Annotated in this window: 214 protein-coding genes, 3 tRNA genes and 1 pseudogene (2 of these 218 running past the window's edge); 128 read left to right on the top strand and 90 right to left on the bottom strand. The window is 58.7% G+C overall.

What is annotated here, in order from left to right:
- The 8 genes and pseudogenes from ACA063_RS05035 to ACA063_RS05070 form a co-directional block, all read right to left on the bottom strand.
- Nucleotides 1-384, bottom strand: partial view of a hypothetical protein gene (locus ACA063_RS05035; RefSeq protein WP_224787685.1) — the 5' portion only. Its footprint begins 222 nt before the window's first position; the window shows 384 of its 606 coding nt (coding positions 1-384); its start codon is at nt 382-384; its stop codon lies off the left edge, out of view.
- Nucleotides 381-1157 (bottom strand): hypothetical protein, encoded by a 777-nt coding sequence (locus ACA063_RS05040; protein ID WP_497665016.1) that lies wholly within the window; start codon nt 1155-1157, stop codon nt 381-383. Before ACA063_RS05040 ends, ACA063_RS05035 begins: the two co-directional genes overlap by 4 nt.
- 2 nt (nt 1158-1159) lie before the next feature.
- Nucleotides 1160-2395, bottom strand: coding sequence for an AAA family ATPase (locus tag ACA063_RS05045; RefSeq protein WP_497665017.1), 1236 nt, complete (start codon nt 2393-2395; stop codon nt 1160-1162).
- Nucleotides 2392-2784, bottom strand: a complete 393-nt coding sequence (locus tag ACA063_RS05050) for a virulence-associated protein E (protein WP_497665018.1) — start codon at nt 2782-2784, stop codon at nt 2392-2394. The genes ACA063_RS05045 and ACA063_RS05050 overlap by 4 nt, the downstream gene beginning before the upstream one ends.
- 91 nt (nt 2785-2875) lie before the next feature.
- Nucleotides 2876-3052 (bottom strand): annotated as a pseudogene (locus ACA063_RS05055) (helix-turn-helix transcriptional regulator); the annotation flags it as partial.
- 198 nt (nt 3053-3250) lie between these two features.
- The gene (locus ACA063_RS05060; protein WP_150580196.1) at nt 3251-3838 is read right to left on the bottom strand and encodes a hypothetical protein; all 588 of its coding nucleotides are present in this window, start codon (nt 3836-3838) and stop codon (nt 3251-3253) included.
- 213 nt (nt 3839-4051) lie between these two features.
- Complete coding sequence (locus ACA063_RS05065) at nt 4052-5293, bottom strand: tyrosine-type recombinase/integrase (protein ID WP_150580197.1); 1242 nt, start codon at nt 5291-5293, stop codon at nt 4052-4054.
- Between the two features lie 166 nt (nt 5294-5459).
- Nucleotides 5460-5544 (bottom strand) — tRNA-Leu (locus ACA063_RS05070).
- A 107-nt stretch (nt 5545-5651) separates the two neighbouring features.
- On the opposite strand from ACA063_RS05070, the gene queA reads away from it, so the two are divergent.
- From queA to ACA063_RS05100, 6 genes are all read left to right on the top strand, one after another.
- Nucleotides 5652-6716 (top strand): tRNA preQ1(34) S-adenosylmethionine ribosyltransferase-isomerase QueA, encoded by a 1065-nt coding sequence (gene queA / locus ACA063_RS05075; protein ID WP_194691279.1) that lies wholly within the window; start codon nt 5652-5654, stop codon nt 6714-6716.
- Between the two features lie 5 nt (nt 6717-6721).
- On the top strand, nt 6722-7837 hold the full coding sequence (tgt, locus tag ACA063_RS05080; RefSeq protein ID WP_162438289.1) for a tRNA guanosine(34) transglycosylase Tgt: 1116 nt from the start codon (nt 6722-6724) through the stop codon (nt 7835-7837).
- Between the two features lie 43 nt (nt 7838-7880).
- The gene (gene yajC, locus ACA063_RS05085; protein ID WP_007916913.1) at nt 7881-8219 is read left to right on the top strand and encodes a preprotein translocase subunit YajC; all 339 of its coding nucleotides are present in this window, start codon (nt 7881-7883) and stop codon (nt 8217-8219) included.
- A gap of 63 nt (nt 8220-8282) precedes the next feature.
- Nucleotides 8283-10151, top strand: coding sequence for a protein translocase subunit SecD (gene secD / locus ACA063_RS05090; protein WP_497665019.1), 1869 nt, complete (start codon nt 8283-8285; stop codon nt 10149-10151).
- Nucleotides 10152-10160: 9 nt separating this feature from the next.
- Nucleotides 10161-11075, top strand: coding sequence for a protein translocase subunit SecF (secF, locus tag ACA063_RS05095; protein WP_497665020.1), 915 nt, complete (start codon nt 10161-10163; stop codon nt 11073-11075).
- A gap of 119 nt (nt 11076-11194) precedes the next feature.
- Complete coding sequence (locus ACA063_RS05100) at nt 11195-11743, top strand: glycine zipper 2TM domain-containing protein (protein ID WP_497665021.1); 549 nt, start codon at nt 11195-11197, stop codon at nt 11741-11743.
- Between the two features lie 328 nt (nt 11744-12071).
- Here the strand turns inward: ACA063_RS05100 and suhB are convergent, their stop codons facing one another.
- Nucleotides 12072-12890: a type III secretion system regulator SuhB gene (gene suhB, locus ACA063_RS05105; protein WP_162438244.1), complete on the bottom strand. Its 819-nt coding sequence runs from the start codon at nt 12888-12890 to the stop codon at nt 12072-12074.
- Between the two features lie 146 nt (nt 12891-13036).
- Here suhB and trmJ point away from each other — a divergent pair, with 146 nt between their 5' ends.
- The 21 genes from trmJ to ACA063_RS05210 all read left to right on the top strand — a co-directional run bounded on the left by trmJ (nt 13037) and on the right by ACA063_RS05210 (nt 31849).
- Entirely contained in the window at nt 13037-13807 is a 771-nt protein-coding gene (trmJ, locus tag ACA063_RS05110) for a tRNA (cytosine(32)/uridine(32)-2'-O)-methyltransferase TrmJ (RefSeq protein WP_162438245.1), read from the top strand.
- 2 nt (nt 13808-13809) lie between these two features.
- On the top strand, nt 13810-14583 hold the full coding sequence (gene cysE / locus ACA063_RS05115) for a serine O-acetyltransferase (protein ID WP_497665022.1): 774 nt from the start codon (nt 13810-13812) through the stop codon (nt 14581-14583).
- A 261-nt stretch (nt 14584-14844) separates the two neighbouring features.
- A complete protein-coding gene (gene iscR / locus ACA063_RS05120; RefSeq protein ID WP_007903581.1) occupies nt 14845-15336 on the top strand; it encodes a Fe-S cluster assembly transcriptional regulator IscR in 492 nt (163 codons plus the stop codon).
- A 50-nt stretch (nt 15337-15386) separates the two neighbouring features.
- Entirely contained in the window at nt 15387-16601 is a 1215-nt protein-coding gene (locus ACA063_RS05125) for an IscS subfamily cysteine desulfurase (RefSeq protein ID WP_162438247.1), read from the top strand.
- Between the two features lie 84 nt (nt 16602-16685).
- Nucleotides 16686-17072, top strand: coding sequence for a Fe-S cluster assembly scaffold IscU (gene iscU, locus ACA063_RS05130; protein WP_003185157.1), 387 nt, complete (start codon nt 16686-16688; stop codon nt 17070-17072).
- Between the two features lie 28 nt (nt 17073-17100).
- Complete coding sequence (iscA, locus tag ACA063_RS05135; RefSeq protein ID WP_028620147.1) at nt 17101-17424, top strand: iron-sulfur cluster assembly protein IscA; 324 nt, start codon at nt 17101-17103, stop codon at nt 17422-17424.
- Between the two features lie 8 nt (nt 17425-17432).
- Nucleotides 17433-17954, top strand: a complete 522-nt coding sequence (gene hscB / locus ACA063_RS05140) for a co-chaperone HscB (protein ID WP_497665023.1) — start codon at nt 17433-17435, stop codon at nt 17952-17954.
- A 51-nt stretch (nt 17955-18005) separates the two neighbouring features.
- A complete protein-coding gene (gene hscA, locus ACA063_RS05145) occupies nt 18006-19871 on the top strand; it encodes a Fe-S protein assembly chaperone HscA (protein WP_497665024.1) in 1866 nt (621 codons plus the stop codon).
- Nucleotides 19871-20212 (top strand): ISC system 2Fe-2S type ferredoxin, encoded by a 342-nt coding sequence (fdx, locus tag ACA063_RS05150; protein ID WP_010452763.1) that lies wholly within the window; start codon nt 19871-19873, stop codon nt 20210-20212. Before hscA ends, fdx begins: the two co-directional genes overlap by 1 nt.
- A 14-nt stretch (nt 20213-20226) precedes the next feature.
- Nucleotides 20227-20427, top strand: a complete 201-nt coding sequence (iscX, locus tag ACA063_RS05155; protein WP_162438249.1) for a Fe-S cluster assembly protein IscX — start codon at nt 20227-20229, stop codon at nt 20425-20427.
- Between the two features lie 88 nt (nt 20428-20515).
- A complete protein-coding gene (ndk, locus tag ACA063_RS05160; RefSeq protein ID WP_007916882.1) occupies nt 20516-20941 on the top strand; it encodes a nucleoside-diphosphate kinase in 426 nt (141 codons plus the stop codon).
- A 28-nt stretch (nt 20942-20969) separates the two neighbouring features.
- Nucleotides 20970-22112, top strand: coding sequence for a dual-specificity RNA methyltransferase RlmN (rlmN, locus tag ACA063_RS05165; RefSeq protein WP_162438250.1), 1143 nt, complete (start codon nt 20970-20972; stop codon nt 22110-22112).
- Between the two features lie 16 nt (nt 22113-22128).
- Nucleotides 22129-22887 (top strand): type IV pilus biogenesis/stability protein PilW, encoded by a 759-nt coding sequence (pilW, locus tag ACA063_RS05170; RefSeq protein WP_497665025.1) that lies wholly within the window; start codon nt 22129-22131, stop codon nt 22885-22887.
- Entirely contained in the window at nt 22887-23900 is a 1014-nt protein-coding gene (locus ACA063_RS05175; RefSeq protein ID WP_497665026.1) for a RodZ domain-containing protein, read from the top strand. The genes pilW and ACA063_RS05175 overlap by 1 nt, the downstream gene beginning before the upstream one ends.
- 3 nt (nt 23901-23903) lie before the next feature.
- Nucleotides 23904-25013 carry a flavodoxin-dependent (E)-4-hydroxy-3-methylbut-2-enyl-diphosphate synthase gene (gene ispG, locus ACA063_RS05180; RefSeq protein ID WP_162438253.1) on the top strand — a complete coding sequence of 370 codons (1110 nt, stop codon included), beginning with the start codon at nt 23904-23906 and terminating at the stop codon, nt 25011-25013.
- Nucleotides 25014-25050: 37 nt separating this feature from the next.
- The gene (gene hisS / locus ACA063_RS05185; RefSeq protein ID WP_497665027.1) at nt 25051-26340 is read left to right on the top strand and encodes a histidine--tRNA ligase; all 1290 of its coding nucleotides are present in this window, start codon (nt 25051-25053) and stop codon (nt 26338-26340) included.
- Between the two features lie 40 nt (nt 26341-26380).
- Nucleotides 26381-27022, top strand: coding sequence for a tetratricopeptide repeat protein (locus tag ACA063_RS05190; RefSeq protein WP_162438255.1), 642 nt, complete (start codon nt 26381-26383; stop codon nt 27020-27022).
- Nucleotides 27015-28166: an outer membrane protein assembly factor BamB gene (gene bamB / locus ACA063_RS05195; protein WP_497665028.1), complete on the top strand. Its 1152-nt coding sequence runs from the start codon at nt 27015-27017 to the stop codon at nt 28164-28166. The genes ACA063_RS05190 and bamB overlap by 8 nt, the downstream gene beginning before the upstream one ends.
- Nucleotides 28167-28305: 139 nt before the next feature.
- Nucleotides 28306-29775 carry a ribosome biogenesis GTPase Der gene (gene der, locus ACA063_RS05200; protein WP_497665029.1) on the top strand — a complete coding sequence of 490 codons (1470 nt, stop codon included), beginning with the start codon at nt 28306-28308 and terminating at the stop codon, nt 29773-29775.
- A gap of 146 nt (nt 29776-29921) precedes the next feature.
- The gene (locus ACA063_RS05205) at nt 29922-31070 is read left to right on the top strand and encodes a pyridoxal phosphate-dependent aminotransferase (RefSeq protein WP_497665030.1); all 1149 of its coding nucleotides are present in this window, start codon (nt 29922-29924) and stop codon (nt 31068-31070) included.
- Nucleotides 31058-31849, top strand: a complete 792-nt coding sequence (locus ACA063_RS05210; protein ID WP_497665031.1) for an amidohydrolase — start codon at nt 31058-31060, stop codon at nt 31847-31849. The genes ACA063_RS05205 and ACA063_RS05210 overlap by 13 nt, the downstream gene beginning before the upstream one ends.
- Before the next feature lie 176 nt (nt 31850-32025).
- On the opposite strand, the gene leuA is transcribed toward ACA063_RS05210, so the two are convergent.
- From leuA to ACA063_RS05250, 8 genes are all read right to left on the bottom strand, one after another.
- Nucleotides 32026-33705 carry a 2-isopropylmalate synthase gene (leuA, locus tag ACA063_RS05215; protein ID WP_497665032.1) on the bottom strand — a complete coding sequence of 560 codons (1680 nt, stop codon included), beginning with the start codon at nt 33703-33705 and terminating at the stop codon, nt 32026-32028.
- Between the two features lie 441 nt (nt 33706-34146).
- Nucleotides 34147-35862 (bottom strand): N-acetylglucosamine-specific PTS transporter subunit IIBC, encoded by a 1716-nt coding sequence (gene nagE, locus ACA063_RS05220; RefSeq protein ID WP_497665033.1) that lies wholly within the window; start codon nt 35860-35862, stop codon nt 34147-34149.
- Between the two features lie 32 nt (nt 35863-35894).
- Nucleotides 35895-38411: a phosphoenolpyruvate--protein phosphotransferase gene (gene ptsP / locus ACA063_RS05225; protein WP_497665034.1), complete on the bottom strand. Its 2517-nt coding sequence runs from the start codon at nt 38409-38411 to the stop codon at nt 35895-35897.
- Between the two features lie 207 nt (nt 38412-38618).
- Nucleotides 38619-39641, bottom strand: a complete 1023-nt coding sequence (locus tag ACA063_RS05230; protein ID WP_497665035.1) for an SIS domain-containing protein — start codon at nt 39639-39641, stop codon at nt 38619-38621.
- On the bottom strand, nt 39622-40728 hold the full coding sequence (gene nagA / locus ACA063_RS05235; protein ID WP_497665036.1) for an N-acetylglucosamine-6-phosphate deacetylase: 1107 nt from the start codon (nt 40726-40728) through the stop codon (nt 39622-39624). Before nagA ends, ACA063_RS05230 begins: the two co-directional genes overlap by 20 nt.
- 53 nt (nt 40729-40781) lie before the next feature.
- Nucleotides 40782-41513, bottom strand: a complete 732-nt coding sequence (locus tag ACA063_RS05240) for a GntR family transcriptional regulator (protein WP_123597016.1) — start codon at nt 41511-41513, stop codon at nt 40782-40784.
- Nucleotides 41514-41806: 293 nt separating this feature from the next.
- The gene (locus ACA063_RS05245) at nt 41807-42310 is read right to left on the bottom strand and encodes a L,D-transpeptidase family protein (RefSeq protein ID WP_497665037.1); all 504 of its coding nucleotides are present in this window, start codon (nt 42308-42310) and stop codon (nt 41807-41809) included.
- A gap of 107 nt (nt 42311-42417) precedes the next feature.
- Nucleotides 42418-42969, bottom strand: a complete 552-nt coding sequence (locus ACA063_RS05250; protein ID WP_497665038.1) for an NUDIX hydrolase — start codon at nt 42967-42969, stop codon at nt 42418-42420.
- Between the two features lie 216 nt (nt 42970-43185).
- Here ACA063_RS05250 and ACA063_RS05255 point away from each other — a divergent pair, with 216 nt between their 5' ends.
- The 5 genes from ACA063_RS05255 to purT all read left to right on the top strand — a co-directional run bounded on the left by ACA063_RS05255 (nt 43186) and on the right by purT (nt 46592).
- A complete protein-coding gene (locus ACA063_RS05255; protein ID WP_194691268.1) occupies nt 43186-43785 on the top strand; it encodes a CoA pyrophosphatase in 600 nt (199 codons plus the stop codon).
- Nucleotides 43786-43850: 65 nt separating this feature from the next.
- Nucleotides 43851-44375 carry a gamma carbonic anhydrase family protein gene (locus tag ACA063_RS05260; protein ID WP_162438264.1) on the top strand — a complete coding sequence of 175 codons (525 nt, stop codon included), beginning with the start codon at nt 43851-43853 and terminating at the stop codon, nt 44373-44375.
- Entirely contained in the window at nt 44372-44587 is a 216-nt protein-coding gene (locus tag ACA063_RS05265; protein ID WP_497665039.1) for a DUF1289 domain-containing protein, read from the top strand. Before ACA063_RS05260 ends, ACA063_RS05265 begins: the two co-directional genes overlap by 4 nt.
- Nucleotides 44588-44841: 254 nt before the next feature.
- Nucleotides 44842-45309: a preQ0 transporter gene (locus ACA063_RS05270; RefSeq protein WP_162438266.1), complete on the top strand. Its 468-nt coding sequence runs from the start codon at nt 44842-44844 to the stop codon at nt 45307-45309.
- 101 nt (nt 45310-45410) lie between these two features.
- Nucleotides 45411-46592 (top strand): formate-dependent phosphoribosylglycinamide formyltransferase, encoded by a 1182-nt coding sequence (gene purT / locus ACA063_RS05275; RefSeq protein WP_497665040.1) that lies wholly within the window; start codon nt 45411-45413, stop codon nt 46590-46592.
- 111 nt (nt 46593-46703) lie between these two features.
- Here purT and ACA063_RS05280 read toward each other — a convergent pair whose 3' ends face one another.
- The 3 genes from ACA063_RS05280 to ACA063_RS05290 all read right to left on the bottom strand — a co-directional run bounded on the left by ACA063_RS05280 (nt 46704) and on the right by ACA063_RS05290 (nt 50486).
- Nucleotides 46704-48020, bottom strand: coding sequence for an MFS transporter (locus ACA063_RS05280; protein WP_497665041.1), 1317 nt, complete (start codon nt 48018-48020; stop codon nt 46704-46706).
- A 405-nt stretch (nt 48021-48425) separates the two neighbouring features.
- Nucleotides 48426-49661: a transporter associated domain-containing protein gene (locus tag ACA063_RS05285; RefSeq protein ID WP_497665042.1), complete on the bottom strand. Its 1236-nt coding sequence runs from the start codon at nt 49659-49661 to the stop codon at nt 48426-48428.
- Between the two features lie 12 nt (nt 49662-49673).
- Nucleotides 49674-50486 (bottom strand): cytochrome C assembly family protein, encoded by an 813-nt coding sequence (locus tag ACA063_RS05290; protein WP_497665043.1) that lies wholly within the window; start codon nt 50484-50486, stop codon nt 49674-49676.
- A 210-nt stretch (nt 50487-50696) separates the two neighbouring features.
- On the opposite strand from ACA063_RS05290, the gene ffh reads away from it, so the two are divergent.
- The 10 genes from ffh to ACA063_RS05340 all read left to right on the top strand — a co-directional run bounded on the left by ffh (nt 50697) and on the right by ACA063_RS05340 (nt 59836).
- Nucleotides 50697-52073, top strand: a complete 1377-nt coding sequence (gene ffh, locus ACA063_RS05295) for a signal recognition particle protein (RefSeq protein WP_003209589.1) — start codon at nt 50697-50699, stop codon at nt 52071-52073.
- A 249-nt stretch (nt 52074-52322) separates the two neighbouring features.
- Entirely contained in the window at nt 52323-52574 is a 252-nt protein-coding gene (gene rpsP, locus ACA063_RS05300; RefSeq protein WP_007944872.1) for a 30S ribosomal protein S16, read from the top strand.
- Between the two features lie 5 nt (nt 52575-52579).
- Entirely contained in the window at nt 52580-53116 is a 537-nt protein-coding gene (rimM, locus tag ACA063_RS05305) for a ribosome maturation factor RimM (RefSeq protein ID WP_497665044.1), read from the top strand.
- 2 nt (nt 53117-53118) lie between these two features.
- Nucleotides 53119-53871 (top strand): tRNA (guanosine(37)-N1)-methyltransferase TrmD, encoded by a 753-nt coding sequence (gene trmD / locus ACA063_RS05310; RefSeq protein ID WP_497665045.1) that lies wholly within the window; start codon nt 53119-53121, stop codon nt 53869-53871.
- Between the two features lie 45 nt (nt 53872-53916).
- The gene (gene rplS, locus ACA063_RS05315) at nt 53917-54267 is read left to right on the top strand and encodes a 50S ribosomal protein L19 (protein ID WP_063322826.1); all 351 of its coding nucleotides are present in this window, start codon (nt 53917-53919) and stop codon (nt 54265-54267) included.
- Nucleotides 54268-54366: 99 nt separating this feature from the next.
- Nucleotides 54367-55263: a site-specific tyrosine recombinase XerD gene (xerD, locus tag ACA063_RS05320; protein ID WP_497665046.1), complete on the top strand. Its 897-nt coding sequence runs from the start codon at nt 54367-54369 to the stop codon at nt 55261-55263.
- Between the two features lie 279 nt (nt 55264-55542).
- Nucleotides 55543-56274: a bifunctional protein-disulfide isomerase/oxidoreductase DsbC gene (gene dsbC / locus ACA063_RS05325; protein WP_497665047.1), complete on the top strand. Its 732-nt coding sequence runs from the start codon at nt 55543-55545 to the stop codon at nt 56272-56274.
- Nucleotides 56275-56408: 134 nt separating this feature from the next.
- Complete coding sequence (locus ACA063_RS05330; RefSeq protein WP_162438275.1) at nt 56409-57713, top strand: homoserine dehydrogenase; 1305 nt, start codon at nt 56409-56411, stop codon at nt 57711-57713.
- A gap of 66 nt (nt 57714-57779) precedes the next feature.
- Nucleotides 57780-59189, top strand: coding sequence for a threonine synthase (gene thrC, locus ACA063_RS05335; protein WP_162438276.1), 1410 nt, complete (start codon nt 57780-57782; stop codon nt 59187-59189).
- 359 nt (nt 59190-59548) lie between these two features.
- Nucleotides 59549-59836 (top strand): DUF3509 domain-containing protein, encoded by a 288-nt coding sequence (locus ACA063_RS05340; RefSeq protein ID WP_497665048.1) that lies wholly within the window; start codon nt 59549-59551, stop codon nt 59834-59836.
- 170 nt (nt 59837-60006) lie between these two features.
- Here the strand turns inward: ACA063_RS05340 and ACA063_RS05345 are convergent, their stop codons facing one another.
- Together ACA063_RS05345 and ACA063_RS05350 are read right to left on the bottom strand one after the other, a co-directional pair.
- Nucleotides 60007-60870: a TIGR02285 family protein gene (locus ACA063_RS05345; protein WP_497665049.1), complete on the bottom strand. Its 864-nt coding sequence runs from the start codon at nt 60868-60870 to the stop codon at nt 60007-60009.
- Nucleotides 60871-60928: 58 nt separating this feature from the next.
- Nucleotides 60929-62128 carry a CaiB/BaiF CoA transferase family protein gene (locus tag ACA063_RS05350; protein ID WP_497665050.1) on the bottom strand — a complete coding sequence of 400 codons (1200 nt, stop codon included), beginning with the start codon at nt 62126-62128 and terminating at the stop codon, nt 60929-60931.
- A 145-nt stretch (nt 62129-62273) separates the two neighbouring features.
- Between ACA063_RS05350 and ACA063_RS05355 the strand changes: the two genes are divergently transcribed.
- The 3 genes from ACA063_RS05355 to ACA063_RS05365 all read left to right on the top strand — a co-directional run bounded on the left by ACA063_RS05355 (nt 62274) and on the right by ACA063_RS05365 (nt 65918).
- A complete protein-coding gene (locus ACA063_RS05355) occupies nt 62274-62816 on the top strand; it encodes a YaeQ family protein (RefSeq protein WP_008151638.1) in 543 nt (180 codons plus the stop codon).
- A 66-nt stretch (nt 62817-62882) separates the two neighbouring features.
- Complete coding sequence (gene recJ / locus ACA063_RS05360; protein WP_497665051.1) at nt 62883-64592, top strand: single-stranded-DNA-specific exonuclease RecJ; 1710 nt, start codon at nt 62883-62885, stop codon at nt 64590-64592.
- A 219-nt stretch (nt 64593-64811) separates the two neighbouring features.
- Nucleotides 64812-65918, top strand: coding sequence for an NADH:flavin oxidoreductase/NADH oxidase (locus ACA063_RS05365; protein WP_497665052.1), 1107 nt, complete (start codon nt 64812-64814; stop codon nt 65916-65918).
- Between the two features lie 96 nt (nt 65919-66014).
- On the opposite strand, the gene ACA063_RS05370 is transcribed toward ACA063_RS05365, so the two are convergent.
- Nucleotides 66015-67640: a glucan biosynthesis protein D gene (locus tag ACA063_RS05370; RefSeq protein WP_497665053.1), complete on the bottom strand. Its 1626-nt coding sequence runs from the start codon at nt 67638-67640 to the stop codon at nt 66015-66017.
- Nucleotides 67641-68029: 389 nt separating this feature from the next.
- Between ACA063_RS05370 and ACA063_RS05375 the strand changes: the two genes are divergently transcribed.
- The 3 genes from ACA063_RS05375 (at nt 68030) to ACA063_RS05385 (ending at nt 69011) form a co-directional block, all read left to right on the top strand.
- The gene (locus ACA063_RS05375; RefSeq protein ID WP_497665054.1) at nt 68030-68215 is read left to right on the top strand and encodes a hypothetical protein; all 186 of its coding nucleotides are present in this window, start codon (nt 68030-68032) and stop codon (nt 68213-68215) included.
- A gap of 143 nt (nt 68216-68358) precedes the next feature.
- Nucleotides 68359-68610 carry an AbrB/MazE/SpoVT family DNA-binding domain-containing protein gene (locus ACA063_RS05380; RefSeq protein ID WP_194691259.1) on the top strand — a complete coding sequence of 84 codons (252 nt, stop codon included), beginning with the start codon at nt 68359-68361 and terminating at the stop codon, nt 68608-68610.
- Nucleotides 68610-69011: a type II toxin-antitoxin system VapC family toxin gene (locus tag ACA063_RS05385; RefSeq protein WP_497665055.1), complete on the top strand. Its 402-nt coding sequence runs from the start codon at nt 68610-68612 to the stop codon at nt 69009-69011. Before ACA063_RS05380 ends, ACA063_RS05385 begins: the two co-directional genes overlap by 1 nt.
- A gap of 65 nt (nt 69012-69076) precedes the next feature.
- Here ACA063_RS05385 and ACA063_RS05390 read toward each other — a convergent pair whose 3' ends face one another.
- From ACA063_RS05390 to ACA063_RS05430, 9 genes are all read right to left on the bottom strand, one after another.
- The gene (locus ACA063_RS05390) at nt 69077-70939 is read right to left on the bottom strand and encodes an NAD(P)-binding protein (protein ID WP_497665056.1); all 1863 of its coding nucleotides are present in this window, start codon (nt 70937-70939) and stop codon (nt 69077-69079) included.
- 63 nt (nt 70940-71002) lie between these two features.
- On the bottom strand, nt 71003-72487 hold the full coding sequence (locus tag ACA063_RS05395) for an APC family permease (protein WP_497665057.1): 1485 nt from the start codon (nt 72485-72487) through the stop codon (nt 71003-71005).
- 228 nt (nt 72488-72715) lie between these two features.
- Entirely contained in the window at nt 72716-74140 is a 1425-nt protein-coding gene (locus tag ACA063_RS05400) for a gamma-aminobutyraldehyde dehydrogenase (RefSeq protein WP_497665058.1), read from the bottom strand.
- A 147-nt stretch (nt 74141-74287) separates the two neighbouring features.
- Nucleotides 74288-75097, bottom strand: coding sequence for an ABC transporter permease (locus ACA063_RS05405; protein ID WP_497665059.1), 810 nt, complete (start codon nt 75095-75097; stop codon nt 74288-74290).
- Nucleotides 75087-76034, bottom strand: coding sequence for an ABC transporter permease (locus tag ACA063_RS05410; protein ID WP_162439225.1), 948 nt, complete (start codon nt 76032-76034; stop codon nt 75087-75089). The genes ACA063_RS05405 and ACA063_RS05410 overlap by 11 nt, the downstream gene beginning before the upstream one ends.
- Before the next feature lies 1 nt (nt 76035).
- Nucleotides 76036-77073: an ABC transporter ATP-binding protein gene (locus tag ACA063_RS05415; RefSeq protein WP_194691253.1), complete on the bottom strand. Its 1038-nt coding sequence runs from the start codon at nt 77071-77073 to the stop codon at nt 76036-76038.
- Nucleotides 77074-77336: 263 nt separating this feature from the next.
- Entirely contained in the window at nt 77337-78488 is a 1152-nt protein-coding gene (ydcS, locus tag ACA063_RS05420) for a putative ABC transporter substrate-binding protein YdcS (protein ID WP_194691252.1), read from the bottom strand.
- Between the two features lie 90 nt (nt 78489-78578).
- A complete protein-coding gene (locus tag ACA063_RS05425; RefSeq protein ID WP_162439228.1) occupies nt 78579-80036 on the bottom strand; it encodes a gamma-aminobutyraldehyde dehydrogenase in 1458 nt (485 codons plus the stop codon).
- Between the two features lie 132 nt (nt 80037-80168).
- The gene (locus ACA063_RS05430) at nt 80169-81083 is read right to left on the bottom strand and encodes a LysR family transcriptional regulator (RefSeq protein ID WP_497665060.1); all 915 of its coding nucleotides are present in this window, start codon (nt 81081-81083) and stop codon (nt 80169-80171) included.
- 186 nt (nt 81084-81269) lie between these two features.
- Between ACA063_RS05430 and ACA063_RS05435 the strand changes: the two genes are divergently transcribed.
- Nucleotides 81270-81992, top strand: coding sequence for a tellurite resistance TerB family protein (locus ACA063_RS05435; protein ID WP_497665061.1), 723 nt, complete (start codon nt 81270-81272; stop codon nt 81990-81992).
- Here the strand turns inward: ACA063_RS05435 and ACA063_RS05440 are convergent.
- The gene (locus ACA063_RS05440) at nt 81989-82162 is read right to left on the bottom strand and encodes a hypothetical protein (protein ID WP_497665062.1); all 174 of its coding nucleotides are present in this window, start codon (nt 82160-82162) and stop codon (nt 81989-81991) included. The genes ACA063_RS05435 and ACA063_RS05440 overlap by 4 nt on opposite strands.
- A gap of 115 nt (nt 82163-82277) precedes the next feature.
- On the opposite strand from ACA063_RS05440, the gene ACA063_RS05445 reads away from it, so the two are divergent.
- From ACA063_RS05445 to ACA063_RS05510, 14 genes are all read left to right on the top strand, one after another.
- On the top strand, nt 82278-83900 hold the full coding sequence (locus ACA063_RS05445) for a methyl-accepting chemotaxis protein (protein ID WP_497666477.1): 1623 nt from the start codon (nt 82278-82280) through the stop codon (nt 83898-83900).
- Nucleotides 83900-84436, top strand: a complete 537-nt coding sequence (locus tag ACA063_RS05450; RefSeq protein ID WP_497665063.1) for a chemotaxis protein CheW — start codon at nt 83900-83902, stop codon at nt 84434-84436. Before ACA063_RS05445 ends, ACA063_RS05450 begins: the two co-directional genes overlap by 1 nt.
- Entirely contained in the window at nt 84433-85695 is a 1263-nt protein-coding gene (locus tag ACA063_RS05455) for a CheR family methyltransferase (RefSeq protein ID WP_497665064.1), read from the top strand. The genes ACA063_RS05450 and ACA063_RS05455 overlap by 4 nt, the downstream gene beginning before the upstream one ends.
- Nucleotides 85692-86375 carry a chemotaxis protein CheW gene (locus ACA063_RS05460; protein ID WP_497665065.1) on the top strand — a complete coding sequence of 228 codons (684 nt, stop codon included), beginning with the start codon at nt 85692-85694 and terminating at the stop codon, nt 86373-86375. The genes ACA063_RS05455 and ACA063_RS05460 overlap by 4 nt, the downstream gene beginning before the upstream one ends.
- A complete protein-coding gene (locus tag ACA063_RS05465; RefSeq protein ID WP_497665066.1) occupies nt 86372-88669 on the top strand; it encodes a hybrid sensor histidine kinase/response regulator in 2298 nt (765 codons plus the stop codon). Before ACA063_RS05460 ends, ACA063_RS05465 begins: the two co-directional genes overlap by 4 nt.
- Nucleotides 88666-89676: a chemotaxis response regulator protein-glutamate methylesterase gene (locus tag ACA063_RS05470; protein ID WP_497665067.1), complete on the top strand. Its 1011-nt coding sequence runs from the start codon at nt 88666-88668 to the stop codon at nt 89674-89676. The genes ACA063_RS05465 and ACA063_RS05470 overlap by 4 nt, the downstream gene beginning before the upstream one ends.
- 48 nt (nt 89677-89724) lie before the next feature.
- Nucleotides 89725-90726, top strand: coding sequence for a diguanylate cyclase domain-containing protein (locus tag ACA063_RS05475; RefSeq protein WP_497665068.1), 1002 nt, complete (start codon nt 89725-89727; stop codon nt 90724-90726).
- A 259-nt stretch (nt 90727-90985) separates the two neighbouring features.
- Nucleotides 90986-92081 (top strand): peptide chain release factor 2 gene (prfB, locus tag ACA063_RS05480; RefSeq protein WP_150630852.1). Its coding sequence is split into 2 segments (ribosomal slippage): nt 90986-91057 and nt 91059-92081, totalling 1095 coding nucleotides; the frame shifts between segments, so codons are not numbered across the junction.
- Between the two features lie 125 nt (nt 92082-92206).
- On the top strand, nt 92207-93709 hold the full coding sequence (gene lysS, locus ACA063_RS05485; RefSeq protein WP_162440796.1) for a lysine--tRNA ligase: 1503 nt from the start codon (nt 92207-92209) through the stop codon (nt 93707-93709).
- A 99-nt stretch (nt 93710-93808) separates the two neighbouring features.
- Nucleotides 93809-94525 (top strand): TetR/AcrR family transcriptional regulator, encoded by a 717-nt coding sequence (locus ACA063_RS05490; RefSeq protein ID WP_497665069.1) that lies wholly within the window; start codon nt 93809-93811, stop codon nt 94523-94525.
- An 84-nt stretch (nt 94526-94609) separates the two neighbouring features.
- Nucleotides 94610-95164, top strand: a complete 555-nt coding sequence (locus ACA063_RS05495) for a hypothetical protein (RefSeq protein WP_497665070.1) — start codon at nt 94610-94612, stop codon at nt 95162-95164.
- A 35-nt stretch (nt 95165-95199) separates the two neighbouring features.
- On the top strand, nt 95200-96477 hold the full coding sequence (locus tag ACA063_RS05500; protein WP_162440798.1) for a flavohemoglobin expression-modulating QEGLA motif protein: 1278 nt from the start codon (nt 95200-95202) through the stop codon (nt 96475-96477).
- 145 nt (nt 96478-96622) lie between these two features.
- A complete protein-coding gene (locus tag ACA063_RS05505) occupies nt 96623-97537 on the top strand; it encodes an alpha/beta hydrolase (RefSeq protein WP_497665071.1) in 915 nt (304 codons plus the stop codon).
- Nucleotides 97534-97863, top strand: a complete 330-nt coding sequence (locus tag ACA063_RS05510) for a PA3694 family proteiin (RefSeq protein ID WP_162440800.1) — start codon at nt 97534-97536, stop codon at nt 97861-97863. Before ACA063_RS05505 ends, ACA063_RS05510 begins: the two co-directional genes overlap by 4 nt.
- A 161-nt stretch (nt 97864-98024) precedes the next feature.
- On the opposite strand, the gene lptF is transcribed toward ACA063_RS05510, so the two are convergent.
- The 3 genes from lptF to ACA063_RS05525 form a co-directional block, all read right to left on the bottom strand.
- Entirely contained in the window at nt 98025-98813 is a 789-nt protein-coding gene (gene lptF, locus ACA063_RS05515) for a lipotoxin F family OmpA-related lipoprotein LptF (protein ID WP_497665072.1), read from the bottom strand.
- A 55-nt stretch (nt 98814-98868) separates the two neighbouring features.
- Nucleotides 98869-99282, bottom strand: a complete 414-nt coding sequence (locus ACA063_RS05520; RefSeq protein WP_162440802.1) for a DUF4398 domain-containing protein — start codon at nt 99280-99282, stop codon at nt 98869-98871.
- A 375-nt stretch (nt 99283-99657) separates the two neighbouring features.
- Nucleotides 99658-100002, bottom strand: coding sequence for a pilin assembly protein (locus ACA063_RS05525; protein WP_162440803.1), 345 nt, complete (start codon nt 100000-100002; stop codon nt 99658-99660).
- A gap of 201 nt (nt 100003-100203) precedes the next feature.
- Between ACA063_RS05525 and ppc the strand changes: the two genes are divergently transcribed.
- The 7 genes from ppc to ACA063_RS05560 all read left to right on the top strand — a co-directional run bounded on the left by ppc (nt 100204) and on the right by ACA063_RS05560 (nt 107554).
- Nucleotides 100204-102834, top strand: a complete 2631-nt coding sequence (ppc, locus tag ACA063_RS05530) for a phosphoenolpyruvate carboxylase (protein ID WP_497665073.1) — start codon at nt 100204-100206, stop codon at nt 102832-102834.
- Nucleotides 102835-103122: 288 nt separating this feature from the next.
- The gene (gene adk / locus ACA063_RS05535; protein ID WP_150630841.1) at nt 103123-103773 is read left to right on the top strand and encodes an adenylate kinase; all 651 of its coding nucleotides are present in this window, start codon (nt 103123-103125) and stop codon (nt 103771-103773) included.
- 86 nt (nt 103774-103859) lie between these two features.
- A complete protein-coding gene (gene tsaB, locus ACA063_RS05540) occupies nt 103860-104534 on the top strand; it encodes a tRNA (adenosine(37)-N6)-threonylcarbamoyltransferase complex dimerization subunit type 1 TsaB (protein WP_497665074.1) in 675 nt (224 codons plus the stop codon).
- Between the two features lie 300 nt (nt 104535-104834).
- Nucleotides 104835-105140, top strand: a complete 306-nt coding sequence (locus ACA063_RS05545; protein WP_162440807.1) for a hypothetical protein — start codon at nt 104835-104837, stop codon at nt 105138-105140.
- Nucleotides 105140-106000, top strand: coding sequence for a DUF72 domain-containing protein (locus ACA063_RS05550; protein ID WP_497665075.1), 861 nt, complete (start codon nt 105140-105142; stop codon nt 105998-106000). Before ACA063_RS05545 ends, ACA063_RS05550 begins: the two co-directional genes overlap by 1 nt.
- 34 nt (nt 106001-106034) lie before the next feature.
- On the top strand, nt 106035-106856 hold the full coding sequence (locus tag ACA063_RS05555) for an isocitrate lyase/PEP mutase family protein (protein WP_497665076.1): 822 nt from the start codon (nt 106035-106037) through the stop codon (nt 106854-106856).
- Between the two features lie 2 nt (nt 106857-106858).
- A complete protein-coding gene (locus ACA063_RS05560) occupies nt 106859-107554 on the top strand; it encodes an extensin-like domain-containing protein (RefSeq protein WP_497665077.1) in 696 nt (231 codons plus the stop codon).
- Between the two features lie 3 nt (nt 107555-107557).
- On the opposite strand, the gene ACA063_RS05565 is transcribed toward ACA063_RS05560, so the two are convergent.
- On the bottom strand, nt 107558-108181 hold the full coding sequence (locus ACA063_RS05565) for an energy transducer TonB (RefSeq protein WP_497665078.1): 624 nt from the start codon (nt 108179-108181) through the stop codon (nt 107558-107560).
- Between the two features lie 93 nt (nt 108182-108274).
- Here ACA063_RS05565 and ACA063_RS05570 point away from each other — a divergent pair, with 93 nt between their 5' ends.
- Nucleotides 108275-109057, top strand: a complete 783-nt coding sequence (locus tag ACA063_RS05570) for a class I SAM-dependent methyltransferase (protein ID WP_497665079.1) — start codon at nt 108275-108277, stop codon at nt 109055-109057.
- Nucleotides 109058-109158: 101 nt separating this feature from the next.
- Here the strand turns inward: ACA063_RS05570 and ACA063_RS05575 are convergent, their stop codons facing one another.
- On the bottom strand, nt 109159-109803 hold the full coding sequence (locus tag ACA063_RS05575) for a TetR/AcrR family transcriptional regulator (RefSeq protein WP_497665080.1): 645 nt from the start codon (nt 109801-109803) through the stop codon (nt 109159-109161).
- A gap of 93 nt (nt 109804-109896) precedes the next feature.
- On the opposite strand from ACA063_RS05575, the gene ACA063_RS05580 reads away from it, so the two are divergent.
- Both ACA063_RS05580 and ACA063_RS05585 read left to right on the top strand, forming a co-directional pair.
- Nucleotides 109897-110997 carry an efflux RND transporter periplasmic adaptor subunit gene (locus ACA063_RS05580; RefSeq protein WP_497665081.1) on the top strand — a complete coding sequence of 367 codons (1101 nt, stop codon included), beginning with the start codon at nt 109897-109899 and terminating at the stop codon, nt 110995-110997.
- 6 nt (nt 110998-111003) lie between these two features.
- Entirely contained in the window at nt 111004-114069 is a 3066-nt protein-coding gene (locus ACA063_RS05585) for an efflux RND transporter permease subunit (RefSeq protein WP_497665082.1), read from the top strand.
- Between the two features lie 135 nt (nt 114070-114204).
- Here ACA063_RS05585 and ACA063_RS05590 read toward each other — a convergent pair whose 3' ends face one another.
- From ACA063_RS05590 to plsB, 3 genes are read right to left on the bottom strand one after another with little or no spacing between them, the layout of a single operon-like run.
- Entirely contained in the window at nt 114205-114894 is a 690-nt protein-coding gene (locus ACA063_RS05590) for a DUF4197 domain-containing protein (RefSeq protein WP_497665083.1), read from the bottom strand.
- 26 nt (nt 114895-114920) lie between these two features.
- The gene (locus ACA063_RS05595) at nt 114921-115319 is read right to left on the bottom strand and encodes a YbaY family lipoprotein (protein ID WP_497665084.1); all 399 of its coding nucleotides are present in this window, start codon (nt 115317-115319) and stop codon (nt 114921-114923) included.
- Between the two features lie 54 nt (nt 115320-115373).
- Complete coding sequence (gene plsB, locus ACA063_RS05600) at nt 115374-117875, bottom strand: glycerol-3-phosphate 1-O-acyltransferase PlsB (RefSeq protein WP_497665085.1); 2502 nt, start codon at nt 117873-117875, stop codon at nt 115374-115376.
- 166 nt (nt 117876-118041) lie between these two features.
- On the opposite strand from plsB, the gene ACA063_RS05605 reads away from it, so the two are divergent.
- A complete protein-coding gene (locus tag ACA063_RS05605; protein ID WP_150687717.1) occupies nt 118042-118251 on the top strand; it encodes a cold-shock protein in 210 nt (69 codons plus the stop codon).
- A gap of 92 nt (nt 118252-118343) precedes the next feature.
- Here the strand turns inward: ACA063_RS05605 and ACA063_RS05610 are convergent, their stop codons facing one another.
- From ACA063_RS05610 to ACA063_RS05625, 4 genes are all read right to left on the bottom strand, one after another.
- Entirely contained in the window at nt 118344-118721 is a 378-nt protein-coding gene (locus ACA063_RS05610) for a hypothetical protein (RefSeq protein WP_497665086.1), read from the bottom strand.
- A gap of 82 nt (nt 118722-118803) precedes the next feature.
- Nucleotides 118804-119613 (bottom strand): putative RNA methyltransferase, encoded by an 810-nt coding sequence (locus ACA063_RS05615; RefSeq protein WP_497665087.1) that lies wholly within the window; start codon nt 119611-119613, stop codon nt 118804-118806.
- The gene (gene dapE, locus ACA063_RS05620) at nt 119613-120764 is read right to left on the bottom strand and encodes a succinyl-diaminopimelate desuccinylase (protein WP_497665088.1); all 1152 of its coding nucleotides are present in this window, start codon (nt 120762-120764) and stop codon (nt 119613-119615) included. The genes ACA063_RS05615 and dapE overlap by 1 nt, the downstream gene beginning before the upstream one ends.
- 187 nt (nt 120765-120951) lie before the next feature.
- On the bottom strand, nt 120952-123540 hold the full coding sequence (locus tag ACA063_RS05625) for a glycosyltransferase (protein ID WP_497665089.1): 2589 nt from the start codon (nt 123538-123540) through the stop codon (nt 120952-120954).
- 225 nt (nt 123541-123765) lie between these two features.
- Here ACA063_RS05625 and tcdA point away from each other — a divergent pair, with 225 nt between their 5' ends.
- A complete protein-coding gene (tcdA, locus tag ACA063_RS05630; RefSeq protein ID WP_497665090.1) occupies nt 123766-124584 on the top strand; it encodes a tRNA cyclic N6-threonylcarbamoyladenosine(37) synthase TcdA in 819 nt (272 codons plus the stop codon).
- 145 nt (nt 124585-124729) lie between these two features.
- On the opposite strand, the gene ACA063_RS05635 is transcribed toward tcdA, so the two are convergent.
- The 4 genes from ACA063_RS05635 to ACA063_RS05650 all read right to left on the bottom strand — a co-directional run bounded on the left by ACA063_RS05635 (nt 124730) and on the right by ACA063_RS05650 (nt 127894).
- Complete coding sequence (locus ACA063_RS05635; RefSeq protein ID WP_497665091.1) at nt 124730-125140, bottom strand: SufE family protein; 411 nt, start codon at nt 125138-125140, stop codon at nt 124730-124732.
- Nucleotides 125137-126342, bottom strand: coding sequence for an aminotransferase class V-fold PLP-dependent enzyme (locus tag ACA063_RS05640; RefSeq protein WP_497665092.1), 1206 nt, complete (start codon nt 126340-126342; stop codon nt 125137-125139). Before ACA063_RS05640 ends, ACA063_RS05635 begins: the two co-directional genes overlap by 4 nt.
- 121 nt (nt 126343-126463) lie before the next feature.
- Nucleotides 126464-127498 carry a 2,3,4,5-tetrahydropyridine-2,6-dicarboxylate N-succinyltransferase gene (gene dapD, locus ACA063_RS05645; protein WP_497665093.1) on the bottom strand — a complete coding sequence of 345 codons (1035 nt, stop codon included), beginning with the start codon at nt 127496-127498 and terminating at the stop codon, nt 126464-126466.
- Nucleotides 127499-127531: 33 nt separating this feature from the next.
- Entirely contained in the window at nt 127532-127894 is a 363-nt protein-coding gene (locus tag ACA063_RS05650; RefSeq protein WP_010462846.1) for an ArsC family reductase, read from the bottom strand.
- Between the two features lie 282 nt (nt 127895-128176).
- Between ACA063_RS05650 and ACA063_RS05655 the strand changes: the two genes are divergently transcribed.
- The gene (locus tag ACA063_RS05655; protein WP_497665094.1) at nt 128177-129808 is read left to right on the top strand and encodes a Na+/H+ antiporter; all 1632 of its coding nucleotides are present in this window, start codon (nt 128177-128179) and stop codon (nt 129806-129808) included.
- An 8-nt stretch (nt 129809-129816) separates the two neighbouring features.
- Here the strand turns inward: ACA063_RS05655 and ACA063_RS05660 are convergent, their stop codons facing one another.
- The 4 genes from ACA063_RS05660 to map form a co-directional block, all read right to left on the bottom strand.
- Nucleotides 129817-130545 carry a zinc metalloprotease gene (locus tag ACA063_RS05660; RefSeq protein WP_497665095.1) on the bottom strand — a complete coding sequence of 243 codons (729 nt, stop codon included), beginning with the start codon at nt 130543-130545 and terminating at the stop codon, nt 129817-129819.
- 166 nt (nt 130546-130711) lie between these two features.
- A complete protein-coding gene (dapC, locus tag ACA063_RS05665) occupies nt 130712-131911 on the bottom strand; it encodes a succinyldiaminopimelate transaminase (protein WP_497665096.1) in 1200 nt (399 codons plus the stop codon).
- A gap of 92 nt (nt 131912-132003) precedes the next feature.
- Nucleotides 132004-134706, bottom strand: a complete 2703-nt coding sequence (locus tag ACA063_RS05670) for a [protein-PII] uridylyltransferase (RefSeq protein WP_497665097.1) — start codon at nt 134704-134706, stop codon at nt 132004-132006.
- Between the two features lie 58 nt (nt 134707-134764).
- The gene (map, locus tag ACA063_RS05675; RefSeq protein WP_162440139.1) at nt 134765-135547 is read right to left on the bottom strand and encodes a type I methionyl aminopeptidase; all 783 of its coding nucleotides are present in this window, start codon (nt 135545-135547) and stop codon (nt 134765-134767) included.
- Nucleotides 135548-135919: 372 nt separating this feature from the next.
- Here map and rpsB point away from each other — a divergent pair, with 372 nt between their 5' ends.
- The 23 genes from rpsB to ispD all read left to right on the top strand — a co-directional run bounded on the left by rpsB (nt 135920) and on the right by ispD (nt 162075).
- Nucleotides 135920-136657, top strand: a complete 738-nt coding sequence (gene rpsB / locus ACA063_RS05680; protein ID WP_003219330.1) for a 30S ribosomal protein S2 — start codon at nt 135920-135922, stop codon at nt 136655-136657.
- A gap of 191 nt (nt 136658-136848) precedes the next feature.
- Nucleotides 136849-137712, top strand: coding sequence for a translation elongation factor Ts (gene tsf, locus ACA063_RS05685; protein WP_497665098.1), 864 nt, complete (start codon nt 136849-136851; stop codon nt 137710-137712).
- 210 nt (nt 137713-137922) lie between these two features.
- Nucleotides 137923-138666 (top strand): UMP kinase, encoded by a 744-nt coding sequence (pyrH, locus tag ACA063_RS05690; RefSeq protein ID WP_003172271.1) that lies wholly within the window; start codon nt 137923-137925, stop codon nt 138664-138666.
- Nucleotides 138663-139220 (top strand): ribosome recycling factor, encoded by a 558-nt coding sequence (gene frr / locus ACA063_RS05695; protein ID WP_131059158.1) that lies wholly within the window; start codon nt 138663-138665, stop codon nt 139218-139220. Before pyrH ends, frr begins: the two co-directional genes overlap by 4 nt.
- A 13-nt stretch (nt 139221-139233) precedes the next feature.
- Nucleotides 139234-139989: a polyprenyl diphosphate synthase gene (uppS, locus tag ACA063_RS05700; protein ID WP_497665099.1), complete on the top strand. Its 756-nt coding sequence runs from the start codon at nt 139234-139236 to the stop codon at nt 139987-139989.
- Nucleotides 139989-140795, top strand: a complete 807-nt coding sequence (locus tag ACA063_RS05705; protein ID WP_497665100.1) for a phosphatidate cytidylyltransferase — start codon at nt 139989-139991, stop codon at nt 140793-140795. The genes uppS and ACA063_RS05705 overlap by 1 nt, the downstream gene beginning before the upstream one ends.
- Nucleotides 140792-141982 carry a 1-deoxy-D-xylulose-5-phosphate reductoisomerase gene (gene ispC / locus ACA063_RS05710; RefSeq protein ID WP_497665101.1) on the top strand — a complete coding sequence of 397 codons (1191 nt, stop codon included), beginning with the start codon at nt 140792-140794 and terminating at the stop codon, nt 141980-141982. The genes ACA063_RS05705 and ispC overlap by 4 nt, the downstream gene beginning before the upstream one ends.
- A 57-nt stretch (nt 141983-142039) precedes the next feature.
- On the top strand, nt 142040-143392 hold the full coding sequence (rseP, locus tag ACA063_RS05715) for a sigma E protease regulator RseP (RefSeq protein ID WP_497665102.1): 1353 nt from the start codon (nt 142040-142042) through the stop codon (nt 143390-143392).
- Between the two features lie 74 nt (nt 143393-143466).
- Nucleotides 143467-145857 (top strand): outer membrane protein assembly factor BamA, encoded by a 2391-nt coding sequence (bamA, locus tag ACA063_RS05720; protein WP_497665103.1) that lies wholly within the window; start codon nt 143467-143469, stop codon nt 145855-145857.
- Nucleotides 145858-145902: 45 nt separating this feature from the next.
- On the top strand, nt 145903-146406 hold the full coding sequence (locus tag ACA063_RS05725; protein ID WP_008028980.1) for an OmpH/Skp family outer membrane protein: 504 nt from the start codon (nt 145903-145905) through the stop codon (nt 146404-146406).
- A gap of 3 nt (nt 146407-146409) precedes the next feature.
- Nucleotides 146410-147465 carry a UDP-3-O-(3-hydroxymyristoyl)glucosamine N-acyltransferase gene (gene lpxD / locus ACA063_RS05730; protein ID WP_497665104.1) on the top strand — a complete coding sequence of 352 codons (1056 nt, stop codon included), beginning with the start codon at nt 146410-146412 and terminating at the stop codon, nt 147463-147465.
- A gap of 108 nt (nt 147466-147573) precedes the next feature.
- Entirely contained in the window at nt 147574-148014 is a 441-nt protein-coding gene (gene fabZ / locus ACA063_RS05735) for a 3-hydroxyacyl-ACP dehydratase FabZ (RefSeq protein ID WP_007907157.1), read from the top strand.
- Entirely contained in the window at nt 148011-148787 is a 777-nt protein-coding gene (lpxA, locus tag ACA063_RS05740) for an acyl-ACP--UDP-N-acetylglucosamine O-acyltransferase (protein ID WP_162440999.1), read from the top strand. Before fabZ ends, lpxA begins: the two co-directional genes overlap by 4 nt.
- Before the next feature lie 2 nt (nt 148788-148789).
- Complete coding sequence (gene lpxB / locus ACA063_RS05745) at nt 148790-149917, top strand: lipid-A-disaccharide synthase (RefSeq protein ID WP_497665105.1); 1128 nt, start codon at nt 148790-148792, stop codon at nt 149915-149917.
- A gap of 14 nt (nt 149918-149931) precedes the next feature.
- A complete protein-coding gene (gene rnhB / locus ACA063_RS05750; protein ID WP_162441002.1) occupies nt 149932-150558 on the top strand; it encodes a ribonuclease HII in 627 nt (208 codons plus the stop codon).
- A gap of 76 nt (nt 150559-150634) precedes the next feature.
- Nucleotides 150635-154156 (top strand): DNA polymerase III subunit alpha, encoded by a 3522-nt coding sequence (gene dnaE / locus ACA063_RS05755; RefSeq protein ID WP_162440997.1) that lies wholly within the window; start codon nt 150635-150637, stop codon nt 154154-154156.
- A 152-nt stretch (nt 154157-154308) separates the two neighbouring features.
- A complete protein-coding gene (locus tag ACA063_RS05760; RefSeq protein WP_162440996.1) occupies nt 154309-155256 on the top strand; it encodes an acetyl-CoA carboxylase carboxyltransferase subunit alpha in 948 nt (315 codons plus the stop codon).
- Nucleotides 155257-155389: 133 nt separating this feature from the next.
- Nucleotides 155390-156718 carry a tRNA lysidine(34) synthetase TilS gene (gene tilS / locus ACA063_RS05765; protein ID WP_497665106.1) on the top strand — a complete coding sequence of 443 codons (1329 nt, stop codon included), beginning with the start codon at nt 155390-155392 and terminating at the stop codon, nt 156716-156718.
- Nucleotides 156719-156992: 274 nt separating this feature from the next.
- Complete coding sequence (gene pyrG, locus ACA063_RS05770) at nt 156993-158624, top strand: CTP synthase (RefSeq protein WP_162439116.1); 1632 nt, start codon at nt 156993-156995, stop codon at nt 158622-158624.
- A gap of 5 nt (nt 158625-158629) precedes the next feature.
- A complete protein-coding gene (gene kdsA / locus ACA063_RS05775; protein WP_162439115.1) occupies nt 158630-159475 on the top strand; it encodes a 3-deoxy-8-phosphooctulonate synthase in 846 nt (281 codons plus the stop codon).
- 156 nt (nt 159476-159631) lie between these two features.
- Nucleotides 159632-160921: a phosphopyruvate hydratase gene (gene eno / locus ACA063_RS05780; RefSeq protein WP_162439114.1), complete on the top strand. Its 1290-nt coding sequence runs from the start codon at nt 159632-159634 to the stop codon at nt 160919-160921.
- 171 nt (nt 160922-161092) lie between these two features.
- Nucleotides 161093-161371, top strand: coding sequence for a cell division protein FtsB (ftsB, locus tag ACA063_RS05785; RefSeq protein ID WP_008028992.1), 279 nt, complete (start codon nt 161093-161095; stop codon nt 161369-161371).
- The gene (ispD, locus tag ACA063_RS05790; RefSeq protein ID WP_497665107.1) at nt 161368-162075 is read left to right on the top strand and encodes a 2-C-methyl-D-erythritol 4-phosphate cytidylyltransferase; all 708 of its coding nucleotides are present in this window, start codon (nt 161368-161370) and stop codon (nt 162073-162075) included. The genes ftsB and ispD overlap by 4 nt, the downstream gene beginning before the upstream one ends.
- A 111-nt stretch (nt 162076-162186) precedes the next feature.
- Here ispD and ACA063_RS05795 read toward each other — a convergent pair whose 3' ends face one another.
- Nucleotides 162187-163083 (bottom strand): LysR family transcriptional regulator, encoded by an 897-nt coding sequence (locus ACA063_RS05795; RefSeq protein ID WP_497665108.1) that lies wholly within the window; start codon nt 163081-163083, stop codon nt 162187-162189.
- A gap of 106 nt (nt 163084-163189) precedes the next feature.
- On the opposite strand from ACA063_RS05795, the gene ACA063_RS05800 reads away from it, so the two are divergent.
- The 8 genes from ACA063_RS05800 (at nt 163190) to rpoS (ending at nt 170313) form a co-directional block, all read left to right on the top strand.
- The gene (locus ACA063_RS05800) at nt 163190-164302 is read left to right on the top strand and encodes an S-(hydroxymethyl)glutathione dehydrogenase/class III alcohol dehydrogenase (RefSeq protein ID WP_497665109.1); all 1113 of its coding nucleotides are present in this window, start codon (nt 163190-163192) and stop codon (nt 164300-164302) included.
- An 8-nt stretch (nt 164303-164310) separates the two neighbouring features.
- Complete coding sequence (fghA, locus tag ACA063_RS05805) at nt 164311-165156, top strand: S-formylglutathione hydrolase (RefSeq protein WP_497665110.1); 846 nt, start codon at nt 164311-164313, stop codon at nt 165154-165156.
- Between the two features lie 43 nt (nt 165157-165199).
- Nucleotides 165200-165673, top strand: coding sequence for a 2-C-methyl-D-erythritol 2,4-cyclodiphosphate synthase (ispF, locus tag ACA063_RS05810; RefSeq protein ID WP_309676889.1), 474 nt, complete (start codon nt 165200-165202; stop codon nt 165671-165673).
- On the top strand, nt 165670-166728 hold the full coding sequence (gene truD / locus ACA063_RS05815) for a tRNA pseudouridine(13) synthase TruD (RefSeq protein ID WP_497665111.1): 1059 nt from the start codon (nt 165670-165672) through the stop codon (nt 166726-166728). The genes ispF and truD overlap by 4 nt, the downstream gene beginning before the upstream one ends.
- The gene (gene surE, locus ACA063_RS05820; RefSeq protein WP_497665112.1) at nt 166716-167465 is read left to right on the top strand and encodes a 5'/3'-nucleotidase SurE; all 750 of its coding nucleotides are present in this window, start codon (nt 166716-166718) and stop codon (nt 167463-167465) included. The genes truD and surE overlap by 13 nt, the downstream gene beginning before the upstream one ends.
- 41 nt (nt 167466-167506) lie before the next feature.
- On the top strand, nt 167507-168142 hold the full coding sequence (locus ACA063_RS05825; protein ID WP_178114317.1) for a protein-L-isoaspartate(D-aspartate) O-methyltransferase: 636 nt from the start codon (nt 167507-167509) through the stop codon (nt 168140-168142).
- Between the two features lie 200 nt (nt 168143-168342).
- Entirely contained in the window at nt 168343-169200 is an 858-nt protein-coding gene (locus ACA063_RS05830; RefSeq protein ID WP_497665113.1) for a peptidoglycan DD-metalloendopeptidase family protein, read from the top strand.
- 105 nt (nt 169201-169305) lie between these two features.
- A complete protein-coding gene (gene rpoS / locus ACA063_RS05835) occupies nt 169306-170313 on the top strand; it encodes an RNA polymerase sigma factor RpoS (RefSeq protein WP_162439105.1) in 1008 nt (335 codons plus the stop codon).
- A gap of 489 nt (nt 170314-170802) precedes the next feature.
- On the opposite strand, the gene fdxA is transcribed toward rpoS, so the two are convergent.
- Both fdxA and mutS read right to left on the bottom strand, forming a co-directional pair.
- Complete coding sequence (fdxA, locus tag ACA063_RS05840; protein ID WP_497665114.1) at nt 170803-171126, bottom strand: ferredoxin FdxA; 324 nt, start codon at nt 171124-171126, stop codon at nt 170803-170805.
- A 141-nt stretch (nt 171127-171267) separates the two neighbouring features.
- Complete coding sequence (gene mutS, locus ACA063_RS05845) at nt 171268-173847, bottom strand: DNA mismatch repair protein MutS (protein ID WP_497665115.1); 2580 nt, start codon at nt 173845-173847, stop codon at nt 171268-171270.
- Nucleotides 173848-174072: 225 nt separating this feature from the next.
- On the opposite strand from mutS, the gene ACA063_RS05850 reads away from it, so the two are divergent.
- The 3 genes from ACA063_RS05850 (at nt 174073) to recX (ending at nt 176191) form a co-directional block, all read left to right on the top strand.
- On the top strand, nt 174073-174579 hold the full coding sequence (locus tag ACA063_RS05850) for a CinA family protein (RefSeq protein ID WP_497665116.1): 507 nt from the start codon (nt 174073-174075) through the stop codon (nt 174577-174579).
- 83 nt (nt 174580-174662) lie between these two features.
- Nucleotides 174663-175715, top strand: coding sequence for a recombinase RecA (recA, locus tag ACA063_RS05855; RefSeq protein ID WP_162439102.1), 1053 nt, complete (start codon nt 174663-174665; stop codon nt 175713-175715).
- Between the two features lie 8 nt (nt 175716-175723).
- Complete coding sequence (gene recX, locus ACA063_RS05860) at nt 175724-176191, top strand: recombination regulator RecX (protein ID WP_497665117.1); 468 nt, start codon at nt 175724-175726, stop codon at nt 176189-176191.
- Between the two features lie 42 nt (nt 176192-176233).
- Here the strand turns inward: recX and ACA063_RS05865 are convergent, their stop codons facing one another.
- Entirely contained in the window at nt 176234-177352 is a 1119-nt protein-coding gene (locus ACA063_RS05865; RefSeq protein ID WP_497665118.1) for an LOG family protein, read from the bottom strand.
- A 366-nt stretch (nt 177353-177718) separates the two neighbouring features.
- Here ACA063_RS05865 and ACA063_RS05870 point away from each other — a divergent pair, with 366 nt between their 5' ends.
- Nucleotides 177719-177913: a hypothetical protein gene (locus ACA063_RS05870; RefSeq protein ID WP_162439099.1), complete on the top strand. Its 195-nt coding sequence runs from the start codon at nt 177719-177721 to the stop codon at nt 177911-177913.
- On the opposite strand, the gene ACA063_RS05875 is transcribed toward ACA063_RS05870, so the two are convergent.
- Nucleotides 177914-178336 (bottom strand): PA3611 family quorum-sensing-regulated virulence factor, encoded by a 423-nt coding sequence (locus ACA063_RS05875; RefSeq protein WP_194691214.1) that lies wholly within the window; start codon nt 178334-178336, stop codon nt 177914-177916.
- Between the two features lie 186 nt (nt 178337-178522).
- Between ACA063_RS05875 and ACA063_RS05880 the strand changes: the two genes are divergently transcribed.
- The 3 genes from ACA063_RS05880 (at nt 178523) to ACA063_RS05890 (ending at nt 180565) form a co-directional block, all read left to right on the top strand.
- Nucleotides 178523-179266: a tRNA-uridine aminocarboxypropyltransferase gene (locus ACA063_RS05880; protein ID WP_497665119.1), complete on the top strand. Its 744-nt coding sequence runs from the start codon at nt 178523-178525 to the stop codon at nt 179264-179266.
- Nucleotides 179267-179475: 209 nt separating this feature from the next.
- Nucleotides 179476-180126: a response regulator transcription factor ErdR gene (gene erdR, locus ACA063_RS05885; RefSeq protein WP_162439096.1), complete on the top strand. Its 651-nt coding sequence runs from the start codon at nt 179476-179478 to the stop codon at nt 180124-180126.
- Nucleotides 180127-180202: 76 nt separating this feature from the next.
- Nucleotides 180203-180565, top strand: a complete 363-nt coding sequence (locus ACA063_RS05890) for a diacylglycerol kinase (protein WP_092272298.1) — start codon at nt 180203-180205, stop codon at nt 180563-180565.
- Here ACA063_RS05890 and ACA063_RS05895 read toward each other — a convergent pair.
- Nucleotides 180562-181488, bottom strand: coding sequence for a LysR family transcriptional regulator (locus ACA063_RS05895; protein WP_162439095.1), 927 nt, complete (start codon nt 181486-181488; stop codon nt 180562-180564). The genes ACA063_RS05890 and ACA063_RS05895 overlap by 4 nt on opposite strands.
- Before the next feature lie 122 nt (nt 181489-181610).
- Here ACA063_RS05895 and fpr point away from each other — a divergent pair, with 122 nt between their 5' ends.
- On the top strand, nt 181611-182390 hold the full coding sequence (gene fpr / locus ACA063_RS05900; protein WP_008054100.1) for a ferredoxin-NADP reductase: 780 nt from the start codon (nt 181611-181613) through the stop codon (nt 182388-182390).
- Between the two features lie 157 nt (nt 182391-182547).
- On the opposite strand, the gene tsaA is transcribed toward fpr, so the two are convergent.
- The 6 genes from tsaA to rimO form a co-directional block, all read right to left on the bottom strand.
- Nucleotides 182548-183249: a tRNA (N6-threonylcarbamoyladenosine(37)-N6)-methyltransferase TrmO gene (tsaA, locus tag ACA063_RS05905; RefSeq protein WP_497665120.1), complete on the bottom strand. Its 702-nt coding sequence runs from the start codon at nt 183247-183249 to the stop codon at nt 182548-182550.
- 183 nt (nt 183250-183432) lie between these two features.
- The gene (locus tag ACA063_RS05910) at nt 183433-184203 is read right to left on the bottom strand and encodes an SDR family oxidoreductase (RefSeq protein WP_497665121.1); all 771 of its coding nucleotides are present in this window, start codon (nt 184201-184203) and stop codon (nt 183433-183435) included.
- A gap of 215 nt (nt 184204-184418) precedes the next feature.
- A complete protein-coding gene (locus tag ACA063_RS05915) occupies nt 184419-184889 on the bottom strand; it encodes a YehS family protein (RefSeq protein ID WP_059407867.1) in 471 nt (156 codons plus the stop codon).
- 76 nt (nt 184890-184965) lie between these two features.
- A complete protein-coding gene (locus tag ACA063_RS05920) occupies nt 184966-185676 on the bottom strand; it encodes an rRNA pseudouridine synthase (RefSeq protein WP_497665122.1) in 711 nt (236 codons plus the stop codon).
- A 185-nt stretch (nt 185677-185861) separates the two neighbouring features.
- The gene (locus ACA063_RS05925; RefSeq protein WP_497665123.1) at nt 185862-186335 is read right to left on the bottom strand and encodes an acetyltransferase; all 474 of its coding nucleotides are present in this window, start codon (nt 186333-186335) and stop codon (nt 185862-185864) included.
- A 112-nt stretch (nt 186336-186447) separates the two neighbouring features.
- Nucleotides 186448-187785, bottom strand: coding sequence for a 30S ribosomal protein S12 methylthiotransferase RimO (gene rimO, locus ACA063_RS05930; RefSeq protein WP_497665124.1), 1338 nt, complete (start codon nt 187783-187785; stop codon nt 186448-186450).
- A 288-nt stretch (nt 187786-188073) separates the two neighbouring features.
- Here rimO and ACA063_RS05935 point away from each other — a divergent pair, with 288 nt between their 5' ends.
- Complete coding sequence (locus ACA063_RS05935) at nt 188074-189975, top strand: potassium transporter Kup (protein WP_497665125.1); 1902 nt, start codon at nt 188074-188076, stop codon at nt 189973-189975.
- Between the two features lie 272 nt (nt 189976-190247).
- Here ACA063_RS05935 and ACA063_RS05940 read toward each other — a convergent pair whose 3' ends face one another.
- The 4 genes from ACA063_RS05940 to ACA063_RS05955 form a co-directional block, all read right to left on the bottom strand.
- Nucleotides 190248-191543: a virulence factor family protein gene (locus ACA063_RS05940; RefSeq protein WP_497665126.1), complete on the bottom strand. Its 1296-nt coding sequence runs from the start codon at nt 191541-191543 to the stop codon at nt 190248-190250.
- On the bottom strand, nt 191543-194185 hold the full coding sequence (gene mprF, locus ACA063_RS05945; protein ID WP_497665127.1) for a bifunctional lysylphosphatidylglycerol flippase/synthetase MprF: 2643 nt from the start codon (nt 194183-194185) through the stop codon (nt 191543-191545). Before mprF ends, ACA063_RS05940 begins: the two co-directional genes overlap by 1 nt.
- 280 nt (nt 194186-194465) lie before the next feature.
- Nucleotides 194466-194542 (bottom strand) — tRNA-Met (locus ACA063_RS05950).
- 241 nt (nt 194543-194783) lie between these two features.
- Nucleotides 194784-194860, bottom strand: a tRNA-Met gene (locus ACA063_RS05955).
- Nucleotides 194861-195142: 282 nt separating this feature from the next.
- On the opposite strand from ACA063_RS05955, the gene dinB reads away from it, so the two are divergent.
- Nucleotides 195143-196204 (top strand): DNA polymerase IV, encoded by a 1062-nt coding sequence (gene dinB, locus ACA063_RS05960; protein ID WP_497665128.1) that lies wholly within the window; start codon nt 195143-195145, stop codon nt 196202-196204.
- Between the two features lie 114 nt (nt 196205-196318).
- Here the strand turns inward: dinB and ACA063_RS05965 are convergent, their stop codons facing one another.
- The 4 genes from ACA063_RS05965 to ACA063_RS05980 all read right to left on the bottom strand — a co-directional run bounded on the left by ACA063_RS05965 (nt 196319) and on the right by ACA063_RS05980 (nt 201103).
- Nucleotides 196319-197272, bottom strand: a complete 954-nt coding sequence (locus tag ACA063_RS05965; RefSeq protein WP_162439084.1) for a hypothetical protein — start codon at nt 197270-197272, stop codon at nt 196319-196321.
- Nucleotides 197273-197289: 17 nt separating this feature from the next.
- Nucleotides 197290-199005 (bottom strand): proline--tRNA ligase, encoded by a 1716-nt coding sequence (locus ACA063_RS05970; RefSeq protein WP_497665129.1) that lies wholly within the window; start codon nt 199003-199005, stop codon nt 197290-197292.
- A gap of 141 nt (nt 199006-199146) precedes the next feature.
- The gene (locus ACA063_RS05975; RefSeq protein WP_497665130.1) at nt 199147-200706 is read right to left on the bottom strand and encodes an AmpG family muropeptide MFS transporter; all 1560 of its coding nucleotides are present in this window, start codon (nt 200704-200706) and stop codon (nt 199147-199149) included.
- Nucleotides 200707-200749: 43 nt separating this feature from the next.
- Entirely contained in the window at nt 200750-201103 is a 354-nt protein-coding gene (locus ACA063_RS05980; RefSeq protein WP_497665131.1) for an MGMT family protein, read from the bottom strand.
- Between the two features lie 164 nt (nt 201104-201267).
- On the opposite strand from ACA063_RS05980, the gene ACA063_RS05985 reads away from it, so the two are divergent.
- Entirely contained in the window at nt 201268-202275 is a 1008-nt protein-coding gene (locus ACA063_RS05985) for a DUF481 domain-containing protein (protein WP_497665132.1), read from the top strand.
- A gap of 171 nt (nt 202276-202446) precedes the next feature.
- On the opposite strand, the gene ACA063_RS05990 is transcribed toward ACA063_RS05985, so the two are convergent.
- Entirely contained in the window at nt 202447-202656 is a 210-nt protein-coding gene (locus ACA063_RS05990) for a cold-shock protein (protein ID WP_002554837.1), read from the bottom strand.
- Nucleotides 202657-203010: 354 nt separating this feature from the next.
- Here ACA063_RS05990 and dcd point away from each other — a divergent pair, with 354 nt between their 5' ends.
- Complete coding sequence (gene dcd, locus ACA063_RS05995) at nt 203011-203577, top strand: dCTP deaminase (RefSeq protein WP_162439079.1); 567 nt, start codon at nt 203011-203013, stop codon at nt 203575-203577.
- A gap of 107 nt (nt 203578-203684) precedes the next feature.
- A complete protein-coding gene (locus ACA063_RS06000; protein WP_017336784.1) occupies nt 203685-203894 on the top strand; it encodes a hypothetical protein in 210 nt (69 codons plus the stop codon).
- Between the two features lie 109 nt (nt 203895-204003).
- Here ACA063_RS06000 and pdeM read toward each other — a convergent pair whose 3' ends face one another.
- The 11 genes from pdeM to ACA063_RS06055 all read right to left on the bottom strand — a co-directional run bounded on the left by pdeM (nt 204004) and on the right by ACA063_RS06055 (nt 218096).
- Nucleotides 204004-204669 carry a ligase-associated DNA damage response endonuclease PdeM gene (pdeM, locus tag ACA063_RS06005; RefSeq protein ID WP_497665133.1) on the bottom strand — a complete coding sequence of 222 codons (666 nt, stop codon included), beginning with the start codon at nt 204667-204669 and terminating at the stop codon, nt 204004-204006.
- Nucleotides 204669-207155 (bottom strand): ligase-associated DNA damage response DEXH box helicase, encoded by a 2487-nt coding sequence (locus tag ACA063_RS06010; RefSeq protein ID WP_497665134.1) that lies wholly within the window; start codon nt 207153-207155, stop codon nt 204669-204671. The genes pdeM and ACA063_RS06010 overlap by 1 nt, the downstream gene beginning before the upstream one ends.
- A 191-nt stretch (nt 207156-207346) precedes the next feature.
- The gene (locus tag ACA063_RS06015) at nt 207347-208111 is read right to left on the bottom strand and encodes an ABC transporter ATP-binding protein (protein WP_162439076.1); all 765 of its coding nucleotides are present in this window, start codon (nt 208109-208111) and stop codon (nt 207347-207349) included.
- 13 nt (nt 208112-208124) lie between these two features.
- Complete coding sequence (locus tag ACA063_RS06020) at nt 208125-209243, bottom strand: succinylglutamate desuccinylase/aspartoacylase family protein (protein WP_497665135.1); 1119 nt, start codon at nt 209241-209243, stop codon at nt 208125-208127.
- Nucleotides 209244-209270: 27 nt separating this feature from the next.
- A complete protein-coding gene (locus ACA063_RS06025; protein ID WP_162439074.1) occupies nt 209271-209981 on the bottom strand; it encodes an ABC transporter permease in 711 nt (236 codons plus the stop codon).
- Nucleotides 209978-210706 (bottom strand): ABC transporter permease, encoded by a 729-nt coding sequence (locus ACA063_RS06030; protein WP_497665136.1) that lies wholly within the window; start codon nt 210704-210706, stop codon nt 209978-209980. The genes ACA063_RS06025 and ACA063_RS06030 overlap by 4 nt, the downstream gene beginning before the upstream one ends.
- Nucleotides 210707-210762: 56 nt before the next feature.
- Nucleotides 210763-211545, bottom strand: coding sequence for a transporter substrate-binding domain-containing protein (locus tag ACA063_RS06035; RefSeq protein ID WP_497665137.1), 783 nt, complete (start codon nt 211543-211545; stop codon nt 210763-210765).
- A gap of 354 nt (nt 211546-211899) precedes the next feature.
- Nucleotides 211900-213588, bottom strand: a complete 1689-nt coding sequence (locus ACA063_RS06040; RefSeq protein WP_497665138.1) for an ATP-dependent DNA ligase — start codon at nt 213586-213588, stop codon at nt 211900-211902.
- Entirely contained in the window at nt 213585-214631 is a 1047-nt protein-coding gene (locus tag ACA063_RS06045) for a ligase-associated DNA damage response exonuclease (protein WP_497665139.1), read from the bottom strand. Before ACA063_RS06045 ends, ACA063_RS06040 begins: the two co-directional genes overlap by 4 nt.
- 173 nt (nt 214632-214804) lie before the next feature.
- Entirely contained in the window at nt 214805-217255 is a 2451-nt protein-coding gene (locus ACA063_RS06050; RefSeq protein WP_497665140.1) for a penicillin acylase family protein, read from the bottom strand.
- 196 nt (nt 217256-217451) lie between these two features.
- Nucleotides 217452-218096 carry a glutathione S-transferase N-terminal domain-containing protein gene (locus ACA063_RS06055; RefSeq protein WP_497665141.1) on the bottom strand — a complete coding sequence of 215 codons (645 nt, stop codon included), beginning with the start codon at nt 218094-218096 and terminating at the stop codon, nt 217452-217454.
- 146 nt (nt 218097-218242) lie between these two features.
- On the opposite strand from ACA063_RS06055, the gene ACA063_RS06060 reads away from it, so the two are divergent.
- Nucleotides 218243-218800 carry a cysteine hydrolase family protein gene (locus ACA063_RS06060; protein WP_497666478.1) on the top strand — a complete coding sequence of 186 codons (558 nt, stop codon included), beginning with the start codon at nt 218243-218245 and terminating at the stop codon, nt 218798-218800.
- A 184-nt stretch (nt 218801-218984) separates the two neighbouring features.
- On the opposite strand, the gene ACA063_RS06065 is transcribed toward ACA063_RS06060, so the two are convergent.
- The 4 genes from ACA063_RS06065 to ACA063_RS06080 all read right to left on the bottom strand — a co-directional run bounded on the left by ACA063_RS06065 (nt 218985) and on the right by ACA063_RS06080 (nt 220843).
- The gene (locus ACA063_RS06065) at nt 218985-219200 is read right to left on the bottom strand and encodes an SEC-C metal-binding domain-containing protein (RefSeq protein WP_162439066.1); all 216 of its coding nucleotides are present in this window, start codon (nt 219198-219200) and stop codon (nt 218985-218987) included.
- Between the two features lie 5 nt (nt 219201-219205).
- A complete protein-coding gene (locus tag ACA063_RS06070; RefSeq protein WP_490147067.1) occupies nt 219206-219691 on the bottom strand; it encodes an LEA type 2 family protein in 486 nt (161 codons plus the stop codon).
- A 173-nt stretch (nt 219692-219864) separates the two neighbouring features.
- Entirely contained in the window at nt 219865-220341 is a 477-nt protein-coding gene (locus ACA063_RS06075; protein WP_162439064.1) for a YchJ family protein, read from the bottom strand.
- Nucleotides 220342-220345: 4 nt separating this feature from the next.
- Nucleotides 220346-220843: a DUF6231 family protein gene (locus ACA063_RS06080; RefSeq protein WP_497665142.1), complete on the bottom strand. Its 498-nt coding sequence runs from the start codon at nt 220841-220843 to the stop codon at nt 220346-220348.
- Nucleotides 220844-221033: 190 nt separating this feature from the next.
- Here ACA063_RS06080 and ACA063_RS06085 point away from each other — a divergent pair, with 190 nt between their 5' ends.
- The 4 genes from ACA063_RS06085 to ACA063_RS06100 all read left to right on the top strand — a co-directional run bounded on the left by ACA063_RS06085 (nt 221034) and on the right by ACA063_RS06100 (nt 223718).
- On the top strand, nt 221034-221729 hold the full coding sequence (locus tag ACA063_RS06085) for a PA1041 family peptidoglycan-binding anchor lipoprotein (RefSeq protein ID WP_497665143.1): 696 nt from the start codon (nt 221034-221036) through the stop codon (nt 221727-221729).
- 91 nt (nt 221730-221820) lie between these two features.
- Nucleotides 221821-222540, top strand: coding sequence for a PA1041 family peptidoglycan-binding anchor lipoprotein (locus tag ACA063_RS06090; RefSeq protein ID WP_194691194.1), 720 nt, complete (start codon nt 221821-221823; stop codon nt 222538-222540).
- Nucleotides 222541-222688: 148 nt separating this feature from the next.
- Nucleotides 222689-222967: a DUF1145 domain-containing protein gene (locus tag ACA063_RS06095; protein ID WP_194691193.1), complete on the top strand. Its 279-nt coding sequence runs from the start codon at nt 222689-222691 to the stop codon at nt 222965-222967.
- Complete coding sequence (locus tag ACA063_RS06100) at nt 222960-223718, top strand: collagen-like protein (RefSeq protein WP_497665144.1); 759 nt, start codon at nt 222960-222962, stop codon at nt 223716-223718. Before ACA063_RS06095 ends, ACA063_RS06100 begins: the two co-directional genes overlap by 8 nt.
- A gap of 60 nt (nt 223719-223778) precedes the next feature.
- Here ACA063_RS06100 and ACA063_RS06105 read toward each other — a convergent pair whose 3' ends face one another.
- The gene (locus tag ACA063_RS06105; protein WP_497665145.1) at nt 223779-224243 is read right to left on the bottom strand and encodes a CopD family protein; all 465 of its coding nucleotides are present in this window, start codon (nt 224241-224243) and stop codon (nt 223779-223781) included.
- A 99-nt stretch (nt 224244-224342) separates the two neighbouring features.
- On the opposite strand from ACA063_RS06105, the gene dinG reads away from it, so the two are divergent.
- The 3 genes from dinG to ACA063_RS06120 all read left to right on the top strand — a co-directional run.
- Complete coding sequence (gene dinG, locus ACA063_RS06110) at nt 224343-226487, top strand: ATP-dependent DNA helicase DinG (RefSeq protein ID WP_162438573.1); 2145 nt, start codon at nt 224343-224345, stop codon at nt 226485-226487.
- Between the two features lie 96 nt (nt 226488-226583).
- Nucleotides 226584-229106 (top strand): beta-galactosidase, encoded by a 2523-nt coding sequence (locus ACA063_RS06115; RefSeq protein ID WP_497665146.1) that lies wholly within the window; start codon nt 226584-226586, stop codon nt 229104-229106.
- A 116-nt stretch (nt 229107-229222) separates the two neighbouring features.
- Nucleotides 229223-229738 carry the start of a serine hydrolase domain-containing protein gene (locus tag ACA063_RS06120; protein WP_497665147.1) on the top strand. Its footprint extends 630 nt past the window's final position, so the window shows 516 of its 1146 coding nt (coding positions 1-516); it begins with the start codon at nt 229223-229225; the stop codon falls past the right edge of the window.

Below are 229738 nucleotides of genomic sequence, written 5' to 3' on the forward strand. Positions count from 1 at the left end.
GACCTGCTTGGGGGTTTTAAGTTCGCCCAAGGTCTGCAAGGTCGCCCGGGCCTGGTTCTGAGCCTTAAGTGCGAGACGCATGTAGGACTCAAGCCCGCCCATGTTTTTAGACGACAGTGCACGACTCGCAAGATGCACGAATAGAGCATCCAGAGAGTGCGCTTGCGATACCAGCATGTCTTCTGCTCGGCTCATGTCGCCGCGGTTGATTGCAGTCGTCTGCCGACCCAGTTCGAGGACAGCCTCGAGGAACGACGTCTTGCCGAGCAGGTTACTGCTGACAAGCAATGCGGCGTTCTTGCACTCCGGAGTCAGGTAATTACGGGCATTGGCCCGTTCCTCATTCTCCTCAATGGCAAACTCCACTGACGGGGCATCGTTCATTTGCTCGTCTCCATCTGGGTGTTGTTATAACGCTGGCGCAGATCAACGCCAGCCGGACAGTAACGGCCGGTTGCCGCATGGCAGGCGCGGCAGCTCATCAGATGGTTGGTGTGTGCCGCATCGGCCTCTCGCCATGCCTGTGATGCCTTAGCTGCGGTGTGGATGATGTGCTGCGGCTTAACTTCCTCCACGGTGTGGATCTCGGCCGTTTGCTCAACCCGCTGCGGCCGGTTGATCCACGCCGGGCTAACGTGGATCGTGTCGGCCACCAGCACGACGTCCGCATCGGCCAGCTCGGCAAGGTCGTGCGGCTCCAAATGCCCCTCGTCCAGCAGTACAGCAGGATGGGTGCCGAGCAGACGCGCGACACGAGGCAGCCAGAGGCTCGACGGAGTAGGTTTAGACGATGGCGTGGCGAGTGTGCCGATTAGCGCCTTGACGATCTCCGCCTCGGAGAGAGGACGCTCGAAGCCTGGGACTGCAACTACCGCCAACAGGGTATCGCCGTGCTGCTGATGAGCCTTTTGTTTTGTAATAGCGGTGTCGATATCGCCGCATGCTTGCACCACGTACCCGTTGGCCAACACCAGCAGGTGCAACCAGCAAAGGGTCGGATCATTAGCCGCATTCAGTTCGGCAATGAGCTCGACGCGGTGCTTGCATACATAGAGTCGGTCGGCATCCGTGATGCGGTCAGCGGGGCGCAGGCGAAGTTTATCTCCGTTGTGCTCGGCGGTGAGGCCGGCCCGGAGCAGGTAGTCCAGGGCGGCCACGATCAAAACTCCTCAAAGTCGACTGCAGGCGACTTGGCATGCTGTCCGTTCTGTGTCCGGTTTTCGTCCGCTTCCCGTCCGGTTTGTCCGGTATTAACGATCTTCAGACTGTCCGTCCGGTCCGGTTCCATTAAGGACTGCAGGACAGGACGGACAAGAAATACATGTGCACCGTCGATTCGGATTTGCTGACGATCAGTCAGCGTGTTTTTGACATCGTGAAACCGCTGGCGAGAAATTTCGGCTTCTTCACACTTCGCTTTCCATGCGTCAAGTGTGATGAGTACCGGGTGATCCTCCCGGCCCTGGCTATTCAACCGTTGGGCGATCTCCGCGTGCATCTGCTCGAGCGTTTCCAGCGCAGCCTTTTGCTGCTTACCCAACTTTGCCAACACTGGCGCTGCTGGTGCTGTGTACCCAGTCAGACGCAGCGCGGCACCGCTGATCAGGCTGCCACTGTCGTCGCGCACTGATACTCCGACCAGTTCGAAGGCAAGTGAGGACGGCTCTTCTGCATCCTTCATCTTGCGCGGGATCAGTCGAACCAGGTTGTCTTCGTTGCTGCGGCTCACTTCGAATTCAGCATCTGCAGCACCTTTCAGTGCCGACGATCCGCGTGCGCCTCGCTCGCCATCCTTGCCGCTGTGGTGGACGATCAAGACAGTGGCCTTCCAGTGCCGACGCAGTGCGTCAACGTTGCGGATGAAATGCCCCACGTCAGTTGCGCTGTTTTCGTCGCCTCCGAAATTACGGGCCATGGTATCGATCACAATCAGCACCGGGGATTCACCAGTAGCTTCGGCAATCTGCTTAACCGCTTCTGCCACTTTTGCAGCATTTTTTTCGCTGGACAGATCCGTAGGGGCCTCTGATACGAACAGCAGTTCCGGCAAGGCAGTGTCGTTATGCTGCGCCCATGCGTGAAGGCGCCGAGCGATACCGTTGTGACCTTCCCCTGCGATGTAAATTACAACTCCCGGTTTCACCAAATGGCCGTGGAATGGCATGCCGCTAGCAATACAGCAAGACAAGTCCAAAGCAACGAACGATTTCCCCTTACCGGGAGGGCCGTACATCACCGTGAGTGCGTCTTCCTCGATATAGCTTTTAACCAGCCAGGCAACAGGCTTGATTGGCATATGGCAGGCCGCTACAAAACGGAAGTTGGGAGTGCTGATCTGCTGCTGGCGCTGTGTTGCCCACTGGTTGTGGTAGGGATCTTTTATTTTCGCACTCATGCTTTCAACTCCAAGCCTGCCAAGCGATCACGCGCCAGCTCGAAGCGATGGCGATCCTCTTCAGACAGTTCTGCACCTTGGGCGATTAGGGATTGGCCAATGAGGTGGACCATATGCTCACGCTCGATGGCAGCTCTGCTCGGACCCAGTCGACGTGGCTTGCTGCCGCAATCAGGGAACAGGTCGCGCAACTCCAGCTCGACGGAGGCGAGGATCTCGGTCACCGAACAGCCGACCCAGCACTTCACCAACAGCTTCCCGTCCTCGACCTCTGTGATATGCAGGCTGGGAGTCTTGTCATCATGTGCCGGGCAGCGAGCCGTCCACTTACCCGATTTCACTTGGCGAACTTTGTCGAGGAGTGGCAAAAGTTTGTCTGCAGGCTTCATTCAATTACTCCTCGGAGATGAAGTCGAAGCGCTGCAGGGAGTTACATGCGGACTTATTGGTGCTGGCAGCCTTCTTCACTTCGACTACCTCACGCATTTCAATGCGTTTGCGTACCCATTCCTGGACTTCAGACAGAACGAAACCCACGGGTGCGCCACGGGACTTACTGTCGCTCAGTTGAACGGGGCGAGGAAACGTGGGGTCGTCTTTGAGACGTTTGTAGATGGTCGGCCGAGCAAGGCCGGTAATGGCTGCCAGATCGGGCATCCGGATGATGGTGGTGCCGGAGTCGAACGGAAGGCTGGCCGCGCGGCTTGCTGCTTTGAGGGGTTGGGTGTTGTGCATATCTGTTTCCCGCCATTGATTGAGACGGGAGCAGACTGATGACTTAAACGGGCTAAAAAAATCCCCTCAACGTGCCGGATATGGGGATATCCGGCACGTAAAAGGGGTTATCCGATACGGTTAAGGGGTTTTACGGCGGCGACCTGCTAAACGGGCGTAGTGCGGTGCTATTGGTTTGATCCAGTCCGCCACGCGTCCTATGGCTGGAAGATCCGCAGTTCCCTCTCGCTTCAAAATATCCATGACCAGTTTGGCCATGTCCGTTACTCGATACTCCTGCCCGGTGTCGGCTTGCCATATTTGACTTGCGATGGTTTTGGCGCGTTCAACAATAATCGATTTCTTCCTATTGGCTTCCAAGAATGGACGCGCTTTCTTGAACTCGGATTCACTAGACCTGAAGATCAAATCTTCAACGGCGCGGACCCCTACCAAAATTATTGCTGTAGCGCTCCCCATGATCAATTCTTCACTTTCCGGGTGCTTCTCCAGCAGCAAGGTCAAGTTCACCAAGGAACGACCAAGCATCTCAGCGGTCTTTTCTCGATCCTCCCCAGACAGGTGCTCGGTCATACTCGCTGCGAAAAGCGCTAGATCCTCAATTTGGATGCGTTCGTTATTTTTTTTGATTTCCTCAAATCGTTCTGCGGCTAAATCATGGCTCTCTTTGACTGACCTATATGTTGGCGGTATGTATTCGTCTTTCAATCTCATCGCTTCCAGCGGCAACGCATTAATTTCGGCTGAAAGTGCTCGCGAGTACCCACACTTCGCCCCCTCCCAAAGGGCCGCCGAATTGCACTATTCCTACGTTCTCAGAGCAATGCCGGAGGTCGACTGATTGGATGCGGTATATCCAAGCAGCGTTGTATGTAGTCTATATCTGTCTATGGGCCATAGGGAAGGTCGGCAATCAACGCACTATGCTTTTTTGTTGAACTGGCCTTGCACCACGTTGCCGGCGGCTAGCGTGTCCAAGTGGTCGGCGTACCACTGCATCATGGTCGTGCGTTGCTCAAGGTACTGGGCCTTGTTGTAGATGCCGGAGATGCCCTCCTCCTTGTGTGCCAGTTGCGCCTCAATGTGATCTTTTTGCCAGCCGTTTTCGCGCAATAGGGTGCTGGCAGTGTGGCGGGTGCCATGTCCGACCAATCGACCTTTGTACCCAATCCCGGCGAATACTTTGTTGATTGTGTTTTCACTGATTGTCGGGTTTTTCGGTCCGACGCCGGGGAACAGCCAGCGGCTACGGCCTGTCACCCTGTGCAGTTCGCGTAGGGCATCGATCGCCTGGCTGGGCAGGGGGACCACATGATCCCGGCGCATCTTCATCTTGGCGGCGGGTGTCGTCCAAGTGGCGACATCAAAGTTTACTTCCGCCCACTCCGCCAGCCGCACCATTCCGGGCCGGGATGCTGTCCAGATGCAAAGCCATGCAGCGGTCTTGGCAGGCAGGCGGCTAGTTGTAGATTTCAATGCCCGGATGAACTCTGGCAGTTCGGGCTCCAGTAAGTGCGGGTGTTGCTGAGTCTTGGGGGCGGGTGCAGCAATATCGCGCAGCCTGCTGGCCGGATCGTTCTCCGTCAGCCCTAGGCCAATGGCCCGTCCAAATATCTGATTTATCCAAGTGCGACACTTCTCGGCAACGTTATGAGCGTTGCGCGCTTCGAGTGAGGCTTGCAGGGCGGCGCAGTCGGTGCGGGTGATTTCGTCCAACTGCATGTCACCCAGAGCAGGGAGTATGTCCTTCTCCAGATAGGTGCGGATCTTACTCAGGGTGGAGTCGGCCAGCCCTTTATCGACTTTGGCCTTAAGCCAGCCATCCGCCGCTACGCGGAATGTCCGGGTTTTGGCAGCTACAGTGGCAGCCTTGGTGGCGAGCTTTTGTTCCTGTGGGTCAATACCGTCGCTGATTAGTTTCCTCAGCTTGTCCGCTTCCTCGCCAGCGCGCTTAGCGCTCACTTCGGGATAACTGCCTAACCCCATCCACGCCCATTTACTTGCCGCGTTCTTGTATCGGAGCTGCCACGATTTGCCGCCATTCGGCTTCACCCGAAAGTAAAGCCCGCGCTCATGTAGTTCTCGATATTCCTGTGTGTCTGGCTCAAGACTGCTCAGTACGGTATCAGCCAACGGGCGGCGCTTGATATCGGAACGCTTCATGATCTGTATCCCAGAGTTAGGGCTTTTTCTGAGGATACAAGGTGGGATACACGGAGGGAAGAGATAAGGTGAGATAGGGAGATACAGTCAGAAACAACAAAGCCCGCACTAGGCGGGCTTCGTGTGCTGTTTCGTGAACTGTCTGAGACAGCTAGAAACATATGGTTGGTGCCCCGAGGGAGACTCGAACTCCCACTTCTTGCGAAAACGGATTTTGAATCCGCCGCGTCTACCAATTCCGCCATCAGGGCTCAATGGCGGCGAAGTATAGAGATGAGATTACCGTTGGTCAATCATGTACATAGAGAATTTTCACTATTTCGGCTAGACTTCCGGCCCCTGCTAGACGAACCCCATCATGCGCGTTGCTGACTTTACTTTCGAACTCCCTGATTCGCTGATTGCTCGCCACCCTTTGGCCGAGCGTCGCAACAGTCGCCTGTTGACCCTTGATGGGGTCAGCGGCGCCCTGGCACACCGTCAATTCACTGATTTGCTCGAGCATTTGCGCCCGGGCGATTTGATGGTGTTCAACAATACCCGGGTGATTCCGGCACGGCTGTTTGGCCAGAAAGCGTCCGGCGGCAAGCTGGAAATTCTGGTGGAGCGGGTGCTGGACAGTCATCGCGTGCTGGCCCATGTGCGTTCCAGCAAGTCGCCCAAGCCTGGGTCGAAGATCCTGATTGATGGCGGTGGCGAAGCCGAGATGCTGGCGCGTCACGATGCGTTGTTCGAGCTGGGCTTCACTGAGGAGGTGTTGCCGCTGCTCGATCGCGTCGGGCACATGCCGCTGCCTCCTTATATAGACCGCCCGGATGAAGGCTCGGACCGCGAGCGTTATCAGACGGTGTACGCCGAGCGCCTGGGCGCGGTGGCGGCGCCGACGGCAGGGCTGCATTTCGATCAGCCGCTGATGGAGGCGATTGCCGCCAAGGGCGTCGAGACCGCGTTTGTGACCTTGCACGTGGGTGCGGGCACGTTCCAGCCGGTGCGCGTCGAGAAGCTTGAAGATCACCACATGCACACTGAATGGCTGGAAGTCGGCCAGGATGTGGTGGATGCGGTGGCTGCGTGCCGCGCTCGCGGTGGTCGCGTGGTGGCGGTGGGGACCACCAGTGTGCGTTCCCTGGAGAGTGCCGCGCGTGATGGCGTGCTCAAGCCGTTCAGTGGCGACACCGATATTTTTATTTACCCTGGCCGACCGTTTCATGTGGTCGATGCCTTGGTCACCAACTTCCATTTGCCTGAATCCACGCTGTTGATGCTGGTTTCGGCATTCGCCGGTTATCCCGAAGCCATGGCTGCCTATAAAGCAGCGGTGGAGCATGGTTACCGCTTTTTCAGCTACGGTGATGCGATGTTTATCACCCGTAATCCTGCGCCGACTGCCCCTAAAGAATCGGGCCCTGAGGAAACTGTATGAGTCGTATGTCGTTTGAACTGCTGGCCACCGACGGCAAGGCTCGTCGCGGTCGTTTGACCTTCCCGCGCGGTACCGTCGAGACCCCGGCTTTCATGCCGGTGGGCACGTATGGCACGGTCAAGGGCATGCTGCCGCGTGATATCACCGCCACTGGCGCGGAAATCATTCTGGGCAACACGTTCCACCTGTGGCTGCGTCCTGGCACTGAAGTGATCAAGAAGCACGGCGACCTGCATGACTTCATGCAGTGGAAAGGCCCGATCCTGACCGACTCCGGTGGTTTCCAGGTGTTCAGCCTGGGCGCGATGCGCAAGATCAAGGAGGAGGGCGTGACCTTCGCCTCTCCGGTTGATGGCGCCAAGGTGTTCATGGGCCCGGAAGAGTCGATGCAGGTTCAGCGCGACCTGGGCTCGGACATCGTGATGATTTTCGACGAATGCACGCCTTACCCGGCTGACGAGGACGTGGCGCGCATTTCCATGGAGCTGTCGTTGCGCTGGGCACAGCGCTCGAAAAACGCGCACGGCGACAATACGGCGGCGCTGTTTGGCATCGTTCAGGGCGGCATGCACCAGGATCTGCGCATGCGCTCCCTGGAAGGCCTCGACAAGATCGGCTTCGACGGCCTGGCCATCGGCGGTCTGTCGGTGGGCGAGCCCAAGCATGAAATGATCAAGGTGCTGGATTACCTGCCGGGCCTGATGCCGGCTGACAAACCTCGTTACCTTATGGGCGTTGGCAAACCTGAAGATCTCGTGGAGGGTGTGCGCCGCGGTGTGGACATGTTCGATTGCGTGATGCCAACCCGTAATGCCCGCAATGGGCATCTGTTCATTGATACAGGCGTGCTGAAGATCCGGAATGCGTTCCATCGCCATGATGATTCGCCACTGGATCCGACCTGCGATTGCTATACCTGCCAGAACTTCTCCCGCGCTTATCTGCATCACCTGGACAAGTGCGGCGAAATGCTGGGGAGCATGCTCAATACCATCCATAACTTGCGTCATTATCAAGTGCTTATGGCTGGTTTGCGCGAGGCTATTCAACAGGGTACATTGGCCGCCTTTGTCGATGCCTTCTACGCCAAACGCGGGCTACCCGTTCCGCCTTTGGACTGAGTTTTCTGACCCCAAGATTCAACATTTGCAACTGGAGTGCTAAATGAGCTTTTTTATCTCTAATGCCATGGCTGACGCTGCTGCACCGGCCGCTGCCGGCCCAATGGGCGGCGGCTTTGAGTGGATTTTCCTGGTCGGCTTCCTGGTCATCTTCTACCTGATGATCTGGCGTCCACAGGCCAAGCGCGCCAAAGAGCAGAAGAACCTGCTGAGCAGCCTGCAGAAAGGCGACGAAGTTGTGACCACCGGTGGTATCGCCGGCAAGATCACTAAAGTGGCTGACGATTTCGTGGTTCTGGAAGTTTCCGACACCGTCGAAATGAAGTTCCAGAAAGGCGCCATTGCCGCCACGCTGCCAAAAGGCACGCTGAAAGCGATCTAAGTTTCAACTTCTACTCAATCGACGGGGCGCGCAAGGCGCCCCGCGTCATAAGCGGGCGGCGTGATGCTGAACAAATACCCTCTGTGGAAATACATTCTGATCCTGGCGGTGCTGGCGGTCGGTCTGATTTATTCCGCTCCCAATCTATATCCTGATGACCCGGCCATTCAGGTCAGCGGTGCAAGCACTGCGCTGCAGGTCAATCAGGCTGATCTGGACCGTGTGAGCGCTGCGCTCAAGGAATCCGGGATCAACGTCAAGGCTGCCACGCTGGCTGCCAATGGCAAGGGTGGTCTGATTCGTCTGACCAAGGCTGAAGATCAGCTACCTGCCAAAGACGTCGTGCGCAAGGCATTGGGTGATGACTACGTCGTTGCACTGAACCTGGCACAAACCACTCCACAATGGCTGCGCAGCCTGGGCGCGCACCCGATGAAGCTGGGTCTGGACTTGTCCGGTGGTGTGCACTTCCTGCTCGAAGTGGACATGGACAAAGCCCTCGACGCACGCCTGAAAGTCTACGAAGGCGACGTCAAGAGCCTTCTGCGTAAAGAGAAGCTGCGCTATCGCAGCCTGCCGCAACTCAACGGTGCCATTCAGCTGGGTTTCAGTGATGAAGCTTCCCGTGAACAGGCCCGTGCGCTGATCCGCAAGAACTTCAACGATTTCGACATTGTTCCGGCCGACCTCAATGGTCAGGCGGTACTGCGTCTGGCGATGACCCCAGCCAAGCTGGCGGAAATCCGCGAATACTCCATCAAGCAGAACTTGACCACGGTACGTAACCGCGTCAACGAGCTGGGTGTTGCCGAACCGATCGTTCAGCGTCAGGGCGCCAACCGCATCGTGGTTGAGCTGCCAGGCGTGCAGGACACTGCAGAAGCCAAACGTATCCTCGGCAAGACGGCCAACCTTGAGTTCCGTCTGGCTGCAGAGCCGGGTGCTTCGAAAGCGACCTCCGAAAGCTTCGAGTTCCGTGAAGGCAATCGTCCGCCAGCACAGATCGAGCGTGGCCTGATCATCACCGGTGACCAGGTGACTGACGCCAAGGCTGGCTTCGGCGAGCAGGGCACGCCAGAAGTGAACATCCGTCTGGATGGTCACGGTGGCGAGCTGATGAGCCGCGCGACGCGCAGCAACGTCGGTCGCAGCATGGCGGTGATCTTCATCGAGCAGCGTCCGGTTACCACCTACACCAAGCAAATGGTTAACGGCGTCGAGAAAGACGTGCCGGTCCAGACGTTCAAAGAAGAGAAGCGGATCATCAGCCTGGCGACCATTCAGTCGCCGCTGGGTGCTCAATTCCGCATCACTGGCCTGAACGGCCAGGGCGAATCGTCCGAACTGGCGCTGCTGTTGCGTGCCGGTGGTCTGGCGGCACCGATGTACTTCGCTGAGGAGCGCACCATTGGCCCGAGCCTGGGTGCGGACAACATCACCAAAGGTATCGATGCATCGCTGTGGGGCATGCTGTTCGTCTCGCTGTTCATCATCGCCATCTACCGCTTCTTCGGCATCATCGCCACCGTCGCACTGGGCGTGAACATGGTGCTGCTGCTGGCCCTGATGTCGCTACTGGGTGCCACACTGACCCTGCCGGGTATCGCCGGTATCGTGTTGACCATGGGTATGGCGGTCGACGCCAACGTACTGATCTTCTCGCGGATACGTGAAGAGATCGCGGCGGGCATGACGGTACAGCGGGCAATCAACGAAGGCTTCGGCCGGGCGTTTACTGCGATTCTCGACGCCAACCTGACCACGTTGCTGGTCGGCGGGATTCTCTTTGCGATGGGCACCGGCCCGGTCAAAGGCTTCGCAGTGACCATGTCCCTCGGGATCTTTACCTCGATGTTCACGGCCATCATGGTGACCCGCGCGATGGTCAACCTGATCTTCGGCGGTCGTGACTTCAAGAAGTTGTGGATTTAAGGGGCTGCCATGTTACGTACAATCAACTTCATGGGCGTTCGCAACTTCGCGTTCGGCGTCACATTGTTTCTTACTGTACTGGCGTTGTTCAGTGTCGCCACCAAGGGCATGAACTGGGGTCTGGACTTCACCGGCGGTACGCTCATCGAGCTGACTTACGAGCGTCCGGCCGATGTCACCAAGGTGCGTGAACAGCTGGTCACCTCGGGCTATCACGAGGCAATCGTGCAGAGCTTCGGTGCGACGACTGATCTGCTGGTGCGTATGCCAGGTGAGGACCCTCAATTGGGTCACCAGGTGGCAGAAGCGCTGCTGAAGGTCGGCGGTGACAACCCGGCGACGGTCAAGCGCGTCGAGTTCGTCGGCCCTCAGGTCGGTGAAGAGCTGCGCGACCAGGGCGGCCTCGGCATGCTGATGGCGCTGGGTGGCATCCTGATTTACCTGGCTTTCCGCTTTCAGTGGAAGTTCGCGGTCGGCGCCATCGTATCCTTGATCCACGACGTGATCGTGACCATCGGTATTCTGTCGTTCTTCCAGATCACCTTCGATCTGACGGTGCTGGCGGCGGTACTGGCGATCATCGGTTACTCGCTCAACGACACTATCGTGGTATTTGACCGGGTTCGAGAGAACTTCCGCGTGCTGCGCAAGGCCAACCTGATCGAGAACATCAACATCTCGACCACGCAAACCTTGCTGCGGACCATGGCGACGTCGATCTCCACCTTGCTGGCGATCGCGGCACTGCTGTTCTTCGGTGGTGACAACCTGTTCGGCTTCTCCATCGCCCTGTTTATCGGTGTTCTGGCGGGTACCTACTCGTCGATCTACATCGCGAACGTGGTGCTGATCTGGCTGAACCTGAGCAGCGAGGATCTGATTCCTCCTGCGGCAACCGAGAAGGAAGTCGACGACCGTCCATAACGGTAATCGCTTCCAGTGGTCTGCCAAAAAAGGCGCGAGTTGAACTCGCGCCTTTTTTTATGCTCCAAGGCTGGGAGAAGCGCGGGCATTGTCCCGCATGTGATGGTCAGGAGGTTCATGTGAACAAGTCGTTGCTGGTTGGTGCGGTATTGGGTGCTGTCGGTGTAACTGCCGGGGGTGCTGTTGCCACCTACAGCCTGGTTAAAAGCGGCCCTGAGTATGCGCAAGTGCTAGCCGTTGAACCGGTCAAGACACAAATCAAAACGCCACGTGAAGTGTGCAAGGATGTCGCTGTAACCCGGCAAGCGCCGGTAAAAGATCAACATCAGATCGCCGGTACCGTGGTCGGTGCATTGGCTGGCGGTCTGTTGGGTAACCAGATCGGCGGCGGCACCGGCAAGAAGATTGCTACGGTTGCAGGCGCGGTCGGCGGTGGTTACGCCGGTAACAAGGTCCAGGAGGGTATGCAGAATCGCGATACCTACACCACGACCCAGACTCGCTGTAATACAGTGAATGACATCAGCGACAAAGTTGTCGGTTATGACGTTCGTTATTCGCTGGATGGCAAGGAAGGCAAAGTGCGGATGGACCGTGATCCGGGCAACCAGATTCCGGTCGATAAGGAAGGTAAGTTGATTTTGTCGCAGAATGAGCCGGGTCAGTAAATAGCTGAAATTCAGATTCAAAAAGAAGCACCCTGCGGGGTGCTTTTTTTGTGAACGCTTTTCAGGAATCACCACAATGCCTAGTCCTGAAATAGTCTTGCACCTATTTCACCCTAACTCCCGATGCACCACCGAATTGGGGTAGAACCTCAACCCATTGTAGGAGCTGTCGAGTGAAACGAGGCTGCGATCTTTTGAGCTTGTTATAGAGAAAAGATCAAAAGATCGCAGCCTCGTTTCACTCGACAGCTCCTACAGGTGTTGAGTCATTCCGGAAGTGAAGGCATAAAAAAAGCACCCCGAAGGGTGCTTTTCTATGGGCGCTTGCTTAGCGTTTCAGCGAGGCCGGCAGGTGCGGCTGGATCGCCGTCAGTACTGCCTTGAAGCATTTGGTGTTGCCGGCAACGATGTGACCTTTTTCAAGGAAGTCGTGACCGCCGGTGAAGTCGCTCACCAAACCGCCGGCTTCCTGAATCAGCAGGGCGCCTGCAGCCATGTCCCACTCGGACAGGCCCGATTCCCAGAATGCGTCGAAACGACCGGCCGCTACGTAAGCCAGGTCCAGGCTTGCCGAGCCGGCGCGGCGGATGCCGGCGGTCTGGCCAACCAGGGCGCGGAACATGCCCAGGTAGTTGTCGAGGTTGTCCATCTGGTCGTCACGGAACGGGAAGCCGGTACCCAGCAGGGCGCCGTCAAGGCTGGTGCGACCGCTGACGCGCAGACGACGACCGTTCAACTGGGCGCCACGGCCACGGCTGGCAGTGAATTCTTCCTGGCGAACCGGGTCCAGAACAACGGCGTGTTCCAGGCGGCCGCGATATTTGCAGGCAATGCTGACTGCAAAGTGAGGAATGCCGCGCAGGAAGTTGGTGGTGCCGTCCAGAGGATCGATGATCCACAGGTACTCTTCGCCTTCGATTCCGCTACCGGCGTGCATGCCGGTTTCTTCACCGCGAATCGAGTGATTCGGATAGGCCTTGCGCAGTGCGTCGATGATTTTCTGTTCGGCGGCGCGATCCACCTCGGATACATAATCCTTGGCGTCTTTTTCGTCGACCTTGATGGTATCCAGGCGCTCGATGGAGCGGAAGATCAATTCACTGGCGCTGCGGGCGGCGCGCAGCGCGATATTCAGCATGGGCTGCATGGATGTGTCACCTAAGGTTGTTAAAGAAAGCCGGGCATTCTATCAGAAAGTTTCTTCAGGTGAAGGACGACGTTCGCTTTCGTAGCTTAACGGTAGGTCTCGCTGTAAGATTCGGCTCCCCTTTATTGTGTTCGAGAGCGCCTCCCTTGTTGCAAAACATTCGTGTCGTCCTGGTCAATACCAGCCATCCCGGGAATATCGGCGGGGCTGCGCGTGCCATGAAGAACATGGGCCTGACGCGGCTGGTGCTGGTCGAACCGCGGTTATTCCCGCACCACGAGGCTGATGCCCGGGCCTCCGGCGCCGGTGACATCCTTGAAAACGCGCAAGTCGTCGCCACCCTGGAAGATGCCTTGGTCGGCTGCAATCTGGTACTGGGTACCAGTGCTCGCGACCGGCGTATCCCCTGGCCGTTGCTCGATCCCCGTGAGTGCGGTGTGAAAGTGGTCGAGGAAGCCGGGCAGGGTGCTGAAATTGCCTTGGTGTTCGGTCGTGAAGATTCCGGCCTGACCAATGAAGAGCTGCAGCGATGTCATTATCACGTGCACATCCCATCAGACCCTGAGTTCAGTTCGCTGAACCTCGGGGCAGCGGTGCAAGTGTTGAGCTATGAAGTGCGCATGTCCTGGCTCGCGGCCCAAGGTCAGCCGAGCAAGGTCGAGAAGGAAGAAGTGGCCTCCGTCAAAAGCGCTGAGCTGGCGACCATGGATGAGCTGGAGCGATTCTATGAGCACCTGGAGCAGACCCTGGTGGCCATCGAATTCCTCGATCCGGAAAAACCGCGGCACTTGATGGCGCGCCTGCGCCGGTTGTACGGACGAAGCTCGGTCAGCCGGGCGGAAATGAATATATTGCGTGGCATCCTCACGGAAACCCAGAAAGCGGCCCGTGGTGAGCTTCTAAAGCGGAAGGATTAATGATGTTCGAGCGTTTGCGTGAAGATATCCAGAGTGTTTTCCATCGTGATCCGGCGGCGCGTAACGCATTTGAAGTCCTGACCTGCTATCCCGGCATGCACGCTATCTGGATCCACCGCCTGTCATCGGCGCTGTGGGGGATGGGCTGGAAGTGGTTGGCGCGCCTGGTGTCGAACTTCGGTCGCTGGTTGACCGGAATCGAGATCCATCCGGGGGCGAAGGTCGGGCGTCGTTTCTTTATTGACCATGGCATGGGCATTGTCATCGGTGAAACTGCCGAGATCGGCAACGATGTCACGCTTTATCAGGGCGTAACCCTGGGGGGCACCAGCTGGAACAAGGGCAAGCGTCACCCGACACTGGAAGATGGTGTTGTGGTCGGGGCAGGCGCCAAGGTCCTCGGGCCTTTCACTGTGGGTGCGGGTGCCAAGGTGGGCTCGAACGCGGTGGTGACCAAAGCTGTGCCGGCTGGAGCGACTGTTGTCGGTATTCCGGGGCGGATCATCGTCAAGTCCGATGAAGAGCAGGATGCCAAGCGCAAGGCCATGGCCGAAAAGATCGGTTTTGATGCCTATGGCGTTGGCGAAGACATGCCGGATCCGGTGGCGCGGGCCATCAATCAGTTGCTTGATCACTTGCAGGCAGTTGATGGGCGTCTGGAGGGGATGTGCGGGGCGTTGAAGGATCTGGGCAGTAATTACTGTGCGAAAGATCTGCCCGAGCTGCGTGAAGAAGATTTCGCGTGTGTGAAGGACAAGGATCAGCAGGCAGGCTGACACCTATGTAGGAGCTGCCGAAGGCTGCGATCTTTTGATCTTGAATAGCAAAATCAAAAGATCGCAGCCTTCGGCAGCTCCTACAGGGGTCGTATTCAGGAAGCTGCGGTGCGCCAGCCGGTGTGCCATTAGGCCGCAGACCCTGCTATGATGCGGCCGCTCTTTTGCGGGTAATCCTGACTAAAGTACTAGGTCTTATAGTTGACTTAAATACTCGGGAATTGCATACTCGCCCCATTCCGAACTCCGTGGTAATTGTCCATGAGACTGACTACAAAAGGCCGATACGCCGTGACCGCCATGCTCGACCTGGCGTTGCACGCGCAGCACGGGCCGGTGTCCCTGGCCGATATCTCCGAGCGCCAAGGCATCTCCCTGTCCTACCTTGAACAGCTTTTCGCCAAGTTGCGTCGCAGCAATCTGGTCTCCAGCGTTCGTGGTCCGGGCGGCGGCTACCAACTGTCCCGCGACATGCAGGGCATCCAGGTCGCCCAGGTGATCGATGCAGTAAACGAATCGGTCGATGCCACCAAATGCCAGGGCCAGGGTGATTGCCATCAAGGCGACACCTGTTTGACCCACCACTTGTGGTGCGATCTGAGCTTGCAGATTCACGAATTTCTGAGCGGTATCAGCTTGGCTGATCTTGTCACTCGCCGTGAGGTACAAGAAGTAGCCCAGCGTCAGGACCAGCGCCGTTGCAACAGCAAGGCGCCACGCCTGGACAAGATTGAAGCGTCCGCCGTCGAATGACAGCCAAAGAGCTAGCGGCACGCCAGCCAGCCTGATTTAGGAGATAGTCCATGAAATTGCCGATTTACCTTGATTACTCTGCAACTACCCCGGTTGATCCGCGTGTTGCGCAAAAAATGAGTGAATGCCTGCTGGTCGACGGAAACTTCGGTAACCCGGCGTCCCGTTCCCACGTGTTTGGCTGGAAAGCCGAAGAGTCCGTCGAAAACGCTCGTCGTCAGGTCGCTGACCTGGTCAACGCCGATCCGCGTGAAATCGTCTGGACCTCCGGTGCCACCGAATCCGACAACCTGGCAATCAAGGGTGCGGCCCATTTCTACGCCACCAAAGGCAAGCACCTGATCACCACCAAGATTGAGCACAAGGCTGTCCTCGACACCATGCGCCAACTGGAGCGTGAAGGTTTCGAAGTCACCTACATTGAGCCTCGCGATGATGGCCTGGTGACGCCTGAGATGGTTGAAGCTGCCCTGCGTGACGACACCATCCTGGTTTCGATCATGCACGTGAACAACGAAATCGGCACCGTCAACGACATCGCCGCTATCGGCGAGCTGACTCGCTCGAAAGGCATCCTGTTTCACGTCGACGCCGCTCAGTCCACTGGCAAGGTCGATATCGACCTGTCGAAGCTGAAAGTCGACATGATGTCGTTTTCTGCCCACAAGACCTACGGTCCTAAAGGTATCGGCGCGCTGTACGTGAGCCGCAAGCCGCGAGTTCGCATCGAAGCGACCATGCACGGTGGCGGTCATGAGCGCGGCATGCGTTCCGGCACACTGGCGACCCACCAGATCGTTGGCATGGGTGAAGCCTTCCGTGTAGCCAAAGAAGACATGGCTGCGGAAAACATTCGCATCAAGGCCCTGAGTGACCGCTTCTTCAAACAGGTCGAAGGCCTGGAAGAGCTGTACATCAATGGCAGCATGACCGCCCGCGTACCGCACAACCTGAACCTGAGCTTCAACTACGTTGAAGGCGAGTCGCTGATCATGGCGCTCAAGGATCTGGCGGTTTCGTCCGGTTCGGCCTGCACCTCGGCTTCCCTTGAGCCTTCGTACGTACTGCGCGCCCTGGGCCGCAACGACGAACTGGCACACAGCTCGATTCGCTTCACCTTCGGCCGTTTCACCACCGAAGAAGAAATCGATTACGCCGCGCAGAAAGTCTGCGAGGCCGTCACCAAGCTGCGCACTTTGTCGCCGCTGTGGGACATGTACAAAGACGGTGTCGACATTTCGAAAATCGAGTGGGCGGCACACTGATTTCAAGTCGCCGCAAACCAGCCCTGCGCATCCCTGGATGGCAGGGTTCAAGAGCGACTCTCTGATGAGTGAGGATTAAGAATCATGGCTTACAGCGAAAAGGTCATCGACCACTACGAGAACCCGCGCAACGTCGGCAAGATGGACGCGCAAGACCCAGACGTCGGCACCGGCATGGTCGGCGCACCGGCGTGCGGTGACGTGATGCGTCTGCAGATCAAGGTCAACGAGCAAGGCATCATCGAAGACGCCAAGTTCAAGACCTATGGCTGCGGTTCGGCAATCGCTTCCAGCTCCCTGGCGACCGAGTGGATGAAAGGCAAGACTCTGGATGAAGCAGAGACCATCAAGAACACTCAGCTGGCTGAAGAACTGGCCCTGCCGCCAGTAAAAATTCACTGCTCCGTACTTGCCGAAGACGCTATCAAAGCGGCTGTTCGCGACTACAAGCAGAAGAAAGGCTTGATCTAAGCATTGGGCGACGAGTAAGGAGTCAACGATGGCTATCAGCATGACAGAAGCGGCTGCTCGGCACGTGCGACGCTCCCTTGACGGGCGCGGCAAAGGTGAGGGGATTCGTCTGGGTGTTCGCACCACGGGCTGTTCCGGCCTTGCCTACGTGCTGGAGTTTGTCGACGAGGTGGTTGCAGAGGATCAGGTGTTCGAAAGTCACGGCGAGAAAGTGATCATCGACCCCAAGAGCCTGTCCTACCTGGACGGCACCGAACTCGATTTCGTCAAGGAAGGGTTGAACGAAGGCTTCAAGTTCAACAATCCCAACGTACGCGGTGAATGTGGCTGCGGCGAAAGCTTCAACATCTGAGGCTGCTCGTGGGTACTCCTTGTCATTTCGCTTTATTTGAACTGCAGCCGAGTTTCCGTCTGGATCTCGAGCAGTTGGCTACGCGCTACCGAGAGTTGGCGCGCGGCGTTCATCCGGACCGCTTCGCAGACGCTTCCGAGCGCGAGCAGCGGCTGGCGCTAGAGCAATCCGCGAGCCTCAACGAGGCCTACCAGACGCTCAAAAGTCCCCCAAAGCGCGCGCGATACCTGCTCGCCATGGGTGGTCGCGAGCTGCCGCTGGAGGTCACGGTGCATGATCCGGGTTTTCTTCTGCAGCAAATGGAGCTGCGTGAAGAGCTCGAAGACCTGCAAGACAGCGCCGACGTGGCGGGTGTTGCAGTGTTCAAGCGTCGCCTGAAGTCCGCCCAGGATGAGCTGAACGATAGCTTCGCAGCCTGTTGGGATGATGCAGCGCAACGTGAGCAGGCCGAACGCCTGATGCGGCGCATGCAGTTCCTCGACAAGCTCACCTACGAAGTGCGCCAGTTAGAAGAGCGCCTCGACGATTAACCCAGTGCCGCTCCGGTCGCACGCCTGATATACAGATAAGTCCTGATAACGATGGCCCTACTGCAGATCGCCGAACCCGGCCAAAGTCCTCAACCGCACCAGCGTCGTCTGGCTGTGGGGATCGACTTGGGCACTACCAATTCGCTGGTCGCTGCATTGCGCAGTGGACTTTCCGAGCCTCTGGCTGACGCTGACGGGCAGGTCATTCTGCCGTCTGCCGTGCGCTACCACGCCGATCGCATCGAGGTCGGCGAGTCCGCCAAGCTGGCTGCCGCTTCTGATCCCTTGAACACTGTGCTGTCGGTCAAGCGCCTGATGGGTCGTGGTCTGTCCGACGTCAAGCAGCTGGGCGATCAACTGCCGTACCGCTTTGTCGGCGGCGAATCGCACATGCCGTTCATCGACACCATTCAGGGGCCGAAAAGCCCGGTCGAAGTCTCCGCCGACATTCTCAAGGTGCTGCGTCAGCGCGCCGAAGAGGCATTGGGTGGGGAGCTGGTTGGCGCGGTGATTACTGTTCCTGCCTATTTCGATGATGCCCAGCGTCAAGCCACCAAGGATGCGGCCAAACTGGCCGGTCTGAACGTGCTGCGCTTGCTCAACGAGCCTACGGCGGCTGCGGTGGCTTACGGTCTGGATCAGCATGCTGAAGGCCTGGTCGCGATTTACGACCTGGGCGGCGGTACCTTCGATATTTCGATTTTGCGCCTGACGGGCGGCGTGTTTGAGGTTCTGGCAACCGGTGGCGATAGTGCCCTCGGTGGCGATGACTTCGATCACGCAATTGCTGGCTGGATCATCGAGAGTGCCGGTTTGTCGGCCGACCTGGATCCGGGCGCGCAACGCAACCTGCTGCAAACCGCCTGTGCGGCGAAAGAAGCGCTGACCCATGCGGCGTCTGTTGAAGTCGCTTATGGCGAGTGGAAAGCCGAACTGACCCGTGAGGCGTTCAATGCGCTGATCGAGCCAATGGTTGCCCGCAGCCTGAAGGCCTGTCGTCGTGCGGTGCGTGATTCGGGTGTCGAGCTCGAAGAAGTGCACGCCGTGGTCATGGTGGGTGGATCGACTCGCGTTCCTCGTGTTCGTGAAGCGGTGGCCGAAGCCTTTGGTCGCGAACCTCTGACTGAAATCGATCCGGATCAAGTGGTGGCCATCGGTGCCGCGATCCAGGCCGATACGCTGGCGGGCAACAAGCGCGATGGCGGCGAACTGCTGTTGCTTGATGTGATTCCATTGTCTTTGGGGCTGGAGACCATGGGCGGCCTGATGGAGAAGGTGATTCCGCGGAACACCACCATCCCCGTCGCCCGTGCCCAGGACTTCACGACGTACAAAGATGGCCAGTCGGCCATGGCAATCCACGTACTGCAGGGTGAGCGCGAGCTCATCAGCGATTGCCGCTCCCTCGCACGCTTCGAATTGCGCGGTATTCCAGCGATGGTGGCCGGTGCGGCGAAAATTCGCGTGACCTTCCAGGTCGATGCCGATGGTTTGCTCAGCGTTTCCGCTCGTGAGCTGGGTTCGGGCGTAGAAGCCAGCATCCAGGTCAAGCCGTCCTATGGCCTGACTGATGGCGAAATCGCCAAGATGCTCAAGGATTCGTTCCAGCACGCTAACGACGACAAGGTCGCCCGTGTCCTGCGTGAGCAGCAAGTCGATGCCCAGCGCCTGATCGAGGCGGTGCAGGCTGCGCTTGATGTCGATGGCGAGCGTCTGCTTGATGCCGAAGAGCGCATGGTCATCGAGCTGCAGATGCAGGAGCTGACCGAATTGATGAAAGGGTCTGATGGTTATGCCATCGAGCAACAGACCAAGCGTCTGTCGCAAGTGACCGATGCTTTTGCTGCCCGCCGTATGGATTTGACGGTGAAAGCCGCTCTGTCGGGGCGCAACCTGAATGAAATCGAGGATATCTGATGCCGCAGGTCATTTTTCTGCCACACGAGAAGTTTTGCCCGGATGGCATGGTTGTGGAGGCTGAGCCGGGGACTTCCATTCTCGAGCTGGCCCACGAACACCATATCGAGATGGAAAGCGCCTGTGGTGGCGTCTGCGCTTGCACTACTTGTCACTGCATCATTCGTGAAGGCTTTGACTCGCTGGAAGAAGCGGACGAGCTGGAAGAAGATTTTCTTGATCGGGCCTGGGGTCTGGAAGCGCAATCGCGTCTAGGCTGTCAGGCGATCGTCGGGACTGAAGACCTGACCGTTGAAATTCCGAAATACTCGCTCAACCATGCAGCCGAAGCGCCGCACTGATTCAAGGAATTGTCATGAGTCTCAAGTGGACTGATGTGCTGGAAATCGCCATCCAGCTGGCTGAAAGCAAGCCTGATGTTGACCCAATGTCGGTTAACTTCGTCGATTTGCGGAAATGGGTAATGGAATTGCCCGAATTCGACGACAAGCCTGAGCATTGTGGCGAAAAGGTCCTCGAGGCCATTCAGGCCAACTGGATCGAAGAACGCGACTGAGCCACGCTGCAGGTTAGGCAATACCAAAGAACCCGCGTATAATTCGCGGGTTTAATTTTTCACAAATTACCGTTTCTGGAGTTACACCATGGCTGTTCAACGTACTTTCTCCATCATCAAGCCTGACGCTGTTGCAAAAAACGTTATCGGCGAGATCACCACTCGTTTTGAAAAAGCTGGCCTGCGCGTTGTAGCTTCGAAACTGAAGCAACTGTCCAAAGCAGAAGCTGAAGGCTTCTACGCTGAGCACAGCGCTCGTGGTTTCTTCGGCGACCTGGTTGCTTTCATGATCTCCGGTCCGGTTGTCGTTCAGGTTCTGGAAGGCGAAAACGCTATCGCTCTGAACCGTGAGCTGATGGGCGCTACCAACCCTAAAGAAGCTGCTGCCGGCACCATCCGCGCTGACTTCGCTGACTCCATCGATGCCAACGCTGTACACGGTTCGGACTCCGAAGCCGCTGCTGCTCGCGAAATCTCGTACTTCTTCGCAGCTACTGAAGTAACCACTCGCTAAGCATTGGCTTAAGAGTGAAGGTGAATCCATGACTACATCGACTGTTAAAACCAACCTGCTGGGTCTGACTCAGCTGGAAATGGAAAAATTCTTCGACTCAATCGGGGAGAAGCGTTTCCGTGCCGGTCAGGTAATGAAATGGATTCACCACCTTGGCGTCGATGATTTCGACGCCATGACGAACGTCAGCAAGGCCCTGCGCGACAAGCTCAAGGTCATTGCCGAAGTTCGTGGTCCCGAAGTGGTCAGCGAGGACATTTCCACCGATGGCACCCGTAAGTGGGTGGTGCGCGTGGCGTCCGGCAGCTGCGTCGAGACCGTCTACATTCCCCAGGGCAAACGCGGCACTCTGTGCGTTTCGTCCCAGGCAGGCTGTGCCCTGGATTGCAGTTTCTGCTCCACCGGCAAGCAAGGATTCAACAGCAACCTCACCGCCGCCGAAGTTATTGGCCAGGTGTGGATTGCCAATAAATCGTTTGGCAGCATCCCGGCGACCGCCGACCGTGCCATCACCAACGTGGTGATGATGGGCATGGGTGAGCCGCTGCTGAACTTCGACAACGTCGTCGCCGCCATGCATCTGATGATGGATGACCTCGGCTACGGGATCTCCAAGCGCCGCGTGACCCTGTCCACTTCGGGCGTGGTGCCGATGATCGATGAGCTGTCCAAGCACATCGACGTCTCCCTGGCGTTGTCCCTGCACGCACCCAATGACGCATTGCGTAATCAATTGGTGCCGATCAACAAGAAGTATCCGCTTAAGATGCTGCTCGAGTCGTGCCAGCGCTACATGTCGTCCCTGGGCGAAAAGCGCGTGCTGACCATCGAGTACACCTTGCTCAAGGACATCAATGACAAGGTCGAGCATGCGGTCGAGATGATCGAGTTGCTCAAGAATATCCCGTGCAAGATCAACCTGATTCCGTTTAACCCGTTCCCGCATTCCGGTTACGAGCGTCCGAGCAACAATGCCATTCGCCGTTTCCAGGATCAGCTTCATCATGCAGGCTTCAATGTCACCGTACGCACCACCCGTGGTGAAGACATCGACGCGGCCTGTGGACAATTGGTAGGGCAGGTGCTGGATCGCACCCGTCGCAGCGAACGTTATATCGCCGTGCGCGAGTTGAGCGCCGAAAACGATATCGCAACAAACGCCGCGAAATAATTAAGAGAGGATCTCTATGTTCCTGCGCTTTGCGCTGCTTGTGCTGTTGACCAGCCTGTGTGCTGGTTGTGTCCTGTCGGGCGATTTCAATCCGATGAAGACCAGCAAGGGCCGCGATGAAGCGCGTGCTGCTTACGTGCAGCTGGGTCTGGGGTACTTGCAGCAAGGTATGACCGAGCGTGCCAAGGTCCCGCTGAAGAAAGCGCTGGACCTGGATAGCTCGGACCCTGACGCCAACGCGGCGCTGGGGCTGGTGTTCCAGGCCGAGATGGAGCCGGAGTTGGCCGACGAGCACTTTCGCAAGGCGCTGTCTTCCCGCCCCAAGGATGCTCGGATCCTGAACAACTACGGCAGTTTTCTTTTCGAAGAGAAACGCTATAAAGAGGCTTACGAACGTTTCGAGCAAGCCGCTGCCGACACCCTGTATCCCGAACGCTCACGGGTGTTTGAAAACCTGGGAATGACCGCTTCGAAGCTGGGTGAACGTGATCTGGCTCAGCAGCAACTGGAAAAAGCCCTGAGATTGAATCGTCAGCAGCCACGCGCATTGCTGGAAATGGCTGAGTTGTCGTTCGAAGACAGGCATTATGTGCCCTCGCGTGACTACTACGACCGTTTTAGCCTGCTCGCCGAACAAAATGCACGTAGTCTATTGCTCGGCGTTCGGCTGGCAAAAGTGTTTGAAGATCGCGACAAGGCTGCCAGTTATGGCCTGCAACTAAAACGACTCTATCCCGGTACGCCGGAATATCAGCAATACCTGTCGGAGCAATGATGAAAGCGGCGCATCCCGAAGTTGTAGCAGCGAATCGCGTTAATCCCGGTGAGACTTTGCGCCAGGCCCGCGAAAGCAAAGGCTGGTCGCTGGCCGAAGTGGCCCTCAAGCTCAACCTCACCGTCAGCTCCCTGAGCAATCTTGAAGCCGGTGCTTTCGATAAGCTGCCTGGGCATACGTTCGCTCGCGGCTACATCCGTGCATACGCCAAACTGCTGGGCATGGATCAGACCGTCCTCGTTCAGCAGTTCGACCAATCCACAGGTACCGACTCCCAGGGCAGTAATGTCCACAGCCTGGGACGCATCGAAGAGCCGGTTCGGGTTTCTCACACTATCTTGCGAATTGTCAGCCTGTTGTTGCTGGTTGCCGTAATCGGTGGTGGTTTTGTCTGGTGGCAGGATCAAACTTCACAGCGTGCCAAGGACTTGACCACGTTGAGTCCGGAGCACGTTGAAGTCGAAGGCGCCGACGGCACCACTCAGATCCATCCGCTGGATGAGCCTGAAGATCAGGCCGTCGTGGAAAATCAGACCGAAGCCGGAACCCCTTTGACGCTGCCGCAGACCAGTACATCCGCTGAGCCTGAAGTGACTGCGTCAGGGACAACACCAGCGGCGCCTGCTCAAAATACCGCGCCTGTTCCTGCGACGCCTGCCACTCCAGCGACCCCGACCCCGGCCCCGGCCGTTCCCGCTGTGCCTGCTCCAGTCGCGACTGCGCCCGTTGCGCCGACTGTTCCTGCCCCGGCAGCAGCTGCTCCGACCGCCGGCCAAGGCCAGGTTTCGCTGCAGTTCACCGCAGACTGCTGGACACAAGTGACCGATGGCACCGGCAAGGTGCTGTTAAGTGGTCTCAAGCGTAAAGGCGAAAACGTTTCCGTTACCGGCAAACCACCCTTTGCCGTGCGTCTGGGCTTTGCCCGTGGCGCACAGGTCAGCTACAACGGGCAGGTGGTTGATGTCGCTCCGTTCACCAGTGGCGAGACTGCTCGCCTGAAGTTGGGTCAATAAGTCATGCACGGCGAATCTCCAATCAAACGTCGCGAATCTCGCAAGATCTGGGTCGGTAACGTGCCTGTTGGCGGCGATGCGCCTATCGCTGTGCAGAGCATGACCAACAGCGATACCAATGATGTGGCCGCCACCGTAGCCCAGATCAATCGCCTGGAAGCCGCTGGCGTCGATATCGTACGGATTTCCGTGCCCGATATGGACGCCGCCGAAGCCTTCGGCAAGATCAAGAAACTGGTCAAGGTTCCGCTGGTTGCCGACATCCACTTCGACTACAAGATCGCATTGCGAGTGGCCGAGCTGGGCGTTGATTGTCTGCGGATCAACCCGGGTAATATCGGTCGCGAAGACCGCGTGCGCGCAGTCGTCGATGCCGCCCGTGATCGCGGGATTCCGATTCGAATCGGCGTGAATGCCGGCTCCCTGGAAAAAGACCTGCAAAAGAAATATGGCGAGCCGACACCTGCTGCACTCGTCGAATCCGCCTTGCGCCACGTAGAGCACCTTGAGCGCCTCAATTTCCAGGACTTCAAGGTCAGCGTGAAAGCCTCCGACGTGTTCATGGCCGTCGCGGCCTACCGTTTGCTGGCCAAGGAAATCGTCCAGCCACTGCACCTGGGGATCACCGAAGCCGGTGGTTTGCGTTCAGGCACGGTGAAATCCGCCGTAGGCCTCGGTATGCTGCTCGCCGAAGGGATTGGCGATACTATCCGCATCTCGCTGGCGGCCGACCCGGTCGAGGAAGTGAAGGTCGGCTACGACATTCTCAAGTCCTTGCACCTGCGTTCCCGTGGCATCAACTTCATCGCCTGCCCGAGCTGCTCGCGGCAGAACTTCGATGTGGTCAAAACCATGAACGAACTGGAAGGGCGCCTCGAAGATCTGCTGGTGCCGCTGGATGTTGCAGTGATCGGTTGCGTGGTAAACGGACCGGGCGAAGCCAAGGAAGCCCATATCGGCTTGACCGGCGGCACGCCAAACCTGATCTACATCGACGGCAAGCCGGCGCAGAAACTGACGAATGATAATCTGGTGGATGAGCTTGAACGCTTGATCCGCCAGAAAGCGGCCGAGAAGGTCGAAGCTGACGCTGCTGTAATCGCTCGCGGCTAAGCCCGACTGAAGAGCCGAACGAATTTAAGGATTTATAGTGAGCAAGTCTCTGCAAGCCATTCGTGGCATGAACGATATCCTGCCCGAGCAGACCCCCCTGTGGCGTCACTTCGAAGGCACCGTCTCGCGCCTGCTGGATAACTACGGTTACAAGCAGATCCGCATGCCGATCGTCGAGTTCACCGAGCTGTTCAAGCGCTCCATCGGTGAAGTGACCGACATCGTCGAAAAAGAGATGTACACCTTCGACGATCGCAATGGCGATTCCCTGACCCTGCGCCCTGAAGGCACAGCGGCCTGCGTGCGTGCGGTGCTCGAGCACGGCATCACCGGCGGTGGCCAGGTGCAGAAACTCTGGTACATCGGTCCGATGTTCCGCCACGAACGTCCACAAAAAGGCCGTTATCGTCAGTTCCACCAGATTGGTTGCGAGGTCTTCAACCTGGATGGTCCGGACATCGATGCCGAACTGATCGTGTTGACCTGGCGCCTGTGGGGCGAGCTGGGTATCCGTGATGCGGTCAAGCTTGAACTCAACAGCCTGGGCACCGCCGAGTCTCGTGGTCGTTATCGCGAAGCCCTGGTCGAATTCCTGTCGGCTCGTCTGGACAAGCTGGACGAAGACAGCCATCGTCGCCTGAAGACCAACCCTCTGCGGGTTCTGGACACCAAAAACGCTGACACTCAAGCGGTACTGGTCGACGCGCCGAAAATGGCCGACTACCTGGACGAAGAGTCCCGCGTGCACTTCGAGGGTCTCAAGGCTCGCCTGGACACTGCCGGCATTCCTTATGTCATCAACCCGAAGCTGGTTCGCGGGCTGGATTACTACAGCAAGACTGTTTTCGAATGGGTCACCGACAAGTTGGGCGCTCAGGGCACCGTTTGTGCCGGTGGTCGCTACGACGGTCTGGTGGAACAGATGGGCGGCAAGCCAACGCCGGGTGTCGGTTTCGCCATGGGCATCGAGCGCCTGGTGTTGCTGCTGGAAACCCTGGAACAGATCCCGGAAGAGATCTCCCGCCAGGTTGACGTTTACCTCTGTGCCTTCGGGGAAGCCGCCGAGCTTGCCGGGTTGGCCTTGAGTGAACGTGTTCGTGATCAATTACCCAACCTGCGCCTGCAAGTAAATGCCGGCGCCGGCAGCTTCAAAAGCCAGTTCAAGAAGGCCGACAAGAGCGGTGCATTGTATGCGCTGATCCTCGGTGACGACGAAATGGCCCAGCAAGTGGTAGGTTTCAAACCCCTGCGTGGCCAGGGCGAACAACAAAGCATTGCCTGGGATGCGCTTGCTGCACACCTGGCCACCTGCATCGTGCAGGGTTGAAGCTGTCAAACAGCCGATTTAGCGATTAAGGAGTATTGGGGTGTCGAATAGCGAAGACGAACAGCTGGCGGATTTTAAGGACTGGTGGACACGCAACGGCAAGCCCCTGGTCACTGGCGGCCTGTTGGCGCTGGTCATCGTGTTCGGCTGGCAGGCCTTTCAAAAGTATCAGAGCAATCAGTCGCAAGGCGCCTCGATTCTCTATCAGCAATTGCTTGAAACCACGCTGACGCCTGATGGCAAGCCTGATGCGGCACGTGTTTCGGACCTGGCCGGCAAGCTCAACAGCGAGTACGGCGGCAGCGCCTATGCACAGTACGGCAGTCTGTTTGTGGCGAAAGTAGCAGTCGACAGCGGCAAGCTGGATGACGCAGCCAGCGAGCTGAAAGCCATTGCCGACAAGCCGGCGAACCCGGCGTTGGGCGAAATTGCCCGTCAGCGACTGGCTCAGGTACTGGCCGCGCAGAACAAGGCCGATGAAGCGCTGAAACTGCTCGAAGGTGATGCCGATACTGCATTCCTGGCCACTCGCGAAGAACTCAAGGGCGACCTGCTGGTGCAGCTGGGTCGTACCGACGAAGCAAACGCGGCGTATCAAAAAGCCAAGGCGGCACTGTCGGATGAAGCGGCGGTCGGTGGCTTACAAATCAAGCTGGACGACCTGGCCAAAGGGGATGCGTGACGTGATTCGTTGGAAACATGCAGCATTGCTGGCTCTGGCCATTTTGGCCGCGGGTTGCAGCAGCAACAGCAAAAAGGAATTGCCACCGGCCGAGTTGACCGACTTCAAAGAAGAAGTGGTTCTGCAAAAGCAGTGGAGTCGTTCGATCGGTGACGGTCAGGGCGAGACGTACAACATGCTGGTTCCGGCGATCGAGGGCGATACCATCTATGCCGCCGACGTCACCGGTGTGGTGATGTCGATGGATCGCAGCAACGGCGACGTCAAATGGAAAAAAGATCTCGAAGTGCCTGTGTCCGGCGCCGTTGGTGTGGGTTACGGTCTGGTCATGATCGGTACGCTCAAGGGCGAAATCGTTGCCCTCGACGCCAGCAGCGGTGAAGAGAAATGGCGCGCTCGCGTGTCCAGTGAAGTCCTCGCTCCGCCGGCCAACAACGGCGACGTGGTTGTGGTTCAAACCCAGGATGATCGTCTGATCGGTCTGGATGCCTCCACCGGCAACCAGCGCTGGTTGTATGACAGCACTCCAGCAGTCCTGACGCTGCGCGGCACCAGTGCTCCTATCGTCACCAACCGCTTTGCGGTGGCTGGCCTGTCGACCGGTAAAGTGGTTGCTCTCGATATCTCCAACGGCGTGCCGGTTTGGGAACAACGGGTAGCGATTCCACAAGGTCGTTCGGAGTTGGAGCGTGTAGTCGATATCGACGGCGGCTTGCTGCTGTCCGGCGGTACGCTTTACGTTGCCAGCTACCAGGGTCGCGTCGCGGCACTGGACCTGGAAAGTGGTCGTCAGCTCTGGCAACGTGATGCTTCCAGCTATGCCGGCGTCGCTCAGGGTTTCGGTAGCGTCTACGTGAGCCTGTCTTCGGGCACCGTTGAAGGCGTCGATGAGCGTTCCACCACTGCTTTGTGGAGCAACGATTCGCTGGCGCGCCGTCAGCTGTCGGCTCCTGAAGTGTTCTCCAGCTACGTTGCAGTCGGTGATATGGAAGGCTACCTGCACCTGCTGAGTCAGGTTGACGGTCGTTTCGTCGGCCGCGAGCGCATCGACAGCGACGGCCTGCGTGCCCGTCCGCTGGTGGTGGGTGACACGATTTATCTGTATGGCAACAGCGGCAAACTGGAAGCCCTGACCATCAAGTAATGTTTGACTATGCTTGGGGTTTAACCCCCAGGCGGCCTTGCTCTGCAAGGCTTGCAACGCCTTCAAGCGTTGCCCCGAGCACCAGCCGCTGCCTCGCAGCGGCTTTTGTATTTTCTGAAATAACGAAGTGGAGAGCCGCATGGTTCCCGTAATCGCCCTGGTGGGCCGACCGAACGTCGGCAAGTCCACCTTGTTCAACCGCCTGACCAGGACTCGTGACGCCATCGTTGGCGACTTGTCCGGTCTGACCCGTGATCGCCAATACGGTGAGGCCAAGTGGCAAGGGCGTTCCTACATTCTGGTCGACACCGGTGGTATCTCCGGTGACGAGCACGGTATGGACGAAAAAATGGCCGAGCAGTCCCTGCTGGCCATCGAAGAAGCCGATGTCGTGCTGTTCCTGGTAGATGCCAAGGCTGGTTTCACCGCCGCCGACCAGATGATCGCCGAGCATTTGCGCAAACGTAACAAGCGCTCTTATGTGGTTGCCAACAAAGTCGACAACATCGACCCGGAAATGGCCCGCGCTGAATTCGCCCCTCTGGGTATGGGCCACGCGATTCCGATCGCCGGTGCTCATGGCCGTGGCATCACCCAGATGCTGGAAATCGCACTGAGCGAATTCCCGAAAGACGAAGAAGAGCCGGAAGACGGCGAAGAAGAGATCGTTGCCGAAGGTGAGGAAGCCAAGCGCATTCCTGGCCCAAGCGAAAAAGACGGTATCAAGATCGCGATCATCGGCCGCCCGAACGTAGGCAAGTCGACACTGGTCAACCGCATGCTGGGTGAAGACCGGGTAATCGTCTATGACGAGCCCGGCACCACTCGCGACAGTATCTACATCCCGTTCGAGCGTAACGACGAGAAGTACACGCTGATCGACACTGCCGGTGTGCGCAAGCGCGGCAAGATCCACGAAGAAGTTGAAAAATTCTCCGTGGTCAAAACCTTGCAAGCGATCAAAGACGCTAACGTGGTGATCTTCGTGATGGACGCCCGCGAAGGTGTGGTCGATCACGATCTCAACTTGCTGGGCTTCGCCATCGAGGCGGGTCGTGCGCTGGTTATCGCGATCAACAAGTGGGACGGCATGACGCCGGGCGAGCGCGACTTCGTCAAGGTTGAGCTGCAACGTCGACTGTTCTTCGTTGACTACGCCGACATCCACTTCATCTCGGCCCTGCACGGCACGGGCGTGGGCAACCTCTACGCTTCCGTACAGAACTCGTTCAAGTCTGCGGTCACCCGCTGGCCAACCAACCGTCTGACCACGATTCTGGAAGATGCGGTTGGCGAACACGCGCCGCCGATGGTCAACAATCGCCGGATCAAGCTGCGTTACGCCCACTTGGGTGGCGCGAACCCGCCGATCATCGTGATTCACGGTAACCAGATCGAGAAGGTGCCGAAGTCTTACGTCCGTTACCTGGAAAACACTTACCGTCGTGTTCTGAAGCTGGTCGGTACGCCGATTCGCATCGAGTTCAAAGGCGGCGAGAACCCGTACGAAGGCAACAAAACTACGCTCACCGACCGCCAGGTCAACAAGAAGCGTCGCATGATGTCGCACCACAAGAAAGCCGACAAAAAGCGCCGCGACAAGAAATAGAGGCAGCTTTAAGTTTCAAGCTGCAAGCTTGAAGTCAAAGCAAGAAAGGGTCCTGACAGGGGCCCTTTTTTGTGCCTGAAGGTTTGAGACTTGACCGCTTGCAGCTTACAGCTTGAAACTTGCAGCTCACCTGCAAGGGGCTACCGATGATCACCAGTAAGCTGCCGAATGTCGGCATCACTATCTTCACTCAGATGTCTCAGCTCGCGGCGCAAACCGGGGCGCTCAATCTGTCCCAGGGTTTTCCGGATTTCGATGCCCCGCAGGCCCTGTGCGATGCGGTCGGCCGGCATATTGCCCAAGGCCACAATCAGTATTCGCCAATGACCGGCCTGCCCGCGTTACGCGAGCAGATTGCGACGAAGATTGCCCGCAGCTATGGCATCAATGTGGATGCCGATCACGAAGTGACCGTTACGCCCGGCGCCACCCAGGCAATTTTCTGCGCGATCCAGGCAGTGATAAACCGTGGCGACGAAGTCATCGTGTTCGACCCGTGCTACGACGCCTACGAACCCTCGGTGGAATTGGCAGGCGGCCGTTGCGTGCATGTTCAGCTGGGCCTGGATGACTTCGCCATCGACTTCGAGAAACTCGCCCAGGCGCTGAGCCCGCGCACGAAGATGATCGTCCTCAATGCCCCGCACAATCCCAGCGGCGCACTGATCAGTCGTGCTGAACTGGATCAGTTGGCTGAGCTGATTCGTGATCGTGACATCTACCTGATCAGCGATGAAGTCTACGAGCACCTGGTGTTCGACGGCGTGCCTCACGTCAGCGTGCTTAACCACCCGGAATTGTATGAGCGCGCCTTCGTCGTCAGTTCCTTCGGCAAGACCTATCACGTCACCGGCTGGAAAACCGGCTATGTGGTCGCACCACCGGCTCTGACGGCGGAGCTGCGCAAGGTTCACCAGTACGTCAGTTTCTGCGGTGTGACCCCGCTGCAATACGCTCTGGCTGACTTCATGGCCGAGCACCCTGAACACGTCGAAGAGTTACCAGCTTTTTATCAGGCCAAGCGCGACCTGTTTTGTGATTTGCTGGCGCCGTCGCGTTTCACTTTCAATCGCGTGGCGGGCACGTATTTCCAGCTGGTCGATTACTCGCAGATCCGCCCGGACCTTACTGATGTCGAGATGGCACTGTGGATGACCCGCGAACATGGCGTGGCGAGCATCCCGATCTCGGTGTTCTACCAGACACCCCCCGAAGGCCAGCGCCTTGTGCGCCTGTGCTTCGCCAAACGCGAGGAGACCCTGCGTGAAGCAGCGGAAAAATTGTGCGTGATCTGAGTGCACTCCCTAATCTGAACATCGCGCTGATCCAGACCACCCTGGCCTGGCACGACCGCCAGGCCAACCTGGAGCATTTCGAGCAGTTGCTGGAGCAGGCTCGCGGCGCTGACCTGATCATCCTGCCGGAGATGTTTACCACCGGTTTTTCCATGGAGTCCGAAACCCTCGCCGAAGTGGAGAACGGTCCCACCAGCAAATGGTTACGGGTTCAGGCAGCGAAGCTCGATGCGGTGATCACCGGCAGCGTGATTGTTCAGGCTGCCGACGGCAGTCATCGTAATCGCCTGCTGTGGGCGCGACCGGACGGTGAGGTGCTGCATTACGACAAGCGCCACCTGTTCCGCATGGCCGGTGAGCACAACCACTACACCCCCGGCGAGCGCCAGGTGCAGTTCGAGCTCAAGGGCTGGCGCGTGCGTCCGCTTATCTGTTACGACCTGCGTTTCCCGGTGTGGAGTCGCGATGCACAGGACACAGACCTGCTGCTCTATACGGCCAACTGGCCAGGTGCACGGCGCCAGCACTGGAACCGTTTGCTGCCGGCTCGGGCGATTGAAAACCTGTGTTACGTGGCGGCTGTGAATCGCATCGGTACGGACGGCAAAGGCTTTGCCTATACCGGCGACAGTCAGGTCCTGGACTTCCAGGGTGAGACGTTGCTCAGTGCAGGGGAGGCGGATGGGGTGTTCACGGTAGTGTTGGATGCGGCGGAATTGGCGGCGTATCGCACCAGATTTCCTGCCAATCTGGATGCTGATACCTTCGAGTTCACCTGATATTCGCGGTGCATGACAGGACCTCATCGCCAGCAGGCTGGCTCCCACATTGGAAAGGCGACCTCCTGTGGGAGCCAGCCTGCTGGCGATGGGGTCAGAACAGGCAGCACAAAACCAGCAGGCAAAAAAAGGCCCCGAGGTTCACACCCCGGGGCCTTTTGCATTACGGCAGACGCTTACGCCGCTTTCGCTTCCGGCTGGCTCAGCGAGCGATTCAGCGCGCTGAACAATGCCTTGAAGCTCGCCGTGGTGATGTTCTCGTCGATACCGACGCCGTGCACCGCACGCTCACCGTTCACACGCAGCTCGATGTAAGCCGCCGCTTTGGCATTGGTGCCCGCGCCGATTGCATGTTCGTTGTAGTCCATGATTTCGACAGGGATCGGCAGGCCAGCCACCAGTGCTTCCAGGGCACCGTTGCCTTTGCCACGCCAGTTCAGGTTGGTTTCGCCCTGGCCCTTGCTGGACACTTCAACTTCAACAGCGCTGTGGCCGTTTTCTTCCTGCAGGCGATGGCTCACCAACGCGTACGGAGTGTTGGCTTGCAGGTACTCGCTGTGAAGCAACGCGTGGATCTGCTGGGCGGTCATCTCGAGGCCCAGGCGATCGGTTTCACGCTGCACGACCTGGCTGAACTCGATCTGCATGCGACGCGGCAAGTTGATGCCGTATTCCTGTTCCAGCAGATAGGCAATACCGCCTTTGCCCGACTGGCTGTTGACGCGGATCACCGCCTCGTAGCTGCGACCGATGTCGGCCGGGTCGATCGGCAAGTACGGCACTTCCCAGAGCGCGTCCGGTTTTTGCTGGGCAAAGCCCTTGCGAATGGCATCCTGGTGGGAACCGGAGAACGCGGTGTGAACCAGGTCGCCGACGTACGGATGACGAGGGTGCACCGGAAGCTGGTTGCATTCCTCGACGACTTTGCGCACGCCGTCGATGTCGGAGAAGTCCAGCTCAGGGTTCACGCCCTGGGTGTAGAGGTTCAAGGCGACGGTCACCAGGTCGACGTTACCGGTGCGTTCACCGTTACCGAACAGGCAGCCTTCGACGCGATCAGCGCCGGCCATCAAGCCAAGTTCGGTGGCCGCAACGCCAGTACCGCGGTCGTTGTGGGTGTGCAGGCTGATGATCACGCTGTCACGACGGTTGATGTGACGACCGAACCATTCGATCTGGTCGGCATAGATGTTTGGTGTGGCGCATTCGACGGTGGCAGGCAAGTTGAGGATCATCTTGTGCTCAGGCGTCGGGTTCCAGACTTCAATCACCGCATCGCAGACTTCCTTGGCGAAATCCAGTTCGGTGGCGCTGAAGGTTTCCGGCGAGTATTCGAAGGTCCACTGAGTGTCCGGCTGCTGGGCGGCATATTTAACAAACAACTTGGCCGCGCTCACGGCGATTTCCTTGATCCCGTCCTTGTCCTGGTTGAAGACAATGCGACGGAACGAAGGGGAGGTCGCGTTGTAGAGGTGAACGATGGCTTTCTTCGCCCCACTCAGGGATTCGAAGGTGCGCTCGATGAGGTCTTCACGGCCCTGGGTCAGTACCTGAATGGTGGTGTCGTCCGGGATGTGGTTGCCTTCGATCAGGGTACGCACGAAGTCGAAGTCGGTTTGCGATGCGGCCGGGAACGACGCCTCGATTTCTTTCACGCCGACAGACACCAGGGTTTTCCAGAAGCGCAGCTTCTTCACTGCATCCATCGGTTCGATCAGCGACTGGTTGCCGTCGCGAAGGTCCGAGCTGCACCAGATCGGCGCGGCAGTGATGGTCTTCGACGGCCAGGTACGATCCGGAATGTCGATAGTCGGGAACGCACGGTATTTCGAAGACGGGTCTTTGAGCATGCTCATCGGGAAATCCTTATTGTGTCGGCCGAAAAAAGGCGGCCTGCCGGTGGATCAAAAGTTCTGGGGGTAGAGCGTAGGGCGAGGCACCGCGATTCAGCCCGGCAGTCGTGCACTGACGAGGCACAGGCTGCGGTGCTGGCGAAGCTGAATGAGGGTGTGAGATGTTTTCATGCTTTCAACCCTAACCGCGAGGATGAGGGTTGGCAAGCAGTCGAAAAAAATTGAGAGGAATACTCTTAAAGACGAATTTACCGAGATTTTATTGCGTGTAAGCGTCTTGATGGTATCAATGATTGCGAGAGGTTTCAGCGTTGCGCAATTGAAATTGGCGGTGATATGTCTGGCCTCGTCGCTAGCAGGCTCACTCCTACATGGGGGCGGTGTACTTAGATCCAATGTGGGAGTGAGCCTGCTCGCGATGACGGCCTGTCAGTCACCAAAAATCTAAACCTTGGCACTCACCTCGTTACGGTTAACCAATACCTCCAGCGCATCACTCAAACTTCGCGCCTTGTCGCCCATCAGCAGATGCCAGACACCCCCCTCGAGCTGGCTCACACCCTGACAACCCAACGCCTTCAACTGGCACTCCGACACCGCCTTGCCATCTGCCAGTTGCAGCCGGATCCTGGTCATGGCAATGCAGTCCATCTGCAGGACATTGTCGCCACCGCCCAGCGCATTCAGCCATTGTTGCGCTTGCGGTATCGCCACAATCGCCGGTTTCGGCTTGTCCATAATGGCCACAGGAGAGGGCGCCGCCGCATGGCCCAATGCGGGCATCGCCAAGCGGATTTCATCAGCAATGCTGTCCGCCATCGGTCCGACCACCACCTGCAAACTGCCGCCCTTGCCAGGTCGCACAACCGCCATTGCGCCGAGCGCTTTCAGGTCCGCGTCCGACACCTTGTTGCGATCCACCATGTCCAGGCGCAACCGTGTGGTGCACGCTCCGACGGTGATCAGGTTTTGCGCGCCACCCAGCGCGTTGATGTAAGCCCCGGCTCGTTCATTCTCCGCGACCACGATCTTGTCGCCGACCGGCACGTCTTCACGTCCCGGCGTCTTGAGGTTGAAGCGGCGAATACAGACATCGAACACCACGTAATAAATGACTGCGTAGGCCAACCCCACCGGAATCACCAACCACCCATTGGTGGACTTGCCCCAGCCGAGAATCATGTCGATGAATCCGCCCGAGAAGGTAAAACCCAGATGAATGTTCAACACGTTGGTGATGGCCATGGACAGGCCGGTCAACAGCGCATGAAGCAGGAACAGCAGAGGCGCGAGAAACATGAAGGCGAACTCGATCGGCTCGGTGACGCCGGTCAGAAATGACGTCAGCGCCATGGACAGGAAAATCCCGCCCATGACTTTGCGGCGTTCCGCAAGGGCATTGCGGTACATCGCGAGGCAAGCAGCCGGCAGGCCGAAAATCATCATCGGGAACATGCCGGTCATGAATTGCCCGCCCTTCGGATCCCCCGCGAAGTAACGCGACAAGTCTCCGGTCACCATGGCGCCCGTGTGCGGATCCGTGAAGTTGCCAAATACGAACCAGGCCATGTTGTTGAGGATGTGGTGCAGACCGGTGACGATCAGCAGGCGGTTGAATACACCGAAAACAAATGCGCCGAAGCTGCCGCTCTCCATCATCAAGGCGCCGAAACTGTTGATGCCACTCTGGATGGGTGGCCAGATCAAGCCAAACACCACACCCAGGCCCACGGCCGCAAACCCGGTGACGATCGGCACGAAACGCCGGCCCCCAAAGAACGCCAGGTACTCCGGCAGCTTGATGTCCTTGAAGCGGTTATACAGCGCGCCGGCCATCAAGCCGCTGACGATCCCCGCGAGCATGCCCATGTTGATGCTCGCGTCGAGCACCTTGAGGGTGGAGATCATCACCAGGTAGCCAATCACCCCGGCGAGCCCCGCCGTGCCGTTGTTGTCCTTGGCAAAGCCGACTGCAATGCCGATGGCGAAGATCATCGCCAGGTTGGCGAAGATCACCTGGCCGGCGTCGTGAATGATGGCGATGTTCAGCAGGTCGGTGTCGCCCAGTCGCAGTAACAGGCCGGCGATGGGCAGGATCGCGATCGGCAGCATCAATGCGCGACCAAGGCGCTGCAAGCCTTCGATGAAGTGTTGGTACATGGCGTATCTCCCTGGATTCTTGTTGTTGTTGTTCAGCTCAGAGGCCATTGCTGGTGACAGGCATGACGCACCGCCGCAGCGCTGCTCAGCTTGAGCAGTTGCTGGCTGGCATTTCGGCATTGGTTGGCGTCCAGATGGCGCACGCGGTCTTTGATTTCACCGATCTGGACCGGGCTGACAGACAGCTCGCTGACGCCCAGACCGATCAGAACCGGTGTTGCTAACGGGTCCGAAGCGAGCGCACCGCAAACACCAACCCAACGGTTATGCACCGCTGCGCCCGCGCAGGTTTGGGCGATCAGCCGTAACAGCGCGGGGTGCATGGCGTCGACGCGTGAAGCCAGGCCTGCGTGATCGCGATCCATGGCCAGGGTGTATTGGGACAGGTCGTTGGTGCCGATGGACAGGAAGTCCGCGTGCTCCGCCAGTTGCTCCGCCAGCAGAGCCGCCGCCGGCACCTCGATCATCACGCCCAGCTCCGGGCGCTCGCTCACCCCGAGCTCGGTGCACAAGGCATCGAGGCGCTGGCGAATATGAAGCAGTTCATCGACCTCGGTGATCATCGGCAAGAGGATCCGGCAGCGCGACAGCGGCTTGACGTGCAGCAGCGCGCGTAATTGCTGGTCGAGCAATTCCGGGCGAACCTGGGCCAGACGAATGCCGCGCAAGCCGAGCACAGGATTGGCCTCGATCGGCAATGGCAGGTAATCGAGCTGTTTGTCGCCACCGACATCGATGGTGCGGATGATTACTGGTTTGTCGCCCATGGCATCAAGGACGGCTTGATAGGCGTCGCGTTGTTCCACTTCGTCCGGCGCTGTGTGGCGGTCGACGAACAGAAACTCCGTGCGCAACAAGCCGACGCCGTCAGCGCCATTGTGCATTGCGTCTTGCGCTTCGGGACTGGAGGCGACATTGGCGGCGACTTCGATGTGCAATCCATCGAGTGTCAGCGCCGGATGATGGGCTTGAGTTTGTTGCTCGGCGCGACGCTGCCTCTGATCACGTTGCGCCTGATGTACGTCAGCCAGACGCTCGGTCGAGGGCTCCAGTTCCAGGCGACCGCCATCGGCATCCAGAACCACTGATTGACCTTGTTCCTGATCCAGCAGTGTCGATCCCAAGGCGACCATGCACGGCAAGCCCTTGCCTCGAGCAAGAATGGCGACGTGCGAAGTCGCACCGCCTTCTGCCATGCACAACCCGGCGACGCCTTGCTGGCTCAATTGCAGCAGGTCGGACGGAGTCAGTTCATGGGCCGCGACGATGGCCCCGGCCGGCACATCGTAATGCCAGGTTTCACCGAGCAGTGCCCGCAGCACCCGTTGCTTGAGATCACGCAAGTCGTTCGCACGTTCGGCCAGCAATGGGCTGCCGAGTTGCTGAAGCATGTCGCACTGCACGTCGATCGATTGACTCCAGGCGTGAGTCGCCGCCTGACCCTGGTCAATGGCCGTGTTGGCTGCTTCCAGTAACGCCGGGTCTTCAAGCAGGGCGAGGTGAGCGGCGAAGATCGCCTCTTCGTCGTGGCTGTTGCGTTTTTTGGCGTGGGCCAAGGTGGTGTCGATTTCGCTGCGCACAAGAGTCAGCGCGGTGTCGAGGGCTCGCATCTGTTGTTCGGGGTCGTGAGTGCCGGCATCCACCGGCAGGCTGATCGCGTTCAGACGGAACAGTGGCCCAGCCACCAGACCGGGCGCTGCGCAAACCCCGTGCAGCACACCGACTTCGGCCGTTCGGTTGCGCCGGACGATCGGCGCCGGTGCAGCCGAGTGACTGTCTTCAGCCAGCGCTGTGGATAACGCCGCCAGCAATGCTTGCAGCGCGGCTTCGGCGTCCGGGCCCTGGCAACTGACCTGGACTTCCTTCTGCTCGCCGATAGCCAGGCCCATCAATCCGATCAAGCTGTCGCAGGTCGCCGATTTTCCGCCGAAGTGCAGCCGTGATTGACTCTTGAACCCTTGTGCCGTCTGACGAATCAGCGCCGCCGGCCGAGCATGCAAGCCACCACGATGGGCGATGCAAACGTGGCCGAAAACCTCGTTTCCGGACAACTCGACTTCCGCCCGAGCGCCCGTCGCGTTCCGCCGAATGATGTGCAGCAGTGGCTCGCCAACCTTCACCGATTTCAAGGTGATCGGCCGCGCCTGAAAGTCCTGGCTGTTGGTCAGGATCATTAGGCTGACCAGGCTTTTGCACTGCTGAGCGACCTTGTCCAGTTCATAGCGCAACAGCGGCTGACCGCTGCTGACGCGAGCCCCTTCCTTGACCAGCATGGTGAAACCGTCGCCCTGCAATTCAACCGTGTCGAGGCCCAGGTGCAAAAGCAATTCAGCGCCATTATCGGCACGCAGCGTCACCGCGTGGCCGGTGCGGGCTACGTGGACGACCACGCCGGCGCAGGGGGCGTGGAGGGTGTCGTTCAGTGGGTCGATGGCAATCCCGTCACCCATGGCGCCACTGGCAAACACCGGGTCCGGAACCTTGGCGAGCGTGAGCACCGGCCCGCTGAGCGGGGCGCTGAGGGTCAGCTCTTTATTGTTGTTGTGCATGGCTCGGTCTCATCAGGAAAACTACGGTTCGGATCAACTCAATAACCTTGTAGGAGCTGCAGGAGCTATGGGCTGTAGGAGCTGTCGAGTGAAACGAGGCTGCGATCTTTTGATCTTGCCGTTGAGCACCAGGGTCAAAAGATCGCAGCCTCGTTTCACTCGACAGCTCCTACACAGTTCCTACGGGGTTATTGGTTTGCCATTCGATTAGTGGGTGCGCGTGACTTTGCTCAAGTGACGCGGCTGGTCCGGGTCCATCCCTCGGGCGACTGCCAGGCCAGCAGCCATGACGTAGAAACTCTGTATCGCCAGGATCGGATCAAGGGCCGGATGTTCGGCGCGGGTCAGGGTGAGGTCGCGTTCAGCGACGTCGTCGGGAGCGGCCAGCAACACTCGGGCACCGCGCTGTCGCATGTCGGCGGCGAGGCTCAGCAAACCTGCCTGTTCAGCACCGCGGGGGGCGAACACCAGCAATGGGTAGTTCTCGTCGATCAACGCCATCGGGCCGTGACGCACTTCGGCGCTGCTGAACGCTTCGGCCTGGATGGCCGAGGTTTCCTTGAATTTCAATGCAGCTTCCTGAGCGATGGCGAAGCCGGCACCCCGGCCGATCACCATCAAGCGTTGGCAGTCACGCAAGGTGTCGATAGCCAGGCTCCAGTCCTGTTTTGCCGCCTCTTTCAGACCTTCCGGCAATGCATTGCCGGCTTCCATCAACTCCACGTCTTGTTTCCAGTGCGCGATCAGGCGGGCGCTGGCGGTGAGGGTGGCGATAAAACTCTTAGTCGCGGCAACGCTGCTTTCCGTACCGGCGCACAGCGGCAGGCTGAATTCGCACGCGGCTTCAAGGGGAGAGCTTTCGGCGTTGACCATGGAAATGCTCAAGGCACCGCGTTTGCGCAACAAGCGCAGGCTGTTCACCAGGTCCGGGCTTTGACCTGACTGGGAGAACGCGAACGCCACCTGGCCGCTGACCTTCAACGGCGCCTGCTGCATGGTCACCACCGACATCGGCAATGACGCCACCGGAATACCCAGTTGCTGCATGGTCAGGTAAGCGAAGTAGCTCGCGGCATGGTCGGAGCTGCCGCGAGCGACGGTCATTGCCACTTGTGGCGGTTGGCGGCGCAGGCGTCCGGCGATTTCGATCATCTGCGGGTCGAGTTGCTGCAGCTGGGCTTGCACGGCCTCGAACGAGGACAGCGCCTCTTCAAGCATTTTTGAAGTCAATGTCTTCTCCTTCGACCATGACAGCGGTCAGTGTGAGTGAGCGATCCAGCCGCACGCAGTCGGCCCAGCTGCCGGGTTCGAGGCGGCCGCGTTCTTGAAGGCCGAGGTAGTCGGCGGGGAATTGTGAAAGACGTTGCGACGCCTCGCTGATGGGCAGGCCGATCTTCACCAGGTTGCGCAGGGCCTGGTCCATGGTCAGCGTGCTGCCGGCCAGCGTGCCGTCCGGCAGGCGCACACCGCCCAGGCACTTGGTCACGGTGTGGCTGCCGAGTTTGTATTCACCGTCCGGCATGCCGGCGGCGGCCGTGGAGTCGGTGACGCAATACAGGCACGGAATCGAGCGCAGCGCGACGCGGATCGCGCCGGGGTGCACGTGCAACAAGTCGGGAATCAGCTCGGCGTACTTGGCGTGAGCCAGGGCCGCGCCAACGATGCCCGGCTCGCGGTGGTGCAGCGGGCTCATGGCGTTGTAGAGGTGGGTGAAACTGGTCGCGCCGGCATTCAGCGCGGCAACACCTTCCTCGTAACTGCCGAGGGTGTGGCCGATTTGCATGCGCACACCGCGAGCACTGAGGGCGCGGATCAACGCATCGTGGCCGGCGATTTCCGGAGCGATGGTGATCACGCGTATCGGTGCCAGGGCCAGATACTCTTCAACTTCGGCCATCAAGGCCGTGTGAGCGAAGTTCGGTTGAGCGCCGAGTTTGCCGGGGTTGATGTAGGGGCCTTCAAGGTGCACGCCAAGGACTCGGGCGCTGCCTTTGGGGCGCTGCTCGCAGAACTCGCCGACAGCTTTGAGCACGCTCGAGATCTCTTCGCTCGGCGCGGTCATGGTGGTGGCCAGCAACGACGTGGTGCCAAAACGCACGTGGGTTCTGGTGATGGTTTCGAAGGCTGTCGCGCCTTCCATGATGTCTTTGCCTCCGCCGCCGTGGACGTGCAGATCAATGAAGCCCGGCAGCAGATAAGGCAGGTCATTGTCGGTCGGATCGCAGGGTTGGCCTTCGATGGACACGACCTTGCCGTGTTCGTGAAGCAGCCGGCCGCGAATCCAGCCGTGGGCGGTGAGGATGTTGTCTTCGGACATGATCGGTTCTCGGTTGCGCGATTTGCGGCAAAGCCTTTTAGCGGCAAAGCTTTTTAGCGACGAAGCTCTGCGACAAAGTCGTAGTAGTCGTTGCGGCAATAAGTGTCGGTGACTTCGATGGGCGTGTTGTCTTCCAGATAACCAACCCGGGTCATCAGCAGCATGGCGGTGCCGGGGGCGATGCCGACCAGTGCAGCAAACTCGTCCGAGGCGTTGATGGCCTGGATGTGCTGCAGGGCGCGGACGATTGGCTTGCCGATGCCGTCGAGGTATTCGTACAGGGAGTCGCCCACCGCTTGCGGCTTCGGAATGATCGAAGCGGGCAGGGTACTCATCTCGATCGCCATCACCGTGTCGTCGGCTTTACGCAGGCGCTTGAGCCGAGCGACCTTGTCGTTGGGCGACAGTCCGAGACGGATCAGCTCTTCATGGGTCGGCGGGGTGATTTCCCGTTCCAGCCATTGCGAGCCAGGAACAAAACCCTTGAGGCGCAGCATCTCGCTGAAGCCCGAAAGGCGTGACAGCGGTTGCTCCAGGCGTGGGGTGATGAACGTGCCGGAACCTTGGTTGCGACGGATCAGGCCTTGTTCAAACAACACTTCCAGTGCCTTGCGTGCCGTCACGCGGGAGATGCCCAGCAGTTCGCTGAGACTGCGCTCCGACGGCATGGCCTGTTCGGCTTTCCACTGGCCGGCATGAATGGCCGCTTCCAGATTGCGTGCCAGTTGCAGGTACAGCGGCGTGGGCTGGGTGTCGTCAGGACGTAGGGCCTGGATGTCATTCATGTAGGCTGTTTCCGATGCGGATGTAGGATTGTTGTCGCCCGGTTGTGGGGCGAAACTAATACCACTTGAATACCATGTCAATGAGACCACTTTGCTCAAGACGCAGGAAAACCGTACCTGTTGGGCTTATTTGGCGGGGGTTGGCTTTAAGTGGTATTAGGGGGAAGGATTTTGAACGCAAAGATCGCAGCCTGCGGCAGCGCCTGCAGGTGGGAATGGTATCAACCCTGCAGGCGCCGCCCCAGGCTGCGATCTTTTAATTTATTTTTTTGGAGGGCGACCGAAGGTAGTCGTTACGGCCGAATTTCGATCATCGTGCCATCCGGCACCAGACCCCATACCTCGCGCATGTCCATGTTGCGCATGGCTATGCAACCGTCGGTCCAGTCCAGGGTGTGGAACAGGTTTTCCGGATAGTCGTAGGTGTCGGGTGTGCCGTGGATCATGATCATCCCGCCAGGATCGACCCCTTCGCGTCGGGAGCGGGCGGAGTCTGTGACGTTGGGATAGGAGATGTGCATCGCCAGATTGAAGCGGTCGCTGACCTTGCGCCAGTCGACCCAGTAAAAACCTTCAGGCGTGCGCTTGTCGCCTTCCATCAGCTTGGCGCCTTTGGGCTGCTTGCCCAGGGAAATACGGTAGGTCCGCAGTGGCTTGCCATCGGCGATCAATTGCAATTGATGAGCGGACTTGAGCACCAACACCTTTTCGATCGGTTTGCCATCCAGGGTCACCACGGTGGAAGCCTGGGACACAGCGATGAACGACATGCAAAGCAGGGCAAGCAACCAGCGCATTGAAACGATATCCCTAAAAGGTGTCGCGACTATGTATTTATAGGTGATTTTGCAGGAGCTGCCGCAGTCGACGATCTTTTAGCGTCGGCAGCATTCCAAAATTCAAATCAAGTAATGACCGGCTGAGCAAGCGGCGGGATCGATTCGGACCGTACGGGGTAGACCTCGGTCCGCCGGTCAGCGAAGAAGCATTCTAGAGTACGACCCACTGTGCGGAAAGCCAGGTCGGACCAAGGGATGTCGGCCTCTTCAAATAGTTGAACTTCGAGGCTTTCGATGCCTGCTGCAAAGTTCAGGTCCACCAGTTCCGCGCGAAAGAACACATGCACCTGGCTGATGTGCGGCACATCGATCAACGTATAGATGCTCAAGTCGCGGACCCGGGCGCAGGCTTCTTCGGCGGTCTCGCGAATGGCCGCTTGCTCGATGGTTTCCCCGTTCTCCATGAAACCGGCGGGCAGGGTCCAATAGCCCAGCCTTGGCTCGATGGCGCGGCGGCACAACAGCACTTTGGAGCCCCAGGTGGCCACGCAACCGGCGACGATATTGGGGTTCTGATAATGAATCGTATGACAGCTGTCGCAGACATACCGCAGGCGTGCATCGCCTTCGGGAATGCGTTGGGTCACTGGGTTACCGCACTGACTGCAAAATTTCATGCTTGGGTTCCTGAATGCTGCGCCTATCTTGGCGTGCGGCGGTGTCAGTCGGCAAGTTGTCGTTTAGCGACACACGGCTGTTCGGGGCTTGGGCGGTCGGTGCGATTGGTGCATGATGCATAGGGTCTGTTGACGTTTGCTCGCGGACTGCGTTGGCGCCCAACGCGGTCGTCAGCAAACGTCAACAGACCCTACAGGCACAGATCGAGATCACTCATGCTGGATGAGCTACTGCATCGGGTAAGCAACCACACGCCGCGAACCCTGGAAACCGACAAACGCTTTCCCGAGGCCGCCGTACTGGTGCCCATCACCCGCAGTGACGAACCGGAACTGGTTCTGACCCTGCGCGCCAGCGGGCTCTCGACCCATGGCGGTGAAGTGGCCTTCCCGGGTGGTCGTCGCGACCCTGAAGACCCTGACCTGATTTTTACCGCCCTGCGTGAGGCTGAAGAAGAAATTGGCCTGCCGCCAGGACTCGTCGAGGTGATCGGCCCGCTCAGCCCGCTGATTTCTCTGCACGGCATCAAGGTCACACCGTATGTTGGCGTGATTCCGGATTTCGTCGAGTATCGTGCCAACGATGCCGAGATCGCTGCGGTGTTCAGTGTGCCGCTCGAATTTTTCCGCGAAGATCCCCGCGAGCATACCCATCGCATCGACTACCAAGGCCGCAGTTGGTATGTGCCCAGTTATCGTTATGGCGAATACAAGATCTGGGGCCTGACGGCGATCATGATCGTCGAGTTGATCAACTTGCTGTATGACGCGAAAATCAGCCTGCATCAGCCGCCCAAGAGTTTTATCAATACTTGAGCCATCGTTCGTATGGCCAACACCCGGCTTTTTAAGTGCGCCTGCCTGGCCTTGAGGACAATAAGATGAAATACCGCCTGGGCGACGCCCGCGTCGAAACCCACCCACAAAGCTGGGTCGCTCCCAATGCCGTGCTGGTGGGCAAGGTCAAACTGGAAGAGGGCGCCAACGTCTGGTTCAACGCCGTGCTGCGAGGCGACAACGAGTTGATCCTGATCGGCAAGAACAGCAACGTTCAGGACGGCACCGTGATGCACACCGACATGGGCTATCCGCTGACCATCGGCACCGGCGTGACCATCGGCCACAACGCCATGCTGCACGGTTGCACGGTGGGCGATTACAGCCTGATCGGTATCAATGCCGTGATTCTCAATGGGGCCAGGATCGGCAAGAACTGCATCATTGGCGCTAATTCTTTAATCGGCGAGGGCAAGGAAATTCCTGATGGCTCGTTGGTCATGGGATCGCCGGGCAAGGTCGTGCGCGAGTTGACCGAACCGCAGAAGAAGATGCTCGAAGCCAGCGCCGCCCACTACGTGCATAACTCCCAGCGTTACGCCCGCGATCTGGCCGAGCAGGAAGAATGAACATCCCTGAACGGCCGGTCCGATCGCCCTGCGTCAATGTATGTGCGCTGGACGATGATGATATTTGCACCGGGTGTCAGCGCACGGTGGACGAGATCACTCGCTGGAGCCGGATGGACAACGACGAACGACGCCAGGTCCTGGGGTTATGTCATGAGCGGGCCAAGTCCAGTGGCCTTCTCTGGATGATCGGCAAAACACCGGGCCAGTAGTCACTGTAGGACCCGTAGGAGCCGTAGGAGCTGTCGAGTGCAACGAGGCTGCGATCTTTTGATCTTGTTTTAGAGGCAAGATCAAAAGATCGCAGCCTCGTTGCACTCGACAGCTCCTACAGGTGCTCAGGTTCACAGGTGCCACAGGCCACAGGTGCCACAGGTGCCACAGGTTCGAAGCTTCCACAGGTCATACAAGTCCCGCAGCTCCTACGGTATTCTGCGCACCAAATTGACAGGTATCCCCCATCTCCATGCTCTTCCTGATCGCCTACATCAGCAGCGTCGTGCTGATCAACTACGCCTTTTCCACTGCCCCGCACCTGGACATCATCTGGTCTGCCTGGGGTGGGTTGGTGTTTGTCCTTCGGGACATGGTGCAAATCCGATTCGGCCACGGCGCCATCGCCGCAATGCTGGCTGCGCTGGTGCTTTCCTACGTCACTTCCGACCCTTCCATTGCGCTGGCCAGTGCCACGGCTTTCGCGGTGTCGGAATGCATCGACTGGCTGGTATTCACCATTACCCGGCGCCCGTTGCATGACCGCCTGTGGATAAGTTCTGCACTGAGCATTCCCCTCGATACTTTCATCTTTTTCGGCATGATCGACGCGTTCACACCGGGCGTGATCCTCACGGCGATGGGCTCCAAGTTCGCGGGTGTGACGGCGGTGTGGCTGATCATGGCGTGGCGTCTGCGCAAACAGGCCGTCGCCAGCTGAAGCCAAAGCCTCAGGTTCATGTAAAATGCCGCGCTTTCGCCCCATGGGAAGCGCGCCACGTGCTCGCTACCCTCGATGATCCGCTTCTTTGAGGACCTGAGATGACCCGTATCGGAACTCCATTGTCGCCAACCGCGACCCGCGTATTGCTGTGTGGCTGTGGTGAGTTGGGCAAGGAAGTGGTGATCGAGCTGCAACGCCTGGGCGTTGAAGTGATTGCCGTGGATCGCTATGCCGACGCGCCGGCCATGCAAGTGGCGCATCGCAGCCACGTGATCAACATGCTCGACGGCGCCGCTCTGCGCGCGGTCATCGAAGCCGAGAAGCCGCACTTCATCGTGCCGGAAATCGAAGCAATCGCCACCGCCACCCTGGTTGAGCTGGAAGCTGAAGGCTTCACCGTGATCCCGACGGCGCGCGCAACGCAGCTGACCATGAACCGTGAAGGCATTCGTCGTCTGGCGGCTGAAGAGCTGGACCTGCCAACGTCGCCGTATCATTTTGCCGACACCTTCGAGGACTACAGCAAAGCCGTTGAAGACCTCGGGTTTCCGTGCGTAGTGAAACCGGTAATGAGCTCGTCGGGCAAAGGCCAGAGCCTGCTGCGCAGTGCCGATGACGTGAAAACCGCCTGGGATTACGCCCAGGAAGGCGGTCGTGCCGGCAAAGGACGTGTGATCGTTGAAGGTTTCATCGACTTCGACTACGAAATCACTTTGCTGACCGTGCGCCACATTGGCGGCACCACGTTCTGCGCCCCGGTGGGCCACCGTCAGGAGAAGGGCGATTACCAGGAATCGTGGCAGCCTCAAGCCATGAGCCCGATTGCCTTGGCTGAATCCGAGCGGGTAGCAAAAGCCGTTACCGAAGCCTTGGGTGGCCGCGGTTTGTTTGGTGTCGAGCTGTTCATCAAAGGTGATCAGGTGTGGTTCAGCGAAGTCTCACCACGTCCGCATGACACCGGTCTGGTAACCCTGATTTCCCAGGACCTGTCGCAGTTCGCACTGCACGCACGGGCGATTCTGGGTTTGCCGATTCCGCTGATTCGTCAGTTCGGCCCTTCGGCGTCGGCTGTGATTCTGGTGGAAGGCCAATCGACCCAGACGGCGTTCGCCAACCTGGGTGCGGCGTTGAGCGAACCGGATACCGCGCTGCGTCTGTTCGGTAAGCCAGAGGTGAATGGTCAGCGCCGGATGGGTGTGGCGTTGGCGCGGGATGAGTCGATTGAAGCAGCACGTGCCAAAGCGACCCGCGCTGCTCAGGCGGTCGTTGTAGAGCTGTAAACCGAGGCGCGGCTATCGCGGGCAAGCCCGCTCCCACATTGGATCTGTGTCGTTCACAAAACCAGTGTGGGAAGCGGGCTTGCTCGCGAAGCTTTTGCTTTGGCTCTTGCTTCAGACCACCCGATTCAAATCGTTGTGACGGGTTTCCTTCAAACACAACACCGCGATCAAACTCAGCACCGCCGCCCCCGATACATACCCCCCGACATAACTCAAACCACCCATCGCCACCAGTTTCTGCGCGAAGAACGGTGCAGCCGAGGCGCCGACGATGCCGCCCAGGTTGTAAGCGGCCGACGCGCCGGTATAGCGCACGTGCGTTGGAAACAATTCAGGCAGCAGCGCGCCCATTGGCGCAAACGTTACACCCATCAGAAACAGCTCGATGCACAGAAACAGCGCCACGCCCCAGGTTGATCCTTGAGTCAGCAACGGCTCCATCAGGAATCCCGACAGAATCGCCAGCACACCACCGATGATCAGCACCGGTTTACGCCCGTAACGGTCGCTGGCCCAGGCTGATAATGGCGTCGCAGCGGCCATGAACAGAACCGCAAAGCACAGCAGTGCGAGGAAGGTTTCGCGGGTGTAGCCCAGTGTCGAGACGCCATAGCTCAGCGAAAACACGGTCGAGATGTAGAACAGCGCATAGCAAACGACCATCGACCCGGCGCCCAGCAACATGGGCGCCCAGTACTGGCTGAACAGCTCGACCACAGGCATTTTTACCCGTTCCTGGCGCGCCATCGCGTTAGCGAACACCGGGGTTTCGTGGAGCTTGAGGCGGACATAGAGGCCGACCATCACCAGTGCGGCACTCAGCAGAAACGGAATGCGCCAGCCCCACGAGCGGAACTGCTCATCCGTCAGCGTCATGGCCAGGGTCAGGAACAGACCATTTGCGGCGAGGAAGCCTATGGAGGGGCCAAGCTGCGGAAACATGCCAAACCAGGCGCGTTTTCCTTTGGGCGCATTTTCCGTAGCCAATAGTGCCGCACCGCCCCATTCACCTCCCAGTCCCAGGCCTTGGCCAAAGCGCAGCACGCACAGCAGGATCGGCGCCCAGGCCCCGATGCTGTCGTAACCCGGCAGTACGCCGATCAGCGTGGTGCACACGCCCATTAGCAGCAGCGAGGCGACCAGTGTCGATTTGCGGCCAATGCGGTCGCCGAAGTGGCCAAACAGCGCCGAACCCAGCGGTCGGGCGATGAAAGCGATACCAAAAGTGAGAAACGCCGACAGCATCTGAGCCGTGCCGGAGGTTTGCGGAAAGAACACCGGGCCGATCACCAGCGCGGCGGCGGTGGCGTAAACGTAGAAATCGTAGAATTCGATGGCGGTGCCGATGAAGCTCGCCGTGGCCACGCGAGTGGCGGAATTCGTCGGCTGCGCAGGCGCGGTATTTGAGTAGGTCGTGCTGGTCGTCATGCGGTTATCCCTGACAGTCATGTGCCCCAGTGGAGCGAATTATTATGGTCGAACACCCAGGGATGTGGGTTTAACGCAGAGTGCGGGTAGCACCGGGGTGGCGCAGAGCTTGGGTAAGCGCTCCGATTATAGGAAGGAGCCTAACGATCAAACAAGTGGGCAAGGGCTGGCGATGACAATAAGTGACTGAGGGGCTGGCAATGCATTTGTGGCGAGGGGATTTATCGGAATGCCGCACCACCCCGTTCGGCTGCGAAGCAGTCGTAAGATAGATATGCGCGGTGTATCAGCGAGGACACGGTTGCAGTTTTTGACGCTGCTTCGCAGCGAAACGGGGTGGTGCGGCATTCCGATAAATTCCCTCGCCACAGATAAGTCCTTTCAACAGAGGGAATGAGTCAGGGTTCAGATAACCACTGGAACTGAGCTTGTGTGCCAGATCAACACCCGAGTAACCCGATTGTCTTCCGTTTCCAGGATCTCCAGCCGGTAGCGTCCGATCTTCAGGCATACCGCGCTGTCCGGAATCGTCTCCAGCGCCTCGGTGACCAGCCCGTTGAGGGTCTTCGGGCCGTCGCTGGGCAGGTGCCATCCCAGGCTCTTGTTCAGCTCGCGAATTGACGCAGCGCCCTCGATCATCAGCCTGCCGTCGGCTTGCGGATGAATATGAGGGTTATCCAGGCTGTGCTGGCTTTCGAATTCGCCAACGATTTCTTCAAGAATATCTTCCAGCGTGACGATGCCGAGCACTTCGCCGTACTCGTCGACCACCATGCCCAGGCGTCGTTGTTGCTTGTGGAAATTCAATAGCTGCAGCTGCAGCGGTGTGCTTTCCGGAACGAAATACGGTTCGTGACTTGCCGCGAGTAACGCCTCGAGGGTCAACGTGCCGTCGGGCAGCAGGTGGCGGATCTGCCGGGTATTGAGGACGGCTTCAACCTGATTGATGTCGCTGTGGAATACTGGCAATCGCGTGCGCTTGTTGTTGCGCAGCTGCTCGATGATTTCTTCGAGAGAGTCATCGAGATTGATCCCGTCGACGTCACTGCGCGTTACCAGAATGTCGTTGACCGTGATGTTGTCCAGCGCATGGATGCCCGACAGCGGATGCGGGCGGCAGACCGCCTGATCATGATCGTCATGCCGATCATTCGGTGTTTCGTCTTCACTCTGTTGAACCACTTTGGCTGTGCGGGCAAACGGTCGCGTCAGTAATTGCGCGATGCCATTGAGCAGCCAGGCGGCAGGGTAGATGATTTTCAGGGGCGCGCGCAGCAAGGAGTTGCCCAGGGCCAGGATCGCATCCGGGTAGCGGATCGCCAGGGTGCGCGGCAGGTAATCGGCGAACACCAGCAGAACGGCGCCAGCCCCAAGGCAGGCAGCCCATGGACCGTTTTCGGCCCAGGTGAAAATCGCCAGCAAGGTGCTGATGACCACCACCAGTGCTCGGCACAGGGTGTTGCAGAGGATCAGGCTATTGAGGGGGAAACTCAGCTTCGCCACCGGTTTGTCGCTGGCGCGCGAGGCGGTGCGCTGAGCCAGCAGATGCTGTTGCGCCACTTCGATGGCTGTAAACAGCCCCGACCATAAAATCAGCAGGGCCAATACCGCGAGCATCGGCCCTATGGGCAAGTCGTCCATTAATGCCGCCCGTCAGATGTGCAGAATGTATTCACGAACCAGCTTGCTGCCAAAGTACGCCAGCATCAGCAGGCAGAAACCGGCGAGAGTCCAGCGAATCGCCTTGTGTCCTCGCCATCCGAGCCGATTACGGCCCCAGAGCAGCACGCTGAACACTATCCAGGCCAGACACGCCAGCAAGGTCTTGTGCACCAGGTGCTGAGCGAACAGATTGTCGACAAACAGCCAGCCAGAAATCAGCGACATCGACAGCAGGGTCCAGCCGGCCCAGAGGAAGCCGAACAACAGGCTTTCCATGGTTTGCAGGGGCGGGAAGTTTTTGATCAGGCCGGAAGGGTGCTTGTGCTTGAGTTGATGGTCCTGGACCAGCAGCAGCAAGGCCTGGAACACGGCGATGGTAAACATGCCGTAGGCGAGGATCGACAAGAGGATGTGGGCAAGAATGCCGGGCTCTTCGTCGATGATCTGCACGGTTCCCGCCGGGGCGAACTGGGCGAGCAGCACGGTAGCGGCGCCTAGCGGGAACAGCAGCACTAGCAGGTTCTCTACCGGAATACGCGAGCAGGCCAGCAGGGTCAGGGCAATGACCGCCACCGCAATCAGACTGGCGGCGTTGAAAAAATCCAGGCCCAGGCCGATCGGCGTCAGCAGATGGGTTAAAAGGCTGGCGCTGTGGGCCAGCACGGCCAGCACGCCGAGCGTGACCAGCAGGCGCTTGTTCGCCTTGGCACCGGAGGCCAGGCGAGTGCCTTGGTAGATAGTCGCAGCGGCGTATAAGCAGGCGGCGGCGAGGGTCGTTAGCAAGCTGGGTGACAAGGGGAGCATAAATCCTGTTAGGCAAGCCCGAAAGGCGCTGAGTTTGGCATAGAACCTTAGTTGCACGAAAGACCATGCAACCTGACAGCGAGGTGTCCGCCAGCCGCAGTCTTCGCTATAATCCGCGACCTGCCCACGCCGCAGGCTCGCCGAGCACATGTTTATTCCGGTCTGGGCCGCCATTATCCCGGTCTACACAGGGCCTGAAAGGATCGCGCAATGTTTGAAAACTTAACCGACCGTCTCTCGCAGACGCTGCGCCATGTCACCGGCAAAGCCAAACTGACCGAGGACAACATCAAAGACACCCTGCGTGAAGTGCGCATGGCGTTGCTCGAAGCTGACGTCGCCTTGCCGGTGGTCAAAGACTTCGTCAATTCGGTCAAGGAACGCGCCGTCGGCACCGAAGTGTCGCGCAGCCTGACGCCGGGCCAGGCCTTCGTGAAGATCGTTCAGGCAGAGCTCGAAAGCCTGATGGGCGCTGCCAACGAAGACCTGAACCTGAGTGCCGTGCCACCAGCCGTCGTGCTGATGGCCGGTTTGCAGGGTGCCGGTAAAACCACCACCGCCGGTAAACTTGCGCGCTTCCTCAAAGAGCGCAAAAAGAAATCCGTCATGGTCGTGTCGGCAGACGTTTACCGTCCTGCGGCGATCAAGCAGCTGGAAATGCTCGCGGGCGAAGTGGGCGTTACGTTCTTCCCGTCCGATTTGAGCCAAAAGCCGGTCGACATCGCGCAAGCGGCTATTAAAGAAGCAAAGCTCAAGTTCATCGATGTGGTCATCGTCGATACCGCCGGTCGCCTGCACATCGATGAAGAGATGATGGGCGAGATCAAGGCGTTGCACGCTGCGATCAACCCGGTCGAAACCCTGTTCGTGGTCGACGCCATGACCGGCCAGGACGCCGCCAACACGGCCAAGGCCTTCGGTGATGCGCTGCCGCTGACCGGTGTCATCCTGACCAAGGTCGACGGCGACGCCCGTGGCGGTGCCGCGCTGTCGGTCCGCGCCATTACTGGCAAGCCGATCAAGTTCATCGGTATGGGCGAGAAGAGCGAAGCGCTCGAACCGTTCCACCCTGAGCGTATTGCTTCGCGCATCCTCGGCATGGGTGACGTGCTCAGCCTGATCGAACAGGCGGAAGCGACGCTCGACAAGGATAAAGCCGACAAACTTGCCAAGAAACTGAAGAAGGGCAAGGGCTTCGACCTCGAAGACTTCCGCGATCAGCTGCAACAGATGAAGAACATGGGTGGCCTTGGTGGCCTTATGGACAAACTGCCGAACATCGGCGGTGTGAACCTGGCGCAAATGGGCAATGCCCAGGGTGCGGCAGAGAAGCAATTCAAGCAGATGGAAGCCATCATCAACTCCATGACCCCGGCCGAGCGCCGCGACCCTGAGCTGATCAGCGGTTCGCGCAAACGCCGTATTGCCATGGGTTCCGGCACTCAGGTGCAGGACATTGGTCGCTTGATCAAGCAGCACAAGCAAATGCAGAAGATGATGAAGAAATTCTCCGCGAAAGGCGGAATGGCCAAAATGATGCGCGGCATGGGCGGTATGTTGCCCGGCGGCGGCATGCCCAAAATGTAAAGTTTTCGCGTAAGGGCTTGCTCTTGCGCAGCTCACAGGGATGTGAGATCTCCAGCAAACCCGCACTTGGCGGGAGCTGACTGGCCGTTTTCAACGACGGCTCTATAGCAAATCTTGATGGCGGCCGATAGGCAGCCGGAAAAAGACATTTGCAAAAGTCCGGATATTCCTTAGAATATGCGGCCTTTCGGGCACCTATGCCCGCTGTGCCTTTAGATTTGCAGCACCGACTACAGGAACGATGTTCACATGCTAACAATCCGTCTTGCCCTTGGCGGCTCCAAAAAGCGCCCGTTTTACCACTTGACCGTAACCGACAGCCGCAACCCGCGCGACGGTTCGCACAAGGAACAGGTTGGTTTCTTCAACCCTGTTGCTCGTGGTCAAGAAGTTCGTCTGTCCGTGAACCAAGAGCGCGTAGCCTACTGGCTGAGCGTTGGTGCACAACCTTCTGAGCGTGTTGCTCAGTTGTTGAAGGACGCTGCTAAGGCTGCGGCCTGAGCAATATGAACGCGACGCCAGCTGATGCTGATGATTTGATCGTTATCGGCAAGATTTATTCTGTTCATGGCGTTCGCGGCGAAGTGAAGGTGTACTCCTTTACTGATCCTACTGAAAACCTGTTGCAATACAAAACCTGGACGCTCAAGCGCGAAGGCAATGTGAAGCAGGTTGAGCTGGTCAGCGGACGCGGGAACGACAAGTTCCTGGTCGCGAAGCTCAAGGGTCTCGATGATCGTGAAGAAGCTCGTCTTCTGGCCGGTTATGAGATCTGCGTGCCGCGCAACCTGTTCCCTGAATTGACCGACGGCGAGTACTACTGGTACCAGCTCGAAGGTCTGAAGGTCATTGACCAACTTGGGCAATTGCTCGGGAAGATCGATCATCTTCTGGAAACCGGCGCCAATGATGTAATGGTGGTCAAGCCTTGCGCTGGCAGCCTGGATGATCGCGAACGCCTGCTGCCCTATACGGAGCAATGCGTGTTGGCTGTCGACCTTGCCGCAGGCGAGATGAAGGTGGATTGGGATGCGGACTTCTAAGCGTGGCTAATTTGCGCGTAGAAGTGATCAGTTTGTTTCCCGAGATGTTCTCCGCCATCAGCGAGTACGGCATCACCAGTCGGGCGGTGAAACAGGGGCTCTTGCAGCTCACCTGTTGGAACCCGCGAGACTACACGACGGATCGACATCACACTGTGGATGATCGCCCATTTGGCGGTGGTCCGGGCATGGTGATGAAGATCAAGCCCCTGGAAGATGCTCTGGTTCAGGCCAAGGCAGCAGCCGGGGAGGCGGCGAAGGTGATTTACCTGTCCCCCCAAGGCCGTCAACTGAATCAGTCGGCGGTACGCGAGTTGGCGAATCTGGATGCATTGATCCTGATTGCCGGCCGTTATGAAGGCATTGACGAGCGTTTCATAGAAGCTCATGTCGATGAAGAGTGGTCGATTGGCGACTATGTACTGTCTGGCGGCGAGCTGCCGGCGATGGTCCTGATCGATGCGGTTACACGACTGCTGCCTGGAGCTTTAGGGCATGCGGACTCCGCAGAGGAAGATTCCTTTACGGATGGTTTGCTGGATTGCCCGCACTACACCCGACCGGAGGTGTATGCGGATCAGCGTGTTCCCGACGTATTGCTAAGTGGCAATCACGCGCATATCCGGCGTTGGCGTTTACAGCAGTCCCTTGGTAGGACCTTTGAACGACGCGCCGATCTTCTGGAAAGCCGCTCGCTTTCTGGAGAAGAGAAGAAGCTGCTCGAGGAATACATCCACGAGCGGGACGATAGTTAACAACGTATCGATGGTAGATCCGACGATTTACCTTAGGAGCACAGCATGACTAACAAAATCATCCTTGCACTCGAAGCAGAGCAGATGACCAAAGAGATCCCTACCTTTGCCCCGGGCGACACTGTTGTCGTTCAGGTGAAAGTGAAGGAAGGCGACCGTTCGCGTCTGCAAGCGTTCGAAGGTGTTGTTATCGCCAAGCGTAACCGCGGCGTAAACAGTGCTTTCACCGTTCGTAAAATCTCCAACGGTGTTGGCGTAGAGCGTACTTTCCAGACCTACAGCCCGCAAATCGACAGCATGGCCGTTAAGCGTCGCGGTGACGTACGTAAAGCCAAGCTGTACTACCTGCGTGACCTGTCCGGTAAAGCAGCTCGCATCAAGGAAAAACTGGCTTAAGTCCAGCTTCCGATGCAGAAAAAAGCAGCCTACGGGCTGCTTTTTTGTTGCCTGCGATTTATCTTCCCTAGCCGTACTGTCGGTCTTGCCTGAGCCTTTATGCCTGCCATCGATCATCCTTTGATAGACCAATTTCTCGACGCGTTATGGCTGGAAAAAGGGCTTTCCGATAACACCCGTGATGCTTATCGCAGTGACCTGGCCCTGTTCAATGGCTGGCTGCAGGAAAAAGGGCTGGAGTTGATCAACGCCGGACGCGAGTTGATTCTCGATCATCTGGCCTGGCGTCTGGAACAAAACTATAAGCCTCGTTCCACTGCTCGATTCCTCTCGGGAGTGCGCGGTTTCTATCGCTACCTGTTGAGGGAAAAACTGATCGCCGTCGATCCGACCTTGCGCATCGACATGCCGCAGCTGGGACGACCATTGCCTAAATCCTTGTCGGAAGCCGATGTGGAAGCTTTGCTGAAGGCACCGGACTTGAGCGAGGCTATCGGTCAGCGGGATCGCGCCATGCTTGAGGTGCTCTACGCCTGTGGTTTGCGGGTGACAGAATTGATCAGTCTGACGCTGGAGCAAGTCAACTTGCGCCAAGGTGTGCTGCGAGTGATGGGCAAGGGCAGCAAGGAGCGGTTGGTGCCGATGGGCGAGGAGGCGATTGTCTGGGTAGAGCGCTACATGCGCGACGCACGCAGCGAGTTGCTCGGCGGACGTCCCAGCGATTGTCTGTTCCCGAGTCTGCGCGGCGAGCAGATGACCAGGCAGACGTTTTGGCATCGCATCAAGCACCAGGCCAAGGTGGCCGGGATCGGCAAGTCGCTGTCCCCCCATACCTTGCGCCACGCCTTCGCCACGCACCTGCTCAATCACGGCGCGGACCTGCGGGTTGTGCAAATGCTGCTTGGCCATAGTGATCTGTCCACGACCCAGATCTACACCCATGTCGCTCGCGCCCGCTTGCAAGACCTGCACGCCAAACACCACCCCCGCGGATAACTCCGTGTCCAAAAGTTGAAATGTTGTCTGTGGCGAGGGGATTTATCCCCGTTGGGTTGCGAAGCAGCCCCAATTGGGACCGCTGCGCAGTCCAACGGGGATAAATCCCCTCGCCACATTAATGCCTGGCCTTCGAACTCACAGGGTGTTGCATCAGGCACATTCGGCCCCGCAAGCCTTATGTGGTAGGCTTTGCCGGTTTGCACGATGGGCGGTTATGACCCGGTGTTTCGGCACGGGCGTTCTGATCGTCCCATTTGTCCGCCTTCAGGAGTTCTCATGCGTCTGACCCATATTTTCGCCGCCGCAGCCATTGCGTTGGTCAGCACCTTTGCCGTCGCCGATGATGCGGCCGACAAAGCCATCCGTAAAAGTCTGGAAAACCTCGAGCTGGAGGTGCCGGTAGAAAGCATTTCCGCCAGCCCGCTGCCAGGCATGTACGAAGTCAAGCTCAAAGGCAGCCGCGTGCTCTACGCCAGCGCTGATGGCCAATACATCGTTCAGGGCTACCTGTTCCAGCTCAAGGACGGCAAACCGGTCAACCTGACCGAGAAGACCGAACGACTGGGCGTTTCCAAACTGGTCAACGAGATTCCGGTTGCAGAAACCGTGGTGTACCCGGCCATCGGCGAAACCAAATCGCACATCACCGTCTTCACCGACACCACCTGCCCGTATTGCCACAAACTGCACGCCGAAGTGCCTGAGCTGAACAAGCGCGGCATCGAAGTGCGTTACGTCGCGTTCCCGCGCCAGGGCCTGGGTTCGCCGGGTGACGAGCAGCTGCAAGCGGTCTGGTGCTCGAAGGACAAGAAAGCGGCCATGGACAAAATGGTCGACGGCAAGGAAATCAAGGCCGCCAAATGCGATAACCCGGTTTCCAAGCAATTTGCCCTCGGTCAGTCGATTGGCGTGAACGGCACGCCGGCCATCGTTTTGGCTGACGGTCAGGTCATTCCGGGCTACCAGCCTGCGCCACAAGTCGCCAAACTGGCGCTGGGCGCGAAGTAAATTCGCATCGTCACGGTTAGCCTTTGACGATCATGGTTCGGCGGCGTTGTTCGCCGAGCCATTAATAGAGAACCGCGAGTATGCGGTTGTTTTCACGGCCGGCCTTGAGTCGGCCGTTTTATGGGGAGTTCACAGTGAAACCGGTCAAAGTAGGCATCTGTGGGTTAGGAACCGTCGGTGGCGGTACCTTCAACGTACTTCAGCGCAACGCCGAGGAAATTGCTCGTCGTGCCGGGCGTGGGATCGAAGTGGCACAAATTGCCACGCGCACGCCAAAGCCTCAGTTCCAAACGACCGGTATTGCGATTACCAACGATGTCTTCGAAGTGGCCACGAACCCTGAGATCGACATCGTTATAGAGCTGGTGGGCGGCTACACCGTTGCCCGTGAGCTGGTACTCAAGGCCATCGAGAATGGCAAGCATGTGGTCACCGCGAACAAGGCACTGATTGCCGTTCACGGTAACGAAATCTTCGCCAAGGCACGCGAGAAAGGCGTGATCGTGGCGTTCGAAGCAGCAGTGGCCGGTGGCATCCCGGTGATCAAGGCGATCCGTGAAGGCCTGTCCGCCAACCGTATCAATTGGGTCGCCGGCATCATCAACGGCACTGGCAACTTCATCCTGACTGAAATGCGTGAAAAAGGCCGGACCTTCGAAGACGTGCTCGCCGAAGCGCAGGCCTTGGGTTACGCCGAAGCCGATCCGACCTTTGACGTCGAAGGTATCGATGCAGCCCACAAGCTGACGATCCTGGCGTCCATTGCGTTCGGTATTCCGCTGCAGTTCGACAAGGCATACACCGAAGGCATCACCAAGCTGACCACCGCTGACGTGAACTACGCCGAAGCGCTGGGCTATCGCATCAAGCACCTTGGTGTGGCTCGCAGCACGGCTGCCGGTATCGAGTTGCGCGTGCACCCGACACTGATCCCGTCCGATCGTTTGCTCGCCAACGTCAATGGCGTGATGAACGCGGTGATGGTCAACGGCGATGCTGCGGGTTCGACCTTGTTCTACGGTGCTGGCGCCGGCATGGAGCCGACCGCTTCGTCGGTCATCGCCGATCTGGTAGACGTGGTTCGCGCCATGACGTCCGACCCGGAAAACCGCGTACCGCACCTGGCGTTCCAGCCAGACTCGCTGTCGGCCCACCCGATCCTGCCGATCGAAGCCTGCGAAAGCGCCTACTACCTGCGCATTCAGGCCAAGGATCATCCGGGCGTGCTGGCTCAGGTCGCAAGCATCCTGTCGGAGCGCGGCATCAACATCGAATCGATCATGCAGAAAGAAGTCGAAGAACATGACGGTCTGGTGCCGATGATCCTGCTGACCCACCGTGTGCTGGAACAGCACATGAACGACGCGATTGCCGCGCTGGAAGCCCTGACAGGCGTCGTGGGACCGGTCGTACGGATCCGCGTCGAGCACCTGAACTAAGCCGTTATCGTTCACCGGGCCCGCTTGCGGGCCCGGCTTTGCGAACACTGTCCATTGGAGTCAGTCATGCGTTATATCAGTACCCGCGGCCAGGCACCGGCCCTGAATTTCGAAGACGTCCTGCTGGCCGGTCTGGCCACGGACGGCGGCCTCTATGTGCCGGAAAACCTGCCACGTTTCACCCAGGAAGAAATCGCGTCCTGGGCCGGCCTGCCTTATCACGAGCTGGCCTTCCGGGTGATGCGCCCGTTCGTTACCGGCAGCATTCCGGATGCCGATTTCAAAAAGATTCTTGAAGAAACCTACGGCGTGTTCTCCCACAGCGCCGTGGCTCCGTTACGTCAGCTGAACGGTAACGAGTGGGTATTGGAGCTGTTCCACGGCCCGACCCTGGCGTTCAAGGATTTCGCCTTGCAGCTGCTCGGGCGCTTGCTCGACTACGTGCTGGAAAAACGTGGTGAGCGCGTGGTGATTGTCGGCGCTACGTCCGGCGACACCGGTTCGGCTGCCATCGAAGGCTGCAAGCACTGCGAAAACGTCGACATCTTCATCCTGCACCCGCACAACCGCGTGTCCGAAGTGCAGCGTCGCCAGATGACCACCATTTTCGGCGAGAACATCCACAACATCGCCATCGAAGGCAACTTCGATGACTGCCAGGAAATGGTCAAGGCCAGCTTCGCCGACCAGAGTTTCCTCAAAGGCACGCGTCTGGTGGCAGTGAACTCGATCAACTGGGCGCGGATCATGGCCCAGATCGTTTACTACTTCCACGCAGCCCTGCAGTTGGGCGGCCCGGCTCGCTCGGTATCGTTCTCGGTGCCTACCGGCAACTTCGGCGATATCTTCGCCGGCTACCTGGCACGCAACATGGGTCTGCCGATCAACCAGTTGATCGTCGCCACCAACCGCAACGACATCCTGCACCGCTTCATGAGCGGCAATCAGTACGTCAAGGAAACCTTGCACGCCACGCTGTCGCCTTCCATGGACATCATGGTTTCGTCGAACTTCGAGCGTCTGCTGTTCGACCTGCACGGTCGTAATGGCGCGGCGATCGCCGGTTTGATGGACAGCTTCAAGCAGGGTGGTGGTTTCAGCGTCGAACAAGAGCGCTGGACCGAGGCCCGCAAGTTGTTCGACTCCCTGGCCGTGGATGACGCACAGACGTGCGAGACCATTGCCGAGGTGTACGAGCAGACCGGCGAGTTGCTGGACCCGCACACCGCCATTGGCGTCAAGGCCGCGCGTGAATGCCGTCGCAGCCTGGACATTCCGATGGTCATCCTGGGGACGGCCCACCCGGTCAAATTCCCGGATGCCGTGGAAAAAGCCGGTGTGGGTAAAGCGCTGGAGCTGCCTGTGCATCTGACCGATCTGTTTGATCGGGACGAGCGCTGCACCGTGTTGCCGAATGATCTGAAAGCGGTACAGGCTTTCGTCAGTCAGCATGGCAATCGCGGAAAACCGTTGTAGTAAGTGCTATCGACTTAAGCGCAACACGATTACCTGTGGCGAGGGAGCTTGCTCCCGCTGGGCCGCGAAGCGGCCCTCAAAAAGAAGGACTGCTGCGCAGCCCAGCGGGAGCAAGCTCCCTCGCCACGGGTTGTCATGCGTTTCGAAATTTTTTCAGTGACACCATTGGTTACTGACGGGTTTTTTGATTTCGCGACCGCGTGTTTTTTCCCTGTCATCTTCCCCGTGCATGCTTCATCAACCAAAAGGCGCCAACCCGCCTGCAATTGAAATCCAGAACTTTCTTCTCAGGCCAGCGGTCATTTAGAGTAGGCCTGCCCCAGGCACTTTTGTTTTCGGACTATTGAGTGGTGATCGAGATGGAAAGTATCAGTCTGTTGCTCGGTGAGGCTCTAAGCCCGTATCAAGTCACGCTGACCCCATCGGGCGCCCATGGCGAATGCCTGGTGACCCTGAAGAGTTCGACCGGCGCAATCGTGGTCGAGCGCGCCTTCAATCAGGCTCAATTGAGCGACAAGCGTTTGCTGACGGATGTCGTCGACGGCCTGCACCGTGACGTAATGATTGCCGAAGGTCGACTGGAACCCTGCGTCATCGCGGCATTGCGTAACGCCGCACAAGACAAGCTCCTGGCCAGCCGAAATTGAATTGGAGTGTGTGGGAACCATCCTGCACGAAAGCCTGTCAGAGCATGTAACAGCAGGATCAAGCATTGTGCTCCGGTGCTTGTAGCTTGCTGCTACTGGTCTTTATGTAGGCCACGTTTAACCCCGAGTTGTCTCCCCACTTCTCGGGGTTTCTTTTTGCCTGGGATTTGTCATGGCTGCGCCTGTTTTTCGAAATACGCTCTGGACTCTTCCAGATAGGCACTCCGACTTTCCGGGTCGAGCCACGCGGCGTAGGCCTCGCTCAACCGATCGTGGGGCAGTGTGCGCAGCAGTTGGTTGATCTCGACAATCGCCTGACGACCCTGCGGCGTGTCGGTACAGCCGATGTAGCCGGACAGGAATTTCTCTGCCCCGCGAATCGGGTAGAACTGCAACTCATCCTCGGCAATGCCTTGTTGTTCAGCCTGGTAGCGTATTTCCGGGCGATACCCCAACACGACTCGCAAGCGCCCCAGACGTTGCATTTGCAGGAGGCTGCCCAATGCATCGTTACCATAGTGGGCGGTGAGGGCGTTGGGCGGTGCTTGTTTGAGCAGCCCGTCGAGGTAGTCGCCGTAGTTGCGCTCGGCGATGATGCCAAGCTTCTCGCTGCCGCTGGCCAGCAGCGCTGCGAGGTCCACTTCACCGTCCTGAACAAAGGGCGCGAGCGACTCGCGGTCGACACGCCGCACCGCCAGACCATTGCTCATGGCACGAAACACAGGAATGGAAAAGGCGATCCAGCGCTCACGCTCCTTGCTCCGATTCAATGCGGCATCACACGTCAAGGAAGGCTCGTGGAGCATTTGCAAACCGCGCGCACGATTGACCCGCATCAGGGTGTGTGTGTATTGCGGCATGCCGGCAATCAACAGGGGCAACAGCTGATCAATGACGCCCTGACCCTTTTTCGGTCCTTCGAAAATCGTCAGTGGCGGCAGATCCCGCAATAGCCAGACCAGGGTTTCCTTGGGTTGCGCCATCGTTGAGGGTATGAAACCGACGAGCAAAACAAAAACCAGGCACGCACGCATCTCCCTGCCGCCGTGCGACAGGAGGTGTGTGTACAGCGGCGAAAACAGGCGTTTCAGCTTAGATAGCCCCGTCTTCACGCAGTTTTGCGATCTGCGCATCGTCGTAACCAAGATCGTTGAGTACCTGCGCATTGTGTTCGCCCAACTTCGGCCCGACCCATTCCGACGTACCGGGCGTCTCTGAAAGCTTCGGCACGATCCCCGGCATCTTGAAATCCTTGCCGTCCGGCAGCTTGGCCTTCAGGAACATCTCTCGGGCGAGGTACTGCGGGTCACTGAACATGTCTTCGGCACTGAATATCCGGCTGGCCGGTACCTCGGCCTGATTCAGCTGCTCGATGATGGTGTCCAGTGGCAGCGAGTTGACCCAGCGGTCGATCACCCCATAGAGCTCGTCACGGCGCGTGTCACGGCCATCGTTACTGGCCAGGACCGGGTCGTTGGCCAGGTCTTCCCGACCGATGATCAGCATGAAGCGCTTGAAGATTGCGTCGCCATTCGCGCCAATCTGTACGTGTTTGCCATCGGCGCTGGTGTGGATCGAGGAGGGCGTGATACCCGGCATGATGTTGCCGGTACGTTCGCGGATGAAGCCGAACACGTCGAACTCCGGCACCATGCTTTCCATCATGGCGAAGATCGCTTCATAGAGCGCCACATCCACCACTTGACCCTGTCCACCATTGACCTCGCGATGACGCAACGCCATCAGCGCACCAATCACTCCCCAGAGTGCGGCGATCGAGTCGCCAATCGAAATCCCGGTACGCACCGGAGGTCGATCCTCAAAGCCCGTGATATAGCGCAGGCCGCCCATGGACTCACCGACAGCACCAAACCCCGGTTGATCTTTCATTGGCCCGGTCTGGCCGAATCCCGAAAGACGAACCATGACCAGTTTAGGATTCAGGGCATGTAAAACGTCCCACCCCAGGCCAAGCTTCTCCAACACGCCTGGACGAAAATTCTCGATCAGTATGTCTGCTTCGCCGAGCAGCTTTTTTAGAATGGCCAGGCCGTCGGGGTGTTTGAGGTTCAGGGTAAGGGACTTTTTGTTGCGCGCTTGAACGAACCACCATAACGAGGTGCCTTCATACAGCTTGCGCCATTTGCGCAACGGATCGCCGCCGTTCGGGGATTCAATCTTGATCACGTCAGCACCGAACTCGCCGCAAATGCGCGAGGCAAAGGGCCCGGCGATCAACGTACCCAATTCAATGACTTTCAGACCTGAGAGCGGTTTGGCGGTGAACGGCATGCTGGATCCTGTAGGACAAAGGCTGGCTGGTAGAGCGTTTTAGCATAGCCCGGCGTCAGTCGCCCAAGGTTCATCGCTTGAATTCGTTGATTGCCTGCCGCATCGGTTAGACTTGCCGCCTTTCTCCGTATCAAGAAGCCCGTTCATGGCCCAGCCGTCCACGACCTACAAGTTTGAACTGAACCTCACCGACCTCGACCGCAGTGTTTACGAGAGCGTGAAGCAGACCATCGCCCGTCACCCTTCGGAAACCGAAGAACGCATGACCGTGCGCCTGCTCGCCTACGCCTTCTGGTACAACGAGCAACTGTCGTTTGGTCGCGGTCTGTCAGACGTGGATGAACCTGCCCTGTGGGAAAAAAGCCTGGATGACCGCGTTCTGCACTGGATCGAAGTCGGCCAGCCTGATGCGGATCGCCTGACCTGGTGCTCCCGTCGTACCGAACGCACCAGCCTGTTGGCCTACGGCAGCCTGCGCGTGTGGGAAACCAAGGTTATTCCGGCGATCAAGAACCTGAAGAACGTGCACATCGCCGCCGTGCCGCAGGATGTGCTGGAAACCCTGGCCAAGGACATGCCCCGCGTTATCAAGTGGGACGTGATGATCAGCGAAGGGACGATTTTCGTCACCGACGACCGTGGTCAGCACGAAGTCCAGTTGCAATGGCTGAGCGGCGAACGGGGCTGATTCTTTTCACGTCAGTCCACAGCGCCCGATATTTCCTACCTATTCAAGAGAAGCACCTGTCACCCCATGCGTATCGAACCTCGCCTGCTGCCCGACATCCTGCCCTTCCTCGGTGATATTCCGCCACTGTTGACCCGCCTGTATGCAGCGCGTGGCGTGCAGTCCGAGGCTGAACTGGACAAGAGCCTGGCGCGGTTGATCCCGTTCCAGCAGCTCAAGGGCATCGAGGCGGCGGTGGACCTGTTGGTGACGGCCCTGGAGCAGCGTCAGCGGATTCTGATCGTCGGCGACTTCGATGCCGATGGCGCGACCGCCAGTACGGTGGGCGTGTTGGGCTTGCGTTTGCTGGGCGCGGCGCATGTCGACTATCTGGTGCCTAACCGTTTCGAGTACGGCTACGGCCTGACACCGGAAATCGTTGAAGTCGCCCTCACGCGTACGCCGCAGTTGTTGATCACGGTGGACAACGGCATCTCCAGCGTTGAAGGCGTCGCGGCTGCGAAGAAAGCCGGGCTTCAGGTGTTGGTGACCGACCACCATCTGCCAGGCGATGAACTGCCGTTGGCCGATGCCATCGTCAATCCGAACCAGCCAGGTTGCGAATTTCCAAGCAAGGCACTGGCCGGTGTCGGGGTGATTTTCTACGTGTTGATGGCCTTGCGTGCGCGTTTGCGCAGCCTCGGCTGGTACGAGAGCAAACCACAGCCGAACATTGGCGAGTTGCTGGATCTGGTGGCGCTGGGCAGCGTAGCCGACGTGGTTCCGCTGGACGCCAACAACCGTATTCTGGTGCATCAGGGGCTTGAGCGGATTCGCGCCGGACGTGCTCGACCGGGGGTCAAGGCGATCCTTGAAGTGGCAAAACGTGAGCCAGCGCGCATCACTTCCACCGACCTTGGCTTCATTGTCGGCCCACGTTTGAACGCGGCGGGGCGTCTGGATGACATGAGCCTGGGCATCGAATGCCTGCTCACCGAAGACGCGGGGCTTGCCCGGGAAATGGCGATCCAGCTCGACGGCATGAACCAGGACCGTAAATCCATCGAGCAGGGCATGCAGCGTGAGGCGCTGGCCCAGCTCAAGGATTTACCGGTCGAATCCATGCCGTTCGGCTTGTGCCTGTTCGATCCCGAGTGGCACCAGGGCGTCATTGGTATCCTCGCGTCCCGTATGAAAGAGCGCTATTTCCGACCGACTATCGCCTTCGCCGATGCGGGCGATGGCTTGCTCAAGGGCTCTGGGCGTTCAGTGCAGGGTTTTCATATTCGTGACGCCTTGAGCGTGGTGGCAGCGCAACACCCCACTTTGATCAGCAAGTACGGCGGCCACGCGATGGCGGCAGGTTTGACGCTACCTGAAGCGAATTTTCCGCTGTTCGCCGAGGCATTCGACGCTGAAGTGCGCAGGCAATTGCGCGAAGAAGATCTGACGGGTCGCCTGCTGTCGGACGGCACACTGGCGGTCGAGGAATTTCACCTGGAACTGGCGCGCGCCTTGCGGCATGCCGGTCCCTGGGGGCAGCATTTTCCGGAGCCGTTGTTCCATGGCGTGTTTCAGCTGGTCGAGCAGCGTGTTGTCGGTGAACGTCACCTCAAAGTCGTGCTGAGAAGCGAGTGCGGCTCGGTGAAGCTCGATGGCATTGCGTTCGGAATCGACCGCGACATCTGGCCAAATCCGACTATCAAGTGGGTGGAGCTGGCCTACAAACTCGACCTCAACGAATTTCGGGGTAACGAGACCGTGCAGTTGATGATTGCCCATATCGAACCGCGCTGAGCCCATCGCGGGCTTGCCCGCGATAGCCCCTCTCACCGAATTCATCTGAACCCTCCCTCATCCCCCGATGTCGACTAGGCTCTAAGCACTGCTTGATAATCCTTGTGACGTCTTGTCGAATTTTTTGCCCGCGGGGGCGGGCGCTGTACCTCTTTCCTGTCACTCGTCGACTTTTCAAACAGAACCCTGGAGCCTGCCCACTGATTCGAGAGGTGCCCCATGAGTCTGCTGCTAGAACCCTATACCCTTCGCCAACTGACCCTGCTCAACCGCATTGCGGTATCGCCCATGTGCCAATACTCGAGCGTCGATGGCCTGGCCAATGACTGGCACCTGGTCCACCTCGGCAGCCGTGCAGTTGGCGGCGCGGGACTGATTTTCACCGAAGCCACGGCCGTCACCGCCGATGGACGCATCACCGCCGAGGACCTCGGCTTGTGGAATGATGAACAGATCGAGCCATTGCAGCGCATCACGCGCTTTATTGCCGCGCAGGGGGCTGTTGCCGGCATTCAGTTGGCTCACGCCGGGCGCAAGGCCAGCACTTATCGGCCATGGCTGGGCAAACACGGCAGCGTCAAACCCGAAGACGGTGGCTGGGTGCCGGTAGGGCCTTCGCCCATTGCATTCGACCCCCAGCACACGCCGCCCACGCAGCTTGATGAAGGCGCAATCGCCGAGGTCATTCAAGCCTTTGTCGACTCGGCAAAGCGCGCCCTGACGGCGGGTTTCAAAGTGGTTGAAGTCCACGCCGCCCACGGTTACCTGTTGCACCAGTTTCTTTCGCCATTGAGTAATCAGCGTCGCGATCAATACGGCGGTTCTTTCGAAAACCGGATTCGTCTGGTGTTGCAAGTCACCGAAGCGGTACGGGCGGCATGGCCTGAGGAATTACCCGTGTTTGTTCGCGTATCAGCCACCGACTGGGTGGAGGACGGCTGGAACCCCGATGAGACCGTTGAACTGGCGCGCCGCCTCAAAGCCTTGGGTGTTGACCTCATCGATGTCTCGTCGGGGGGGACGGCGGCCAACGCCGAGATTCCAACCGGCCCGGGTTATCAGACGCGGTTCGCCGAACGTGTGCGCAAGGAGTCAGGTATCGCCACCGGCACTGTAGGAATGATTACCGAGCCAGCCCAGGCCGAGCATATCTTGCGCACGTGTCAGGCAGACATCATCTTCCTCGCCCGTGAGCTGCTGCGCGATCCGTACTGGCCGTTGCACGCCGACGACGATCTGGGTGGACGCAAGGCCATCTGGCCGGCGCAGTACCAGCGGGCGACACACCGCGATCAGCCGATTCATGAGTCGGATTTGCGTGATTGAGTGAAGCTGTAAAAACACAAAAGCCCCGATCGAAGTGATCGGGGCTTTTGTGTTTTTACGCTGAGATCTTTGTGGGTCCGGTTGGCCTCTTTACCCTCAGACGTACTTACGCTTGTCCGGCGCCGGCGGGAAGTACTGATACAACCAGGTTTCACTCAGCGTCCGGTCCTGGGTACGGATGAACAACCGAAGCTCTACCGGCTCCACGCTGTCATTGGTCGGGAACCAGTCAAAGGTGATGCGATAGCCTTTGATGTCATCCAGCACCAGCACGTTGAAATCCTTCACCTCACCATTCGAGCACGTCACCACCGGCTCGATTCCCGCACCTTCCGGCAAGCGATCCAGGCCACCACCGGTGAAGTCCACGGCAAAACGGCGCGCCCAGACTTCCGGGTAATGCTCACCCGGTGCCCAGCCCTCAACGAATCCACCCATACCCGAACGGGTCGCGTTGACGCGTGCCAGCGGCGTGCTCACGGGAGGCAAGGCGCTCCAGAAAAGCTTGTAGCCGTAGTTCAGGGAATCCCCCGCGGCCACCGGTTTTTTCGGCGTCCAGAAGGCAACGATGTTATCCAGGGTTTCGCCGGTTGTAGGAATTTCCAGCAAATCGATAGAGCCTTCGCCCCACGCGGTAGTAGGTTCTACCCACAGGCTCGGGCGCTTGCTGTACCAGTCGACGGTGTCCTGATAGCTGGCGAATTCATGATCGGTCTGCACCAGGCCGAAGCCCTTCGGATCGGTATCGGCAAAGGCGTTGAACTGCAGGGTGGCCGGATTGTTCAGTGGACGACAGATCCATTCGCCGTTGCCGCGCCACATGGCCAGGCGATCAGAGTCGTGGATTTGCGGGTGAATGGTGTCGCACATGCGCCGTTCATGGGTGCCGCAGCTGAACATGCTGGTCATGGGTGCGATGCCCAGTTGTTCGATCGCGGTACGGGCGTTGATGTGGGCATCGACTCCCATGACCACCTGGCTGGCCTGACAGTCGATGTCGAAACGGTAGGCACCCGTGGCGCTTGGCGAATCCAGCAGGGCGTACACCACGAAGCGAGTGCTGTCCTTGTCCGGCGTCTCGAACCAGAACTTGGTGAAGTCCGGGAACTCCTCACGCTTTTTGGCGTAGGTATCGATCGCCAGGCCGCGTGCAGACAAGCCGTACTGGCCTGATGCATCAACCGCACGGAAATAGCTCGCGCCGAGGAAGGACAGCACATCATGCCGGTCCAGCTCGGGGGCTTTGAACAGCTTGAACCCGGAAAAACCAAGATCGCCCTTCAGTTGCTGGGTATCGACCGTGGTTTTCTCGTAATTGAACAGGGAAGGGCGGAAATGCACCTCGCGCGCCTGACGCGTCTTCGGGTCGACGCTGTACATCCGCACCGGTTGCTTGAAGCCCATGCCCACGTGGAAGAATTGCACGTCCAGCTGACCGTTCAGATCCTTCCACAAGGAGTGATCGGCGTCGTAGCGAATCGCATTGAAGTTCTGCGGCGTCATGGTCGCCAGCGTCGGCGGGAGCACCTGTTTGGTGTCCTGGTAACGCTGGCCGGCGAGTTGCTTCGCCTGAATCTTCAGGGCCTCGAAATCGAACGCCTGCGCGTCGCCATCGGCGGCGCCATTTCCCGCCCAGGCCCGAGCGGCCAGCAGGCCAGTCGCTGACAATCCCGTGTAGGCCGCAATGGCCATGGACGCTTTGAGTAAATTCCTGCGGTGCATAAGTAAACCTGTCGTGAACAATCCCGCGCCGTTCCTGGCACGTGCTGGATCAAAAATGGGGTTCGGACATGCCTTCGGCCAAACGCAACGGACGTTAAACAGATACCAAATAGCTTAAACCGTTCGGTTGCAGACACAAATTGATTGATGGCATAGCGACAGCTTGGCAATGAAACAAGAAATGTCGGTTCATTTTTCTGACAGGACATTCTGAATTTAAGGGCATTTCTGCTTTTTTCGACTAATTACTCTAAAAACTGCTTTCCAGCACCGATTATCTTTCTATTCTAAGGGCATGACCGATTTGGGCCCTTCAGATCGGTGAGTCAGAAAGTGAAAGGGCGATGGGTTTTCTTGCAGTTTTCTTTGATATGGAAAGGACCTCGTCCATGGCGAAAGTACAGAGCATCACCGAAATACTGGGAATATTTCCTTGCCTCAGTGTTGGCCGTCGCAGACGCCGCCTGAGTTCAGACGAAATAAAATTGGTCGAGCAGTATCGCGACTTGTCAGAGAGTGACCGGATTGCGATGCGTTATCTGGTGGATGCAATGAGGAGTGTTTCGCGGTTTTGAAGAAGTTAGAGATTAGGTCGTGACGCGGTGTCGCGGCCGAAATCTTTCGATATGAAGAGAATTTACCTACGGTCAGCGGCGGTTGCAGACCGATATTCTAAGTATTACTTTGTTGTGATCAGTAATACTTTGCGGAGATCATCATGACGACGACCACTATGACCAGCAAAGGGCAGGTCACTATTCCTAAACCCATCCGTGACGCTTTGCACCTGTTGCCAGGTTCAGCGATCGAATTCAGCGTTAACGCGCAAGGTGAGGTCGTACTGCAAAGTCATAAGGCAAAAGGTGACATCGATTCAGCGACTCCTGACCGATTTGAGGCCGTACGTGGAAAGGCTGACATCAAATGGAGGACCGACGAATTGATGGCGTTGTTGCGAGGTGATGACTGATGCTTTTGGTCGACACGAATGTGTTGATCGACGTTCTGGAAGATGACCCAGTCTGGGCTGATTGGTCCATTCAACAGCTACGTGCTCAATCCAGGATTCATGAGTTGGTCATAAATCCCATTATCTATGCCGAGTTGTCCCAGACATTTTCCACCTTTGAAGGATTGGATGATGTGGTCAGTCAGCTTGGTTTGCGCATGCAAGAAATGCCACGTCCCGCCTTGTTCCTGGCCGGGAAGGCTTTTACTCGTTATCGAAAATTGGGTGGTGGGAAAAATAACGTTCTGGCGGATTTTTTTATAGGCGCACATGCCGCAGTAAAAAAACTGCCATTACTGACGCGTGATGCGAAGCGTTACCGCAGTTACTTCCCTTCCGTTGAGTTGATAGTGCCTTCTTGATTGCGACGCAAATCCACGGATGAACCTGTGCAAGCGCTATCCGTGGATTTTTGTCCTGCAGTGGCTTACCCGATTTCACCCACCGCTCGATACGCCTCATCAATTGCGGCATGCGCATAAGCGCTCCACGCTGCATCCGAGTTGGCGATGCTCACTCGCCCAACTGGCTGACGCGCCAGGTTCATCAGTCTTTCACTCTCGTCAGCATCGTCGTACAGGCTATTGGAGAAGTACGCATAGCCGTGTGACCAGCGATTCACCGTGATGGCGAGGATGTCGGTCTGGTGATTGAAACCACCAGGGCCCAGCATTCGTTGCAGTTGATCGCGCAGTTGCGCTTCCAGTTGTTCGAAAGATTGTCCATACAGACGACCACGGCCGGCCCGCGCCTGGTCCCGGGCATTCATCCCGGTATTAGGGCTGGTAGGAACGTAAACCATGTGCAGGCCGATAGGCTGCTTCGGGTCGCGCGGGTGGTCGTAGCCGCCCATGCTCACCGGGTAGTCGAGTTTGATGCGGCTGTAAGGCTGGGTCGCGGCGTAGATTTCATGCACACCCAGTTTCTGGAACGACTCCCAGTTACGGATGACCACTTTGGTGTAGACCAGCGGGAATTTCACGTTCTGACTCAGGGCGTGTGACTGCTCGGCCGACAGGTCTCGCAGCAGGTACGGAATGATCATGTTGTAGCAGGCCATGATGCAGTGTTTCCCGCGTACCTGGCTCAGCTGACCACCACGGCTATAGCCGACGTTCACACCCGTGCCGACGTTGCGCACGCTGACGGCGGTGCTGTTGAGACGAATGCGCACCGCTGATTTCGGTTGATCCAGTTTGGCGTAGTCAAACGTCGCGAGGACCACATCGTCCATCGTGTGGCCCGGTGCCACGGACGGGATCAGGCTGCGGACCAGCAACCGGGCAAGCGAGGCGTTCCCGTCGGGGAAGTGGTAGATGTAGGGCTCTTCCATTTCCGCCCGGGCTTCTTCGCTGATCGGTTCGAGATTCATCGCACCGAAGCCTGGGAAGCCAACCGAATAGGCGTCGGACGCTGCGACCGCGTCAATGCTCAGGGCCATGAAATCGTTGGTGCGGCTTTGGAAGTACTTCACCGCCTGCGCCGACAGTCCTACGTCCTTGAGCAGAAAATCCTGATAGCTGGTGCTGTCCAGATGCGCGGTTTTCTCTTCGAGGGTTTTACCGGCGAGGTAATCCTTTGGCGCCATGTGCAGCGCGATCAGCGCTTTGCGATCCGCTTCCGGTAACGGGAAATCGTTGATGAAGTCAGGGATGGAGCGTGCGTGCAATTGGTCGGGGGCGATGTCGTCGGCAACCATCGGCGTTGGATCGCCGCTCACCAGTTTGTCTTCGCCAAAGTTTTCTTTGTCGAAGAACACGGCGCGGGACAGGCCCAGGTCAGGGTAAAACTGGCGGTCGAAGGCTGTCTCGAAGCGTTTGATGTCGACGCCGAGTTTCTTCAGCAGGCCATTCACTTCCTTGCTGTAAAGATGATTAGGCGACTGGAACGCTTCACTGCCGCCGTAGCCGATGATCGTGCGACCGCCGGCCGAGAATTCGTTGCGCTTGGCGTGACCGCCAAAGTCGTCGTGGTTTTCCAGAATCAGGATGCGGGCTTTCGGATGTTTCTCACGGTAGAACCACGCGGCTGACAGACCGCTGAGGCCGCCGCCTACCACCACCAGGTCATATTCTTCGCTGATCGGCAGCTTGTCAGTATCAAAAACTTTTTTTTCCCAGCCCATCTGGTGCGCAATTTCGAAGGAGCCGACGTGGCTACCGCGCAGACCTGTAAGGGCAGGAGGGTAGTAGCGTCCGTCTGGGGCTGCCTGGAGAATTTGCAGCGGCGTCATGCCGGCAGCGATGGTGACTGCAACGCCGTTGAGGAAGTCGCGGCGGGTGATGTCCATGTTCAATCCTTGTTGGTTTTTATAAATCGCTCCGGCGCCAAAGTAGCACCGGAGCGAGGGCCGTTACCGGCTGACTTTCCAGGCATCACCCGCAGGTGCTGTGCCGTGGTCGTAAGGTTTTGCAAGCCACATGTAGAGCAGGCCGAAACCGATGACGATGGCCGTGCTCAGGACCATGGCGTAGTTGATGTACCACGCCGCATCCGGTGTCCGTGGCCAGGCCATGTTGACGATTGCGCCGACGCCGTAAACCAGTGCGCCGATATTCACCGCCCAGCCCCACGCGCCTAGGGTGAATTTGCCACTCGGTTTCCAGCCTTTCATGCGCGCATACAACGCCGCGAGCACGATCATCTGGAACGCCAGGTAGATGCCAATCGCTGCGAAACTGACGATGGTCGCCACCGCATCTTGCAGGAAGAAACCCAGGATAATGATCAGCGCCGGCAGGACGCCGGAGACGAACAGTGCCGCAACCGGTACTTGAGTTGTAGGGGATATCTTCTTCAGCAGTGAGCTACCGATGACCATTTCATCCCGGGCGTAGGAATACAGCAAGCGACTCGCCGCCGCTTGCAGGCTGATCACGCAGGAAATGAAGGAAATCATCACCACGCCCATCACTACTTTTGAGCCCACCGGGCCGAAGGCGTTGTTGAGGATGGTGGTGACCGGGTCCTTGTCGGTGCCGTTGATCACGGCCTGCATGTCTGGTACAGCGAGGATCAGCGCCAGGCAGGCGAACATCGCCGCGATGCCGCCGATGTAGATGGTCATGCGCATGGCCACCGGAATTTGCTTGCTGGGGTTCGGCGTTTCTTCGGCCACGTCGCCGCACGCCTCGAAGCCGTAGTACAGGAACATCCCCGCCAGCGAAGCGGTGAGGAACGCCGGCAGGTACGAACCGTCGACGCTGATATCAAAGGTATTGAACAGCACGCTGATTGGCTGATGGCGTTCGAACACCAGCAAGTAAACGCCGACGATCACCGCCCCGACCAACTCACACAAAAAGCCGAACATGGCGATTCGCGCCAGGACTTTTGTGCCACTGAGATTGACCAGGGTGGCGAACAGCGTCAGCACCAGGGCGATGACGATATTGGTGTTGCTGCTCGGTTCAAAACCCAGCATGGCGGCCAGATACGGACCGGCACCCACAGCAACTGCAGCGATAGTGACGCAGAGCGCGATGGAGTAGATCCAGCCGACCATCCATGCCCAGCGCTTGCCCACCAACCGGCGAGCCCAAGGGTAGACGCCGCCGGAAATCGGGAATTGCGAGACTACTTCACCGAAGATCAGGCACACCAGCAACTGGCCACAACCGACCAGCAGATACGCCCAGAACATTGGCGGCCCGCCAGCGGCGAGGCACAGGCCGAACAGGGTATAAACCCCTACGACCGGCGAAAGATAAGTGAAGCCCAGGGCGAAGTTTTCCCACAGGCTCATGCTGCGGTTGAAGTTTGAGGTGTAACCCAGTTTGCGTAATTGCTCGGCATCGCTGTCGGCAACGGCTGCAGAGAGATCGGGTGATGCACTCATGGTGTGTTAGCTCCGGAAAATCGGCAGATTTCGGATGTCCGAAACCGTGGCGGGGCCAAGACGGCTCAGCCCGGATCGGTGGTTTTTGTTTTATGTGTCCAACGTTGAAACCTGATGGTGCGTATTGCCGGTCTCTGCCTTGAAACCGAGGTGACGCCATCGCCAGCAGGCTGGCTCCCACAGGGAAACGCATTCCAAACTGTGGGAGCCAGCCTGCTGGCGATGCTTTTAGTGCTTGAACATCACATGCCGAACCACGGTGTAATCTTCCAGCCCATACATCGACATGTCCTTCCCGTAACCGGACAATTTCTGACCGCCATGGGGCATTTCGCTGACGAGCATGAAGTGCGTGTTCACCCAGGTGCAGCCGTACTGCAGGCGCGCCGACAAGCGATGCGCACGGCCGACGTCCGAGGTCCAGACCGATGACGCCAGGCCGTAGTCCGAATCGTTGGCCCAACCCAGCACCTGCGCTTCGTCGGTGAACTTCGTGACCGACACCACTGGCCCGAACACTTCACGACGGACAATCTCGTCATCCTGCTGCGCATCCGCCAATACTGTCGGCTCGAAGAAGAAGCCGTTGCCTTCCACGGCCTTGCCGCCGGTGATCAGGCGGATGTGCGGCTGCGCCACGGCGCGCTCGACGAACCCGGCCACGCGGTCGCGGTGTTGCGCGGTGATCAGCGGGCCCAGCTCGGTCGACGGATCGTCCTGCAAGCCGTACTTGATGCTGCTCACGGCCTCACCGAGCTTCTCGACGAACTGCTCGTAGATCCCCGCCTGGGCATAGATGCGGCACGCGGCGGTGCAATCCTGGCCGGCGTTGTAGAAACCGAAAGTACGAATGCCTTCCACGGCGGCGTCGATGTCGGCGTCGTCGAAGATGATCACCGGAGCTTTGCCACCCAGTTCCATGTGCATGCGTTTGACGCTGTCGGCGGTGCTGGAAATGATGTTCGAACCGGTGGCGATCGAACCGGTCAGCGACACCATGCGCACTTTCGGGTGGGTGACCAGAGGGCTGCCCACGGTAGGACCCCGGCCAAATACCAGATTGAGTACGCCAGCCGGGAAAATCTCCGACGCCAGTTCGGCCAGGCGTAACGCCGTCAACGGCGTTTGTTCCGACGGCTTGAGCACCACGGTATTACCCGCAGCAAGGGCCGGGGCGATTTTCCAGGCGACCATCATCAGCGGGTAGTTCCACGGCGCGATGGAGGCGATCACGCCCACCGGATCGCGACGAATCATCGAGGTGTGGCCGGGCAGGTATTCGCCACCCGCCGAACCGCTCATGCAGCGGCTGGCGCCGGCGAAGAAGCGGAACACATCGGCAATCGCCGGGATCTCGTCATTCAGCGCAGCGCTGTAGGGCTTGCCGCAGTTGTCCGATTCCAGCTTGGCCAGTTCTTCGCCATGGGCTTCGATGGCGTCGGCAAGCTTGAGCAGCAGCAGCGAGCGGTCTTTCGGCGGGGTTTGCGACCAGCTGTCGAACGCGGCATCGGCGGCGCGCACGGCGGCATCGACCTGGGCTTCGCTGGCTTCGTTGATCTCCACCAGAACGCGGCCGAGGGCCGGGTTGAACACGGCTTGAGCGGGGCCTTCGCCATTGATCAGTTGGCCGTTGATCAGGAGTTTGGTTTGCATTTTTATCTCATCTCCAATGCTTTGTGTAGGAGCTGCCGCAGGCTGCGATCTTTTGATCTTGCTCTTTCAAAATTGCCAGACAGCAAGATCAAAAAGATTGCAGCCTGCGGCAGCTCCTACAGGGGATAGTCGTTGTCAGCTATTGATTTACTTCCCACCACTGCCCGCAACGCTTTCGCCGCCACGGGTCAGGTAATAGGCGCCGAGGATCGGCAGCATGGTCACGATCATCACCAGCATCGCGACGACGTTGGTCACGGGCACATCCCGTGGCCGGCTGAGCTGGTTGAGCAGCCACAGTGGCAGCGTGCGTTCATGGCCGGCGGTGAAGGTGGTCACGATGATCTCGTCGAACGACAACGCAAAGGCGAGCATGCCGCCAGCCAGCAACGCAGAGCCCAGGCTCGGCAGGACGATGTAGCGGAAGGTCTGCCAACCGTCGGCGCCTAAGTCCATCGAGGCCTCGATCAAACTGTGCGAGGTGCGGCGCAAACGGGCGATCACGTTGTTGTAAACGATCACCACGCAGAAGGTCGCGTGGCCGACGATGATGGTGAACATCCCCGGCTCGATCCCCAGTGTCTTGAACGTCGCCAGCAAAGCGATACCGGTAATGATCCCCGGGAGTGCAATCGGCAGGATCAGCATCAACGAGATGCCTTGCTTGCCGAAGAAATCACGTCGGTACAGGGCCGCCGACGCCAGCGTACCGAGGACCATCGCGATCAAGGTCGCAATCGCCGCGATTTGCGCCGACAGCTTGATCGCCTCCAGAACGTCGGGGCGCGAGAACGCCACGCTGAACCAGTGCAGGGTAAAACCCTTGGGCGGAAAGCTGAACGCCGCGTCTTCGGTGTTGAAGGCGTACATGAAGATGATCAGGATCGGAAAGTGCAGAAACACCAACCCGCCCCAGGCCGCGATTTTCAGGCCTAAAGAAGCTCGTTCAGAGTGCATCGAAGGCCCCCAGTCGTTTGACGATAGTCAGGTAGATGGCAATCAGTACAATCGGCACCAACGTGAACGCTGCAGCCATCGGCATGTTGCCGATCGCCCCCTGCTGGGCGTAGACCATGCTGCCGACGAAGTAACCCGGCGGCCCCACCAGTTGCGGCACGATGAAGTCGCCCAGGGTCAGCGAAAAAGTGAAGATCGAACCGGCGGCGATGCCCGGGATCGACAGCGGCAGGATCACCTGCATGAAGGTTTGGCGTGGCTTGGCCCCGAGGTCGGCGGAAGCTTGCAGCAGCGAGGGTGGCAAGCGTTCAAGCGAGGCCTGGATCGGCAGGATCATGAACGGCAGCCAGATGTAGACGAACACCATGAAGCGACCCAGATGCGAGGTCGACAACGTGCTGCCGCCGACGCCGGGAATGCCCAGTACGAATTGCAGAACCGGTTCCAGCCCCAGGTGCTGAACGAACCATTGCGCCACGCCACCCTTGGCCAGCAGCAAAGTCCAGGCATACGCCTTGACGATGTAACTGGCCCACATCGGCATCATCACCGCGATGTAGAAAAACGCCTTGGTCTTGCCGGTGGTGTAACGCGCCATGTAATAGGCAATCGGAAACGCCACGATGGCGCTTGCAATCGAAACGACGATCGCCATGCTCAAGGTGCGCAGGATGATGTCGAAGTTCGACGGTTGGAACAGGGCAGCGAAGTTCGCCAGGGTCAGGTCGGGTGTGACCGCCATGGTGAAGTCGTCGAAGGTGTAGAAACCCTGCCACAACAACGTCAGTAGCGAGCCCAGGTAAATGGCGCCGAACCAGATCAGCGGCGGCACCAGCAGCAACGACAGGTACAGGTTGGGGCGGCGATACAACAGGTTGGAGAACCTGCGCAATGCCGAGCCACCTGACGGATTCCGGGAGATAGCCAAGGTGTTCATCTCACACCCCGCCGACGACGTTGTCGTGCAGCGGGATCATGGCTTCCCGTGCCCAGCGAGCATTGATGCGCTGCCCGGTCTGGTGCTGGGCGCTGGTGTCCAGCCACTGATTGTTCGCCTGACTGATGTTCAGGGTCTGGCCGTTTTCCAGCTTCAGTTCATAGCGTGTTGCACTGCCCTGGTACTGGATGTCGTGGAGCAGGCCACTGACTTCGATCTCATGGCTCGCCAGCGGGCCTTCGGCGAAACGCACGTGTTCCGGGCGAATCGAGAACGGCTGTGGATTGCCGCTCAATTGCTTCGCCAGATCGCCACGAATCACGTTCGAGGTGCCGACAAACTCGGCGACGAAGGTGGTTGCCGGTTTCATGTAAAGGTTGCGCGGCGTATCGACCTGCTCGATGCGACCTTTGTTGAACACCGCCACACGGTCGGACATCGACAGCGCTTCGGTCTGGTCGTGGGTGACAAAGATGAAGGTGATACCAAGCTGGCGTTGCAGCTTCTTCAGCTCACTCTGCATTTGCTCGCGCAGCTTCAAGTCGAGCGCACCGAGGGGTTCGTCGAGTAGCAGCACGCGAGGTCGATTGACCAGGGCACGGGCGAGGGCCACACGCTGGCGTTGACCACCAGACAATTGCACCGGTTTGCGATCGCCGTAGCCGCCCAGGGCAACCATGTCGAGGGCTTCCTCAGCGCGCTTCTGGCGTTCGGCTTTGCCGACTCCCTTGACCTTCAAACCGTAAGCGACGTTGTCGCGCACGTTCATGTGCGGGAACAGTGCGTAATCCTGGAAAACAGTGTTGACGTCACGCTGGTACGGCGGCAGCCCGGCGGCTTCTTCGCCGTGAATACGGATAGAGCCTGCGCTCGGTTGTTCAAACCCGGCGATCAGGCGCAGACAGGTGGTTTTGCCCGAGCCGGAAGGGCCCAGCATGGAGAAAAACTCGCCGTCCTGGATGTCGATGGAAACCCGATCTACGGCTTTCACTTCGCCGAATAGACGGGAAACGTTGGTGAACTGGACTGCAAGCGTCATGGTGCGGTGCTCCAAAAAGGCGAGGGTCGTCACAGCGGCCCTGCCTGGACTTCTGAATCTGGATCTTGATGAGTAACCCTGTAGCAGCTGCCGAGGTACGAGGCTGCGTTGCGTGTCCGCAGGACCGCCCTCGAGGGCCGCCTCGCAGCCCAGCGCAGCCTCGTACCTCGGCTGCTGCTACAAAATGGTTTTGGGGCGGCTTCGCCACCCGGCGGGAGCAAGCTCCCTCGCCACAAGGTTTTTGCCGAACAGGTTCTCGGGGCTTAACGGCCGCCCATGATCGCGATGTAATCCTGGGTCCAGCGGCTGTACGGCACGAATTTGCCGCCTTCAGCCTGCGGGGTTTTCCAGAAGGCGATTTTCTCGAACTGGTCGAAACCGTTGGTTTTGCAACCCTCGGCGCCCAGCAATTCGCTGCCTTGGCACGCGGCCGGGACGGCTGGCAACGAACCGAACCAGGCGGCTACGTCACCCTGGACTTTCGGTTGCAACGACCAGTCCATCCACTTGTAGGCGCAGTTCGGGTGCTTGGCCTCGGCGTGCAGCATGGTGGTGTCCGCCCAACCGGTGGCGCCTTCTTTCGGGATGGTCGAGGCGATCGGCTGCTTCTCGTTCATCAGGCCGTTGACCTGATACGGCCACGCGCTGGACGCGACCACGCCTTCGTTCTTGAAGTCACTCATCTGCACGGTGGTGTCGTGCCAGTAGCGGTGGATCAACGGCTGCTGTGCGCGCAACAGTTCAAGCACGGCCTTGTATTGGGTCTCGGTCAATTCGTACGGGCTCTGAATGCCCAGTTCCGGCTTGGTGGTTTTCAGGTACAGCGCCGCATCGGCGATGTAGATCGGACCGTCATACGCCTGCACGCGACCCTTGTTCGGCTTGCCATCAGGCAGGTCCTGCGCGTCGAACACCACGTTCCAGCTGGTCGGCGCGGTCTTGAAGACGTTGGTGTTGTACATCAGTACGTTCGGGCCCCACTGATACGGGGTGCCGTAGGTCTGTTTGTTGACCACGTACCACGGTGCGTCCTTCAGGCGCGGGTCAATGCTTTTCCAGTTCGGGATCAGGTCGGTGTTGATAGGCTGCACACGTTTGCCGACGATCAAGCGCAACGAGGCATCGCCCGATGCGGTGACCAGGTCGTAACCGCCCTTGGCCATCAGGCTGACCATTTCATCGGAGGTGGCAGCGGTTTTCACGTTGACCTTGCAGCCGGTTTCCTTCTCGAAACCGGTCACCCAGTCGTAAGCCTTGTCGCTTTCACCCCGTTCGATGTAGCCGGGCCAGGCGACGATATCCAGCTGACCTTCGCCGGCGCCCAAGGCTTTCAGCGGTTCGGCGGCCTGGATACTGGCACTGGCCAGCAGCGCTGTGGTGATTGCACTGAGCAGTGCGGTCTTGTGCACGAACATGGGGTTTCCCTCTTCTTTAATTATGGTCGGGGCAGTTTTGAACGGGGTGAAGCCAATGCCTTTACGGCTAATTGTTAGCGTAGTGCGCTTTCATAAATGCTGTCCGTGGCGGGCCATGATGTGCCGCACCACGCTGTAATCCTGGAGCGAATCGCTGGACAGGTCCTTGCCGTAGCCCGAACGTTTCAGGCCACCGTGGGGCATTTCGCTGACCAGCATGAAATGGCTGTTGATCCAGGTGCAGCCGTATTGCAAGCGCGCGGCAACCTGCATCGCCTTGTCGAGGTTCTGGGTCCAGACTGACGACGCGAGGCCGTATTCCGAGTCGTTGGCCCAGTCCACCGCTTGTTCAAGCTCATCGAAACGGGTCACGGTCACGACCGGCCCGAACACTTCGCGCTGGACGATTTCATCGCTCTGTTTGCAACCGGCCAGCAAGGTTGGCTGGTAATAGAAGCCTGCACCGGAGTGCACCGCCGCACCGGTTACGCGCTCAATGTGCGGTTGGCCGAGGGCGCGTTCGACGAAGCTGGCAACGCGGTCGCGCTGGCGGGTGCTGATCAGCGGGCCGATCTCGTTGTCGGCGTCGCGCTTGCCGGCGAAGCGCAAGCTGCTGACAGCGGCGCCGAGTTCCGCCACGAGTCGGTCATGAATGCCGGCCTGTGCGTAAATTCGGCACGCTGCCGTGCAATCCTGACCGGCGTTGTAATAACCGTAGGTGCGTACGCCTTCGACCACGGCCTGAATGTCCGCGTCGTTGCAGACAATCACCGGGGCTTTGCCGCCGAGTTCGAGATGGGTGCGCTTCAGGGTTTTTGCCGCGGCCTGGAGGATTTTCTGCCCGGTGACGATATCGCCGGTCAGCGACACCATGCGCACTTTCGGGTGGCTGACCAAATGGCTGCCGACGCCTTCACCGCCGCCACACACGATATTGATCACGCCGCGCGGCAGGATCTCGGCCAGTGCAGGTGCCAGCGCCAGGATCGACAGCGGGGTGTGCTCGGAAGGTTTGAAGACCAGGGTGTTGCCGGCGGCGAGGGCCGGGGCGATTTTCCACGCGGCCATCATGATCGGGTAGTTCCATGGCGCAATCGAGGCGACGACGCCAATCGGATCGCGGCGCACCATGCTGGTGTAACCCGGCAGGTATTCGCCGCTGAGCTGGCCGGTCTGGCAACGTACGGCACCCGCGAAGAAGCGGAACACGTCGACAGTTGCGCTCAAATCGTCCTGGCGAGCCAGGTGCAAAGGCTTGCCACAGTTCAGGGATTCGAGGCGGGCGAGGAGGTCAGCGTTTTTTTCGATGGCGTTGGCGATGTCCAGCAAGAGCACCGAACGTTGCTGCGGCGTGGTCCGCGACCAGCCGGGAAATGCGCGATGGGCAGCGAGAATGGCCGCCTCGACCTGCTCGGTGCTGGCTTCCGCAATGGAGGTCAGGACTTCGCCAGTGGCCGGGTTGAGGATCGGCTCGACGAAGCCTTGTCCTGCGACCAATTCGCCGTCGATCAACAACGCGGTGAACAACGGGGTCTGCGCGCCAGCCATTTTTCGGGTTCTCTTTTCTTGTGTGGCCATGGTGCTCCCAGTGACTGAGGCCCGGCCGTCTTATATAGATGTAACAAGACTAGTCCGAGGCCCCGAGGTCGACAAATACTAAATACTGAAGGTGGCGTTCGATTAAATAGATGGCTTGCGTCCGCCGGGGGGTTGTTCCCGTGCAACGGTCAGGAAGGGGTCGACCAGGGCCGGTCGCGCGGTGCCTCGGCGCCAGGCCAGGCCGACATCGAGGGTCTGGCTCAAGTCGGCAATGGGCCGCGCTTCGATGATGTCACCCTCCAGCGACCAGGGGCGGTAGGTCATGTCCGGCTGAATGGATACGCCTAATCCCGCAGCAACCAGGCTTCGAACCGCTTCCGTCGATGCAGTTTTAAGCGTGATGCGCGGTTGCAGTCCGGCGCCGCTCCACATGCGGTGAGCGTTGCGGTCCATTTCATCGACATTCAGCTGAATCAATGGCTCGCGGGCGACGTCCGCCAGGTTGATGCTGTCGTGCTCCAGTAGCGGATGCTGGGCGGGCAGCCACAGGCGATGGGGCGAGTGCGTCAGCACTTCGGTTTGCAGTGCGTGTCGATCTTCCAGGTTGGAGAGGATCAACACCCCCACATCGATCTCGCCGCTGACCAGCAAATGCTCGATGTACGGGCGTTCATCTTCCATCACGCGCAGTTCGACGTTGGGGTAGGCGCGCTGAAAGCGGGTGAGCAAATCCGCCAGGTAATAACCGGCAACCAGGCTGGTCACGCCAATGATCAGTTGCCCGGCTACCTGATCGGTACTTTGTTGAAGGCTGCGCTTGGCATTGTCCACCGTCGCCAGGATCAGGTGCGCCTGACGCAGGAATTGGTGCCCCTGGTGGGTCAGCGTCATGCCCTTGGCGTGGCGATTGAACAGGCTGACGCCGATTTCCTGCTCCAGTTGCTGAATGGCCAGGGTCAGGGTGGATTGGGAGATGAAGGCGGTTTGCGCGGCGGCGGAGATGGAGCCGGTTTCGGCGACGGCGATGAAATGACGAATCTGACGCAAGGTCATCATGGAAAATTACCCGGTGGGCGGTTTTTATAGATTTAGCAGAGTGTATATCTTTTTTTTCGATGGTCTGCGGTCGCCTGTTCTTTCACGCGCAACATCTCGAAGCACTCTCACTTCCGGACGCCGGGCACTTTCGATCTAGGCTGGTGGCCTTAATGGTCCGGTTAACCCCATTTTTGGAGGCGGAAAATGAATACCCGTGGATTGCTCGATCAGTTGCTCAGGTCGGGTCAGGATATGTTGCAAAAAAAGGCCGGTGGCTCCCATAACAAAGCATCCAGCGGCGGATTGGGCGGTTTGCTGGGCGGATCCGCTGGGGCGGGTGGTCTCGGCGGGCTGCTGTCAGGTGCCGGTGGCGGTGCTTTGGCCGCTGGCGCGATGGGCCTGCTGCTGGGTAGCAAGAAGGGCCGCAATGTGGGTGGCAAGGTCTTGACCTACGGTGGCCTCGCAGCGCTGGGCGTCATTGCCTATAAGGCTTACGGCAACTGGCAGGCACAGCAGGGCGGCGCGGCGAAGACTGAACCGCAGACCCTGGACCGCTTGCCGCCGGCGCAAGTCGAGCTGCACAGCCAGGCAATCCTCAAGGCCCTGGTGGCGGCTGCCAAGGCCGACGGCCATGTCGATGAGCGCGAGCGGGCACTGATCGAGGGCGAGTTCACCAAACTCGACAATGATCAGGAGTTGCAACGCTGGCTGCACGACGAACTCAACAAGCCGTTGGACCCCACTGATGTCGCGCGCGCCGCCAGCACCCCGGAAATGGCTGCCGAGATGTACATCGCCAGCGTGATGCTGGTGGATGAAGAGAACTTCATGGAGAAGTCCTACCTGGATGAACTGGCTCGCCAGCTCAAGCTTGATCCGGGATTGAAGGCTGAACTGGAAAAGCAGGTGCGTCAGGCTTCGGTTTAAGCAACGCCCGTGAAGATCGTCTTACCCGTGTAGGAGTTGCCGAGGCTGCGATCTTTTGATCGTTTGCCGATATCGGCAGCTTCTTCACCCCCTATGACCAATCCATCACTCATTTCTGCCGAATCGCCACTAACACTCCTCGCCCCAGATAGCGGAAATTCCCATTCCATAGCCAATCCCGGTGTTTGCATGGCCAGGATGAGAAGTGGTGCGCATCCGTCTTATAAATGAAACACCGCCCTCGGCTATACTCCGCAACATTTGAAACGGCCCCGAGGAATGACTGTGAAGAACTGGACGTTGCGCCAACGCATTTTGGCGAGCTTTGCGGTAATTATCGCCATCATGTTTCTGATGGTCATCGTGTCCTATTCCCGTCTGCTGAAAATTGAAGAAAACGAAGCCAGCGTCCGTGATGACGCGCTTCCCGGGGTCTATTACAGCTCGATGATTCGCGGGGCCTGGTCCGACAGTTTCTTGCAGATCCAGGCAATGCTTGGCCTGAGAGAGGGGCAGGGTGTCACGGCTGAAGATGATGCTGAGTTCAAGCGCTTCGAGTCACGCCTGCAGGAGCAGATGAGTAACTATCTCGGCACTGTCACCACGGAGGAGGACAAGGCCGAATACGCCACCTTCGAAAAGCTCCATGAGAATTACACCAAAATCCTGGCTGGTGTTCTGGACCTGCATAAGCGCAATGAAGAAGTCGAAGCGATCAAGATGTTCAACGAACAGTTGATCCCGGCCTGGACCGCAGGTCGCGTGAAACTCAATGACATCATTCGCGAGAACAAGGCCGTGGCCGACAAAGACATGGCGGCCATCGATAACGCCGTGGCCACCGCAAAAATCATCATGGGCGTGTCCCTGCTGATTGCAGTGCTGGCCGCCGGCCTCTGCGGCCTGCTGCTGATGCGCGCAATCATGGCGCCGATGAACCGTATCGTGAAAATCCTCGAAATCATGCGTACCGGCGATCTCAGCGGCCGCCTGAACCTGGATCGCAAAGATGAATTCGGTGCCGTCGAAACCGGCTTCAACGACATGATGACCGAGCTGACCTCGCTGGTTTCCCAAGCCCAGCGCTCGTCAGTGCAGGTCACCACGTCGGTAACCGAAATCGCCGCCACGTCCAAGCAGCAGCAAGCGACTGCCACTGAAACAGCGGCGACGACCACTGAAATCGGCGCGACCTCCCGTGAAATCGCGGCCACTTCCCGTGACCTGGTTCGCACCATGACCGAAGTCTCCTCCGCCGCCGATCAGGCGTCGGTGCTGGCCGGCTCTGGTCAGCAAGGTCTGGCCCGCATGGAAGACACCATGCACTCGGTGATGGGCGCCGCCGACCTGGTCAACGCCAAACTGGCGATCCTCAATGAGAAGGCCGGCAACATCAATCAGGTGGTCGTGACCATCGTCAAAGTGGCCGACCAGACCAACCTCCTGTCCCTCAACGCCGCCATCGAAGCAGAGAAAGCCGGTGAATACGGCCGTGGCTTTGCCGTGGTTGCCACGGAAGTGCGCCGCCTGGCGGATCAGACCGCCGTGGCCACCTATGACATCGAGCAGATGGTGCGCGAGATCCAGTCGGCGGTGTCGGCCGGCGTCATGGGCATGGACAAGTTCTCCGAAGAAGTGCGCCGTGGCATGTCCGAGGTGCAGCAGGTCGGCGAGCAGTTGTCGCAGATCATCCATCAGGTTCAGGCGCTGGCACCGAGAGTGTTGATGGTCAACGAAGGCATGCAAGCCCAGGCTACGGGCGCGGAACAGATCAACCACGCGCTGGTGCAATTGGGCGATGCCAGCAGCCAGACCGTCGAGTCCCTGCGCCAGGCCAGCTTCGCCATCGATGAGCTGAGCCAGGTGGCCGTGGGTCTGCGCAGCGGCGTTTCGCGATTCAAAGTCTGATGAGCGAACTCGCGGCCAGGCGCGGCACCGTGATGCCGGCCAAACAGTCCCTGTTTCTGGTGTTTCGCATCAGCAACGAGCGCTATGCCCTGCAGGCCATCGAGGTGGCTGAAGTGCTGCCGCGCCTGCCATTGAAGCCGATAGCCAAGGCGCCGGACTGGGTCGCAGGGGTGTTTGCCTATCGCGGTGCGGTGGTGCCGGTGATCGACCTCAGTGCACTGACTTTCGGCGAACCGGCGCAGGTTCGCACCAGTACCCGATTGGTGCTTGTTCATTACCGTCCGAATGAAGCCGTTGCCCCGCAGTTGCTCGGGCTGATTCTGGAGCAAGCCACTGATACCTTGCGCTGCCACCCGACCGAGTTTCAAACGTACGGTCTGGACAATCGCCAGGCGCCTTATCTGGGGCCGGTAAGGGAAGATGCCCAGGGTTTGCTGCAGTGGGTGCGGGTCGCCGATTTGCTGGATGAACGGGTGCGCGGGTTGCTGTTTCCCTCGCCACCGCTGGATCCGGCACTGCTGGAGGAGCGGCCATGAGCAGCGATCAGCGATTTTTCGATTTCCTCAAGGAGCGTATCGGCCTCGACGTGACATCGGTGGGGTCAGCGATCATCGAGCGGGCAGTGCGCCAACGCAGCACCGCGAACAGTGACCTCACTGCCGATGCGTACTGGCACCGACTACAAGGTTCGCGGGACGAGCAGCAAGCGCTGATCGAAGCCGTGATCGTTCCCGAGACCTGGTTTTTCCGCTATCCGGAATCCTTCGCCACGTTGGCGAAGCTCGCGATCAAGCGGCTGAACGACATCAACAACATGCGCGCCCTGCGGATTCTCAGCTTGCCGTGTTCCACCGGTGAAGAGCCGTACTCCATTGCCATGTCGTTGCTCGATGCCGGTCTCAAGCCGCATCAGTTCAAAGTCGAAGGAATGGATGTCAGCCCGCTCTCGGTGGAAAAAGCCAGCCGCGCGCTGTACGGCAAGAACTCGTTTCGCGGTCAGGACATCGAGTTTCGCGATCGGTTTTTCACGCCCGACAATGAAGGCTATCGCCTCAGCGAGCGGGTACTGGAACAGGTGCGTTTGCAGGTCGGCAATGTGCTTGATCCCGCCCTGGCCAACGAGCCGGCCTATGATTTTGTATTCTGCCGAAATCTGCTGATCTATTTCGACCTGCCGACGCAACAACAGGTCTTTGAAGTCTTGAAGCGTCTGACCCACGTTGATGGCGTGCTGTTTATCGGCCCGGCCGAGGGCAGTCTGTTGGGGCGTTTCGGCATGCGTTCGATCGGCATCCCGCAGTCTTTTGCGTTCAGTCGCCAAAGCGCGCCCGAACCCCAGCCGGTTTTCGTGCCGACGCCGCTGCCGGTGCCGCGCCCTGTCCGCAACGTGACACCGCTACCGGTTCGCAGCCGGCCTTTTGCCGCCGTGGCGCCGCTGCCGGTTGTTACCAAAACCGGTCATTCGGATGCCGTCGCACTACTGGCGAACATCGCCGCCCTGGCCAACGAAGGCAAAAGCGCCGAGGCCCGGGCCGCGTGCGAACGTTATTTGCGCAGTCACGAACCGGTTGCCCAGGTGTTTTACTGGTTGGGATTGCTCAGCGATGTTGCCGGTAGCGCCCTTGAAGCCCAGGGGTTTTATCGCAAGGCGCTGTACCTTGAACCTCAACACCCCGACGCGTTGATGCACCTGGCAGCCTTGCTGCAATCCCAGGGCGACACGGCGGGCGCCAGACGATTGCAGGACCGCGCCGCCCGTAGCGAGCGCGCCGCTGACAGTGAGCGTAAACGATGAACGCCTCCGACGCCTTGAGCGTGACTCACGAAGATGCCCAGGCCATCGACGACTGCTGGAACCGCATCGGTGTCCATGGCGACAAGTCCTGCCCGCTGCTGAGCGAACACATTCATTGCCGCAACTGCGCTGTCTACTCGGCCGCTGCCACGCGTTTGCTCGATCGCTACGCCTTGCAGCAGGAAGACCGCGGACAGGTGTCCAGCGCGGTCGAAATCGATGTCAAAACCCGATCGCTGCTGATGTTCCGCCTCGGCGAAGAATGGCTCGGTCTGGCCACCCGTACCTTGGTGGAAGTGGCGCCGCTGCAGGCGATTCACTCGTTACCCCATCAACGCTCCCGGGCCTTGCTCGGTGTGGCCAACGTGCGCGGCGCGCTGGTGGCCTGCCTGTCGCTGGTTGAGCTGTTGGGGCTCGATGCGGTCGGCAGCGTGGCCTCCGGGGCGCGGGTGATGCCGCGCATGCTGATCATCGCCGCCAACGGTGGTCCCGTGGTGGTGCCGGTGGACGAGGTCGATGGCATTCATGCCATCGACGAGCGAATCCTCGACGCGGCGTCGCGCTCCGGTACGCAGGCCAGTAGCAAATACACCCATGGCGTGTTGCAGTTCAAAGGTCGCAGCCTGCGGTGGCTCGATGAAGAGCAACTGTTGTCCGCCGTGACCCGGAGCCTCACATGACCCCTGAACAGATGCGCGACGCCTCGTTGCTGGAACTGTTCAGCCTGGAAGCCGAAGCCCAGACGCAGGTGCTGAGCGCGGGCCTGCTGGCACTCGAGCGCGACCCGACCCAGGCCGATCACCTGGAATCGTGCATGCGTGCCGCGCACTCGCTCAAGGGCGCGGCGCGGATCGTCGGCGTCGATGCCGGTGTCAGCGTCGCCCACGTCATGGAAGATTGCCTGGTCAGCGCGCAGGAAGGACGTCTGTACCTTCGGCCTGAACACATCGACGCCTTGCTGCAAGGTACCGATCTGCTCATGCGCATTGCGACGCCTGATCACGCGCCGAGCCACGCAGACATTGAAGCCTATGTAGCGCTGATGACGCTGTTGCTGGACCCGCTCGCGCTGGCGCCACCGATCAGTACGCCCATCGCGCCGTTCATGGCCGAGCCTGAAACCGAAGCACCTGCGGCGCTGATCGAGGTGCTGATCCCGGTCGTCGAGACGCTGCCTGTGGCGGCCACCGAGCCGCCGCCGAAAAACAGGCGCACCACGGAAAATGGCGAGCGTGTCCTGCGGGTCACGGCCGAACGCTTGAACAGCCTGCTCGATCTGTCGAGCAAGTCCCTGGTGGAAACCCTGCGGCTCAAGCCGCATCTGGCGACCATGCAGCGCCTCAAACGCACGCAAAGCAACGGCTTGCGCGCACTGGAAAATCTCAATGTGCACCTCAAGGACCACGCCCTGAGCCTCGAAGCCCGGGAAGCCCTCGAGGATGCCCGTCGGTTGCTCGCGGAATCACAGCAGATGCTGGTGGAAAAAAACGCCGAGCTGGACGAGTTCGCCTGGCAGGCCAGTCAACGCGCCCAAGTGTTGTACGACACGGCGCTGGCGTGCCGCATGCGACCCTTCGCCGACGTGCTGACCGGGCAAGTGCGCATGGTCCGCGACCTCGGTCGCAGCCTGGGCAAACAGGTGCGGCTGGAGATCGAGGGCGAGAAAACCCAGGTCGATCGCGACGTATTGGAAAAACTCGAAGCGCCGCTGACTCATCTGCTGCGCAACGCTGTCGACCATGGCATCGAATCTGCGGAGCAGCGTCTGTTGGCCGGCAAGCCCGCTGAAGGCCTGATCCGACTGCGCGCCTCGCACCAGGCGGGTCTGCTGGTGCTGGAACTTAGCGATGACGGCAACGGCGTCGACCTGGAAAAGGTCCGCCGCAGCATCATCGAGCGTCAATTGTCCCCGGCGGAAACCGCCGCGCAGTTGAGTGAAGAAGAGCTGCTGACGTTCCTGTTCCTGCCGGGTTTCAGCTTGCGCGACAAGGTCACAGAGGTTTCCGGGCGCGGTGTCGGTCTGGATGCGGTCCAGCATATGGTCCGTCAGCTGCGGGGCGCGGTGGTGCTGGAACAGACGGCGGGCGAGGGCAGTCATTTCCACCTCGAAGTGCCGCTGACACTGTCAGTGGTGCGCAGCCTGGTGGTGGAGGTCGGTGACGAGGCGTATGCGTTTCCGCTGGCTCACATTGAACGCATGTGCGATCTCGAACCGGCGGACATCGTTCAGGTCGAGGGCCGTCAGCATTTCTGGCACGAAGGCCGACATGTCGGGTTGGTCGCGGCCAGCCAATTGCTGCAACGGCCGGCCAGCCAGAGTGCGCAGGAGACGCTCAAGGTCGTGGTCATCCGCGAGCGCGAGGCGATTTACGGCGTGGCTGTCGAGCGGTTCATCGGCGAACGCACCCTGGTGGTGCTGCCGCTCGACGAGCGGCTGGGCAAGGTGCAGGACATCTCCGCCGGGGCTTTGCTCGACGACGGTTCGGTGGTGTTGATCGTCGACGTTGAAGACATGCTGCGTTCGGTGGACAAGCTGCTCAATACCGGTCGCCTGGAGCGCATTGCGCGTCAGGGCAATCAGGTCGTCGAAGCGGCGCGCAAACGGATTCTGGTGGTCGACGACTCGCTGACGGTGCGCGAACTGCAGCGCAAACTGTTGCTCAATCGCGGCTACGATGTGGCCGTTGCGGTCGACGGAATGGATGGCTGGAATGCCCTGCGCTCGGAGGATTTCGATTTGCTCATTACGGACATCGACATGCCGCGCATGGACGGCATCGAACTGGTGTCGTTGTTGCGGCGGGACAACCGTCTGCAATCGCTGCCGGTAATGGTGGTGTCCTATAAAGATCGCGAAGAAGACCGCCGTCGTGGACTGGACGCGGGAGCCGACTATTATCTAGCCAAAGCCAGTTTTCATGACGATGCCCTGCTTGATGCAGTGGTTGAGCTCATCGGAGGAGCGCGGGCATGAAAATCGCAATCGTCAACGACATGCCCATGGCGGTAGAGGCTCTGCGCCGCGCCCTGGCATTCGAACCGGCGCATCAGGTGATCTGGGTTGCCAGCAATGGCGCCGAGGCGGTTCAGCGTTGCGCTGAAAACACGCCGGATCTGATCCTGATGGACCTGATCATGCCCGTGATGGATGGCGTCGAAGCCACCCGTCGGATCATGGCCGAGACCCCGTGCGCCATCGTGGTCGTCACCGTCGATCGCCAACAGAATGTGCATCGGGTTTTCGAGGCCATGGGGCATGGCGCGCTGGACGTCGTCGATACCCCGGCGCTCGGTGCCGGCAACGCCCAGGAAGCGGCGGCGCCGTTATTGCGCAAGATCATGAACATTGGCTGGCTGATCGGCGACAAAGGCAACCGGGAGCGTCCGGCGCCGAGTCCGCTGCGCAGTTCGGGTTCGCGGCAGCGGCTGATCGCCATCGGCTCGTCCGCTGGCGGGCCGGCTGCGCTGGAAGTGCTGCTTAAGGGGCTGCCACGGGACTTCCAGGCGGCCATTGTGCTGGTGCAGCACGTTGACCAGGTGTTTGCGGCCGGTATGGCCGAATGGCTCAGCAGTGCCAGTGGCCTCAACGTGCGCCTGGCCCAGGAAGGCGAGCCACCGCAAAGCGGAACAGTGCTGCTGGCCGGCACCAATCATCATATTCGCTTGTTGAAAAACGGTACGCTGGCGTACACCGCCGAACCGGTCAACGAGATTTATCGGCCCTCGATCGACGTGTTTTTCGAAAGCGTGGCCAATTACTGGAACGGTGATGCTGTCGGCGTGTTGCTGACGGGCATGGGGCGCGATGGCGCGCAGGGCCTCAAGCTCATGCGCCAGCAAGGCTACCTGACGATCGCTCAGGACCAACAAAGCAGTGCGGTTTACGGAATGCCCAAGGCAGCAGCGGCTATCGACGCCGCCTCGGAAATTCGCCCACTGGACAAGATCGCGCCACGATTGCTGGAGATTTTCGCTAAATGACGACTCTTGGCAGCAATCCTGGCTTAGGCAGTACTCAGGTGATCGCACATGAATGATTTACAGCTCGACGATTTCAAGACCGATGAAAACGCCGCCATGGTGTTGTTGGTGGACGATCAGGCGATGATCGGCGAGGCCGTGCGACGTGGGTTGTCGAATGAAGAAAATATCGACTTCCACTTTTGCGCGGACCCCCATCAGGCGATCGCCCAGGCGATTCGCATCAAGCCGACGGTGATCTTGCAGGATCTGGTGATGCCCGGTCTCGATGGTCTGAGCCTGGTACGCGAGTACCGCAATCACCCGGCGACCAAGGATATTCCGATCATTGTCCTGTCGACCAAGGAAGACCCGCTGATCAAAAGCGCGGCGTTCGCGGCGGGGGCCAACGATTATCTGGTGAAGTTGCCCGACAACATCGAGCTGGTGGCGCGCATCCGCTATCACTCGCGCTCCTACATGACCCTGTTGCAGCGTGACGCGGCTTACCGCGCATTGCGCGTGAGCCAGCAGCAACTGCTTGATACCAACCTGGTCCTGCAGCGGCTGATGAACTCCGACGGCCTGACCGGACTGTCGAACCGTCGTCACTTCGATGAGTACCTGGAGCTGGAATGGCGACGCTCGTTGCGTGACCAGACTCAGCTGTCGTTGTTGATGATCGATGTGGATTACTTCAAATCCTATAACGACAGCTTCGGTCATCTGGAAGGCGATGAGGCGCTGCGCAAGGTCGCCACGTCGATTCGCGACGCCAGCGCCCGTCCTTCGGACCTGCCGGCCCGTTACGGCGGTGAAGAGTTCGCGCTGGTGCTGCCCAACACGTCACCGGGTGGCGCGCGACTTGTGGCGGAAAAACTCCGGCAGACCGTCGCGGCCCTGAAAATCCCCCACAACGCACCGGCAGAAGGCTCGAGCCTGACCATCAGCATCGGCCTGTCGACCATCACCCCGCAGCAGGGCAGTGATTGCCGCCAACTGATCCTGGCGGCGGACAAGGGGCTGTATGCGGCGAAGAACAATGGGCGCAATCAGGTGGGGATTGCGTAACCCCGACCGGATGCAAAGGCCGGCAAATACCCCCTGTGGCGAGGGAGCTTGCTCCCGCTGGGCTGCGAAGCAGCCCCTCTTTTTCACAACATAAAGGGGACTGCTCCGCAGTCCAGCGGGAGCAAGCTCCCTCGCCACAGTTTCTACCCCGCGTTCGCTTTAATGATTCACCCCTAAAGCCGCCAGGCGGGCTGCCTTGACAGCCTGATTACGGTATACTCGCCGGCTTTCAAAAGTTCGCCAACGAGTGCTGCCCGCCATGGAAATCAACCCGATCCTTAACAGTATCAAGGACCTGTCCGAGCGCTCCGAAACTATTCGGGGGTATCTTTGACTACGATCAAAAGCATGAGCGTCTGACTGAAGTCAATCGCGAGCTTGAAGATCCGTCTGTCTGGAACAACCCGTCGTACGCTCAGGAACTGGGTCGCGAGCGCTCCCTGCTGGCCCAGATCGTCGAAACCCTCGACGAAATGCACAGCGGCCTGGCTGACGCCAAAGACCTGCTGCTGATGTCCGCCGAAGAAGAAGACCAGGCTGCCGTCGATGACGTCGCCGCCGAAGTCGAGCGCCTGCGCGAATCCCTGGAAAAACTCGAATTCCGTCGCATGTTCAGCGGTGAGATGGACGCCAACAACGCCTACCTGGACATCCAGGCCGGCTCTGGCGGTACCGAAGCCCAGGACTGGGCCAACATCCTGTTGCGCATGTACCTGCGCTGGGCTGACAAGCGCGGTTTCGACGCGACCATCATGGAACTGTCCGCCGGTGAAGTCGCCGGGATCAAGGGCGCTACCGTGCACATCAAGGGCGAGTACGCCTTTGGCTGGTTGCGTACCGAAATCGGCGTGCACCGCCTGGTTCGCAAGAGCCCGTTCGACTCTGGCAACCGTCGCCACACCTCGTTCTCGGCTGTGTTCGTGTCGCCGGAAATCGATGACAACATCGAAATCGACATCAATCCGTCGGACCTGCGCATCGACACCTACCGCTCCTCCGGTGCCGGTGGTCAGCACGTAAACACCACCGACTCGGCCGTACGTATCACTCACGTACCGTCCAACACCGTGGTGAGCTGCCAGAACGAACGCTCCCAGCACGCCAACAAAGACACCGCGATGAAAATGTTGCGGGCGCGCTTGTACGAGCAGGAAGTGCAGAAGCGCAATGCGGCCTCGCAAGCCCTGGAAGACACCAAGTCGGACATCGGCTGGGGTCACCAGATTCGCTCGTACGTGCTCGATGCCTCGCGGATCAAGGATTTGCGCACTAACATCGAACGCAGCGACTGCGACAAGGTGCTCGACGGCGACATCGACGAATACCTGGTGGCGAGCCTGAAGCAAGGCTTGTAAAGCATGCAGTACCGGATCGCGCTGGCACAGGCGATCCCTGTGGTAATGGCGGTGCAGCGATCCGACTTGCCCGCGATCCCCAGCCGAAGGCTGGGGACAACGAACCTGATGGAATATTTAAAGACATGAGCGACCAACAACTCGACCCGCAAGCCCTGCAACAGGAAGAAAACTCCCTGATCGCACTGCGCAAGGAAAAGCTGGCTGCCGAGCGCGCCAAGGGCAACGCCTTCCCGAACGACTTCCGCCGCGACAACTACTGCGATGCGCTGCAGAAGCAATACGCGGACAAGACCAAGGAAGAGCTGGCCGAGGCTGCGATTCCGGTCAAGGTTGCCGGTCGTATCATGCTCAACCGTGGCTCGTTCATGGTGATTCAGGACATGACCGGTCGAATCCAGGTCTACGTCAACCGCAAGACCCTGTCCGAAGAAACCCTGGCCGCGGTGAAAACCTGGGACATGGGCGACATCATTGCCGCCGAAGGCACCCTGGCCCGTTCCGGCAAGGGCGACCTTTACGTCGAAATGACCAACGTGCGCCTGCTGACCAAGTCCCTGCGTCCACTGCCGGACAAGCACCACGGCCTGACCGACACCGAGCAGCGCTACCGCCAGCGTTACGTTGACCTGATCGTCAACGAAGACGTGCGCCAGACGTTCCGCGTGCGCTCGCAAGTCATTGCTCACATCCGCACCTTCCTGATGCAGCGTGACTTCCTGGAAGTGGAAACGCCGATGCTGCAAACCATTCCGGGCGGCGCGGCAGCCAAGCCGTTCGAAACCCACCACAACGCATTGGACATGGGCATGTTCCTGCGTATCGCGCCGGAGCTGTACCTCAAGCGCCTCGTGGTAGGTGGTTTTGAGAAAGTGTTCGAGATCAACCGCAACTTCCGTAACGAAGGCGTTTCGACTCGTCACAACCCTGAATTCACCATGTTGGAGTTCTACCAGGCGTACGCCGACTACGAAGACAACATGGACCTGACCGAAGAACTGTTCCGTGAGCTGGCGCAGCTGGTTCTGGGCAGCACCGACGTGCCTTACGGCGACAAGGTGTTCCACTTCGGCGAACCGTTCGTGCGTCTGTCGGTGTTCGACTCGATCCTCAAGTACAACCCTGAGCTGACCGCCGACGACCTGAACGACATCGACAAGGCTCGCGCGATCGCCAAGAAAGCCGGCGCCAAGGTGCTGGGCTTCGAAGGCCTGGGCAAGCTGCAGGTGATGATTTTCGAAGAGCTGGTCGAGCACAAGCTGGAGCAGCCGCACTTCATTACCCAGTACCCGTTCGAAGTGTCGCCGCTGGCTCGTCGCAATGACGACAACCCGAACGTCACCGACCGTTTCGAGCTGTTCATCGGTGGTCGTGAAATCGCCAACGCCTACTCCGAGTTGAACGACGCGGAAGACCAGGCCGAGCGCTTCATGGCGCAGGTGGCCGACAAGGACGCCGGCGACGACGAAGCCATGCACTACGACGCCGACTTCGTTCGCGCGCTGGAGTACGGCATGCCGCCAACGGCCGGTGAAGGTATCGGCATCGACCGTCTGGTGATGCTGCTGACCAACTCCCCGTCGATCCGCGACGTGATCCTGTTCCCGCACATGCGGCCGCAAGCGTAAGTGTTTTAGTTAAAAAGCCGCCTTTCAAGGCGGCTTTTTATTGCCTGTCTGGTACAAACGTATCAACTTGTTACTTTCATGTGAGAGGAAATACCTGTCGTGATTCGTGCAATGGCTCAAGAAGGTGCAGCGGGTATCGCCACCGCGGTCGCTGAAAGTGTTCAGTACCAGGGTCGCAAGGCCAGCCGACAGGGCAGCGAGCAGCGTCGACAGGACATTCTCGATGCGGCCATGCGCATTGTCGTGCGCGAAGGCGTGCGGGCTGTACGTCATCGAGCAGTGGCCGCTGAAGCGGGCGTGCCGTTATCGGCGACGACCTACTATTTCAAAGACATCGACGACTTGCTCACCGATACCTTCGCTCAGTATGTGGAGCGCAGCGCGGCGTTTATGGCCAAGCTGTGGGTGAACAACGAAGGCCTGCTGCGCGATATGGTGGTCAGCGGCGACGGCAGCCCCGAGTCTCGCTCGCAGTTGGCGGATGATATTGCGCGCTTGATGGCGGACTATGTTCACCACCAATTGGTGAGCCGCCGCGAACATTTGATGGCCGAGCAGGCGTTTCGTCAGGAGGCGTTGTTGAACCCGCGCCTGGCGCAGTTGGTGCGCTCGCATCAGCAAATTCTCCTGCAGGGTACGTGTCAGCTTTTCGAGGTGTTGGGTTCACGAGAGCCGCAACAGGACGCCAAGGTGTTGACGGCGATTATCGGACGGATGGAATATCAGGGCCTGCTCAACGACGCCGAGCCTGCTGCCGAAGCGGAAATGCTCGGTATTCTCAATCGTTACATGCATTTGGTACTCGCGTCGGTGTAACCCGCGATCGTGTGATCGACCCGGTCCCTACAGGAACGGTCAAGTAGTTTGATCGATGAGTGTTGTATTCATAGGGAGTGTTGAATGAAAACCTGGCGTGTCGTGGTGATCGCCTTGTCGTTCCTGCTGCTCAGTGGCTGCCTGGTGACCTTCAAGGAGCCACTGCCCGAAAGCGATCCCGCGCCTAAAGGTTTGCTCGGCAAATGGACCAGCACCAACGCCTGGGGCGAACCGATGAACTTGGAGCTCACGCGCCTGGGCGACAATCGTTATCAGGCCGTCAGCTATTTCAAGGCCAAACCCAAAACCCGCGAAGCCTATGCTTTCACCGTGTCGCGCCATGGCGATCGCTGGTACCTGTCAGCCAAAGTCCCGGCGCAATTTGGCGGGCATTTCATCATTGCCGGCTTCGAACTCAACGATCAGCATGAATTGGTGGTCTACAACCTCGATCTCGATCAGATCAAACAAGCCCTCGGCCAGAAAGTCTTCAGCGGCGAAGGCTTCCAGACCGACGACGGCGAGGGTGTGCTGATCGACTCCCGCATGGATCAGGTTTTCGCCTGGCTCGATGATCCGGCCAATTCCGATGTCTTCGTCGAAGCGGTGCGTTATCAGCGCCTGGCCAAAGCCAAATAAATTCAGTGTTTACGGTTTGACTACAGGAGTTTCGGGTGGACGATTACCAGCAGACGATACGCATTTTGTCCGATCGCATTGTGCTGGCACAGACACCGATTCGCGTCCTCGATGCGGTCAAGTGGGATGACAGCATCCGCAAGGGTTTTCTCAAGGCCAAAGGCAAGGAAATGCCGGCGGTGGACCGCGATTACTACCTTAATCGGCCGCTTTCCTTCGACTCCAGCAAAGTGAAGCTGGAGTTCCAGAACATCGAGCGCGACATCACCCGCCAGCTGGGCCAGTTCAACCCGGTCGGGCAAATCATGCGCCGCATGTGCAAGGAATACCGCATGGTGGTGCGCATGCTCGAAGCGCGCGGTACCGAGGATTTCGGGCTTATTTCCCAAGAACTGTACGGCGCTGCGTCCGACGCGTTCCACGCCGGTGATCCGACCTTGTCCGACCTGGGCTTGATGCTTTCCGATTACCTGAACAATATCGACGGCCGCGGCGACCTGAAAGACGAGCCGAAAACGCTCACCGCCAAGGACGCCGTGAATTTATTGCAAACCCGGTTGAGCAAAGTGTTTGGCGAGGCCGAGGAAACCATTCGCGTATTCGAGTCCGATGGCATTGTCGCGGACGCGGCGGCGGGTGCGGATTACATCAAGATCCGTACAGACGCGATGTTCAACGAGCGTGATGTGCGTGCTCTGGAAGTCCATGAAGGTCTGGTGCATGTCGGCACCACGCTGAACGGCCTGAACCAGCCGATCTGTACCTTTCTCTCCAAGGGCCCGCCTTCTTCGACGGTGACCCAGGAAGGCTTGGCGATCCTGATGGAAATCATCACCTTCGCCTCGTACCCGAGTCGCTTGCGCAAACTGACCAACCGCACCCGCGCCATTCACATGGTGGAGGAGGGGGCCGACTTCCTGCAGGTGTACGAATTCTTCCGTGAGCAAGGCTTCGAAATGCCGGAAAGCTACGGCAACGCCAGTCGCGTGTTCCGTGGCTCGGTGCCCAACGGTTTGCCATTTACCAAAGACTTGTCCTACCTCAAGGGCTTTATCATGGTTTACAACTACATTCAGTTGGCCGTGCGTAAGGGCAAGCTGGAGCAGATTCCGTTGCTGTTTTGTGGCAAGACTACGCTGGAAGACATGCGTACCCTGCGCCAGTTGGTGGATGAAGGCCTGGTGGTGCCGCCCAAGTATTTGCCTGAACAGTTCCGCGACATGAACGCGCTGTCGGCGTGGATGTGCTTCTCCAACTTCCTGAACCACCTGAGCCTGGACCGGATCGAAGCGGATTATTCCAATATTTTGTGAACAACAAATCCCCCTGTGGGAGTGAGCCTGCTCGCGATAGCGGCCTGACATTCAAAATGGATGTTGCCTGATACACCGCTATCGCGAGCAGGCTCACTCCCACAGGGAAGGTGTATTCCAACCTGCTTTAGCGAGGTTTCAACGGATGAGAATCCTCGGCATCCTTTGCCTTCTCCTGACCCTGGGCGGTTGCAGTTCGCTGCTGTTCTATCCGGAACCAGGCCAGTTGTTCACGCCGGAAAAAGCCAAACTCGATTACCGTGAAGTCACCCTGACCACCGCCGACGGCCTCAAGCTGAACGCCTGGTGGCTGCCCGCCAAAAAAGGTGTCGAGGTCAAAGGCACGGTGCTGCACCTGCACGGCAACGGTGGCAACTTGCCCATGCACCTCGGCGGGAGCTGGTGGTTGCCGGAAGAGGGTTACCAGGTGTTGCTGGTGGACTATCGCGGTTATGGCTTGTCCGAGGGTGAGCCGAGCTTGCCGGCGATCTATCAGGACATCGATGCCGCGTTCAAATGGCTCGATCAGGCGCCTGAGGTCAAAGGTAAACCGCTGATCCTTCTCGGCCAGAGTCTCGGTGGCTCGATGGCCGTGCATTACCTGGTCCAGCACCCGGAACGCCAGAAGCAACTCAAGGCGTTCGTGCTCGATGGCGTGCCTGCCAGCTACCGCAGCGTCGCCCAATTTGCCCTGAGTACGTCCTGGCTGACCTGGCCTTTTCAGGTGCCGCTGTCCTGGCTGGTGCCGGACGGTGACAGTGCGATCAACTCCATGGCTCAACTCAATGGCGTGCCGAAACTGATCTATCACAGCATCGACGATCCTATCGTGCCCCTTTCCAACGGCATCCGACTGTATCAAGCTGCGCCGCCGCCGCGAGTGCTGCAACTGACCCGTGGCGGTCATGTGCAGACGTTCGCCGACCCGGTCTGGCGCAAAGTCATGCTGCGTTACCTCGACGATCCGCAGCATTTCAACGGCCTGCGCCGCCTGGGTGAAATACCCAATTATCCGGCAACCCCGAATTCTGAAGATGAACCACCAGAGAGTCCGCAATGAGTGAAGAACGTAACGCCATCCCGCTGATCATCACCGGTATTTGCAGCATCCTCGGCACTGTCGCCGCCCTGTGGTGGTACGGCTACCTGCACTTCGCCAAACCCGAAGATGCGCTGCTGCTCAGCGACTTCACCATGCTCAAGACCGTGCCGGGCGAAGACTACAAAGTCTCCCTGGACCCGGCCCCGCAAGTTGCGCAGTGCATCGATGGGGTGCTGGTGCTGTTCGACACCGAGCAAAAAGGCCTGACCGGTGTGTTGATCAACGGCCAGAAAAAAGCAGTGCGGTGCATGGGGCAGGAAACGCCGCAGAAGCTGGAGCAATAACCTCTCCAAAAAGATCGCAGCCTCGTTTCACTCGACAGCCCCTACAGGGGCACGCGGCCTGCGTAGGAGCTGTCGAGTGAAACGAGGCTGCGATCTTTTGATCTTCAACAAAAAGCCCCGCCTGATCAGATCAGGCGGGGCTTTTAGTTACAGCGTGAAGCTTAGTTCGAGCTAACAGCCGAACGCGGGATCACTGGCTGGTTGTCGTTGGAAATGGTCACTTCCACGCGACGGTTCATCGCACGACCCGACACGCTGCCGTTTTCAGCAACCGGGTATTCCTTGCCATAACCCTGGGCAACGATGCGCGCTGGATCAACGCCCATTTTTACCAGCGCGGTACGCACGGATTCCGCGCGACGCTCGGACAGCGACTGATTGTAGTTCGCCGCACCGGTGCTGTCGGTATAGCCTTCGACAATCACCTTACGGTCCGGGTTTTCCTGGAGGAATTGCGCCAGTTTGTTGATGTTCACCAGACCGCTGGATTTCAGGTCAGCCTTGTTGGTGGCGAACAACACGTCACCAAAGGTCACCAGCGTACCGCGGTCGGTTTGCTTGGCGTTCAGGCTGTCCTGCAGCTGTTTGATCTGCTGATCGCGGGCATCCAAGCGGGCCTGGGCACGTTGGGCCGATGCGTTCTTCAGATTCGCTTCAGCCGTACGCAGGGCGATGGTCTGCTTCGCCACTTCGACACGCTGGTTGGTCAGGTAGGCCAGCTGATCGACAGTCGATGCGTCTTCTTTATCCAGGTAAGCCTTGTTGGCCTTGTCCAGGTAGTCACTGGCGTCCTTGGTTTCCAACGCTGCGACTTTGCTCGCTTGCGGGTTGGTCTGCAGACCGCTGTAGTTGGTGCGAGCGTTTTCCAGGTTCTGGTTCGGCGGCGTGGAGCAGGCAGCCAGAGCAACGCTTGCGGCCAGGAGAGCAGGGATCATCAATTGTTTACGCATAATAATTCGTCCTTTCTATCGATTAGAGCTTCAGGTCCGGGGTCGTGATGCGCGCTTACTGCACGGTGCGCTGACTTTCCTGACGCAGTTCCTGAACACCTTTCTGAGAGTCCTTCACAGCTTGTTCGGCTTTCATTGCCTGGGCTTTGCGTTCAGCTACGCGAGCGTCCCACTCAGCCTGTTGGGCCAGAGTTTTGGCTTCTTCGTATTTTTTGTCGTGCATGGCCAGCTCGGCTTGCTTGAGCTTGTCCTGCGCAGACTTCATTTCGACAGCGGCGAATTCGGTACCGCCAGCGCTCACAGCGCTGTTGACTGCAGATTCAGTCACGGCAAATTGTTCGGTCGGCGGGTTGCCGGCACAACCGGCCAGAACGAAGCTGGTGCCGATCGCAAGGGCAGCCATTTTCAGACCGCGCAGGTGGGTGAACGAAGATTTGGCAGTGCTGGTCGTCATGGTCTTCAACTCCATTGGAATTACTCCTGAAAAACTTAAAAATCCATCCTGGGCAAGGAGCCGTACCATTCATTTGCGAGGGCTTTTGAAACGGCCGTCCCAGGTGTGGTTACAGGGTACGACCCGAGGCGTTTTTCAAAAGTTCAGAGAAGATGGCCTATCGCCCGAAAAAACATTGATTGAGCCGAAAAGGCTCTAGATCGGGAACTTTGGCGGTGGGGAGTGGTATCGGCAGCCTTTTTGGAGCTCGGGACAACGCGGTTTTTGAGGATGCAAAAGCCAATGTGGGAGCGAGCCTGCTCGCGATAGCGGTTGTCGAGCCAACCTGTTTGTTGGTTGAAAAACCGCTATCGCGAGCAGGCTCACTCCCACAGGTTATGCGGGGGAATATCAGTGTTTTTGTTCGTCGCTACCCGATGCAAGATCGTGCAAATGACGACGGGACAAAGCGAGAAAACGCGGGGTCGGACCGACGTCTTCGTACAGTGGGTCACCTTCTTCATCGGTGGCCACGACAGTCGAACCCTTCACATACGGAAAGCTTTTTTCGAGCTCTTCCAGCGCGGCGCCAATCAGCTCGCCGAGCAGTTCTTCGGGTTGGCGTTTCGGGTACATCTCGGTGATCGCCGCCAATCGGGCTGCGGCCTCCATGTCCAGATGAATCTTGTAGCCCGTATCAGTCAGGCGACCTTTGGCGTTTTCTTCCCAATGCTGGGCAAGCTCGCGAATTTTCATAACGACCTCATTACGCGCCTGCTCGTGGCAGGCCGGGGAGTGTCCGCCTGTAGTCGGCGGTAAGCCGTTGTACGGCTTACTCTTCAGACTAGCTTTTACCCGTCAGGTTTAAAGTCCCTTCGTCGTTTGCTTGTAAGAACGGGTCTGGAGCGGCACTCTTGATGTTCGTGGCCGACCGGATTTTTCCCTGGAGAACTGCTGATGACCGATATTGATGCACGCTTGCGTGAGGACGTTCACCTGCTGGGTGAGCTGTTGGGCAACACCATTCGTGAGCAGTATGGGGACGGCTTCCTCGACAAGATCGAGCAGATCCGCAAGGGCGCCAAGGCGGATCGACGTGGATCGATGGACGCTGAGCTGAGCGCCAGCCTCAATCAATTGAGCGAAGACGAACTGCTGCCGGTCGCGCGGGCCTTCAACCAGTTTCTCAACCTGGCCAACATCGCCGAGCAGTACCAACTGATTCACCGTCGCGAGGAATCGCAACCCGCGCCGTTCGAGTCCCGGGTGTTGCCGGAGTTGCTGGCTCGCTTGCGCGCCGAAGGCCACGGCGCAGAATCCCTGGCGCGGCAGTTGGGGCGACTGGAAATCGAACTGGTCCTCACGGCCCACCCGACCGAAGTCGCGCGACGCACGCTCATTCAAAAATACGACGCCATCGCCGCACAACTGGCGGCTCAGGATCATCGCGACCTGACGACTGCCGAGCGCGAGCAGATCCAGTCGAAGCTGCAACGCCTGATCGCCGAAGCCTGGCACACCGAAGAAATCCGCCGCACGCGTCCGACGCCGGTGGACGAGGCGAAGTGGGGTTTCGCGGTGATCGAGCATTCGCTGTGGCAAGCCATCCCGAACTATTTGCGCAAGGCCGACAAAGCCCTGCATGACGCCACCGGCCTGCACCTTCCCCTCGAAGCGGCACCTATCCGCTTTGCTTCGTGGATGGGCGGCGACCGCGACGGCAACCCCAACGTCACCGCTGCCGTTACCCGCGAAGTGTTGCTGCTGGCGCGCTGGATGGCGGCGGATTTGTACGTGCGCGATATCGACCATCTGGCGGCTGAGTTGTCGATGCAGCAGGCCAGCGACGCGCTCAAAGCCAAGGCCGGAGACAGTGCAGAACCGTATCGAACGGTGCTCAAACAGCTGCGTGATCGGCTTCGCGCCACGCGTAACTGGGCACACGCTTCTCTGACGGCGACCACACCTGCAACCGCCGATGTGCTGCAAAACAACCGTGACCTGCTTGACCCGCTGGAGCTGTGCTACCAATCGCTGCATGAGTGCGGCATGGGCGTGATCGCCGACGGGCCGCTTCTCGATTGCTTGCGCCGCGCGGTGACGTTCGGGTTGTTCCTGGTGCGTCTCGATGTGCGCCAGGATTCGTCACGGCACTCGGCGGCCATGACCGAAATCACCGATTACCTCGGCCTTGGTCGGTACGAAGACTGGAGCGAAGAAGAGCGAATCGCGTTCCTGATGCGCGAGCTCAACAATCGGCGTCCGCTGTTGCCGGCGTATTTCAAACCGTCCGCTGACACCGCCGAAGTGCTGGCGACCTGCCGGGAAGTGGCCGCAGCACCGGGAGCGTCGCTGGGCTCTTACGTGATCTCCATGGCGGGTGCCGCCTCCGATGTATTGGCTGTGCAACTGTTGCTCAAGGAATCGGGCGTGTTGCGGCCGATGCGCGTGGTGCCGCTGTTCGAAACACTCGCCGACCTGGATAACGCCGGGCCGGTGATTGAAAAACTCTTGCTGCTGCCCGGCTACCGCGCACGCCTGCAAGGACCGCAGGAAGTGATGATTGGCTACTCCGACTCGGCCAAGGATGCCGGCACCACGGCAGCCGCCTGGGCGCAGTATCGGGCGCAGGAACGGCTGGTCGATATCTGCCGCGAGCAGCAAGTGGAACTGCTGTTGTTCCACGGTCGTGGCGGCACCGTCGGACGTGGCGGCGGCCCGGCTCACGCGGCGATTCTGTCGCAGCCACCGGGTTCAGTGGCGGGGCGGTTCCGAACCACCGAGCAGGGGGAAATGATCCGTTTCAAATTCGGGCTGCCGGACATCGCCGAACAAAACCTCAATCTCTACCTGGCGGCGGTGCTGGAGGCGACCTTGTTGCCGCCGCCACCACCGGAACCTGCGTGGCGTCATTTGATGGACGAATTGGCCGCTGACGGGGTAAGCGCCTATCGCGCCGTGGTGCGGGAGAATCCGCAGTTCGTCGAGTATTTCCGTCAATCCACTCCCGAACAGGAGCTTGGACGTCTGCCATTGGGCAGTCGCCCTGCCAAGCGCCGTGCCGGTGGTATCGAAAGCCTGCGGGCGATTCCCTGGATCTTCGGCTGGACCCAGACCCGCCTGATGCTGCCGGCGTGGCTCGGCTGGGAAGCGGCGCTGAGCAAGGCGCTGGAGCGAGGCGAGGGCGAGCTGCTGGGGCAGATGCGTGAACAGTGGCCGTTCTTCCGGACCCGGATCGATATGCTGGAAATGGTCCTGGCCAAGGCGGACGCCGATATTGCCCGGTCCTACGATGAGCGCCTCGTCGAACCGGATCTGCTACCGCTGGGCGCGCATTTACGCGACCTATTGTCGCAGGCCTGCGCGGTGGTCCTGGGTCTGACCGGCCAGTCGCAGCTACTGGCACATAGCCCTGCCACCCTCGAGTTCATCCGTTTGCGCAACACTTACCTTGACCCGCTACATCTATTGCAGGCGGAACTGTTGGCCCGTTCGCGGCAGCAGGAGGTGGCGCAAGGCAGCCCTGTAGAACAGGCATTACTGGTGTCTGTGGCGGGGATTGCGGCTGGTTTGCGTAACACGGGCTAACATTTTTGCCGTGGCGTCCGACACCCGTATCGGGTGTCGGTCGGCGGCATGACAGTCGTTAAAAAGTGCGGGCAGGCGACAGTTAATGATGGGGTTGCGACTTGGAGTACCGCGTCGCAAGCTCAGGCAAGGCGCGGGTTTCTCCGACTTTCGGCGGCTTGTGTGGGCAGGAACTGCTGTGTATCTTGATCAGCCTTTGGCCGTTTGGGCGGTCACGACCCTATTTTTGAGATTGGCCCCACGAGGCGAATCTGACGTTATCTATATAAAAAATTGAGGAGCACATCGATGCGCGTCATTCTGCTGGGAGCTCCCGGGGCCGGTAAAGGTACTCAGGCTAAGTTCATCACCGAGAAATTCGGCATTCCGCAAATCTCCACCGGCGACATGCTGCGTGCAGCCGTCAAGGCCGGCACCGAGCTGGGCTTGATCGCCAAAAGCGTCATGGACAGCGGTGGTCTGGTTTCAGACGACCTGATCATCAACCTGGTCAAGGAACGCATCAGCCAGGCTGATTGTGCCAACGGTTTCCTGTTCGACGGTTTCCCGCGCACCATCCCTCAGGCTGAAGCGCTGGTCAAAGCTGGCGTGGAGCTGGATCACGTGGTCGAAATCGCTGTCGACGATGAAGAAATCGTTCAGCGTATTGCCGGGCGTCGTGTTCACGAAGCCAGCGGTCGCGTGTACCACACCGTCTACAACCCGCCGAAAATCGCGGGCAAGGACGACATCACCGGTGAAGACCTGGTGCAGCGCAAGGACGACACCGAGGAAACGGTTCGTCATCGCCTGTCGGTCTACCATTCCCAGACCAAGCCACTGGTTGAGTTCTACCAGAAGCTGTCTGCCGCTACCGACGGCAAGCCGAAATACAGCCACATCGCTGGCGTCGGCTCGGTTGAAGCGATCACTGGCAAGGTGCTTGAAGCGCTGAGCTGATAACCGCTTGATCTTCTACGGCCCGCTTGCGGGCCGTAGTTGTTTATACTGACGCACTTTTTCTGACCTCTCTTACGGAAACATCGATGAGCACCTTGCTGGCCCTGGACACCGCGACTGAAGCTTGCTCCGTTGCATTGCTGCATGACGGCAAGGTTACGAGCCATTACGAGGTGATCCCGCGCCTGCATGCGCAGAAGCTGCTACCGATGATTCAGCAATTGCTGGCCGACGCCGGAATCACGCTGCAAGCGGTTGACGCCATCGCATTCGGCCGTGGCCCTGGTGCGTTCACGGGCGTGCGCATTGCCATTGGTGTTGTGCAGGGATTGGCGTTTGCCCTGGATCGCCCGGTGCTCCCGGTATCGAACCTCGCCGTGTTGGCACAGCGGGCCTTCCGTGAACACGGCGTGAGCCAGGTCGCGTCGGCAATCGATGCGCGGATGGATGAAGTGTATTGGGGCTGCTACCGCGAGACGGCGGGGGAGATGCGCCTGGTCGGCAATGAAGCGGTGTTGCCGCCGGAAGTCGCGGCATTGCCTGCCGATGCCAGTGGCAAATGGTTCGGCGCCGGGACCGGTTGGGGATATGCCGAGCGAATCGGCGTCAACCTGAACGGCCAGGATGCGGGCATGTTGCCGCACGCCGAAGACCTGTTGACCCTGGCGCGTTTCGCTTGGGCACGTGGTGAGGCGATTGTGGCGGATGAGGCGCAACCGGTTTACTTGCGCGATAAGGTGGCAACACCGAAAGCGCGTTGATTTACCCCTGATTATGTGGCGAGGGCGCTTGTTGTGGCGAGGGAGCTTGCTCCCGCTGGGCTGCGAAGCGGCCCCCAGTGACCGGCAACTGCACCGCGCACCCTGATCTTGCGACTGCTTCGCAGCCGGACGGGAGCAAGCTCCCTCGCCACAAAAACGGGTCTCGTATAGAACCAATCGTCAGTTTCCAGCCCCCGCTTTTAAACCTTTTGCCTTTTATGTGTTCTAGTTATCACTCGGCGGTTTGCGAAGGGCGTTGTGCGCCACTAAACTGCCATCATCGATACCGAGCATGACTTTATGCGTATAGACGGCTTCTCCTCTCAGTCCTACCCCATCAAGCGCCAACCGCGCAAAGGCACTGTGGTGGAAGACGAGACCGTTGATATCGACGGTGAGCTGGAGTTTCCCTCCGAAGAGCAACTGGCCGCCCGCGCCGCCAAAGCCTCCGCACAACGCCTGAGCAATCTCCCTGCCCGTCAGCAAGACATGCTTTATCACCGAGCCATGAGCAAAAGCGTCTCGATGGCCCTGGCCAGCTATCTCAGCACCGCCGGTTTTGTCGATTGGGATGCGGATGTGCTGGGCCTCGATCTGTACATCTGATGTTGTTGCCGTACTACCTGGGTTGCCCATCGTGGAGTGAAAGCGCCTGGCGCGACTATCTCTATCCGCAAGACGCCAAACCCGCCGAATTTCTGAATCTCTACACTCAAGTGTTCAACGCCGTGGAAGGCAATACGACTTTCTACGCGAGCCCGGCTGCCGACACCGTGCAGCGCTGGGCTGAAACCATGCCCGAGCACTTTCGCTTCACCGCCAAGTTTCCCGGCGACATCAGCCACAACGGGGACCTGCGCGAGCAACTGACCGCCGCTGAAACCTTCGTGCAATTGCTCAGCCCCCTCGGTGAGCGGGTGTCGCCACTGTGGCTGCAACTGGCAAAAAGCTTCACGCCTCAACGCTTGCCCGAACTGGCCGGTTTCATCGATGCGCTGGATCGACCACTGGCTGTCGAGGTGCGGCACCGGGATTTTTTCGCCAAGGGTGACGGCGAGCGCCTGCTCAATCGGCTGTTGCTGGATCGCGGTGTCGAGCGCATCTGCCTTGATCCCCGTGCACTGTTCAGCTGCACGTCGACCGATCCTTCGGTGCTGCATGCCCAATCCAAAAAGCCCAACGTCCCGACCCGTCCGGCAGCGTTCACGCAATGTCCGCAGGTGCGCTTCATTGGCCACCCGCAGCTTGAGGCGAATGATTCATTCCTGGTGCCTTGGGTCGAAAAAATAGCGCAGTGGATCGAGGAAGGGCGCACGCCTTATATCTTCCTGCACACCGCCGACAATCTGCAGGCCGCGAGACTCGCACAGCGGTTTCACGCGCAACTGATGATGCGTTTGCCTGGCTTGCCGGCGCTGCCTGAGCTATACAGAGAGCCCGCTGCGGAGCAACTTGGTTTGCTCTGAGGCGGGTTTTTCGTCCTTCTCAGGAGCCTGCCAAATGGATTCGCAAACCCTTCGAGCCCAAGCGTTCAAAGCGCTGCATGAACGTGACGGGGCTTTTGTCATTCCCAACCCGTGGGACGCCGGCTCGGCGAAAATGCTCGCCAGCCTGGGTTTCGAGGCGCTGGCAACCACCAGTGCCGGTTACGCCTTCTCCAACGCCCGCCCCGATGGCGGATTAACGCTGGACGACACCCTGGCAAACGTCCGGGCGATCGTTGCGGCGACGGATCTGCCGGTGGCGGTCGATCTGGAAAACGGCTTCGCTGACGACCCTGCTGAATGCGCGCAGAGTGTTTTGCGTGCTGCAGAGGCCGGTGCTGTCGGCGGTTCGATTGAAGACGCCACCGGGCGCGAAGACGCGCCGATCTATTGCTTTGAACACGCCGTCGCTCGTGTCAAAGCCGCCGTCGCCGCCGCGCGCAGTTTGCCTTTTCCTTTCATGCTGACGGCCCGGGCCGAGAACTTCCTGCATGGCAATCCCGATCTGGCAGACACGATCCGCCGCTTGCAGGCATTTGCCGAGGCGGGCGCCGACGTGTTGTATGCACCGGGTCTGCGCAGCGCTGAAGACGTGCTGGCAGTGGTCCGTGCCGTTGCGCCGAAACCGGTCAATGTACTGATGTCCGGTGGGCTCAAATTGACGGTCGAGGAGTTGAGCGAGATGGGCGTCAAACGCATCAGCGTCGGTTCGGCCCTGGCCCTGGCGGCCTATGGCGAGTTTTTCCGCGCAGCCGAAGAAATCAAGACGTCTGGCACATTCGGGTTCACCTCGAGGTCCATGCCCTACGCCAAGGCCAATCAGTTGTTCAAAGGCTGACGGTGGGGTTTCGGTGGTGGCTGTTGTTGCTGCTGTTGATCATCGGTGCGGGGGCCGTGGGTGTCTGGCGTGGGTGGATCTCGCTTGCGCCGCAATGGAACCCTTGGGCGCCGCTGGACGTGAAGGCGACGCCCAATGTGTTGACCCGCTACAAACTCATGCGCCTGCGCGATGATCCCCTGCTGTGTGATCAAGCCCTCGCCAGCTCGGGCCTGCGAGTGAGTCGACAAGCCGACAGCCCCGGCGCGGCCTGTCCGCTGATCAACACCCTGCGTGTGCAGGGCGGTGAGGTGGCCCTGAGCAGCAGCTTCCTCGCGAGTTGCCGACTGGCCGTCTCGTACGCGCTGTTCGAACACCACGCCCTGCAGCCTTCGGCTCAAGCCGTCTACGGGCAAGCAGTGACGCGTGTCGCCCATCTCGGCAGCTTTGCCTGCCGCAATGTCTACGGGCGCGAGAACGCTCGACGCAGTCAGCACGCATCGGCCGATGCCCTGGACATTGCCGGTTTTAAGCTGGCGGACGGTCGCTCGATCAGCGTGCTGAAGGATTGGCCGAAGGACAATCAGGACGCGCGGTTTTTACGCCAGGTCCGGGATAGCGCCTGCGAGATGTTCAGTGTGGTGTTGAGCCCGGACTACAACGCTGCCCATCGCAATCACTTTCATGTCGATGTTGGCCCGTGGTGGGTGTGTCGCTGAGGGCTACGCGGCGATGCGCAGGTTTTGCAGGACGATAGGGCGAGCCCAGCCGATATCGAAGTCAAAGTTCTTTTGCTGTTCAACCAGCTCCTGCGGCGCAAATGGCGGGAACGGTTTGTCCAGCAGATCGAGTTCGAATTCAGCGATGGGCAGGTGCAGCGCACGTGGCTGTGGTGCCGGGCCTGGCTCTGGCACGGGCTGGCCGGCGGTGAGCACGAGCGGTCGAACCCAGCCGCTCTCGAAGTCCTGCTGTTTCTGCTGCGCCGCAATTTCGTCGTCTGGAAACGGCGGGAAGGGCTTGTCTGCCAGGTCCATCTCGAACTCGGCGATCGGCAGGAAGAGCGGCTCTGGCGGGCGTACTTCGGTGTCTTTCACGTCACATTGACGCTGGGACATGATGTGCGCCAGCAGGTCGCTGCCGACGGTAGGTTCAACCGGGCTGTCGAGGTCGACGGTTGGGAAATCCAGCGAAGCGGGCAGCACCGCCTCCTTCGACTGATCGGCCAGGGCCCGGGCAAAAAAATCCTGCCAGAGGTGACTGACGCCGCTCAGTGCTTGGGAGTTTCGCAGGCTGTAATCGCCGTAGGGCGAGATAAAACCTGTGATGGTGGGTTGAATGTCTGACATTTCTCTCGGTCGACGCTCAGCTCTGGCAAAATGCTCGATAGTTTTGTTATCGGCCGTTTTTGCCGATCATTAATTTTTTGAGCGTTTTTTCCCATGATTGAGCAACCCGCGGCCTGCCGCATCCATGTCCAAGCCCTGAGCGAGACCTATCAGCCACAGGCCGAACAATGGGCCGAGCGCCTGGACTTGCCATTGCAGGTGGATGACGCTGAGTTCGCGCTGCAGGTCGGGGAGCAGGGCTTGCAGCTGCAACAGATCGGCCCGGACGCACCGGGGCCGGTGCGTGTGGATTTCGTTGAAGGCGGGGCGGCCCATCGCCGGCTGTTCGGCGGCGGCACCGGGCAGATGATTGCCAAGGCGGTCGGCATCGCTCAAGGCGTGCGGCCTCGCGTGCTGGACGCCACGGCGGGCCTGGGCAAGGACGCATTCGTGCTGGCGAGCCTGGGATGCGAGATGAGCCTGATCGAACGGCAGCCATTGATCGGTGCCTTGCTGGAGGACGGTCTGCTGCGCGGTGCTGAAGATTTTGACGTGGCGCCGATTGTGGCGCGCATGCGTTTGCTCAAGGGCAATTCGATCGAGGTGATGCGCAATTGGGAAGGCGAGCCGCCGCAGGTGATCTACCTCGACCCGATGTTCCCGCACCGTGAGAAAACGGCGTTGGTGAAGAAGGAAATGCGCCTGTTCCGGCCGTTGGTAGGGGACGATCAGGATGCGCCGGCCTTGCTCGAAGCGGCCTTAGCGTTGGCCAGCCATCGGGTGGTGGTCAAGCGTCCGCGCAAGGCCCCGTGTATCGAGGGGCCGAAGCCGAGCCATGCGCTGGACGGGAAATCGAGCCGATATGATATTTATCCGAAGAAGGCGCTCAAGTCTTAAGACCGAGTTGCTCCCATCGCGAGCAAGCTCACTCCTACAGGGGATTGAGCCTGCTCCGGGTAGCGTTCCGACGATGACGCCAGCTCTGACAATGGCTGATTTCAGGCTGTCGCGGGTCGATACGCCCGCATAAACAACCCCACCACTTCCTGCACATGGCTTTCCGCCGCATCCCCGGTCAGCGGCTCACCGCAGCCGTACAGCAAGCGAAAATTACCCGCGCCCTTGAGCAGGCAAAAGAAGTGCTCGGCCGCGTTGCGCGGCTTTTCGATGTGCAGCGCGCCACTCTGATCCACCTTGGCCAGCAAGCGCTCCATGCCATGCAGCATGCGCTCTGGTCCCGCTTCGAAGAAAATCAGTGAGAGTTTCGGGTCCTGGCTGCCCAGGGTCATCATCAATCGATGCAGGTTCACCGACTCATCGCTGTTGATCAGCTGATGAAAGCCGCGCGCGATGTTCAGCAGCACCTTTTCCACCGCGATGCCGTCCGGCAACTCGAAAAAATCCGGCGGCAATTGTTCTTCGCACTTGGCGACGACAGCGGCTGAGAACAGCGTTTCCTTGTCGTTGAAATGGCTGTAGACCGTCAGCTTCGACACGCCAGCCTCGGCTGCCACCGCGTCCATGCTGGTGTTCGCATAGCCATTGCTCAGAAACAGGATTTTCGCCGCATCGAGGATCGCCTGGCGTTTGGCCAGATCCTTGGGACGGCCCGGACCATTGGGGGCTGAAAGATTGTTCGACATTCTTCGCTTTAATACTGGACTGGTGAGTTTGCTATTAATAACATACTGGCCAGTATAATTATTCCAAGCACCATTAGCGAAAGGTCCTTCACCATGTTCCGCTATGCCTTGCCCCTCGCGTTGCCAGTCACTCTGGCTTTTTTATTGTCCGCGTGTGGGCACGAAGAGGCGCCCCAGGTCGCCGTTCGACCGGCCATGGTGGTGCAGCCAGAGCCTTCGGCGCAGGCCATGGAAAGTTATCCCGGTGAAGTGCGGGCTCGCTACGAGCCGGAGCTGGCGTTTCGCATTGGCGGCAAAGTCAGCCGACGACTGGTCGAGGAAGGGGACCGGGTCAAGGCCGATCAGCCCTTGGCGGAACTCGACCCTCAGGATGTGCGCCTGCAACTGGAAGCCACCCGTGCCCAGGTCACGGCGGCCGAAGCCAATCTCAATCTGGTGCGTGCCGAACGTGATCGCTACAAGACGCTGATGGAGCGTCAGATGATCAGCCGTTCGGCGTACGACAATGCCGAAAACCTTTACCGGTCCGGTGAAGCACGCCTCAAGCAAATCAAAGCCGAATTCAACGTATCGACCAACCAGGCCAGCTACGCCGTGCTGCGTGCGCCACAGGACGGTGTGGTGGCCAAGCGCGCGGTGGAAGTCGGGCAAGTCGTGGCGGCCGGGCAAACCCTGTTCACCCTCGCCACTGATGGCGAGCGTGAGGTGTTGATCAGCCTGCCGGAGCAAAACTTTGGCCGCTTCAAGGTGGGTCAGCCGGTGTCCGTGGAACTCTGGACGCAACCGGATCAACGGTTCGCCGGACGGATCCGCGAGCTGTCGCCTGCCGCTGACCCAAGGTCCCGCACCTTTGCCGCGCGTATCGCGTTTACTGCTGGCAAGGTGCCTGCCGAACTGGGTCAGAGTGCCCGGGTATTTATCCCGGCGGCGGACGTGGTGTCGCTGTCGGTGCCGCTCTCGGCGGTCACCGCGCAGGACGGTGCTACATACGTCTGGGTACTGGGTGCCAATAACACCCTGAAAAAAACACCGGTTCGGATCGGTGCATTCGGCGAGAAAACCGTACCGGTGCTCGAAGGCCTGAGTGTCAATGATTGGGTGGTCGCGGCCGGTGTTCATGTGCTTCACGACGGGCAGCAAGTGCGCCCGGTGGATCGCTCCAACCGTGTGGTCAATCTGGCGGACAAGGAGTAGGTCCCGATGGGTTTCAATCTTTCCGCCTGGGCGCTGCGCAATCGCCAGATCGTCCTGTTCCTGATGCTTTTGCTGGCAGTGGTCGGCGCGCTTTCCTACACCAAACTCGGACAAAGCGAAGATCCGCCGTTTACGTTCAAGGCGATGGTGATTCGTACGAATTGGCCCGGCGCTACGGCTCAGGAAGTGTCCCGCCAGGTCACCGAGCGCATTGAAAAGAAGCTGATGGAAACCGGCGAGTACGAGCGCATCGTGTCGTTCTCCCGTCCGGGCGAATCCCAGGTGACGTTCATCGCGCGCGATTCCATGCACTCGGTGGACATTCCCGAGCTCTGGTATCAGGTGCGCAAGAAAGTCAGCGATATTCGTCATACCCTGCCGCCCGGCATTCAGGGACCTTTCTTCAATGACGAATTCGGCACCACCTTCGGCAACATCTACGCGCTGACCGGTGACGGTTTCGATTACGCCGTGCTCAAGGATTACGCGGACCGTATCCAGATCCAGCTGCAACGGGTCAAGGATGTGGGCAAGGTCGACCTGCTGGGATTGCAGGACGAGAAGATCTGGATCGAGCTGTCCAACGTCAAACTCGCCACCCTCGGGTTGCCTCTGGCAGCGGTGCAGCAAGCCCTTGAAGAGCAGAACGCCGTGTCCACAGCCGGGTTCTTCGAAACCACCAGCGAGCGATTGCAGCTACGGGTGTCGGGGAGTTTTCAGACCGTCGACGAGATAAAAAACTTCCCTATTCGCGTCGGTGATCGCACGTTCCGCATCTCTGATGTGGCGGACGTGCGTCGTGGTTTCAACGATCCACCGGCGCCGCGCATGCGCTTCATGGCGCAGGACGCCATCGGTCTGGCCGTTGCGATGAAGTCTGGTGGCGACATTCTGGTGCTGGGCAAGGCACTGGAAGTCGAGTTCGATCGCATCCAGCAAAACCTTCCGGCGGGCATGCAATTGCGCAAGGTGTCGGACCAGCCCGCCGCCGTGAAAACCGGCGTCGGCGAGTTCATCCAAGTGCTGGTGGAGGCCTTGGCGATTGTTTTGCTGGTGAGTTTCTTCTCCCTGGGCGTGCGCACCGGCATGGTCGTGGCGCTGGCGATTCCACTGGTGCTGGCGATGACGTTTGCCTGCATGTATTACCTGGGCATCGGACTGCACAAGATTTCCCTGGGCGCGCTGGTGCTGGCGCTGGGGTTGCTGGTGGACGATGCGATCATCGCCGTGGAAATGATGGCGATCAAAATGGAGCAGGGTTTCGACCGGATAAAGGCAGCCAGTTATGCCTGGACCAGTACCGCATTCCCGATGCTCACCGGCACCTTGATCACGGCGGCCGGTTTTTTGCCGATCGCCACCGCGCAATCGGGGACGGGCGAATACACCCGTTCGATCTTCCAGGTCGTGACCATTGCGTTGATCGCGTCATGGATCGCCGCCGTGGTGTTCGTGCCGTATCTGGGGGAAAAGCTGCTGCCGGATCTGGCGAAGATTCATGCCGCCAAACACGGTGTCGGCCAACCGGACCCTTACGGCACACCGTTCTATCAGCGCGTCAGACGCCTGGTGGAGTGGTGTGTGCGCTGGCGCAAGACCGTGATCGTGCTGACCATTGTGTTGTTCGTCGGCTCCATCGCGCTCTTTCGCTTTGTGCCGCAGCAATTCTTTCCGGCATCGGGTCGTCTGGAGTTGATGGTCGATCTGAAGCTGGCCGAAGGTGCGTCGCTGAGCAACACCGCCGAGGAGGTCAAACGTCTTGAAGCGCTGCTCAAGGACAAGGCCGGCGTCGACAATTATGTCGCCTACGTGGGCACCGGCTCACCGCGTTTTTACCTGCCGCTGGATCAACAACTGCCTGCAGCGAGCTTCGCGCAATTTGTCGTCCTGGCCAAAACCATCGAGGAGCGAGAGAGCCTGCGCACCTGGCTGATCGAAACCCTTAACGAACAATTCCCGGCGTTGCGCTCGCGGGTCACGCGCCTGGAGAACGGTCCGCCCGTGGGCTATCCGGTGCAGTTGCGCGTGACCGGTGAGCACATCGAGGAAGTCCGCGAACTGGCACGCAAAGTCGCGGCGAAGGTTCGCGACAACCCGCATGTGGCCAACGTTCATCTGGACTGGGAAGAGCCGAGCAAAGTGGTGTACCTGAACGTCGATCAGGACCGTGCCCGGGCGCTTGGCGTCAGTACCGCGAACCTGTCGAAGTTTCTGCAAAGCTCCCTGACCGGCTCCAGTGTCAGCCAGTACCGCGAAGACAATGAATTGATCGAGATTCTGCTGCGCGGCACCTTGCACGAGCGCACCGAGTTGTCGTTGCTGCCAAGCCTCGCCGTGCCGACCGACAGCGGGCGCAGCGTGGCCCTGTCGCAGATCGCCACCCTGGAATACGGCTTCGAAGAAGGCATCATCTGGCACCGCAATCGCTTGCCGAATGTCACCGTCCGCGCCGACATCTACGGCAAGGAGCAACCGGCGACGCTGGTGGCGCAGATCATGCCGACGCTCGATCCGATTCGCGCAGAATTGCCGGACGGCTATCTGCTGGAGGTCGGCGGTACGGTGGAAGAGTCTGCCCGCGGGCAGAACTCGGTGAAGGCTGGCGTGCCGTTGTTCATCGTGGTCGTGCTGACGCTACTGATGCTGCAACTGCGCAGTTTCTCACGCACGGTGATGGTGTTCCTGACAGCGCCACTGGGATTGATCGGTGTGACCCTGTTTTTGCTGGTGTTCCGACAGCCGTTCGGCTTCGTCGCGATGCTCGGCACCATCGCGCTGTCCGGGATGATCATGCGTAACTCGGTGATTCTGGTGGACCAGATCGAGCAGGATATCGCCGCTGGACTGAAACCCTGGCAAGCGATCATCGAGGCCACTGTGCGACGCTTCCGGCCGATCGTGCTGACCGCGCTTGCGGCGGTGCTGGCGATGATTCCACTGTCACGCAGCGTGTTTTTCGGGCCGATGGCAGTGGCGATCATGGGCGGCCTGATCGTGGCGACAGCGTTGACGCTGTTGTTCCTGCCGGCGCTGTACGCCGCATGGTTCCGAATCAAAAAAGAACCTGCCTGACCCTGAAGCTGCGTAGGAGCTGCGTAGGCGCTGTGTAGGAGCTGTCGAGTGAAACGAGGCTGCGATCTTTTGATCTTGCCCTTCATAAAAACAAGATCAAAAGATCGCAGCCTGCGGCAGCTCCTACAGGGGGCTTTACAGCGTGCCGAAAACTTTCTTCGCCAGGCTGGTCGCGGCAGCAGCCGGGTTGTTGCGGATGGTTTCTTCCTGCTTGCCAATCATCTCGAACAAGCCGTTCAGCGCCTGCTCGGTCACGTAGCTCTCGATATTGGCGTTCTTGGCGTCAAGCACACCCAAGGTCGCTGCTTGTCCTGCAAACGAGTTGTACTGCTTCGCCAGGCCAACCTGATCGGTGGCTTGCTTGACGATGGGCAGGAACTTCGCACGAATCTGTTCGCGGCTGGTTTTGCTGAGGTACTGGGTGGCGGAGTCATTGCCACCGCTGAGAATGCCTTTGGCATCTTCAACACTCATTTTTTTCACGGCATCCACCAGAATCGGCTGGGCCTGGGTCACGGCCGTTTCAGCCGCTTTGTTCATGCTGGTTTCCAGTTGATCGACCTGACTACCCATGCCGAACTGTTTCATTTTGCTCGCGACTTTGCCCAGCTTGCCCGGCAGTTCGATTTTGACCTCGGGATTGTTGCTGAACCCACCCGGCGTTCCGAGTTGTTTGACTGCTACTTGAGCACCTTGGGTCAGGGCATCCTTGAGACCGCCGGTGGCGTCTTTTTGTGACAGGTCACTGAGCGACAGCGCCATGGCGTTGGCGCAGATCAGCAAACCTGCACACAGACCGGCGAAGCGAAGGGTGGGGCGGAGCATGGCGGCTTCCTTGTACTTGAATAGCGTTAGCGAACGGCGTCGACACGGATTTTCAACGGCTGCGGATCGCTGCCATCCAGTTGCACGGCGTGGTGTTCGGTGGTGATGAAGATCAGCTTGCCATCCACTTCGATGCGCGCACTGACCGAGTAGCGGTGGCCAGGATTGATCTGGACCGGATCGTAGCTGAGATGAAATGGCAGCGGCACCTGACCCTTGACCGGGCCTTTCTGTTCGTCGAGGACAAGCGCGGGCGCGTCGGCCAGCGATACGTCCTGCAAGCTCACCGTCAGGGTCGCGTTCGGCGGCAGGGCGATGCGTTGAAGGTAGAAGACTTCGCCGTCGAGGCTGGTTTTGGTGGCAGGCGCCATCGACTGACAGGCGCTCAGCAGGGTGGCGGCGGCCAAGAGAGAGAGTTTTTTCATCGGGTTATCCTCAATCATTGTGGGAGCGGGCAGGCTCACTCCCACACGTTTTCATCAGATCTCGGGTTGTGCGGCGATCTGGTCCGCCGCATCTTCACTGCGATGCAGCGCCACCTGACGGATCGACAAGCGAATTTCCGCAGGCAGAACACGTTTTGCCGCACCCTCGGCCAATTCGCCCAGCAGCTCGTGATAACTCAGCTTGCCGGCTTCGTCGCGGCGCAGCACGTCCAGGTCCAGCATCGTCTGGATGAAATGGCGGAACAGGCTCTTGTCGAAGAACTCCGGGGCGTTCAGCCCATGAAGGATCGACAGGCGCTGGGCCATGACCGTGCACAGGTCTTCGAGCTCTTCGGCACTGATGCTGTTCTGGCCGCTGTTGAGCAGCAGGGACACGGTCATGTAGAAGCGCTGCAAGGTCTGGGCGATGCTTTTCGACAGCAAGGTGAGCAGCACGAAATGCCGCGAACTTGGCGCAGGGCGCAGGTAGACATTGTTTTCGAAGCGCAGCAACCCTTGTTCAACGAAGGCTTCGAGCCATTGATCGACCACGGCATCCAGCTCGTCCAGGGACCAACGAATGAACAGTTCCGATTGCAGGTACGGATACAGCGCCCGGGTGTAGCGCAGGATTTGTTCGCGACTCATGCGTGACGCGCTCTGGAAGAAACTCGCAAGCAGCGCCGGCAGGGCAAAAATGTGCAGTACGTTGTTGCGGTAATAGGTCATCAGGACTGCATTCTGTTCGTCCAGATACAGAATTTTTCCGAGCGCATCGCTCTGCTCGGACAGCAGGTCCATGTCCTTCACATGTTCGATCAGCGCTCGCCCGTCACCTTCCGGCAGCGTGGTGTGCGGCGAGTATGGCACCTTGCGCAGCAGCGCCAGATAGAGGTCGAGTACGCGTGCCATGGCGCGATCGTCCAGGGCCAGGCGGGTGGTGGACAGTAAGGCCAGGGCCACCAGATTGACCGGGTTGATGGCGGCCGCTTCGTTCAGGTGCTGCGCGACTTTTCCCCCGAGACGATTGGTGGTTTCGTTGAGCCACGCCGGTTTGAATTGCGGCCCTAATTCCTGTTGGCGCCAGTCTGGCTGTTCGCTGTCGAGGAATTCCGCGAGTTTGATCGGCTCACCGAAGTTGACCGCTACCTGACCAAAGCGCTGCTTGAGGGCTCCGATGACTTTGAAGATGTCGAAGATCGACTCTTTCTTCTTGGTGGCGCCACGCAGTTCGCCCAGGTAAGTCCGGCCTTCCAGTACACGCTCGTACCCGATGTACACCGGAATAAAAACGATCGGCATGCGCGAAGAGCGCAGGAAGCTGCGCAGGGTGATCGCAAGCATCCCGGTTTTCGGTTGCAGCATGCGCCCGGTGCGCGAGCGGCCGCCTTCAACGAAGTACTCGACCGGGAAACCTTTGGTGAACAGCGTGTGCAGGTATTCGTTGAACACCGAGGTGTAGAGCGGGTTGCCCTTGAACGTACGGCGCATGAAAAACGCCCCGCCACGGCGCAAGAGACTGCCAATCACCGGCATGTTCAGGTTGATCCCGGCGGCAATGTGCGGCGGCGTCAGGCCATTGCGGAACAGCAGGTACGACAGCAGCAGGTAATCGATATGGCTGCGGTGGCAGGGCACATAAATGACCTCGTGGCCCTGGGCGACCTTCTGTACACCTTCGATGTGGTTGACCTTGATCCCGTCGTAGATCTTGTTCCAGAACCAGCTCAGCACCACTTCGAGGAAGCGGATCGCGGTGTAGGTGTAGTCCGAGGCAATCTCGTTGCCGTAACGCAGGGCCTGCGCCTTGGCTTTTTCGGGCGAGATATTTTCGCGCTCGGCTTCGTCGAGGATCGCCTGTTTCACCAGCGGCTGGTTGAGCAAGCCTTTGACCAGGTTGCGACGGTGGGAAATGTCGGGACCTATCACGGCGGCTTTCAGGTTGCGAAAGTGCACCCGAAGGATGCGCTGGGCCATGCGCACGGTGCGTTCGTGGCCTTTGTTGTGATCGATCAGTTCACGCAGGTGGATCGGCGCGGAGAACTGCACGCGCGTCTTGCGCCCCAACACGATGATGCTCAGCAGGCGACGCAGTCGCCCGGTGACCGCCCAACTGTCCGCGAACAGCAGTTTCCACGGGCTCGACTCACTGTCCGGCGACTGGCCCCAGAACACGCTGACCGGAATGATCTGCGCATCTTCGGCGGCATTCTGGCTCAGGGCGCTGACCAGGCGGGTGAGGGTCGGCGGTGCACCGCGTTTGTCCTGACGGCCAAGCCAGTCCGGTTCCGGCGTCAGGTAGAAGAACGCCGCAGGTTCCAGCAAATTGCCCACAGACACGGGTAGCACCGGGCGCGGCAGGCCGGCTTTGGTGCATTCGGTATCGACCACGGCAAGGTCGGTCAGCGAAGGGTTTTGCAGGACGTAGAACACCGGACGACTGCGGTCGAGGTTGAGGGTAAAGGACGACTGGTTGATCGTCTCCGAGCGAACCCAGAGGTACAGCAGTCGGCGCAAGGTGCCAAACACAAGACGACGGAACGGGGAGCGGGTCATACGGCTTCTGCATGAGTGAATAAAACCGAGCAGGTGCTCGGGCGGTGGATAGTGTGCCGGATTCATCGAAAATCGGCAAAAAAGCGGCTAAGTAAACTTGAGTTGAGAGTTTTTGCGTCTGTCATATACTCGCCCGCTCAACAATAAAAAGAAGGGGTACTGAGTTATGGCTGCGCGCGAGACCGGCAATGTGAAGTGGTTCAATGACGCCAAAGGCTACGGCTTTATCCAACGCGAAGACGGGGTAGACGTGTTCGTGCACTACCGCGCGATCCGCGGCGAAGGGCACCGTTCGCTGGCTGAAGGTCAGCAGGTTGAATATGCAGTGGTGACGGGGGAGAAGGGGTTGCAGGCTGAGGATGTCGTGGGTCTGTAAACTCCAAGATCAAAAGATCGCAGCCTGCGGCAGCTCCTACAGGTGTACACCTAACCCTGTAGAAGCTGCCGCAGGCTGCGATCTTTTTGGTTTTAAACGGTTTTCCAGGTGATCTCTTCTTCACCATCGGCACTGATGCGCATCCAGCGATCCGCGGTTTCCTCGCCTTCTTCCTCAACCCAGGTACCCGGAGCGCAACGCACTTCGACGTTGAGCGCGGCGAACGCAGCGCGGGCGCAGGCGATGTCGTCTTCCCACGGGGTCTGGTCACTTTCCAGGTACAGGCTGTTCCATTTTCCTACGGCTTTCGGCAGCCAGGTGACGGGCACATTGCCTGCCTTGCACTTGTAGGTCTGGCCTTTCTGTACCCAGTCGGTGCACGGGCCCAGCGCGGTGCCGAGCCAGGCTGCGATGGCCTTGTAGTCGACGTCAGCGTCTTTCAGGTAAATCTCGATATCGGGTTGGCGCATGGATGTCCTCACTGCGGGTCTGAAAAATCCATTCGCGGATTTAGCCGGCCTCAAGCCATTGCTCAAGACCAAAAATTAAAGGTTATTGCAGCACGAAATAATCGTAGCGCATGGAAACTGTGACTTCGAACGGCTCGACCTGATCAATGACCGCTGCCCGACGCTCAGCGCTGGCGCGCCAGCCGTGAGGTGTCATCGCCAACAGGTTCGCCCGGTCCTGACCCTTTTCCAGCGTCAGTTTGAATTCCAGAATCTCGCTGTGCTGCAGCGTCATGCCTTCCGGCACCAGCGCGAGGTGCTTGTCGTCGGTGTATTCACGGACTTCGTCGTACAGTCGTTCGCGTAATTCCATCAAATGCCCGCTGGTCGGCCCGACTTTCATCAAACCACCACCCTGGCTCAGCAGGCGCTTGGCTTCTTCCCAGTCCAACGGGCTGAAAACGCTGGCGAGAAACTGGCAACTGCCTGAAGCCATCGGTACGCGGGCCATGCTGGCGATCAACCAGGTCAGCTGCGGGTTACGTTTGCAGGCGCGCTTGACCGCTTCCCGGGAAATGTCCAACGCGTAGCCGTCAGCATTCGGCAAGGCCTGGGCGATTTGTGCGGTGTAGTAACCCTCGCCGCAACCAATGTCCAGCCACCGCTGTGGCGCGTACTGCGCCGCCAACTCCGCCAGACGCTTGGCCACCGGTGCGTAATGGCCGGCGTTGAGGAAATCGCGACGGGCTTCGACCATCGCCAGGTTATCCCCAGGGTCGCGGCTGTTCTTGTGCTGCACCGGCAGCAGGTTCAGGTAACCCTGCCGCGCGCGGTCGAAACGATGACCGGCGGGGCACGCCACGCCGTTCTCCACCGCATTCAGCGGTTCGCTGCAGATCGGGCAGGCCAGCATCAGGCGAGCAACTTGATCAGGGTCTGGTAGTAAATTTCGGTCAATACGTCGAGATCGGCGGCAAGTACGCGCTCGTTGATCTGGTGAATCGTGGCGTTGACCGGACCCAGTTCGACGACCTGTGTGCCCATGGTCGCAATGAAGCGACCGTCAGACGTGCCGCCGCTGGTGGAAGCCTTGGTCTCGCGACCGGTGACGTCCTTGATGCTCGATGCCACGGCATCCAGCAGCGCACCCGGCTCGGTGAGGAACGGCAGACCTGACAGCGCCCAGTCGACGTGCCAGTCCAGGCCGTGCTTGTCGAGGATGTCGGCGACGCGTTTCTGCAGGCCTTCAACGGTCGACTCGGTCGAGAAACGGAAGTTGAACACCGCCACCAGATCGCCCGGAATCACGTTGGTGGCGCCCGTGCCGGAATTCACGTTGGAAATCTGGAAGCTGGTCGGCGGGAAGAAATCGTTGCCGTGGTCCCAATGCTCGGCGGCCAGTTCAGCCAGGGCCGGGGCGGCGAGGTGAATCGGATTTTTCGCCAGGTGCGGGTAGGCCACGTGACCCTGCACACCACGCACGGTCAGTTTGGCACCGAGGGAGCCGCGGCGACCGTTCTTGACCACGTCACCGACCAGCGTGGTGCTCGACGGTTCGCCGACGATGCACCAGTCCAGACGCTCGTTACGCGCAGCGAGGCGTTCGACCACGGCCTTGGTGCCGTGGTGCGCCGGGCCTTCTTCGTCGCTGGTGATGAGGAAAGCCACGGACCCTTTATGGTCCGGGTAGTCGGTGACGAAACGCTCGGCCGCCACGGTCATGGCCGCGAGGCTGCCTTTCATGTCCGCCGCGCCTCGGCCACAGAGCATGCCGTGCTCGTCGATCAGCGCGTTGAACGGGTCGATCTGCCAGGCCTGCACCGGGCCGGTCGGCACGACGTCGGTGTGACCGGCGAAGCACAGCACCGGGCCGTCGTGTTTACCGTGAGTCGCCCAGAAGTTATCCACATCCTCGATGCGCATCGGTTCCAGCTTGAAACCGGCATCGCCCAGGCGCTGCATCATCTGCTTCTGGCAATCGGCGTCGACCGGCGTCACGGACGGACGACGGATCAGGTCGATGGCGAGTTGAAGGGTCGGCGAAAGGTCGGCGTGGGCCGTCATGAAAAACTCCGAGGTGTGCACGGTAAACCTGTAGGAGCTGCCGCAGGCTGCGATCTTTTGATTTTGCTTTTTGAAAAACCAGATCAAAAGATCGCAGCCTGCGGCAGCTCCTGCAGTGGAAAAGGGCGATCATTCTAAAGCAAAACGGCGGCCCGAAGGCCGCCGTTTGACGTTATCCAATAAAGGATTACGCCGTTGCCGGCTCAGGCTCCGCCGCCGGTTTTGGCAGCGAAGACAGGAACGCCATGATCAGCGCCGCCAGGTACGGCAGCGACTGCACCAGCAGCATGGTCACCCAGAAGCGCATGTCGTTGCTCGGCAAGCCGTTCACCAGGAAGATTCCCAGCGCAGCGCCCCACAGCAGCAACATGATGAACACTTCTTCACGCGCCTCGGAAATCGCGACCCAGAAGCCATGATTGTCGGCGTTTTTCGGTGTGCGGAAGAACGGAATGCTGCTGGTGAAGAACCCGTACAGCACCGCTTTGGCGATGGTGTGCGACAACGCCAGCCCAGCCAGGGCTGCACAGAACGCATCCTTGAGGTTGACCCCGACTGCACGACGGTACAGGAAGATGATCTTGCCAACCTTGAACACGAACAGCGCCAAGGGCGGGATCGCGAAAATCAGCAACGGTGGATCGACACGCTGCGGCACAATGATCATCGCGGCGGACCACAAAAGGGCACCCACGGTGAAGAAGATGTTCATGCCGTCGGCGACCCACGGCAACCAGCCCGCGAGGAAGTGATAACGCTGGCCGCGCGTCAGTTCGCTGCCCTTGCCGCGCAATAAACTGGCGGTGTGACGCTTGATGATCTGAATCGCGCCATAGGCCCAGCGGAAACGCTGTTTCTTGAAGTCGATAAAGGTATCGGGCATCAGCCCTTTGCCGTAGCTGGTGTGGTAATACGCCGCTGACAGGCCTTTCTCGAACACCCGCAGACCGAGCTCGGCGTCTTCACAGATGCACCAATCGGCCCAGCCCAACTCCTCCAGCACCGAGCGCCGGGTCATGGTCATGGTCCCGTGCTGGATGATCGCGTCACGGTCGTTACGGGTGACCATGCCGATATGGAAGAAGCCTTTATATTCCGCGTAGCAGAGCTTTTTGAAGGTGCTTTCGTTCTGATCGCGATAATCCTGTGGCGATTGCACCACGGCGATTTTCGGGTCGGCGAAGTGCGGCACCATGTGCTTGAGCCAGTTCGGGTCGACGCAGTAGTCCGAGTCGATCACCGCGATCACTTCAGCATCTTTGGCGGTATGCGGGATCAAGTAATTCAGCGCGCCACCCTTGAAACCGGCCAGCGGGGCGACGTGGAAGAACTTAAAGCGCGGGCCGAGGGTTTCACAGTAGGCCTGCACCGGTTCCCAGACCGCCGGATCCTTTGTGTTGTTGTCGATGATCAGGACTTCGAAATCCGGATAGTCGAGGTTGGCCAGGGCGTTGAGGGTCTGTTTGACCATCTCCGGCGGCTCGTTGTAGCAAGGCACGTGAATCGAGACTTTGGGTCTGTAATCCGAATCGCCCACTACGGGTAGGAATTCTCTTCGACGCTTGTGAGTCCAGACCGCTTCGGCCAGTTCGTGGGCCTCGGTCAGCAATACGATAAACACACCGAGCGCCCCGAGGGCGAGCAGGAACCCCACCGTCAGGCTGAACCAGGTGCTGTATTGCTGGCTGTAGTCGTAACCGATCCATACCAGCACCGAACCGCACAGGAAGGCAATGAAGGTCAGGAAGGTGCGGCCACGTTGACGCAGGGCCGAACCGTCGATCATCAACAAGGTCAGCGAGAGCAAGGCCAGGACTGCAGAACCGATCGCCAGCACACGCCATTGCGGGATCGCTACCACCGGGCCTTCGAAGTTGAATTTCTGTTGGCGTGCGGCGTTGAACACGCCCCAATACGCGCCTACTGAACCTTCGTCACTGGCTTTCCACGGCTGGTCGAACGCTTCGATCACGAAGTAGTTGAAGCCTTGGCGATTGAGTTTGTTAACCAGGGTGCGCAGGTAAATCGCCTGATCCGCCGGGCTGGCGTCGGTGCCGCCGCGCATACGGCCGTTGCTCGGCCAGCCAACCTCCGAAAGCAGGAGCGGTTTTTTCGGGAACATCTTCTTCAGATCGCGAGCGCGATCGAGGACGAACTGGCCGGCCTTGTCCACCGGGATAAACTCCCAGTACGGCAGGACGTGGGCAGCAATCAGGTCAACGTGCTTGGCCAGTTCCGGGTGCTCTTCCCAGACGTGCCATTGTTCGGAGGTGGTCACCGGAACTTTTACGGCCGCGCGGACGCGGTCCAGAATCACGCTCAGTTCCGCGGCAGTAATTTCCTTACGGAAGATAGCCTCGTTGCCTACAACCACGCGAACCACACTGCGGGAAGTGTTGGCAATTTCGATGGCACGCAGGATTTCTCGTTCATTGCGTTCCTGGTCCGGGCTGATCCAGATCCCCAAGGTCACGCGCAGGCCGAACTCTTCCGCCAGTTTGGGGATATCACCCAATGTGCCGTCTACCGAGTAAGTCCGGATGTTGTCCGTCAACTTGCTCATGATCTCCAGATCGCGACGCATTTCCTCGTCGGTCGGGTACTGGTCTTTTTGTGGGTACTGGCCTTGCTGAAACGGCGAGTAGGAAAAGCCGGAGATCTGTTCAGGCCAGTTAGGGGCAGTGACCGGGCGATTGATAAGTGCCCAGAAGCCGGTAAACAAGGCTGCGATGGCGAGCACCACGACCAGGTTGAGTCCAAATTTACGCGATGACATGGCTATTTCAGGTTCCAAAAAGGCTGTGGAACGAAGGTTTTGACGGTGACGGGGCTGCCTAGGAGCAGGGGCGCGCATCCTACACCGGGTGTTCACTGACCGTACAGCGAACAGGGAAATGCCTGACTTTTGGCACTGCACTTTCACATAAGTTCTTACACTTGTAGCCTTAAGTTTAAAACTTGTCGCTGCGAAGCCCTATAATGCGCGCCGGTTTTTGGGGTAATGGTCATGAGTACAGAAGATCCGCGTTTTGCAGGCATCGCCCGTTTGTATGGCATCGAAGGTCTCGCACGCCTGCGCGCGGCGCATGTGGCGATCGTCGGCGTCGGCGGCGTCGGTTCTTGGGCGGCGGAAGCCATCGCGCGGTGTGGTGTGGGCGAGATTTCCCTTTTTGACCTGGATGACGTCTGTGTCAGCAACGCCAACCGGCAGCTGCATGCGCTGGACAGCACCGTGGGCAAACCCAAGGTCGAGGTAATGGCTGAGCGTCTGCGCGGGATCAATCCCGGGTGCACCGTGCATGCGGTGGCGGACTTCGTGACCCGCGAAACCATGGCCGAATACATCACGCCGAACATCGATTGCGTGATCGACTGCATTGACAGCGTGAATGCCAAGGCTGCGTTGATCGCCTGGTGCAAACGTCGCAAGATCCAGATCATCACGACCGGTGGGGCGGGTGGGCAGATTGATCCGACGCTGATTCAAGTCTGCGACCTGAACCGCACGTTCAATGACCCGCTGGCTTCGAAAGTGCGTTCAACGCTACGTCGCGATTACAACTTCTCCCGCACCGTGACCCGCCACTACAGCGTGCCGTGCGTGTTCTCGACCGAGCAACTGCGCTACCCGAAACCGGATGGCAGCATTTGCCTGCAGAAGAGTTTCGTCGGGGATGGCGTGAAGCTGGACTGCGCGGGCGGGTTTGGTGCGGTGATGATGGTGACGGCGACGTTCGGGATGGTCGCGGCGACCAAGGCTGTGGACAAGATCGTGGCAGGGGTGCGGCGGCCGGCGGATCGGGTTAAGCCTCAAGCCTGACATCGAGTTCTATACGCTCAGCCGTGTAGCAGCTGTCGAGGCACGAGGCTGCGTTGCGTGTCCGCAGGACCGCCCTCGGGGCCGCTGCGCAGCCCAACGCAGCCTCGTACCTCGGCAGCTGCTACATACCTGGCAGCGATCGGGCCTACAGGGTTGTGGCAAGTTCATTCATTCGCTCAAGTACGGCATTGAGGCCATTGCTTCGAGAAGGGGAGAGTTGCCGGCTCAACCCCAGCTGACTGAACCACTCTGGTAAATCCACCTGCTGCAGCTCTGACGCCGACAACCCGTTAACCCGCGCCAGCAGTAACGCCACCAACCCGCGAATCAATCGCGCATCGCTGCTCGCCGCAAACTGCCAGTGCCCGTCGATTAACGTACCTACCAGCCACACCTGGCTCTCACAGCCATGCACCCGATTAGCGTCAACCTTGTCTGCATCGCTCAGTGCGGGCAGGCGGTCGCCCCATTGCATCAGCAGTCGCGCGCGTTGTTCCCAGCCAGCCGCATTCTGAAAAGTGTCCAGCGCAATAACCGCATCAGCAGGCAAACTCATCGCAGCATCTCCAGCGCCTGATCCAGCGCCTCAAAGAAGCGTTCCAGGTCTTCGGAATCGTTGTACAGCGCCAACGACACCCTGATCGCTCCGGCCAGTTCAAAGCTTTTCAGCAAAGGCATGGCGCAGTGATGGCCTGCGCGTACGGCGATGCCCTGCTCTGTCAGCAGATGGGCCACATCCGAGTTATGCACGCCTTCGGCGACAAAACTGACCAATGCCAGTTGCGGTTTTCCCAACAGGCGAATGCCGTTGCGTGCCTCAAGGCCCTTGAGCAGATACTCATGCAGCGCCGCTTCGTGGGCGGACACCGCGTCTTGATCGAGCCCGGCAAGATAATCCAGTGTCGCGCCCAGGCCAATCACACTGGCAATCGGCGGTGTGCCCGCTTCAAAACCCAGCGGCGCCGGGCGGAAGCGGGCGTCGTGGTAATTGGCGTCCAGCACCATTTCACCGCCGAACTGCCAGGGCCGCAGCTGTTCAAGGGCTTCAGTGCGCCCGAACAGCACACCCAGGCCATCGGGTCCGTAGAGCTTGTGGCTGGAAAACACATAGAAATCGCATCCCAGCGCCTGCACATCATGGCGACCATGCACCACGCCTTGAGCACCGTCGACCACGGTCAGCGCGTTGTGCGCCTTGGCCATGGCAAGCAACGAGGTCAACGGTTGCCAGGCGCCGAGCACATTGGACAACTGACTGACCGCCAGCAAGCGGGTGCGTGGGTTGATCAACTGCGCGGCGGCTGCAAGGTCAATCAAACCGTGGGCATCCAGCGGCAAGATCACCAGTTTCAGGTCCCGGCGCAGGGCCAGTTGCTGCCACGGCAGCAGGTTGGCGTGATGCTCCAGGGCGCTGATGACAATCTCATCGCCGGGGTTGAGCACGTGCTCCAGGCCATACGCCAGGAGGTTCAGTGCAGACGTTGCGCCGTGGGTGAAGATGATCTGCCCGCATTCGCCGACATTCAGCCATTGGGCGACTTTGCTACGGCTGTCCTCGAACGCCTGGGTGGCGTGGGCGCCGGGCAAGTGTTGCGCCCGATGCACGTTGGCCGCGCCATTGGCGTAGTAGTGCGCCAGAGCATCCAGCAGGGCTTGAGGTTTTTGTGTGGTGGCGGCGTTGTCCAGATAGGTCTGGTCTTGCCGTTGCAGCGCGGCGATGGCCGGAAAGTCGGCGCGCCAGGGAGAGGGAATCATCATGTTGTTCGGGCCCTGCTAAACATGGGCGGGGTGTACACCGGACCTTGTGGAAGCGAGTTTATGTGGTGAGGGAGCAAGCTCCCTCGCCACACAAACTCGCTCCCACAGGTGCGGAAGGCACTTAGTTGTGAGCGTGCAGCGCTTCGTTCAGTTCGATTGCCGATTTGTGGGTTTTGCACTCCACGGCACCGGTTTCCGAATTGCGGCGGAACAGCAGGTCAGGCTGGCCAGCCAGTTCGCGGGCCTTGACGACTTTGACCAGTTGGTTGTTTTCGTCCAGCAGCGCGACTTTGGTGCCAGCGGTGACGTACAGACCCGATTCAACGGTGTTGCGGTCGCCCAACGGGATACCGATACCGGCGTTGGCGCCGATCAGGCAGCCTTCGCCCACCTTGATCACAATGTTGCCGCCGCCCGACAAGGTGCCCATGGTCGAGCAACCGCCGCCCAGGTCCGAACCCTTGCCGACGAAAACGCCAGCCGACACGCGGCCTTCGATCATGCCCGGGCCTTCGGTGCCTGCGTTGAAGTTGACGAAACCTTCGTGCATCACGGTCGTGCCTTCACCGACATAAGCGCCCAGGCGAATACGGGCGGCGTCAGCGATACGCACGCCAGCCGGAACCACGTAATCAGTCATTTTCGGGAATTTATCCACCGAGAACACTTCGAGCAGTTCGCCGCGCAGACGCGCTTCAAGTTGATGCTCGGCCAGTTCGCTCAGGTCGATCGCGCCCTGGCTGGTCCAGGCCACGTTCGGCAGCAACGGGAACACACCGGCCAGGTTCAGGCCGTGTGGCTTGACCAGGCGATGGGACAGCAGGTGGAGTTTGAGGTAAGCCTCAGGCGTCGAGGTCAGTTGCGCATCGTCGGCCAGCAGGGTGGCAACCAGCGGTTTGTGGCTTTCGGCCAGGCGGGTCAGCAGCGCGGCCTGGGTCGCGTCGACGCCTTTGACGGCTTCAGCCAGTTGCGAGGCCTGGGCGGTGGTGAACGTGATGGCCTGGTTGCCTGCGGTGTAGCCCAGAATTGGCGCAATGGCGGCAACCAGTTCGGCGGACGGATTGAGCAGTGGCTGCGCGTAAAACACTTCCAGCCATGCGCCTTGACGGTTTTGAGTGCCGACACCAAAGGCCAGGCTGAACAGGGTAGTGGACATGTGAATACCTCTAACAAAATTGAACGGGCTGGCTTACTTGAGCGCTGCCGCGTAGATATCTGGCTTGAAGCCAATCAGGGTACGGTCACCGAGATCGAGCACCGGGCGCTTGATCATCGAAGGTTGTGCGAGCATCAGTTCGATGGCTTTCGCCTGGTCGAGATCGGCTTTGCGTTCGTCGTCGAGTTTGCGAAAGGTCGTGCCTGCACGGTTCAACACCACTTGCCAGCCGTGCTCATCGCACCACTGGGTCAGGTGTTCACGGTCGATACCGGCCGTTTTGTAATCATGGAAGTCATAGCTGACAGCGTGTTCATCGAGCCAGGTGCGCGCCTTTTTCATGGTGTCGCAGGCTTTGATGCCGAAAAGGTGCAACGTTTTACTTGAAACGGTCAAGGAATTGCCCCCTTTACAGGTGCTGGAAAAAAAAGGTGAAGGATTATGCCATGACCCTTCAGTTAAAACCCAAAACCCTGTGGGAGTGAGCCTGCTCGCGATGGCGATGTAACCGTCCAACATCGATATTGACTGACCCACCGCGATCGCGAGCAGGCTCGCTCTTACAGGGATATCAGACGGGCTGATACTCGCGATGCGACATTGGTACAACGGCCAGCCGCCAGTCTAAACGGCTAATATGGCACTTCAATGCTGTCGAATGTCCGGGAACCCTGCTTTATGCAAACCGCCTATACCGTCCTGATTCTGCTGATGCTGGTGAGCGTTTCACGCCTGGTGGGGCGAGTCATCCCGCTGCCGTTACCGCTGGTGCAAATCGGCGCCGGAGCCCTGCTGGCCTGGCCGACACTGGGTTTGCATGTGGCGCTGGATCCTGAATTGTTTCTATTTTTGTTTTTGCCGCCGCTGCTGTTCTCGGACGGCTGGCGCATGCCCAAGCGTGAACTGTGGCGGCTGCGCGGGCCGATTCTGATGCTGGCCGTAGGACTGGTGCTATTTACCGTTGTGGGCGCCGGATATTTCATTCATTGGCTGTTGCCGAGCATTCCGCTGCCGGTGGCATTTGCATTGGCTGCGGTGCTGTCACCGACAGATGCCGTGGCGGTGTCGGCGATTTCCCGTAATCGCCTGCCAACACCGTTGATGCACATGCTGCAGGGTGAAGCGTTAATGAACGACGCCTCGGGTCTGGTGACGTTCAAATTTGCCTTGGTCGCAGCAGTGACCGGCGTTTTCTCGCTGGCCAATGCAAGCCTGACGTTTGTGCTGGTGGCGGTCGGTGGGCTGGCCGTCGGCGTGGCGCTAAGTTGGCTGGTGGGGCGCTTGCGCTCCTGGATGATCGCTCGCGGCTGGGACGATCCGGCAACGCATGTGGTGTTCATGCTGTTGCTGCCGTTTGCGGCTTATGTCCTGGCTGAGCGCCTGGGTGCGTCGGGCATTCTGTCGGCCGTCGCGGCAGGGATGATGCAGAGCTGGCTCGACCTGTTGCCTCGGCAGACCAGTACTCGGCTGCTCAATCGTAGCGTCTGGTCATTGCTGGAGTTCGCGTTCAACGGCTTGATCTTTTTGCTCTTGGGCCTTCAGTTGCCCGACATCATCAAGGCGGTGGCCAGCCATGAGACATCGTTGTGGCCAACGCTGCTCTATCGCTGCCTGGACGTCCTGGCGATATTTCTGGTGCTGCTGGTGTTGCGGTTTGTCTGGGTGCAGAGCACGTGGCGCTTTTCCGGACTGCTGCGTCGCTGGCGCGGTAAGGATGAAATGACCCAAGTGCCTACCGCCCGATCCTGCTGGTTGCTGACAGTGGGCGGAGTACGAGGGGCGGTGACATTGGCGGGTGTGCTGTCGGTGCCAATGTTGATGGGGGGAGAGGCTTTTCCTGAGCGTGATTTGCTGATTTTTATCGCCGCCGGGGTGATTTTGCTGTCGTTGATTGCCGCCTGCATCGCGTTGCCGCTTTTGCTGCGTGGCATTGAAGTCAGCCCTGACGACAAGCGGCGCAGTGAAGTGCGTGACGCGTGGCGCAAAACGGCTGAAGCCGCGATTCAGGCGCTCGAGTCAGAGGAGGTCAATCCCCAGGATGCTGCCGAAACAGCGTTGGCAGCTGAATTGAGGGCGCGGATCATGTCCGAGTACCGGCATCAATTGGACGTGTTCAACGATTCGGCGGAAGCTCAGGCACTGGCATTTCAGATGGATTTGCTGGAGCGGCGCATGAGATTGAAGGCGCTGCGAGCGCAGCGCCTCGAGTTATATAAGCTCAGTCGTCATCATCAGATCGGCGACGATGTATTGCGCGAAGTGCTCGGGGAACTTGATATGAGCGAGGCAAATTTGGGCCAGATTAAATAATCCTCTATTTAGAGGTGGGGATATATTTTTCTTATATTGATCTTGTCTTGGTCGCTGATCGACAGGTTGTCGCCTACTTGCCAGTCTCCATAAGTGAGCTCGTTCGGAACTCTATAGTGCATGATGGATTTTTTATCGTAGGTGCCTGTGTAAGTGCGCGGGTCTTTGCTGACGTTGAATAAATTGATATCAACGTCTGTTTTGCTCCAACCCTGAGTGTCGCGGTAGAAGTCATAGACCTTTTCCTTGTTCCAGGGAATTCTGGCATGGGGGTGCAGATGTTCGTGCTCCAAACCCAGTGCGTGACCAAACTCATGCAGTAATGTGTGCTCAAAAGACCAATGGTCCGGTTTCGATGCGACGAGCAGAGTGGGTTGATCGGGAGGTGCTATCAAGGCATCGGTACCCAGGTAGGATTCATTGTGCTTTCCACCCAGGTAAAGCCGGATGTCGGCTGAGCGATTCTTTACAAAATCGAGCGCCAGGCTGTGGTGTGGGTCCCACTGTCTGATGATTCTTTCAACTCGATACTCCAGTTCGTCAGGTAGCGTTTCCATGAAGGAAACGGTAAGGGTTCGGCCATTGTTCCAAAACTTGCTGTAGGTGCCGACAGCACGTTTGCTTCGCTTGCCGGGTGACGTGGGTTCGGCATTTTTGGGTGTTTCTTTTATCGCCACGTCATATGACGCTAGTGTGCTAAGCGGTTGTATTAATTTAACGAATTGTTCGTTGTGCATAAGTCGCGTCCTTGTCGATTACAACAATCAGTCTCTTTCCAGGAGGTGTGATTTTATTAAGTTAAAGTTCAGGATAGTGCTGTTGTGGGTATAAGGGGTGGGTGGTGTTGTAAGCTGATATTGAAGAAAGTCCCGTGTCTGCATTGCACAGCACGGGACGTGTTATTTATTGCTTGCCAGTCACGAATGCCCGGATGCGTGTTGCTGCTTCTACACATTCCGCCAATGGCGCAACCAATGCCAGGCGTACTCGGCCTGCACCTGGATTGAAACCGTCTACTTCGCGGGACAGATAAGACCCTGGCACCACGGTCACGTGTTCTTCGCGGAACAGGTCGCGGCAAAACGCTTCGTCATCACCTTCAACATTTTGCCACAGGTAAAAACCACCGTCGGGGCGCTGCACGTCCATGACCGGGCTGAGAATCTGCAGCACCGCGTCGTATTTCTCGCGATAGAGGTCACGGTTGGCGCGTACATGTGCTTCGTCATTCCACGCGGCAATACTGGCAAGCTGGGTTTGCACCGGCATCGCGCAGCCGTGGTAGGTGCGATACAGCAGGAAGCCTTTGAGAATGTCTGCATCACCGGCCACGAAGCCAGAACGCAGGCCCGGCAGGTTGGAGCGCTTGGACAGGCTGTGGAACACCACGCAGCGTTTGAAGTCCTGGCGACCCAGCTCCACACACGCACTGAGCAGGCCGGCCGGCGGGGTTTGTTCGTCGAAGTACAGTTCGCTGTAGCACTCGTCCGCGGCGATCACGAAATCGTATTCGTCAGCCAGAGCGATGAGTTTTTTCAGGGTGTCGACCGGAATCAACGCACCGGTCGGGTTGCCTGGGGAGCACAGGAACAGGATCTGGCAGCGTTTCCAGATGTCCGGGGATACGGCCTCGAAATCCGGGTTGAAACCGTTTTCGTCAAGACAAGGCAGGTAGTGCGGCTTGGCTCCGGCGAGAAACGCCGCGCCTTCGTAGATCTGATAGAACGGGTTCGGACTGACGACCAGGGCGTCTTCGCCACGGTTGACGACGGTTTGCGTGAAGGCGAACAACGCCTCCCGGGTACCGTTGACCGGCAACACGTTGCGCGCCGGGTCGAGCCAGGCGGTCGGCACACTGAAGCGACGCTCGCACCAAGCCGTGATGGCTTCACGCAAAGCCGGTATGCCGAGGGTCGTCGGGTATACGGCCATCTGATCCAGATTGCTTGCCAAAGCCTCGGCCACAAAGCTCGGAGAACGGTGCTTGGGCTCGCCAATGGACAGGGCGATGGCGCGCTTGTCCGGGTTTGGCGTAACGCTGCCGAGCAGGGCGCGGAGCTTTTCGAAAGGGTAAGGCTGGAGCTGGTTCAGTGCGTTGTTCATGCCGGTCTCGTTCAATCCGGAAGTGACCCCTGTGGCGAGGAGATAAATCCACTCGCCACAGGGGGGCACTCCCACAGGGGGAATAGGTATTGTCAGATGCTGATGCGGGACAGTTTGATATCGGATTCCTGATTGACGGTCAGTTGTTCGACGATTGCATCCTGCAAGCGACTGCACAGCAACGGATCGGACAACGGCTGGTTGTTCGCGTCCGTAATAAAGAACACGTCTTCCACGCGTTCCCCCAGGGTGGCGATCTTGGCGTTCTGCAGGGACAGGTCGAATTCCAGGAAGATCGTACCGATCCGTGCCAACAGGCCAGGACGGTCCGGCGCGCTGAGTTCCAGCACCGTCACCGGCCGCTGGGCATCGTTATGAATCGTCACTTGAGGCGCAAATGCAAAGTGCTTCAGTTGTCGCGGCACCCGTCGCTGGATGATGGTCGGGTAGTCATCCGGGTTGCGCAGGGCTTCGGTCAAGCCATCGCGAATCTGTTTGACCCGTGCAGGATTATCGCCAATCGAGTCACCATCGGTGTCGAGCACGATGTAGGTGTCGAGGGTGAACTGGCTGCTGGAGGTGATAACCCGGGCGTCATGAATGTTCAGGTTGAGCTGGTCCATCGCTGCCACGGTCACAGCGAAGAAGTCGTGCTGGTCAGGTGCATAAATGAAGATCTGCGTGCCACCCTCGAATTCGCGCTGGGTGGTTTCCTTGATCAGCACCAATGGCCCGCCATCAGCCGGCTGCTGGAGGATCGCGTCACTGTGCCAGGCAACATCGCCGGCAGTGTGGCGCAGAAAATAGTCGTCACCCAATTGTGCCCACAGCTGTTCGACGTCGTCCGGATCGGTGCCGCCGCGGACCAGAATATCCAGGGCGGCACTTTGGGTCTGGCGGATCTGCTCTTCGCGATCCACAGGGTTTTCCAGGCCACGGCGCAAGGCGCGTTTGGTTTCGGTATAGAGCTGGCGCAACAGGCTCGCGCGCCAGGAGTTCCACAGCGTCGGGTTAGTGGCGTTGATGTCCGCAACAGTCAAGACGTACAGGTAATCCAGGTGGGTTTCATCACCGATGATCTGTGCGAAATCGTGGATCACTTGTGGATCGGACAAGTCCTTGCGCTGGGCGGTTGTCGACATCACCAGGTGGTTCTGCACCAGCCAGACGATCAGCCGGCTGTCCCACAACGGTAACTGGTGGCGCTGGCAGAAGGCCTCGGCATCCACCGCGCCGATTTCCGAGTGGTCGCCATGCCGGCCTTTGCCAATATCGTGATACAGGCCGGCCAGGTAGATTAGCTCCGGTTTGGGTAGCTTGCCCATGAGCTTGCTGGCCAGCGGGAATTTTTCCGACACCTGCGTGTACTGCAATTTGCGCAGGTGTTTGATGAGATTCAGGGTGTGGGCGTCGACCGTATAAATGTGAAACAGGTCGTGCTGCATCTGTCCGACAATGAAGCCGAACTCTGGTAGATAACGCCCGAGGATGCCGTAACGGTTCATCCGGCGCAGGTTGCGATGAATGCCGATCTTGCACTTGAACAGCTCGATAAACAGGCTGGTATTACGGATGTCGTTACGGAAATCGTCATCGATCAGGTGGCGGTGTTCACGCAGCAGACGAATGGTGTCTGCACGCACGCCTTTGATTTCCGGCTGCTGGGCCATCAGCACGAAGATTTCCAGCATCGCGAAGGGGGTTCGGCGGAAAACGTTGTCGTTGCGGGCCTCGATGTAGCCGTCGTGCAGCTGGAATCGTGAGTTGATCGGCTGCGGAGGCGCTTCGTCTTCCGGTGCGAGGATGACTTCCTCGAAGTGCTGGATGATCAGGTCGCTGAGCTGGGCAATGCTCATCACCACCCGATAATACTGCTGCATGAAGTTTTCAATGGCTTGCTTGGCGTCATCGCCCTCGAAGCCCAGCAACCCGGCAATGGAACGCTGGTGATCGAACAGCAGGCGGTCCTCGGAGCGACCCGCGAGCATGTGCAGGGCGTAACGGACTTTCCACAAGAATTCCTGGGACGAAGCCAGCAAGGCGTTTTCGCTTTCAACCAGAAAACCTTCGCCTGCCAGTGCGCGCAGGTTCAGGGTGCCGTATTCGCGGCGGGCGACCCAGAGAATCGTCTGAATATCGCGCAGGCCGCCGGGGGAGCCTTTGACGTTGGGTTCCAGGTTGTATTCGGTATCGTTGTACTTGTGGTGACGAGCCTTTTGCTCGGCGCGTTTGGCCAGGAAAAAGTCCTTGCTTGGCCACATGTGCGCGGTGCTGGTGACGTCAAGCATGCGCTGGCGCAAACGCTCGGGACCGCAGATGGTGCGGCTTTCCATGAGGTTGGTGACCACCGTCAGGTCGGCGCGGGCCTCGACGGCACACTCGTCCACGGATCGAACGCTCTGGCCGACTTCCAGACCGATGTCCCACAGCAGTGTCAGGAATCGCTCGATGGAGTCACGGAAAACTTCGTGGTCGGCGCTGTCGAGCAGGATCAGCAGGTCGATGTCGGAATAAGGATGAAGCTCACCCCGGCCGTAGCCGCCGACCGCAACCAGCGCGATGTCGGCGTCTTCGCTCCAGCTGAATTGTTCCCAGGCCTTTTGCAGGATGTTATCGACGAACCAGGCGCGATCCTCGATCAGCCGGCGAATGTCCCGGCCGCTGCGAAAGCGCCCGTCGAGCACCTCGCGGGCTTGGCGGATCGCCTTCTTGAAGGCGGCGATAGGGCTTGCCTTCAGGGCCAGTTCAGCCTGGAACTGGCCGCGGTCGAAGAGTTCTGGATCCACCTGCGGCATTGATCAGCTTTCCTTTCTGTAAGGCTAAGCGCTAAGGCTGAGAGCGATGCGGCCCTTGTTAAGCCGAAACGCGCGGGATGGTGTCATCGGCGCGAAGGGTGAAAATCTCGTAACCGGTTTCTGTCACTGCCAGGGTGTGTTCCCACTGTGCCGAAAGCTTGCGGTCCTTGGTGATCGCAGTCCAGCCGTCGCCCAGCACTTTGGTGTCGGCCTTGCCCTGGTTGATCATCGGCTCGATGGTGAAGGTCATGCCGGCTTTCAGCTCCATACCGGTGCCCGCGCGGCCGTAGTGCAGAATCTGCGGTTCTTCGTGGAACACCTTGCCGATGCCGTGGCCGCAGAATTCGCGGACTACCGAAAAACCATTCTTCTCGGCATGCTTCTGTATCACTTCGCCGATATCGCCGAGACGGCAGCCGGGCTTGACGATTTCAATGGCCTTGTACATGCATTCCTGGGTGATCTGCGACAGGCGCTCGGCCCAGAGGGGCACCGTGCCGACGTGGAACATGCGGCTGGTGTCGCCGTGGTAGCCGTCCTTGATCACGGTGACGTCGATGTTCAGCGTGTCGCCATCCTTGAGCGGCTTCTCGTTCGGGATCCCGTGGCAGACCACGTGATTGATCGAGGTGCAGATAGACTTCGGATAGCCTTTGTAGTTAAGCGGGGCAGGGATGGCTTGCTGCACATTGACGATGTAGTCGTGGCAGATGCGGTCCAGCTCTTCGGTGGTGACGCCTGGCTTGACATGTTCGGCAATCATTTCGAGCACGTCGGCGGCCAGTTTGCCGGCGACACGCATCTTTGCGATGTCCTCTGGAGTCTTGAGGGTGACGGTCATACAGGCTCTCTCTGCGCTCGACGGCGCTTAACTAATTCGGAATGGGCAGTGCGCGATCGATCTTCGCAGCCCTTAAAAACGCGATTCTAACAGACGATCAGCGCAAATCTGAGCCTCTGTGCATCGCATCTGTCTATAGATGGGCGCATTCTTGAGCGATTCCAAGGGCGAATAAAGGCGTGCGTCAGGATTTGAGAATCCGGGTTCCGTTTTTTGCAACCTTATGATATAAAATGCGCCGCTTTCCGGGGATACCCCGAAGAGCTTAAATCCACACACGTGTCGACACGATGACCTGGGTGCCTTCAGCTGATGCTGCTGGTTGGTCATTGGGATACGTGGAGGCCAAACCCGACTTATTAAGGAACTATCATGTCCCAAGTCAACATGCGCGATATGCTGAAGGCCGGTGTGCACTTCGGTCACCAAACCCGTTACTGGAACCCGAAAATGGGTAAATACATTTTCGGCGCGCGTAACAAGATCCACATCATCAACCTTGAAAAAACCCTGCCAATGTTCAACGAAGCTCTGACTTTCGTAGAGCGTCTGGCCCAGGGCAAAAACAAGATTCTGTTCGTCGGCACCAAGCGTTCCGCTGGCAAGATCGTTGCTGAAGAAGCAGCACGTTGCGGTTCGCCGTACGTCGATCACCGCTGGTTGGGCGGCATGCTGACCAACTTCAAAACCATCCGTGCTTCCATCAAGCGTCTGCGTGACCTTGAAGTTCAAGCCGAAGACGGTACTTTCGCCAAGCTGACCAAGAAAGAAGCGCTGATGCGCACTCGCGATCTTGAGAAGCTCGATCGTTCCCTGGGTGGTATCAAGGACATGGGCGGTCTGCCAGACGCACTGTTCGTTATCGACGTTGATCACGAGCGCATCGCGATCACCGAAGCCAACAAGCTGGGCATTCCGGTTATCGGCGTAGTCGATACCAACAGCAGCCCGGAAGGCGTTGACTACATCATCCCAGGCAACGATGACGCAATCCGCGCTATCCAGCTGTACATGGGTTCGATGGCTGATGCTGTAATCCGTGGTCGCAACCACGTTGCTGGCGGCACCGAGCAGTTCGTTGAAGAAGCTCCGGTAGCAGCAGCTGAGTAATTGACGCCTTGGCGTTGACTCAGTAAGCAAAAAGGGGGCTTGGCCCCCTTTTTGCCACCTCGAAAACCATCTGTCAGCGGCGCAGCTACAGCATTTGTAACGTGCAGCAGCTAACAAGGTGGTTCGGGAAGAATTGAACGCCCGTTCGATCGGGTGGAATGGTTGAAAACCTATCCAAGAGGAATTTTGAAATGGCAGAGATTACTGCAGCGTTGGTCAAAGAACTGCGCGAGCGTACCGGCGAAGGCATGATGGATTGCAAAAAGGCCTTGACCAAGGCTGGCGGCGACATCGAAAAAGCCATTGATGACATGCGTGCTTCGGGCGCCATCAAAGCTGCCAAGAAAGCTGGCAACGTTGCCGCTGAAGGCGCTATCGCGCTGAAAGAAGACGGTAAATCGGCCGTTCTGCTGGAAGTGAACTCGCAGACCGACTTCCTGGCTTTGCAGGACGACTTCAAGGCATTTGTTGCTTCCAGCGTTGAAAAAGCGTTCGCTGACAAGCTGACTGACGTCGCTCCACTGATCGCCGCTCAAGAAGCCGATCGTCTGGTTCTGGTCGGCAAGGTTGGCGAAAACGTCAACATCCGTCGTCTGGCACGCGTCGAAGGTGACGTTGTAGGTGGTTACCTGCACGGCAACAAGATCGGTGTTGTGGTTGCCCTTAAAGGCGGCAGCATCGAGCTGGCCAAAGACATCGCCATGCACGTAGCGGCGACCAACCCTGAATTCCTGCTGCCATCGGAAGTTTCCGCTGAAGCGGTCGAGCGTGAGAAGGGCGTGTTCCTGACCCTCAACGCTGACAAGATCGCCGGCAAGCCGGAAAACATCGTTGAAAACATGGTTAAAGGTCGTATCAGCAAGTTCCTGGCTGAAGCGAGCCTGGTAGAGCAGGCGTTCGTCAAGAACCCTGAAATCAAGGTTGGCGAACTGGCCAAGAAAGCCGGTGCTGAAATCGTTTCCTTCACCTACTTCAAAGTAGGCGATGGCATCGAGAAGCCGGTCGACAACTTCGCTGAAGAAGTTGCTGCCCAGCTGGCTGCCGCCAAGCAATAAGACAGTTTTCAACTGTCGCCCTGAAGAGGCTGCCCGCTCACGCGCGCAGCCTCTTTTCAGATGGGGCACCAATTTTTAATTGGTTTCCCCTTGGAACTGGCTTACAAAGCCATGTTCCGATGGCGCTGAAGCAGCGCCACGCTAGAGTGAACGCCAGCTGAAAACAGCTCGCAAAGAATTTTTTAAAATACGCCGCAGGAGAGATTCGCAATGGCTCAGCAGGGCAGTGGTTATCAGGCTCGCTATAAACGCATTCTACTCAAGCTTAGCGGCGAGGCCTTGATGGGCTCGGAAGAGTTCGGGATCGATCCCAAGGTGCTGGACCGCATGGCGCTGGAAGTTGGCCAACTGGTCGGCATCGGCGTCCAGGTCGGTCTGGTAATTGGCGGTGGCAACCTGTTCCGCGGTGCAGCGCTGAGCGCGGCCGGCATGGATCGGGTCACCGGTGACCACATGGGCATGCTGGCCACTGTGATGAACGCCTTGGCCATGCGCGACGCGCTGGAACGTGCCAATATCTCGGCCATCGTAATGTCGGCCATCTCCATGGTGGGCGTGACCGATCACTACGATCGTCGCAAAGCCATGCGCCACCTCAACGCCAAAGAAGTGGTCATTTTTGCTGCGGGTACCGGTAATCCGTTCTTCACCACGGATTCGGCAGCTTGCTTGCGTGCTATCGAAATCGATGCCGATGTCGTGCTCAAGGCGACCAAGGTCGATGGCGTCTACACCGCTGACCCATTCAAAGATCCGCATGCCGAGAAGTTCGATCATCTGACCTACGATGAAGTGCTGGATCGCAAGCTGGGCGTGATGGATTTGACGGCGATTTGTCTGTGCCGCGACCACAAGATGCCGCTGCGCGTATTTAATATGAACAAGCCCGGCGCCCTGCTGAATATCGTGCATGGCGGCGCTGAAGGGACCCTGATCGAGGAAGGCCAACAATGATCAACGAAATCAAGAAAGACGCTCAAGAGCGCATGCAGAAATCCCTGGACTCTCTGAACCATGCATTTGGTCAGATTCGTACCGGCAAGGCTCACCCAAGCATTCTGGGCAGCGTGATGGTGCCGTACTACGGCGCAGACACTTCCATCACCCAGGTGGCCAACATAACGGTCAAAGACTCCCGGACCCTTCAGGTCGTAGCGTTTGAGCGCAACATGCTCGCGGCGGTCGACAAGGCAATCCAGAGCGCCGGTTTGAACCTCAACCCGACCAACCTGGGCGAGTTGCTGTTGATCTCCATGCCTGCCCTGACTGAAGAAACCCGTAAGGGCTTCACCAAGCAGGCGCGCAGCGCCGCAGAAGACGCCCGTGTTGCTGTGCGCAACATTCGTCGCGATGCGCTTGGCGATCTCAAGAAACTGGTCAAGGACAAGGAAATCAGCGAAGACGAAGAACGTCGTGCTGCTGCCGATATCCAGAAGCTCACCGATAAGGCTGAGGCCGATATCGACGCGGCGACCAAGCAGAAAGAAGCGGACCTGATGGCCGTATAAGGGTCACGTTTTCATGGAAAAGACTAAGCAGACTGCACCCTTCGCGGTGCCGCGCCATGTCGCGATTATCATGGATGGTAATAACCGCTGGGCGAAAAAACGCTTTTTGCCCGGTGTCGCCGGGCATAAAGCGGGTGTTGACGCGGTTCGGGCGGTGATTGAAGTGTGTGCCGAGGCGAAGGTCGAGGTTCTGACCCTGTTCGCCTTCTCCAGCGAGAACTGGCAGCGTCCGGCAGATGAGGTCACCGCCTTGATGGAGTTATTCTTCAAGGCGCTGCGTCGTGAGGCCAAGCGCCTCAACGACAACAGCATCAGTTTGCGCATCATCGGTGACCGTTCGCGCTTCCACCCAGAGCTTCAGGCCGCTATGCGCGAGGCTGAAGCGATGACGGTGGGCGGCAACCGGCTCGTTCTGCAGATCGCTGCCAACTACGGTGGCCAGTGGGATATTGCTCAAGCGGCGCAGCGTCTGGCGCGTGAAGTTCAGGCAGGTCATCTGCGTCCGGAAGACATTACGCCGGATCTGCTGCAGACCTGTCTGGCCACGGGCGATCAGCCCATGCCTGACTTGTGCATCCGTACGGGTGGCGAACACCGCATCAGTAACTTCCTGCTGTGGCAGCTGGCTTACGCCGAGCTGTACTTCTCCGACCTGTTCTGGCCGGACTTCAAACACGACGCCATGCGCAAAGCGCTGGCCGATTTCGCTTCGCGCCAGCGCCGCTTCGGTAAAACGAGCGAGCAGGTTGAAGCTGGAGCCCGGGCTTAATGCTTAAACAACGAATCATCACAGCACTGATCCTGCTTCCAATTGCCCTATGCGGCTTCTTCCTCCTTGAAGGTTCCGGTTTCGCGCTATTCATCGGCCTGGTCGTGACCTTGGGTGCATGGGAGTGGGCTCGCCTGGCGGGCTTCGAGGAGCAGCCGATTCGCGTTGCCTATGCGGCGGTCGTCGCGGTGATGCTGTTCTTTATGCACATACTGCCCGGGCTGGCGCCATGGGTGTTGGGCGCTTCGGTGCTGTGGTGGGGCGTTGCGACCTACCTGGTGCTGACGTATCCACGTTCCAGCGGCCATTGGGCCAGTGCGGTCAGCAAGCTGGTGATCGGCTTGCTGGTGCTGCTGCCGGCTTGGCAAGGCTTGATCCTGATCAAACAGGAGCCTTTGGGGAACTGGCTGATCATGGCGGTCATGGTGTTGGTCTGGGGTGCTGATATCGGTGCCTACTTCTCCGGGCGTGCCTTTGGTAAGCGCAAGCTGGCGCCACAGGTCAGCCCTGGCAAGAGTTGGGAGGGTGTCTACGGCGGCCTGGCGCTAAGCCTGGTGATTACCGCAATCGTCGGTCTTGTTCGCGACTGGACGGTGGCGGAGCTGTTCAAAGGCTTGATGGGTGCCGCTGTGATCGTGTTTATCTCTGTCGTGGGCGACCTGACCGAGAGCATGTTCAAGCGCCAGTCCGGGATCAAGGACAGCAGTAATCTGCTGCCCGGTCACGGGGGTGTGCTGGATCGCATCGACAGTCTGACCGCGGCTATTCCAGTGTTTGCGGTGTTGTTGTGGATGGCGGCACCGTGAGCCGCCCGCAACTGATTACTGTCCTGGGTGCGACAGGTTCGATTGGTCTGAGCACGCTCGACGTCATCGCCCGTCATCCCGATCGATTCCAGGTGTTTGCCTTGAGCGGGTTCACCCGTTTGAGTGAGCTGCTGGCGCTGTGTATCAAGCATTTACCTCGGTTTGCCGTGGTGCCTGAGGTCGCTGCTGCTCGCACCCTGCAGGATGATCTTCGTGCCGCTGGCCTGTCGACACGCGTGTTGGTTGGCGAGAGAGGCTTGTGTCAGGTGGCCGCCGATCCAGAAGTGGACGCGGTCATGGCTGCGATCGTCGGTGCGGCGGGTTTGCGTCCGACCCTGGCGGCGGTCGAGGCTGGCAAGAAAATCCTGCTGGCCAATAAAGAAGCACTGGTGATGTCCGGTGCTCTGTTCATGCAGGCTGTGCGCAAAAGCGGGTCGGTGCTGTTGCCGATCGACAGCGAGCACAATGCAATCTTCCAGTGCATGCCGCGGGATTTCGCTCGTGGCCTGGGGCAGGTCGGTGTTCGTCGGATCTTGCTGACAGCGTCGGGCGGACCGTTCCGTCAGACGCCGCTCGCTGAATTGGTCCATGTGACGCCGGAACAAGCCTGTGCCCATCCTAACTGGTCCATGGGGCGCAAGATTTCCGTGGATTCGGCCAGCATGATGAACAAGGGGCTCGAGCTGATCGAAGCTTGCTGGTTGTTCGATGCCAAGCCGTCCCAGGTGGAAGTAGTAATTCACTCGCAAAGCGTGATTCATTCGTTGGTCGATTACATCGATGGTTCGGTACTGGCGCAGTTGGGCAATCCTGATATGCGCACGCCGATCGCCAACGCGCTGGCCTGGCCGGAACGAATCGACTCGGGCGTGGCGCCGCTGGATCTGTTTGCCATTGGCCGTCTGGATTTTCAGGCGCCCGATGAAGAGCGTTTCCCGTGCCTGCGCCTTGCGCGTCAGGCGGCAGAGGCGGGCGATAGTGCGCCAGCCATGCTGAACGCGGCGAATGAAGTGGCTGTCGCGGCGTTTCTCGATGGGCGGGTTCGTTACCTGGAAATCGCGAGTATCATCGAAGAAGTCTTGAATCTGGAGCCTGTCGTTGCGGTGAATGATCTCGAGGCAGTGTTCACGGCAGACGCCAAGGCGCGTGTGCTGTCAGAGCAATGGTTGAGTCGTCACGGGCGGTAGCCAGTGTTGCTTTACGTCGTGTCCATGCAGCACTGAACAGGAATGCGGAGAAAGTAAATGAGCGCGCTCTATATGATTGTCGGCACCCTGGTAGCGTTGGGTGTGCTGGTCACCTTCCACGAGTTCGGCCATTTCTGGGTCGCGCGTCGTTGTGGCGTAAAAGTGCTGCGTTTCTCCGTAGGCTTCGGTATGCCGCTGCTGCGCTGGCACGATAAGCAGGGTACGGAATTTGTGGTTGCCGCCATTCCTCTGGGTGGCTACGTCAAGATGCTGGATGAGCGCGAAGGCGAAGTGCCAGCCGATCAGCTCGATCAATCCTTCAACCGCAAAACCGTACGCCAGCGCATCGCTATCGTCTCGGCGGGCCCGATAGCCAACTTCTTGTTGGCGATGTTTTTTTTCTGGGTGCTTGCCATGCTGGGCAGCGACCAGGTGCGCCCGGTCATTGGTGGCGTCGAGTCGGGGAGCATCGCCGCCAAGGCGGGCCTGGCCGCAGGTCAGGAAATTGTTGCCATTGATGGCGAGCCGACTTCGGGTTGGGCCGCGGTCAATCTGCAATTGGTGCGCCGACTGGGGGAAAGCGGTTCGCTGCAGTTGCTGGTCCGCGACCAGGGCTCCACGGCTGATTCGCCTCGTGAGCTCGTGCTGGACAAGTGGCTGAAGGGTGCCGATGAGCCTGATCCGATTCGCTCGTTGGGTATTCGTCCGTGGCGTCCAGCGTTGCCGCCGGTACTGGCAGAAATCGACCCGAAAGGCCCGGCACAGGCCGCTGGCCTGAAGACTGGCGATCGATTGCTGGCCCTTGACGGCAAATCGTTCGATGACTGGCAGCAAGTGGTTGATACCGTTCGCTTGCGTCCTGATACCAAAATCCTGCTGCGCGTCGAGCGCGACGGTGCTCAAATCGACGTCCCGGTTACTCTCGCGGCTCGCGGTGAGAGCAAGGCGCCGAGCGGCTACCTCGGGGCGGGGGTGAAGGCTGTCGATTGGCCACCAGAGATGATCCGTGAAGTCAGTTTCGGTCCTCTGGCCGCGATTGGGGAGGGTGCTCGACGCACCTGGACCATGAGCGTACTGACCCTCGATTCGCTAAAGAAAATGTTGTTCGGTGAGCTCTCGGTAAAAAACTTGAGTGGACCGATAACCATTGCTAAAGTGGCGGGCGCTTCTGCCCAGTCGGGCGTCGCTGATTTCCTGAATTTCCTTGCTTATCTGAGTATTAGCCTGGGTGTTCTGAATTTGTTGCCCATTCCGGTACTGGATGGGGGGCATTTGTTGTTTTATCTGATCGAGTGGGCGCGTGGTCGCCCCCTTTCGGATCGGGTGCAGGGTTGGGGGATACAGATCGGCATCAGTTTGGTGGTCGGGGTGATGTTGCTCGCTCTGGTCAATGATTTGGGTCGTCTGTAACACTTCGCTGAATTGCGAATCTGCCGCATTTTGCGGCAGTTTGTTTATTGCCAGTTGGAATAAGAAAGGACTTCATGAAACGTCTGCTGCTAACTGCGGTTCTCACCGTATTGATGATCGCCGAAGTTCACGCCGAGTCCTTCACTATCTCTGATATTCGCGTCAATGGCCTCCAGCGGGTCTCCGCGGGTAGCGTCTTTGGTGCCTTGCCGTTGAACGTCGGCGAGCAGGCGGATGATCGTCGCCTGGTGGAATCCACTCGTGCGTTGTTCAAAACCGGTTTCTTTCAAGATATCCAGCTGGGCCGCGATGGCAACGTCCTGGTCATCACGGTAGTCGAGCGTCCGTCGGTCGCCAGTATCGAGATCGAAGGCAACAAGGCGATCTCCACTGAAGACCTGATGAAGGGCCTTAAACAGTCCGGTCTGGCCGAAGGCGAGATCTTCCAGCGTGCCACCCTTGAAGGCGTGCGTAACGAGCTGCAGCGTCAATACGTCGCTCAGGGCCGTTACTCGGCGACCGTCGATACCGAAGTGGTGCCGCAGCCGCGCAACCGTGTCGGGCTGAAGGTCAACATCAACGAAGGTACCGTCGCAGCTATCCAGCACATCAACGTGGTGGGTAACACCGTCTTCCCCGATGAAGACCTGATCGACCTGTTCGAACTCAAGACGACCAACTGGCTCTCGTTCTTCAAGAACGATGACAAGTATGCTCGGGAAAAGCTGTCCGGCGACCTGGAGCGTCTGCGTTCCTACTACCTGGACCGCGGCTATATCAACATGGATATCGCTTCGACCCAGGTGTCCATTACTCCGGACAAGAAGCACGTCTACATCACCGTTAACGTCAACGAAGGCGAGAAGTACACCGTTCGTGACGTCAAGCTGAGCGGTGACCTGAAAGTCCCTGTAGACCAGGTCAAGTCGCTTCTGCTGGTCCAGAAAGGTCAGGTGTTCTCGCGCAAGCTGATGACCACTACGTCCGAACTGATCACTCGCCGCTTGGGTAACGAGGGTTACACCTTCGCCAACGTCAACGGCGTACCGGTGCCTCACGACGATGACCACACCGTCGACATCACCTTCGCAGTCGATCCAGGCAAGCGCGCTTACGTCAATCGCATCAACTTCCGTGGCAACACCAAGTCGGAAGACGAAGTGCTGCGTCGTGAAATGCGTCAGATGGAAGGCGGTTGGGCTTCGACTTACCTGATTGACCAGTCCAAGACCCGTCTTGAGCGTCTGGGCTTCTTCAAGGAAGTGAACGTCGAAACGCCAGCAGTGCCAGGCGTCGACGATCAGGTTGATGTGAACTACAGCGTTGAAGAACAGGCTTCCGGTTCGATTACCGCCAGCGTCGGTTTCGCCCAGAGCGCCGGTTTGATCCTCGGTGGTTCGATCACCCAGAACAACTTCCTGGGTACCGGTAACAAGGTCAGCATCGGCTTGACCCGCAGTGAATACCAGAGCCGCTATAACTTCGGTTATGTCGACCCGTACTGGACCGCTGATGGCGTGAGCCTGGGTTACAACGCTTTCTATCGCACCACTGACTACGATGAACTCGATACCGACATCGCCAGCTATGCCGTAGACAGCTTGGGTGCTGGCGTGAGCGTGGGTTATCCGATCAGTGAGACTTCGCGACTGACCTTCGGATTGACGGCTCAACAGGACACGATCAAGACCGGCGTTTACACCGTTGACGAGATTTTCGACTTCGTTAACAAGGAAGGCGATCAGTACCTGAACTTCAAGGCTTCGGCCGGCTGGTCCGAGTCGACGTTGAACAAGGGTGTTCTAGCGACGCGTGGTCACTCCCAGAGTCTGACCCTGGAAGCCACGACCCCTGGCAGCGACCTGTCATTCTTCAAGCTTGATTACCGTGGCCAGTTGTTCCAGCCGCTGAGTGAAAACTACACCATGCGCCTGCACACCGAATTGGGTTATGGCGATGGTTACGGTTCGACTGATGGCTTGCCTTTCTATGAAAACTACTATGCTGGTGGTTTCAACTCGGTGCGTGGCTTCAAGGACAGTACCCTGGGGCCGCGCAGTACGCCGAGCCGTGGCGTGCTTGAGACGGGTAACAAGGGTACTCAATTCGACCCGGATCAGGATCCGCTGCCGTTCGGTGGTAACGTCCTGATCCAGGGCGGTGTGGAAGTCTTGTTCCCGCTGCCGTTTGTGAAAGATCAGCGCTCCCTGCGTACCTCGGTATTCTGGGATGTGGGTAACGTATTTGACTCCAAGTGCGAACAAACGACGAACGCCAATGTCGGGTCGACTTCCCAGACAAAATGCAACGACATCAGTCTGAGCAACATGGCCAGTTCCGTCGGTGTCGGTGTGACTTGGGTCACAGCACTGGGTCCGTTGAGCTTCGCCCTGGCAATGCCAGTGAAGAAACCGGATGACGCTGAGACTCAAGTGTTCCAATTCTCCCTCGGCCAGACGTTCTAAGCGTCTGACCCAAGATAACGACAATGGATTTTGTAGGAGTGCATCGTGCGTAAGTTGACTCAATTGGTTCTCCTGGCGACCGTACTGGTAGCAGGTCCGGCTTTTGCCGACATGAAAATCGCCGTTCTGAACTATCAAATGGCACTGCTGGAATCCGACGCGGCCAAGAAATACGCCGTGGATGCCGAGAAGAAGTTCGGTCCTCAACTGACCAAACTCAAGACTCTGGAAAGCAGCGCCAAGGGCATTCAGGATCGTCTGATGGCTGGTGGCGACAAAATGCAGCAAGGCGAGCGTGAGCGCCTGGAACTTGAATTCAAGCAAAAGGCCCGTGACTTCCAGTTCCAGTCCAAGGAATTGAATGAAGCCAAGGCCGTTGCCGACCGTGAAATGCTGAAGCAGCTCAAGCCGAAACTGGACAGCGCTGTGGAAGAAGTCATCAAGAAAGGTGCTTTTGACCTGGTCTTCGAGCGTGGTGCAGTGATTGATGTCAAACCTCAGTACGACATCACTCGCCAGGTCATCGAGCGCATGAATCAGCTGAAGTAATCCATGACAGCGACTATCAAGCTCGGCCAGTTGGCCGAGTTCCTCGGCGCCACACTGCGTGGCGACCCTGAGAAAGAAATTACTGGGCTAGCCACTTTGCAAGAGGCTGGCCCAGCTCAGTTGAGCTTTCTCGCAAACCCCCAGTACCGTAAATTCCTGGCGGACAGTCAGGCCGCAGCACTGTTGCTGAAGGCTGCTGACGCTGAAGGTTTCGCGGGTAATGTACTGGTGGTGCCTGATCCTTATCTGGCCTACGCGCGGGTTTCCCACCTGTTCGATCCTAAACCAAAGGCAGCTGCGGGCATTCATCCGACAGCCGTTGTGGCGGCGGATGCGGTGGTTGATCCGGCAGCCAGCATCGGTGCATTTGCGGTGATCGAAAGTGCTGCGCGCATTGCGGCCGGTGTCACCGTTGGCGCTCATTGCTTTATTGGCGCGCGCTGCGAAATTGGCGAGGGTGGCTGGCTGGCTCCACGAGTGACGCTTTACCACGACGTTCGCATCGGCAAGCGGGTAGTGATTCAGTCGGGCGCTGTACTGGGAGGCGAGGGTTTCGGTTTCGCCAACGAGAAAGGTGTGTGGCAGAAAATCGCCCAGATTGGAGGTGTTCTGGTCGGTGACGACGTGGAGATCGGCGTAAACACCGCCATCGACCGTGGTGCATTGGCCGATACTGTCCTTGGCAATGGTGTGAAACTCGACAATCAGATTCAGATTGCCCATAACGTCCAGATAGGTGATCACACCGCCATGGCAGCGTGCGTTGGGATTTCCGGCAGCACCAAGATCGGCAAGCACTGCATGCTTGCCGGTGGCGTAGGTCTGGTCGGGCATATCGAGATTTGCGACAACGTTTTCATTACCGGAATGACCATGGTGACCCACTCGATTACCGAGAAGGGCTCCTATTCTTCCGGTACGGCTATGCAACCCGCTGCCGAGTGGCGCAAAAGCGCGGCACGCATCCGTCAGCTCGATGACATCGCGCGGCGTCTGCGACAGCTGGAAAAGCGTGTAGGGGACGTGACCCCTGACGGTAATGCTTCATCAGATGGCTGATACCATTTCCATATCAAGTGTGCACAGCCGCTAGACTGCCTCCTTGATTTGCTAGAGGGGTGTGCGTCAGTCGCGCGCCCCCAATCTTTACATAGGCTTCCCCCCGAAATGATGGACATCAACGAGATTCGCGAATACCTGCCTCACCGTTACCCGTTCCTGCTGGTGGACCGGGTCGTGGATCTGGATGTGGAAGGCAAGCGCATTCGCGCCTACAAGAATGTCAGCATCAACGAACCGTTCTTCAATGGTCACTTCCCTGCGCATCCAATCATGCCGGGCGTTCTGATCATCGAAGCGATGGCTCAGGCTGCCGGGATCCTTGGTTTCAAGATGCTCGACGTGAAACCTGCCGATGGCACCCTTTACTATTTTGTCGGCTCCGACAAGCTGCGCTTCCGCCAGCCTGTACTGCCTGGCGATCAGTTGATCCTTGAAGCCAAATTCCTGAGCTGCAAGCGCCAGATCTGGAAGTTCGAGTGCCAGGCTTCGGTCGACGGCAAACCAGTTTGCTCCGCTGAAATCATCTGCGCGGAACGCAAGCTATGAGTTTGATTGACCCTCGCGCAATCATCGATCCGACGGCCATTCTGGCCGCCGACGTCGAGGTCGGCCCTTGGTCGATCATCGGCGCAGGTGTGGAAATAGGCGAGGGGACAGTGATCGGGCCACACGTGATTCTCAAGGGCCCGACCCGAATTGGTAAGCACAACCGCATCTATCAGTTTTCTTCGGTAGGTGAAGACACCCCTGATCTGAAATACAAGGGTGAAGAAACACGTCTGGTCATTGGTGACCATAACGTCATCCGCGAAGGCGTGACGATTCACCGTGGCACCATCCAGGACCGTTCGGAGACGACCCTGGGCGACCATAACCTGATCATGGCCTATGCCCACATCGGCCACGACAGCGTTATCGGAAACAATTGCATTCTGGTCAACAACACCGCATTGGCGGGCCATGTGCACGTCGAAGACTGGGCGATTCTTTCCGGTTTTACCCTGGTTCACCAGTATTGCCATATCGGCGCCCACAGCTTTTCCGGCATGGGTACAGCCATTGGCAAGGACGTTCCTGCTTACGTCACGGTGTTCGGCAACCCTGCCGAAGCACGCAGCATGAATTTCGAAGGCATGCGTCGTCGTGGTTTCAGTGAAGATGCGATCCATGCGCTGCGTCGTGCCTACAAAGTGGTTTACCGCCAGGGCCTGACGGTTGATCAGGCACTCGCCGAATTGGCCGAGCCTTCGGCACAGTTCCCGGAAGTTGCGGTGTTCCGTGACTCCATCCAGTCTTCGACTCGCGGCATAACTCGTTAATCATGGCTAATCTGCGTATTGCGCTGGTGGCGGGAGAGGCTTCCGGTGACATTCTGGGTGCGGGTCTCATGCGCGCACTCAAAGCTCAGCATCCAGCGGTCGAGTTCATCGGTGTCGGCGGCCCGTTGATGCAGGCCGAAGGCCTGACCTCGTATTTTCCAATGGAACGTCTGTCTGTCATGGGCCTGGTGGAAGTGCTGGGCCGGCTGCGCGAATTGCTCAAGCGCCGCAAAAAGCTGATCAACGACCTCATCGCCGAAAAGCCAGACGTGTTTATCGGCATTGACGCCCCTGACTTCAATCTCAACATCGAGCTCAAGCTGCGTCAGGCCGGGATCAAAACCGTGCATTACGTCAGCCCGTCCGTTTGGGCGTGGCGACAGAAGCGTGTGCTGAAGATTCGCGAGGGTTGCGACTTGATGCTGACGCTGTTCCCCTTCGAAGCGAAATTCTATGAAGAGAAGGGCGTGCCGGTGCGATTTGTTGGCCATTCGCTGGCCGATGCGATCCCGCTCGAAGCTGATCGTGCCGCAGCGCGGTCCGAACTTGGATTGCCGGATGGGCCTCTGGTCGCGTTGATGCCTGGCAGTCGCGGGGGCGAAGTCGGTCGTTTGGGGGCGTTGTTCCTCGATACTGCTCAGCGCCTGAGAGCCATGCGTCCGGGCGTTCGGTTCGTCATGCCGTGCGCCAACCCCGAGCGCCGCGCACAGCTTGAAGAGTTGCTGGCCGGTCGCGATCTACCGCTGACCTTGCTCAATGGCCAGTCTCACCTGGCATTGGCAGCGTGCGACGCGGTGTTGATTGCCTCCGGAACCGCTACGCTTGAAGCGTTGTTGTACAAGCGGCCTATGGTGGTGGCTTATCGGTTGGCGCCGCTGACGTTCTGGATTCTCAAGCGAATGGTAAAGAGTCCCTACGTATCCTTGCCGAACCTGTTGGCCCAACGCTTGTTGGTGCCCGAGTTGCTGCAGGATGATGCGACGGTCGAAGCGTTGGCCCAGACTTTGTCCCCATTGATTGAAGGCGGCGAAGAGCAGACTCGCGGTTTTGACGAAATCCACCGTACCTTGCGCCTGGACGCCTCCAATCAGGCGGCGGACGCGGTGCTGAAACTGATCGGCAAATCATAATGAGCAAAGTAAGCATGCAGATGGGCCTGGACTTCACGCTGGTCGCTGAAGTGGAAGACCTGGTGGCCGGCGTTGACGAGGTCGGTCGCGGTCCGCTCTGCGGTGCAGTGGTCACGGCAGCGGTGATCCTCGACCCGAATCGACCCATTCTGGGGTTGAACGACTCGAAGAAGCTCACCGAGGCTCGTCGTGAAAAGCTTTATGACGAGATCTGCGAAAAAGCCTTGAGCTGGTGCATCGCCCGGGCTGAAGTCGAGGAAATCGACGAGCTGAACATCCTTCACGCCACCATGCTCGCCATGCAGCGCGCAATCGAAGGCCTGCACATTCAGCCCAAGCTTGCGATGATCGATGGCAACCGTTGCCCCAAGTTGTCCATGCGCGCCGAAGCCGTCGTACAAGGCGACGGTAAAGTGCCGGCCATCGCGGCTGCGTCGATTCTGGCCAAGGTCAGTCGCGATCGTGAGATGGCGGCATTCGAATTGATTTACCCGGGTTATGGCATTGGCGGCCACAAGGGCTACCCAACTCCCGTTCATCTGGAAGCGTTGGCCCGACTGGGACCTACGCCGATTCACCGGCGCTCCTTTGCCCCGGTACGTCTGGCGTACGAGGCTCGGGAAAGTCTCATCGTGAGTTAGTTGCAAGGCTGATGTTTTTGCCAAGGCCCGGTACAATCCGGGCCTTGTTGTCTTTACGTTTTCAGACAGGATCACTATGCCGGCTTCATTCGTTCACCTGCGCCTGCACACTGAGTACTCCCTGGTCGACGGTCTGGTGCGGATCAAACCGCTGGTCAAGACGCTGGTCGGCATGAACATGCCTGCCGTAGCGGTCACCGACCAGAACAACATGTGTTCGCTGGTCAAATTTTATAAAGCCTCCATGGGCGCAGGCATCAAGCCGATCTGCGGTGCCGACCTGTGGCTGTCGAACAAGGATCCGGACAACGCCTTGAGCCGGATCAGCCTGCTGGCAATGAACGCCGTGGGTTACCGTAACCTCACCGAGCTCATTTCCCGAGGCTTCATTGACGGTCAGCGCAATGGCTCGATCATCATCGAGCGTGAGTGGGTTGCCGAGGCCAGCGAAGGCTTGATCATGTTGTCGGCTGCCAAAGAAGGCGAGATCGGCCTGGCGATGTTGAGCGGCAACCCGGCAGAGGCTGAAGCCCTGGCGCGCGAATGGATGACGGTGTTTCCGGATCGCTTCTATCTTGAAATCCAGCGTACCAATCGTCCGAACGATGAAGAGCAACTGCATGGCGCCGTGGCCCTGGCCGAGAAAATCGGTGCACCACTGGTGGCGACCAACGATGTGCGCTTCATCAAACAGGAAGATTTTGCCGCTCACGAGACCCGCGTTTGCATTGGTGAAGGCCGTGCCCTCGACGATCCTCGACGCTCGAAAAATTACAGCGATCAGCAGTACCTCAAAAGCGCCGAGGAAATGCATGAGCTGTTCAGTGACATTCCCGAAGCACTGGAAAACACTGTAGAGATCGCCAAGCGTTGCAACATCGAAGTGAAGCTGGGCAAGCACTTCCTGCCAAACTTCCCGATTCCCGATGGCATGACCATCGACGAGTACTTCCGCAAGGTCTCCTTCGATGGCCTCGAAGATCGCCTTAGCGTTCTTTTGCCCAAGGACACCACTGAAGACTACGACGCCAAGCGTCAGGTGTATGTCGATCGGCTGAATTTCGAGCTGGATATCATTATCCAGATGGGCTTCCCCGGTTACTTCCTGATCGTTATGGACTTTATCCAGTGGGCGAAGAGCAACGGCGTGCCGGTAGGTCCTGGTCGTGGATCGGGTGCCGGATCGCTGGTGGCCTATGTGCAGAAGATCACCGACCTTGATCCGCTGGAATACGACCTGCTGTTCGAACGTTTCCTTAACCCTGAACGGGTATCGATGCCCGACTTCGACGTCGACTTCTGCATGGACGGTCGTGACCGTGTCATCGAGTACGTTGCCGAAAAATACGGCCGTAACGCGGTAAGCCAGATCATCACGTTCGGTTCCATGGCGGCGAAAGCGGTGGTTCGTGACGTGGCGCGGGTGCAGGGCAAGTCCTACGGATTGGCGGATCGTCTGTCGAAGATGATCCCCTTCGAAGTCGGCATGACCCTTGAAAAAGCCTATGAGCAGGAAGAAATCCTGCGTGACTTCATCAAGGTCGATGAAGAGGCCGCCGAAATCTGGGAGATGGCCCGCAAGCTGGAAGGCGTTGTGCGTAACGTCGGCAAGCACGCGGGGGGTGTGGTTATCGCACCGACCAAGTTGACTGACTTCTCGCCGATCTATTGCGACGAGGCCGGTGATGGCCTGGTAACCCAGTTCGACAAGGATGACGTTGAGGCTGCCGGCCTTGTGAAGTTCGACTTCCTCGGTCTGCGCACGTTGACGGTCATCGATTGGGCGTTGAAAACCATCAACCGTGACCGCGCCAAGGTCGATGAAGCGCCGCTGGACATCGCGTTCATCCCGCTGGACGACAAGCCGACCTATCAACTGCTGCAAAAAGCCGAAACAACCGCGGTGTTCCAGCTTGAGTCGCGAGGCATGAAAGAGCTGATCAAAAAGCTCAAGCCCGACTGCCTGGAAGATTTGATCGCACTGGTGGCCCTGTTCCGTCCGGGGCCACTGCAATCGGGCATGGTGGATGACTTTATCAACCGAAAGCACGGTCGCGCCGAACTTGCGTACCCGCACTCGGATTACCAGTACGAAGGCCTGAAACCTGTCCTGGCCCCGACATACGGCATCATCCTGTATCAGGAACAGGTGATGCAGATTGCGCAGGTCATGGCCGGTTACACCCTCGGTGGTGCGGACATGCTGCGTCGGGCCATGGGTAAGAAAAAGCCCGAGGAAATGGCCAAGCAGCGCGGTGGTTTTATTGAGGGTTGTGCGACCAACAACATTGACGCGGACCTGGCCGGTAACATTTTCGACCTGGTAGAGAAATTCGCCGGTTACGGCTTCAACAAGTCTCACTCCGCTGCTTATGGCCTGGTGTCGTATCAGACGGCGTGGCTGAAAACGCATTACCCGGCGCCATTCATGGCGGCGGTGCTGTCGGCGGATATGCACAACACCGACAAGGTCGTGACCTTGATCGAAGAAATTCGCACCATGAAGCTGCGTCTCGACGCGCCGGATGTGAATACCTCCGAGTTCAAGTTCACGGTGAATGAAGAAGGCCGGATTATCTATGGCCTTGGCGCGATCAAGGGGGTGGGTGAGGGCCCGGTCGAAGCGATTACCGAAGCGCGGCAGGACGGCCCCTTCACGGATCTGTTCGATTTCTGCGCCCGGGTCGATCTCAAGCGTATCAACAAGCGCACCCTGGACGGTTTGATCCGCAGTGGTGCGCTGGATCGTCTGGGTCCTTATTTTCATGACGAACCCAAAGCCTATCAAGCGAGCATCGACCAGAATCGTGCGGTCTTGCTGAACGCGATGGAAGGGGCGATCAAGGCCGCCGAACAAACCGCTCGTACCCACGACAGTGGGCATGCCGACCTGTTTGGCGGGCTGTTTGTCGAGGAAGATGCCGACGTCTACGCCAATCATCGCAAGGCGAAGGAGTTGACCCTCAAGGAGCGCTTGAAGGGCGAAAAAGATACCTTGGGCCTGTACCTGACGGGGCATCCCATTGACGAATATGAAGGCGAGATCCGTCGTTTCGCCCGCCAGCGCATCATTGACCTGAAGCCGGCCCGGGATACTCAGACCGTCGCCGGGATGATCATCGCCCTGCGTGTGATGAAGAACAAAAAAGGCGACAAGATGGGGTTCATCACCCTCGACGATCGCTCTGGCCGGATCGAAGCCTCGCTGTTCGCCGAAGCATTCCACTCGGCGCAGTCGCTGTTGCAGACCGACGCGATGGTGGTGGTGGAGGGTGAAGTCAGCAACGATGACTTTTCCGGTGGCTTGCGGTTGCGGGTCAAGCGGGTAATGAGCATGGAGGATGCACGCACTAACCTGGCGGAAAGCTTGCGGTTGAAGCTGCAGACCAAAGACCTGAAAGGCGATCAGCTACGCTGGTTGGGCGAGTTGTTCAAGCGTCATCGCGGCGCGTGCCCGATCACCATGGAGTACACAAGCCCTGATGCGAAGGCCTTGCTGCAGTTCGGCGAGACCTGGCGAATCGACCCGGCGGATGCGTTGATTCAAGCCTTGCGTGACCAGTTCGGAAGAGACAACGTCTTCCTCCAATACCGTTAACGGTCAGGTGCCATTCTTCACCATTGGAACGAGCCCTGATCCAGACCCCAATTTTTAATCTCGACCTGAACGCGCCTGTCCCTTAAGGTAGGGCGCGAATAGACAACCGGCCGACCCAAGCTCACTTGGACGTCGACCCAAGACGGACGCCTATGAACCCGAATTTTCTAGATTTCGAACAGCCGATCGCCGACCTGCAAGCCAAGATCGAAGAGTTGCGCTTGGTCGGTAATGACAATTCGCTGAATATCGGCGATGAGATTTCCCGCCTTCAGGACAAAAGCAGCACGTTGACCGAAGACATCTTCGGCAAGTTGACGAGCTGGCAGATCGCGCGTCTGGCGCGTCACCCGAAACGTCCTTATACCCTGGACTACATCGAACACATCTTCACCGAGTTCGATGAACTGCACGGCGACCGTCATTTCTCCGACGACGCTGCCATCGTCGGTGGCATTGCCCGCCTGGATGATGAGCCGGTGATGATCATCGGTCACCAGAAAGGCCGGGAAGTGCGCGAGAAAGTGCGCCGCAACTTCGGCATGCCACGTCCCGAAGGCTATCGCAAAGCGTGCCGCCTGATGGAAATGGCCGAACGCTTCAAGATGCCGATCCTGACCTTCATCGATACCCCGGGTGCTTACCCTGGTATCGACGCTGAAGAGCGCAACCAGAGTGAAGCGATCGCCTGGAACCTGCGTGTGATGGCTCGCCTGAAAACCCCAATCATCGCTACCGTAATCGGTGAGGGTGGTTCAGGTGGTGCGCTGGCAATCGGCGTCTGCGATCAGTTGAACATGCTGCAGTATTCGACCTATGCGGTGATTTCGCCAGAAGGTTGCGCGTCGATTCTGTGGAAAACCGCCGAAAAGGCACCAGATGCTGCCGAAGCCATGGGCATCACTGCCGAGCGCCTGAAAGGCCTGGGTATCGTGGACAAGGTGATCGGCGAACCATTGGGCGGCGCGCATCGCGACCCGGCGGCGGCGGCGGCCTCGATCCGTGCCGAGCTGAGCTCGCAACTGGCGATGTTGAAGAAGTTCGACAACGAAGCACTGTTGACTCGTCGTTACGAGCGTTTGATGAGCTACGGTCTCTAAGCCGGGCGCGCAGTACCCATGTGGGAGCGAGCCTGCTCGCGATGAGGGTTTAACATTCAACGAGTCAGTTGGTCGTTAAACAGCAATCGCGAGCAGGCCAGCTCCCACATTTGATTTGTGCAAAGGGAAAGATATGAATCAGCCCAAGATTGATTTGCCTTCCCGGCTTCTGCTGAATCTAACCCCTTGGCGCAACGCCACAACCTGGCGCATCGCCTTCTCCGGTGGTCTCGACTCCACCGTCCTGCTACACCTTCTCGCGAACCTCGCGAAAACCGAATCCCTTCCGGCGTTAATCGCGATCCACGTCCACCATGGCCTTCAGGCTGCTGCTGACGCGTGGCCGGAGCATTGTCGGTCGGTCTGTGATGGGCTGGACGTACCGCTACAGGTGGTCCGCGTTCAGGTCCAGTCCGGTGCCAGTCTCGAGCGTGCAGCCCGTGAGGCGCGCTATGGCGCCTTCCGTGAAGCCATTCGAGCGAATGAATTGCTACTGACCGCGCAACACCGCGATGATCAGGCGGAAACCCTGTTGTTTCGGCTGCTGCGCGGAGCAGGGGTGAGGGGCTTGTCCGGCATGCCTGGCAAGCGAGTTCTGGGGCGCGGGCACCTTTTGCGTCCGTTGCTGGATATCCCGCGTGCCGAGCTTGAGGTTTACGCGGCTGAGCACCAGTTAAGCTGGATCGAAGACCCTTCGAACCAGGACCGACAGTTCTCGCGCAATTACCTGCGGCATCAAGTGTTCCCGGCCCTGACCGAGCGCTGGCCGCAAGCCGTGGCGACCATGGCTCGCAGCGCCGCGCATCTGAGCGAGGCGCAAGGGTTGCTCGATGACCTGGCGCGAATCGACCTGGCCAACGCCAGCGCCGAGAGTGATTTCGACTGGCTGGGCGTGCCGTCATTGGAGTTGGCGCCGCTGGAAGTACTTTCTGCTGCTCGCCAGCGCAACGCACTCAGTCATTGGCTCGTCGCGCTGACCCGGCTGCCTGACAGCGACCATTGGTCGGGTTGGGAAGATCTGCGAGATGCCGCCGTCGATGCCCACCCGATCTGGCGCCTGGCGGAGGGTGAGCTGCACCGGGCTGGCGGACGGATCTGGTGGTTGTCCGGTGGCTGGTTACGCCCTGTAGGCGACGCAGGTGGGTGGAACGATCCATCGCAACCGCTGGTGCTTCCGGAAAATGGTGTGCTCAGTTTCAGCGGTCAAAAGCCCGGTGGTCCGCTGCAAATCCGCTATCGTGAGGGAGGAGAAGTCATGGCTCTGCAGGATCGCGGTCATCGTGATCTGAAGCGCTTGCTCAACGAGAGGGGTGTTCCAGGCTTCGTCCGTGGCAGATTGCCGCTGCTCTACCGAGGCACGCAATTGCTGGCGGTGGCGAACCTGCGGGGTTTAAGTGGCAGCGAGCGCGAAGGCTGGCATTTGCATTGGGCCCCATTGAGCGAAGATCAAGGTTTGAGCTGAAAGGGGCTTTCCGGTAGACTACGCTCCCTTCTTGATACAACTTCTGTGGATTCGCCTGAATTGCAGGAGTTGCCGATTACCAAGCAGTCTTTGCTGGGCGATTCCAAAAAATGTGTAGCGAGCAACGTACCGGTGTTTCTTCTCCCGGTCTGTCCCAACGCGGCGGTTTTTTTGAAAGGTGCACTGTAATTAATGCAGGTGATCGGGGGCTTCGGCCTTCCTTCGCTTTCCCCGGCGGCTCGGACCGCTTTAACGCAGACTTCTAGGGTTTTTCATGACGCGCTACATATTCGTCACGGGCGGTGTTGTTTCTTCATTGGGGAAAGGCATTGCATCGGCTTCATTGGCGGCGATCCTGGAGGCGCGGGGACTTAAGGTCACCATGCTGAAGCTGGACCCGTACATCAACGTCGACCCGGGCACCATGAGCCCGTTCCAGCACGGTGAAGTGTTCGTCACCCACGACGGCGCCGAGACCGACCTGGACCTGGGGCACTACGAGCGGTTCATCCGCACGACCATGACCCAGAACAACAACTTCACCACTGGCCGTGTTTACGAACACGTCCTGCGCAAAGAGCGCCGTGGTGATTACCTGGGTGCAACCATCCAGGTGATTCCGCACATCACCGACGAAATCAAGCGCCGGATCATCAAGGGCGCCGGCGATGCCGACGTGGCCATGGTCGAGATCGGTGGCACCGTGGGTGACATCGAGTCGCAACCGTTCCTTGAAGCCATCCGTCAATTGCGTTTCGAAGTCGGCGCCAAGCGCGCGATGCTGATGCACCTGACGTTGGTGCCGTACATCGCCACCGCTGGCGAAACCAAAACCAAGCCTACCCAGCACTCGGTGAAGGAACTGCGCTCCATCGGCCTGCAACCAGACGTGCTGGTTTGCCGCTCCGATCACCCGATCGATATCTCCTCGCGTCGCAAGATCGCGCAATTTACCAACGTTGAAGAACGTGCGGTAATCGCGCTGGAAGACGCCGACACCATCTACAAGATCCCGGGCATCCTGCATTCTCAGGGCCTGGATGATTTTGTCGTCGAGCGTTTCGGCCTGCAATGTGGCGGTGCTGATCTTTCCGAGTGGGAAGCCGTGGTCGACGCCAAGCTCAACCCTGAGCATGAAGTCACCATCGCCATGGTCGGCAAGTACATGGAGCTGCTGGACGCCTACAAGTCGCTGATCGAAGCGATGAGTCACGCCGGCATCAGCAACCGTACCAAGGTCAACCTGCGCTACATCGACTCCGAAGACATCGAAAACCAGGGCACCGCGCTGCTGGAAGGCGTAGACGCAATCCTCGTACCGGGCGGTTTCGGTCTACGTGGCGTGGAAGGCAAGATCACCGCCGTTCAATATGCTCGTGAAAACAAGGTCCCGTATCTGGGTATCTGCCTGGGCATGCAAGTGGCTGTTATCGAGTTCGCTCGTAACGTGCTGGGCTGGAAAGACGCCAACTCCACCGAGTTCGATCGTGCCAGCGGTCATCCGGTCGTGGGCCTGATTACCGAGTGGGAAGATGCCACCGGCGCCGTTGAAATCCGTACCGAAGCATCCGATCTGGGCGGCACCATGCGCCTCGGTGCTCAGGATTGCCTGCTGGAAGCCGGTTCCCTGGTGCACGATTGCTATGCCAAGGACGTGATCGTCGAGCGTCATCGTCATCGCTATGAAGTAAACAACAACCTGTTGCCGCAACTGATCGAGGCCGGCCTGAAAATATCCGGTCGCTCCGGCGATGGTGCGCTGGTCGAAGTGGTTGAAGCACCGGATCATCCATGGTTCGTCGCTTGCCAGTTCCACCCTGAGTTCACTTCGACGCCGCGCGACGGTCACCCGTTGTTCAGCGGTTTCGTCAAAGCTGCTTTGGCTCAACACCAGAAGAAGGCGTAAACCTGATGGCACAGAAGATCATCCGCGTAGGCGATATCGAAATTGCCAACGACAAGCCAATGGTGCTGTTCGGTGGCATGAACGTGCTGGAAAGCCGCGACATGGCGATGCAGGTCTGCGAAGAATACGTGAAGGTTACCGAGAAACTCGGTATCCCTTACGTGTTCAAGGCCAGCTTCGACAAAGCCAACCGTTCTTCTGTGACCTCTTACCGTGGCCCGGGCCTGGAAGAAGGCATGCGGATCTTCCAGGACATCAAGCAAGCGTTCGGCGTGCCGATCATCACCGACGTCCACGAGCCTGATCAGGCTGCGGTCGTTGCCGAGGTCTGCGACATCATTCAGTTGCCGGCCTTCCTGTCGCGCCAGACCGACCTTGTGGTCGCGATGGCCAAGACTGGTGCGGTGATCAACATCAAGAAAGCCCAGTTCCTCGCCCCTCAGGAGATGAAACACATCCTGAACAAGTGCGTGGAAGCGGGTAATGATCAGTTGATTCTCTGCGAGCGTGGTTCGAGCTTCGGCTACAACAACCTGGTCGTCGACATGCTCGGCTTCGGCATCATGAAGCAGTTCGAGTACCCGGTATTCTTCGACGTGACCCATGCGCTGCAAATGCCTGGCGGTCGTTCCGACTCCGCTGGCGGCCGTCGCGCCCAGGTGACCGACCTGGCCAAGGCCGGTATCAGCCAATCGCTGGCCGGTTTGTTCCTCGAAGCCCACCCGGATCCGGACAACGCCAAATGCGACGGCCCTTGCGCCCTGCGTCTGGACAAACTGGAGCCATTTCTGGCCCAGCTCAAAGCGTTGGACGAACTGGTGAAGAGTTTTCCGACGGTAGAAACCGCGTAAACCTCAATTCTCCGGTAAAGTACCGCACGATTTAATGCTCAGGCCCTCGGGTCTGAGCGTTATCGTCCGCAAGTCTGCCCGCTGTACACCACTTGCCGACGGTAAAAGTTTTCCTCTAGCTGCGTCGTTTTCGTCAACTTTGGAGTGTTTACAACAATGGCAAAAATCGTCGACATCAAAGGTCGTGAAGTTCTCGACTCCCGTGGCAACCCCACCGTGGAAGCGGACGTGCTTCTCGATAACGGCATCATCGGCAGTGCTTGCGCGCCGTCCGGTGCTTCCACTGGCTCGCGTGAAGCGCTCGAGCTGCGTGATGGCGACAAGAGCCGTTACCTGGGCAAAGGCGTGCTCAAAGCCGTCGCCAACATCAACGGTCCGATTCGCGACCTGTTGAAAGGTATGGACCCAAGCGACCAGAAGGCGCTGGATCACGCGATGATCAAGCTCGACGGTACTGAAAACAAAGGCTCCCTGGGCGCTAACGCAATCCTCGCCGTTTCCCTGGCCGCGGCCAAGGCAGCAGCTCAGGACCAGGACCTGCCGCTGTACGCTCACATTGCCAACCTGAACGGCACTCCGGGTGTTTACTCGATGCCGGTTCCGATGATGAACATCATCAACGGTGGCGAGCACGCCGATAACAACGTCGACATCCAGGAATTCATGGTTCAGCCAGTTGGCGCCAAGTCTTTCTCGGAAGGTCTGCGCATGGGCACCGAGATTTTCCATCACCTCAAAGCCGTTCTGAAGGCCCGTGGCCTGAGCACTGCCGTCGGTGACGAAGGTGGTTTCGCACCTAACCTGGCTTCCAACGAAGACGCTTTGAAAGTGATCTCCGAAGCCGTGGCCAACGCCGGTTACACCCTGGGCACCGACGTCACCCTGGCTCTGGACTGCGCGGCCAGCGAGTTCTACGAAGACGGTAAGTACAACCTGTCCGGCGAAGGCCAGGTGTTCACCGCCGAAGGTTTCGCCGACTACCTGAAAGGTCTGACCGAGCGTTACCCGATCATCTCGATCGAAGACGGCCTGGACGAGTCCGACTGGGCTGGCTGGAAAATCCTCACCGACAAGATCGGCGAGAAAGTCCAACTGGTAGGTGACGACCTGTTCGTGACCAACACCAAGATCCTGAAAGAAGGCATCGATAAGAAGATCGCCAACTCGATCCTGATCAAGTTCAACCAGATCGGCACCCTGACCGAAACCCTGGAAGCCATCCAGATGGCCAAGGCCGCTGGTTACACCGCAGTGATCTCGCACCGCTCCGGGGAAACCGAAGATTCGACCATTGCCGACCTGGCGGTGGGCACCTCGGCTGGCCAGATCAAGACCGGCTCCCTGTGCCGCTCCGATCGCGTCTCCAAGTACAACCAACTGCTGCGTATCGAAGAGCAGTTGAACGGCAAAGCCAAGTACAACGGTCGCAGCGAGTTCCGCGGCTGATTGGTAAATAGAAAAAAAAGACACCGGATTGTGTCGGAAAAATCGCTACAGCGATGGATTTGCCACTAATCTGATGCCTTACTAGCACAAGCCTGGGTCTTCCAGGCTTCGTGCTATCAGAAGCTTAACGTTTTGGCATGGCTGTCCTTTTCACTGGAAACCCGATATTCGATGCGCAGTCCCAATTGGTTGTTCCTCGTCTTGCTCCTGCTGCTGGCTGGCCTGCAATACCGCCTTTGGGTGGGTAATGGCAGTCTGGCGCAAGTGGCCGAGCTGACTCAGCAGATTGCGGATCAGCATGCTGAGAACGAAGGATTGCTGGAGCGCAATCGGGTCATGGACGCCGAGGTCAGTGAGTTGAAAAAAGGCATGGAGACCGTCGAAGAGCGGGCTCGCCATGAGTTGGGCATGGTCAAGGACGGTGAAACCCTTTACCAATTGGCTCAATGAACACGTTGTTGCCGGCCTTCTGGGCCGTCATTCCTGCCGCGGGCATTGGTGCCCGTATGGCCGCAGACCGTCCCAAGCAGTATTTGCAATTGGGCGGGCTCACTATTCTCGAACACAGCCTCGGCTGTTTCCTTGATCACCCTGCCCTGAAAGGGTTGGTGGTCAGTCTTGCTGTTGATGATCCTTACTGGCCGAGCCTGGCATGTGCTGGCGACGCTCGTATTCTACGAGTGGATGGCGGTGCCGAACGATCCGGGTCTGTGCTCAATGCGCTTTTGCATCTGCATGCGCTAGGCGCTGAAGACGAGGATTGGGTGCTGGTTCACGATGCTGCCCGGCCGAACCTGAGCCGTGATGATCTGGACAAGTTGCTGAGTGAACTGGCTGACGATCCGGTTGGTGGGCTGCTGGCGATTCCGGCACGCGATACCTTGAAACGGGTCGACAAGCACGGTCGAGTTGTCGAAACCGTGGATCGCAGTGTGATCTGGCAAGCCTATACGCCGCAGATGTTTCGCCTGGGCGCATTGCATCGGGCGCTGGCCGATAGCCTGGTGGCCGACGCTGTCATTACCGATGAGGCTTCGGCGATGGAGTGGGCAGGCCTGGCACCGCGACTTATCGAAGGTCGATCCGACAACCTCAAGGTCACGCGTCCTGAAGACCTTGAATGGCTTCGCCAGCGTTGGGCTAACCGCCGTTAAAAGATCGCAGCCTCGTTGCACTCGACAGCTCCTACATTGTCTGCCATCACCGTACGGCACTTGTAGGAGCTGTCGAGTGCAACGAGGCTGCGATCTTTTGATCTTCAACCCTCAAACCCTGTACTCCGGCCTTAACGCCAACCCCTCCTTCAAGTAGTCCACCAACTTGCGCACCTTCGGTGACAGGTGTCGTTGCTGTGGATAAAGCGCCCACACGGCAGTGTTCGGCGGTTGGTGAGCATCCAGCAGCGAAATCAGTTCGCCGCTTTTCAGGTATTCCAGCACATAGTAGTCCGGCAACTGACATAAGCCCACGCCCTGTAGTGCCGCATCCAATACCGCTTGCCCGCTGTTGCAACGCCAGTTTCCCTGTACCCGCTGGGAAAATTCCCGTCCGTTCTGCTCCAGTTGCCAGAGATCAGTGCTGCCGATGAGGCAGTTATGCCGACTCAACTCCGACAGGCTGTGTGGGCGACCGTACCGTTCCAGGTAGGACGGCGATGCACACAAGTACATGCGCCTCGGCGCCAAGCGAGTTGCGACCAATCGAGAATCCTGCAGTCGACCCAGCCGGATCGCCAGGTCCAGGCCTTCATGCACCAGGTCGAGCTGTCGATTGCTCAGTTCGATGTCGATACGCAACTGCGGATAAAGCCCCATGAACCGGGTTACCAGCGGCACAATGAATCGTTCGCCATACGCTACCGCGCAGGTCATGCGCAGCATGCCCTTGGGCTCGCTGGTCAGGTCGCCGACCGCTCTCAATGCTTCTTCGCGTCCATCCTGCAGGCGTTGGCAATGTTGCAGGAAGGTTTGCCCAGCCTCCGTCAGCGTTACGCGGCGAGTGCTGCGGTAAAGCAACCGAGTCTGAAGGCGCTCTTCGAGGCGTGCTATTTGACGGCTGATATGGGAAGACGAAACTCCCAGGCGTTCTGCAGCTGCGGTGAACTGGCTGTTCTCGGCGACTGCGACGAATTCGTCGATACCTTCCCAGCGATTTTCCGACATGCGCGATTATCCCTGTGTGGCAATAATGTTTTGCTTTTGTCCGGATTATTCATCGTTAAGCGGTGTATTACACTCCCCATCTCGTTTTTATTCACTGGAGAAGCACATGATCAAGTCGCGCGCCGCCGTAGCCTTTGAAGCCAAGAAGCCCCTCGAGATCGTCGAAGTGGATGTCGCCATGCCGAAGGCCGGTGAAGTTCTCTTGCGTGTAGTTGCGTCCGGTGTCTGCCATACCGACGCTTACACTTTGTCCGGTGCTGATCCTGAAGGCATCTTCCCGTCGATTCTGGGTCACGAAGGCGGCGCAGTGGTTGAAGCCATTGGCGAGGGCGTGACGTCGGTCGCTGTGGGCGATCATGTGATTCCGCTGTACACCCCGGAATGCCGCCAGTGCAAATTCTGCCTGTCTGGTAAGACCAACCTGTGCCAGGCCATTCGTGCGACTCAGGGTAAAGGCTTGATGCCAGATGGCACTTCGCGTTTTTCCTACAAGGGCCAGTCGATTTTCCATTACATGGGCACCTCGACTTTCTCCGAATACACCGTGTTGCCGGAAATCTCCGTCGCCAAGATTCCTAAAGAAGCACCACTGGAAAAAGTCTGCCTGCTCGGTTGTGGTGTCACGACCGGTATCGGCGCCGTGCTCAATACCGCCAAAGTAAAACCAGGCGATACCGTCGCGATCTTCGGCCTGGGTGGCATTGGTCTCTCTGCGGTCATCGGTGCGGCCAAAGCCAAAGCTGCACGGATCATTGCCATCGACATCAACCCGGCCAAGTTCGAAATCGCCAAACAGCTCGGTGCAACCGAATGCGTCAACCCGAAAGATTTCGACCGTCCGATCCAGGAAGTCATCGTTGACATGACTGATGGCGGCGTCGATTTTTCCTTCGAATGCATCGGCAATGTCCAGCTGATGCGCGCTGCACTTGAGTGCTGCCATAAAGGGTGGGGCGAGTCGGTCATTATCGGTGTGGCCGGTGCGGGCCAGGAAATTTCTACCCGTCCATTTCAACTGGTCACCGGTCGCGTCTGGCGCGGTTCGGCGTTCGGCGGCGTGCGCGGTCGTACGGAATTGCCTAGCTATGTGGAAATGGCCGAGACCGGTGAGATCCCGCTGGATACCTTCATTACCCACACCATGGGCCTGGAAGATATCAACAAGGCGTTCGAACTGATGCATGAAGGCAAGAGCATCCGCTCGGTCATCCATTTCTGAGGTCGCTCATGAGCCTGGAAAATATCTCTTGCCAGAAAAGTTTCGGTGGCTGGCACAAACGTTACAAGCATCGTTCCGACGTGCTCGGCTGCGACATGGTGTTTGCGGTGTACCTGCCGCCACAAGCGGAGCTGGGCGGAAAACTGCCGGTCTTGTATTGGTTGTCCGGCCTGACCTGCACCGATGAGAACTTCATGCAAAAGGCCGGTGCCATGCGCATGGCGGCCGAGCTGGGTTTGATCATCGTCGCCCCGGATACCAGTCCTCGTGGTCCTGATGTGCCTGGAGACCCGGATGGAGCATGGGACTTCGGTCTTGGTGCGGGTTTTTATCTGAATGCCACCCAAGAACCCTGGTCCCGGCACTATCGGATGCATGACTATGTCGTGCAGGAATTGCCGGCATTGGTCGAAGCCCATTTCCCGGCGTCGGACAAGCGCGGTATCAGCGGCCACTCGATGGGCGGTCATGGTGCGCTGGTTTGCGCATTGCGTAATCCTGGACGTTATTTGTCGGTGTCGGCGTTTTCGCCAATTAACAACCCGATGGATTGCCCGTGGGGGCAGAAGGCGTTTTCCCGCTACCTGGGAGAAGACCGTTCGAAATGGCGCGAATGGGATGCCTGTGCGCTGATCGCCGAAGCTGACGAGAAGCTGCCGCTGCTGGTTGACCAAGGCGATCGCGACGACTTCCTGGCTACCCAGCTCAAGCCTGAAGCCTTGCAACAGGCGACTAAACTGGCTGGACATCCGCTGACGTTGCGCCTGCAACCCGGCTACGACCACAGCTATTTCTTCATCGCGAGTTTCATCGATGACCACTTGCAGCATCACGGGCGCGCCCTAGGCGTCTAATGCAGGTAGAATCACGCCCTGACAAAAATCGGGGCGTTTTTTTATGCGTATTGGCCACGGCTATGATGTGCACCGTTTCGCTGAAGGCGATTTCATTACTCTGGGCGGCGTGCGCATTGCACACGGCTTCGGGCTGCTCGCTCACTCCGACGGTGACGTCCTGCTGCACGCCTTGAGCGATGCGTTGCTCGGCGCTGCCGCGCTGGGCGATATCGGCAAGCATTTCCCGGACACCGACCCTACTTTCAAGGGCGCCGACAGCCGAGTGCTGTTGCGTCACGTCGTTGCATTGATCCATGCCAAGGGCTGGAAAGTCGGCAACGTCGATAACACCATTGTCGCCCAGGCGCCAAAAATGGCCCCGCATATCGAATCGATGCGCGCGTTGATTGCTGCGGATCTTCAAGTTGAGTTGGATCAAGTGAACGTGAAAGCTACCACCACCGAAAAGCTTGGCTTTGTCGGTCGCGAAGAAGGCATTGCCGTTCACGCCGTTGCCTTGTTGCTGCGCGCATGAACGAACTGCAATTGCTCGGCCCGCGGGCTTATGGTGAAGCGCTCGGCACCGCTGTATTGAAAGCCACCGCGGAAGATTTCCAGGTTGATGAAGTGCTTAACATCCCCCTCAGTGGCGATGGTGAACATTTGTGGATCTGGGTAGAAAAGCGCGGTTTGAACACCGAGGAAGCGGCCCGGCGGATCGCCAAGGCTGCAGGTGTTCCATTGCGCACTGTCAGTTACGCGGGACTCAAGGATCGTCAGGCATTGACTCGCCAATGGTTCAGCGTGCAACTGCCGGGCAAGGCTGATCCTGATTTGTCGGCAGCCGAAAACGACACACTCAAAATCCTCAAGACCGGAAGGCATAAACGCAAGTTGCAACGCGGGGCTCATTCAGCCAACGGTTTTACGTTGCGACTGACCCAGTTCGCTGGCGACAAAGAAGCGATTGAAGAGCGTTTGCAGCTGATCGTTAAACAAGGTGTCCCCAATTATTTCGGCGCCCAGCGTTTCGGGTTTGACGGCGGTAATGTGGTGGACGCCCGATCCTGGGCCGCGCGCAAGGCGTTGCCGGAGCAACGCAACGTGCGGTCACGTTTGCTCTCTACTGCGCGCAGCTTCCTGTTTAACCAAGTGCTGGCGGCACGCGTCGCTGAGGGAACCTGGGACCGTGCGCAGATCGGCGATCTGTTGGCGTTCACCGACAGTCGCAGTTTTTTTCCGGCAGGTGAAGCGGAGTGCAGTGATCCACGTCTGGCAATTCTGGATCTGCACCCGACAGGTCCACAGTGGGGCGAAGGTGACTCACCGGCCACTGGTGTTGTCCATGAACTGGAGCAGGCAATCGCCATTCGCGAAGCAGACTTGCGCGATTGGTTGGTTAACGCCGGAATGAGCCACGAACGTCGTATCCTTCGGCTGCCCATTGGTGGGTTGACGTGGCATTATCCCGAGCCTGACATTCTGCAACTGGAATTCGTCCTGCCGGCCGGATGCTTCGCCACCGTATTGGTGCGCGAGCTTGTCGATCTGGTGCCGGTGGGGCAGACGGACAGCCCATGCGTATTCTGATTTCTAACGACGATGGGGTAACCGCACCCGGTCTTGCCGCGCTTTATGCTGCGCTGGCGGATTACACCGAATGCGTGGTTATCGCCCCGGACCAGGACAAAAGCGGCGCCAGCAGCTCGCTGACGCTCGACCGTCCGTTGCATCCTCAAACACTCGCCAACGACTTCATCAGCATCAACGGCACACCCACCGATTGCGTTCACCTGGGCTTGAATGGCTTGCTGGAGCGTCAACCGGACATGGTGGTTTCCGGCATCAACCTGGGCGCTAACCTGGGGGACGATGTGCTGTATTCCGGCACGGTGGCGGCTGCTCTGGAAGGACGCTTCCTGGAACGTCCTTCGTTCGCATTTTCGCTGGTCTCACGGCAGGTGGAGAATCTTCCCACAGCGGCTTACTTTGCTCGCAAGCTGGTAGAAGCCCACGCTGACCTGGAGTTGCCCCCGCGCACGGTGCTGAACGTGAACATTCCCAACTTGCCGCTGGATCATATCCGCGGAATCCAGTTGACTCGCCTCGGGCATCGCGCTCGTGCCGCTGCTCCGATGAAAGTGGTAGATCCCCGTGGCAAATCCGGTTACTGGATCGCAGCAGCCGGCGACGCGGAAGACGGCGGCCCGGGAACCGATTTCCATGCGGTGATGCAGGGCTATGTTTCGATAACGCCGCTGCAACTGGATCGAACCTTCAATGATGCCTTCAGAAGTCTCGATGGCTGGCTGGAGGGTTTGCGCTGATGGCTCGTGAACACGACGACATTCTGCGTCGCGGCATCGGGATGACCTCCCAGCGTACCCGCGAGCGTCTGATTCAGCGCCTTTATGACGAGGGCCTTTCCAACGCCAAAGTGCTGGAGGTCATTCGCCGTACACCGAGACACCTGTTCGTCGACGAGGCTCTGGCCCATCGCGCCTACGAAGATACAGCGCTGCCGATCGGGCATAACCAGACCATTTCCCAGCCTTACATGGTGGCTCGCATGAGCGAGTTATTACTGGAAGCCGGGCCTTTGGACAAAGTGATGGAGATCGGCACCGGTTCGGGCTATCAGACCGCGGTACTTTCGCAACTGGTCGAGCGGGTCTTCTCGGTAGAACGCATCAAGGTTTTGCAAGACCGGGCCAAGGAGCGGCTGGTCGAATTAAACCTGCGTAACGTCGTGTTCCGCTGGGGTGATGGTTGGGAGGGCTGGCCAGCACTGGCGCCGTACAACGGCATCATCGTGACGGCGGTCGCGACTGATGTGCCACAGGCGCTGCTCGATCAACTCGCGCCTGGTGGCCGGCTGGTGATACCGGTGGGTTCTGGCGAGGTTCAACAACTGATGCTGATCATCCGTGAGGAGCAGGGTTTTTCCAGGCATGTCCTGGGTGCCGTTCGTTTCGTTCCTTTGCTGAATGGGCCACTGGCCTGAGCATTTGTTTCAATGCGATGAATTCTATTCGTTTGCCCCTGTCTTACAGCGGCAACACCAGTTTTAAACGGGATTCAACGTCGGTTAGCAAACGTGTGCCTCGCGTCATTAAAGGTAAACCCGGCGCAGCCCGTTATACTTGCGACACTTGAGCCGGATACGGCAATCCAAATTTTCAGCCACCACAAAGGGAGCGGCGGGTGAGTCTCACAGTCATTGCGCAGCGAATGGGTATAACGAGCTTTCAGCGCCTGGTGACTGGCCTTGTCTTGAGCACCTTGCTGGTCGGTTGTTCCAGCAATAAATCCAGTGACGTACGCGTCGTCGATCGGAACAAAGCAGCCGCTCAGCGTCCGGCAGTGACCACAGGTCAGTACGTCGTCCGACCCAAAGATACGATGTTCTCGATCGCCTTTCGCTATGGCTGGGACTACAAGGCGCTGGCCGCGCGAAACAATATTCCTGCGCCCTATACGATCCATCCGGGTCAGACAATTCGCTTTGACGGGCGCACTGGTTCAACACCGGCAGCGGTTGCCAGTTCGTCGAGTTCAACACCGTCGTCATCGAGTAAAACCACAGTCTTTCGTCGTCCGGTAAACGGTGCGGCAGCGGGAACAGCGGTCGTTGTACCGTCTGTCGCCAATAAGCCTGCACCTGCTCCGCTTCCGCCTGCGGGCCCAGCCCCGACCGGCTGGGGATGGCCATCTAATGGCATCCTGATTGGAAAATTCTCTTCAAACGGCAGTTTGAATAAAGGAATTGATATCGCCGGGGATTTGGGACAGCCTGTTTTAGCTGCGTCTGATGGGACGGTGGTATACGCCGGGAGTGGCTTAAGGGGCTACGGCGAATTAGTCATCATCAAACACAGCGATACCTACGTCAGTGCCTACGGACATAACCGCAGGCTGTTGGTTCGGGAGGGGCAGCAGGTCAAGGTCGGACAGACAATTGCCGAAATGGGGTCAACGGGTACAGACCGGGTGAAACTGCATTTTGAGATTCGCCGGCAAGGTAAACCAGTAGATCCGCTGCAATTCCTGCCACGTCGTTGATTTGTTACCAGCCTGTTCCGTCACGTAGAGGGAACAGGCTCCAGCGTTGCCAAGGATAAGGGCGCCGCTTGAGCTTGAGGTCGAACTCACCAAAGGACTATAACAATGGCTCTCAGTAAAGAAGTGCCGGAGTTTGACATCGACGATGAGGTTCTCCTGATGGAGACCGGCGTCGGCACGGATTCGATGTCGAATGATGAAGGGGCTGCTCCACCTTCCGTTCGTGCAAAATCCAAACACTCCGCCTCGCTTAAGCAACACAAGTATATTGACTACACGCGGGCGCTTGATGCCACGCAGTTGTATCTCAACGAAATCGGCTTTTCCCCTCTGTTATCCCCCGAAGAAGAAGTTCATTTTGCGCGTTTGTCGCAAAGTGGAGATCCGGCCGGGCGCAAACGCATGATTGAAAGTAACCTGCGGCTGGTGGTGAAAATCGCCCGGCGTTACGTTAATCGTGGGCTGTCGCTGCTGGACCTGATCGAAGAGGGCAACCTCGGGCTTATCCGGGCGGTGGAAAAATTCGACCCTGAGCGAGGCTTTCGCTTTTCGACCTACGCTACCTGGTGGATCCGTCAGACCATCGAGCGCGCAATCATGAATCAGACCCGGACCATCCGGTTGCCGATTCATGTGGTCAAAGAGCTGAACGTGTACCTTCGGGCTGCACGCGAGCTTACGCAAAAGCTCGACCATGAACCTTCCCCCGAAGAAATTGCCAACCTGCTGGAAAAACCGGTGGGAGAGGTCAAGCGCATGCTGGGCTTGAACGAGCGGGTTTCTTCGGTCGATGTCTCGCTGGGGCCGGATTCGGACAAGACCCTGCTGGACACGCTTACTGATGACCGTCCTACTGATCCCTGCGAACTTCTGCAGGACGACGACCTTTCACAAAGCATCGATCAATGGCTCTCAGAGCTGACCGACAAGCAGCGCGAAGTGGTTATTCGGCGCTTCGGTCTACGCGGACATGAGAGCAGCACCCTTGAAGATGTGGGCCTGGAAATCGGCCTGACTCGTGAACGGGTCAGACAGATTCAGGTTGAAGGTCTGAAGCGTCTTCGGGAGATCCTGGAGAAGAATGGCTTATCGAGCGAGTCGCTGTTTCAGTAAGCGAATCGCCAAGTAAGCAGCAAAAAGCCCCGACTGGTTCGGGGCTTTTTGTTGGCTGGAGTCCGGTGTGATGTAGCCCCATATTTGAGTCTGCTGTTGTAAGTCTTCGCTTACTCTTTTCGTAAGTGTTCGTTATTTTTACACCGTGCCAATCGGCCGTGCACTTCCATTGCTAAACCTATCTAGCTGACTTTTAAGGATAATTATCTTAATCGTCTTCGTCTTAGCGTTTCCGATGTGCGTTGGGGAGCAATTGCCGTCGACCGGGAACTCGCTAATATCCAACGTGTGTCAACGGATAGACACACCCTTCCAGGATGAAGGGAAAGGAAATCGCAGGAGCGATTCATCAGGATGATGAAAAAGGAATACAGGGACTAGGGAAAAAATGTGGGCGGGTCAAACCGCCCCTTTTTTTGCCCGTAGAAAAGCTAAAAGACCTGGAAAACAAAAAAGGCCCACAAGGGCCTTTTAGAGAACGCGGGGTAATCAGCGTTCGAGGTGTTCGATCTTGCCTGGCTTGCCATCCCATTCAGCGGAATCTGGCAAAGGATCTTTCCGTTCCGTGATATTCGGCCATATTTCGGCCAACTCCACGTTCAGCTGAATAAATTTTTCCATACCTGCAGGTACTTCATCTTCGGAGAAGATGGCCACAGCAGGGCATTCTGGTTCGCACAATGCGCAGTCGATGCACTCATCCGGGTGAATCACCAGGAAGTTCGGGCCTTCGTAAAAGCAGTCCACCGGACAGACTTCTACGCAGTCGGTGTACTTGCACTTGATGCAGTTGTCGGTGACGACGAAGGTCATTTCTAATTTTCTCCTCAGGCGGCGGCAGCGGAGCCCCTTCACGTTGGGGTCGCCGGGTTTGGGAGCGATAGTCTGCAGGCCAGGCTGTAGCCTGCAGCATCCCAAACCGCGCGAGATTCTAACAGCTTGCAAGCAACTGCGTTAGATCCGTGTCTTTAGTGCATAGAGCATTTCGAGTGCTTTACGGGGTGTCAGGTCATCCAGATCGATTTTGGCGAGTTCATCCAGCACCGGGTGCGGAAGACTGGCGAACATATCGCTCTGTAGCGGCGCGGCCGGTTTGCCTCTGGCTGGCTTTGGAACTTCGTGAGGCAGCGCGGTCGCTTCCAGGCGGCCAAGGTGTTCGCGGGCACGCACAATGACTTCGCTCGGCACGCCAGCCAATTGCGCAACAGCCAGGCCGTAGCTCTGACTGGCGGGACCTGGCAGAACGTGGTGCAGGAACACGATACGTTCGTTGTGCTCGGTGGCATTGAGGTGCACGTTCGCCACCAATGGCTGGGCCTCGGGTAACACCGTCAGCTCAAAGTAGTGGGTAGCAAACAAGGTATAAGCCCGCAGATACGCCAGGCGTTCAGCTGCCGCCCACGCCAGGGACAAACCGTCGAACGTGCTGGTGCCGCGACCAACTTCGTCCATCAGTACCAGGCTACGCTCGGTTGCGTTATGCAGAATGTTCGCGGTTTCGCTCATTTCGACCATGAAGGTCGAACGCCCGCCGGCGAGATCATCGCTGGAGCCGATACGCGTGAAGATGCGGTCCACCAGCGACAACTCGCAACTGGCTGCCGGGACAAAGCTGCCAATGTGGGCAAGCAGCACGATCAACGCGGTCTGGCGCATGTAAGTGGATTTACCGCCCATGTTCGGACCAGTGATCACGAGCATGCGAGTGTTGTCATCGAGGCTCAGGTCATTGGCCACGAACGGCGTGGTCAGGACCTGCTCGACCACCGGGTGACGGCCCTGGCTGATGCGCATGCACGGCTCTTCGACAAAGCGCGGGCAGTTCAGGTCCAGATTCAGCGCTCGCTCGGCGAGGTTGCTCAGCACATCCAGCTCGGCAAGTGCGGCGGCAGTGTCTTGCAGAGGCGGGAGTTGTGCGATCAGGTCTTCAAGTAATGCTTCGTAAAGCATCTTCTCGCGGGCCAAGGCGCGACTTTTGGCTGACAGCGCCTTGTCTTCGAACGCCTTCAGTTCCGGGGTGATGAAGCGTTCGGCGCCCTTGAGTGTCTGGCGGCGAATGTAATCTGCCGGGGCTGATTCGGCTTGCTTGCTCGGCAGTTCGATGAAGTAACCATGAATGCGGTTGTAGCCGACCTTCAGGTGCGACAGTCCCGTGCGGGCTTTCTCGCGTGCTTCGAGATCAATCAGGAACTGTCCGGCGTTCTCGCTGAGCGATTGCAAGTCATCGAGTTCACTGTCGTAGCCTGTTTTCAACACGCCACCATCACGGATGACCGCCGGCGGGTTGTCGATAATGGCTTTTTCCAGCAATGCCGCCAGTTCCGGATAGGTGCTGGTGGTGTTGGCCAATTGAATGATGTGTGGCGCTTCGAGCTCGGTCATCGCCACTTGCAGTTCAGGCAAGGCACCGAGTGCGTCCCGCAGGCGGGCAAGGTCTCGAGGACGGGCATTGCGCAGTCCGATACGTGCCAGAATCCGCTCTATGTCGCCGATTTCCTTGAGCTGCGGTTGCAGCTTTTCAAAACGGTAGCCGTCGAGCAGGCAGGTGATCGAAGTCTGGCGCGCCAGCAATACGGTCAGATCGCGCAGCGGGCGGTTCAGCCAGCGAGTCAGCAGGCGGCTGCCCATGGCGGTCTGGCAGCGGTCCACCACCGACTGCAAAGTGTTGTCGCGACCACCCGCCAGGTTGGTGTCCAGCTCCAGGTTGCGACGGCTTGCGCCATCCAGCACCACGGTGTCGTCAAGTCGTTCGTGACGCAGGCTACGTAAATGAGGCAAGGCCGTGCGCTGGGTTTCCTTGGCGTAGCTCAACAGGCACCCGGCAGCACCGATCGCCAGGGTCAGGTTCTCGCAGCCGAAGCCTTTCAGGTCCTGGGTGGAGAACTGCTGGCACAAACTTTTCAGCGCCGAGTCACGTTCGAAATCCCACGGTGCACGGCGACGAACCCCGCGACGCTTCTCCGCAGGCAGATCCCTTGGCCAGTCATCCGGGATCATCAGCTCTACCGGATTCACTCGCTCCAGTTCAGCCAGCAGGTTTTCCCAGCCTTTGATTTCCAGCACCGTGAAATTGCCGCTGGTGATGTCCAGTACCGCCAGGCCAAACAAACGTTCGTCACCCAGTACCGCGGCAATCAGGTTGTCGCGGCGCTCATCCAGCAGTGCCTCGTCACTGACCGTACCCGGCGTGATGATGCGCACCACTTGCCGATCGACGGGGCCTTTGCTGGTAGCCGGGTCGCCGACTTGCTCGCAAATCACCACCGACTCGCCGAGTTTCACCAGTTTCGCCAAATAGCCTTCTGCCGCGTGGTAAGGAATTCCACACATCGGAATAGCCTGCCCAGCGGACTGCCCACGGGCTGTCAGCGTGATGTCCAGCAGCTTGGCGGCCTTCTTCGCGTCTTCATAAAAGATCTCGTAGAAGTCGCCCATGCGGTAGAACATCAGCTGGTCGGGGTGCTGGTTCTTCAGGCGCCAGTACTGCTGCATCATCGGCGTGTGGGAGGACAGATCGGAGAGCGCTTTATTCATCGGATAGTTAGGCAAATTCGTTGAAAGGTGTAGGGCAAAGGAGGGACGTAGGCCCGGCTTTTCCGCGATGGGCGCAAGGTTACCATGTGCGGTCCGCTCGACGCAGGCATGAAAGCCGGGGGACGCATTAAGGCTGTTTTCTTCTGCCTCACATTTTGATTGATGCTGTGCCTTGCAAGCGCAATTTGCTCGTGTACGGTGGTTCTCATTCCGCCCGATCAGGAGATGACCGTGAAAGAAATCACCCAGCTCGCCGCTGAACTCGGCAGACGCTTGCAGGTTCTCAATGCCCACGTCACTACCGCCGAATCCTGTACCGGGGGCGGGATTGCGGAGGCAATCACCCGGATCCCGGGGAGCTCGGCGTGGTTTGAGGCCGGCTATGTCACATATTCCAACCGTCAGAAAACCGAGCAGCTGGATGTCCCTGACGAGCTGTTTTCGACCGTCGGAGCGGTCAGTCGCGAGGTGGTCGAAGCCATGGTAAAAGGCGCCCAGGCTAAAAGCCGGGCACGTTTTGCGGTGGCGGTCAGTGGTGTGGCGGGTCCCGACGGCGGGTCCCCGAGCAAGCCGGTCGGCACGGTTTGGCTGGCCTGGGGCGTCGGAGAGCAGTCATTCAGCGAGGTTCAGTACTTCGCCGGGAATCGTGACGAGGTCCGCCGACAAACGGTGAAGGCCGCGCTAGAGGGGCTGCTGCGTCACGCTGCTTTAGAAATCTCAAATCAGGGGTAGGCGATCCTGAATCCCTGTGGAATAATACTGTCTACTTATACAGGTGTTGGCCGTCAGGCCTTATTGATTACGTGAGGACTTTAATGGACGACAACAAGAAGAAAGCCTTGGCTGCGGCCCTGGGTCAGATCGAACGTCAATTCGGCAAGGGTGCCGTAATGCGTATGGGCGATCAGGACCGTCAGGCGATCCCGGCTATCTCCACTGGCTCTCTGGGTCTGGACATCGCGCTCGGCATTGGCGGTCTGCCAAAAGGTCGTATCGTTGAGATCTACGGTCCCGAATCCTCCGGTAAAACCACGCTCACACTGTCGGTGATCGCCCAGGCTCAAAAAGCCGGTGCGACCTGCGCATTTGTCGACGCCGAACACGCCCTCGACCCTGAGTACGCCGGCAAACTGGGCGTCAACGTCGATGACCTGCTGGTTTCCCAGCCGGACACCGGTGAGCAAGCTTTGGAAATCACCGACATGCTGGTGCGTTCCAACGCGGTTGACGTGATTATCGTCGACTCCGTGGCTGCGCTGGTTCCAAAGGCTGAAATCGAAGGTGAAATGGGTGATATGCACGTGGGCCTGCAAGCCCGCTTGATGTCCCAGGCGCTGCGTAAAATCACCGGCAACATCAAAAACGCCAACTGCCTGGTTATCTTCATCAACCAGATCCGTATGAAAATCGGTGTGATGTTCGGCAGCCCGGAAACCACCACCGGTGGTAACGCGCTGAAGTTCTACGCTTCGGTTCGACTGGACATCCGTCGTACTGGCGCGGTGAAAGAAGGTGACGAAGTCGTTGGTAGCGAAACCCGCGTAAAAGTTGTGAAGAACAAAGTGGCCTCGCCGTTCCGTCAGGCCGAGTTCCAGATTCTTTACGGCAAAGGCATCTATCTCAATGGCGAGATGATTGACCTGGGCGTTCTACACGGTTTTGTTGAAAAATCCGGTGCCTGGTATGCCTACAACGGCACCAAGATCGGCCAGGGTAAAGCCAACTCGGCGAAGTACCTGGCAGATAATCCGGACATCGCCGCGACGCTTGAGAAGCAACTGCGTGACAAGTTGCTGACTCCAGCGCCAGACGTTAAAGCATCGCCAGTCAAAGAGACTGCTGATGACCTGGCAGACGCTGATATCTGAATGATCTGATGACCGCCGTACTCGATACACTCGTCGCGGTGCGGCGAACTGCAATGGACCTGCTCGCGCGACGCGAGCACGGTCGAGTCGAGCTGACGCGTAAACTGCGTCAGCGCGGCGCTCTCCCTGAAATGATCGACATCGCACTTGACCGGTTGACGGAAGAGGGGTTGTTGTCCGAAGCCCGTTACCTCGAAAGTTTCGTTTCCTACCGAGCTCGATCTGGATACGGCCCTTTGCGTATTCGAGAAGAGTTGAGCCAGCGCGGCTTGCAACGTAATGATATCGAACTCGCTATACGCGAGAGCGGTATCAGCTGGCAGGCACAACTGGAAGACACTTGGCGACGCAAGTTCTCCGGACATTTGCCGATTGATGCTCGAGAACGTGCCAAACAGGGCAGGTTCCTGAGTTATCGCGGATATTCCATGGAAATGATCGGCCGGTTGTTCAGCGGTCGAGCAATGGACGATTAAACAAAATGGCCCGTTATTTCGATAACGGGCCATTTTTTTGTCTCATATCACCTTGGAAGGCTCACGCGCGCGCTGATGCGCCTGCGGTTTTGTCTGGGCCCAGTTTTCTGGCAGGTTGATGTAATCCACCAGTTCCCGCAGACGTCCGTGATCACGTGCGTTGAAGGTAAAGGCCAGTCTCGCCAGATGGCTGAACTGTTCTTCGTCGTGTTCTTCGCCACTGTAAACATGCTGATGGAAATGGTCGCTCAGGCACAGGTCGGCAAATGCCTCCTGCATGTGCTCAAGGGCCTGATCGCTGAGTTTATGATTCATGCGAATAACGAACTGGTGCTTGAGCCAGCGGCTGGAGTGGAAGTTGCTGTAGAACTGGTTGATCTGCTCCACCGCCTCTTCAGCGCTGTAAACCAGGCTCACCAGCTTCATGTCCGTGGGCAGGATGTAGCGATTTTCCTCCAACTGGTGGTGAATGAAATCCAGTGCACCTTGCCAGAACTTGCCACCTGGCGTATCCAGCAGTATCACGGGCACCAGCGGGCTTTTACCGGTCTGAATCAGCGTCAGCACTTCCAGCGCCTCGTCCAGCGTGCCGAATCCTCCAGGACAAAGAACCAGTGCATTGGCTTCCTTGACGAAGAACAGCTTGCGGGTGAAGAAGAAATGGAAGGACAGCAGATTGGCTGTGCCTTGTACCGTGGGGTTGGCGTGCTGTTCGAAAGGCAGGGTGATATTGAATCCCAGGCTATGTTCCAGACCGGCACCTTCGTGGGCTGCCGCCATGATGCCCCCGCCAGCACCTGTGATCACCATCATGTCCGAGCGCGCCAATGCAGCACCGAGTTCTCGAGCCAGGCCATAAAGAGGGTGTTCGATTGGCGTTCGGGCAGAGCCGTACACAGTCACTTTGCGTCGACCCTTGAACGGTTCAAGCACTCGGAAGGCATGCTCCAGTTCGCGCAGGGCTTGCAGGGTTATTTTGGCATTCCAGCGATTGTGATCTTCCTGAGCCATACGCAGCACGGTGAGGATCATGTCACGGTAAATCGGTATGTTCGGGCTGTTGGGTGAAACCAGGTTGAGTTGTTCTTCGACCTTGCTAGTGAGGTCATGGCCGCCTTCTGCAAAATGACGGCTAAGGAGGTCATTCGGTTGGTAAGGCATTCAGCTTCTCCTTGCATACAGGCTGTGTTTTTTTCGATGAATGAAAAAAACCTTCGCAACAAAACGCACAACGGGCTGCTCCTTTTCGGCCCTCAAATATAAAGGTGGATACGTTAAATCTAGTCCCTCGCGATCAGTTGCGCTGAATTGATCATTGCGCCGCAATGTCTTTCCTGGCAACCGCTTATTGAGGATATGCAAAGTGATTTCACCGCTCGTCTGAACGTGAGCTGAGCGTCCGTTACTCTGATTTACTAAATGACAGAGGTGTCACCAGACTTTTGCGTCCAGGGCACGACGCACGGTATAGGCAGTTCAAAGGATTTATCGCGCAATCAACGGCGAAGGGCAGGGAGGCGTCACACGATGGCCAGAGTTATTCTGGAGATCGATACGCAACTGTATCGATTGCTGAAATTATCAGCCGAGACCAATCATTTGAGTCTTGAGGAGGAGTGTTGCCGGCGTCTTGCGGGAGCCGAGCGACAGTCGCGGTATCTGCAGGCACTGGTAGCGGAGCTGCGCGCCGAGGATGAACAGCGGCGCGAGAACTCACGTTGATTACTTTTTCTTCTGAGTCGCTTTCGGGCAATCTGATTCCTGGAAGCTGGCGGAGCCCACAGCGCGATTGGTTTTCACCTCGGTAAAGTCGTAACGCATGACCGCCCCCTTGGCCATTAGCTTGCGGAATCCCGGATTCCGGCAGACAGAGGCGCCCAGCTGGAAGTACACCGCTTTCGGGTCAGATCGCATCTTCTCGGCGTGGCTGCTTTGCACGCTCAAGTGGTTGATCAGTACATTGCCTTCAGCGGTATAACCCTGGTCAAGAATATCTTCGTTGATCGCCCGTGGCGTGCCGACGCTGCTTTGAGCGGCAACGTTGCGCAGCTCTCGGTTGAGATTCTGCTCACTCAAAGACGCAGCCTGAGCACTGAAGGACGACGCTAGCAGAATGGCAGCGGTGGGAACGATAAGGCGCAGCATGAAACTCTCCTGGTTCAGTGACTGGTGCTTCGACCCGCCACATGACTGTGCGTTCAGTGGTCGCGAATTATAGGGGAGGTGGTCCGGACGGTACAGGCTTGTGCTGGCAGCTCTGATAAACTGCCGGCACTTATTACCCCGAGTGCCGTTCGTGTCGAGTTTTCCTGTCTGCCGGTGTCACCCACGATGAATCACGCCCCCAACGCCGTAGCCCGCTTGCGCGACCAACGTGAGGAGGAGGGTATCAAGCCGATTCAGGCGCGTGGCTGGAGAGCGCCCCGTTGCCGAGCCTGTCGTGTCATAGAGAGTCACTGCCTGTGCGCGTGGCGTCCGCAAGTCGACGCCCGCTCCGGCGTGTGCCTGATCATGACCAACAAGGAAGTTTTCAAGCCAAGCAACACTGGCTGGCTGATCGCTGACGTGATACGCGATAACCACGCTTTCATATGGTCTCGTACCGAAGTCGATCAGCAGCTTTTGTCCTTGTTATCTGACCCGCAATGGCAGCCGTATCTGGTGTTTCCCGGCGAGTACGTCGAACCCGAGCGCGTGACTAACAGTGTCGACGTCGATAGCACCAAACGCCCGCTGTTCATCTTGCTGGATGCCACCTGGACCGAAGCCAGGAAGATTTTCCGCAAGAGCCCGTATTTCGATCGGCTGCCGATCCTTAGCCTGCTGCCGGAAAAGCTCTCCCGTTACCGGCTGCGCCGCTCCACTCGCAGTGAGCATTTATGCACCGCCGAAGTGGCGGCTCTGTGTCTGGATCTTGCGGGCGATACCGATGCTGCGTCAGCGCTGGACGCTTATTTTGACGTGTTCAGCCAGCATTACCTTGATGCAAAACATCAGCTGGACATAAACGTTTCAACACCGGCCCACGCCGAGCTCATGCCTTATGTGCAGAGCACTGCGCCGGTGATGTGCTGAGCTTCGCCCATACTGCAACGACCGGGATGGCCATGTAACTTGACCACCCCGTCTTCGCTGGGCATGCTTGGCGCCGATTAGGGCGCGGCCAAAGTTTGATACACCGTATTTTTACGTGAAGAACCACGTTATTGGTGTTGAACGTGCCCTGTTGGTGCCGCTCCGTGGCGGCACCTTGAGTTGTTTGAAAAAACAGGATCATTTGAAAAATGGCCACATACGAAATCCTGATTGCCGACGATCACCCTCTTTTTCGTAGCGCGCTGCATCAAGCGTTGACCTTGGGCCTAGGTCCGGATGTCCGTTTGGTGGAAGTGGCGAGTATCGCCGAGCTGGAAACCCGCCTGGACGAAAAATCTGACTGGGATCTGGTGCTGCTGGACCTGAACATGCCCGGCGCCTATGGTTTTTCCGGGTTGGTGCTGCTGCGTGGTCAGTACCCGCAGATTCCCGTGGTCATGGTGTCAGCCCAGGAAGAAGCCTCGATCATGGTCAAGTCCCGTGAGTTCGGCGCCAGCGGTTTTATTCCGAAGTCCAGTGACCTAAGTGTCATTCAAAAAGCCGTGAAGGCTGTGTTGGATGGCGATGTATTCTGGCCCCCTCAAGCCTTCGAAGCCGTCAGTGTTTCTGATGAAGCCAAGGCCGCGAGTGAAGGGCTGGCAAGTCTGACACCCCAGCAGTTCCGGGTGTTGACGATGGTCTGTGAAGGGTTGCTCAATAAGCAGATTGCGTACGAGTTAAGTGTGTCGGAAGCGACCATCAAGGCTCATGTCACTGCCATCTTCCGTAAGCTCAATGTGCGGACCAGGACCCAGGCCGCGCTGCTCCTGCAACAACTTGAGTCAATTTCGAGTCACTAAAGCACGACATGTTCACGCTTTTTTGACTTCGCTTGATCTAGCTTTCCCACTTCTTTTTGGTTCAGTTGACTACTTTATGTCTCCTTTCAAAGGCCAGACCGGCCTAAAACGCATCCTTAACGCTTCAGGCTATTCACTGGACGGCCTGCGCGCTGCCTTCACTGGCGAGGCGGCTTTTCGTCAGCTCGTGTTGCTCAACGTCGTGCTCATCCCCTTGTCGTTCTTCTTGAACGTAAGCCGTGTCGAACAGGCGCTGCTGATTGCCGTGTGTCTGCTGGCATTGATTGTCGAGCTGCTCAATTCCGCGGTGGAAGCGGCCATCGATCGCATCTCTCTCGAATTGCACCCGCTGTCCAAGAACGCCAAGGACATGGGCAGCGCCGCTCAGTTTGTGGCGTTGACCATGATCGCTCTGGTGTGGGCTGTCATTCTGCTTTAAGCGATGTTGGGCAGGACGATCTCGTCGCTGCGCTGAACCCCGGCGGTGAAGGCGCGGCACAGATCGAGAAACTCGCGCATCGCTGACGTCTGGTATTTCTGTTTGTGCCAGATGAAATAGAACTGCCGCGCCAGGTCCAGGTCCGGCGTCTCGACCGGTACCAGGCTGCCACGCCTGAAAGCATCGCGCAGTGCCAGCCGCGAAATACAGCCAATCCCCAAGCCGGATTCCACAGCGCGTTTGATCGCCTCCGTGTGCTCAAGCTCCAGGCGAATGTTCAGAGCGCTGCGATGATGGCGCATGGCTTGGTCAAAGGTCAGGCGCGTGCCAGAGCCTTGCTCGCGCAAAATCCACGCCTCGTGGGACAGTTCTTCCATGGTCGCCGTGCCTTTTACGGCCAATGGATGCTGCGGTGCGCAGAACACCACCAACTCATCCTCGACCCAGCTTTGCACTTCGATGTCCGGATGGCTGCAGTCGCCTTCGATTAGACCCAGATCAATTTCATAGTGAGCGACTTGTTGCACGATATTGGCAGTGTTCTGCACGTGCAGCTTCACCTGGCTTTCCGGATGGCGCTGCATGAAGCTGCCGATCAGCAAAGTTGCCAGGTAATTACCGATGGTGAGTGTCGCGCCGACTGCCAGTGAGCCAAAACCGGATTTGCCATTAAGCAGGTCTTCGATCTCTTTGGCCTGATCTAGCAGTGCCACCGCTTGGGGCAATAGCTGTTTACCCAGGGCATTGAGGCTCAGCCGTTTGCCGGCACGGTCGAACAGCTGGCAGCTGCATTGACGCTCCAGCTCGGTGATTGAGGTGCTCGCCGCCGATTGCGAAAGGTTGAGCAGGCCCGCAGCACGGGACACGCTCTCCTGCTGGGCGACAGCGACGAATACTTGAAGTTGACGGAGAGTAAATCGCATATCGATATAACCGATAACCCTTATCTTAATAATCCATTTAACAGATATTGTCGCTGCGATTAGAATGCGATGCAATTGCGCACATCATCGGCGCAGGCAAAATCTCCAGGAGTCCCCCGTACATGAGCAACATGAACCACGAGCGTGTCCTCAGTGTTCATCACTGGAACGACACTCTGTTCAGCTTCAAGTGCACCCGCGATCCGGGCTTGCGCTTCGAGAACGGTCAGTTCGTGATGATCGGCCTGCAACAGCCCAATGGCCGCCCGCTTATGCGCGCTTACTCGATTGCCAGCCCGAACTGGGAAGAGCATCTCGAGTTTTTCAGCATCAAGGTGCCTGATGGTCCGTTGACTTCCCAGTTGCAGCACTTGAAGGAAGGCGACGAGATCATCATCAGCAAGAAGCCTACGGGTACGCTGGTGCTGGACGACTTGAAACCTGGCAAGCACTTGTACCTGCTCAGCACCGGTACCGGTCTGGCGCCTTTCATGAGCGTCATCCAGGACCCTGAAACTTACGAGCGTTTCGAAAAAGTGATCCTGTGCCACGGCGTGCGTTACGTCAACGAAGTCGCTTACCGCGAATTCATCACGGAGCATTTGCCGCAGAACGAGTTCTTCGGCGATGCGTTGCGTGACAAGTTGATCTACTACCCAACCGTGACCCGTGAGCCGTTCGAGAATGAAGGTCGTCTGACTGACCTGATGCGCAGCGGCAAGCTGTTCAGCGACATCGGCCTGCCACCGATCAACCCGCAGGACGACCGCGCCATGCTGTGCGGCAGCCCGAGCATGCTCGACGAGACCAGCGAAGTGTTGAACAGCTTCGGCCTGAAAGTCTCGCCGCGGATGCGCGAGCCGGGTGACTACCTGATCGAGCGTGCGTTCGTCGAGAAGTAAGTAACACGTATCACTGAAAAAGCCCCCATTGCCTGTGCAGTGGGGGCTTTTTTATGCCCGACGCAACCCCTGTAGGAGCTGCCGCAGGCTGCGATCTTTTGACCTTGATCTTCCGTCGACAAGAGCAAGATCAAAAGATCGCAGCCTTCGGCAGCTCCTACGGGTTGGGAACCGGGATCACTTCAAGCACGCGAATAACGCCTGATTCGGGGTAATGCCACCGCACATCCACATCCCAGAACTGCGCACCGTATTCCCGCTCAGGGACAGGCGTCTGATACGCCGGCCGTGGGTCCTGCGCCAAACATTGCTCAACCAGCTGGACCAAGGGCTCTTCCAGGCGCTGAGCATGCCCGTGAGCCTGTTGCAGTGCCGAGTCCGTCCACTGCACGGGAATCAATCGGGGGGCGGCACTGGCAATGCTGTTGGAGGCTGTGGCGATGATGTCGGCGTAGGGTACGTACGGTTTGATATCGAGAATCGGTGTGCCGTCCAGCAGGTCGATGCCGGAGATGAACAATCGATTGGCTTCGACCTTGTCGAGTTTAACCACGGATTGACCGATGCCATTGGGCCGATGCGTCGCGCGGGTGGCGAACACGCCCATGGACTTGTTGCCGCCAAGACGGGGCGGGCGGACTTTCAGCCTGGGTTTTTCTTCCAGCGCCTGATGGAACAGAAACAGCAGCCAGACGTGGCTGACCTGCTCCAGTCCCTGCACGGCGTCCCCCTGATCGAACGGCGCCACCAGTTCCAGTACGCCGCGAGCGGCCGGGGCCAGTTGCGGCTGGCGCGGGATGGCGAACTTTTCCTTGAAGCAGGAACGCACGAAGCCGATCGGAGAAACGCTGTAGGTCATGATGAGGGTCGAAGCGGGATGAGGGGTGGCATGATAACCCGATCGACCTCAGGATCGGTGCTGACTGTCAGTCCGCCATCGCGGGCAAGCCATGCTCCCACAGTGTTTAGCGGCGAACACACATTCATTTACCCCGCAAAACCTGTGGGAGCGGGCTCGCCCGCGATGGCCGCGCTGCCGATCTCAGAGACTGAAGCCACCATCCAGCGGGATAATATTCCCGGTCATGTACGCACCGGCAGTACTCGCCAGGCTGATGGCCAGCGCCGCCATCTCTTCCTCACGTCCCCAGCGCTTCATCGGAATCAACGCCGTATCTTGCGCCAGAGCCTGCTCGTCATCGCCAATGTGCTGCGTCATCTTGCTCGGGAAGCGTCCGGGTGCGATGACGTTGACGTTTATGTGCTGGCTGACCAGTTCACGCGCCAGAATTCGCGACAGTTGATGCAAAGCCGCTTTACTGGGGCCGTAGGCATAGGCCTGCTCGCCAAAGGATGAGATCCCCGCGACAGAGCCAATGTTGATGATTCGCGCCGGGTTCGCGGCTGAGCCGGCCTTTTTCAACAGCGGCAGGAACTGCTGAATGCAATTGAACACGGAGGTCACGTTGAGCTGCATAACCTTTTCCCAGCCCTTCACCGGGTAACTCTCAAGCGGTGCGCCCCATGTGGTGCCGGCGTTGTTCACCAGAATATCGAGGTGAGTGATTTGCTCACCCAGGCGCGTCGCCAGCTGCAGTACACCTTCTTCGGTGGCCAGATTGGCTGCCATCCAATGGCATTGGCCGAAGGCACTTAATTCCTCGGCGGTCTGCAGGCACGCCTCGGCATCCCGTGCGCAGACGTACACCGTCGCACCCGCTTCGACATAAGCCTTGGCGATCATTTTGCCGATACCACGGGTGCCGCCGGTCACCAGAGCGGTGCGGCCTTGCAGGGAAAAGTAGGGATGCATGGCGAGTCCTGAGAGCTGAGGGTCAATACACCCTAGTCGTCAGCCGTTGAAAGCGGAGCCACTATTTTTGCGAGGAATGGGGGAGCATATAGCTAAGCCCTGAACTGCCACCGCCCTCTGTAGGAGCTGCCGCAGGCTGCGATCTTTTGATCTGGATCTTAAAAGCAAGTCAAAAGATCGCAGCCTGCGGCAGCTCCTACAGAGGCTGCCACTGATTACTGCGGGCGAACGCGCAGGGTCAGGCCCTTGAGGAAATTGCGCAGCAACTGGTCACCGCAGGTACGGTAGTTGGTGTGGCCGAACTTGCGGAACAGCGCGCTCAACTCAGGCTTGGACACCGGGAACTCGGCGGCCTTGAGGATGGCGTGCATGTCGTCTTCCTTCAGTTCGAAGGCCACGCGCAGTTTCTTCAGGATGACGTTATTGGTGACCGGCACTTCGATCGGCTGCGGTGGACGGCTTTCGTCCTTGCCGCGCTTGAAGATCACCAGGCCGTCGAGGAAGTGCGCCATGACCTCGTCAGGGCAGCGTACGAAGCCTTCTTCGTCCTCTTCTTTCTTATCGAGATAGGTCAACAGGTCTTCCAGGGACACGTCCATGCCGCCGAGCTTGATGATCTCGATGACTTTCTTGTCGCTGATGTCGAGCATGTAGCGCACGCTGCGCAGTACGTCGTTGTGAATCATGGTGTGCAATCCTGATATTCAGCAGTGGGCGCCGCATAAACAGCGGCGCCGAAAATGTGTGGCGGCGAGAAAAGTCTTAGAACTTCTCTTTGCCGGACAGGTAGCGCCATTGCCCCACGGGCACTTTGCCGATGGACACGCCGCCAATACGGATTCGACGAATGGCGACGACCTTCAGGCCGACGGCCTGGCAGAACAGGGCGATCACGCCCGGCTGTGGATTCTTCATGGCGAAACGCAGGCGGTTCTCGTTCTGCCAGCTGGCTTTCACCGCCGGCAGCTCCTTGCCCTTGTAGGTCAGGCCGTGGTTCAGGCGGTTGAGGCCGTGAGCGACCATCTCGCCTTCAACTTCGACCACATACTCCTGCTCGATCTTGGCGGAGTCCGCTGTGAGCTTGCGCAGGATCTTCCAGTCCTGGGTGAACACCAGAAGACCACTGGCATTGGCCTGCAGATCGGTACTGGCGGTCAGGCGCAGGAAGTGACCTTTGAGCGGCCGCTTGCTGAAGCGGTGTTCTTCGCTCAGGGTTTCGGCGCTGATGGTCGCCATGGCCGTTTCCGCGTCCATCCCCGCTGCAACGTTGAACAGGATCGTCACCGGCTCCGGCGCGGTGGCCTTGGCTTCTGGATCGAGCTCGACTTTCTGGGTGTCGACCTTGAACTGCGGCTCGTCAATCACTTCGCCATCCACGGTGACCCAGCCGCCCTCGATGAACAGCTCAGCCTCCCGACGGGAACAGCCGACGAGTTCGATGAGGCGTTTGGAGAGACGAATCGGGTCAGTCATGACAGGGCCGTAACAAAAAAGGGGTGGGCATTGTACCTGCTGGGCGCCGGTTAATCCCGGCTCCATTTGCTGTAGGTGCTTTTAATGTGGGAGCTGGTTTGCCGGCGATGCAAGCGACACGGTTGTCTGTTGGGCCGAGTTGATGCTATCGCCGACAAGCCAGCTCCCACAGTGTTCAATGTTGGTTAGCCATTTCGCGTTATTTGTTGCGTCTGGCGTAACCGCATATGCAACAAGGGATAAGGCTGGCCCATGCCGTCATGCTCGGAGCGACCAATCACCTCAAAGCCCTGTTTGAAGTAGAACCCCAATGCCTGCGGATTCTGTTCGTTGACGTCCAGTTCATCGGCATTCAGGTGTTCCATGGCATAACGCAGCAGCTGTTTCCCCAGACCCTGGCCACGATGCGCCGGGTCGATGAAGAGCATCTCGATCTTGCCTGCCGCGACTCCGGCGAACCCGGTGATGCGTTGGCGTGAGTCCGTGGTGCAAATCAGCATGACCGCATCCAGATAGCGGGTCAGCACCAGGTTCTTCAGCAGTTCAATGTAACTGTCCGGGAGAAAGTCATGGGTCGCTCGCACCGAGGCTTCCCAGACTTGCACGAGTTCTTCGTAATCACTGTGTTTCGGTGTGTGGATAACCGAATGGTGGCGCATGGCCCAATGCCCCTTGCGAAGTGAATGAAAAGAATCCTTTCGTTACAAAACGATAGACGTAAAAAAGCCCCGCATCTCGTCAAGAAAGCAGGGCTTTTCATATTTTTTGCGTTTAGATCTGTTCAGCCCACAAGTCGTACTCGTCGGCGTCGGTCACTTTGCACCAGACCTTGTCGCCCGGCTTGAGGTTGCTGCCGTTGTCGATGAACACGTTACCGTCGATTTCCGGGGCGTCGAAGAAGCAGCGACCCACGGCGCCTTGCTCGTCGACTTCATCGACCAGCACTTCGATTTCACGGCCAACGCGCATTTGCAGGCGAGCCGAGCTGATGGCCTGCTGGTGGGCCATGAAGCGGTCCCAACGGTCTTGCTTGACGTCGTCCGGCACGATCGCCGCGTCCAGCAAGTTGGCCGGTGCACCTTCGACCGGCGAGTACTGGAAGCAGCCAACGCGATCGAGCTGGGCTTCGGTCAGCCAGTTCAGCAGGTATTGGAAGTCTTCCTCGGTTTCGCCAGGGAAGCCGACGATGAAGGTCGAACGGATGATCAGGTCCGGGCAGATCTCGCGCCAGTTCTTGATGCGCGCCAGGGTCTTGTCTTCGAAGGCCGGGCGTTTCATGGCTTTCAGGACTTTCGGGCTGGCGTGCTGGAACGGGATATCCAGGTACGGCAGGATTTTCCCGGCCGCCATCAAGGGGATCAGCTCGTCCACGTGCGGGTAAGGGTAAACGTAGTGCAAGCGCACCCAGACACCGAGGCTGCTCAAGGCTTCGCACAGTTCGGTCATGCGGGTCTTGACCGGCGCGCCGTTCCAGAAACCGGTGCGGTACTTCACGTCGACGCCGTAGGCACTGGTGTCCTGGGAGATCACCAACAGCTCTTTGACGCCGGCCTTGACCAGGCGCTGGGCCTCATCAAGCACATCACCCACCGGCCGGCTGACCAGTTTGCCGCGCATCGACGGGATGATGCAGAAGCTGCAGCTGTGGTTGCAGCCTTCGGAAATCTTCAGGTAGGCGTAGTGGCGCGGGGTCAGCTTGATGCCTTGAGGTGGCACCAGGTCGATCAGCGGGTTGTGATCCTGGCGCGGTGGCACGGCGTCGTGCACGGCGTTGACCACTTGCTCGTACTGCTGCGGACCGGTGACGGCCAGCACGCTCGGGTGCACGTTGCGGATGGCGCCTTCTTCGACACCCATGCAGCCGGTCACGATGACCTTGCCGTTTTCCTTGATCGCTTCACCGATCACTTCCAGGGATTCAGCCTTGGCCGAGTCGATGAAACCGCAGGTGTTGACCACCACGACGTCGGCGTCCTGATAAGTGGACACAACGTCATAACCTTCCATGCGCAGCTGGGTAAGGATGCGCTCGGAATCGACCAGTGCTTTGGGGCAACCCAGGGATACGAAGCCAACCTTTGGATTGGCCGGCGCAGGAGTGGTGGACATGTCTAACCTCGGTATTTGTGACGCCTCCAGCCGGGAACGGCAAGGCGACTGACGGGCACTTCGTGTGCCTCTGATCAAAAAGTGCGCAATTCTAGCGATCAGTCGTCCAGTTGACCAGCTTTATGCAGGGAAATACGACGAGTGCTGCGCTATGCTTCGCGCCGTTACGCTTTACCGAATTTTTATAGTCAATAAAACGTCTGTAACCGTAAGTAAAACAGCGCATGCTGCGTGGCAAAGCATAGTGCTTCTTCCAAAGAAGCCCAGTCTGGGTAGTAGGAGTGGTGGATGGGTCAGGCAAGTAGTCAGGCGGCAGGTGCCGAGCATTCGGTAGCAAAGCCGATAGGCATGCTGGTCGCGGCAGTCGGGGTGGTTTATGGCGATATCGGCACGAGCCCGCTGTATACCCTCAAAGAAGTGTTTTCCGGTGGCTATGGCGTACCGGTCAACCATGACGGTGTGTTGGGCATCCTGGCGTTGATCTTCTGGTCCCTGATCTGGGTCGTCTCGATCAAATACATGATGTTTGTCTTGCGCGCCGACAACCAGGGCGAAGGCGGGATCATGGCCTTGACGGCGCTGGCCCGGCGAGCAGCGGCGGGGCACCCGAAGCTGCGAGGCTTGCTGGTGGTGTGCGGGCTGATCGGTGCAGCGCTGTTCTACGGTGACAGCATGATCACACCGGCTATTTCGGTCCTTTCCGCGATTGAAGGCCTGGGGTTGGCATTCGATGGCATCGACCATTGGGTGGTGCCGCTGTCGCTGATCGTGCTGGTGGCGCTGTTCCTGATTCAGAGTCATGGCACTGCGCGGATCGGCATTCTTTTCGGGCCGATCATGGTGACCTGGTTTGTGGTGCTCGGGGCGCTCGGTGTCTACGGCATCATGCAACACCCGGAAGTCTTGAAGGCGATGAACCCTGTATGGGGCGTGCGCTTCTTCATCGTTCACCCGGGCATGGGTGTGGCGATCCTCGGTGCGGTGGTGCTGGCGTTGACCGGTGCCGAAGCGCTGTACGCCGACATGGGCCACTTTGGCCGCAAGCCGATTGCCCGTGCCTGGTTCATCCTGGTGCTGCCGGCGCTGGTGCTGAACTACTTCGGCCAGGGTGCGTTGCTGCTCGGTGATCCCGAAGCTGCACGCAACCCGTTCTACCTGTTGGCCCCGAGCTGGGCGTTGATTCCGTTGGTGGGGTTGTCGACCCTGGCCACGGTAATCGCCTCGCAGGCGGTGATTTCCGGTGCGTTCTCCTTGACTCGTCAGGCGATCCAGCTCGGCTACATTCCGCGCATGCACATCCGGCATACTTCCAGCGCCGAACAAGGCCAGATCTACATCGGCGCGGTTAACTGGGCGCTGATGGTCGGCGTGATTCTGCTGGTGCTAGGGTTCGAATCCTCGGGTGCACTGGCCTCGGCCTACGGTGTAGCGGTGACGGGCACGATGCTGATGACCACTATTCTGGTGTCGGCGGTGATCCTGCTCTTGTGGAAGTGGCCACCGATCCTCGCCGTGCCGGTGTTGCTCGGTTTCCTCTTGGTGGACGGTCTGTACTTCGCCGCCAACGTGCCAAAAATCGTACAGGGCGGTGCATTCCCGGTCATTGCCGGTATCGCGCTGTTTGTGCTGATGACCACCTGGAAGCGCGGCAAGCAACTGCTGGTCGAACGGCTGGATGAAGGCGGATTGCCGCTGCCGATCTTCATCAGCAGTATCCGCGTTCAACCACCGCATCGCGTGCAGGGCACCGCCGTGTTCCTGACCGCACGGCCGGACGCCGTGCCACACGCGCTGTTGCACAACCTGTTGCATAACCAGGTCCTGCACGAGCAAGTGGTGTTGCTGACTGTGGTGTACGAAGACATCCCGCGGGTGCCGCCGACCCGGCGCTTTGAGGTCGATTCCTACGGCGAAGGGTTCTTCCGGGTGATCCTGCATTTTGGCTTCGTCGACGAGCCGGACGTGCCGCAAGCGCTGAAGTTATGTCACCTCGATGATCTGGACTTCAGCCCGATGCGCACCACCTATTTCCTCAGCCGCGAGACCGTCATCGCCTCCAAGCTTGAAGGCATGGCGCGCTGGCGTGAGGCGCTGTTCGCCTTCATGTTGCAGAACGCCAACGGCAATTTGCGCTTCTTCAATCTGCCGCTGAATCGGGTGATTGAATTGGGGACGCAGGTCGAGATGTAAGCCACGCAACATCAAAAAGCCCCCGTTGCCATGAAGGCCGCGGGGGCTTTTTTGTGTCTGGCGTCTGATCAATGATCCCGCGAAGAACGCCGTGGGAGCGGCGGTGCGCCGATTTGATGTGCTCGCAATGACGGATGCAGTTCCAGCATTGATGTGACAGACAGTCCGCTATCGCGAGCAGGCTCGCTCCCACAAGGGATGTGTGGTGTGGGTCAATGTAAAAAGCCCCCGCAACCGTGAGGTAACGAGGGCTTTTTAAAGCGTCGTTCAGATCACTCCTGAGCCGTCTCATCCTTGGCTTGGCGCTTCTCGATGATATCCACCAGCCGCTGCGCCAGTTTCGGGTAGTTCTCGTCGAAGTGGTGGCCGCCGGGCAGCTTCATGGCTTCGCCCACCGCTGTTTTGTCGGTGCAGCCGCTTTCGTCGGTTTCCTCTTCACCGTAGATGCACACCACTTTTTCCGGTGGCAACTTGGCCATTTCCGGGCCGGTGGCGGCTTCTTTGCCGGCGTTGCCCAGCCAGCCTTCGACTTCGATTTCGAAGCTGCCAGTGCGGGCGAACGCCAGCAGGATGATTGCGTCGACGCGCTGTTGTTCTGATGGCTCCAGGCGGTTGTAGATCGCTGGCAGTACGTCGGCGCCGAAGGAGTAACCGGTCAGGATGAAGCGCTTGGTGCCCCATTTCTGCCGGTAGTGTTGCATCAGCTCGGCCAGATCCAGCGCACTTTGCTCGGGGCTCTTGTGCTGCCAGTAGTAGCGCAGGGTATCGATGCCAACTACCGGATAGCCGATCTTGGCCATCTCGCCCGCTACGTCGCGGTCGAGGTCGCGCCAGCCGCCATCGCCGGAAAGGAACAGGGTGACGGTGTCCTTGGCTTGGCCAGCCGGTACTTCAACCACCGGGATCTGCAAGCCACCGGCGGCCTTGTCGCCACCAACCAGGATTTTGCGAAGTTCGTTGTTCAGCACTTGCGGCAGGTTGATGTCGTAGTCGCTGATGCTGGTTTCGGCGTTGGGTTGATCGCGCACGAAGCCTGCGCTGGCGTCGTCCGGGTTATCGTTCCAGGCCACCAGCCAGTGGCCGTGGGCGGCGCTTTTCGGCAGCAGGTGGGTGCAGCCGGGCTTTTCCAGCGCCAGGTCGACTGACACCGCCTGGGCGTTGTCATCCTTCTGCTCGGACAGCCAGCGCCACGCCAGTACGGCGCCGGGGCCAATGCCGCTGACCAGGGTCGCCGGGCCTTTCAATTCCCGCAGGCCCGTTTGGAGTGCGCGACTTTGCAGCAGGCATTCCTTGGGCAAAATCACTTGAACAATCTGCGCCGAGCCAGAACGGCTCAGGGTCATCAGTTGTTGGTCGCTGAGTTTCTGGTCGTCGTTCACCGCCACCAGCACCTGAGCCGCCGGCGTGGTGCCAGGGATGACACGGGTCATGACGGTGCCATCGGCCGGTGTCAGCCGTTCGAGGGTCGGTGCCGGTGCCGGGCGTTTGAGGTACCAGTAACCACCACCGAGAATCAGGGCCAGCACTACCAGTGTGGCCAGTACATACCGCAGGGAGCGTTGAATCATCAGCGTTTCACCAATCCAGTCAAGCCGCCCGCAATCAGGGCAGCAGTGTCGGCCAGGGCTACCAGCGGATCGAGTCCGGCGGGCACGGCCATATAGCGGGGTTCCCAGTCAGGCTGGAATTTGTCTTTGAAGCGGCGTAAGCCTTGGAAGTTGTAGAGCTGCTCACCACGGCGGAAAACCATCGAGCCCAGACGCTGAGTCAGTGGTGCGCCACGACGGGGTTGCAACCCCGACAACGGCACCATGCCCAGGCTGAAGCGCGCGTATCCATGATTTTTATAATGTTGAATCAGACCGACCATCATGAATTCCATGGTCAGCTTTGGGGCGTCCGGGTGCGACCGCATCAGGTCGAGGCTCGCCAGGTCGTGGCCGAAGGTCTCGAGCAAGTTGGCAAACGCCACCGGGCGTCCTTCGAAACGAATGACGGCTACGCGGAAATGCTTGATGTAGTCATCGCTGAAACGGCCAAGGGAGAAGCCTTTCTCGCGCACGTTCTTGCCGGTCAGCCAGGCATCGGAAATCACCTTGAGCTCGTCCATCGGCGCCTGTCCAGGCTCGAAGATCTCCAGCGACAGGCCGTCGCGAGTTCCTCGGTTCCAGGTGTAACGCAGGTCCTTCATCTCTTTGCCCTTGGCTTCAAGGTCAAAGCGATGCAGGTCGACCCGGGCTTCTTCGCCCAGCTTGATCGCGGTCAGCCCGATGTCCATGTAGTACGGCAGGTTCTCGGCGCGCACTTGATAGAACACGGGGCGGGCGTGATGGATGTCGCACAGGTCACGGAACTGCCAGATCATCTCGGCCCGTTGCTGGGTTGGTCCGATCGGGTCGTACAACGCCACCAGGCTGCGTCCACGACGGGCGTACATCAAAAAGGCCTGGTCGTCGGGATGGAACAGCAACGCTTTGTCACCGGTCAGCGCGAGGCCACCATCCGGCTGGGAGGAAGCCATGAGGATCTTTATGGCCCTGTCCAGTTCGTCCTGTGTCGGCAGGTGGATCACCGGGCGCGCGGTGCGCAGCAGCCAGGTCAGGGAGACAACCACCAGCAACACCGCGGCGCCGAGCAGCGAGCGCAGACCCCGAGGTGCGTCGGCGTCGAGGGTGAACTGCCACCACAGTTGATGGCTGTAGGGAACGTCCTGATAGGCAAACAGCAGCAGCCAGATCGACGCTGCGAGCACGCAAACGCTGGCGACCAGGTACAGCGGCGAGAACGGTAATTCCGTCAGTCGGCTCGCGCGATAGAACGAGCGACGGAAAACCCCCAGCAGGCTGGCGGTCAGCGTCAGCAGGCAGGCTTCTTCCCAGTCGAACCCTTTGAGCAGGGAGAGCAGGGCGCCCACCAGCAACAAGATGGTCGTGAGCATCCACGCGGCAGAGAGACGGCGGCGCAGGCCTTGGGCCAGCAACAGGCAGAGCACGCCAATCAGGCTGGCGCCGAAGTGTGAGGCGTCGACCAGTCGATGAGGAATCAGAAAGCCAATGTGCTCCAGGCGGGTGTCAATTTCAGGCGTCACACCGGAGAACAACAGCACCACGCCCGACAGGAACACCAGTACCGCCAGAATCGGGGCGGCCAAACCGGACGCGACGCGCAGGGATTGACGGGATTGGAACAGACGCTGTCCTTCATTGATCAACAGGAATAAGCAGGCCACCAGCAAAGGAAGGATGACGTAAATCAACCGATAGAGCAGAAGTGCGGCCGCCAGCGGCGCGGCGCCGAGCTTATCGGCGAAGGCTGCCAGCAGGATCGCTTCGAATACGCCGACGCCGCCGGGTACATGGCTGAGCACTCCGGCCGCTAGCGCCAACAAGTAGACCAGCAAGAACGCCCCGAAGGGTGGGGCTTCGGGCAGTAACAAATAGAGCACGGTTGCGGCAGCTGCGACGTCCAGGGCAGTGATGATCAACTGCAGGAACGTCAGGCGACGGCCAGGCAGGCGCAACGTGCGGCGTCCAACCCTGACCAGCAGGTTGTCCTTATAAGGTTGTTCCGGCAGGCGACGGCGGTAGATGCCAATGGCCAATACGCTAAAGAGCAGCAGCACGGCGGCTGCAACCCCACCGAGTAGCGTCTCGGACAGCCCAAGGGCCGCAGAGGCTGCTGGCAGGTCGCTGAGCGTCGCCAGCGCTGCAAGTGGCGGCAGCGCGCAACCTAGCGAGAGGCTGGCGAACAGCGTCATATGCGCGACTTCCGAGGCCCCCAGGCCATGCCGTGCATATAGACGGTATCGAACCGAGCCACCCGAGAGCATCGACAAGCCGATCGCATTGCCGATCGCGAACGCGGTGAATCCGCCCAGTGCCAGGATTCGAGGCGCCAGTGTCACGCCGGCATAGCGACTGGCCGACCACTCATAGCCCAGCAATATGATGAAGCCGACCACGGTGGCTGCGAGTGCACCGAGTAATGCGGGCTTCGGTATTTCGAGGATCGAGTCATGCAGGGCGTAGAGGTCGAGTTCGCTCAACAGATGGCGACAGGCAATCAGCGCGATAGCGAACAGCAGCACCGTCACCGCCAGGCCGATAGGCTGGCGATATTTGCTGACCAGATCCAGCAGGCGCAGACGCTCTGCTTTGATCGGTTGTGTTGCTGTAACGGTGTCTTTTGGATCAGACGAGTTGGCGCGCATCAATCACCTCTTGGATTGTGCGCGACAGGATGGGGGTATCCAGCCAAGTTACCAATCCCTGTAGAAAAAAATAGTCACAAATATTAACGCCTCTCACCATCATCGGGTGATGGCACGTCATCAGGCGAAGAGGGGGGGCTGCCTGGGATCAGCTTAGTCTGAACTCGGCACGTTAGTGACCACTAACGGCGCACCTGCACGATGACAGATCATTGTTGCGAAAGGACTTTTTCAACAGATACAAAAAAGGCCACTCTTTCGAGTAGCCTTTTTTGATGTTTGGTTGCGGGAGCCGGATTTGAACCGACGACCTTCGGGTTATGAGCCCGACGAGCTACCAGACTGCTCCATCCCGCGTCTGTGTGGCGGCATTCTATAGAGATACGCCGGGGTGTCAACCGTTAATCCAGAAAGAAGCCAAATAAGCGTAAATGAGCGGGGTAGGAGCGAGCTTGCTCGCGAAAAACTCAAGGCCGCCGCGGGGTATCGGGTATCACGCATTTGCGTTCACGACTATAAAGTGCAAGCTCGCTTCTATAGTGGGTGTTTTCGACGCCCACAAAAAAGGCCACTCTTTCGAGTAGCCTTTTTTGATGTTTGGTTGCGGGAGCCGGATTTGAACCGACGACCTTCGGGTTATGAGCCCGACGAGCTACCAGACTGCTCCATCCCGCGTCTGTGTGTCGGCATTCTACAGAGGATCGCAGGTGTGTCAACCGTGAAATCCGAGAAAACCTGTGGTGGTTCAATCGCTTAGCTCAAAAAGAGTGCTGTAAAAGTGCCTGCAGGTCAGGCGCTACAAGGCTTTCAGCTCTATTGATGGATGGTTTTCGATTGAAAAAACAAATTCATCTTTTTTCCTACGCACGGAAAAGAAGATTCTGACCACTGGTGCTATATACAGGTGTGAGTGAGATACTGCCGATCCGACTCGCCGATACTCCTCACCACCTTTATATGAACCAGCGAAAAATCATCCACGTCGATTGTGATTGCTTCTATGCCGCCATCGAGATGCGTGACGAACCGAAGCTGGCCGGAAAACCCTTGGCCGTGGGTGGTTCGGCAGATCGGCGCGGGGTGATCGCCACCTGCAACTACGAAGCGCGGGCGTATGGCGTGCGTTCGGCCATGTCTTCCGGGCACGCGATGAAACTGTGCCCCGACCTGACGATCGTCAAGCCGCGCATGGACGCCTATAGAGAAGCGTCCAGGGAAATCCACACGATCTTTCGCGATTACACGGACCTGATCGAGCCGCTGTCCCTTGATGAGGCTTACCTGGATGTGTCGGACAGTGCGCATTTCGGCGGCAGTGCGACGCGCATCGCCCAGGAAATCCGTCGGCGTGTTTCCAATCAGCTGCACATTACGGTCTCGGCTGGCGTGGCGCCGAACAAGTTCTTGGCCAAGATTGCCAGCGACTGGAAGAAGCCGAACGGTTTGTTCGTCATCACGCCGGATCAGGTGGAGGACTTTGTCAGTGGTTTGCCGGTCAGCAAACTGCACGGGGTCGGCAAGGTGACCGCGGACAAGCTGGGCAGGCTGGGCATCGTCGATTGCTCGCATTTGCGCGAGTGGGACAAGTTGGCGCTGGTGCGCGAGTTCGGCAGCTTCGGTGAACGATTGTGGAGCCTGGCGCGTGGGATTGATGATCGACTGGTGCACAACGACAGTCGTCGCCAGTCAATCAGTGTCGAGAACACCTATGACGTGGATCTGCCGGATCTGGTGAGTTGCCTGGACAAGTTGCCCGAGTTGCTCGAAACGTTGAGTAACCGCATGTCGCGGATCGATAGCAGTTACCGGCCGGGCAAGCCTTTCGTCAAAGTAAAGTTTCATGATTTCACCCAGACCACGCTGGAGCAGGCCGGGGCAGGGCGAGATCTTGGGAGCTACCAATTATTGCTGACCCAGGCATTCAACCGCGGCGCGAAGCCGGTGCGGTTGCTGGGGATAGGGGTGAGGCTGGAGGATTTACGGGGCGGGTTTGAGCAGATGGAGTTGTTTGAGCGGTAGTTTTGCGGTGAATTTCCGAGCCTCTTCGTAAGCAGGCTCGCTCCCACATTAGACCGTGTTTATTTAGCAACTCGGTCAACTGTGGGAGCGAGCCTGCTCGCGAAGCTTTTGCTTTTAGTTCGGTCCCGGATCCGCCACCAAGCGCCCGGCATCCTTGGTCAGTGACTTGAGGAATTCGGTCTGTAGTTCAGGATCGTTGCGCGTCAATTCGATCAGGCTCTGTTCCAGCTCACTGGCTTCCTCTTCCAGACCCAGCTCCGACAGGCGCTTGACCCGGTGGACCCACTGGCTAACTTCATCGTCTTCGAGATCGTCGTAAATCAGTCCGTGAGCTTCCAGCAACTTTCCACGCAAAGAGCTGCTGACCATGAGGGGCAGATCAGTGTGCACATCGCCTTGGCCATCTTCGACGCTGATCAGAAGCCGACTCAGATGATTGATGTCATGTTCCGCGAACGGGCTGTCCAGCAGGTTCAGGCGTAAAACACCGTTCTTGTCGGTGGTCAGCTCAAACGTTTCCTTGCCGGCCTTGACCTGCACCGGACGCTCGCTCCACGGCAGGCTTGAGTACTCAGTACGCTTGTCCTGCTGGACTTCGTCGATGCCCGCCAGGTTCTGCTGTGCACGCCCATGGGATTGCACGTTCATGAACGGGTTAAGCCCGGCGAAACCGTAACTCAGCCAATCTTTGGTCACGCTGTCCGGCAGGTTGCCGAGAGCAAACACATTGACGACGTTCGCCCCCACGCCTGCCACGACCGCGACCGCACCCAGCGGAATTTCGTAAGCCTCCCGCCAGGGTTGGTAGGGGGTGTAGCGATCGTAGTGACGCGTCACTTCAAATTCGGTGACTTCGAACGTTTTCTGCTCGTGGATCTTCACCCGACGTTGTGGCAGCTCAAGCACCTTGGGCTCGCCGACATCGATCTGCAGGCTGTGATCGAGCAATTTGCGCTCGACACGTTCCTCGTGCTCGCTGCGTTGCGACATGTGATTGGCACAGCCGCTGACCAGCAGGGTGCCGCACAGGGCGGCACCACCGAGGCCTAAGGTGTTTCGCTTGAACATGACTTCTCTATCTGGTGTCAGCGGCGGATACGGGCCTGGAGGAAAGACAGCACGTCAGCAACCGGCAGCGCTTGCGCTTCAGGCTCGGTACGGCTCTTGTATTCCAGATTGCCTTCGGCGAGGCCGCGGTCACTGACCACGATCCGGTGAGGAATACCGATCAGTTCCATGTCCGCGAACTTGATGCCCGGGCTGGTTTTCTTGTCGCGGTCGTCCAGCAGCACTTCGAAGCCGGCAGACGTCAATTCTGCGTACAGCTTGTCAGTGGCTTCGCGAACCTGTTCGGTTTCGTAGCGCAAAGGGACCAGTGCAACCTGGAACGGGGCCAGCGTGTCGCTCCAGATGATCCCGTTGGCGTCGTTGTTCTGCTCGATGGCGGCAGCCACCACGCGGGAAACGCCGATGCCGTAGCAGCCCATTTCCAGGGTAACCGGCTTGCCGTTCTCGCCCAGCACTTCGCATTTCATCGCTTTGCTGTACTTGTTACCCAGCTGGAAGATGTGCCCGACTTCGATGCCGCGCTTGATTTCCAGTGTGCCTTTACCGTCCGGGCTAGGGTCACCCGCTACGACGTTGCGCAGGTCGGCGACGGTCGGAACTGGCAGATCGCGTTCCCAGTTCACGCCGAAGTAATGCTTGTCGTCGATGTTGGCACCGATACCGAAGTCGCTCATCAGCTCGACGGAGCGGTCGATGATGATTGGCAGCGGCAGGTTCAACGGGCCGAGCGAACCGGCGCCGGCGCCAATGGCGTCGCGCAGTTCGGATTCGGATGCCATGACCAGCGGGCTGGCAACGCCTGGCTGGTTCGCTGCCTTGATTTCATTCAGCTCGTGGTCGCCGCGGATGATCAAGGCAATCAGCTTGCCTTCTTCTTCAGCGTGGACCACGAGGGTCTTGATGGTCTTTTCGATCGGCAGGTTGAAGCCTTCGACCAGTTGCGCAATGGTCTTGGCGTTCGGTGTGTCGACCAGGCGCAGCTCTTCGGCCGGTGCTGCGCGGGAGGTTTCGCGGGGCACAGCTTCGGCTTTTTCGATGTTCGCGGCGTAGTCGGACCCATTGCTGAAGACGATGTCGTCTTCGCCGGATTCGGCCAGTACGTGGAATTCGTGGGAACCGGCGCCACCGATGGAACCGTTGTCAGCTTCAACCGGGCGGAATTTCAAGCCCAGGCGAGTGAACACGTTGCAGTAAGCCTGGTGCATGCGATCGTAGGTGGCCTGCAGCGAAGGCTGGTCAGCGTGGAACGAATACGCGTCCTTCATGATGAACTCGCGGCCGCGCATCAAACCGAAGCGTGGGCGGATTTCATCACGGAATTTGGTCTGAATCTGATACAGGTTGATGGGCAGCTGTTTGTAGCTGCTCAACTCGTTGCGCATCAGGTCGGTGATCACTTCTTCGTGAGTCGGGCCGGCGCAAAAATCGCGACCGTGACGATCCTTGAAGCGCAGCAGCTCGGGGCCGTACTCTTCCCAGCGACCGGATTCCTGCCACAGCTCAGCCGGTTGGGTGCTCGGCATCAACACTTCGAGAGAGCCCGCGGCGTTCATTTCTTCACGAACGACGGCTTCAACCTTGCGCATCACTCGCAGGCCCATGGGCAGCCAGGTGTACAGGCCCGAAGCGAGTTTGCGGATCATGCCGGCGCGCAGCATCAGCTGGTGGCTGATGACGACCGCGTCGGAAGGCGTTTCTTTCTGTGTGGCGAGCAAAAATTGACTGGTGCGCATGGTTGGCCGTTGTCGGTTGCTGATGACGAGAAATGACGGAGCATTGTACGGGCGAGATCCGCTGGCGTACAGGCGTGCGGTCGGTGGTGTCGCAGGGGCGCGTGAATCACCGCGCCCCTGCGAGACTTTGCGGGAAGCGTCCTAGGACTCTTCCGCTACCTGCGTAGGAATCGGATCCGGCGTGGGCGTCGGGCCCGCACGACGGCTTTCCTGGTACCAGTGCAAGATGATCAGCAGCAGCGTGGGAACGCCTAGCAGGGCGGTGATCAGGAAGAAATTGTGATAACCGAACTTTTCCACCATGACCCCTGAGTAGCCACCAATCAGGCGCGGTAACAACAGCATGATCGAGCTCAGCAAGGCGTATTGAGTGGCCGAGAACTTGAGGTTGGTGAGGCTCGACAGGTAGGCGACAAACGCTGAAGTCGCCAGCCCTGAGCTGAAGTTGTCCAGGGAGATGGTGGCGATCAGCATGTTCAGGTTGGCGCCCATGTCGGCGAGCATCAGGAACAGCAAGTTCGTGCCGGCCGAAGCAATACCGCCGATGAGCAGGATCGGCAAAATACCGAAACGAACGATCAGCAGGCCACCCATGCCGGCGCCAACGAGGGTCATGATCAGGCCGAAAATCTTGCTGACGCTGGCGATCTGATCCTTGGTGAAGCCCTGGTCGATGTAGAACACGTTGGCCATGACGCCCATTACCGTATCGGACATTCGATACGTGGCAATCAGGCCAAGCAGCAGGAACGCCTGCCAGCGGTAACGCAGGATGAAGTCGTTCACCGGCGTGAGTACCGGCGCGAGGCCGCGGCGGCCTACGGCGGACAAGCACATCAGGGTAAGTGTGGTGTAAAGGATCGCCCGCAGGAACGCGCGGTCCTGTAGCAGCAGGTCCAGCAGGCTCACGCCCTCGAACAGTACGCTGGCGAAATCAGTGTTGTAGAGCTGCGTAAACATGGCCGGTACGGACACCAGCAGCACGATCAGCACAAACACGGACATCAACTGATGCACAAAGGTGTAACGCCCGGCCTGAAGCTGAGTGCGCAGGGGGACCGGAGGCTCGCGCATGAACAGGGTGGTCAGCAGCGCTGGAATCATCAGGGCGCCGAACAACACATATGTGCCGGCCCAGGCCGAATGTTGATAGTTGAAGCCTGTGGAGCCGAAACCTTCTGCAAAGAACAGCGCGCCAGCGGTGGCCAGTAATGCGGCAATTCGATAGCCGGACATGTAGGCGGCGGCAAGCGCGGCCTGGCGACTGTCTTCGGCGATTTCCAGCCGATAGGCATCGACCGCGATGTCTTGCGTGGCCGAGGCGAAGGCAACGATGACCGCGATTGCGATCAACCAGGACAAGTGTTTTTGCGGGTCGCAGAAGCCCATCCCGATCAAGCCGAGGATCACCAGGGCCTGTGAAAGCACCAGCCAGGACCGTCGCCGACCGAGTTTGCCGAGGAATGGCAGGCGCCATTGATCCAGCAACGGTGACCAGACCCATTTAAAGGCGTAGGCCAGACCGATCAGGCTTGCATAGCCGATGGTTTCGCGAGCCACACCGGCTTCGCGCAACCAGACCGAAAGTGTTGAAAACACCAGCATGTACGGCAGGCCGGCGGCGAAACCCAGCAGCAACAGCACGAGTGTTGAAGGGCTGGCATAGGCGGCGAGCGCGGCGCGCCAGGTTTTACGGGGCATGGGCTGGAGTCTGCCTCAAGGTTACGGAAACAAAGCGCGCACTCTAACCGCTGTGCTCTACCGGACGCCAGCCATGGCGCTGAATATCAACACGATTATTCAGGATACTCACGCCTTCCTCGCGCAATCGAGCCCGCTGTTCATCCCCGGAAGCGCTGCCCACAGGCAGGCTGATCCGACCACCAGAACCGAGGACCCGGTGCCATGGCAGTTTCGTGTCACCGGGCAGCTGGCTTAGTGTGCGTCCGACATAGCGGGCGGCGCGACCGAGTCCAGCCAGTTCCGCCAGTTGACCATAGCTGACGACTTTGCCTTCGGGCACTTGAGCCAACGTCAGGTAGAGGGCCGTACGTCTGATTTGTGCGGCGCTTTCAATTTCAGTGGTCGGGTCTGTCACGTGCGCAGTTCCTGAAGAAGGGTCGCATTCCTGCCTTTAGAGTAAGTCCTGAATTGCCAGTTGAGAAATGAACTCAATAGAAATAGTCGGGTCAGTCCTTGCTAGGGTCTTATTCGTAAGGATAATGCCGACTTTTTTTCGCAAACTTGAGCCTGTATTTGCTTATGGTGTCCAGAACCCTGCTGTGCCTCGCTGTCTTCAGTGCCTCCACACCCTTGCTCGCCGACACCGTATGGTTAAAGAACGGTGACAAGCTGAGCGGCAAGATCACCCTGTTCGACGGCGGCAAGCTGTTGATTCAGACCGAGTACGCTGGCGCTATTCCGATTGACTGGAAACAGGTCAAAACGTTGGAAAGCGACCAGGAGTTGCTGGTCAAACAGGACGCTTATACCGGCGAAAAGGCCAAGTCACTGCATGCGGCAGATGATGGCAAGGTGATATTGGCCAATGGCGAGGCGCCCAAAACCGTCGAGCTGGCCAGCATCCAGCAGATCCTCAAGCCCAAGCCGGTGGTCGAAGACCTGGTGTGGAAAGGGAATGTCGACCTGGCGCTGGACTATCAGCGGGCAGAGAAAGACACCGATGACTACGACGTAGACTTCAAGACCACTGCTCGCCATGGCCGGTGGCGTCACACGGCAGAAGGCGAGTACAACCGGGAATTTCAGGATGATGTCGTCACGACTGACAACTGGCGTGGTGAGTACTCCCTCGACCGCTTCCTGACCGAAAAATGGTTCTGGCAGGGTCGCCTGGTCTACAAGCGTGACAAGGTTGAAGACCTTGCCCGCCAGCGCACCGTTGGTACGGGCCCTGGTTACCAGTTCTGGGATGACGAGTTGGGCGCATTCTCCCTGGGGTCGCTGGTCAACCGCACGGATTATGAATACTCCGACGGTGGCAAAGAGAACTTCTATTCCCTGGCGATGAAGTGGGACTACAACCGTTACCTGATCGGCAAGAAGGTGGAGTTCTTCACCAATGGCGAGGTGGGCAAGCCGCTGAGTGGAGTAGCGGATTACGCGCTGGATGCCGAAGTCGGGTTGCGCTACAAAGTGACCGACTGGGCGTCGCTTAACCTGAAGGCTGAGCGGGACATTATTTCCGGTAGCGATGAGGCTGACCTGAGCAAGACCCGTTACACCGCAGGGTTTGGCGTCGCCTGGTAAGCCGCTAGAAGATCAAAAGATCGCAGCCTGCGGCAGCTCCTACAGGGTAAAACACCCTATTCAATGTAGGAGCTGCCGCAAGCTGCGATCTTTTTTGTGCCTGGCAAAAACACACAGGCACAAAAAAGCCCCGCTTTTGAGGGCGGGGCCTTTTACTAAAGCAAGTACAAGTTAGATAACTTGAACTTCTTCAGCTTGCATGCCTTTCTGACCGCGGGTAGCGATGAAAGAAACCTGTTGGCCTTCTTTCAGGCTTTTGAAGCCGTCGGATTGGATAGCTTTGAAGTGAACGAACAGGTCGTCACCGGATTGTGGAGTGATGAAGCCGAAGCCTTTTTCATCGTTGAACCACTTAACGGTACCGGTTTGGCGATTAGACATGGTGTAACTCCTTGAACAAAGATAACTGCGACGCAGGAAGAACCCTGGCCGAGACTGAGTGCAAAGAGCAGGAAAAATTCTTGTAGATGGTTGGATCGAAATTCAACATATCGTGTAGAGATTCTCAGTGACACAAGCAGCACAGTGGCGCCACCTTAACCCTTTTTCCGGAACGTGCCAATGCTTCTTGCGAAGGTTTCTCTAATTTCGTGACTGACGGTGCAGCGAATTATCGTCAAGGCCCCGAAAAACGGGGGGAAGGCCGAGAATTGTACAGCGAACTTTGAACAGGCGGCGCGCGCCCGGTAAGATGCCGGACAGATTTTTTCCACCTCGCTATTCAGGACAACCGCCATGAGCATCAAATCGGACAAGTGGATTCGCCGCATGGCGCAAGAGCACGGCATGATCGATCCCTTTGTCGAGCGCCAGGTGCGCGGAGAGGGCGCCGACCGAGTGATTTCCTATGGTGTGTCGAGCTACGGCTACGACGTCCGTTGTGCCGATGAATTCAAAGTGTTCACCAACATCAATTCGGCAACCGTCGATCCGAAAAACTTCGATGAGAAGAGCTTTGTCGACGTCAAGAGCGATGTCTGCATCATCCCGCCGAACTCGTTCGCCCTCGCTCGCACCGTGGAGTTCTTTCGCATTCCGCGCAATGTGCTGACCATCTGCCTGGGTAAAAGCACCTATGCCCGTTGCGGCATTATCGTCAACGTAACGCCGCTCGAGCCTGAGTGGGAAGGTCACGTGACCCTGGAGTTCTCCAACACCACCACGTTGCCGGCGAAAATCTACGCCAACGAAGGTGTCGCACAGATGCTGTTCTTCGAATCCGACGAAGAGTGCGAAGTGTCCTACAAGGACCGTGGCGGCAAGTACCAGGGCCAACTGGGCGTCACCTTGCCTCGCACTTGAGTCATTGATCTGACGGGCAGTGGGAATTCTTGAGCGGGTAGACACTCTATTGAGTGTACTGCCCGGTTCGCGCACAGCGGACGGGGCCATTGCTCAGGAGTGCTCTAATGAAGATCGATCCGCGAATAAGTGCCGAACTGGCAAGGCTTGAGCCCAATCAGGTTGGCGTTTTGGCCTGGTCCTTGTTGGCACACCCGCCAATCAGCATGGCAGGGGGCATCCCCGGTCAGCCTGATCCTGATACCCCTAATGAACAACCCACCGAACCTGGCGAGCCAACCTTGCCGGATGAGCCACCACCCGCGCCTGTCGCTTGATGTCTCGCGCAAAAAAGGGTGTGTAGGAGCAAAGCTTGCTCGCGATAGCAGTCTTTCATTCAAGCGATGTTATTTGACTGGAAAAATGCCATCGCGAGCAAACTTTGCTCTACAGGTTCGGGTTCACCGGCCATATTTCGTTATCGCCAATGACGAATATTCTGCAACTGTCATCTCGCTCGACCTGATAGCCCCCTGTAAACGCGCCAAAGGCCGGCAGCAAGCTGATGGCTTCGCCGAGCCTGAAACACGCCAGCCGTAAACGCTGCCGACCTCGACCATTCAGCCGATAGACGGGATGTACGTGGCCCGCCAGCACGTGTCTGTCTGGGTGTGGCGTCGGCTCATGTTGCAGTGCAAACGGCCCCAGCAACAGTGGCTCGGGCACCACCCTGATGTTCAAAGACTTCGGAGGATCGCCGGCACGCTTGTCGTGATTGCCCCGGATCAGCGTCATGGGCAGGTCGATGTGCCGCCTGCGCCATTGCGCCAGGGCCTCTAGCGTGGCGCTGGCATGTGAGCCGGGTCCATGGAGAAAGTCCCCAAGAAAGATCAGCTGACGACAGGGCAGGGCGGCCAGCAATTGGTCCAGCACCGCAATGTTCTGCGACGTGGTGCCTTGAGGGACGGGTTGCCCAAGGCTCCGATAAGCCGCGGCCTTGCCGAAATGCACATCTGCAATCAACAGCGCTTGTTGCGCGGGCCAGTAAATCGCCTTCTCCGGCAGCAGCCAAAGGTCTTCACCGGCGACTCGAACGGGATAAGGCGTGCTCATCAGGCTTTCCCTGTTTCGGCGACTTTCTCCAGATCGCCGACCATGCGCCTGATGCGGTCTGAGAGCTTTTCCGAACTCATGCTTTCGCGCATGCGCTCGACCAACAATGGAAATCCGAGTGGCGTGGGACGCTTGATGTGATGCAGATCGAGCCTCAGCTCACTGATTCGTTCCAGGGTTTGCTCCAGGCGATCAACATCCAATTCCTCCCTTAATACCTCTTCCCCGGCCTGGGCCAGCAGAAGATTGTCGGCGTCGTACTGTTTGAACACCTCGAAAAACAGCCCGCTCGACGCTTGCACCTGGCGGGTGCTTTTCGGGGCGCCCGGATAGCCTGCGAACACCAGCCCGGCAATTCGCGCGATTTCACGGAAACGGCGTAAGGCCAATTCGCCGGCATTCAGGCTGGCGAGCACATCAGCCAGCAGATACTCAGGCGTCAACAGATCGCGATTCAGGTGTTCAGACCAATCCACATATGTGGCACTGAGCAGTTCCAGTCCGTAATCATTGACCGCAATTGAAAATGTTACCGGCAATCGTTGACTGACCCGCCACGCCAGCAAACTCGCCAGCCCCAAGTGAACCTGACGCCCCGCGAAGGGGTAGAGGAAAAGGTGCCAGCCTTCGCGGGACTTCAACGCTTCTGCCAGCAGGCTGGTATCGGTCGGCAGCGCAGACCAGCGTTGCTGCACGTCCAGTAAGGGGCGCAACGCCTTCATTTCCGGGCCGGCAAATTCACCTTGTGCCGCCTGACTGAAGCGCCTGACCACAGCATTCGCCAACTCGCTGGACAGTGGCATCCGCCCACCATTCCAGCGGGGCACCGCGGCTTTTTTAACCGTGCTGCGCTTGACGTAGGCGGTCATGTTTTCAACCCGCACCAACTCCAGCAACCGACCGGCGAACAGAAATCCGTCGCCAGGTTTGAGTCGTGCGATGAACCCCTCTTCAACACTGCCCAACTGCTTGCCACCGCCACCCTTGCTCCAGAATTTCAACTGGATGCTCGCATCGCTGACGATGGTACCGATGCTCATGCGGTGTCGGCGCGCCAATCGTGCATCGGGGACACGCCATACCCCATGTTCATCAGGTTCGGCCCGGCGATAATCCGGATAGGCCGTCAGAGAAAGCCCGCCATGGCGTACGAAAGCCAGCGCCCACACCCAGTCGGCCGGGCTCAGGTCGCGATAGGCCCAGGCACTGCGTACTTCTTCGTACAACTCGTCAGGCAAAAAACCGCCGCCCAGCGCCATGCTGACCAAGTGCTGCACCAACACGTCCAGAGATTTTTGCGGAGACCGACGCGGCTCGATCCGACGTTGTGCCACCGCGTCCTGGGCGGCGGCGGCCTCGATCAATTCAAGACTATGAGTCGGCACCAGCGTCACCCGCGACACCCGTCCCGGCGCATGACCGGAGCGACCCGCACGCTGCATCAGCCGCGCCACACCTTTGGCCGAGCCGATTTGCAGCACCCGTTCCACCGGCAGGAAGTCCACCCCCAAATCCAGGCTGGACGTGCAGACCACCGCTTTGAGCTGACCGTCCTTGAGCGCACGCTCGACCCAGTCACGGGTGTCCCGGGACAGCGAGCTGTGGTGCAGCGCGATCAATCCCGCCCAATCCGGTCGAGCTTCCAGCAACGCCTGATACCAGATCTCTGATTGAGCACGGGTGTTGGTGAACACTAGGGTGCTGGGGCTCGATTCAAGTTCCTCGACCACCTGGGGCAGCATCTTCAAACCGATGTGCCCGGCCCATGGAAAGCGTTCGATGGCGGGCGGTAGCAGTGTGTCGATCCGCAGTTCCTTGCCGTTCTGACCTTGAACACTAATGCCGCCCCCCTGTGGGATCAGGACCTGCTCGGCATGGGATTGATTACCCAGCGTTGCGGAAACGCCCCAGACAATCAGCTGCGGGTTCCAGCGGCGCAGTCGGGCGAGGGCCAGCTGCAGTTGCACGCCGCGCTTATTGCCCAGCAGTTCATGCCACTCATCCACCACCACCATGCGCAACGTTGATAACGCAGTGTGCGAATCGGCGCGGGCAAGCATCAGCGTCAAACTTTCCGGAGTGGTGATCAACGTAGTGGGCAGCCGCCGGCTTTGGCGCGCGCGCTCACTGCTGCTGGTGTCGCCGGTGCGCAGGCCTACGCTCCATGGAATCTGCAAGTCCTGCAGCGGTGCTTCCAGCGCGCGCGCGGTATCGGCCGCCAGTGCGCGCATGGGCGTTATCCACAGCACGGTGAGGGGTTCGGCAATCGGCTTGCGTTTGCGAGGGGCAACAATTGAAGGGGCAGTAGTGGCGTAGCGATTAAGCGCCGCAAACCAGAGTGCATAGGTTTTCCCGGCACCGGTACTGGCGTGAAGCAAACCGGAATGGCCCTCTTTTACGGCTTTCCACACCTGTTTCTGAAAGGCGAATGGCGTCCAGCCGCGCGCGGTGAACCATTGTTTAGCGAAGTTGGTAGAGGTTCCCATGCCGGCGGCGTGCGCTCTGAAAGTCTTCTTTCAGTGACCGCGGCAACCTACCAAAGGTTTAATGACACAACACGAACTGTAGGAGCTGTCGAGTGGAACGAGGCTGCGATCTTTTGATCTGGATATGAAACGATGTCAAAGAACAGGATCAAAAGATCGCAGCCTGCGGCAGCTCCTACAGGGGTTGAAGGTTACTTTAGATTACCGCTGAGGAACTGCTTCAGCCGTTCGCTTTTCGGATTGCCGAGTACTTCGTCGGGCGCACCTTCCTCTTCCACCAGCCCTTGATGCAGAAACAGCACCTGGCTCGAGACCTTGCGGGCAAAACTCATTTCGTGGGTCACCATGATCATGGTCCGGCCTTCTTCCGCCAGGCCCTGGATCACTTTCAGCACTTCCCCCACCAGTTCAGGGTCCAGCGCCGACGTCGGTTCGTCGAACAGCATGACTTCCGGTTCCATCGCCAGCGCACGGGCAATGGCCACCCGTTGTTGCTGCCCGCCGGACAGGAACGCCGGGTATTGATCGGCCACCCGTGCCGCCAGGCCCACCTTGTCGAGGTAACGTCGGGCACGATCTTCCGCTTCCTTCTTGTCGCAACCCAGCACACGGCGCGGGGCCATGCTGATGTTCTCCAGCACCGTCATGTGGCTCCACAGGTTGAAATGCTGGAATACCATGGCGAGGCGGGTGCGGATTTTCTGCAGTTCATCGGCATCGGCGACGTGCATGCCGTGGCGATCCTTGATCATGCGGATGGCCTGGCCGTCCAGGGTCATGGCGCCGTCGTTGGGTTGCTCGAGGAAATTGATGCAACGCAGGAAGGTACTTTTGCCCGAACCGCTGGCGCCGATCAGGCTGATGACGTCGCCAGTGTTGGCCTTGAGGGAAACACCTTTGAGCACTTCATGATCGCCATAGCTTTTATGCAGGCCTTCAATGGTCAGTTTGTACATGGGGCATGCATCCTCAAGGCGAAAGTAGGTAGCCGCTGCGATAGGCTTCAGTGCCCGCGACATGGGCGATCACCATGCCCGCAGTGGCCATGCGACGCAGCGAGCGGGCGTACATCAACCCGGCGGTCACGCAATGGACGGGGGTGACACGATCCAGGATCGGGTCAATGATTTCGGCAATCAGTTGCCCGGCCTCCAGGTATTCCCCTGGCAGCGCGGTGAACACCAGCAGCCCGCCGACAGGGGTGGTCACCGGTTCTACGCCTGCCAGTGGCGTGGCGGGGTAGGGCAATTCGGGCAGTGGTGCGGGTGCACCGGCGATGGCACCGAAATGGATCAGGTAATCAAGCACAGCCTGACAGTCGAGGCTTGCCAGCGGGTGATTGACGTCACCCTGGCCGCGCAACTCGACGGTGACCGAGAAACTGCCCAAGGGGATGTCGAACTGCTCACCGAAACGCTCCTTCAGTTGCCACCAGAGCAGGGTGAAGCACTCATCAAACGACTGGCCCCCGGAATCAGTGGCCAGCAGGCTGGCTTCGGCACCAATGTATCGGGCCAGTGGCTCGACTTGAGGCCAGGCTTCCGGCGTGGTGTAAAGGTGCGCGACCGCTTCGAAATCGCAATGCAGGTCCAGCACCATGTCGGCATCGCAGGCCAGCCGTTGCAAGGTCAGTCGCTGGGATTGCAGTTGAGTGCCGGCACTTTGTCGCAACAGCGCCTGGCGCAAACTGCGGCGGATCACTTCCAGGTTGTGCTGCGGATCATTGCCGAGCAGGCCTTCGATTTCGTTGCCGACTTCTTCGCTTAAATCGACGAACCAGCGGTTGAAGTTCTGGCCGCTTTCCAGCTCGTAGCGCCCCAGCGGCACGTCCATCAGCACCTGCTCAAGGCCGACCGGATTGGCGACGGGCACCAATACGATCTCACTGCGCAGGCGGCCAGCGGCTTCCAGCTCCGCCAGGCGCTGCTTGAGATGCCAGGCCACCAACATGCCGGGCATTTCGTCCGCATGCAGGGAGGACTGAATGTAGACCTTGCCGTTGGCCGATGAGGGGCCGAAATGAAAGCTGTGAATCTGTCGCGCGGTCCCGGGCAGTGGGGCCAGCAAGTCATGTATCTGGTGGCGCATTTGCTTTTATGTCCTGAAACAGGCGAGCTAGTGGGTCGGCCCGAGGAAGGCCAGCCATCGGCGTTCAGCGAGACGGAACAGGCCGACCAGCGCAAAGGTTACAGTCAGGTAGATCAGCGCAGCGATGCCAAAGGACTGGAAGGTCAGGAAGGTCGCCGAGTTGGCGTCCCGAGCAACTTTCAGTACATCCGGAATGGTTGCGGTGAAGGCCACCGTTGTCGAGTGCAGCATCAGGATCACTTCGTTGCTGTAATAAGGCAACGAACGGCGCAGGGCCGAAGGCATGATCACGTAGGCATATAGCTTCCAGCCTGTCAGACCGTAGGCTTTGGCCGCCTCGACTTCACCGTGGTTCATGCTGCGAATCGCCCCGGCAAAAATCTCCGTGGTGTACGCGCAGGTATTCAAGGCGAAGGCCAGGATCGTGCAGTTCATCGCATCGCGAAAGAACGCATCCAGTACCGGTTGGGCGCGGATCGCGGCCAGGCTGTAAATGCCGGTGTAGCAAATCAGCAACTGGATATAGAGCGGCGTACCGCGGAACAGGTAGGTATAGAACTGCACCGGCCAGCGCACGAAAGCGTTGGGCGAGACCCTGGCGATGGACAGCGGAATCGATACCAGAAAGCCGATGAAGATCGATGCGCTGAGCAGCCACAGGGTCATGGCCAGGCCAGTGATGTGGTAACCGTCGCTGTAAAGGAACGGTCTCCAGTATTCCTGCAGGAGCTCGATCATCGTACGGCCTCCCTGGAACCGGCGGCGTAGCGACGTTCAAGCCAGCGCAGGACGATGTTGGAAGCACTGGTGATCAGCAAGTAGATCACCGCTGCGAGCACCAGGAAGTAGAACAGCTGGTAGGTGCTTTTCCCGGCGTCCTGGGCAGCCTTGACCAGATCGGCCAGACCAATGATCGACACCAGCGCGGTGGCCTTGAGCATCACCATCCAGTTGTTGCCGATGCCCGGCAACGCAAAACGCATCATTTGCGGAAACACCACGATCCAGAAACGCTGGCCACGCTTGAGGCCATAGGCGGTCGCCGCTTCGATCTGGCCCCGCGGGACCGCGAGGATCGCGCCACGGAAGGTTTCGGTGAAGTACGCCCCATAAATGAAGCCCAGGGTAATGACCCCGGCGCTGAACGGGTTGATCTCGATGTATTCCCATTCCATGAAATCGGTAAACGACGTCAGCCAGGTTTGCAGGCTGTAGAAGATCAGCAGCATCAGCACCAGGTCCGGCACGCCGCGAATCAGCGTGGTGTATAGCTGGGCCGGAACGCGCACCAGTTTGACTTTCGACAGCTTGGCACTGGCGCCGAGCAAGCCGAGCAATACGGCCACCAGCAACGACAACACCGATAATTTGATGGTCATCCAGGTGCCTTCCATCAGCAACGGACCGAAGCCCTTGAGGCTGAAGGCAGAGAGCCCCAGGTTTTGTAAGAGGTTTTCGAACATAAATCAGCAACCTGATCAGGTAGAAAAAGCGCCCATCGCGAGATGGGCGCCGGGCATTATTTGCCGCTGTACAGATTCAGATCGCCAAAGTGTTTCTTCTGAATGGTGGCATAGGTGCCATCGTCGTGTAACGCTTTGATACCTTTATCCAAAAGTGCCTTCAGGTCTTTGTTACCTTTCGAGATACCGACAGCCGTTTTGGCTGGCAGCAATTCGCTGTCGACCGGCTTGCTGACGTCGTAATCAGCACCTTGTGGCGACTTCAGGAAGCCCAGTTCGGCCTGCAGCATGTCCTGGATGCCGGCGTCGAGACGACCGGAGGTCAGGTCGGAATACACCTGATCCTGATTCTGATAGGCCTGGGTTTTCACGCCAGCCTTGTCCAGAACGGCTTTGGCATAGGCTTCCTGGATGGTGCCTTGCTCGTAGCCGACGGTTTTCCCCTTCAGCGAAGCGACGTCTGCAGTGATGCCAGAACCCTTCTTGAATACATAGGCGGTCGGGCCGGAGAACAGTTCGCTGGAGAAGTCGATGACTTTTTCGCGAGCCGGAGTAACGGTCATCGAAGAAATCACACCGTCGAATTTGTTGGCTTTCAGGCCCGGAATCATGCCGTCGAAGTCACTTTCGACCCATTTGCATTTGACCTTCAGTTCGGCGCAGACCGCGTTCCCCAGATCGATATCAAAGCCAACCAGGTTGCCGTCGGCCGCTTTCGACTCAAACGGTGCGTAGGAAGGGTCGACGCCAAAACGCAGCTCCTTGTATTCCTTGGCCATGGCGGAACCGGCCGCCATGCACAATGCCAGTGCAGAAAGGGTCATTAATGCTTTTTTCATTATTCAATCCCTAAAAACCAATTTGAGCGCTCGTGGCGCAAATGAATTGTTACTGCAAAGCGTAAGACCTAAAGAAAGTAGCAATTTCTGAACCACACTGCCGAACAAGTGTTTTAAAAGGCGTTCAGCGAAATGCCAGAAGGGCGTTGTGCACTGAAATGGGCATGAGTTATTACCTGCACCAAATCAGATCAGCGAACGCAAATCTGTGGCGAGGGAGCTTGCTCCCGCTGAGCTGCGAAGCGGCCCTGAGTTCAGATTCACTTTCACCGATGATGCGACTGCTTCGCAGCCGAGCGGGAGCAAGCTCCCTCGCCACAGGAGGTTAGACTCGCTGATTTGACCAGGTGACGTTCAGCCCAAGAGATCTTGCAGGGTGGCCAGATTGTCAGCCTCATCCACCGACTTGTCCCGGCGCCAGCGCAGCATTCTCGGAAACCGCACGGCAATCCCGCTTTTGTGCCGCTTCGACAGGGCGATCCCCTCGAATCCCAGCTCAAACACCAGGCTCGGTTTAACGCTGCTCACCGGACCGAACTTCTCCACCGTGGTCTTGCGCACAATGCTGTCGACCTGACGCATTTCTTCATCGGTCAAGCCTGAGTACGCCTTGGCGAAGGGCACCAGCGTGCGCTCGCTCGCATCGGCGGGACCGTCCCAGACGGCGAAGGTGTAATCGCTGTACAAACTGGCCCGGCGACCATGGCCGCGTTGCGCGTAAATCAGCACCGCATCGACGCTGTACGGGTCGACTTTCCACTTCCACCAGACCCCCATATCCTTGGTTCGGCCAACCCCATACAGGGCGTCCCGGGCTTTTAGCATCATGCCCTCGACGCCCAGGCTGCGCGACGCTTCCCGCTGCCTGGCGAGGTCGAACCAGTCGTCGCCGGTGAGCACCGGCGAGGGGAGCAATACCGGGCTATCGCAGTCGGCAATCACTTGATCCAACTGGGCTCGACGCGCGGCCTGCGGTTGGTTGCGCCAGTCCTCGCCGGCCCATTCCAGCAGGTCGTAAGCGAGCACGACCACAGGCACCTCATCGAGTATTTTCTTGCCGAGGGTTTTACGGCCGATGCGCTGTTGCAGCAAAGCAAAGGGTTGCACCGACGGCGAGGAGGGCGCTTGTGGGTCAAACGCATCTTCGGTATCGGCTGTCGCGGCTTTCCAGGCGACGATTTCGCCGTCAATCACCGTGCCGTCGGGCAAGCCGTGAACCAGGCTGTCGAGTTCGGGAAAGCGTTCGGTGACCAATTCTTCACCGCGAGACCAGATCCACAGTCGACCTTCGCGCTTGACCACCTGCGCGCGGATGCCATCCCACTTCCATTCCACTTGCCATTGGCTGGCTGGGCCGAGCAATGCTTCGAATTGCTCAACCGGTTGCGACAGCGCATGTGCGAGAAAAAATGGATACGGCTGACCGCCACGTTGCGCATGTTCATCGGTTGATTCAGGGGCAATCAGCTTCAGGTAGCTGGCCGCGTCGGGACGGTTGGACAGGTCTGTGTAACCCACAAGACGCTGGGCAACGCGCTTGCTGTCCAGGTGCGCCATCGACGCCAGGGCCCGGGTGACCAGCAGCTTGGACACGCCAACACGAAAACTGCCCGTGATTAATTTGATGCACAGCATCAGGCTTGATCGGTCCAGTTGCGACCACAGTTTAGGCAGTTGTTCGGCGAGCACTTCAGGTGACTCACCGCGCAATGGCAGGAGTTTTTTTTCGATCCACACCGCGAGTCCGTCATCGGAGCTATGAACCGCTTCAGGCAGCACCAGTGAGATGGTTTCCGCCATATCGCCAACGGCCTGATAACTCTCTTCGAACAACCAGGGCGACAGCCCGGAAAAGGCGACCGCCAACTCGCGCAGGATTCGCACAGGGACCAATTGGCGAGGTCGCCCACCGGACAGGAAGTAAACCGCCCACGCGGCGTCTTCCGGTGCAGCCTGGGCAAAGTAGTGCTGCATCGCGGCCAGTTTGGCGTTGCTCGACGTCGTGGCATCGAGTTCGGCATACAACTGCGCAAAGGCTTTCATGGCAACACCTCGGCGCTTGCGGTCCCGGTCTCAGTTTCGGTGGCGTTGAGTTCTTCTTCATCGTCGCCGTATTCGGTGCTGAAGCCTTGGGCGTCGAGACCCTGTTCGCGTAAATGGCGGACCAGCACTGCGACAGAGCCATGGGTGACCATGACCCGTTGCGCGCCAGTCTGTTCGATGGCCCACAGCAGTCCCGGCCAGTCCGCGTGATCGGAAAGCACAAAACCACGATCAACCCCGCGCCGCCGTCGTGTTCCGCGCAATCGCATCCAGCCACTGGCGAAGCCGTCACTGTAGTCACCGAAGCGGCGCATCCACGTACTGCCCCCGGCCGACGGCGGGGCAATGACCAGCGCCTTGCGCATGATCGGGTCACTTTTCTTGATGTCCCCGGCATAAAGGGTCGGCGGAATGTACACGCCACTTTCCCGGTACACGCGGTTCAGGGGTTCCACCGCACCATGGGTCAGAATCGGACCCAGGCTGGCGTCGATGCCATGGAGAATGCGTTGCGCCTTGCCGAACGAGTAACAGAACAGCACGCTGGCTTTGTCCTCGGCGGCATTGGCTTGCCACCACTGATTGATCTCGGCGAACACCTGCGCCTGAGGCTGCCAGCGATAGATGGGAAGGCCGAAGGTCGATTCGGTGATGAAGGTGTGGCAGCGCACGGGTTCGAAAGGCGCACAGGTGCCATCGGGCTCGATTTTGTAGTCCCCCGACGCGACCCACACCTCGCCGCCGTACTCGAGACGCACCTGGGCCGAGCCGAGCACATGGCCTGCGGGGTGAAAACTCAGGGTGACGCCGTGGTGCAACAAGCGCTCGCCATACGCCAGTGTTTGCAGGTTGATGTCTTGTCCCAGGCGCGCTCGCAAAATCCCTTCGCCAGGTGCAGCGGCCAGGTAATGTTCATTGCCAGTGCGGGCGTGATCACCGTGAGCATGGGTGATGACCGACCGTTCCACGGGGCGCCACGGGTCAATATAGAAATCCCCGGCGGGACAGTACAGGCCTTCGGGGCGAGCGATAACAAGGTCCATGTCTGCTACCAAAATGGAGGGACTTGTTAGCTATGAGGATGGCGTGGGGCTGGAAGTTCTATCGAAAAGCACCCCTGTAGGAGTGAGCCTGCTCGCGATAGCGGTATATCAGCCACCGAATCAGTGGCTGATAGACCGCTATCGCGAGCAGGCTCACTCCTACATGGATTGCGTTATTTTCCGGGGGTGAGCGTCAACCGCGTTTTCCCGTACACCTTGTCAAAGTTCTGCGGCTGCAGGGGCAAGCTCATGTATTGCCCCTTGAGCCACGGATCAATGCTGTTGAGGTAGTTCGGGCTCGCCGGATTGCCGGACTGCCCGGTACTGTTCTGGCCCATCAGCGGTTCAGCCTGGCCGAAATCGACGATGAAGCGAATGGACGGTGCCAGCGTGGTGTTGAAATCCTGGCCCCACGCAAATGCCGAGGTGTTCAGCGTGGTGTGATCACCGCCGGCGGCGAGTGGACCACGGACAGTCTGGCCGCTGGCGTTTTTCCATTCATAACGGTGCAACTTGCCCCATTGCCAGGCCTTGTGATCTGCGCCCAGCAGACTGTCGCCGGCCGTGATGGCCGCGGCGAGGCTGCGGGCGAGGATCGCGGGTTTGTCTTCTTTCTGTGGTGTCCGAGCGTCATCCCAGAACGGACTGTCCTCGCGCTCCAACAGATGATCGGCCTGCGCCGCGTAGGACAGCTTGCTGTTGGCAATGAACGCTTTCCATGCCGGGCTGCTTTCCGGGCCCAATTCGTCGAGGAAAATCTGCTTCGTGCTTTCCTGTAGGAATAACTCATAAATCGCCGCGTCGGCGGACGTCGGGCTGAGCTTGCCGTCAAATGCCATCAACCGGGTAAAGGCCTCGCGGGCCTTATCTTTGTCTGCCGCGGGCAACGCTTCGATGGCCTGCTTGAGCGGCTGGGACATGCCTGGCGCGGCAAACATTTTCTTCAGTTTGGCGGCGAAGGTGGTGGTCTGGTCGTATTGCATGGCGATCAGGCTACGCGTGTCGTGTTTGCCCGCGTTGGCCAATTCAGCCATGCGTTCACCACGTTCGGGGGCCGACCAGGAGTTGGACAGCTGCATCCCGTAACCATGGGGGATGACGCGCTGGTTTGCAGTGCCGAGCCAACCCTGGGCCGGATCCTGATCGTAGGGGTGGAGCATCGGGTCGGCATAGCCGTCCCAATCGTAACGACCTTCCCAGCCTGGCGATGGCAACAGGCCTTCGCCTTCGCGGCGGTTCGGATAACGGCCGGTGACTTGCCAACCGATGTTACTGGCGTCGGCGAAGACCAGGTTCAGGGCAATGGCGCGGATTTCACGACTGGCGTCCGAGGCTTTCTCGACGTTCTGCGCCCGGGACAAGTCGAAAAACGCGTCCAGGCTCTTATCGTCGGTGAAGTTCGGCGTCTGCAACGCCAGGCCGAAACCGTTGGCCAGTGTGGTGCCTTGGGCACTGTTCAGCAGCGGGCCGTGACGGGTTTCGTACACCGCTTCGCGAACAGGCCGCTGACCTTTGACGAAGTAGGTTTCGTTGCGAACGATCACGGGCTGCCATTTGCCGCCAGCCTCGTAGGTGAGGCCGTTGCCTTGGCGTTTGATTTTTTCCAGGAACAGGTCCTGGTTGTCGCCCATGACCGTGGTCATGCTCCACGCCACTTTGCCGTTGAAACCGCCGAGGACCATTGGCAATCCAGCGATGGTCACCCCAGAGGCCTGGTATTTCGGGGCGCGAATCTGCACATAACTGAACAACGACGGCACGCCCAGCGGACCATGGCTGTCGCTCGCCAAGAGGCTTTTGCCGCTGCGGCTACGTTGCGGCGCGATTGCCCAGTTGTTCGATGAGGTGGCGCCGAGCAAATTCAGGTCCGAGAGTTGCGCCGTGGCTTTGCTGATGTCGGCGAGTCCCGGAATTTGCCCGTTGAGCTTGATGCCCTGGAGCTTTTCGGCCTCGGCGACCGGCAGTTTTTCATCGGGCGCAGACGGCGTCAGCCATGCCAGCTTGTCGCTGGTGACTGTCTGGGCCAGCATCAGCGAGGAAATTTCTTCCGGCAGGTTGGCCGATTGGCTGAAGTTCAGCAGGCAGAAAATCAGCGCGGAATCTTCCGGTTGCCAGTATTCGGGCTTGTAACCCGTGGCGGCGAGGTCAGCCGGCAGCTTGTCGCGGTAGCGGAACAGGTAGGCGTTGACGCCCCGGGCGTAGACTTCAAAGAAGCGCTTGAGGCGCGGTGAAGATGCTTTGTACAACTCACCCGCGCTTTTCTTCAGGTTGACGGCACGCATGTAGCGGTCGGCGTCCAGCAAGTCTGCGCCGGACATCTCCGCCAGACGGCCCTGCGCCAACAGCCTCAGGGTGACCATTTGCGTGATGCGGTCGCTGGCATGCACATAACCGAGGGCGAACAGTGCGTCGTGGAAGCTGTTGCTTTCGATCAACGGCATGCCCATGGCATTGCGACGTACCGAAACGTTTTGCGCCAGGCCCTTGAGCGGCTGCACGCCAGTGGTGGGCGGGAGGGTGTCCTGCGTGTTAAAGGTCTGACAACCGGTCAGGCTCAGAACACCGGCCACTGCTGCGGCAACGCCGAACCGGGGAAGAAAATGAGTAAGGGCTGGCGAGGCCATGGCAAAGCTCCTGCGGGGTGGTAACGCAATAAAGTCGCTACGTTAGTGAGCAGGAGGTGGGCGCGCAAGCGGGGCGAAAGGTTATTTCAGGATTTGTCTGCTAAACGTGAATGATCGCAGCTTGCAGCCACGCCTGCCGGGTGTCTTTGGACACCTGAAGCGCTGCCGCAAGTTGCGATTTATTGATCGTTCCCGATCAGGATTTAGGCGGATTGACTTTGGCTGCCAACGCATAGGCTTTCACCGTCGCTGGCCGTCCCTGAATGTGGTTGAACCAGCGCAGTACGTTCGGGAAGTCCTCCAGGTTCTGGCTCTGCCATTTGTGGGACACGATCCACGGATAGATCGCCATGTCCGCGATGCTGTACTCCTCGCCAGCGACAAACGCGTTGTTGGCCAACTGCTTGTCGAGTACGCCGTACAAACGCGCGGTTTCGTCGATATAGCGCTTGATCGCGTAGGGGATTTTTTCCGGGGCGAACTGGCTGAAGTGATGGTTTTGCCCAGCCATCGGTCCCAAACCGCCCATCTGCCAAAACAACCATTGCAACGCTTGCTGGCGACCGCGCAAATCTTTGGGCAGAAACTTGCCGGTTTTCTCGGCCAGGTACAGCAGGATTGCACCGGACTCGAACAGCGCCAACGGCTCACCGCCATCGATCGGCTCATGATCGACGATCGCGGGGATCTTGTTGTTTGGGGAGATTTTCAGGAATTCAGGTTTGAATTGATCGTTCTGGCTGATGTTGATCGGATGTACGTCATATGGCAGGCCGGCTTCTTCCAGGAAAATTGAAATCTTGTGGCCGTTGGGTGTGGTCCAGTAATACAGGTCGATCATGGAGTACTCCAAATCAAGGGACGTCGTTAGGGGCGAACGGCAACCGCTGGCATTAGGTCGTCCTGTCTGCGTTCGATGGCTTGCCTGTAAAAGGAAGTGATGCTGAAGTGCGTGGAATTCAATGACCCAGTGTGAGAAAAGTCGGCATGGAGCTAAAGACGAACGCAGCACTCATCATCATCGATCAGCAAAAAGGCATCCTGGAGCCCCGACTCGGTCCTCGCAACAATCCTCACGCCGAGGAGAGGATGCTTTTACTGCTGGGCCATTGGCGTCGCACCGGTCGCCCGGTCATTCACGTGCAACACCTGTCGCGCTCGCCGGATTCGGTTTTCTGGCCGCAGCAATCGGGCGTGGAGATTCAGGCACGGTTCGAACCTGCAGCCGGCGAACGGCTGATTCAAAAGCAGGTGCCGGACGCGTTTTGCGCGACGGGGCTGGAGGCGAGTTTGCGCCAGGAGGGGATTGAACAGTTGGTGATTGTGGGCGTGGCGACGAACAACTCGGTGGAGTCTACGGCGCGTACGGCCGGTAACCTGGGGTTTGACGCATGGGTGGCGGAGGATGCTTGTTTTACGTTCGACAAGGCTGATTATTTTGGCAAGGCGCATTCAGCCGAAGAAGTGCACGCAATGTCGCTGGGGAATTTGCATGGGGAATATGCGACGGTGGTGAGCACCGAGCAAATCCTGATGAACACCTGAACCTTGAACCTCTTTGGGAGCAAAGCTTGCTCGCGATAGCAGTACCGCGATCAATCAGATAGACCGGATCATCGTCCATCGCAAGCAAGCTTTGCTCCTACAAGGACATAGATCCGATGTGGGCGCGAGCCTGCTGGCGAAGGCGGTTCAACAGGCGATACGGAATATCGCCCGGTACATCACATCAAGCGCCGTGGCACTTCTTGAATTTCTTGCCATTGCCGCATGGGCAAGGATCGTTGCGGCCCACGTCTTTCAGGGCGTTGCGCACAGGCTCCTGGTGAGCGTGGCCGCAGTTCGGGCCGTGTACATGACCATGGTCGTGATCATGGTGGTCGTGATGCGCATGATCATGATCGTGGTTGCAGTCTGGGCCATGAACGTGGGGTTGCTGGGTCATCGGGTCTACTCCGGAATTAAATCGGCGGGGATTATTACGCCATTGCGCGCAACGTGCACGTAGTGCGCGATGAATAAACCGGTTTCCAGCTCTCCTTCCAGGCGATAGGGGATAGGGTGGTCAGGTTTTTCCAGCATTTTCACTACATCGCGGATCTTCGGCCACAGGTTGGTGCGGATCGGCACCTTGAAGTAAGCGCTTCGTTTTGGACCCACCGTAAACCAGTGCTCGTTCTCGCCTTCAGTCAGCAACATGTCGCCCAAATGAATGCGGTACTCAAGGCTTCGCACTGTCAGGTCACTGTCGTTGGGGTTATCAACGCGAAAGTGCAGCAGGAATTTTTGCTCCAGCAGCTTGGCTCGGATGACTTCAACCTTGACCAGATGCAACTGGGGCTCGGGCTCATCATCGCCGAACCATGACGCACAGCCGCCGAGCCCGAGCGCAAGACTCAGCGTCACCAAGTAGAGTACGAGTCGCCGGGTGATCATGGTGGTACTTCTCCTTGAACCTGAAACAACCGCCAAACCTGCGAGCACGTCCTGTAGCAGCTGCCGAGCCTGCGAGGCTGCGTTCGAGTGCGCAGCACTCGCCGACCATTTAGCGAGCGCTACGCACTCGAACGCAGCCTCGCAGGCTCGGCAGCTGCTACAGGTTTCTCATCTTAACTGCCGAAATAGCTCGCACAGCACTTCTTGAACTTCTGCCCGCTGGCGCAAGGGCAAGCATCGTTGCGCCCGGCCTTGAGTTGTACGGTGGGGTCGATGAAGTACCAGTGGGCAGCGTTCTGCACAAACGATGAGCGCTCGCGGTGGCTGTGTTCGCCCGTGCTGTCATGCCAGCGGGCGGTAAAGGTCACGAATGCGTGCTCCGGCTGACCGCCGAACACTTCGGAACTCTCCACCTCCAGACCCAGCCAGGTGCTTTGCGCGCTCCAGTTGCTGATGGACTGGCGATCCAGCCCTTCGCGTTGCGCGGGCAGGGTGGTCGCGACCAGATAGTCGATCAGGCCCAGCACATACGCACTGTAGCGCGAACGCATCAGGGCTTCGGCGCAGGGGGCCGGATGGCCGGCATGATAGTGACCGCAGCAGGCATCCAGCAGGGTGCCGCTGCCGCAAGGGCAAATAGAAGTACTCATCGCGTTACCACCAATATTTCCCGAAGTTTTCCGGATTGGCCCAGAACCGCGAGTTGAGCCAGTCGGGTACTTGCTTATAGTCAAGCAGATCGTAAGTGAAGAGGGTCAGCACCTGTTCGTCACGCTGAAAGCGTTCGCTGGCTTGCAGGGCCAGGGAGAAAAAATCCGTTTCCTGCCAGCCACTGGCCGGCAGGTCCGCCAGCACCGCTATTCGGCTGGCATTGAGGTTGCGGATTCCTCCCAGTAAATTCAGACCGGCGCGCTTGGGCAGGTGTTCCAGGCAATCGACTACCAGCGCTAGGTCGAAACGACGGGACGCCAGATCCGCCGGCAATGGACCGGGTGCCGCATGAGCGACACAGCTGTCAGGGTGCGCGAGCTTGAAGGCTTCAAGCGCGGGGAACTCACTGGCGCCAATCAAAAGAAGGCGCGCAGGGGCGTAACGATCCAGCAAAGCGGCCAGCGCCTGTTGCGGCGTGCGCGCAGAAATACCTGCAATCATCGAAGATCCTCAATCAGAGCTGCCAAGACTAGCCTGCCCGAAGGTCCGGGCCTAGCGCTCTATTAGGGTAAAAGCGTCGATCAACCGTGATCACGGCGTAAAACAGCTATGGCCTAATGCTGGCGGAGATTAAAACTCCGGTCTTTACTCCCTGAATCGGTTCTAAGCCGATCCCTCAGGAGAAAACTAGATGAGCATAGTTCGGACAGCATTACCCTTGGTTCTGCTAACCAGTGTGTTGACTGGTTGCGCAGGTTTGCAGAAAACCGACTGGCCGACCTGTGCGGCGGTCGGTGGTGTCGTAGGTGCTGGTCTCGGCGCGACCGAGAGCTCGGCATGGGCAGGGTATGGCGCGCTGCTCATCGGCGGCACGGCAGCAGCCTATTGCTGGGTTCACGGTGATGGCGACGAAGATGGCGATGGCGTGCCGGACAGCCGCGACAAGTGCCCGGGTACGCCTAGAGGCGTGCAGGTCGATGCCGACGGTTGCCCACCACCTGTGCCAGCGCCAGTTGTCGAAGAGGCTGTTGTGGTCAAGGAAGAAGTCATCGTCATTCGCGATGTTCACTTCCAGTTCGACAAAGCGACGCTTACGCCTTCCGATAAAGATGTCCTCAACAAAATCGCTTCTCGCCTGAAACAGGAATCTTCTACCGCGCAACTGACCGTCACCGGTCACACCGATAGCGTGGGCAGCGATGCCTACAACCAGAAACTGTCGGATAAACGTGCGCACTCGGTCGTTGAATACCTGATCCAGAGTGGCGTTCCACGTGCCAGCTTCGTGTCTGTTACCGGTGCCGGCGAAAGCCAGCCAGTGGCTGACAACAAAACGGCTGATGGCCGCGCGATGAACCGTCGCACGGAAATCAAAATCAACCGTTGACCGCCCTCGCACTCCGCGGCTTGTGCAGTCGCGGATGTGTGTCTTTACTCCTGTGTAACCGGTATGGGCCGGTAACACAGGAGCTTTCATAATGAGTGTTCTCACAAGGACCGTCTTGCCGGTTCTGCTGCTAGGCGGCCTGCTGACCGGTTGCGCGACTCACAGCGATGGCACTGCCCCGTTAAATCAACGTACCTGGCCAATCTGCAGCCTCATCGGCGGACTGGTCGGCGGAGGCCTGGGCGCGATCGAAAGTGCCGGCTGGGCAGGAGGAGGCGCAGCGCTCGGCATCCTGACGGGCGGCCTGATCTGCTACGCCCAGGATGGGGATGAAGATGACGATGGCGTTTTCGACCGTCGTGATCGCTGCCCTGATACACCCGCCAATACTCCGGTCGAACATCACGGTTGCCCGCTGCCGCAATACCCGGCCAGCGTGAAACCTGCCGAACCCGTGCAGTCCGAAGTCGTCACCTTGAGTGATGCGAACGATGTGTTGTTCGCCTTTAATAAATCCGACCTGACGCCCGCTGCACGCAGCGAACTCGATTCGCTGATGGCCAAGTTGCAAAACGCCGACGTGGTGAGCATCAAAGTGGTCGGCCACACCGACAGTGTCGGTTCGGATGCCTATAACCAGGCACTCTCTGAACGTCGCGCCAGCAGCGTGGCGGATTACCTGTTGAGCCAGGGCCTGGCGCCAAACAAACTCACCAGCGAAGGCAAGGGTGAAAGCGAGCCGATTGCCGATAATGAATCGGAAGAGGGCCGCGCGAAAAACCGTCGCGTGGAATTGCATATCAACCGCTGAGCCCCGTAGTAGAGCCGTCGGACGATAAAACAGATCGTCCGGACGGCCATTCGGCGGCCCTCATGAAGAATTTTCCGTTGCCCTCTGGCTTATCCCGCGTGGAAGCCGTTACTGTGCGCGCAAAGAATAATTCTCAGCGGGGGAGCGTATGAAGGTGATATGGGGACTAGGGAAGTTGTTGACCCTGCTGTTCTGGGCCGTGGTGGTGGTTAATTCGCTCACGCCGTTTGTTTATCCGCTGCAGGTGTTGGTCAATCTGGCCGGCGGCCTGCTGGCAATCCTTCATCTTCTGGAAGTGCTGCTGTGCAATCGCAGCCTCAAAGGTCGCGCCCATCCCTGGGCTGATCGCCTGAAGATTTTGTTTTTCGGCGTGTTCCACCTGCAAACCATTCCAGCTCCCACCGTATCGAAGGCTTCCCATGCGTAATCTCTGTCTGCTCGCGGCATTCATCAGCCCATTGGCTTGCGCCCAAGTGGTAAGCGTCGAAACCAACTCCCTGATGCGTTTACCCAATACGGCGAGCACCTTGCAGCTGGAACGTCTGGAAGTTGCCGACTACGGCACTTTGCTGATTCCTTCGAACGTGACCCAGGTCACCGTCGGCGAGTTGCACCTGGGACGCGACGCGCGCATCGCCATCGTGCCCGGCGAGCAGCCGCTGGACTTCAAAGTCATCCGCGCCCAATTGTCGGAAGGCAGCCAGATTACTGCGCGGGGTGCACCGGGCACTTACCTCAAGGCCGCGCGTTCGGGTCGCAATCTGAACGTGCAGATCAAGTCACTGAATGCGCCACAGTTGGTGGTGGACGCTCGCGGTGGTGCGGGCGCGCCAGGATTTGTCGGCCTTGACGGTGCGAACGGTCAGGCACCGGGTTGCACCTGGGGCCAGGCCGGTCGTGGTGCGGATGGCAGCGACGGCAGCGATGGTCAGGCGGGCGCGCCGGGGGCAATGGTCCGGTTGGAAGTGCCGCGTGATTACCCGGCTGAGCAGATCAAGGTCCAGGTAGCCGGCGGTGCAGGTGGCTTGGCGGGGCCTGGCGGAAAACCGGGTGCGGGTGGCAAGTCAAAAGGTTGCATCGTTTATCGCGCCGATGGCGGCAAGAGCGGCCGTCCAGGCGCCGATGGCCAGCCTGGGCCTGAAGGCGCCGCAGGTACAGTGACTGTTCAGCGTTTGTAAGAGCGACCAATCCCCTGTGGTGAGGGAGCGAACTTCCTCGCCACAGCTACCTGATCAGATTTACAACATCGGGCGAGCCGAAGCGATCGCCACCAGCAGCAGCCCGACGATCAGGTTGATCCCCACCAATCGACGAATTCTCCCCAGCACCGCAGCCCCTGCCGGCCAATCCTGAGCCGTCACGGCGGTGCGCAGTTCAGGCAACATCAGCGCCTGAATCCTGATAAACAGCGCTGTCATGACCACATAAAGTCCCATCATCACCTGTACATAACGCGGCGCGGCTTCAAATCCGGCGTACTGCAGATGAATCATGCCCACGCCGCTGATCGGCAACAGAATCACCGCGATCCAGACCCAGCGAAAAAAACCCTGGAACACTTCTACCCACAGCTTCAACCGGGCAGGGCCTTCCAGCGCCTTCATGGCGGCGGGGCGCAAGACCATCCAGGCGAAAAACATGCCGCCGACCCACACCAGGGCGGACAGGACATGCAGGGTGTAAACGATGCCAAAAGGTGTCATTGAGGTACTCCGTTCTGCGCGGGATTAATTAGCGGGGTATGATAGCCGCCGAACCAAACTACTGAAAATTTATCCAGCGTTTATAGCGCCCGACAATCCATGATCAGCACCGAACTCAAAACCACGATTCAGGGCGCCTACTCGCGTTTTCTCGAGGCCAAGAGCCTCAAGCCGCGCTACGGCCAACGCCTGATGATCGCCGAAATTGCCAAAGTCCTCGGTGACATCGACACCGACGACGAAGGCCGGCGCAGTGGCGACCCCGCGATTGTCGCGGTGGAAGCCGGCACCGGTACAGGTAAAACCGTGGCCTACAGCCTGGCGGCGATCCCGACTGCAAAAGCGGCTGGCAAGCGTCTGGTCATTGCCACGGCCACGGTGGCCCTGCAGGAGCAGATCGTCTACAAGGACTTGCCCGACCTCATGCGCAACAGCGGACTGAATTTCAGCTTCGCTCTGGCCAAGGGGCGCGGGCGCTACATGTGCCTGTCCAAGCTCGACATGCTGCTGCAGGAAGGTCATGCGCAAACCGCCACGGCGCAGCTGTTCGAAGAAGAAGGCTTCAAGATCGAGGTCGACGAGGCCAGTCAGAAGCTGTTCACCAGCATGATCGAAAAGCTCGCCGGCAATAAATGGGACGGCGACCGCGACAGTTGGTCCACCGCCCTGGAAGACGCCGACTGGGCGCGTCTGACCACCGATCACAGCCAGTGCACCAATCGTCATTGCCCTAACTTCGGCCAGTGCGCCTTCTACAAGGCCCGCGAAGGCATGGGCAAGGTCGACGTGATCGTCACGAACCACGATATGGTTCTGGCAGACCTCGCCTTGGGCGGCGGCGCGGTGCTACCGGACCCGCGCGACACCATCTACGTATTCGACGAAGGTCATCACCTGCCAGACAAGGCGATCGGTCACTTCGCCCATTACACACGTCTGCGTTCCACCGCCGACTGGCTGGAAACCACAGCCAAGAACCTCACCAAGCTGCTCGCCCAACACCCGCTGCCGGGTGACCTGGGCAAGCTGATCGAGCAGGTGCCGGAGCTGGCGCGGGAGATCAAGACCCAACAGCAGTTCATGTTCACCGCCTGCGAGCAGGTAGCCGATTTCAAACCCGGCGAAGACGTTGAAGGCCGCGAGCGGCCGCGTCATCGCTTCGTCGGCGGGGTGATTCCCGAGCACATGCGTGAAATGGGTGTCGAGCTGAAAAAGGGTTTCGCCCGTCTGACCGACGTGTTTACCCGACTCACTGAGCTGTTGAAAGAAGGCATGGATGGCGAGGTCAACATCGGCATCGCCAGCAACCAGGCTGAAGAGTGGTATCCGCTGTTCGGCAGCTTGTTGTCCCGTTGTTCAGGCAACTGGGAGTTGTGGACCGCCTTCACCGCCGAAGACCCGGAAGACAACCCGCCCATGGCCCGTTGGCTGACCCTGGCTGAAAGCGGTTCGCTGTTCGACATCGAGGTCAACGCCAGTCCGATCCTCGCCGCGGAGATGCTGCGTCGTAACCTGTGGAACGTGGCGTATGGCGCGCTGGTTACTTCGGCGACCCTGACCGCGCTCGGCACATTCGACCGTTTCCGCATGCGCGCCGGCCTGCCGAAAAAAGCCGTCACTGCCGTCGTCCCGAGCCCGTTTCACCATGCCGACGCTGGCGTGCTGCGGGTGCCGGACCTGAAAGCCGATCCACGGGATGCGCCTGCGCACACTGCTGCGATCATCCGTGATTTGCCACAACTGGTAGAAGGTTCGCGCGGCACCTTGGTGCTGTTTTCTTCGCGCAAACAGATGCAGGACGTTTTCGACGGTCTCGACCGCGACTGGCGCAAACAAGTGTTCATTCAAGGCAACCTGTCGAAACAGGAAACCCTGAACAAGCACAAGGCGCGAGTCGATGGCGGGGATTCGAGTGTGCTGTTCGGCCTGGCGAGTTTCGCCGAGGGCGTGGATTTGCCTGGGGCTTACTGCGAACACGTGGTCATCGCCAAGATTCCTTTTTCGGTGCCTGATGACCCGGTTGAAGCGGCCCTGGCCGAATGGATCGAAGCCCGTGGCGGTAATCCGTTCATGGAGATCTCCGTTCCGGACGCCTCTTTAAAACTGGTCCAGGCCTGTGGTCGATTGCTACGTACCGAAGAGGATCGCGGCACCATTACCTTGTTGGATCGACGCCTGGTCACTCAGCGTTACGGCAAGGCGATCCTCAATGCGTTGCCTCCTTTCCGTCGTGAAATTTCCTGATACACCGGTGGGCATTTATGCCCGCCGCGTTGTCTATCTCTCTGCCATCGCTTTTCCATTGGCCTATTGAAGGTCGTAAGGGAGAACTACGTTCCTATGATTCGCCGTTCGCTGCGCCATTCTTTACCAGCGGTTTTTACCCTGATGTTCGCAGCCCCTTTGCTGGCGGCTCCTGCCGGCCAGCAGACGCTGTTCAACTTTGTGCGTCCCGCTGACGTGGTACAAGTGGCGACTCAGGACGCCAGCCTGCCGCAATCCAATGCTGAGCAAACGGCCGAAGGCGAAGTGTTGCGCCGGGTAACGTTCAATCCCGTCGCGCAACCGACGTTGCGACTGACGCCGCAAAGTGGCGCCTGGGACTGGTCGCAGTCGGGCGTCATGAGCTTGCGGATTCAGAGCGCGATGAGTTGGGCCCTGACCCTCTACGTTAAAATTCAGAGTAACGATGGCAAGACCCTGATCAGCCGCGTCGATTTGCCGGCCGGACCTGCCCAAACGCTGCTGGTGCCGTTGCAACCGAGTTCACCGCTGAGCCTGGGCATGAAGGCCGGCCCCCCGATGCCGATAACGGTCGACGGTCAGCGGGTATTGCTGGCCAGCAGTGCCGGTGAGCTGGATCGCAGCCAGGTGGTGTCGGTGACCTTGTCGATGGATCAGCCGAAAGTCGCCCAGAGCATTCTGCTGGAACGCTTTGGTGTTCAGGACGGTGAGCCGGTCATTCAGGCGGCTTATGGCAATCTCGTGGACGCTTACGGTCAATCGACCCGAACCAAATGGCCGGAAAAAGTCAGCAGCGATGAGCAATTGAAAAGCGCTGCCGGCAAGGAACAGCAGCAGCTCAAAACCTGGCTGGCGGAACGCGAAAAGACGTCACTGGACACCTACGGTGGCTGGACCAAAGGGCCGGCGTTCAAGGCCAGCGGTTTCTTCCGTACCGAAAAACGCGACGGCCGTTGGTATCTGGTAACGCCTGAAGGGCATCCGTTTTATTCGCTGGGGGTCAACACCGTGACCCCGGACGTCAATCAGACTTACATCGCTGGTCGTGAGTGGATGTTCGAGTCCCTGCCAAAACCCGATGAGCCGCTGGCCAGCCATTACGGCGAAGGCGACAACCGCGGTGGTAATGGCGCGGATCAGGGACGTAGCTACAACTCGGGTCGCTGGTACGATTTCTATGGGGCTAACCTGCAGCGCTTATACGGCGATCCTTGCGCGCTGGGCAGCACCACCAAGGCCGGTATCGCCGAAGCGGCCAAAGCCGACGCAGTCGAGGCGACAGTCGAGAAGGCCGCAGAGCAACCGGCGGCGCCTTCAGTGGGTGAATCAGGTATCGCCGAAGCCGCCAAGTCCGATGCGGCGGAGGCGACTGCCGCCAAGGCGGTTGAACAAACCCCGGCGGCGCCTTGCAAAGCCGACCTTGATGAGCACCGCTGGATCAGCCACACCCTGGATCGGCTGCAAGCCTGGGGCTTCAACACGGTTGGCAACTGGAGCGCTCCGGCCCTGGCCGATTCTGAACGTGTGCCCTACACCTTGCCGCTGTCGATCGTCGGCGATTACACCAGCATCAGCACTGGGAGCGACTGGTGGGGCGGTATGCCCGATCCGTTTGATCCACGTTTCGCCATGGCCACCGAGCGAGCGGTCGCCATCGCCGCCCGGGATCACCGCGATGATCCATGGCTGATCGGTTACTTCGCCGACAATGAACTGGCCTGGGCCGGTCCGGGTGACGATCCGAAGGCTCGCTACGCGCTGGCGTATGGCACTTTGAAAATGACCACCGACGTGCCCGCCAAGCGTGCGTTCCTCAAGCAACTGCGGGACAAATATCGCAACCAGGCAGGCTTGTCCAAGGCCTGGGGTATTGATCTGCCGGCTTGGGAATTGATGGAAGATCCGGGCTTTGTTCCGCCGATACCAAACGCCGAACACCCGGAAATCGAAGCCGACTTCAAATATTTCCAGAAAGTCTTCGCCGATACCTACTTCAAGACGATCTCCGATTCGCTGAAATGGCACGCGCCCAATCAACTGCTACTCGGTGGCCGATTTGCTATCAGCACCCCGGAAGCGGTGGAGTCCTGCGCCCAGTATTGCGACGTGGTGAGCTTTAACATGTACACCCTGCAACCGCAGGACGGTTATGACTTCGAGAAGCTGCGCAGTCTGGACAAGCCGGTATTGATCACCGAATTCAATTTTGGCTCGGCCGATCGTGGCCCGTTCTGGGGCGGTGTGACGCAATTGGCAAAAGAAGAGGACCGTGGCCCGGCTTATGCGAACTTCCTTAAACAGGCGATGAGCGAACCGTCGATTGTCGGGGTCCACTGGTTCCAGTACCTCGATCAGCCGGTTACCGGTCGTCTGCTGGACGGCGAAAACGGTCACTTCGGGCTGGTAGGTATTACCGATGTGCCGTTCCAGGGCTTTGTCGACAGTGTGCGCAAAAGCAACCTGGCGACTGTCGATCAATTGGGAAAAGAGGCACAGAAGGCCAAGGTCGCAGCCGATAAAGCCAGTAACGATGCAGACGGCGGCCGCAAAGGCGATGCCGGCAAAGGTGCCGGGCAGGGTGCTGGTCATGCGGGTGGGCATTCCGGGAATGGCCATTAAGGGCGTTCGCAACAGTAGACGACCGTCGACCGCCTGGCCCGCACCTGTTCCCAAAACCGCCAATGGCTGGAACAATGCGGGCCACTTTGTAGAGCGTTGATGCGGGGGAGTTGCGGGTGCAGATTCAGGGTCATTACGAGCTTAAGTTCGAAGCTGTGCGCGCGGCATTCGCTGCGCTGTTCGACGATCCCCAGGAACGCGGTGCGGCGCTATGCATCCAGATCGGCGGAGAAACCGTCATCGACCTGTGGGCCGGTAGCGCCGACAAGGATGGCACCGAAGCCTGGCACAGCGACACTATTGCCAACCTGTTCTCCTGCACAAAGACGTTCACCGCGGTGACTGCCCTGCAGTTGGTCGCCGAGGGCAAGTTGCAGCTGGATGCTCCCGTCGCACGCTATTGGCCCGAGTTCGCTGCGGCCGGCAAAGAGTCGGTCACCCTGCGTCAGTTGCTCTGCCATCAGGCCGGCTTGCCAGCGTTGCGTGAACTGCTCGCACCGGAGGCCCTCTACGACTGGACAACCATGGTCGATGCCCTGGCCGCCGAAGCACCGTGGTGGATGCCGGGCACCGGTCACGGCTACGCCGCCATCACCTATGGCTGGCTGGTGGGCGAGTTGCTGCGTCGCGCC

Source organism: Pseudomonas sp. LBUM1643, from assembly GCF_059716215.1.

What these genes read in the sequence shown, in the direction of transcription:
- ACA063_RS05045 (WP_497665017.1), bottom strand. Translation starts at nt 2,395, where the DNA reads ATGAGTGCGAAAATAAAAGATCCCTACCACAACCAGTGGGCAACACAG.
- ACA063_RS05050 (WP_497665018.1), bottom strand. Translation starts at nt 2,784, where the DNA reads ATGAAGCCTGCAGACAAACTTTTGCCACTCCTCGACAAAGTTCGCCAA.
- ACA063_RS05065 (WP_150580197.1), bottom strand. Translation starts at nt 5,293, where the DNA reads ATGAAGCGTTCCGATATCAAGCGCCGCCCGTTGGCTGATACCGTACTG.
- queA (WP_194691279.1), top strand. Translation starts at nt 5,652, where the DNA reads ATGCGCGTTGCTGACTTTACTTTCGAACTCCCTGATTCGCTGATTGCT.
- tgt (WP_162438289.1), top strand. Translation starts at nt 6,722, where the DNA reads ATGTCGTTTGAACTGCTGGCCACCGACGGCAAGGCTCGTCGCGGTCGT.
- yajC (WP_007916913.1), top strand. Translation starts at nt 7,881, where the DNA reads ATGAGCTTTTTTATCTCTAATGCCATGGCTGACGCTGCTGCACCGGCC.
- secD (WP_497665019.1), top strand. Translation starts at nt 8,283, where the DNA reads ATGCTGAACAAATACCCTCTGTGGAAATACATTCTGATCCTGGCGGTG.
- secF (WP_497665020.1), top strand. Translation starts at nt 10,161, where the DNA reads ATGTTACGTACAATCAACTTCATGGGCGTTCGCAACTTCGCGTTCGGC.
- suhB (WP_162438244.1), bottom strand. Translation starts at nt 12,890, where the DNA reads ATGCAGCCCATGCTGAATATCGCGCTGCGCGCCGCCCGCAGCGCCAGT.
- cysE (WP_497665022.1), top strand. Translation starts at nt 13,810, where the DNA reads ATGTTCGAGCGTTTGCGTGAAGATATCCAGAGTGTTTTCCATCGTGAT.
- iscR (WP_007903581.1), top strand. Translation starts at nt 14,845, where the DNA reads ATGAGACTGACTACAAAAGGCCGATACGCCGTGACCGCCATGCTCGAC.
- ACA063_RS05125 (WP_162438247.1), top strand. Translation starts at nt 15,387, where the DNA reads ATGAAATTGCCGATTTACCTTGATTACTCTGCAACTACCCCGGTTGAT.
- iscU (WP_003185157.1), top strand. Translation starts at nt 16,686, where the DNA reads ATGGCTTACAGCGAAAAGGTCATCGACCACTACGAGAACCCGCGCAAC.
- iscA (WP_028620147.1), top strand. Translation starts at nt 17,101, where the DNA reads ATGGCTATCAGCATGACAGAAGCGGCTGCTCGGCACGTGCGACGCTCC.
- hscA (WP_497665024.1), top strand. Translation starts at nt 18,006, where the DNA reads ATGGCCCTACTGCAGATCGCCGAACCCGGCCAAAGTCCTCAACCGCAC.
- fdx (WP_010452763.1), top strand. Translation starts at nt 19,871, where the DNA reads ATGCCGCAGGTCATTTTTCTGCCACACGAGAAGTTTTGCCCGGATGGC.
- iscX (WP_162438249.1), top strand. Translation starts at nt 20,227, where the DNA reads ATGAGTCTCAAGTGGACTGATGTGCTGGAAATCGCCATCCAGCTGGCT.
- ndk (WP_007916882.1), top strand. Translation starts at nt 20,516, where the DNA reads ATGGCTGTTCAACGTACTTTCTCCATCATCAAGCCTGACGCTGTTGCA.
- rlmN (WP_162438250.1), top strand. Translation starts at nt 20,970, where the DNA reads ATGACTACATCGACTGTTAAAACCAACCTGCTGGGTCTGACTCAGCTG.
- pilW (WP_497665025.1), top strand. Translation starts at nt 22,129, where the DNA reads ATGTTCCTGCGCTTTGCGCTGCTTGTGCTGTTGACCAGCCTGTGTGCT.
- ACA063_RS05175 (WP_497665026.1), top strand. Translation starts at nt 22,887, where the DNA reads ATGAAAGCGGCGCATCCCGAAGTTGTAGCAGCGAATCGCGTTAATCCC.
- ispG (WP_162438253.1), top strand. Translation starts at nt 23,904, where the DNA reads ATGCACGGCGAATCTCCAATCAAACGTCGCGAATCTCGCAAGATCTGG.
- bamB (WP_497665028.1), top strand. Translation starts at nt 27,015, where the DNA reads ATGCGTGACGTGATTCGTTGGAAACATGCAGCATTGCTGGCTCTGGCC.
- der (WP_497665029.1), top strand. Translation starts at nt 28,306, where the DNA reads ATGGTTCCCGTAATCGCCCTGGTGGGCCGACCGAACGTCGGCAAGTCC.
- ACA063_RS05205 (WP_497665030.1), top strand. Translation starts at nt 29,922, where the DNA reads ATGATCACCAGTAAGCTGCCGAATGTCGGCATCACTATCTTCACTCAG.
- leuA (WP_497665032.1), bottom strand. Translation starts at nt 33,705, where the DNA reads ATGAGCATGCTCAAAGACCCGTCTTCGAAATACCGTGCGTTCCCGACT.
- nagE (WP_497665033.1), bottom strand. Translation starts at nt 35,862, where the DNA reads ATGTACCAACACTTCATCGAAGGCTTGCAGCGCCTTGGTCGCGCATTG.
- ptsP (WP_497665034.1), bottom strand. Translation starts at nt 38,411, where the DNA reads ATGCACAACAACAATAAAGAGCTGACCCTCAGCGCCCCGCTCAGCGGG.
- nagA (WP_497665036.1), bottom strand. Translation starts at nt 40,728, where the DNA reads ATGTCCGAAGACAACATCCTCACCGCCCACGGCTGGATTCGCGGCCGG.
- ACA063_RS05240 (WP_123597016.1), bottom strand. Translation starts at nt 41,513, where the DNA reads ATGAATGACATCCAGGCCCTACGTCCTGACGACACCCAGCCCACGCCG.
- ACA063_RS05245 (WP_497665037.1), bottom strand. Translation starts at nt 42,310, where the DNA reads ATGCGCTGGTTGCTTGCCCTGCTTTGCATGTCGTTCATCGCTGTGTCC.
- ACA063_RS05250 (WP_497665038.1), bottom strand. Translation starts at nt 42,969, where the DNA reads ATGAAATTTTGCAGTCAGTGCGGTAACCCAGTGACCCAACGCATTCCC.
- ACA063_RS05255 (WP_194691268.1), top strand. Translation starts at nt 43,186, where the DNA reads ATGCTGGATGAGCTACTGCATCGGGTAAGCAACCACACGCCGCGAACC.
- ACA063_RS05260 (WP_162438264.1), top strand. Translation starts at nt 43,851, where the DNA reads ATGAAATACCGCCTGGGCGACGCCCGCGTCGAAACCCACCCACAAAGC.
- ACA063_RS05265 (WP_497665039.1), top strand. Translation starts at nt 44,372, where the DNA reads ATGAACATCCCTGAACGGCCGGTCCGATCGCCCTGCGTCAATGTATGT.
- ACA063_RS05270 (WP_162438266.1), top strand. Translation starts at nt 44,842, where the DNA reads ATGCTCTTCCTGATCGCCTACATCAGCAGCGTCGTGCTGATCAACTAC.
- purT (WP_497665040.1), top strand. Translation starts at nt 45,411, where the DNA reads ATGACCCGTATCGGAACTCCATTGTCGCCAACCGCGACCCGCGTATTG.
- ACA063_RS05280 (WP_497665041.1), bottom strand. Translation starts at nt 48,020, where the DNA reads ATGACGACCAGCACGACCTACTCAAATACCGCGCCTGCGCAGCCGACG.
- ACA063_RS05285 (WP_497665042.1), bottom strand. Translation starts at nt 49,661, where the DNA reads ATGGACGACTTGCCCATAGGGCCGATGCTCGCGGTATTGGCCCTGCTG.
- ACA063_RS05290 (WP_497665043.1), bottom strand. Translation starts at nt 50,486, where the DNA reads ATGCTCCCCTTGTCACCCAGCTTGCTAACGACCCTCGCCGCCGCCTGC.
- ffh (WP_003209589.1), top strand. Translation starts at nt 50,697, where the DNA reads ATGTTTGAAAACTTAACCGACCGTCTCTCGCAGACGCTGCGCCATGTC.
- rpsP (WP_007944872.1), top strand. Translation starts at nt 52,323, where the DNA reads ATGCTAACAATCCGTCTTGCCCTTGGCGGCTCCAAAAAGCGCCCGTTT.
- rimM (WP_497665044.1), top strand. Translation starts at nt 52,580, where the DNA reads ATGAACGCGACGCCAGCTGATGCTGATGATTTGATCGTTATCGGCAAG.
- rplS (WP_063322826.1), top strand. Translation starts at nt 53,917, where the DNA reads ATGACTAACAAAATCATCCTTGCACTCGAAGCAGAGCAGATGACCAAA.
- xerD (WP_497665046.1), top strand. Translation starts at nt 54,367, where the DNA reads ATGCCTGCCATCGATCATCCTTTGATAGACCAATTTCTCGACGCGTTA.
- dsbC (WP_497665047.1), top strand. Translation starts at nt 55,543, where the DNA reads ATGCGTCTGACCCATATTTTCGCCGCCGCAGCCATTGCGTTGGTCAGC.
- thrC (WP_162438276.1), top strand. Translation starts at nt 57,780, where the DNA reads ATGCGTTATATCAGTACCCGCGGCCAGGCACCGGCCCTGAATTTCGAA.
- ACA063_RS05340 (WP_497665048.1), top strand. Translation starts at nt 59,549, where the DNA reads ATGGAAAGTATCAGTCTGTTGCTCGGTGAGGCTCTAAGCCCGTATCAA.
- ACA063_RS05345 (WP_497665049.1), bottom strand. Translation starts at nt 60,870, where the DNA reads ATGCGTGCGTGCCTGGTTTTTGTTTTGCTCGTCGGTTTCATACCCTCA.
- ACA063_RS05350 (WP_497665050.1), bottom strand. Translation starts at nt 62,128, where the DNA reads ATGCCGTTCACCGCCAAACCGCTCTCAGGTCTGAAAGTCATTGAATTG.
- ACA063_RS05355 (WP_008151638.1), top strand. Translation starts at nt 62,274, where the DNA reads ATGGCCCAGCCGTCCACGACCTACAAGTTTGAACTGAACCTCACCGAC.
- recJ (WP_497665051.1), top strand. Translation starts at nt 62,883, where the DNA reads ATGCGTATCGAACCTCGCCTGCTGCCCGACATCCTGCCCTTCCTCGGT.
- ACA063_RS05365 (WP_497665052.1), top strand. Translation starts at nt 64,812, where the DNA reads ATGAGTCTGCTGCTAGAACCCTATACCCTTCGCCAACTGACCCTGCTC.
- ACA063_RS05370 (WP_497665053.1), bottom strand. Translation starts at nt 67,640, where the DNA reads ATGCACCGCAGGAATTTACTCAAAGCGTCCATGGCCATTGCGGCCTAC.
- ACA063_RS05375 (WP_497665054.1), top strand. Translation starts at nt 68,030, where the DNA reads ATGGCGAAAGTACAGAGCATCACCGAAATACTGGGAATATTTCCTTGC.
- ACA063_RS05380 (WP_194691259.1), top strand. Translation starts at nt 68,359, where the DNA reads ATGACGACGACCACTATGACCAGCAAAGGGCAGGTCACTATTCCTAAA.
- ACA063_RS05385 (WP_497665055.1), top strand. Translation starts at nt 68,610, where the DNA reads ATGCTTTTGGTCGACACGAATGTGTTGATCGACGTTCTGGAAGATGAC.
- ACA063_RS05390 (WP_497665056.1), bottom strand. Translation starts at nt 70,939, where the DNA reads ATGGACATCACCCGCCGCGACTTCCTCAACGGCGTTGCAGTCACCATC.
- ACA063_RS05395 (WP_497665057.1), bottom strand. Translation starts at nt 72,487, where the DNA reads ATGAGTGCATCACCCGATCTCTCTGCAGCCGTTGCCGACAGCGATGCC.
- ACA063_RS05400 (WP_497665058.1), bottom strand. Translation starts at nt 74,140, where the DNA reads ATGCAAACCAAACTCCTGATCAACGGCCAACTGATCAATGGCGAAGGC.
- ACA063_RS05405 (WP_497665059.1), bottom strand. Translation starts at nt 75,097, where the DNA reads ATGCACTCTGAACGAGCTTCTTTAGGCCTGAAAATCGCGGCCTGGGGC.
- ACA063_RS05410 (WP_162439225.1), bottom strand. Translation starts at nt 76,034, where the DNA reads ATGAACACCTTGGCTATCTCCCGGAATCCGTCAGGTGGCTCGGCATTG.
- ACA063_RS05415 (WP_194691253.1), bottom strand. Translation starts at nt 77,073, where the DNA reads ATGACGCTTGCAGTCCAGTTCACCAACGTTTCCCGTCTATTCGGCGAA.
- ydcS (WP_194691252.1), bottom strand. Translation starts at nt 78,488, where the DNA reads ATGTTCGTGCACAAGACCGCACTGCTCAGTGCAATCACCACAGCGCTG.
- ACA063_RS05425 (WP_162439228.1), bottom strand. Translation starts at nt 80,036, where the DNA reads ATGGCTGGCGCGCAGACCCCGTTGTTCACCGCGTTGTTGATCGACGGC.
- ACA063_RS05430 (WP_497665060.1), bottom strand. Translation starts at nt 81,083, where the DNA reads ATGATGACCTTGCGTCAGATTCGTCATTTCATCGCCGTCGCCGAAACC.
- ACA063_RS05435 (WP_497665061.1), top strand. Translation starts at nt 81,270, where the DNA reads ATGAATACCCGTGGATTGCTCGATCAGTTGCTCAGGTCGGGTCAGGAT.
- ACA063_RS05440 (WP_497665062.1), bottom strand. Translation starts at nt 82,162, where the DNA reads ATGGAATGGGAATTTCCGCTATCTGGGGCGAGGAGTGTTAGTGGCGAT.
- ACA063_RS05450 (WP_497665063.1), top strand. Translation starts at nt 83,900, where the DNA reads ATGAGCGAACTCGCGGCCAGGCGCGGCACCGTGATGCCGGCCAAACAG.
- ACA063_RS05455 (WP_497665064.1), top strand. Translation starts at nt 84,433, where the DNA reads ATGAGCAGCGATCAGCGATTTTTCGATTTCCTCAAGGAGCGTATCGGC.
- ACA063_RS05460 (WP_497665065.1), top strand. Translation starts at nt 85,692, where the DNA reads ATGAACGCCTCCGACGCCTTGAGCGTGACTCACGAAGATGCCCAGGCC.
- ACA063_RS05465 (WP_497665066.1), top strand. Translation starts at nt 86,372, where the DNA reads ATGACCCCTGAACAGATGCGCGACGCCTCGTTGCTGGAACTGTTCAGC.
- ACA063_RS05470 (WP_497665067.1), top strand. Translation starts at nt 88,666, where the DNA reads ATGAAAATCGCAATCGTCAACGACATGCCCATGGCGGTAGAGGCTCTG.
- ACA063_RS05475 (WP_497665068.1), top strand. Translation starts at nt 89,725, where the DNA reads ATGAATGATTTACAGCTCGACGATTTCAAGACCGATGAAAACGCCGCC.
- lysS (WP_162440796.1), top strand. Translation starts at nt 92,207, where the DNA reads ATGAGCGACCAACAACTCGACCCGCAAGCCCTGCAACAGGAAGAAAAC.
- ACA063_RS05495 (WP_497665070.1), top strand. Translation starts at nt 94,610, where the DNA reads ATGAAAACCTGGCGTGTCGTGGTGATCGCCTTGTCGTTCCTGCTGCTC.
- ACA063_RS05505 (WP_497665071.1), top strand. Translation starts at nt 96,623, where the DNA reads ATGAGAATCCTCGGCATCCTTTGCCTTCTCCTGACCCTGGGCGGTTGC.
- ACA063_RS05510 (WP_162440800.1), top strand. Translation starts at nt 97,534, where the DNA reads ATGAGTGAAGAACGTAACGCCATCCCGCTGATCATCACCGGTATTTGC.
- lptF (WP_497665072.1), bottom strand. Translation starts at nt 98,813, where the DNA reads ATGCGTAAACAATTGATGATCCCTGCTCTCCTGGCCGCAAGCGTTGCT.
- ACA063_RS05520 (WP_162440802.1), bottom strand. Translation starts at nt 99,282, where the DNA reads ATGGAGTTGAAGACCATGACGACCAGCACTGCCAAATCTTCGTTCACC.
- ACA063_RS05525 (WP_162440803.1), bottom strand. Translation starts at nt 100,002, where the DNA reads ATGAAAATTCGCGAGCTTGCCCAGCATTGGGAAGAAAACGCCAAAGGT.
- ppc (WP_497665073.1), top strand. Translation starts at nt 100,204, where the DNA reads ATGACCGATATTGATGCACGCTTGCGTGAGGACGTTCACCTGCTGGGT.
- adk (WP_150630841.1), top strand. Translation starts at nt 103,123, where the DNA reads ATGCGCGTCATTCTGCTGGGAGCTCCCGGGGCCGGTAAAGGTACTCAG.
- tsaB (WP_497665074.1), top strand. Translation starts at nt 103,860, where the DNA reads ATGAGCACCTTGCTGGCCCTGGACACCGCGACTGAAGCTTGCTCCGTT.
- ACA063_RS05545 (WP_162440807.1), top strand. Translation starts at nt 104,835, where the DNA reads ATGCGTATAGACGGCTTCTCCTCTCAGTCCTACCCCATCAAGCGCCAA.
- ACA063_RS05550 (WP_497665075.1), top strand. Translation starts at nt 105,140, where the DNA reads ATGTTGTTGCCGTACTACCTGGGTTGCCCATCGTGGAGTGAAAGCGCC.
- ACA063_RS05555 (WP_497665076.1), top strand. Translation starts at nt 106,035, where the DNA reads ATGGATTCGCAAACCCTTCGAGCCCAAGCGTTCAAAGCGCTGCATGAA.
- ACA063_RS05565 (WP_497665078.1), bottom strand. Translation starts at nt 108,181, where the DNA reads ATGTCAGACATTCAACCCACCATCACAGGTTTTATCTCGCCCTACGGC.
- ACA063_RS05570 (WP_497665079.1), top strand. Translation starts at nt 108,275, where the DNA reads ATGATTGAGCAACCCGCGGCCTGCCGCATCCATGTCCAAGCCCTGAGC.
- ACA063_RS05575 (WP_497665080.1), bottom strand. Translation starts at nt 109,803, where the DNA reads ATGTCGAACAATCTTTCAGCCCCCAATGGTCCGGGCCGTCCCAAGGAT.
- ACA063_RS05580 (WP_497665081.1), top strand. Translation starts at nt 109,897, where the DNA reads ATGTTCCGCTATGCCTTGCCCCTCGCGTTGCCAGTCACTCTGGCTTTT.
- ACA063_RS05585 (WP_497665082.1), top strand. Translation starts at nt 111,004, where the DNA reads ATGGGTTTCAATCTTTCCGCCTGGGCGCTGCGCAATCGCCAGATCGTC.
- ACA063_RS05590 (WP_497665083.1), bottom strand. Translation starts at nt 114,894, where the DNA reads ATGCTCCGCCCCACCCTTCGCTTCGCCGGTCTGTGTGCAGGTTTGCTG.
- ACA063_RS05595 (WP_497665084.1), bottom strand. Translation starts at nt 115,319, where the DNA reads ATGAAAAAACTCTCTCTCTTGGCCGCCGCCACCCTGCTGAGCGCCTGT.
- plsB (WP_497665085.1), bottom strand. Translation starts at nt 117,875, where the DNA reads ATGACCCGCTCCCCGTTCCGTCGTCTTGTGTTTGGCACCTTGCGCCGA.
- ACA063_RS05605 (WP_150687717.1), top strand. Translation starts at nt 118,042, where the DNA reads ATGGCTGCGCGCGAGACCGGCAATGTGAAGTGGTTCAATGACGCCAAA.
- ACA063_RS05610 (WP_497665086.1), bottom strand. Translation starts at nt 118,721, where the DNA reads ATGCGCCAACCCGATATCGAGATTTACCTGAAAGACGCTGACGTCGAC.
- ACA063_RS05615 (WP_497665087.1), bottom strand. Translation starts at nt 119,613, where the DNA reads ATGCTGGCCTGCCCGATCTGCAGCGAACCGCTGAATGCGGTGGAGAAC.
- dapE (WP_497665088.1), bottom strand. Translation starts at nt 120,764, where the DNA reads ATGACGGCCCACGCCGACCTTTCGCCGACCCTTCAACTCGCCATCGAC.
- ACA063_RS05625 (WP_497665089.1), bottom strand. Translation starts at nt 123,540, where the DNA reads ATGTCATCGCGTAAATTTGGACTCAACCTGGTCGTGGTGCTCGCCATC.
- tcdA (WP_497665090.1), top strand. Translation starts at nt 123,766, where the DNA reads ATGGTCATGAGTACAGAAGATCCGCGTTTTGCAGGCATCGCCCGTTTG.
- ACA063_RS05635 (WP_497665091.1), bottom strand. Translation starts at nt 125,140, where the DNA reads ATGAGTTTGCCTGCTGATGCGGTTATTGCGCTGGACACTTTTCAGAAT.
- ACA063_RS05640 (WP_497665092.1), bottom strand. Translation starts at nt 126,342, where the DNA reads ATGATGATTCCCTCTCCCTGGCGCGCCGACTTTCCGGCCATCGCCGCG.
- dapD (WP_497665093.1), bottom strand. Translation starts at nt 127,498, where the DNA reads ATGTCCACTACCCTGTTCAGCCTGGCCTTTGGTGTCGGCACTCAAAAC.
- ACA063_RS05655 (WP_497665094.1), top strand. Translation starts at nt 128,177, where the DNA reads ATGCAAACCGCCTATACCGTCCTGATTCTGCTGATGCTGGTGAGCGTT.
- ACA063_RS05660 (WP_497665095.1), bottom strand. Translation starts at nt 130,545, where the DNA reads ATGCACAACGAACAATTCGTTAAATTAATACAACCGCTTAGCACACTA.
- dapC (WP_497665096.1), bottom strand. Translation starts at nt 131,911, where the DNA reads ATGAACAACGCACTGAACCAGCTCCAGCCTTACCCTTTCGAAAAGCTC.
- ACA063_RS05670 (WP_497665097.1), bottom strand. Translation starts at nt 134,706, where the DNA reads ATGCCGCAGGTGGATCCAGAACTCTTCGACCGCGGCCAGTTCCAGGCT.
- map (WP_162440139.1), bottom strand. Translation starts at nt 135,547, where the DNA reads ATGACCGTCACCCTCAAGACTCCAGAGGACATCGCAAAGATGCGTGTC.
- rpsB (WP_003219330.1), top strand. Translation starts at nt 135,920, where the DNA reads ATGTCCCAAGTCAACATGCGCGATATGCTGAAGGCCGGTGTGCACTTC.
- tsf (WP_497665098.1), top strand. Translation starts at nt 136,849, where the DNA reads ATGGCAGAGATTACTGCAGCGTTGGTCAAAGAACTGCGCGAGCGTACC.
- pyrH (WP_003172271.1), top strand. Translation starts at nt 137,923, where the DNA reads ATGGCTCAGCAGGGCAGTGGTTATCAGGCTCGCTATAAACGCATTCTA.
- frr (WP_131059158.1), top strand. Translation starts at nt 138,663, where the DNA reads ATGATCAACGAAATCAAGAAAGACGCTCAAGAGCGCATGCAGAAATCC.
- uppS (WP_497665099.1), top strand. Translation starts at nt 139,234, where the DNA reads ATGGAAAAGACTAAGCAGACTGCACCCTTCGCGGTGCCGCGCCATGTC.
- ACA063_RS05705 (WP_497665100.1), top strand. Translation starts at nt 139,989, where the DNA reads ATGCTTAAACAACGAATCATCACAGCACTGATCCTGCTTCCAATTGCC.
- rseP (WP_497665102.1), top strand. Translation starts at nt 142,040, where the DNA reads ATGAGCGCGCTCTATATGATTGTCGGCACCCTGGTAGCGTTGGGTGTG.
- bamA (WP_497665103.1), top strand. Translation starts at nt 143,467, where the DNA reads ATGAAACGTCTGCTGCTAACTGCGGTTCTCACCGTATTGATGATCGCC.
- lpxD (WP_497665104.1), top strand. Translation starts at nt 146,410, where the DNA reads ATGACAGCGACTATCAAGCTCGGCCAGTTGGCCGAGTTCCTCGGCGCC.
- fabZ (WP_007907157.1), top strand. Translation starts at nt 147,574, where the DNA reads ATGATGGACATCAACGAGATTCGCGAATACCTGCCTCACCGTTACCCG.
- lpxA (WP_162440999.1), top strand. Translation starts at nt 148,011, where the DNA reads ATGAGTTTGATTGACCCTCGCGCAATCATCGATCCGACGGCCATTCTG.
- lpxB (WP_497665105.1), top strand. Translation starts at nt 148,790, where the DNA reads ATGGCTAATCTGCGTATTGCGCTGGTGGCGGGAGAGGCTTCCGGTGAC.
- rnhB (WP_162441002.1), top strand. Translation starts at nt 149,932, where the DNA reads ATGCAGATGGGCCTGGACTTCACGCTGGTCGCTGAAGTGGAAGACCTG.
- dnaE (WP_162440997.1), top strand. Translation starts at nt 150,635, where the DNA reads ATGCCGGCTTCATTCGTTCACCTGCGCCTGCACACTGAGTACTCCCTG.
- ACA063_RS05760 (WP_162440996.1), top strand. Translation starts at nt 154,309, where the DNA reads ATGAACCCGAATTTTCTAGATTTCGAACAGCCGATCGCCGACCTGCAA.
- tilS (WP_497665106.1), top strand. Translation starts at nt 155,390, where the DNA reads ATGAATCAGCCCAAGATTGATTTGCCTTCCCGGCTTCTGCTGAATCTA.
- pyrG (WP_162439116.1), top strand. Translation starts at nt 156,993, where the DNA reads ATGACGCGCTACATATTCGTCACGGGCGGTGTTGTTTCTTCATTGGGG.
- kdsA (WP_162439115.1), top strand. Translation starts at nt 158,630, where the DNA reads ATGGCACAGAAGATCATCCGCGTAGGCGATATCGAAATTGCCAACGAC.
- eno (WP_162439114.1), top strand. Translation starts at nt 159,632, where the DNA reads ATGGCAAAAATCGTCGACATCAAAGGTCGTGAAGTTCTCGACTCCCGT.
- ftsB (WP_008028992.1), top strand. Translation starts at nt 161,093, where the DNA reads ATGCGCAGTCCCAATTGGTTGTTCCTCGTCTTGCTCCTGCTGCTGGCT.
- ispD (WP_497665107.1), top strand. Translation starts at nt 161,368, where the DNA reads ATGAACACGTTGTTGCCGGCCTTCTGGGCCGTCATTCCTGCCGCGGGC.
- ACA063_RS05795 (WP_497665108.1), bottom strand. Translation starts at nt 163,083, where the DNA reads ATGTCGGAAAATCGCTGGGAAGGTATCGACGAATTCGTCGCAGTCGCC.
- ACA063_RS05800 (WP_497665109.1), top strand. Translation starts at nt 163,190, where the DNA reads ATGATCAAGTCGCGCGCCGCCGTAGCCTTTGAAGCCAAGAAGCCCCTC.
- fghA (WP_497665110.1), top strand. Translation starts at nt 164,311, where the DNA reads ATGAGCCTGGAAAATATCTCTTGCCAGAAAAGTTTCGGTGGCTGGCAC.
- ispF (WP_309676889.1), top strand. Translation starts at nt 165,200, where the DNA reads ATGCGTATTGGCCACGGCTATGATGTGCACCGTTTCGCTGAAGGCGAT.
- truD (WP_497665111.1), top strand. Translation starts at nt 165,670, where the DNA reads ATGAACGAACTGCAATTGCTCGGCCCGCGGGCTTATGGTGAAGCGCTC.
- surE (WP_497665112.1), top strand. Translation starts at nt 166,716, where the DNA reads ATGCGTATTCTGATTTCTAACGACGATGGGGTAACCGCACCCGGTCTT.
- ACA063_RS05825 (WP_178114317.1), top strand. Translation starts at nt 167,507, where the DNA reads ATGACCTCCCAGCGTACCCGCGAGCGTCTGATTCAGCGCCTTTATGAC.
- rpoS (WP_162439105.1), top strand. Translation starts at nt 169,306, where the DNA reads ATGGCTCTCAGTAAAGAAGTGCCGGAGTTTGACATCGACGATGAGGTT.
- fdxA (WP_497665114.1), bottom strand. Translation starts at nt 171,126, where the DNA reads ATGACCTTCGTCGTCACCGACAACTGCATCAAGTGCAAGTACACCGAC.
- mutS (WP_497665115.1), bottom strand. Translation starts at nt 173,847, where the DNA reads ATGAATAAAGCGCTCTCCGATCTGTCCTCCCACACGCCGATGATGCAG.
- ACA063_RS05850 (WP_497665116.1), top strand. Translation starts at nt 174,073, where the DNA reads ATGACCGTGAAAGAAATCACCCAGCTCGCCGCTGAACTCGGCAGACGC.
- recA (WP_162439102.1), top strand. Translation starts at nt 174,663, where the DNA reads ATGGACGACAACAAGAAGAAAGCCTTGGCTGCGGCCCTGGGTCAGATC.
- recX (WP_497665117.1), top strand. Translation starts at nt 175,724, where the DNA reads ATGACCGCCGTACTCGATACACTCGTCGCGGTGCGGCGAACTGCAATG.
- ACA063_RS05865 (WP_497665118.1), bottom strand. Translation starts at nt 177,352, where the DNA reads ATGCCTTACCAACCGAATGACCTCCTTAGCCGTCATTTTGCAGAAGGC.
- ACA063_RS05870 (WP_162439099.1), top strand. Translation starts at nt 177,719, where the DNA reads ATGGCCAGAGTTATTCTGGAGATCGATACGCAACTGTATCGATTGCTG.
- ACA063_RS05875 (WP_194691214.1), bottom strand. Translation starts at nt 178,336, where the DNA reads ATGCTGCGCCTTATCGTTCCCACCGCTGCCATTCTGCTAGCGTCGTCC.
- ACA063_RS05880 (WP_497665119.1), top strand. Translation starts at nt 178,523, where the DNA reads ATGAATCACGCCCCCAACGCCGTAGCCCGCTTGCGCGACCAACGTGAG.
- erdR (WP_162439096.1), top strand. Translation starts at nt 179,476, where the DNA reads ATGGCCACATACGAAATCCTGATTGCCGACGATCACCCTCTTTTTCGT.
- ACA063_RS05890 (WP_092272298.1), top strand. Translation starts at nt 180,203, where the DNA reads ATGTCTCCTTTCAAAGGCCAGACCGGCCTAAAACGCATCCTTAACGCT.
- ACA063_RS05895 (WP_162439095.1), bottom strand. Translation starts at nt 181,488, where the DNA reads ATGCGATTTACTCTCCGTCAACTTCAAGTATTCGTCGCTGTCGCCCAG.
- fpr (WP_008054100.1), top strand. Translation starts at nt 181,611, where the DNA reads ATGAGCAACATGAACCACGAGCGTGTCCTCAGTGTTCATCACTGGAAC.
- tsaA (WP_497665120.1), bottom strand. Translation starts at nt 183,249, where the DNA reads ATGACCTACAGCGTTTCTCCGATCGGCTTCGTGCGTTCCTGCTTCAAG.
- ACA063_RS05910 (WP_497665121.1), bottom strand. Translation starts at nt 184,203, where the DNA reads ATGCATCCCTACTTTTCCCTGCAAGGCCGCACCGCTCTGGTGACCGGC.
- ACA063_RS05915 (WP_059407867.1), bottom strand. Translation starts at nt 184,889, where the DNA reads ATGATTCACAACGACGTACTGCGCAGCGTGCGCTACATGCTCGACATC.
- ACA063_RS05920 (WP_497665122.1), bottom strand. Translation starts at nt 185,676, where the DNA reads ATGACTGACCCGATTCGTCTCTCCAAACGCCTCATCGAACTCGTCGGC.
- ACA063_RS05925 (WP_497665123.1), bottom strand. Translation starts at nt 186,335, where the DNA reads ATGCGCCACCATTCGGTTATCCACACACCGAAACACAGTGATTACGAA.
- rimO (WP_497665124.1), bottom strand. Translation starts at nt 187,785, where the DNA reads ATGTCCACCACTCCTGCGCCGGCCAATCCAAAGGTTGGCTTCGTATCC.
- ACA063_RS05935 (WP_497665125.1), top strand. Translation starts at nt 188,074, where the DNA reads ATGGGTCAGGCAAGTAGTCAGGCGGCAGGTGCCGAGCATTCGGTAGCA.
- ACA063_RS05940 (WP_497665126.1), bottom strand. Translation starts at nt 191,543, where the DNA reads ATGATTCAACGCTCCCTGCGGTATGTACTGGCCACACTGGTAGTGCTG.
- mprF (WP_497665127.1), bottom strand. Translation starts at nt 194,185, where the DNA reads ATGCGCGCCAACTCGTCTGATCCAAAAGACACCGTTACAGCAACACAA.
- dinB (WP_497665128.1), top strand. Translation starts at nt 195,143, where the DNA reads ATGAACCAGCGAAAAATCATCCACGTCGATTGTGATTGCTTCTATGCC.
- ACA063_RS05965 (WP_162439084.1), bottom strand. Translation starts at nt 197,272, where the DNA reads ATGTTCAAGCGAAACACCTTAGGCCTCGGTGGTGCCGCCCTGTGCGGC.
- ACA063_RS05970 (WP_497665129.1), bottom strand. Translation starts at nt 199,005, where the DNA reads ATGCGCACCAGTCAATTTTTGCTCGCCACACAGAAAGAAACGCCTTCC.
- ACA063_RS05975 (WP_497665130.1), bottom strand. Translation starts at nt 200,706, where the DNA reads ATGCCCCGTAAAACCTGGCGCGCCGCGCTCGCCGCCTATGCCAGCCCT.
- ACA063_RS05985 (WP_497665132.1), top strand. Translation starts at nt 201,268, where the DNA reads ATGGTGTCCAGAACCCTGCTGTGCCTCGCTGTCTTCAGTGCCTCCACA.
- ACA063_RS05990 (WP_002554837.1), bottom strand. Translation starts at nt 202,656, where the DNA reads ATGTCTAATCGCCAAACCGGTACCGTTAAGTGGTTCAACGATGAAAAA.
- dcd (WP_162439079.1), top strand. Translation starts at nt 203,011, where the DNA reads ATGAGCATCAAATCGGACAAGTGGATTCGCCGCATGGCGCAAGAGCAC.
- ACA063_RS06000 (WP_017336784.1), top strand. Translation starts at nt 203,685, where the DNA reads ATGAAGATCGATCCGCGAATAAGTGCCGAACTGGCAAGGCTTGAGCCC.
- pdeM (WP_497665133.1), bottom strand. Translation starts at nt 204,669, where the DNA reads ATGAGCACGCCTTATCCCGTTCGAGTCGCCGGTGAAGACCTTTGGCTG.
- ACA063_RS06010 (WP_497665134.1), bottom strand. Translation starts at nt 207,155, where the DNA reads ATGGGAACCTCTACCAACTTCGCTAAACAATGGTTCACCGCGCGCGGC.
- ACA063_RS06015 (WP_162439076.1), bottom strand. Translation starts at nt 208,111, where the DNA reads ATGTACAAACTGACCATTGAAGGCCTGCATAAAAGCTATGGCGATCAT.
- ACA063_RS06020 (WP_497665135.1), bottom strand. Translation starts at nt 209,243, where the DNA reads ATGCGCCACCAGATACATGACTTGCTGGCCCCACTGCCCGGGACCGCG.
- ACA063_RS06025 (WP_162439074.1), bottom strand. Translation starts at nt 209,981, where the DNA reads ATGATCGAGCTCCTGCAGGAATACTGGAGACCGTTCCTTTACAGCGAC.
- ACA063_RS06030 (WP_497665136.1), bottom strand. Translation starts at nt 210,706, where the DNA reads ATGTTCGAAAACCTCTTACAAAACCTGGGGCTCTCTGCCTTCAGCCTC.
- ACA063_RS06035 (WP_497665137.1), bottom strand. Translation starts at nt 211,545, where the DNA reads ATGAAAAAAGCATTAATGACCCTTTCTGCACTGGCATTGTGCATGGCG.
- ACA063_RS06040 (WP_497665138.1), bottom strand. Translation starts at nt 213,588, where the DNA reads ATGAAAGCCTTTGCGCAGTTGTATGCCGAACTCGATGCCACGACGTCG.
- ACA063_RS06045 (WP_497665139.1), bottom strand. Translation starts at nt 214,631, where the DNA reads ATGGACCTTGTTATCGCTCGCCCCGAAGGCCTGTACTGTCCCGCCGGG.
- ACA063_RS06050 (WP_497665140.1), bottom strand. Translation starts at nt 217,255, where the DNA reads ATGGCCTCGCCAGCCCTTACTCATTTTCTTCCCCGGTTCGGCGTTGCC.
- ACA063_RS06055 (WP_497665141.1), bottom strand. Translation starts at nt 218,096, where the DNA reads ATGATCGACCTGTATTACTGGACCACACCCAACGGCCACAAGATTTCA.
- ACA063_RS06060 (WP_497666478.1), top strand. Translation starts at nt 218,243, where the DNA reads ATGGAGCTAAAGACGAACGCAGCACTCATCATCATCGATCAGCAAAAA.
- ACA063_RS06065 (WP_162439066.1), bottom strand. Translation starts at nt 219,200, where the DNA reads ATGACCCAGCAACCCCACGTTCATGGCCCAGACTGCAACCACGATCAT.
- ACA063_RS06070 (WP_490147067.1), bottom strand. Translation starts at nt 219,691, where the DNA reads ATGATCACCCGGCGACTCGTACTCTACTTGGTGACGCTGAGTCTTGCG.
- ACA063_RS06075 (WP_162439064.1), bottom strand. Translation starts at nt 220,341, where the DNA reads ATGAGTACTTCTATTTGCCCTTGCGGCAGCGGCACCCTGCTGGATGCC.
- ACA063_RS06080 (WP_497665142.1), bottom strand. Translation starts at nt 220,843, where the DNA reads ATGATTGCAGGTATTTCTGCGCGCACGCCGCAACAGGCGCTGGCCGCT.
- ACA063_RS06085 (WP_497665143.1), top strand. Translation starts at nt 221,034, where the DNA reads ATGAGCATAGTTCGGACAGCATTACCCTTGGTTCTGCTAACCAGTGTG.
- ACA063_RS06090 (WP_194691194.1), top strand. Translation starts at nt 221,821, where the DNA reads ATGAGTGTTCTCACAAGGACCGTCTTGCCGGTTCTGCTGCTAGGCGGC.
- ACA063_RS06095 (WP_194691193.1), top strand. Translation starts at nt 222,689, where the DNA reads ATGAAGGTGATATGGGGACTAGGGAAGTTGTTGACCCTGCTGTTCTGG.
- ACA063_RS06100 (WP_497665144.1), top strand. Translation starts at nt 222,960, where the DNA reads ATGCGTAATCTCTGTCTGCTCGCGGCATTCATCAGCCCATTGGCTTGC.
- ACA063_RS06105 (WP_497665145.1), bottom strand. Translation starts at nt 224,243, where the DNA reads ATGACACCTTTTGGCATCGTTTACACCCTGCATGTCCTGTCCGCCCTG.
- dinG (WP_162438573.1), top strand. Translation starts at nt 224,343, where the DNA reads ATGATCAGCACCGAACTCAAAACCACGATTCAGGGCGCCTACTCGCGT.
- ACA063_RS06115 (WP_497665146.1), top strand. Translation starts at nt 226,584, where the DNA reads ATGATTCGCCGTTCGCTGCGCCATTCTTTACCAGCGGTTTTTACCCTG.